General features: G+C 47.5%; 217 protein-coding genes, 2 tRNA genes and 2 pseudogenes (2 of these 221 running past the window's edge). 143 read left to right on the plus strand and 78 right to left on the minus strand.

Annotated elements, in window-relative coordinates:
* The 5 genes from CWE09_RS01925 to CWE09_RS01945 form a co-directional block, all read left to right on the plus strand.
* Window positions 1-530 carry the 3' end of an AAA family ATPase gene (locus CWE09_RS01925; RefSeq protein WP_126802219.1) on the plus strand. The gene continues 616 nt to the left of window position 1, outside the view, so only the last 530 of its 1146 coding nucleotides appear in the window; its start codon lies off the left edge, out of view; it ends in the stop codon at window positions 528-530.
* Complete coding sequence (locus CWE09_RS01930) at window positions 527-997, plus strand: lysozyme inhibitor LprI family protein (protein ID WP_126802220.1); 471 nt, start codon at window positions 527-529, stop codon at window positions 995-997. Before CWE09_RS01925 ends, CWE09_RS01930 begins: the two co-directional genes overlap by 4 nt.
* A gap of 192 nt (window positions 998-1189) precedes the next feature.
* The gene (locus CWE09_RS01935) at window positions 1190-1633 is read left to right on the plus strand and encodes a hypothetical protein (protein ID WP_126802221.1); all 444 of its coding nucleotides are present in this window, start codon (window positions 1190-1192) and stop codon (window positions 1631-1633) included.
* A gap of 423 nt (window positions 1634-2056) precedes the next feature.
* On the plus strand, window positions 2057-3313 hold the full coding sequence (locus CWE09_RS01940; protein ID WP_126802222.1) for a S41 family peptidase: 1257 nt from the start codon (window positions 2057-2059) through the stop codon (window positions 3311-3313).
* Window positions 3314-3347: 34 nt separating this feature from the next.
* The gene (locus tag CWE09_RS01945) at window positions 3348-3785 is read left to right on the plus strand and encodes a hypothetical protein (protein ID WP_126802223.1); all 438 of its coding nucleotides are present in this window, start codon (window positions 3348-3350) and stop codon (window positions 3783-3785) included.
* A gap of 159 nt (window positions 3786-3944) precedes the next feature.
* Here CWE09_RS01945 and vapC read toward each other — a convergent pair whose 3' ends face one another.
* Window positions 3945-4343, minus strand: coding sequence for a type II toxin-antitoxin system VapC family toxin (vapC, locus tag CWE09_RS01950; protein ID WP_126802224.1), 399 nt, complete (start codon window positions 4341-4343; stop codon window positions 3945-3947).
* Window positions 4340-4534: a type II toxin-antitoxin system VapB family antitoxin gene (locus CWE09_RS01955; protein ID WP_126802225.1), complete on the minus strand. Its 195-nt coding sequence runs from the start codon at window positions 4532-4534 to the stop codon at window positions 4340-4342. The genes vapC and CWE09_RS01955 overlap by 4 nt, the downstream gene beginning before the upstream one ends.
* A gap of 485 nt (window positions 4535-5019) precedes the next feature.
* On the opposite strand from CWE09_RS01955, the gene CWE09_RS01960 reads away from it, so the two are divergent.
* The gene (locus tag CWE09_RS01960; RefSeq protein ID WP_241974282.1) at window positions 5020-5451 is read left to right on the plus strand and encodes a hypothetical protein; all 432 of its coding nucleotides are present in this window, start codon (window positions 5020-5022) and stop codon (window positions 5449-5451) included.
* Entirely contained in the window at window positions 5448-5651 is a 204-nt protein-coding gene (locus CWE09_RS01965) for a helix-turn-helix transcriptional regulator (RefSeq protein WP_126802226.1), read from the plus strand. The genes CWE09_RS01960 and CWE09_RS01965 overlap by 4 nt, the downstream gene beginning before the upstream one ends.
* Before the next feature lie 35 nt (window positions 5652-5686).
* Here CWE09_RS01965 and CWE09_RS14325 read toward each other — a convergent pair whose 3' ends face one another.
* Window positions 5687-5815: a DUF3667 domain-containing protein gene (locus CWE09_RS14325; protein ID WP_198679578.1), complete on the minus strand. Its 129-nt coding sequence runs from the start codon at window positions 5813-5815 to the stop codon at window positions 5687-5689.
* Window positions 5816-5993: 178 nt separating this feature from the next.
* Here CWE09_RS14325 and CWE09_RS01975 point away from each other — a divergent pair, with 178 nt between their 5' ends.
* Window positions 5994-6881, plus strand: a complete 888-nt coding sequence (locus CWE09_RS01975; protein ID WP_126802227.1) for a DMT family transporter — start codon at window positions 5994-5996, stop codon at window positions 6879-6881.
* 1 nt (window position 6882) lies between these two features.
* A complete protein-coding gene (locus tag CWE09_RS01980; protein ID WP_126802228.1) occupies window positions 6883-8091 on the plus strand; it encodes a M24 family metallopeptidase in 1209 nt (402 codons plus the stop codon).
* Window positions 8092-8136: 45 nt separating this feature from the next.
* Here the strand turns inward: CWE09_RS01980 and CWE09_RS01985 are convergent, their stop codons facing one another.
* Window positions 8137-8628 (minus strand): DUF2938 domain-containing protein, encoded by a 492-nt coding sequence (locus CWE09_RS01985; protein ID WP_126802229.1) that lies wholly within the window; start codon window positions 8626-8628, stop codon window positions 8137-8139.
* A gap of 80 nt (window positions 8629-8708) precedes the next feature.
* Between CWE09_RS01985 and CWE09_RS01990 the strand changes: the two genes are divergently transcribed.
* The 6 genes from CWE09_RS01990 (at window position 8709) to CWE09_RS02020 (ending at window position 12228) form a co-directional block, all read left to right on the plus strand.
* Window positions 8709-9128, plus strand: a complete 420-nt coding sequence (locus CWE09_RS01990; protein WP_126802230.1) for a helix-turn-helix domain-containing protein — start codon at window positions 8709-8711, stop codon at window positions 9126-9128.
* A 543-nt stretch (window positions 9129-9671) separates the two neighbouring features.
* The gene (locus CWE09_RS02000; protein WP_126802231.1) at window positions 9672-10514 is read left to right on the plus strand and encodes a bifunctional transcriptional activator/DNA repair enzyme AdaA; all 843 of its coding nucleotides are present in this window, start codon (window positions 9672-9674) and stop codon (window positions 10512-10514) included.
* A gap of 201 nt (window positions 10515-10715) precedes the next feature.
* Entirely contained in the window at window positions 10716-11312 is a 597-nt protein-coding gene (locus CWE09_RS02005) for a LysR substrate-binding domain-containing protein (RefSeq protein WP_126802232.1), read from the plus strand.
* A 49-nt stretch (window positions 11313-11361) separates the two neighbouring features.
* A complete protein-coding gene (locus CWE09_RS02010; protein WP_126802233.1) occupies window positions 11362-11616 on the plus strand; it encodes a type II toxin-antitoxin system ParD family antitoxin in 255 nt (84 codons plus the stop codon).
* Window positions 11616-11900, plus strand: a complete 285-nt coding sequence (locus CWE09_RS14330; RefSeq protein WP_126802234.1) for a type II toxin-antitoxin system RelE/ParE family toxin — start codon at window positions 11616-11618, stop codon at window positions 11898-11900. Before CWE09_RS02010 ends, CWE09_RS14330 begins: the two co-directional genes overlap by 1 nt.
* A gap of 55 nt (window positions 11901-11955) precedes the next feature.
* On the plus strand, window positions 11956-12228 hold the full coding sequence (locus CWE09_RS02020; RefSeq protein ID WP_126802235.1) for a GNAT family N-acetyltransferase family protein: 273 nt from the start codon (window positions 11956-11958) through the stop codon (window positions 12226-12228).
* Window positions 12229-12246: 18 nt separating this feature from the next.
* Here the strand turns inward: CWE09_RS02020 and CWE09_RS02025 are convergent, their stop codons facing one another.
* On the minus strand, window positions 12247-12825 hold the full coding sequence (locus tag CWE09_RS02025) for a TetR/AcrR family transcriptional regulator (protein ID WP_126802236.1): 579 nt from the start codon (window positions 12823-12825) through the stop codon (window positions 12247-12249).
* Here CWE09_RS02025 and CWE09_RS02030 point away from each other — a divergent pair.
* The 4 genes and pseudogenes from CWE09_RS02030 to CWE09_RS14190 all read left to right on the plus strand — a co-directional run bounded on the left by CWE09_RS02030 (window position 12818) and on the right by CWE09_RS14190 (window position 13711).
* A complete protein-coding gene (locus CWE09_RS02030) occupies window positions 12818-12979 on the plus strand; it encodes a Rid family hydrolase (protein ID WP_241974283.1) in 162 nt (53 codons plus the stop codon). The two genes, CWE09_RS02025 and CWE09_RS02030, sit on opposite strands and share 8 nt — an antisense overlap.
* Before the next feature lie 83 nt (window positions 12980-13062).
* Complete coding sequence (locus tag CWE09_RS02035; RefSeq protein WP_126802237.1) at window positions 13063-13314, plus strand: type II toxin-antitoxin system Phd/YefM family antitoxin; 252 nt, start codon at window positions 13063-13065, stop codon at window positions 13312-13314.
* Window positions 13304-13534: pseudogene (locus tag CWE09_RS02040) on the plus strand (type II toxin-antitoxin system RelE family toxin); the annotation flags it as partial. The gene CWE09_RS02035 and the pseudogene CWE09_RS02040, both read left to right, overlap by 11 nt.
* Window positions 13520-13711 (plus strand): hypothetical protein, encoded by a 192-nt coding sequence (locus tag CWE09_RS14190; protein WP_198679753.1) that lies wholly within the window; start codon window positions 13520-13522, stop codon window positions 13709-13711. The pseudogene CWE09_RS02040 and the gene CWE09_RS14190, both read left to right, overlap by 15 nt.
* 46 nt (window positions 13712-13757) lie before the next feature.
* On the opposite strand, the gene CWE09_RS02045 is transcribed toward CWE09_RS14190, so the two are convergent.
* Together CWE09_RS02045 and CWE09_RS02050 are read right to left on the minus strand one after the other, a co-directional pair.
* On the minus strand, window positions 13758-14063 hold the full coding sequence (locus tag CWE09_RS02045; RefSeq protein ID WP_126802238.1) for a chaperone modulator CbpM: 306 nt from the start codon (window positions 14061-14063) through the stop codon (window positions 13758-13760).
* A 1-nt stretch (window position 14064) separates the two neighbouring features.
* Window positions 14065-14967 carry a DnaJ C-terminal domain-containing protein gene (locus CWE09_RS02050; RefSeq protein WP_126802239.1) on the minus strand — a complete coding sequence of 301 codons (903 nt, stop codon included), beginning with the start codon at window positions 14965-14967 and terminating at the stop codon, window positions 14065-14067.
* Window positions 14968-15112: 145 nt separating this feature from the next.
* On the opposite strand from CWE09_RS02050, the gene CWE09_RS02055 reads away from it, so the two are divergent.
* The 3 genes from CWE09_RS02055 (at window position 15113) to CWE09_RS02065 (ending at window position 18351) form a co-directional block, all read left to right on the plus strand.
* Window positions 15113-16393, plus strand: coding sequence for an APC family permease (locus tag CWE09_RS02055; RefSeq protein WP_126802240.1), 1281 nt, complete (start codon window positions 15113-15115; stop codon window positions 16391-16393).
* Window positions 16394-16478: 85 nt separating this feature from the next.
* Window positions 16479-17669, plus strand: coding sequence for an aromatic amino acid transport family protein (locus tag CWE09_RS02060; RefSeq protein WP_126802241.1), 1191 nt, complete (start codon window positions 16479-16481; stop codon window positions 17667-17669).
* Between the two features lie 151 nt (window positions 17670-17820).
* Complete coding sequence (locus tag CWE09_RS02065) at window positions 17821-18351, plus strand: hypothetical protein (protein WP_126802242.1); 531 nt, start codon at window positions 17821-17823, stop codon at window positions 18349-18351.
* A gap of 7 nt (window positions 18352-18358) precedes the next feature.
* Here the strand turns inward: CWE09_RS02065 and CWE09_RS02070 are convergent, their stop codons facing one another.
* The 3 genes from CWE09_RS02070 to dsbD form a co-directional block, all read right to left on the minus strand.
* Window positions 18359-26818: a glycoside hydrolase family 94 protein gene (locus CWE09_RS02070; RefSeq protein WP_241974284.1), complete on the minus strand. Its 8460-nt coding sequence runs from the start codon at window positions 26816-26818 to the stop codon at window positions 18359-18361.
* A gap of 272 nt (window positions 26819-27090) precedes the next feature.
* Window positions 27091-27864, minus strand: coding sequence for a thiol:disulfide interchange protein DsbG (gene dsbG, locus CWE09_RS02075; RefSeq protein WP_126802243.1), 774 nt, complete (start codon window positions 27862-27864; stop codon window positions 27091-27093).
* 36 nt (window positions 27865-27900) lie between these two features.
* The gene (dsbD, locus tag CWE09_RS02080) at window positions 27901-29619 is read right to left on the minus strand and encodes a protein-disulfide reductase DsbD (RefSeq protein WP_126802244.1); all 1719 of its coding nucleotides are present in this window, start codon (window positions 29617-29619) and stop codon (window positions 27901-27903) included.
* Window positions 29620-29751: 132 nt separating this feature from the next.
* On the opposite strand from dsbD, the gene CWE09_RS02085 reads away from it, so the two are divergent.
* Window positions 29752-30429, plus strand: coding sequence for a response regulator (locus CWE09_RS02085; RefSeq protein ID WP_126802245.1), 678 nt, complete (start codon window positions 29752-29754; stop codon window positions 30427-30429).
* The gene (locus CWE09_RS02090) at window positions 30426-31757 is read left to right on the plus strand and encodes a histidine kinase dimerization/phospho-acceptor domain-containing protein (RefSeq protein WP_126802246.1); all 1332 of its coding nucleotides are present in this window, start codon (window positions 30426-30428) and stop codon (window positions 31755-31757) included. Before CWE09_RS02085 ends, CWE09_RS02090 begins: the two co-directional genes overlap by 4 nt.
* A gap of 9 nt (window positions 31758-31766) precedes the next feature.
* Here CWE09_RS02090 and CWE09_RS02095 read toward each other — a convergent pair whose 3' ends face one another.
* Window positions 31767-33953, minus strand: a complete 2187-nt coding sequence (locus tag CWE09_RS02095; protein ID WP_126802247.1) for an OsmC domain/YcaO domain-containing protein — start codon at window positions 33951-33953, stop codon at window positions 31767-31769.
* Between the two features lie 274 nt (window positions 33954-34227).
* Here CWE09_RS02095 and katG point away from each other — a divergent pair, with 274 nt between their 5' ends.
* From katG to CWE09_RS02125, 6 genes and pseudogenes are all read left to right on the plus strand, one after another.
* Window positions 34228-36414 carry a catalase/peroxidase HPI gene (gene katG / locus CWE09_RS02100; protein WP_126802248.1) on the plus strand — a complete coding sequence of 729 codons (2187 nt, stop codon included), beginning with the start codon at window positions 34228-34230 and terminating at the stop codon, window positions 36412-36414.
* A gap of 180 nt (window positions 36415-36594) precedes the next feature.
* Window positions 36595-38841 (plus strand): CehA/McbA family metallohydrolase, encoded by a 2247-nt coding sequence (locus CWE09_RS02105; protein WP_126802249.1) that lies wholly within the window; start codon window positions 36595-36597, stop codon window positions 38839-38841.
* A 558-nt stretch (window positions 38842-39399) separates the two neighbouring features.
* Window positions 39400-40422, plus strand: coding sequence for an IS110 family RNA-guided transposase (locus CWE09_RS02110; RefSeq protein ID WP_126802250.1), 1023 nt, complete (start codon window positions 39400-39402; stop codon window positions 40420-40422).
* A 263-nt stretch (window positions 40423-40685) separates the two neighbouring features.
* Window positions 40686-41219 carry a hypothetical protein gene (locus CWE09_RS02115; RefSeq protein ID WP_126802251.1) on the plus strand — a complete coding sequence of 178 codons (534 nt, stop codon included), beginning with the start codon at window positions 40686-40688 and terminating at the stop codon, window positions 41217-41219.
* A gap of 116 nt (window positions 41220-41335) precedes the next feature.
* Window positions 41336-41586, plus strand: a pseudogene (locus CWE09_RS02120) (type II toxin-antitoxin system RelE/ParE family toxin).
* Window positions 41586-41882, plus strand: coding sequence for a HigA family addiction module antitoxin (locus tag CWE09_RS02125; protein ID WP_126802252.1), 297 nt, complete (start codon window positions 41586-41588; stop codon window positions 41880-41882). The pseudogene CWE09_RS02120 and the gene CWE09_RS02125 overlap by 1 nt, the downstream one beginning before the upstream one ends.
* Before the next feature lie 101 nt (window positions 41883-41983).
* Here CWE09_RS02125 and CWE09_RS02130 read toward each other — a convergent pair whose 3' ends face one another.
* Window positions 41984-42850 carry an MBL fold metallo-hydrolase gene (locus CWE09_RS02130; RefSeq protein ID WP_241974285.1) on the minus strand — a complete coding sequence of 289 codons (867 nt, stop codon included), beginning with the start codon at window positions 42848-42850 and terminating at the stop codon, window positions 41984-41986.
* Between the two features lie 12 nt (window positions 42851-42862).
* Here CWE09_RS02130 and CWE09_RS02135 point away from each other — a divergent pair, with 12 nt between their 5' ends.
* The 3 genes from CWE09_RS02135 to CWE09_RS02145 all read left to right on the plus strand — a co-directional run bounded on the left by CWE09_RS02135 (window position 42863) and on the right by CWE09_RS02145 (window position 44784).
* Window positions 42863-43807, plus strand: a complete 945-nt coding sequence (locus CWE09_RS02135) for a GlxA family transcriptional regulator (RefSeq protein WP_126802253.1) — start codon at window positions 42863-42865, stop codon at window positions 43805-43807.
* A gap of 93 nt (window positions 43808-43900) precedes the next feature.
* Complete coding sequence (locus tag CWE09_RS14335) at window positions 43901-44074, plus strand: poly-gamma-glutamate hydrolase family protein (protein ID WP_126802254.1); 174 nt, start codon at window positions 43901-43903, stop codon at window positions 44072-44074.
* A 29-nt stretch (window positions 44075-44103) separates the two neighbouring features.
* Complete coding sequence (locus CWE09_RS02145) at window positions 44104-44784, plus strand: hypothetical protein (protein ID WP_126802255.1); 681 nt, start codon at window positions 44104-44106, stop codon at window positions 44782-44784.
* Window positions 44785-44790: 6 nt separating this feature from the next.
* On the opposite strand, the gene CWE09_RS02150 is transcribed toward CWE09_RS02145, so the two are convergent.
* The gene (locus tag CWE09_RS02150) at window positions 44791-45222 is read right to left on the minus strand and encodes a hypothetical protein (protein ID WP_126802256.1); all 432 of its coding nucleotides are present in this window, start codon (window positions 45220-45222) and stop codon (window positions 44791-44793) included.
* A 697-nt stretch (window positions 45223-45919) separates the two neighbouring features.
* Between CWE09_RS02150 and CWE09_RS02155 the strand changes: the two genes are divergently transcribed.
* The 8 genes from CWE09_RS02155 to CWE09_RS02190 all read left to right on the plus strand — a co-directional run bounded on the left by CWE09_RS02155 (window position 45920) and on the right by CWE09_RS02190 (window position 49003).
* A complete protein-coding gene (locus CWE09_RS02155) occupies window positions 45920-46366 on the plus strand; it encodes a hypothetical protein (protein ID WP_126802257.1) in 447 nt (148 codons plus the stop codon).
* A gap of 86 nt (window positions 46367-46452) precedes the next feature.
* Window positions 46453-46878, plus strand: a complete 426-nt coding sequence (locus CWE09_RS02160) for a YcxB family protein (protein WP_126802258.1) — start codon at window positions 46453-46455, stop codon at window positions 46876-46878.
* A gap of 115 nt (window positions 46879-46993) precedes the next feature.
* Window positions 46994-47152 carry a DUF4160 domain-containing protein gene (locus tag CWE09_RS02165; RefSeq protein ID WP_241974286.1) on the plus strand — a complete coding sequence of 53 codons (159 nt, stop codon included), beginning with the start codon at window positions 46994-46996 and terminating at the stop codon, window positions 47150-47152.
* A 58-nt stretch (window positions 47153-47210) separates the two neighbouring features.
* Complete coding sequence (locus CWE09_RS02170) at window positions 47211-47465, plus strand: DUF2442 domain-containing protein (RefSeq protein WP_126802259.1); 255 nt, start codon at window positions 47211-47213, stop codon at window positions 47463-47465.
* Window positions 47466-47588: 123 nt separating this feature from the next.
* Complete coding sequence (locus CWE09_RS02175) at window positions 47589-47852, plus strand: BrnT family toxin (RefSeq protein WP_126802261.1); 264 nt, start codon at window positions 47589-47591, stop codon at window positions 47850-47852.
* Entirely contained in the window at window positions 47842-48111 is a 270-nt protein-coding gene (brnA, locus tag CWE09_RS02180) for a type II toxin-antitoxin system BrnA family antitoxin (RefSeq protein ID WP_126802263.1), read from the plus strand. The genes CWE09_RS02175 and brnA overlap by 11 nt, the downstream gene beginning before the upstream one ends.
* Window positions 48112-48156: 45 nt before the next feature.
* The gene (locus CWE09_RS02185; RefSeq protein ID WP_126802265.1) at window positions 48157-48468 is read left to right on the plus strand and encodes a cupin domain-containing protein; all 312 of its coding nucleotides are present in this window, start codon (window positions 48157-48159) and stop codon (window positions 48466-48468) included.
* A gap of 124 nt (window positions 48469-48592) precedes the next feature.
* Window positions 48593-49003: a VOC family protein gene (locus CWE09_RS02190; RefSeq protein ID WP_126802267.1), complete on the plus strand. Its 411-nt coding sequence runs from the start codon at window positions 48593-48595 to the stop codon at window positions 49001-49003.
* Window positions 49004-49227: 224 nt separating this feature from the next.
* On the opposite strand, the gene CWE09_RS02195 is transcribed toward CWE09_RS02190, so the two are convergent.
* Window positions 49228-51579, minus strand: a complete 2352-nt coding sequence (locus CWE09_RS02195; protein ID WP_126802268.1) for a DUF748 domain-containing protein — start codon at window positions 51577-51579, stop codon at window positions 49228-49230.
* A gap of 196 nt (window positions 51580-51775) precedes the next feature.
* Here CWE09_RS02195 and CWE09_RS02200 point away from each other — a divergent pair, with 196 nt between their 5' ends.
* The 9 genes from CWE09_RS02200 (at window position 51776) to CWE09_RS02240 (ending at window position 60877) form a co-directional block, all read left to right on the plus strand.
* Window positions 51776-52303, plus strand: a complete 528-nt coding sequence (locus tag CWE09_RS02200; RefSeq protein WP_126802270.1) for a hypothetical protein — start codon at window positions 51776-51778, stop codon at window positions 52301-52303.
* 103 nt (window positions 52304-52406) lie between these two features.
* Window positions 52407-53420 (plus strand): DUF6174 domain-containing protein, encoded by a 1014-nt coding sequence (locus tag CWE09_RS02205; protein WP_126802272.1) that lies wholly within the window; start codon window positions 52407-52409, stop codon window positions 53418-53420.
* Window positions 53421-53432: 12 nt separating this feature from the next.
* Window positions 53433-54695, plus strand: coding sequence for a PDDEXK-like family protein (locus CWE09_RS02210; RefSeq protein ID WP_126802273.1), 1263 nt, complete (start codon window positions 53433-53435; stop codon window positions 54693-54695).
* A 131-nt stretch (window positions 54696-54826) separates the two neighbouring features.
* A complete protein-coding gene (locus CWE09_RS02215) occupies window positions 54827-55396 on the plus strand; it encodes a hypothetical protein (RefSeq protein ID WP_126802275.1) in 570 nt (189 codons plus the stop codon).
* A gap of 12 nt (window positions 55397-55408) precedes the next feature.
* Window positions 55409-55708, plus strand: a complete 300-nt coding sequence (locus CWE09_RS02220; RefSeq protein WP_126802277.1) for a hypothetical protein — start codon at window positions 55409-55411, stop codon at window positions 55706-55708.
* 93 nt (window positions 55709-55801) lie between these two features.
* A complete protein-coding gene (locus tag CWE09_RS02225) occupies window positions 55802-56812 on the plus strand; it encodes a hypothetical protein (RefSeq protein WP_126802279.1) in 1011 nt (336 codons plus the stop codon).
* Window positions 56813-56814: 2 nt separating this feature from the next.
* On the plus strand, window positions 56815-57456 hold the full coding sequence (locus CWE09_RS02230) for an FMN-binding negative transcriptional regulator (RefSeq protein ID WP_126802280.1): 642 nt from the start codon (window positions 56815-56817) through the stop codon (window positions 57454-57456).
* 249 nt (window positions 57457-57705) lie between these two features.
* Window positions 57706-59166, plus strand: coding sequence for a hypothetical protein (locus CWE09_RS02235; protein WP_126802281.1), 1461 nt, complete (start codon window positions 57706-57708; stop codon window positions 59164-59166).
* Between the two features lie 187 nt (window positions 59167-59353).
* Complete coding sequence (locus CWE09_RS02240; protein WP_126802282.1) at window positions 59354-60877, plus strand: cryptochrome/photolyase family protein; 1524 nt, start codon at window positions 59354-59356, stop codon at window positions 60875-60877.
* A 105-nt stretch (window positions 60878-60982) separates the two neighbouring features.
* Here the strand turns inward: CWE09_RS02240 and CWE09_RS02245 are convergent, their stop codons facing one another.
* Window positions 60983-61816: a class II glutamine amidotransferase gene (locus CWE09_RS02245; protein WP_126802284.1), complete on the minus strand. Its 834-nt coding sequence runs from the start codon at window positions 61814-61816 to the stop codon at window positions 60983-60985.
* Between the two features lie 2 nt (window positions 61817-61818).
* Window positions 61819-62754, minus strand: coding sequence for an ATP-grasp domain-containing protein (locus tag CWE09_RS02250; protein WP_126802286.1), 936 nt, complete (start codon window positions 62752-62754; stop codon window positions 61819-61821).
* A gap of 256 nt (window positions 62755-63010) precedes the next feature.
* On the opposite strand from CWE09_RS02250, the gene CWE09_RS02255 reads away from it, so the two are divergent.
* From CWE09_RS02255 to CWE09_RS02280, 6 genes are all read left to right on the plus strand, one after another.
* A complete protein-coding gene (locus CWE09_RS02255) occupies window positions 63011-64789 on the plus strand; it encodes an N-acetylglutaminylglutamine amidotransferase (protein WP_126802288.1) in 1779 nt (592 codons plus the stop codon).
* 34 nt (window positions 64790-64823) lie between these two features.
* On the plus strand, window positions 64824-65876 hold the full coding sequence (locus CWE09_RS02260) for an SDR family oxidoreductase (protein ID WP_126802290.1): 1053 nt from the start codon (window positions 64824-64826) through the stop codon (window positions 65874-65876).
* 74 nt (window positions 65877-65950) lie between these two features.
* A complete protein-coding gene (locus CWE09_RS02265) occupies window positions 65951-66373 on the plus strand; it encodes a CBS domain-containing protein (protein WP_126802292.1) in 423 nt (140 codons plus the stop codon).
* Between the two features lie 62 nt (window positions 66374-66435).
* Window positions 66436-66858: a hypothetical protein gene (locus CWE09_RS02270; protein WP_126802293.1), complete on the plus strand. Its 423-nt coding sequence runs from the start codon at window positions 66436-66438 to the stop codon at window positions 66856-66858.
* A 54-nt stretch (window positions 66859-66912) separates the two neighbouring features.
* The gene (locus CWE09_RS02275) at window positions 66913-68169 is read left to right on the plus strand and encodes a cytochrome P450 (RefSeq protein WP_126802294.1); all 1257 of its coding nucleotides are present in this window, start codon (window positions 66913-66915) and stop codon (window positions 68167-68169) included.
* 26 nt (window positions 68170-68195) lie between these two features.
* A complete protein-coding gene (locus CWE09_RS02280) occupies window positions 68196-69053 on the plus strand; it encodes an SDR family oxidoreductase (protein ID WP_126802296.1) in 858 nt (285 codons plus the stop codon).
* A gap of 22 nt (window positions 69054-69075) precedes the next feature.
* Here CWE09_RS02280 and CWE09_RS02285 read toward each other — a convergent pair.
* A tRNA-Val gene (locus CWE09_RS02285) sits at window positions 69076-69152 on the minus strand.
* Window positions 69153-69330: 178 nt separating this feature from the next.
* Between CWE09_RS02285 and glsA the strand changes: the two genes are divergently transcribed.
* Window positions 69331-70266, plus strand: coding sequence for a glutaminase A (gene glsA, locus CWE09_RS02290; protein WP_157982788.1), 936 nt, complete (start codon window positions 69331-69333; stop codon window positions 70264-70266).
* On the opposite strand, the gene CWE09_RS02295 is transcribed toward glsA, so the two are convergent.
* Window positions 70263-72113: a putative bifunctional diguanylate cyclase/phosphodiesterase gene (locus tag CWE09_RS02295; protein WP_126802300.1), complete on the minus strand. Its 1851-nt coding sequence runs from the start codon at window positions 72111-72113 to the stop codon at window positions 70263-70265. The genes glsA and CWE09_RS02295 overlap by 4 nt on opposite strands.
* A 78-nt stretch (window positions 72114-72191) precedes the next feature.
* Window positions 72192-73268 (minus strand): DUF3080 family protein, encoded by a 1077-nt coding sequence (locus tag CWE09_RS02300; RefSeq protein WP_157982789.1) that lies wholly within the window; start codon window positions 73266-73268, stop codon window positions 72192-72194.
* A 34-nt stretch (window positions 73269-73302) separates the two neighbouring features.
* Here CWE09_RS02300 and CWE09_RS02305 point away from each other — a divergent pair, with 34 nt between their 5' ends.
* On the plus strand, window positions 73303-73920 hold the full coding sequence (locus CWE09_RS02305; protein WP_126802303.1) for a riboflavin synthase subunit alpha: 618 nt from the start codon (window positions 73303-73305) through the stop codon (window positions 73918-73920).
* On the opposite strand, the gene CWE09_RS02310 is transcribed toward CWE09_RS02305, so the two are convergent.
* Both CWE09_RS02310 and CWE09_RS02315 read right to left on the minus strand, forming a co-directional pair.
* Complete coding sequence (locus CWE09_RS02310) at window positions 73914-74126, minus strand: CPXCG motif-containing cysteine-rich protein (protein ID WP_126802305.1); 213 nt, start codon at window positions 74124-74126, stop codon at window positions 73914-73916. The genes CWE09_RS02305 and CWE09_RS02310 overlap by 7 nt on opposite strands.
* Before the next feature lie 68 nt (window positions 74127-74194).
* Entirely contained in the window at window positions 74195-75094 is a 900-nt protein-coding gene (locus CWE09_RS02315) for a DMT family transporter (RefSeq protein WP_241974287.1), read from the minus strand.
* Between the two features lie 182 nt (window positions 75095-75276).
* Between CWE09_RS02315 and thrS the strand changes: the two genes are divergently transcribed.
* The 7 genes from thrS to ihfA all read left to right on the plus strand — a co-directional run bounded on the left by thrS (window position 75277) and on the right by ihfA (window position 82282).
* A complete protein-coding gene (gene thrS / locus CWE09_RS02320) occupies window positions 75277-77193 on the plus strand; it encodes a threonine--tRNA ligase (protein WP_126802309.1) in 1917 nt (638 codons plus the stop codon).
* A 7-nt stretch (window positions 77194-77200) separates the two neighbouring features.
* Window positions 77201-77755 (plus strand): translation initiation factor IF-3, encoded by a 555-nt coding sequence (infC, locus tag CWE09_RS02325; RefSeq protein WP_198679580.1) that lies wholly within the window; start codon window positions 77201-77203, stop codon window positions 77753-77755.
* Between the two features lie 101 nt (window positions 77756-77856).
* Window positions 77857-78054, plus strand: a complete 198-nt coding sequence (gene rpmI, locus CWE09_RS02330) for a 50S ribosomal protein L35 (protein WP_126802311.1) — start codon at window positions 77857-77859, stop codon at window positions 78052-78054.
* 26 nt (window positions 78055-78080) lie between these two features.
* The gene (gene rplT / locus CWE09_RS02335; RefSeq protein ID WP_126802313.1) at window positions 78081-78437 is read left to right on the plus strand and encodes a 50S ribosomal protein L20; all 357 of its coding nucleotides are present in this window, start codon (window positions 78081-78083) and stop codon (window positions 78435-78437) included.
* Between the two features lie 166 nt (window positions 78438-78603).
* Window positions 78604-79584, plus strand: coding sequence for a phenylalanine--tRNA ligase subunit alpha (pheS, locus tag CWE09_RS02340; protein WP_126802315.1), 981 nt, complete (start codon window positions 78604-78606; stop codon window positions 79582-79584).
* 12 nt (window positions 79585-79596) lie between these two features.
* Window positions 79597-81987: a phenylalanine--tRNA ligase subunit beta gene (gene pheT, locus CWE09_RS02345; protein ID WP_126802317.1), complete on the plus strand. Its 2391-nt coding sequence runs from the start codon at window positions 79597-79599 to the stop codon at window positions 81985-81987.
* Between the two features lies 1 nt (window position 81988).
* Complete coding sequence (gene ihfA / locus CWE09_RS02350) at window positions 81989-82282, plus strand: integration host factor subunit alpha (protein ID WP_126802319.1); 294 nt, start codon at window positions 81989-81991, stop codon at window positions 82280-82282.
* Window positions 82283-82340: 58 nt separating this feature from the next.
* Here ihfA and CWE09_RS02355 read toward each other — a convergent pair whose 3' ends face one another.
* The 3 genes from CWE09_RS02355 to CWE09_RS02365 all read right to left on the minus strand — a co-directional run bounded on the left by CWE09_RS02355 (window position 82341) and on the right by CWE09_RS02365 (window position 84291).
* Window positions 82341-83015: a ChrR family anti-sigma-E factor gene (locus CWE09_RS02355; protein WP_126802321.1), complete on the minus strand. Its 675-nt coding sequence runs from the start codon at window positions 83013-83015 to the stop codon at window positions 82341-82343.
* Entirely contained in the window at window positions 83012-83626 is a 615-nt protein-coding gene (locus tag CWE09_RS02360; RefSeq protein ID WP_126802323.1) for a sigma-70 family RNA polymerase sigma factor, read from the minus strand. Before CWE09_RS02360 ends, CWE09_RS02355 begins: the two co-directional genes overlap by 4 nt.
* A gap of 80 nt (window positions 83627-83706) precedes the next feature.
* Window positions 83707-84291: an LON peptidase substrate-binding domain-containing protein gene (locus CWE09_RS02365; protein WP_126802325.1), complete on the minus strand. Its 585-nt coding sequence runs from the start codon at window positions 84289-84291 to the stop codon at window positions 83707-83709.
* Between the two features lie 135 nt (window positions 84292-84426).
* Here CWE09_RS02365 and CWE09_RS02370 point away from each other — a divergent pair, with 135 nt between their 5' ends.
* The 11 genes from CWE09_RS02370 (at window position 84427) to CWE09_RS14140 (ending at window position 93130) form a co-directional block, all read left to right on the plus strand.
* Window positions 84427-85365 (plus strand): YbgA family protein, encoded by a 939-nt coding sequence (locus CWE09_RS02370; protein WP_126802327.1) that lies wholly within the window; start codon window positions 84427-84429, stop codon window positions 85363-85365.
* A gap of 1 nt (window position 85366) precedes the next feature.
* Window positions 85367-86779: a deoxyribodipyrimidine photo-lyase gene (gene phrB, locus CWE09_RS02375; RefSeq protein ID WP_126802329.1), complete on the plus strand. Its 1413-nt coding sequence runs from the start codon at window positions 85367-85369 to the stop codon at window positions 86777-86779.
* Window positions 86769-87209, plus strand: a complete 441-nt coding sequence (locus CWE09_RS02380) for a nuclear transport factor 2 family protein (RefSeq protein WP_126802331.1) — start codon at window positions 86769-86771, stop codon at window positions 87207-87209. Before phrB ends, CWE09_RS02380 begins: the two co-directional genes overlap by 11 nt.
* The gene (locus CWE09_RS02385) at window positions 87206-87940 is read left to right on the plus strand and encodes an SDR family NAD(P)-dependent oxidoreductase (protein ID WP_126802333.1); all 735 of its coding nucleotides are present in this window, start codon (window positions 87206-87208) and stop codon (window positions 87938-87940) included. Before CWE09_RS02380 ends, CWE09_RS02385 begins: the two co-directional genes overlap by 4 nt.
* Window positions 87937-89226: an NAD(P)/FAD-dependent oxidoreductase gene (locus CWE09_RS02390; protein WP_126802335.1), complete on the plus strand. Its 1290-nt coding sequence runs from the start codon at window positions 87937-87939 to the stop codon at window positions 89224-89226. Before CWE09_RS02385 ends, CWE09_RS02390 begins: the two co-directional genes overlap by 4 nt.
* Complete coding sequence (locus CWE09_RS02395; RefSeq protein ID WP_126802337.1) at window positions 89226-89966, plus strand: DUF1365 domain-containing protein; 741 nt, start codon at window positions 89226-89228, stop codon at window positions 89964-89966. The genes CWE09_RS02390 and CWE09_RS02395 overlap by 1 nt, the downstream gene beginning before the upstream one ends.
* Before the next feature lie 50 nt (window positions 89967-90016).
* Window positions 90017-91285, plus strand: coding sequence for an SAM-dependent methyltransferase (locus tag CWE09_RS02400; protein WP_126802339.1), 1269 nt, complete (start codon window positions 90017-90019; stop codon window positions 91283-91285).
* Between the two features lie 29 nt (window positions 91286-91314).
* Window positions 91315-91770 (plus strand): DUF2878 domain-containing protein, encoded by a 456-nt coding sequence (locus tag CWE09_RS02405; RefSeq protein WP_157982790.1) that lies wholly within the window; start codon window positions 91315-91317, stop codon window positions 91768-91770.
* The gene (locus CWE09_RS02410) at window positions 91767-92294 is read left to right on the plus strand and encodes a chalcone isomerase family protein (RefSeq protein ID WP_126802341.1); all 528 of its coding nucleotides are present in this window, start codon (window positions 91767-91769) and stop codon (window positions 92292-92294) included. Before CWE09_RS02405 ends, CWE09_RS02410 begins: the two co-directional genes overlap by 4 nt.
* Window positions 92294-92830 carry a DUF3833 domain-containing protein gene (locus tag CWE09_RS02415; protein ID WP_126802343.1) on the plus strand — a complete coding sequence of 179 codons (537 nt, stop codon included), beginning with the start codon at window positions 92294-92296 and terminating at the stop codon, window positions 92828-92830. The genes CWE09_RS02410 and CWE09_RS02415 overlap by 1 nt, the downstream gene beginning before the upstream one ends.
* A 72-nt stretch (window positions 92831-92902) precedes the next feature.
* A complete protein-coding gene (locus CWE09_RS14140) occupies window positions 92903-93130 on the plus strand; it encodes a DUF3912 family protein (protein WP_275541085.1) in 228 nt (75 codons plus the stop codon).
* Window positions 93131-93197: 67 nt separating this feature from the next.
* On the opposite strand, the gene CWE09_RS02420 is transcribed toward CWE09_RS14140, so the two are convergent.
* Window positions 93198-93545 carry a hypothetical protein gene (locus CWE09_RS02420; protein ID WP_126802344.1) on the minus strand — a complete coding sequence of 116 codons (348 nt, stop codon included), beginning with the start codon at window positions 93543-93545 and terminating at the stop codon, window positions 93198-93200.
* A gap of 123 nt (window positions 93546-93668) precedes the next feature.
* Between CWE09_RS02420 and CWE09_RS02425 the strand changes: the two genes are divergently transcribed.
* The 3 genes from CWE09_RS02425 to CWE09_RS02435 are packed head-to-tail and all read left to right on the plus strand — an operon-like array spanning window position 93669 to window position 96081.
* Entirely contained in the window at window positions 93669-94424 is a 756-nt protein-coding gene (locus tag CWE09_RS02425) for a Nif3-like dinuclear metal center hexameric protein (protein ID WP_126802346.1), read from the plus strand.
* A 2-nt stretch (window positions 94425-94426) separates the two neighbouring features.
* Window positions 94427-95188, plus strand: a complete 762-nt coding sequence (locus tag CWE09_RS02430; RefSeq protein WP_126802348.1) for a methyltransferase domain-containing protein — start codon at window positions 94427-94429, stop codon at window positions 95186-95188.
* 17 nt (window positions 95189-95205) lie between these two features.
* A complete protein-coding gene (locus CWE09_RS02435) occupies window positions 95206-96081 on the plus strand; it encodes an NAD(P)-dependent oxidoreductase (RefSeq protein ID WP_126802350.1) in 876 nt (291 codons plus the stop codon).
* A 79-nt stretch (window positions 96082-96160) separates the two neighbouring features.
* On the opposite strand, the gene CWE09_RS02440 is transcribed toward CWE09_RS02435, so the two are convergent.
* Window positions 96161-97513 carry a DUF1329 domain-containing protein gene (locus CWE09_RS02440; protein ID WP_126802352.1) on the minus strand — a complete coding sequence of 451 codons (1353 nt, stop codon included), beginning with the start codon at window positions 97511-97513 and terminating at the stop codon, window positions 96161-96163.
* A 282-nt stretch (window positions 97514-97795) separates the two neighbouring features.
* Between CWE09_RS02440 and CWE09_RS02445 the strand changes: the two genes are divergently transcribed.
* The 3 genes from CWE09_RS02445 (at window position 97796) to CWE09_RS02455 (ending at window position 104413) form a co-directional block, all read left to right on the plus strand.
* On the plus strand, window positions 97796-98941 hold the full coding sequence (locus CWE09_RS02445; RefSeq protein WP_126802353.1) for a WD40/YVTN/BNR-like repeat-containing protein: 1146 nt from the start codon (window positions 97796-97798) through the stop codon (window positions 98939-98941).
* Between the two features lie 16 nt (window positions 98942-98957).
* Complete coding sequence (locus CWE09_RS02450; protein ID WP_126802355.1) at window positions 98958-101303, plus strand: efflux RND transporter permease subunit; 2346 nt, start codon at window positions 98958-98960, stop codon at window positions 101301-101303.
* Window positions 101304-101518: 215 nt separating this feature from the next.
* Window positions 101519-104413 (plus strand): TonB-dependent receptor domain-containing protein, encoded by a 2895-nt coding sequence (locus tag CWE09_RS02455; protein WP_126802357.1) that lies wholly within the window; start codon window positions 101519-101521, stop codon window positions 104411-104413.
* Window positions 104414-104477: 64 nt separating this feature from the next.
* Here the strand turns inward: CWE09_RS02455 and CWE09_RS02460 are convergent, their stop codons facing one another.
* From CWE09_RS02460 to sbcB, 3 genes are all read right to left on the minus strand, one after another.
* Window positions 104478-105176: a fasciclin domain-containing protein gene (locus CWE09_RS02460; RefSeq protein WP_126802359.1), complete on the minus strand. Its 699-nt coding sequence runs from the start codon at window positions 105174-105176 to the stop codon at window positions 104478-104480.
* 140 nt (window positions 105177-105316) lie between these two features.
* Window positions 105317-106921 carry a GMC family oxidoreductase gene (locus CWE09_RS02465; protein WP_126802361.1) on the minus strand — a complete coding sequence of 535 codons (1605 nt, stop codon included), beginning with the start codon at window positions 106919-106921 and terminating at the stop codon, window positions 105317-105319.
* 2 nt (window positions 106922-106923) lie between these two features.
* Window positions 106924-108360, minus strand: a complete 1437-nt coding sequence (gene sbcB, locus CWE09_RS02470; RefSeq protein WP_126802363.1) for an exodeoxyribonuclease I — start codon at window positions 108358-108360, stop codon at window positions 106924-106926.
* A gap of 119 nt (window positions 108361-108479) precedes the next feature.
* Between sbcB and CWE09_RS02475 the strand changes: the two genes are divergently transcribed.
* From CWE09_RS02475 to hrpA, 3 genes are all read left to right on the plus strand, one after another.
* Window positions 108480-109544, plus strand: coding sequence for an isoaspartyl peptidase/L-asparaginase family protein (locus tag CWE09_RS02475; protein WP_126802365.1), 1065 nt, complete (start codon window positions 108480-108482; stop codon window positions 109542-109544).
* Window positions 109545-109548: 4 nt separating this feature from the next.
* Window positions 109549-109971 carry a CBS domain-containing protein gene (locus tag CWE09_RS02480; protein WP_241974288.1) on the plus strand — a complete coding sequence of 141 codons (423 nt, stop codon included), beginning with the start codon at window positions 109549-109551 and terminating at the stop codon, window positions 109969-109971.
* Window positions 109972-110041: 70 nt separating this feature from the next.
* Complete coding sequence (gene hrpA, locus CWE09_RS02485; protein WP_126802367.1) at window positions 110042-113902, plus strand: ATP-dependent RNA helicase HrpA; 3861 nt, start codon at window positions 110042-110044, stop codon at window positions 113900-113902.
* 58 nt (window positions 113903-113960) lie between these two features.
* On the opposite strand, the gene CWE09_RS02490 is transcribed toward hrpA, so the two are convergent.
* From CWE09_RS02490 to ubiG, 6 genes are all read right to left on the minus strand, one after another.
* The gene (locus CWE09_RS02490; protein ID WP_126802369.1) at window positions 113961-114230 is read right to left on the minus strand and encodes a GrxA family glutaredoxin; all 270 of its coding nucleotides are present in this window, start codon (window positions 114228-114230) and stop codon (window positions 113961-113963) included.
* A gap of 109 nt (window positions 114231-114339) precedes the next feature.
* On the minus strand, window positions 114340-114570 hold the full coding sequence (gene yfaE / locus CWE09_RS02495; protein ID WP_241974289.1) for a class I ribonucleotide reductase maintenance protein YfaE: 231 nt from the start codon (window positions 114568-114570) through the stop codon (window positions 114340-114342).
* A gap of 35 nt (window positions 114571-114605) precedes the next feature.
* A complete protein-coding gene (nrdB, locus tag CWE09_RS02500) occupies window positions 114606-115736 on the minus strand; it encodes a class Ia ribonucleoside-diphosphate reductase subunit beta (RefSeq protein ID WP_126802371.1) in 1131 nt (376 codons plus the stop codon).
* Window positions 115737-115766: 30 nt separating this feature from the next.
* Window positions 115767-118109 (minus strand): class 1a ribonucleoside-diphosphate reductase subunit alpha, encoded by a 2343-nt coding sequence (nrdA, locus tag CWE09_RS02505; RefSeq protein WP_126802373.1) that lies wholly within the window; start codon window positions 118107-118109, stop codon window positions 115767-115769.
* Window positions 118110-118504: 395 nt separating this feature from the next.
* Window positions 118505-119170, minus strand: coding sequence for an HAD family hydrolase (locus CWE09_RS02510; protein ID WP_126802375.1), 666 nt, complete (start codon window positions 119168-119170; stop codon window positions 118505-118507).
* A gap of 7 nt (window positions 119171-119177) precedes the next feature.
* Window positions 119178-119885, minus strand: a complete 708-nt coding sequence (gene ubiG, locus CWE09_RS02515) for a bifunctional 2-polyprenyl-6-hydroxyphenol methylase/3-demethylubiquinol 3-O-methyltransferase UbiG (protein ID WP_126802376.1) — start codon at window positions 119883-119885, stop codon at window positions 119178-119180.
* A 228-nt stretch (window positions 119886-120113) separates the two neighbouring features.
* Between ubiG and gyrA the strand changes: the two genes are divergently transcribed.
* The 11 genes from gyrA (at window position 120114) to CWE09_RS02570 (ending at window position 131776) form a co-directional block, all read left to right on the plus strand.
* The gene (gene gyrA, locus CWE09_RS02520; protein WP_126802378.1) at window positions 120114-122750 is read left to right on the plus strand and encodes a DNA gyrase subunit A; all 2637 of its coding nucleotides are present in this window, start codon (window positions 120114-120116) and stop codon (window positions 122748-122750) included.
* Window positions 122740-123819, plus strand: a complete 1080-nt coding sequence (serC, locus tag CWE09_RS02525) for a 3-phosphoserine/phosphohydroxythreonine transaminase (RefSeq protein ID WP_126802380.1) — start codon at window positions 122740-122742, stop codon at window positions 123817-123819. Before gyrA ends, serC begins: the two co-directional genes overlap by 11 nt.
* Before the next feature lie 14 nt (window positions 123820-123833).
* Window positions 123834-124940 (plus strand): histidinol-phosphate transaminase, encoded by a 1107-nt coding sequence (hisC, locus tag CWE09_RS02530; RefSeq protein ID WP_126802381.1) that lies wholly within the window; start codon window positions 123834-123836, stop codon window positions 124938-124940.
* On the plus strand, window positions 124937-126229 hold the full coding sequence (aroA, locus tag CWE09_RS02535) for a 3-phosphoshikimate 1-carboxyvinyltransferase (RefSeq protein WP_241974290.1): 1293 nt from the start codon (window positions 124937-124939) through the stop codon (window positions 126227-126229). The genes hisC and aroA overlap by 4 nt, the downstream gene beginning before the upstream one ends.
* A 115-nt stretch (window positions 126230-126344) precedes the next feature.
* Window positions 126345-127031: a (d)CMP kinase gene (gene cmk, locus CWE09_RS02540; protein ID WP_126802382.1), complete on the plus strand. Its 687-nt coding sequence runs from the start codon at window positions 126345-126347 to the stop codon at window positions 127029-127031.
* 141 nt (window positions 127032-127172) lie between these two features.
* Entirely contained in the window at window positions 127173-128846 is a 1674-nt protein-coding gene (rpsA, locus tag CWE09_RS02545) for a 30S ribosomal protein S1 (protein ID WP_126802383.1), read from the plus strand.
* Between the two features lie 75 nt (window positions 128847-128921).
* Entirely contained in the window at window positions 128922-129212 is a 291-nt protein-coding gene (gene ihfB, locus CWE09_RS02550) for an integration host factor subunit beta (RefSeq protein ID WP_126802385.1), read from the plus strand.
* Between the two features lie 70 nt (window positions 129213-129282).
* Window positions 129283-129537: a lipopolysaccharide assembly protein LapA domain-containing protein gene (locus tag CWE09_RS02555; protein WP_126802386.1), complete on the plus strand. Its 255-nt coding sequence runs from the start codon at window positions 129283-129285 to the stop codon at window positions 129535-129537.
* 12 nt (window positions 129538-129549) lie between these two features.
* Window positions 129550-130707: a lipopolysaccharide assembly protein LapB gene (gene lapB, locus CWE09_RS02560; RefSeq protein WP_126802388.1), complete on the plus strand. Its 1158-nt coding sequence runs from the start codon at window positions 129550-129552 to the stop codon at window positions 130705-130707.
* Between the two features lie 3 nt (window positions 130708-130710).
* Window positions 130711-131403, plus strand: a complete 693-nt coding sequence (pyrF, locus tag CWE09_RS02565; protein WP_126802390.1) for an orotidine-5'-phosphate decarboxylase — start codon at window positions 130711-130713, stop codon at window positions 131401-131403.
* Between the two features lie 73 nt (window positions 131404-131476).
* Window positions 131477-131776: a ComEA family DNA-binding protein gene (locus CWE09_RS02570; RefSeq protein ID WP_241974291.1), complete on the plus strand. Its 300-nt coding sequence runs from the start codon at window positions 131477-131479 to the stop codon at window positions 131774-131776.
* A 65-nt stretch (window positions 131777-131841) separates the two neighbouring features.
* On the opposite strand, the gene rne is transcribed toward CWE09_RS02570, so the two are convergent.
* Entirely contained in the window at window positions 131842-134703 is a 2862-nt protein-coding gene (gene rne, locus CWE09_RS02575; RefSeq protein WP_126802392.1) for a ribonuclease E, read from the minus strand.
* A 470-nt stretch (window positions 134704-135173) separates the two neighbouring features.
* On the opposite strand from rne, the gene rluC reads away from it, so the two are divergent.
* Both rluC and CWE09_RS02585 read left to right on the plus strand, forming a co-directional pair.
* On the plus strand, window positions 135174-136118 hold the full coding sequence (rluC, locus tag CWE09_RS02580) for a 23S rRNA pseudouridine(955/2504/2580) synthase RluC (RefSeq protein ID WP_126803894.1): 945 nt from the start codon (window positions 135174-135176) through the stop codon (window positions 136116-136118).
* A 17-nt stretch (window positions 136119-136135) separates the two neighbouring features.
* Complete coding sequence (locus CWE09_RS02585) at window positions 136136-136804, plus strand: HAD family hydrolase (protein ID WP_126802394.1); 669 nt, start codon at window positions 136136-136138, stop codon at window positions 136802-136804.
* On the opposite strand, the gene CWE09_RS02590 is transcribed toward CWE09_RS02585, so the two are convergent.
* A complete protein-coding gene (locus CWE09_RS02590; protein WP_126802395.1) occupies window positions 136772-137368 on the minus strand; it encodes a Maf family protein in 597 nt (198 codons plus the stop codon). The two genes, CWE09_RS02585 and CWE09_RS02590, sit on opposite strands and share 33 nt — an antisense overlap.
* A 121-nt stretch (window positions 137369-137489) precedes the next feature.
* On the opposite strand from CWE09_RS02590, the gene yceD reads away from it, so the two are divergent.
* The 15 genes from yceD (at window position 137490) to CWE09_RS02665 (ending at window position 151619) form a co-directional block, all read left to right on the plus strand.
* Complete coding sequence (gene yceD, locus CWE09_RS02595; protein ID WP_126802396.1) at window positions 137490-138011, plus strand: 23S rRNA accumulation protein YceD; 522 nt, start codon at window positions 137490-137492, stop codon at window positions 138009-138011.
* A gap of 20 nt (window positions 138012-138031) precedes the next feature.
* The gene (rpmF, locus tag CWE09_RS02600) at window positions 138032-138202 is read left to right on the plus strand and encodes a 50S ribosomal protein L32 (RefSeq protein ID WP_126802397.1); all 171 of its coding nucleotides are present in this window, start codon (window positions 138032-138034) and stop codon (window positions 138200-138202) included.
* A gap of 7 nt (window positions 138203-138209) precedes the next feature.
* A complete protein-coding gene (gene plsX, locus CWE09_RS02605; RefSeq protein WP_126802399.1) occupies window positions 138210-139238 on the plus strand; it encodes a phosphate acyltransferase PlsX in 1029 nt (342 codons plus the stop codon).
* Window positions 139239-139269: 31 nt separating this feature from the next.
* Window positions 139270-140217 (plus strand): beta-ketoacyl-ACP synthase III, encoded by a 948-nt coding sequence (locus tag CWE09_RS02610; RefSeq protein ID WP_126802401.1) that lies wholly within the window; start codon window positions 139270-139272, stop codon window positions 140215-140217.
* A 21-nt stretch (window positions 140218-140238) separates the two neighbouring features.
* Window positions 140239-141168 (plus strand): ACP S-malonyltransferase, encoded by a 930-nt coding sequence (fabD, locus tag CWE09_RS02615; RefSeq protein ID WP_126802402.1) that lies wholly within the window; start codon window positions 140239-140241, stop codon window positions 141166-141168.
* A complete protein-coding gene (gene fabG / locus CWE09_RS02620; protein WP_126802404.1) occupies window positions 141169-141909 on the plus strand; it encodes a 3-oxoacyl-ACP reductase FabG in 741 nt (246 codons plus the stop codon).
* 136 nt (window positions 141910-142045) lie between these two features.
* The gene (gene acpP, locus CWE09_RS02625) at window positions 142046-142285 is read left to right on the plus strand and encodes an acyl carrier protein (RefSeq protein ID WP_126802406.1); all 240 of its coding nucleotides are present in this window, start codon (window positions 142046-142048) and stop codon (window positions 142283-142285) included.
* Window positions 142286-142360: 75 nt separating this feature from the next.
* Window positions 142361-143599: a beta-ketoacyl-ACP synthase II gene (gene fabF, locus CWE09_RS02630; RefSeq protein ID WP_126802408.1), complete on the plus strand. Its 1239-nt coding sequence runs from the start codon at window positions 142361-142363 to the stop codon at window positions 143597-143599.
* 26 nt (window positions 143600-143625) lie between these two features.
* Window positions 143626-144426: an aminodeoxychorismate lyase gene (pabC, locus tag CWE09_RS02635; RefSeq protein WP_126802409.1), complete on the plus strand. Its 801-nt coding sequence runs from the start codon at window positions 143626-143628 to the stop codon at window positions 144424-144426.
* A gap of 7 nt (window positions 144427-144433) precedes the next feature.
* Window positions 144434-145456: an endolytic transglycosylase MltG gene (gene mltG / locus CWE09_RS02640; RefSeq protein WP_126802411.1), complete on the plus strand. Its 1023-nt coding sequence runs from the start codon at window positions 144434-144436 to the stop codon at window positions 145454-145456.
* Window positions 145456-146097: a dTMP kinase gene (gene tmk, locus CWE09_RS02645; protein WP_126802413.1), complete on the plus strand. Its 642-nt coding sequence runs from the start codon at window positions 145456-145458 to the stop codon at window positions 146095-146097. Before mltG ends, tmk begins: the two co-directional genes overlap by 1 nt.
* Window positions 146094-147089: a DNA polymerase III subunit delta' gene (locus tag CWE09_RS02650; RefSeq protein WP_126802414.1), complete on the plus strand. Its 996-nt coding sequence runs from the start codon at window positions 146094-146096 to the stop codon at window positions 147087-147089. Before tmk ends, CWE09_RS02650 begins: the two co-directional genes overlap by 4 nt.
* A complete protein-coding gene (locus tag CWE09_RS02655; protein ID WP_126802416.1) occupies window positions 147079-147855 on the plus strand; it encodes a TatD family hydrolase in 777 nt (258 codons plus the stop codon). The genes CWE09_RS02650 and CWE09_RS02655 overlap by 11 nt, the downstream gene beginning before the upstream one ends.
* Window positions 147856-148087: 232 nt before the next feature.
* Window positions 148088-149569: a bifunctional 2-methylcitrate dehydratase/aconitate hydratase gene (locus tag CWE09_RS02660; protein ID WP_126802421.1), complete on the plus strand. Its 1482-nt coding sequence runs from the start codon at window positions 148088-148090 to the stop codon at window positions 149567-149569.
* A 103-nt stretch (window positions 149570-149672) separates the two neighbouring features.
* Window positions 149673-151619: a sensor domain-containing diguanylate cyclase gene (locus tag CWE09_RS02665; protein ID WP_126802423.1), complete on the plus strand. Its 1947-nt coding sequence runs from the start codon at window positions 149673-149675 to the stop codon at window positions 151617-151619.
* Here CWE09_RS02665 and ansA read toward each other — a convergent pair.
* A complete protein-coding gene (ansA, locus tag CWE09_RS02670) occupies window positions 151603-152655 on the minus strand; it encodes an asparaginase (protein ID WP_126803895.1) in 1053 nt (350 codons plus the stop codon). The two genes, CWE09_RS02665 and ansA, sit on opposite strands and share 17 nt — an antisense overlap.
* Before the next feature lie 5 nt (window positions 152656-152660).
* The gene (sppA, locus tag CWE09_RS02675) at window positions 152661-154526 is read right to left on the minus strand and encodes a signal peptide peptidase SppA (protein WP_126802425.1); all 1866 of its coding nucleotides are present in this window, start codon (window positions 154524-154526) and stop codon (window positions 152661-152663) included.
* Window positions 154527-154704: 178 nt separating this feature from the next.
* Here sppA and CWE09_RS02680 point away from each other — a divergent pair, with 178 nt between their 5' ends.
* The 6 genes from CWE09_RS02680 to argH all read left to right on the plus strand — a co-directional run bounded on the left by CWE09_RS02680 (window position 154705) and on the right by argH (window position 161154).
* Complete coding sequence (locus tag CWE09_RS02680; protein WP_126802426.1) at window positions 154705-155265, plus strand: nitroreductase family protein; 561 nt, start codon at window positions 154705-154707, stop codon at window positions 155263-155265.
* 90 nt (window positions 155266-155355) lie between these two features.
* Entirely contained in the window at window positions 155356-156375 is a 1020-nt protein-coding gene (gene argC, locus CWE09_RS02685) for an N-acetyl-gamma-glutamyl-phosphate reductase (RefSeq protein ID WP_126802428.1), read from the plus strand.
* The gene (argB, locus tag CWE09_RS02690) at window positions 156372-157151 is read left to right on the plus strand and encodes an acetylglutamate kinase (protein WP_126802430.1); all 780 of its coding nucleotides are present in this window, start codon (window positions 156372-156374) and stop codon (window positions 157149-157151) included. The genes argC and argB overlap by 4 nt, the downstream gene beginning before the upstream one ends.
* A 29-nt stretch (window positions 157152-157180) precedes the next feature.
* The gene (gene argF, locus CWE09_RS02695; protein ID WP_126802431.1) at window positions 157181-158095 is read left to right on the plus strand and encodes an ornithine carbamoyltransferase; all 915 of its coding nucleotides are present in this window, start codon (window positions 157181-157183) and stop codon (window positions 158093-158095) included.
* Window positions 158096-158107: 12 nt separating this feature from the next.
* A complete protein-coding gene (locus tag CWE09_RS02700) occupies window positions 158108-159313 on the plus strand; it encodes an argininosuccinate synthase (RefSeq protein ID WP_126802432.1) in 1206 nt (401 codons plus the stop codon).
* On the plus strand, window positions 159313-161154 hold the full coding sequence (argH, locus tag CWE09_RS02705; RefSeq protein ID WP_126802434.1) for an argininosuccinate lyase: 1842 nt from the start codon (window positions 159313-159315) through the stop codon (window positions 161152-161154). Before CWE09_RS02700 ends, argH begins: the two co-directional genes overlap by 1 nt.
* Window positions 161155-161209: 55 nt before the next feature.
* Here the strand turns inward: argH and asnS are convergent, their stop codons facing one another.
* A complete protein-coding gene (asnS, locus tag CWE09_RS02710) occupies window positions 161210-162610 on the minus strand; it encodes an asparagine--tRNA ligase (RefSeq protein WP_126802436.1) in 1401 nt (466 codons plus the stop codon).
* Between the two features lie 119 nt (window positions 162611-162729).
* Here asnS and CWE09_RS02715 point away from each other — a divergent pair, with 119 nt between their 5' ends.
* Window positions 162730-163083 (plus strand): hypothetical protein, encoded by a 354-nt coding sequence (locus CWE09_RS02715; RefSeq protein ID WP_126802438.1) that lies wholly within the window; start codon window positions 162730-162732, stop codon window positions 163081-163083.
* 14 nt (window positions 163084-163097) lie between these two features.
* Here CWE09_RS02715 and bioA read toward each other — a convergent pair whose 3' ends face one another.
* Entirely contained in the window at window positions 163098-164402 is a 1305-nt protein-coding gene (bioA, locus tag CWE09_RS02720; RefSeq protein WP_126802440.1) for an adenosylmethionine--8-amino-7-oxononanoate transaminase, read from the minus strand.
* Window positions 164403-164492: 90 nt separating this feature from the next.
* Between bioA and bioB the strand changes: the two genes are divergently transcribed.
* Genes bioB through bioD form a run of 4 tightly spaced genes read left to right on the plus strand, consistent with a single transcriptional unit; the run spans window position 164493 to window position 168202 of the window.
* The gene (gene bioB, locus CWE09_RS02725) at window positions 164493-165554 is read left to right on the plus strand and encodes a biotin synthase BioB (protein WP_126802442.1); all 1062 of its coding nucleotides are present in this window, start codon (window positions 164493-164495) and stop codon (window positions 165552-165554) included.
* 5 nt (window positions 165555-165559) lie between these two features.
* Window positions 165560-166741, plus strand: coding sequence for an aminotransferase class I/II-fold pyridoxal phosphate-dependent enzyme (locus CWE09_RS02730; RefSeq protein ID WP_126802444.1), 1182 nt, complete (start codon window positions 165560-165562; stop codon window positions 166739-166741).
* A complete protein-coding gene (locus CWE09_RS02735) occupies window positions 166731-167510 on the plus strand; it encodes a methyltransferase domain-containing protein (RefSeq protein WP_157982792.1) in 780 nt (259 codons plus the stop codon). The genes CWE09_RS02730 and CWE09_RS02735 overlap by 11 nt, the downstream gene beginning before the upstream one ends.
* A complete protein-coding gene (gene bioD / locus CWE09_RS02740; RefSeq protein WP_126802448.1) occupies window positions 167507-168202 on the plus strand; it encodes a dethiobiotin synthase in 696 nt (231 codons plus the stop codon). Before CWE09_RS02735 ends, bioD begins: the two co-directional genes overlap by 4 nt.
* On the opposite strand, the gene pepE is transcribed toward bioD, so the two are convergent.
* Window positions 168168-168869 (minus strand): dipeptidase PepE, encoded by a 702-nt coding sequence (gene pepE / locus CWE09_RS02745; RefSeq protein ID WP_126802450.1) that lies wholly within the window; start codon window positions 168867-168869, stop codon window positions 168168-168170. The two genes, bioD and pepE, sit on opposite strands and share 35 nt — an antisense overlap.
* A gap of 132 nt (window positions 168870-169001) precedes the next feature.
* Here pepE and htpX point away from each other — a divergent pair, with 132 nt between their 5' ends.
* The 4 genes from htpX (at window position 169002) to CWE09_RS02765 (ending at window position 172847) form a co-directional block, all read left to right on the plus strand.
* Complete coding sequence (gene htpX / locus CWE09_RS02750; protein WP_126802452.1) at window positions 169002-169883, plus strand: protease HtpX; 882 nt, start codon at window positions 169002-169004, stop codon at window positions 169881-169883.
* Complete coding sequence (locus tag CWE09_RS02755; RefSeq protein ID WP_126802453.1) at window positions 169880-170518, plus strand: flavin reductase family protein; 639 nt, start codon at window positions 169880-169882, stop codon at window positions 170516-170518. The genes htpX and CWE09_RS02755 overlap by 4 nt, the downstream gene beginning before the upstream one ends.
* Window positions 170519-170649: 131 nt before the next feature.
* Window positions 170650-172008, plus strand: a complete 1359-nt coding sequence (locus CWE09_RS02760; RefSeq protein ID WP_126802454.1) for a class II 3-deoxy-7-phosphoheptulonate synthase — start codon at window positions 170650-170652, stop codon at window positions 172006-172008.
* 20 nt (window positions 172009-172028) lie between these two features.
* Window positions 172029-172847 (plus strand): DUF1338 domain-containing protein, encoded by an 819-nt coding sequence (locus CWE09_RS02765; protein WP_126802455.1) that lies wholly within the window; start codon window positions 172029-172031, stop codon window positions 172845-172847.
* Between the two features lie 57 nt (window positions 172848-172904).
* Here CWE09_RS02765 and ppsR read toward each other — a convergent pair whose 3' ends face one another.
* Window positions 172905-173711 carry a posphoenolpyruvate synthetase regulatory kinase/phosphorylase PpsR gene (ppsR, locus tag CWE09_RS02770; RefSeq protein WP_126802456.1) on the minus strand — a complete coding sequence of 269 codons (807 nt, stop codon included), beginning with the start codon at window positions 173709-173711 and terminating at the stop codon, window positions 172905-172907.
* 111 nt (window positions 173712-173822) lie between these two features.
* Here ppsR and ppsA point away from each other — a divergent pair, with 111 nt between their 5' ends.
* Window positions 173823-176201, plus strand: a complete 2379-nt coding sequence (gene ppsA, locus CWE09_RS02775) for a phosphoenolpyruvate synthase (RefSeq protein WP_126802457.1) — start codon at window positions 173823-173825, stop codon at window positions 176199-176201.
* A gap of 16 nt (window positions 176202-176217) precedes the next feature.
* Window positions 176218-179253 (plus strand): D-2-hydroxyglutarate dehydrogenase YdiJ, encoded by a 3036-nt coding sequence (gene ydiJ, locus CWE09_RS02780; RefSeq protein ID WP_126802458.1) that lies wholly within the window; start codon window positions 176218-176220, stop codon window positions 179251-179253.
* Window positions 179254-179295: 42 nt separating this feature from the next.
* Here the strand turns inward: ydiJ and CWE09_RS02785 are convergent, their stop codons facing one another.
* The gene (locus tag CWE09_RS02785; RefSeq protein ID WP_126802459.1) at window positions 179296-180339 is read right to left on the minus strand and encodes a Leu/Phe/Val dehydrogenase; all 1044 of its coding nucleotides are present in this window, start codon (window positions 180337-180339) and stop codon (window positions 179296-179298) included.
* A 227-nt stretch (window positions 180340-180566) separates the two neighbouring features.
* Between CWE09_RS02785 and CWE09_RS02790 the strand changes: the two genes are divergently transcribed.
* Window positions 180567-180986: a DUF4826 family protein gene (locus CWE09_RS02790; RefSeq protein ID WP_126802460.1), complete on the plus strand. Its 420-nt coding sequence runs from the start codon at window positions 180567-180569 to the stop codon at window positions 180984-180986.
* Between the two features lie 54 nt (window positions 180987-181040).
* On the opposite strand, the gene CWE09_RS02795 is transcribed toward CWE09_RS02790, so the two are convergent.
* The 5 genes from CWE09_RS02795 to CWE09_RS02815 are packed head-to-tail and all read right to left on the minus strand — an operon-like array spanning window position 181041 to window position 186032.
* Complete coding sequence (locus tag CWE09_RS02795) at window positions 181041-182192, minus strand: cupin domain-containing protein (RefSeq protein WP_126802461.1); 1152 nt, start codon at window positions 182190-182192, stop codon at window positions 181041-181043.
* A 5-nt stretch (window positions 182193-182197) separates the two neighbouring features.
* Window positions 182198-183583, minus strand: coding sequence for an adenylosuccinate lyase (purB, locus tag CWE09_RS02800; RefSeq protein ID WP_126802462.1), 1386 nt, complete (start codon window positions 183581-183583; stop codon window positions 182198-182200).
* A 20-nt stretch (window positions 183584-183603) separates the two neighbouring features.
* Window positions 183604-184242, minus strand: a complete 639-nt coding sequence (gene hflD, locus CWE09_RS02805) for a high frequency lysogenization protein HflD (protein ID WP_126802463.1) — start codon at window positions 184240-184242, stop codon at window positions 183604-183606.
* Window positions 184239-185372 carry a tRNA 2-thiouridine(34) synthase MnmA gene (gene mnmA / locus CWE09_RS02810; protein ID WP_126802464.1) on the minus strand — a complete coding sequence of 378 codons (1134 nt, stop codon included), beginning with the start codon at window positions 185370-185372 and terminating at the stop codon, window positions 184239-184241. The genes hflD and mnmA overlap by 4 nt, the downstream gene beginning before the upstream one ends.
* A 57-nt stretch (window positions 185373-185429) precedes the next feature.
* Window positions 185430-186032: a pseudouridine synthase gene (locus tag CWE09_RS02815; protein ID WP_241974292.1), complete on the minus strand. Its 603-nt coding sequence runs from the start codon at window positions 186030-186032 to the stop codon at window positions 185430-185432.
* Window positions 186033-186162: 130 nt separating this feature from the next.
* On the opposite strand from CWE09_RS02815, the gene CWE09_RS02820 reads away from it, so the two are divergent.
* Both CWE09_RS02820 and CWE09_RS02825 read left to right on the plus strand, forming a co-directional pair.
* Window positions 186163-186942: a DUF2189 domain-containing protein gene (locus tag CWE09_RS02820; RefSeq protein ID WP_126802467.1), complete on the plus strand. Its 780-nt coding sequence runs from the start codon at window positions 186163-186165 to the stop codon at window positions 186940-186942.
* 53 nt (window positions 186943-186995) lie between these two features.
* On the plus strand, window positions 186996-187832 hold the full coding sequence (locus tag CWE09_RS02825; RefSeq protein WP_126802468.1) for a glucosaminidase domain-containing protein: 837 nt from the start codon (window positions 186996-186998) through the stop codon (window positions 187830-187832).
* On the opposite strand, the gene ttcA is transcribed toward CWE09_RS02825, so the two are convergent.
* From ttcA to ccoN, 11 genes are all read right to left on the minus strand, one after another.
* Window positions 187829-188743 (minus strand): tRNA 2-thiocytidine(32) synthetase TtcA, encoded by a 915-nt coding sequence (gene ttcA / locus CWE09_RS02830; RefSeq protein ID WP_126802470.1) that lies wholly within the window; start codon window positions 188741-188743, stop codon window positions 187829-187831. The two genes, CWE09_RS02825 and ttcA, sit on opposite strands and share 4 nt — an antisense overlap.
* Window positions 188744-188825: 82 nt before the next feature.
* On the minus strand, window positions 188826-189749 hold the full coding sequence (gene uspE / locus CWE09_RS02835; RefSeq protein WP_126802471.1) for a universal stress protein UspE: 924 nt from the start codon (window positions 189747-189749) through the stop codon (window positions 188826-188828).
* 53 nt (window positions 189750-189802) lie between these two features.
* On the minus strand, window positions 189803-190543 hold the full coding sequence (fnr, locus tag CWE09_RS02840; RefSeq protein ID WP_126802473.1) for a fumarate/nitrate reduction transcriptional regulator Fnr: 741 nt from the start codon (window positions 190541-190543) through the stop codon (window positions 189803-189805).
* 18 nt (window positions 190544-190561) lie between these two features.
* A complete protein-coding gene (locus CWE09_RS02845) occupies window positions 190562-191215 on the minus strand; it encodes a sulfite exporter TauE/SafE family protein (RefSeq protein ID WP_126802475.1) in 654 nt (217 codons plus the stop codon).
* Window positions 191202-191399, minus strand: coding sequence for a cbb3-type cytochrome oxidase assembly protein CcoS (ccoS, locus tag CWE09_RS02850; protein ID WP_126802477.1), 198 nt, complete (start codon window positions 191397-191399; stop codon window positions 191202-191204). Before ccoS ends, CWE09_RS02845 begins: the two co-directional genes overlap by 14 nt.
* A gap of 2 nt (window positions 191400-191401) precedes the next feature.
* Complete coding sequence (locus CWE09_RS02855; RefSeq protein ID WP_126802478.1) at window positions 191402-193810, minus strand: heavy metal translocating P-type ATPase; 2409 nt, start codon at window positions 193808-193810, stop codon at window positions 191402-191404.
* Between the two features lie 6 nt (window positions 193811-193816).
* Window positions 193817-194329, minus strand: a complete 513-nt coding sequence (locus CWE09_RS02860) for a FixH family protein (RefSeq protein ID WP_126802480.1) — start codon at window positions 194327-194329, stop codon at window positions 193817-193819.
* A 100-nt stretch (window positions 194330-194429) separates the two neighbouring features.
* Entirely contained in the window at window positions 194430-195377 is a 948-nt protein-coding gene (gene ccoP, locus CWE09_RS02865) for a cytochrome-c oxidase, cbb3-type subunit III (RefSeq protein WP_126802482.1), read from the minus strand.
* The gene (locus tag CWE09_RS02870) at window positions 195370-195561 is read right to left on the minus strand and encodes a cbb3-type cytochrome oxidase subunit 3 (RefSeq protein WP_126802484.1); all 192 of its coding nucleotides are present in this window, start codon (window positions 195559-195561) and stop codon (window positions 195370-195372) included. Before CWE09_RS02870 ends, ccoP begins: the two co-directional genes overlap by 8 nt.
* A gap of 5 nt (window positions 195562-195566) precedes the next feature.
* Window positions 195567-196175, minus strand: a complete 609-nt coding sequence (ccoO, locus tag CWE09_RS02875) for a cytochrome-c oxidase, cbb3-type subunit II (RefSeq protein ID WP_126802486.1) — start codon at window positions 196173-196175, stop codon at window positions 195567-195569.
* 14 nt (window positions 196176-196189) lie between these two features.
* Window positions 196190-197626 (minus strand): cytochrome-c oxidase, cbb3-type subunit I, encoded by a 1437-nt coding sequence (gene ccoN, locus CWE09_RS02880; RefSeq protein WP_126802488.1) that lies wholly within the window; start codon window positions 197624-197626, stop codon window positions 196190-196192.
* A 149-nt stretch (window positions 197627-197775) separates the two neighbouring features.
* On the opposite strand from ccoN, the gene CWE09_RS02885 reads away from it, so the two are divergent.
* On the plus strand, window positions 197776-198216 hold the full coding sequence (locus CWE09_RS02885; protein ID WP_126802489.1) for a hypothetical protein: 441 nt from the start codon (window positions 197776-197778) through the stop codon (window positions 198214-198216).
* A gap of 7 nt (window positions 198217-198223) precedes the next feature.
* On the opposite strand, the gene CWE09_RS02890 is transcribed toward CWE09_RS02885, so the two are convergent.
* A complete protein-coding gene (locus CWE09_RS02890) occupies window positions 198224-199858 on the minus strand; it encodes a methyl-accepting chemotaxis protein (protein ID WP_126802491.1) in 1635 nt (544 codons plus the stop codon).
* A gap of 145 nt (window positions 199859-200003) precedes the next feature.
* Here CWE09_RS02890 and CWE09_RS02895 point away from each other — a divergent pair, with 145 nt between their 5' ends.
* From CWE09_RS02895 to CWE09_RS02905, 3 genes are all read left to right on the plus strand, one after another.
* Window positions 200004-200894 (plus strand): substrate-binding periplasmic protein, encoded by an 891-nt coding sequence (locus CWE09_RS02895; RefSeq protein WP_126802493.1) that lies wholly within the window; start codon window positions 200004-200006, stop codon window positions 200892-200894.
* Window positions 200895-200905: 11 nt separating this feature from the next.
* On the plus strand, window positions 200906-201397 hold the full coding sequence (locus tag CWE09_RS02900; protein WP_126802495.1) for a hypothetical protein: 492 nt from the start codon (window positions 200906-200908) through the stop codon (window positions 201395-201397).
* Between the two features lie 97 nt (window positions 201398-201494).
* Window positions 201495-202016: a fasciclin domain-containing protein gene (locus CWE09_RS02905; protein ID WP_157982793.1), complete on the plus strand. Its 522-nt coding sequence runs from the start codon at window positions 201495-201497 to the stop codon at window positions 202014-202016.
* A 53-nt stretch (window positions 202017-202069) separates the two neighbouring features.
* On the opposite strand, the gene CWE09_RS02910 is transcribed toward CWE09_RS02905, so the two are convergent.
* Entirely contained in the window at window positions 202070-202660 is a 591-nt protein-coding gene (locus CWE09_RS02910; protein ID WP_198679582.1) for a hypothetical protein, read from the minus strand.
* A 171-nt stretch (window positions 202661-202831) separates the two neighbouring features.
* Between CWE09_RS02910 and CWE09_RS02915 the strand changes: the two genes are divergently transcribed.
* The gene (locus CWE09_RS02915) at window positions 202832-203722 is read left to right on the plus strand and encodes a MaoC/PaaZ C-terminal domain-containing protein (RefSeq protein ID WP_126802499.1); all 891 of its coding nucleotides are present in this window, start codon (window positions 202832-202834) and stop codon (window positions 203720-203722) included.
* On the opposite strand, the gene CWE09_RS02920 is transcribed toward CWE09_RS02915, so the two are convergent.
* Complete coding sequence (locus CWE09_RS02920) at window positions 203687-204661, minus strand: serine hydrolase domain-containing protein (RefSeq protein ID WP_157982794.1); 975 nt, start codon at window positions 204659-204661, stop codon at window positions 203687-203689. The two genes, CWE09_RS02915 and CWE09_RS02920, sit on opposite strands and share 36 nt — an antisense overlap.
* A gap of 74 nt (window positions 204662-204735) precedes the next feature.
* Window positions 204736-205482, minus strand: coding sequence for a MipA/OmpV family protein (locus tag CWE09_RS02925; protein WP_157982795.1), 747 nt, complete (start codon window positions 205480-205482; stop codon window positions 204736-204738).
* A gap of 160 nt (window positions 205483-205642) precedes the next feature.
* On the opposite strand from CWE09_RS02925, the gene CWE09_RS02930 reads away from it, so the two are divergent.
* Together CWE09_RS02930 and fabA are read left to right on the plus strand one after the other, a co-directional pair.
* A complete protein-coding gene (locus tag CWE09_RS02930) occupies window positions 205643-207604 on the plus strand; it encodes an AAA family ATPase (RefSeq protein ID WP_126802504.1) in 1962 nt (653 codons plus the stop codon).
* Window positions 207605-207674: 70 nt separating this feature from the next.
* The gene (gene fabA, locus CWE09_RS02935) at window positions 207675-208187 is read left to right on the plus strand and encodes a 3-hydroxyacyl-[acyl-carrier-protein] dehydratase FabA (RefSeq protein ID WP_126802506.1); all 513 of its coding nucleotides are present in this window, start codon (window positions 207675-207677) and stop codon (window positions 208185-208187) included.
* Window positions 208188-208251: 64 nt separating this feature from the next.
* Here the strand turns inward: fabA and rmf are convergent, their stop codons facing one another.
* From rmf to CWE09_RS02965, 6 genes are all read right to left on the minus strand, one after another.
* A complete protein-coding gene (gene rmf / locus CWE09_RS02940) occupies window positions 208252-208428 on the minus strand; it encodes a ribosome modulation factor (RefSeq protein WP_126803897.1) in 177 nt (58 codons plus the stop codon).
* Window positions 208429-208605: 177 nt separating this feature from the next.
* The gene (locus CWE09_RS02945; protein ID WP_126802508.1) at window positions 208606-210342 is read right to left on the minus strand and encodes a DUF3466 family protein; all 1737 of its coding nucleotides are present in this window, start codon (window positions 210340-210342) and stop codon (window positions 208606-208608) included.
* Window positions 210339-212270 carry an ATP-binding cassette ATPase Uup gene (gene uup, locus CWE09_RS02950; RefSeq protein ID WP_126802510.1) on the minus strand — a complete coding sequence of 644 codons (1932 nt, stop codon included), beginning with the start codon at window positions 212268-212270 and terminating at the stop codon, window positions 210339-210341. Before uup ends, CWE09_RS02945 begins: the two co-directional genes overlap by 4 nt.
* The gene (locus tag CWE09_RS02955) at window positions 212267-212506 is read right to left on the minus strand and encodes a glutaredoxin family protein (protein WP_126802512.1); all 240 of its coding nucleotides are present in this window, start codon (window positions 212504-212506) and stop codon (window positions 212267-212269) included. Before CWE09_RS02955 ends, uup begins: the two co-directional genes overlap by 4 nt.
* Window positions 212499-214628 (minus strand): bifunctional 23S rRNA (guanine(2069)-N(7))-methyltransferase RlmK/23S rRNA (guanine(2445)-N(2))-methyltransferase RlmL, encoded by a 2130-nt coding sequence (gene rlmKL / locus CWE09_RS02960; RefSeq protein ID WP_126802514.1) that lies wholly within the window; start codon window positions 214626-214628, stop codon window positions 212499-212501. The genes CWE09_RS02955 and rlmKL overlap by 8 nt, the downstream gene beginning before the upstream one ends.
* A gap of 71 nt (window positions 214629-214699) precedes the next feature.
* Window positions 214700-214776 (minus strand) — tRNA-Met (locus CWE09_RS02965).
* 206 nt (window positions 214777-214982) lie between these two features.
* Here CWE09_RS02965 and cls point away from each other — a divergent pair.
* The 3 genes from cls to CWE09_RS02980 are packed head-to-tail and all read left to right on the plus strand — an operon-like array spanning window position 214983 to window position 217890.
* The gene (cls, locus tag CWE09_RS02970; protein ID WP_126802516.1) at window positions 214983-216422 is read left to right on the plus strand and encodes a cardiolipin synthase; all 1440 of its coding nucleotides are present in this window, start codon (window positions 214983-214985) and stop codon (window positions 216420-216422) included.
* A 35-nt stretch (window positions 216423-216457) separates the two neighbouring features.
* Complete coding sequence (locus CWE09_RS02975) at window positions 216458-217447, plus strand: response regulator (protein WP_126802518.1); 990 nt, start codon at window positions 216458-216460, stop codon at window positions 217445-217447.
* On the plus strand, window positions 217444-217890 hold the full coding sequence (locus CWE09_RS02980) for a PAS domain S-box protein (protein ID WP_126802519.1): 447 nt from the start codon (window positions 217444-217446) through the stop codon (window positions 217888-217890). Before CWE09_RS02975 ends, CWE09_RS02980 begins: the two co-directional genes overlap by 4 nt.
* On the opposite strand, the gene CWE09_RS02985 is transcribed toward CWE09_RS02980, so the two are convergent.
* The 8 genes from CWE09_RS02985 to prc form a co-directional block, all read right to left on the minus strand.
* Window positions 217875-218417 (minus strand): cell division protein ZapC domain-containing protein, encoded by a 543-nt coding sequence (locus CWE09_RS02985; protein ID WP_157982796.1) that lies wholly within the window; start codon window positions 218415-218417, stop codon window positions 217875-217877. The genes CWE09_RS02980 and CWE09_RS02985 overlap by 16 nt on opposite strands.
* A 68-nt stretch (window positions 218418-218485) precedes the next feature.
* Window positions 218486-219499 carry a quinone-dependent dihydroorotate dehydrogenase gene (locus CWE09_RS02990; protein ID WP_126802523.1) on the minus strand — a complete coding sequence of 338 codons (1014 nt, stop codon included), beginning with the start codon at window positions 219497-219499 and terminating at the stop codon, window positions 218486-218488.
* Window positions 219499-224343 carry an NAD-glutamate dehydrogenase gene (locus CWE09_RS02995; protein ID WP_126802525.1) on the minus strand — a complete coding sequence of 1615 codons (4845 nt, stop codon included), beginning with the start codon at window positions 224341-224343 and terminating at the stop codon, window positions 219499-219501. The genes CWE09_RS02990 and CWE09_RS02995 overlap by 1 nt, the downstream gene beginning before the upstream one ends.
* Window positions 224344-224506: 163 nt before the next feature.
* Complete coding sequence (locus tag CWE09_RS03000) at window positions 224507-224737, minus strand: DUF2835 family protein (RefSeq protein ID WP_126802527.1); 231 nt, start codon at window positions 224735-224737, stop codon at window positions 224507-224509.
* A gap of 3 nt (window positions 224738-224740) precedes the next feature.
* Complete coding sequence (gene pepN, locus CWE09_RS03005) at window positions 224741-227353, minus strand: aminopeptidase N (RefSeq protein WP_126802529.1); 2613 nt, start codon at window positions 227351-227353, stop codon at window positions 224741-224743.
* Window position 227354: 1 nt separating this feature from the next.
* Entirely contained in the window at window positions 227355-228824 is a 1470-nt protein-coding gene (nhaC, locus tag CWE09_RS03010; protein ID WP_126802531.1) for a Na+/H+ antiporter NhaC, read from the minus strand.
* A gap of 20 nt (window positions 228825-228844) precedes the next feature.
* Entirely contained in the window at window positions 228845-230227 is a 1383-nt protein-coding gene (locus CWE09_RS03015) for a sodium-dependent transporter (RefSeq protein WP_126802533.1), read from the minus strand.
* A gap of 121 nt (window positions 230228-230348) precedes the next feature.
* Window positions 230349-230686: the 3' end of a carboxy terminal-processing peptidase gene (prc, locus tag CWE09_RS03020; RefSeq protein WP_126802534.1), read on the minus strand. Its footprint extends 1699 nt past the window's final position; 338 of the gene's 2037 nt are visible here — the last part of the coding sequence; the start codon falls outside the window, past its right edge — the gene reads right to left on this strand; it ends in the stop codon at window positions 230349-230351.

The following is a 230686-nucleotide window of genomic DNA, read 5'->3' on the forward strand; positions in this document are numbered from 1 at the left end:
ATCTAGGGCAAACAGCCACCAAAACCAAGAAAATAATAAAGCAGGCCATGGGTGGTGTTTTGTTTATTGACGAGGCTTATACTCTGACTAAAGGAGATGACGCATTTGGACAGGAAGCGATTGATGTATTGTTAAAGGAAATGGAAGATAACCGCGGTGATTTTGCTGTCATCGTCGCCGGCTACCAATCTGAAATGGACCAGTTTTTAAAGTCCAATCCTGGACTGAGTTCGCGTTTCAATAGATTTCTTGAGTTTGAAGATTACTCTGTAGAGGAACTATTACAAATTTTCTTATTAATGTGTAAGCAATCAGGTTACGAAATGGATACTGCGTTACTGAGCTCATTGAAGCAAGTTATAGAACAGAATAAGGATTATGGGAAAGTCGGATTCGGAAACGCTCGCTACATAAGGAATGTGTACGAAAAAGTAATAGTCAATCACGCACAGCGGATGTCAGAAATAGAAAGTAATGAAGACACGGATTTATCGAGATTATCATCAGATGACGCTAGGGGTATAGCATGAGATTTATATTTTTCTATGCACTCTTTCTGCTGCCAACAGTTACCTATGCAACTGCATTATCAGAAAAGAAATTGCAGGAATTTGAATCGATAGCATTATTTGATACGTATCTGGAAAACTTATTAAGTGATTGTTTGGATAATTCCTATGGTGGTTCGAAAGTGGTAGATTGCTTTAGTAGGCATCATAGTAACTGGGATAGAGAATTAGATTACTATTACAACCAGCTAGCTACTCTGCTTGAGTCGGAGGATTTAGCTATGTTAGAAAAATCCCAAGTCGATTGGGTAGATGCTCGTGAGTCGGCAATCGATTTTAATTCATTTTTGCTTGATAAAAGATATGCGGAACGACAAGGTACGATGTTCATGGCGATGAGAGCATCAGATGTTTTCGACACTATTTTGCCAATGACTCGCAGTCGCGCTCTGCTGCTGAAACATTGGCATGAGCAGCTTGTTAATTAGCACTGATAAGAGTAGCCGTCTTTTCTGCGCGACAATTACGGGGGGATTCAGTGACGGCGATTTTTCATATACGTAAAGATTATCCTGGGTCGTTTATATATAACCAAGCCATTAAGCTCGCTCTCTGCGGTCGTCGGACGCGCGTTTTTCGAGCCCTTAATGACGGGCGTTAGGCTTACTAAGGAGGAATAGATGGACGCATACGTAATTATTGGTAAACCTAACGCTCGAAAGTCATCGGTAATTCGCTCATTGACTGGTTGTTATAACCGTAATCAGCGAAACATCCTTCTAAATAATAGCTCGCAAATTCAGATATATGCCCGTGTTTCTTCTTTACAAGAGTCAAAAACAGAGGCTAAAGACTTCTTAATTGAGGCCACCAATACGGGTTGTAATTTCGTGATTTTTTGTCTGTGGCCTAATGCAAATTCAAAAAACACCCTACTTTATCCTGATGCAAAAAGTTACTTATCTTATTTTTCTGCTCAAGGTTGGAATATTGTTAAGGTGGCAGTTTTAGGGCAAGTTGGTACAAATCATATATACGCAAATGAAGCACGCTTTCCAAACTCAACGTCATTGCCCATAAATCAAACAGCGAAAGCGGTCAGACTACATTTTGGCTGGCAATAAAAAATAAAAGCTTAATAAGTCGTTACGGCATCGCTCTGGCACTTCGTGTCTGTGTTGGACAATAACTTCGTTGTTTAGAGAATGCTTGGGCGTTACTTATCGGAGGTTATTTGTGAATGCGGTAGTAATTGTTATTTGCCTTTGCATGGGCTTTTTTATCTGTTTTCCTTTCTACCGAAAAATGTTGAAGGTAGCGAGCGATATGAACCGTGAGTTTTCAAGCGATATAGAGGGACGAAAAGGGTTTAACAACGGTGTCCATGGCAATTTATTTATGGGAAAGGTCTATGTTCTGATGCTACCCATATTCTGTAATTTAATGATTGCATTTGCACTATACCTTTTGGCGCAAACATTAACCTAACAAACTGCTGAAGGTTGACGCCGCAAGCGAAACATTATCAAGCAAGGAGCGCTCTACCGATGTACAAAAAATATATAGTGATCAGTTGGTTGGTGGTCATGCTGTTACCGGCATGTGCTCGCGCACAAATGGATGTTACGGATTGGCGGGCAGATATAGATTTTTATGCTGAACAACTGGTGAAACATCATATCGACCCGTTTCACACGCTTTCACAAGAGTCCTTCTACAACGAAATCGATAGAATCAAACAGAGCATCCCCGATCAAACGAAGAATCAGATACTGGTGCAGCTCATGAAACTCACTAGCCGCATCAATGACGGGCATACATCCTTTCCGTTGTGGGGGATAGAGAGTGCTCGTTTCCCGCTGGGAGTGAAGCTTTTTGGCGAGGATGTTTATGTAGTGAGCACAACCGCGCAATATCAGGATTTGCTCGGTTCTCGACTTATTTCTATTAACGAGACGCCTGTTTCTGACATTGCACCGTTTGTATCAGAAGTGACGCCATTTACTGAAAATGCATTTTCAGAAGCCGTGAGGGTTGGCCAGTATCTGCCTCACGCCAGGGTTTTAAATGGCCTTGGTTTTATTGAGGATAATGGCACCGCTCAGTTTGCCTTCTTCGATGTGGAAGGGAAGCTTATTGTACATACTCTTTCAGCTCAACCTTCACCATTGCTTGATTTTGAGATTACACATTTCAATGATCCAGTATTCACAGCCAAAGAAGAAGTGAGTGAAGATCTCTGGTTTGGCGCTTCAGGCAACAATAAAACGGTTTACATAAAGTTTCGGCGATATACCTCCGTTGCCAATATGGAGTCCTTTTCGAGACAAATTCTTTCTTTTATTAATCGAGAGCAGTCTGAGAATTTGATCATTGATCTGCGCGACAATTACGGTGGCGATTTTTTTGTGGGGTTGAAACTGGCTCAGGCTCTGGTGCTTGCAGATAGTCTTAATTGGAAGTCTGGCGTATACGTGTTGATTGATAATGTGACGTATTCTGCAGCCATGAGCAATGCAGCTCAGTTTTCTCAAATTTTGAATGCAAAATTGGTTGGTTCGCCAACCGGAGCGAGGCCATCAGGCTATCAGGACATGGGGCAACTTGTCCTACCAAATTCAGGATTGGAAGTGACTTATTCGAAGCGCTTGTATCGTTTTAAAGATAACAATAGCGATGCCTTATCTCCGGATGCCAGTGTCGATGTATCTATTGAAGATTATAGAGATGGAATAGATGCCCAGTTACGCTGGGTGTTAAATCAGATCAATGATAACAATACATCGCAGCGACCGAACCGCTGAAAGGGGCTTGATACATTGCCAAGGATGAAGTTCATTGAGTACTAAACACGCCGTTTTTTTATTATTAATAGTAGCAATAATCGCAATAGCCACTGCCATTGCTCATCTGTCTTGCATTTACTTTGGGCCGCAGTGTTATGCGGCACAAATGGCACCTTATGCGATCATCGAATCTGCAAAATCCGGAACCTTGCTAGCTCCACTTGGGACTATTGTTGTGTCTTTTTTGTTTGCTGTTCTAGCTGCCTACGCTTTATCAGCTGCACGGTTAATTCGTAAACTGCCGCTGCTGAGTGTCGGTATTTATTCTATTGCTGGTTTATGTACTATTCGAGGCATATTGCCGTTACAACTTTGGTTAAGACAGCCTGACAGAGTTAGCGATACGGTACTTTATGTTGGCTTCGTTTGGCTTGCCGTTGGCTTATTCTGTTTTTTTGGTTTTCGTGCTATGAATAAGAAAAATGGATGAAGAGTGCGCGGCAGGTGAATAAAGAGATAAAACACATGAAGGCTCGGAGGTATGTTTTAACCGCTTTAGCTTTTTTGGCTGCATTTGCACTGACGGCACCACTAGCTTACGTCTTCATAGCTTATGGATTGGCTGCGGGCTTCATGCAGGCGTACCCCGTTATGTGTGTGCTGCGTTTCGTAGGCCCAGGTGCTCTACGAAGGGTTGGAAATCCTTATCCGAGAATAGCAACGGAAGGTTATGTTCAATACAGTAGGATGCAATGATAACGTCGGCGGTCTTCCGTATGGTAATACCTTTCTTACGCAGCTTTCGGAAATTGTCTGCACTCTGTATAGCCATTTCTTTCCCGAGAAGCTCAAACACCGTAAGCTCCTCCAAAAGGCTCTTGGCAACTTTGTAGTCCTTGTCGCGCCGAAACCCCTGAAGTACCTCTGTGAATATCAGGTCGCCAATAGCAACTGCGCGGTGGCCTAAGGTGCGGTCGAGAAAATCGGCTTCTGCGGAGTCGTTGCCGCTGAAGTAGTCAATCCAGACGCTGGAATCCACAAGGATCACGAAGCACTTCTCATGTCGTCTAGGTCACCCGACCATTCTAATTTACCTCTGAATCGCTTGATTCCCTCCTGTTTTTTCATTTTAATCAAAGCCTTAAGACCTTGCTCTACTACCTCTTTCTTAGTCTTCAGACCCGTAGCTTTAAGCGCATCATTCATCAGCTTGTCGTCAATTTCAATATTGGTTCGCATAGCCTCTACCTCAGTGATGTGTATTAATTTAAATATATATACACATAGTAATCGCGTCAAATACGACGCTCGTAACTCGCACACGTTATGAGGACAGTCTCAACGAATCTGAGCGCCTGTTTCAGAAAATTTTTGCCAAGGATTCGTGAATTTGTATGCCGACCTTTTAACCAGTCGATGAACCGGACATAAAAAACCTAGCTGGCTAAATCATTGGCCCACGGCTAGTTCGATCGCTATTTTTTGGGCAAGGCTTACGCCTATGTTTTTTCCTGAATCAAAGCTTGATAACCCCAAAGAATTCTATAGGCAGATCCTGTAGCTGTATTCAAAGGCAATCCGTCGGGCCGGCCGCCCGCTCCCCTTCGTCTTACTCGATAAATGTCAGGTATACCATTCTATTAGTAAAATAGACTTGACACGAAAGGAGCCGCCCTCTACCTTATGTAAAGTAAGCTTAACTTTAAGTAAAATAAGGTCTACAAATGAATCACGCAAAAGCGAACAAAGCAGATAAGGGTGACTGGAAGGCTCGTTCAAATAGCAATATTATTCGACTTGCAATCTGGACAGTATCTTGGGTAGCCGCTATAGCACTGGCAAGATTTGGGCCTGACTATATATGGGGTTCAAACCAGCTCCTCACCGTAGGCGCTATTCTTCTCAACCTTGGGATCGGCCTCGGATTGATTGTAGCCAATATCCAACACCTGAAAACGTTGGATGAGATGATGCAGAAAATACAACTTGAAGCTATGGGCATATCACTGGGAATTGGGGTTATAGGAGGCATTGGCTATGCACTGCTGAATGCAAGCAATATCATTTCGATTGATGCAGAAATAGCACATCTGGTCATTCTGATTGCAGTATCATATCTTGTTGCAATTTTTGTGGGTTACCGGAGGTACCAATGAAAAATCGATTAAAAGTACTTCGTGCTGAAAGGGACTTAACCCAGGCTGATCTCGCTACTAAACTAGAAGTTTCTCGTCAGACTATAAATGCTATTGAAACCGGTAAATTCGATCCAAGTTTACCGCTTGCGTTTAAAATAGCTCGTTTATTTGAAAAGTCGATAGAGGACATTTTCCAGGGCGAAGCCACTATTCAATAAATATAAATTTGCTGATAATTTCAAACAAATGAATTTCAACCCTGAGTTGTTATTGCGACAGATAAAGTCGCAGGCGCGGGATATAGGGGGCGGCGTCGGCCGGCAACATATTCCCGTGACAGGAAGGCAGGACGCAATAATAAAGGCATCATTGTACGGATCACTCGCGAGTCCCAGTTGCCAATTTCGCCGAAAAACTCATGTACGAGAGAAATGTTCTAAATTGAGTCCGATTAAAATAATGTAAAATTATAACCTGGGCACGTCTTTTTCAGGGGTTCTGTCTAAATTCTGAGTACTATACAATCCCGCCTAATTTAACGAGTCTAGGGTGAGTCTTCGATGGCTTTGAAACAGAATGCGTACTTTTGGGCGTTGCTGGCAGTATTGCTCTGGTCGACGGTGGCGACGGCGTTTAAAATGGCGCTGGATTACCTCAGTCCCGTTGAGTTGGTGCTCTATGCAACCACGGCGTCCGCGCTGGCGTTGCTCTGTACCTGTGCCGTCCAGAACAAGCTGCATGTCTGTCATCGTGAACTTATTAAACGGCCGCTGTTTTATCTGCTGGCCGGCTTAATAAATCCCATTGCTTATTATCTGGTGCTTTTTGGTGCTTACAGCCTGCTGCCAGGCTCTCAGGCGCAGCCGATTAACTATACCTGGGCCATTTCGCTGACCATTTTGTCGGCCATTTTCCTCAAACGAGCGATACGTCCTGTGGATGCGGTTGCTTGTCTGTTAGGCTATTTCGGTGTCTTGATTATTGCCACGCAGGGCAACTTAACCAGCTTTCAGTTCGACAGTGGGTTAGGGGTGCTACTGGCCTTGCTATCGACCTTCTTGTGGGCCGCGTACTGGATTATCAATGCGAAATCGGAAGTAGACTCGACGGTGTCGCTAACACTGAGCTTTTGCATTGCAACGCTTTTGCTCTGGGTCTTTGCCGGGCATAGCGTTGATTTTTCGAAGCTGAATGGCATTGCGATAGGTGCTGTGGTGTACATCGGATTGTTTGAAATGGGCATTACCTTTTTATTCTGGTCCAAAGCCATGAAACTGGCGACGAATACCTCGGTGATTGCCAACCTGATTTTCCTGTCGCCTTTTATCTCGCTGTGGTTGCTGCATTTTATTCGCGGTGAAACCATTTATGCCTCTACCATTGTGGGACTGGCCATTATCGTCGGGGCGCTGTTATTGCAACGATTTTCATTTAAGAAAGGAGCCTAGCATGACCTTAGGTGTAGGAATTACCCGTGCAGAAGATGCATTGGATCAGTTAACGGAGATGACGGCGGACGTTGCCCCCATCAGCCTGGAGGAATACCAGGCAAGGGTAGCTAAAGCGCAGCAGCTGATGCAAACCCATGGGATTGACGCCATGTACCTGAATGCGGGCACCAACCTGGAATATTTTACCGGCTTAAAGTGGTATGCCAGCGAACGCCTGGTGGGGGCTTTGATTTTGCAGGAAGGGCCGGTGTACTTAATTGCCCCGGCATTTGAGGAAGGCTCGCTAACGCAGGCGATGAAGCTGCCGCTGCAAAGCCTGTTATGGGAAGAGCACGAAGCGCCTACCGACACGCTGCTGGACTTTCTTGATACCGAGCTAGGCAATGATTATCAACTAGCTATCGATGAGTCTACAGCCTACTCAATAGTGGCTAAACTGGAAAAGCGTAAACCTGCGCATTCCATTTGCGATGCGGTGGTAGTGACCGCGGAATGCCGCATGCATAAATCGGCAGCGGAGCTGAAGCTTATTCAAACAGCTATGGATATGACGCTGAAGGTTCATCAAGCGGTGGGTTCTATGTTGCATGAAGGCATTGCCGCCTCTGAGGTGAAAGCTTTCATTCATGAGGCCCATAAGCGGGTAGGGGCGCCGGGTTCTTTTTTCTGTATCGTGCTGTTCGGGCAAGCCACGGCTTATCCTCATGGCGTCAATTATGATCAGAACCTGCAGAAAAACGATTGGGTATTGATTGATACCGGCTGCAAACTGCATGGCTATCACTCGGATATTACCCGCACCTATGCCTTTGGCACGCCAACTGATGCACAACGTGAGTTCTGGGACCATGAGCGAGCATTGCAGCAGGCGGCTTTTGATGCGGCGAAGCCAGGCGTCACTTGTGAGGCGGTTGATCAGGCGGTGCGTGATGAGCTTAAACGACTCAATCTGGCTGCTGACTACAAACTACCGGGCGTACCACACCGCACGGGACATGGTATTGGCATGGATTTGCACGAATGGCCTTACCTGGTCGGTGGCGATACTACCCAGCTTGCCCCCGGTATGTGCTTTAGTAACGAGCCCATGGTGATTAACCCAGAGCAGTTCGGCGTGCGCCTGGAAGATCATTTCTACATCACCGCAGAAGGCGCTAAGTGGTTTACCCAACCTTCGGAGTCGGTTGATAATCCTTTTAATCTGTAATTAGAATACGGGTTACTTTCTTATTGTTGCCAGAAAGTAGCCTTTTCACACCGCATTAAAAAATTGCACAAGCATAGCGGACGCATATAAGCCGAGACCAAACACAGCATGTGTTATGAGGCTCTGTAACCGGGCCGCATTGGGGCTTGGTGTTCGCGACGCCGCGATACCTGCGCCCATAGCCGGTTGCATGATAAGAAAAGGGGCGGCAATCGACCCTATGCCAATAATCATCGCAGGACCAATCCTTGGTGCCTGCAGCCAGGACTCTCCCCAGATAGCAATCAATAAGGCGGCAAAGGCAATGCCGGTCAGGTAGTGAATTAACCATCCTAAGCCCTGTTCTCCCTTCACTGGAGCTGCTGAGCCAATAGAATTGTGACGAAACTTGCCTTGTGCCATATGACCTGTCCAGCGTCCTAACATGCCATAACTAGCCTTAGGGATGCCGAACAATGGCTGACGCAGAATGCCCCATAAGTCCATTAAGGTCGTTGCGCCTATGCCTATGAATACAATGATTAGTAAGTTATTCATAATATTTCCTTAAGTTGTCATAGTTTCAAACCAGTGGTAGCTTACAACTTGAAGTTAACTTCAAGTCAAGTGGGGTAGATATGGATATTTCTAAAGTAGCTAAACAGTCAGCGGTGCCGGCTTCGACGTTGCGTTTTTATGAGAAGAAGGGGCTGATTCAGTCAAGCGGCAGACAGGGCATACGAAGACAGTTTGCTCCCAGCGTATTTGAGCGCCTGGCTCTTATTGCTCTGGGGCGTTCGGCGGGTTTTTCTTTAGATGAAATTGTGCAGATGTTAGGTACGGATAAGCATCCGCAGATTGATCGACAAGCCTTGTCAGATAAAGCGGAAGAACTGGATAGTAGTATTCGAAAATTAACCGCCATGCGAGATGGACTTCGACATGCGGCGGTCTGCTCAGCGCCAAGCCATCTGGAATGTCCAAAATTCCGCCGCCTGATGAGCTTAGCCGCCTCGGGCGCTATTGGTATTAACAGGGAGGAGCGAATAAACCGCTAGGTCGTATTGGTCTCCGAGGGAGAATATATAGACATAATTATCGTCAAACTTTTAAATAATGCGGGCTTTTACGACAGCAGGCAATTGCGCCGGGATAAGGAAGCTATACTAGTTAGCCGGTTCGAGGAGACAAGCTCGAATACGACTCAATTGCCTGAGATAGAAGGTACTGACTGGAAAGCTGTGGCGCGATTCTATATGACTGTTCAGCAAGGTATGTCGATTCAGGCAAGCGATGGAGTCGAATATAACGATCTGTTGAGCATTGCTGACAGCGCAATGGCAGCTTGGGACGATTTGGTCAAACGAAGCTAGTTAGGCAAACATAGCAAGATTCGGGTCGGCAGCCTGAGGGTGGCTTATTACTATTGACTCTCTATTTAAGTATCTATTCATTAAGAACAGAGTCAGAGAGGTCAATTATATGAACACACTCAAAAACAAGGTTGCTATCGTGACTGGCGCTAGTGCAGGTATCGGCCGTGAAACAGCGTGGCTGTTAAATGGCGGCGTATCTATAAATCGCGTCTGAGAGGCTTTGTTATGTCTGACTATGATCGAATCGAAAGCGCGATGGCTTACCTGGTGGATAGGGCGGCTGAACAGCCTGGTTTGGAGCAAGTCGCCGCTCATGTGCACCTGAGCCCCTACCATTTCCAACGGCTTTTTTGTCGGTGGGCAGGTACAACGCCGAAGCGTTTTTTGCAGGCCCTGACATTAGAGCGGGGGAAAGGATTGCTGGATAAATCGCTGTCCTTGCTTGAAGTTTCACATGAACTTGGATTAAGTGGCAGCTCAAGATTGCATGATCATTTTGTGCAGCTGGAAGCAGTCACCCCGGGCGAGTATAAGAATCAAGGAAAGCAGTTACAAATAGAGTACGGTGTACATTCGACGCCACTGGGGCCTATGTTTGTGGCAGTCACTCAACGAGGTGTTTGCCGGGCTGAGTTCATGGACTTTAACAGCAAGGAAGAACTTCTGGATGAGTTGCATAAGGCCTGGCCTTTCAGCTCAATTACGGAAAACGTTTCATCTACGTGCCATGTTATTGATGCATTTTTTAACCGTAAGGTAGCTTTTAAGCAGGGCCCAATGTCGGTCCATGTTGCGGGGACTAATTTCCAGATAGCAGTGTGGCGGGCCTTGTTAAAAATACCTCCGGGCGCCGTTGCGAGCTATACCCAAGTAGCTGAGTCGCTGGGCGCTCCTAAGGCTGCAAGAGCCGTTGGTAACGCCATTGGCTCAAACCCGGTTGCTTTATTGATTCCCTGTCACCGGGTTATACAACAAAGTGGGGCGCTTGGCGGTTACCGCTGGGGCCCTACCAAGAAATTCATGGTACAAACCTGGGAAAGAATGCGCGATGATCCGATCATGCTATAACAACGGCATGCAACCGATGTTTATATCCCGGGTGGCTTTCCGACTTCAGTGTGTCAATCAGCAACAGGGCTAGGTTTATGTCTTTTAGTTGAAATCTCAGCTGTCCCGGTCGGCTGAAAGCGTCAGGCTTTTCTGCTCCTCCAATACACGAAGCCGCTCGTTCAATACCTGATTAATAGAGACATAAGCACTGCTGCCCGCATGTTGTTGCGCCATGTTATTCCGGTTTTGCAGCAAGAATTTCCGGATATTGAAGTTGACCTTGTCACTGAAGGTAGTCTGGTAGATATAGTGGCGGAGGGCTTTGATGCGGGCATCCGTTTGGGCGAAGATGTGCCGCAGGATATGATTGCTGTGCGCTTTGGTCCACAGATCCGATTCCTGGCCGTTGCGTCACCCGCTTACCTGGCGGCAAATCCGCCACCGCAAAGCCCTGATGGCTTACAAAAGCACCGCTGTATCCGTCATCGTCTACCCAGTGGCAAACTTTATCGCTGGGAATTTGCAAAGGACAGTGAAGAGGTTGCGGTCGAGGTACATGGCAGCATCACCCTGGACCATCTGAACCTGATGGCGGAGGCCGCAGCGGCTGACATGGGTATTGCCTATCTGCCTGACCTGGTGGCTGGGCCTTATCTACAACAAGGCAAGTTAGTGCCTGTATTATCGGATTGGTGCCCCCAGGGGCCGGGGCTTTGCATTTATTACCCAGGCCACCGGCATGTGCCAGCGCCATTGCGCGCTTTTCTGGATGTGCTCAAAGAGGTGGAAATTCCTGCTCCGCAACTGACTCAGTAGCGATGTTACAGAGCGTATTTTCATACTATGTGTATCAGGAGCACCTATTATGAGCATGCACCGAAAAACTATTACCTTGACTGAGCAACAGGACAGCTGGGTAAAGGGCCAGATTGAAAGCGGTCATTTCGGCAATGATAGCGAGTATATTCGCCATCTCATCAGGCGAGACCAGCAGGCTCAGGAACGTCTTGTCACTTTGAGAGAAGCTCTGACTGCAGGTGAATTAAACGGGAAAGCTCAGCCGCTCGATATATCGGCTATTAAAGAGACCGCCCGTAAGCAGATGAAGGCGGTTGAATAGTGTTTCAGCTGAGTGTCACGCCGAGGGCGAATTCAGACCTTACTGGAATTTGGCTATACCCCTGTGAAGAATGGGGTGCAGAGCAAGCAGATAAATACCTGGATCAGTTGGCGGCCGGAATGAAACAGCTGATGAGTCATCCTTCATTAGGTACGAACTACGCCCATGTTCTGCCTGGATATCGCACTCGCCAGGCAGTGCATATTTTACGGGCAAATGTGCGCCGCAGTAGTCAGGAACAGAGTGCTGGATATATGCTGCGGCAGGTAACACATAATAGGTAGACCCGCTGATGGTAAGCTTTAGCATGCAGGCTTTGTGCATTATTAAGGACAGAAAATGATACGTGAATTTATGGCTTCAGATATGGAAAGTGTTTTGAATATCTGGCTGGAGTCTTCGGTTAAGGCACATGACTTTGTTGATCGTGAATTCTGGGAATCTAAACTGGATGATATGAGAAATATCTATATCCCGGCCTCAGAAACTTATGTCTATAAAGAGAATAAGAAAAGCGTGGAGTTTTATAAACGCTGCGGTTTTCAGTTAGTTTCCGAGAAAGAAGACCCGCATACAGGACATCTTGAGCTAGTAATGGAGTATCACTCATAACAAAGCCTGTTTAGCCAACTATGCAGGCTCTTTTAAAAAGCCGGATGCCAGGAGCTGAAAGGCTTCGACAGCTTTAGGGGTAACTTCCTTTGGATTGTCGCTGGCGGCAATCCAAAGTGCTGCATTGAGCGCGGCGCCACTGAGTAGCCTGGCAGCTGCTTCTGTATCCATGGGTTTCATAACGCCTTGTGCAACCAGCTGCCGGACCCTTTGCTGGGTGACTTCCAGACAACTGCTCTGGCTGGGCCATTGTGACGGGTCGCCCAGTACGGCGGGGCCTTCCAGCAATACGATGCGTTGCACTTCAGGATCCAGAGCCATACGTATATAGGCGACGCCTTCGGCAAGCAAGCCTTGCCATAAATCCTTAGTGTCTGCGCCCATATCTTGTGCGCGCAGGGCCATTTCAGTGTCAATTTGCTCTACAACAGCGGCGAAAAGGCCTCGTTTATTGCCGAAGTTGTGATACAAAGCGCCTCTGGTTAATCCTACTTCTGCAGTAAGATCGTCCATGGAAGCGGCGGCATAGCCTTTTTCAGCAAAGGCTTTTCTGGCCGCTGGTGGTTGTACATTCGACGATATTGTCGACGTGACCACCTTTCATACCGATCCAGAAAACCAGCTGGATACTATTATGGAAATAAAACAAAAAGTGTTCAGCGCACCGCCTTACCCAAACTGGACGGCTATAGGTGTGAACTGGTTAGCGGGTTTCGATTTTGAAATTAAGGTGATCGCCCGTATTCCTTAACCTGGTATTGAACTTTGAAAAGTAGCTTATGTATAAAAAAGAGCTAATATAAGTGCTGAATATAGCGCTTTTTAGAGTTCATTATGCGCCAGGTACTAGCCGAATTTTCTGTAAGTATTTCAGAGTTAAAGAAAAACCCGTCAGCTTTACTTTCTCAGGCAAGTGGCTCGCCTATTGCAGTTTTAAACCATAATAAGCCGGCGGCTTACCTTGTCCCCGCAGAAACCTATGAGGCTCTGATGGAGATGATTGAAGACTATGAGTTGACGCAGTTAGTGGAAGAGCGTCGCGGTGAGAAAGATAAAGCGATAGCGGTATCTCTGGATGAGTTATAAGCTGAAATTTATTCCTGTTGCTCTTAAAGAATGGGGGAAACTAGGAGCGCCTATCTAGAGCCAGTTTAAAAAGAAGCTGGCAGAGCGATTGAAAAATCCGCGGGTTCCAGCTGATAAGCTTAGTGTCTATGATTCGGTCTATAAAATTAAGCTTCGCTCTGCAGGCTTTCGATTAATATATGAAGTCGTGGGTGAGGACGAACAGATGTCATCAGTGCTACTTGAGGATGGTCGCAGTATTGCACTGCAGGGACTGTATGTGGCTCCCATAATCAGCATCCAGTCTCCATTGGTTGATGGCCTGGGTCTGGCATTACAGGAAACGCCTATGGGCACCTTAGCCATAACCTCCGGCACCATGGCAGGCATAGCGGCTCATCGTGCATTGATGTTTTGAAAAGCTTCCTGTGATGCTATGCGAACAGCTCATTGTTATTTCGCCGTCAGAGACAGAAACGCTGCAAGCGTTGCTGCAGGCGTTCGTTTTCTTTGCGTAGTTCTTCGAGTTCATCCAGCAGGCTTAATACCAGAGGCATATCGGCCCAGTCGGTGACTAGTTCGCCGTGCATGCGGGCGGCTTTGTTGGCGATGCTGATGGAGGTGACGGTGAATTGCCATTCCTGCTTATGTTCACCCTGTGCCGGAGTAATGATTTCCTGCTCAATGAGCTCCAGCATTTGTTGCTCGTCAATGCTGGCGCATTGACAGAGTTCTTCAAATCCAACATAGAGAACACGTGAGCTTGTCATGTTATTTACTCCACTCGGTACGAGGGTTAAAGTCAGATTCTTTTGCCAGTCGCGACCAGAGTTTATTCATGGCGGCTGTATGCGTGTCTGGCATCACTATCTTAAGTATGGCAAATAAATCGCCCTGGTCATTTTTGCTTTTCAGTCCTTTGCCTTTTATGCGCAGGCGTTTTCCTGACTGACTGCCCGCTGGAATGGTCATTTCAATTTTGCCACTTAAGGTAGGCAGAGTGATTTTTGTTCCTAATGCTGCTTCCCAGGGAGCTAACGGCACGGTAATGATCAGATTGGAGCCTTCGACATCAAATAAAGGATGGGGCACCAGTCGTACCTGCAGATACAAATCACCCGAGGCGGCTCCGCCTTTACCCGGGGCACCCTGATCTTTTAAACGAATGCGTTCGCCGTCGGTTACCCCAGCCGGCACTTTAACGTTTAATGATTTAATATCTTCTTTTAATAATCCCTGCTGCTCATATTGCACACGGTATTTAACAGGTTTGGTTGTGGTCTCGAGTGTATCTTCAAGAAACACCGGTAACTCGATTTCAATATCACGCCCTTTGCGGGAGAAAGGATCGGCGCGCTGATATTGAGCACCTCGTGTACTGGCACGGGCGAAAATATCATTAAAAAAATCACCAAAATCCTGATTCGACGAACTGCCACCATATTGTTCTTGCTGTTCATGAGCACGACGTAGCTGGTCGTATTCTTTGCGGCGTTCAGGATGACGTAAAACTTCGTATGCTTCAGAGACCTCTTTAAATTTACTTTCGGCCTGGGGGTCTTTACTGACATCCGGGTGATATTTACGGGCCAGTTTACGATAGGCGGTTTTTATTTCGTCTTGCTCCGCTTCAGGAGCAACACCCATCACCTTATAAAAGTCTTTAAATTGCATTCTTGTGGCCTGTGTTAAATAGCATTCTGTTCGTTAGGTAATGACTATAGCAAAGCTTCAGCTTCATATAGACTTCACTGAAATTAAATAATTTTTTTGTTAGCTTAGCTAAAAATAAATACATTATTCACAGAGGATATGCCAGATGGCAGAGAGTCGACTGGTTCGCCATACGTCATTAATGGGCGCTATTTTATTGGGGTTGGGTGCCATTGTAGGGACCGGTGCTTATGTGTCCATTGCATTGGCAACGGAAATAGCAGGTTCCTGGGTATTGTTGGCTATTTTCCTGGCGGCTTTAGTGGCAGCTTTTAATGGCTTATCCAGTGCTCAGTTAGCGGCAGTGCATCCGGTCAGTGGTGGTACTTATGAATATGGTTACCACTTCCTCAATCATTGGGCTGGGTTTACCGCGGGCTGGCTCTTTGTGGCGGCTAAAAGCGCGTCGGCGGCCACTGCGGCACTTGCCTTAGGGTTGTACGTACTGCCAGCTCTGGGATTGCCTTTGTGGCTGCAGATCCCGTTGGCGCTGGCTGTATTGCTGTTATTAATGGCGTTGGTCAACGGCGGTATGCGCCGTTCCAATAAAGCCAATTTAGTCATAGTGCTTGTCAGCATAAGTGCGTTGATTGTTTTTTCTCTGCACGCCATTGTTATGGCAGACAGTGGTCAAAGTGAGCAGGCGCTTAATTTCAACCTATCGATAACCGAAGGCTTGGGCTGGGGTGAATTTCTTGGCGCGGTAGCGTTGCTTTTTGTCGCTTACACCGGGTATGGACGCATTGCTACTATGGGCGAGGAAGTCAGCAATCCGAAACGTACCATTCCTCTGGCCATTGCAGCTACTGTGATTGTGACCACTTTGCTTTATATTCTTATTGGGTATGCTTTGCTGCATACTTCATTGTTTACTCAGGGGCTTAGTGAGGGCAATCGGGAGCTTGCTCTGGTGGCTTTAACTGAGCAAGGCTGGTTGCGTATTCTGGTACTGATTGGGGCAGGGGTTGCCTTGTTAGGGGTTATCCTGAATCTTATTCTTGGCGTCTCCCGGGTCATTCTTGCGATGGGCAGACGAAAAGACCTGCCTGTTTCTATGGCTAAACTCAACACCGATAATACCTCAGCGCCGAATTCTGTGTATGCCGCAACGGGCGTAATGATGGTGCTGGTGCTTTTAGGTGACGTGCAGCTTGCCTGGTCATTCAGTGCTTTTACTGTGTTGGTGTATTACGGTATTACCAACCTGGCGGCCCTGAAAATCCCCCGGCATCAGCGTTTTGTTCCTAAGTTTGTATCTATACTGGGTCTTATCAGTTGTTTTGGACTGGTGTTTTTTATTGATGGTTATGTGTTCATCGCCGGTTGCCTGTTGATCATAGCCGGCCTCATCTGGCACTGGTGGCGATTTAAACCTGTAAATAATTAAAATCTGTTGCGTTTTGCCTCTTCCACTTTAGGTAAAAGCCCGTTAGTGTCTTTGCCATAAAAATAAGCATAAGGGTGAGTGGGTTTTGACATCTAATAGCAGGGTAGTTGGTAGTATTTTCATTCTGGCTGGCACCACCATTGGTGCCGGCATGCTTGCACTTCCTTTAACCTCCGCAGGTTTAGGTTTTGGTACCTCGGTGGCGGTTATGCTGGGGATTTGGGTGTTAATGGCCTATACCGGCTTGCTGATGCTGGAATTACATCAGCATATGCCTTTGACGACCACCTTGCATGGCCTGGCCGGGCAGTTTCTGGGCTGGAAAGGGCGAAGCACAGCTACCCTGGCGATGCTGTTTCTACTCTATGCCTTGTGTGCCGCTTATATAGCAGGCGGGGGTGCATTGATGCAGGAACATTTAAAGAACCTGGTGCCCGGATTACCTCCATTTAGCGGCGTGCTGGTATTTACCCTGGTAATAGGTTTGGTGGTGTCTCTGGGAACCAGCAAAGTGGATATGATTAACCGCATCCTTTTTGTTCTTAAGCTGATTACGCTGGCTACGGCTTTAGTTATGCTAACCCCTCAGGTAAGCAGTGGTTATCTACTGGACTTGCCACTAGAGCAGGGGCTGTTAGTTGCTGCCTTACCTGTTATTTTCACGTCTTTTGGTTTTCACAGCTGCATCCCTTCGCTGGTGCGTTATGTCAACAATGACATTGCGTCTCTGCGTAAAATTGTACTGATAGGATCGAGTTTGCCGCTGGTGATTTATATCATCTGGCAAGCCTTAAGTTTTGGCACCGTCGGCCAGGACGGGCTGATGCGTAACAACGACCTGCCGGATTTTGTCAATTCAATTGCGGCAGTAGTGCATTCAGACTGGGTCGTTGCTGCTATTTCTTTGTTTGCTGATTTAGCTTTAGCGACGTCCTTCCTGGGTGTGAGCCTGGGTTTATTTGATTTTCTGGCGGAAAAGTTTCAGCGTCCAGATAATAAACGAGGCCGCATGCAAACCGGCCTGATAACTTTTCTACCACCATTGGTATTTGCGCTTTTTTACCCTCAGGGATTTATTATCGCACTCGGTTACGCGGCCATAGCCCTGGTGATTATTGCTATTGTCTTACCTGTACTTATGGTGCGTAAAGCCCGCATTGATTACGCTGATGCCAGCTATCAGGTTGCCGGTGGCAGCCTGGGTCTGTACCTGGCTCTATTGGTTGGCGCTCTGGTTATTATCGCTCAACTGATGGTGGCTTTTAATCTGGTGTAAGCCTTAAATATGAGTTCGTTTTTTGGATGACCAACAGGACAGTACTGGCATGGGATGGAAGGCGTCACGAACGTAATGTAATAATGAACACTCTCTGAAACCTTCTGATTAGGTTGATAAACAGGTGATAAATCAATAGGGAGCTCCATCAGTGAAAAGTTCTGTAAGCCTGTTTTGGCTGGCTATTCTGGTTGTTTTAGTTTCTCAGTTTAACTTTTTATTAAACGCTCAGGTTTTGTACGGTGCTTATCTTACGCTGTCTGGCGTTTTGCTTGGGCTGGTTTTGGGATTCGGGCTCTACCTTTTTAAGAAGCATAAAAATCAGCAGTCTATGTATGTACTGGAAGAAGATGGCCGGCGTGATCCCTGGTATAAACAGGTGTTTCAGACCGAATGGGTGTTTACCCTGAGCATTGTGCTGGGCATGATTGCCACTTCCATGCTTAATAATAAGCTGGTGGTTTTTGATGTTTATGAACAGAACTTCCAGGTTATCGGGCAAGGCGAGCATTTCTATCGTGCCAGTCAGTATCAGTACATTGTACTCGAACAGGGCAGTGCCCAGGTGAAATACCTGAGCGATCAAAACATTGCCGTTGGTGAGTCGGTAACGGCGACGCTGCGCCGTGGCCCTTTAGGCTTCCCTGTGCTGCTTTCGGTGCAGCCTGAAGCGGCTAATTGAGAACAAGTTACATGACAATACACAGCTTGTGTGACTGACCATCCAGAGTGATTTTCACACTTTCCTCAGCATGCTCAATAGGGGTGCCATCCAATTCAGCTTTAGAGATACCGGTACAGCGTTTTTGCGGGTTGCTGATTTGGATCTGGTATTCACTGTCTTCAATATTGATCGTGATTTCATAATCTGGCCATTGGCGGGCTACGCAGGGCTTGATAATCAGTGTTTTGCCCCGGCGCTGAAGCCCTAATATGCCCTCCATGGCAGCACGGTACATGCAGCCTGCAGCCCCGGTATACCAGGTCCAGCCGCCGCGGCCCACGTGCGGCGCAACGGAATAGATATCCGCTGCGACTACATAGGGTTCAACCTTGTACTGTTGCATGTCTTCGTTGGTTAAAGCGTGATTAATCGGGTTTAGCAGGTTAAAAATCCGGTTGGCCTGATTACCATCGCCGAGCTGAGCATAAGCTTCTATGACCCAGGTTGCGGCATGGGTGTATTGGCCACCGTTCTCTCTTAAGCCGGGTGGGTAGCCTTGAATATATCCCGGATTTTTACCACCGTAATTGAAAGGTGGTGCAAATAATAAAACCAGGCCAGTGTCATCGGAGACAAGCTGTTTATTTAAAGACGACATAGCATGCAGAGCACGGGCTGGGTCCGCTGCGCCGGACAACACAGCCCAGGACTGGGCAATGCTGTCTATACGGCATTCTTCGCTTTGCCAGGAACCTAACCAGCTACCGTCGTCGTAAGTGGCGCGTCGATACCATTCGCCATCCCAGCTTACTTTTTCAATGATATTGTGTAGTGTTCTGGCGCACTTGCTCCATGATTGCGCACGTTCCTTGTCGTATTTTTTCGCCTGGGGGGCAAATAATTTCAGCGTTTTGATTAATAACCAACCCAGCCAGACACTTTCGCCTTTGCCTTCAGCTCCGACCTGGTTCATGCCGTCGTTCCAGTCACCGGTTCCTATCAGGGGCAATCCAAGCTCGCCTCGCAGTTCGATGCTTTGTTCCAGAGCCCGGGCACAGTGCTCAAATAATGTTGCTGTGTTTTTAGAAACTTGCGGCTGAAATACGCTTTCATGTTCCTCTTCTTTTAACTCAGGGCCTTCCAGAAAAGGCACCTGTTCATCCAGAATGCTGCTATCACCCGAGCTTTGAATGTAACTGGCGGTAGCGTATACCAGCCAGACTCGGTCATCTGATATGCGTGTACGTACCCCGACATCCGAGTGGGGCAGCCACCAGTGCTGTACATCGCCCTGAGCAAACTGACGGGAAGCGGCGCGTAGAATATGTTCTCGTGTATGCTCGGGTTTGGCGAAACTCAGCGCCATGCCGTCTTGCAGCTGATCACGAAAACCGTAAGCGCCACTGGCCTGATAGAAGCCCGAGCGTGCCCAAAGCCGGCAAACCAATGTCTGATAGATAAGCCAGCCATTGAGCATAATATCCATCGCGCGGTCCGGGGTTTTGACCTGAACAGCCCCTAATACCGAACGCCAATGCTCATTGACCAGGTTCAGCTCTTTATCAATGTCGCACTGACGGTATTTAGCTAAGAGCTCTGTCACTGCTTCCGGGGAGGCTTCCTGACCTAGTAAAAAGACCACATCTATTGAGTCACCGGGCTCCAGGACTAATTCCTGACGTAAAGCCGCACAAGGGTCCAGGCCTACGCCGGTAGCGCCAGACAAAGGACGCTCGCTGGTTAAGGCCTGGGGAATGCCTGTCGTATTATTGTGCCCTAAAAACTCGTTGCGATCAGCAGTACAGCTGCTTTGCTGGCCGGCTAAATCAGCAAATGCTATGCGTTTAGAAAAGCCGATACTCCAGGAATTACGAGCCAGTATGGCGCCTTTGTTATCCAGCTCTGTTTGCATAAAAGGTGCATTGGCACTGCGCGAATTGCCCAGCACCCAGCTCACGTAGGCGGTGACTGAAAGTCTGCGTATCTGATCAGAGTCATTGTGCAGGGTTAAGCGAGATATTTTGATGGAGTCGTTAAGCGGTACGAACTGCAATAAGTCGAGCGCTATGCCCTGCGCCTGATGTTGAAAACGGCTGTAACCAAAACCATGGCGGGCGATATAAGTTCCATCATCGCGGACGCAATTGGCGGTGACACTAAAGACCTCCATGCTGTCTTCATCGCGCACGTAGAAAGCTTCTCCGCTGGGATCACTGACGGGATCATTCGACCAGGGGGTAAGCTGGTTTTCGCGGCTGTTTTCGGCCCAGGTATAAGAACTACCTTCTGCGGATACCTGAAAACCGAACTTTGGATTAGCGATGACATTGAGCCAGGGCGCGGGTGTGTTCTGGTCTTTGTTGAGCACTGTTACATACTCGGTTCCCTGTTGATCAAAACCGCCCAGTCCGTTAAAAAATTCAAGTTCAGGCGGCTCCAACAGATGCGTAGTAAAGGTCTGGGTAACCTTGCCACGGCGAATCGCTGAGGGAGTGGCAGTCGCTGGTGCTGAACTTTCTTTTTTATGCTGCAAAAGATCAAGTTGAGTTCGCAATGAACCCGCAGCTGCATATAGCTTGACGCGACAAATAGAGGCCAGTAAGGCACGGGCGGCCATACTCAATTGATCAGACCGCAACGCATAAACGGCTCCGCGGGTCGGTTCGCCAATATTTACCCGCGAGTGGCTGGCTCGAATCGCGGCTTCAATAGCGTCCTGTAATTCCTGAATATAGGAGGAGGGTTGTTCGTTGATGATCACCAAATCAATGCAGAGCTGTTTGATCTGCCAGTATTCATGAGCACGCAACAGCTGCTTTACCTGATTAATGTGTTTTATATTGTCGATATATAAAACCAGGATGGGCAGATCACCTGAGATACCGCTCTCCCAAAGTGAAGATTGTGGAGCTGCACCTTTACGAATAATATCTTCAGAGGAACGGAAGGCAACATCGGGGTAAAGTAAGGGAGTTATCAACTGCTGAAAATCGACCGCTTCATTTTTGGCAATATCCAGGTGGCGCAGTTGCACCTGTGCCTGAGTCCAGGCCAGGGTTTTAGCGCGGGCAAAAGCATTGCGATCATGATGTTTATCGAGCTGCGCCAGCAATTCTTCACGGGAGTTAGCGACCAACGTCCAGAAATCCAGACGGGCTACAGCCCCTGCGTTAATTTTAACCCTACGACGTAAAGCAAAAATCGGGTCCAGTACTGTACCTTCAGTATTTGACAATGACTGCTGGCCAGCAATGCAAACCGCGTTATCCAGTGTTCGGCCTCGCCCCAGAAAATGCGCTCTGCAGGATTCGAATTGCGGCTCAGCGCTAAGTTCACCTTCGACAACCACACAATGCGCTGCCCATATTTCCTGATCGTTGCGTGATCGCGTGCGACGGGTAGCAATGATGGCGTCGAACTCTGGCAAGTATTCCGTCTGCACAAACATCTTCGAAAAGGCCGGGTGTGCCTGATCCGCAGCGGCGGTATTAAGCACGATTTCGGCATAGGAGGTGATTTCTATGTCTTTCGCCTGAGTATCAAAGTTACTCAGCGATAGTCGTCTGACTTCACCGTCGTCTTCCATAGACACCACGACTTCCATGCTGGTGGTCAACTGAGGTTCGTGATGAATAAACTCGGCGCAGTCCTCAGTGAATTCGACGATATCTTCGCTAGCATTTTTAGTTTGCAGCTTTGCACCAGCAGACCAGCGTTGGTCGGTTTGCGTATCACGCAGAAAAATAAAGGTGCCATGGTGTTCCTGACTTGAATCCTGTTGCCAGCGGGTTATCGCAATATCACGCCAGGTACTGTAACCACCGCCGGCGGCGTTCAGCATCACTGAGTAGCGACCATTGCCCAGAACGTGAGTTATTCTTGGGGTTGAGCTGGTCACTCTGAAGCGACGCATGGTAGACGTTTTGCCTGGACCATTCTGGACTGGCGTCTTGACGGCAAGGGCCAGTTTATGGGGCTCTACAATTTCACGAGGCATGCGTTCCTGCAACAGGAGTTCACAGGCCTGAATCATAGCTTCACGGTGGAAACGCCTACGCATCTGCCCTTGTTGAAGGGTATTCGCGATGGCAATGATAGTCATGCCCTGATGATGGGCCATAAAGCTTTCGACGATGGCATAGGGCTGATTGTCCTGGGTTCGGCCGCGGGTGAAATCCACCGCCTCGTAGAAGCCGTAACGGCCCAGCGCGCCTAATCTGGTGAGGTGTGCGTAGTTTGCACACGCCGCTGTGGGGTCAATCATAGTCGCAAGACCGGTCGCATAGGGCGCTATGACTTTATTGGAACCCAGGCCACGTTTAAGGCCGAGTTCAGGCACGCCGAAATTGGAATACTGGTAGGTGAACTCATGGTCCCGGGCGTTAAAGGCCGACTCTGACATGCCCCAGGGAATGTTCAGTGAGCGGGCATAACTTTGTTGTAGTTTGACCACCAGTTCGTTGGTCTGGGCCAGTAAACTACCTGCGGGGGCCCGCATCACCAGCGATGGCATCAGATACTCAAACATGGAGCCGGACCAGGAGATCAAAGCTGAACCTTTTAATACCGGTGTGGCCGAGCGACCCAGGCGGAACCAGTGTTTGCTGTCAGCATCGCCTTTTGCGATGGCAAATAAACTTGCCAGCCGGGCTTCAGAGGCCAGTAAGTCATAACAGCTCTCGTCACGGTTATTGGTTTCCAGGGAATAACCAATGGACAGTAGTTTACGTTGTGGGTCCATTAGAAAAGCAAAATCCATGTCCATGGCAAATTGACGAGCGCTGGTCGCCAGCGCTTTAAGGCGCGCTTTGGTGTCAAGGTCGGCAAGGCCATTTTCACAATCCCGTTGATGCTCGAAGAGGCTCTGTTGCATGGCCTGAACCCAGAAGTGGACTTCAAAATTTGCTGAATCTTCCAGGTCAAGCTCGTTGACCAGATCAACCGCTTGGTTAAGCAAAGCCTGAAGTTGTCCTGGTTCATGAATCTGCATTTCTATAGCTTTCAGTATGCCAGCGATCTGCTGATGCTGCGGCTGAACAGCACTTAGCGCTAAGCGAGCGAGACGGCAGTTATCCAGAAGTCCGCTATTACATACCACAGGCTCGTTCTCTGCCATCCATTCTTCACAGGCATTCGCTACCACAATCAGGTGGCCGGCCAGGTTGCCGCTGTCTACAGAAGAAACATAAGCCGGGGTTAGCGGTTCGAGAGTTTTGGTGGAATACCAGTTAAGAAAATGGCCTTTAAAACGCTGCATTTTGTGCAGGGTCTGGAAAGTAGCTTCGAGACGCTCAATGGTTTGTAAAGTACCGGCCCAGCCAAAATCACGGGCGCTCAATGCCGATAACAGGTACACACCTATATTGGTCGGGGAGGTGCGTCGGGCGACCACAGCTTCTGGGTTTTCCTGAAAATTATCAGGTGGTAACTGGTTATCTTCTTTGCTCACGAAAACTTCAAAGAAGCGCCAGGTACGCCGTGCTATCAATCGCAACTCAAGAACATCCTGAGATTTCACCTGTTGCTCTTCTATGGGCGAGGTTTTACTGGTCCAGAAAGCCAGCGCAGGGGCGGATAGCCAAAGCAGAGCAAAGACTGCAAGTAAGGGCCAGGAGTTTGGAACAAACACTAAAGTGGCAAGCACTAAGACAAGTGAAAGCAGCGTACTGCCTGCCATTTCCCGGTAAAACTCAATGAGTGAGCGGCAAGGTCGGGCAGCGGTCTGCGCTGCTGTGGTCCATTCCAGCAGGTGATGGTGGGTGATAAATAAACGTACTAAGGTTCTGCCAATTGCATCGCCCATACGCCAGGCTTGATCGGGAAGCAAAGCGATGGCGAGAACAGCCTGTACACAGGCCAGCTTAAAGTCGGCAAACAAAGTATTGAAATGGCTACGCGGATTAACATGACGTCGTGGCCATAGATTGCCTAATACCGGCATGAAGGCAGGCAATACAATGCTAATTAACACCAGGCTGGTCGCGGCAATCGCCAGTGGCCAGGGCAATAACCAGCACAGCAGAAGAGCGGCCAAAGTAAAGGGTGCAATCAGGGATCGGCGCAGGTTGTCGAGCATTTTAAAGCGACCGAGCAAAGGTACTGTCTGGGAACCGGTTTTCGGTGCTGTCGAGGACAGGTTAAGAATCCAGGATAATAACTGCCAGTCACCCCGTGTCCAGCGGTGTTGTCGTTTAACGGCTACATCGTAACTGGCTGGAAACTCCTCAATAACTTCGATATCGGAGGCCAGTCCCGCCCGGGCATAAATACCTTCAAATAAATCGTGGCTAAGCAGCATGTTTTCCGGAATACGATTTTGTAATGCGGCTTCAAAAGCATCTACATCGTAGATGCCTTTTCCGGTATATGAACCTTCCTGAAAGAGATCCTGATACATATCGGAGGCGGCCGTGGCGTAGGGGTCAATGCCGCCAGGACCAGAGAATATACGTTGGAACACAGAGCCCCGGTGTTCGTCCGGGAATGAGGGCGTTACCCGCGGTTGCAAAATACCGTAACCACGGGTGATACGGCCTTTTTCGGTATCCAGATAGGGCTGATTGAGCGGGTGTGCCATTTTACCAATCAGGCTGATTACGGTATCGCTGGTCAGGCGGGTATCCGAATCAAGGGTAATAACGTAACGAATATTCTCTGGCAGCTGGCCACAGTCTTCTCTTGTGTTTATAAAGGTGGTATCGGTTGCGCCCCTCAGTAGTCGATTCAGTTCATGCAGTTTGCCGCGCTTACGCTCCCAGCCCATCCATTTATTTTCACAGGCATTAAAAATGCGCCGACGGTGCAGCATCAGAAACTTGTTGCCCGGATACGTTGTATTCAGCAAGGCTATGGCGTCGCATGCCTCCTGCAGTAGCTGAGTATCGGCTTTATTTCTTTCTTCATCCGAGTCGAGCCAGTCAGTAAGCAGGGCAAAAAAAAGATTCTCAGAGCCGGTGCCGGCACTGGATAAATAATGCACTTCCAGTCGCTCCGTCAGTTTTTTGATATCTGCGCTATTGGTTAGCAGCGTGGGCACCGCAATCAGGGTGCGCCTGGAGTCGGGAATGCCTTCTTTAAGCTCCATGCCTGGCAATATAGTGGGATTGAAGCTCCACACCACAAGACGACTGATCAGGCTAGTGGCTACATCCGTAGCGGGGAGAAAGGCAATGAGCGCAAAGGCAATCATCCAGCCAATACTCAGGGTCTGGGTATTAAGTGCATGCAGCGCGAAGGCCAGCAACAGAAGACTGGTAACCACTACAGTGCCGACAAAACCACTAATGCCTATATGACCGATAAAACGACCCATGCGCAGGCGAAAAGGTGCTTTAAAGCCTAATTCTTTTTCAAACTCAGGACGTTGTTGACCGATGAGGTAGAATCCGGGGTCGTCTTTTCCGGCTATTTGCTGAAGTTTTTTGACCACTTCCATTTCTGAATAGTCCGAGTGGCGGCCCAGTTCTTCAATCGCATTGCGGTACAGATTGCGCGTGGCGAAATTCATCGCAGCAAAATCGCTGTTGGCACGCAACTGGGCGTCTACCAGGCTTACTTTTTCAAATAAGTTCGCCCAGTCAATATCGGAAATTAAGCGCATGCTGGTAATCACATTACGGATGGTCACGTTAGCTGCGCCCTGGCGGCGCTCAATATGCTCAACAATGACTTCTACTGATAGGTGTTGGTTTTTTAGTTGTTCATCCAGCCAACGCAGAGCCGGAGTTGTGTCCGGGTCCTGGGCTCGCAGGCGGGTTACCAATTGTGCGGCAAAGGTTTCTGAGAGGCGTTGATCTTTATGTTTACGAAGATAATCGGCAAGGGCTTCTTCACCGTCACCTTCACTTAACATGGTGTCTGCCAACATATTGGCTCTGTCACGTCTTGCCTGTTCACGGGTGATTTGAGCGCCTAAACGGCACAGGTTTTCAACCAGTACGATGCGCAAAGTAATAGCGATTGCCCAAAGCTCGCCAATGGTCAGGGGCTGAACTCGCTGATAGGCATCAATGAAGAGGCGCAGCACTTCGGGATCGAGATGACTGTCGGTATGTGCAATAAAGGCCCAGGCCATACCAAATACGCGTGGATAACCTGCGAACGGACCGCTGGCAAGTTTAGGCAGTTGGTTGTAGAAACCGGCTGGCAGATCTTCACGGATTTCACGGATCTGGGCTTCCACCAGGTGGTAGTTATCAAGCAACCATTCAGCGGCCGGCACCATATCTTTACCAGCTTCCATATCGGTAACACAGTCGCGATAGATCACAAGCAGCGCGTCAGCATTCTCTTCTAAGCGATCACGCAGTGATAATACCCGGGCTGGTTTATCAGTAATTTGCTGTGCTTTTGCCAGACTGGTTGCATGTTGCTCGAGACGCTCAATGCCGAAAAGTTCTTCACGTATAGGTTCAGGGTCCTGCCATAAAGAAGAGGTCTTTCGTTTTTTAAAATAATAACTGCGGATAAAGTGCATAGACATCATCAGTTTCCGTGATTGTTGTCTCAGAGCATGTCAAAACCGGCATTATGCGTTGAGTTAAAGCGATCAATAGGGGAAGTCCCAAGGCTTTGAGTGTAGACGATATTTGCTGTAACCGGATAAAAATTAAACAGTTAGTTGTGCAGGATCAATGTGGAACTTACTGGAACTTGAATAGCTTATAATTTAAAGGAGTTTCTTAGAGGAGGTACAATAATATTAAAGCAAGGGACAGCCATACGAACCCGGGAAATGTCCGCATGGCATTATAGTTGTTAATCACTTATTATCATTTCACGAATTTGCCCCTCTCGTGGTGCACCTTGTATCAATCTTACAGTCCCTTCCTGATCACGATAAAAAGTAGCTGGAGTTGCACGTAAATTTAATTTAGTCATCACTGCATAGTTATCATCTATTGCGCTTTCGCCGAAACTCATTGCTGCTTGCTGTATCGATACTCCACCTGCGTTAAGGGTGTCCATTTGTTTAATAAGTAACGCTGTCGGATCGTCAGACCCGAGAATCGTGGCAGCGACAGCAGGACTGTTTTCACGAATAATGCCAACCATAATGTGACGTACCTGTACCTGGCCGGACTCTACGTAGGGGCGCATTGAGTCGTGCATTCGCTTGCAGAACGGGCAGAACGGGTCGGTAAACGTATAAACAACATTAGGAGCGTCTTCATCGCCGTCGACAATCCAGTGAGTATCTGCCTGTAGAGTTTCCCAGGCATCAGAATAACGGGGTTCGTCAATCAAGCGGCGCATATGACTAGCACCTATATTATTACCGTTACTGTCAATCATGTTGCCGATAATTGCATACTGACCATCTGCTGTGGTGTACAACGTAAGACCCTGTCCCTGATATTCCCCGACATAGCCGGTTAAAGACCCCGGTGCTGCAAAGCTGCCGATAATATTAACTCCCTGACTAGTGATATTCTGCAGCGGGGCGGGTAAGTCTTCGCTTGCACCAGCGCCCTGAATGCTCAATAAAAGCACGAGGGAAAGAGAAGACCATAAGTGTGGTTTTAAAATCATAAAATTTCCTTAGTTTGTATTATTAACAGATAGTGTTTAATGATTAAGCTGGACGCGGCTCAGATGTTGCAAGAATTGTTTGGCATTGATCTCACCGACAATTCGTTCAGCGCGAATCTCTTGACCGTTCGGGTCGATGAATAACATGGTAGGAGGGCCTAAAACGTTCAACTCACGCATGAGTTCCTGCTGTTCATTATTGTTCTTGGTTACGTCTGGGCGCAGGCGTAACATGCCGGATAGCTGCTGCTGAACATCGTCACGAGACAGTATGTTGCGCTCTATCACTTTGCAGGACACACACCAATCCGCGTAGAAGTCCACGAATACATACTGACCGGCAGTGTTTGCTTGTTCTATATAACTGTTGAATTGTTCAAGGCTTTCGACACTTTGGTAGCTTTGTTTACTTTCGTGCTGTTCGCTGCTTCCACGAGACAGGACCTCAGTAAAGTGTTGCGCGCCCTGAATAGCATTAAACATAATCAAAGTTGCCCAGACTGCGAGTACCACTCCCGGGATCCGCATCCATGCTGCCTGATTGTATAGAGCTAATGTTGTGCCCAGGCCAAGTATCAGACCAGCCCATAATGTTAAAGCTATATGTCCAGGGACAATACGTTCGATAAACCAGACTGCGGTACCTAGCAGAATAAAGCCAAACACGGCTTTGATGCGATTCATCCACGAGCCCGGTTTGGGTAGGAACTGCCCGCCGAGTGTGCCGACAATAAGCAGTGGAACGCCCATGCCCATGCCGAGCGCAAATAACGCACTAAATCCGGTTGTGATATCACCGCTTTGACTTATATAAAGGAGTGCTCCGGCGAGAGGCGCTGTCATACAAGGGCCTACCAATATGGCGGATAATACACCCAGGGCAATAGCGCCTTTAAAGTGACCACCACGCTGCTGACTGCTAAGCCGGGTTAAATGATCCCGTAATGGGGCCGGTAACTGTAGTTCAAATACACCAAACATGGCTAATGCAAAGATGATAAACACGCCAGCAAATAATGACAGGGTAACTGGTGATTGCAATGTGGCCTGAAAGCCAGCCCCAGCTAAAGCAGCAATAACCCCGAGGAATGCGTAAGTTAAAGCCATAGGTAACACGTAGGCAAGCGACAGGTAGAAAGCTTCACGTCCTTTTAACTGACTACCTACTACAATGCTACTGATTATAGGAATCATGGGTAACACGCAGGGTGTAAAAGTTAATAAAAGACCCATAACGAAAAAGCCCAGAACAACCCACACGACGGACTGGCTGCTAAGCCTCTCGGTAATGCTCTGATCCGCAGCTAATACGCTGTCATTCGTATCGGTAATGCTCTCACCTGGAATGTCGTCATGCATGGGGGGATAGCACAAACCGGCTTCAGCGCAACCTTGCCAAACTAACGTAAAAGCAGTGCCCTGGTTCTGAATTCGCATGGTGAAGTCGTCGTTGTAGACTTCAGAGCGACCAAAAAACTCGTCTTCGATTATATTTCCTGCAGGAAGTTCGAGCGGATGATCGGAGGCACTGAGGCGTTCTCGGTAAAGGTAGTAGCCAGGTTCAACTTGCCAGTGAATGAGAGTATTACCGCTGTCATCCTGCTCTAATTCGTAGGTGAAGGCTACTTTGGGGTCAAGAAAGTCAGTACTCTGATTACCAAAGTCGGTCTGTTGAGCATTAGAAAACTGAGTCGCTAATACGCTAAATGGAAGTAATAAAATGAAAAATAGAAGAGTCCGTAGACGTTGTTGCATGTGCAGGGTACTCTGAATCGACAAAATAATGGTGCTAGGCTGCCTGTTGTCGATTAAGTTAAAGTTAACTGCTGTATATTTGCTCTAAACGCCTTAACTCTCAATTAACCTGATACATGTACTCTTACCATCATGCATATTTTATTAGTAGAAGACGATGATCAGATCGCAGGTGCTATAGAGCGCGGTCTGCAGTTGCACGACTTTGCCGTTAACCGCGTGGCGACTGGGGTTGCCGCTAAACAAGCGTTAACACATTTCTCAAGCGACCTGGTTATACTGGATTTAGGCTTGCCTGACGGCGATGGCATGCAGGTGCTACGGCATTGGCGCGAGCAAAGTATGCAGCTACCTGTATTGGTGTTGACCGCTCGTGATGGTTTACAGGACAAGGTGTTGGGCCTGCAAGCGGGTGCTGATGATTATGTTCTCAAACCTTTCGAACTGGATGAACTTATAGCCCGTGTGCATGCGTTAATCAGACGTAGTAGTGGGCTCTCAGCTCCATTAATTCGCCATGGAGCTGTCGATTTCAATCCCAGTACAAGAGAAGTTCGGTTGCATGGACAGACTGTATTTTTACCACGAAGAGAGCTGGCGCTTATCGAGAAGCTGTTGTATTCCGGGCGACGGATTATTAGCACTGAACAACTGTATGACAGTCTGTATGGATATGGTGAGGAGCCTGATTCTAACTCCTTAAGTGTGCATATTTACCATGTTCGGCAGAAGTTGGGTAAAGACATTATTGAAACGGTGCGCGGGCTTGGCTATAGGCTGGGAAAAGCGACTGCTGGATCAGTTAAATGAAGAGTATTCAGTCTCGTTTACTGGTCACCTTGCTAGTTTCTTTTGTATTGTTATGGTCGGCAGTTTCAACCTGGTTATTAGTGGACTTACAAGGACAGTTACGGAATACGCTGGATCAGCGTTTAGCGTCTAGTGCCCGTATGGTTGCCGGGTTACTTGAACAAATACCGGAAACACAATTGCAACCCGCGAGCCTGCACAACCGATTTATAATGCCACAACAACCTTCTTTAGAGGGAGTGGCCTGTCAGGTGCGTTTACAAAGTGGAGAACTATTGATTCGGACCCGGGACGATATGGACGTTCTATTGGATTCCCCCGAACCTGGCTTTGAAGTGCGTAACTTTGAAGGTGAAAACTGGCGTTTGTTTACTTATCAGCATGGCGAATTGATCATTACCACTGCCGACCGGGTAGCTGGACGAGAGGCTTTATATCGAAGTGTACTCACAGCTGTCGCCGGACCGGTTTTGATAGCCCTGATAGGCATGCTGTTGGCAACCTGGTGGGGGATTCGCAGGGGATTACGCCCATTGTATCAGCTGGGCCACGTGCTACAACAAAGACGAGCTGACCAGCTGGAACCTTTTGAATTGCCAATGCCTCTCGAGATAGCTCCGTTGCAACAAAGCCTGAACTCGCTATTAGAACGGGTACGTACCTTGCTAGCGAAAGAACAACGATTTACCAGCGATGCGGCGCACGAGTTACGTACTCCATTAACGGCGATAAAAACCAATGTGCAACTGGCTCAACGTCTGGAGCCCATAAATGCCCGTGAAGTGCTGCGCGACGCTGAGGCAAGCGTAAGCCGTATGCAGCAAGTGATTGAGCAATTATTAACTCTGGCCCGGTTAGATGCTGATAACGCTCAGAATGGGTACGAGCCAGGTTTATGCAAAGCCGAAACTGTGATTGCAACGGCATTGGCTGATGTAGATAGCCTCGAACGAGTGCTTGTAAAAGGCGATATGGCTTTATATTTAAAGGGTAATGCTGATTTATTGGCTATAGCCGTGCGTAACTTACTGGACAATTCACTTGCGTATTCTAACGATACTGTCGAGTTGAGTGTTTATAAAAAAGATACTGAGACATTTCTATGTGTGCGTGATTATGGTCGGGGTTTAAGTGATGCGGATAAGACATGTGCGCTGGAGCGGTTTTGGCGCGGAGATACCACAGGCGATAAGAAACCTCCTACTGGCAGTGGCCTGGGGCTGGCGATTACGCAGCAAGTATGCCGACAAGCCGGCATACAACTGGAGTTCACTGATGCCAGCCCGGGGCTTAGTGTTTGCTTGATTTCAGATAACCCTGTTGCCTAGTGCGCTTAGTTAACTTTTAATTTTGGCACCACGGGCGGCGTGCAGTTTCTTATAGCTCTCAATCAGGCGCAGGTGGCGGTCTAAGCCTTCCAGTTGCATATTGGTTGGAGTCAGGCCGTGGAAACGCACTTCACCGTTGACTGAGCCTACTACTGCCTGCATGGTGTCGTCACCAAACATGCGGTTGAAGTTGGTCAGATAATCCTCCAGTTGCAGCTCGTCGTCCAGAGCGATTTCCAGTACTGCGCTTACTGCCCGGTAGAATAAACCGCGTTCTACCGTGTTGTTATTATATTGCAGGAACATTTCAACCATTTCCTGAGCTTCTTCGTGTTGTTGCAGAGCAAGGTGAATAAGCAGTTTAAGTTCCAGTATGGTGAGCTGGCCCCACTCAGTGTTGTCATCAAACTCAACGCCTATCAGGGTGGTGATGTCCAGGTAGTTGTCCAGTTGGCTGTCTTCCAGGCGCTCAACCAGCGCGCTTAACTGATCATCCGTTAAGCGGTGTAGATTCAGAATATCCTCGCGGTAGTCCAACGCCATATTGGTGTTGTCCCAAACCAGATCTTCAACCGGATAAACTTCAGAATAACCCGGTACCAGAATGCGACAGACCGGTGCGCCTAAGTCTTCATACACCGCCATATAGACTTCTTTACCCATGTCTTTGAGAATGCCAAACAAAGTCGTGGCTTCTTCTTCGTTAGTGCCGGAGAAATTCCATTCATTAAATTCATAATCGCTTTTCGCACTGAAAAAACGCCAGGATACTAAGCCTGTGGAGTCAATAAAGTGCTCGACAAAGTTATTCGGCTCAGTCACTGCCATGGAATTAAAGGTAGGCTGGGGAATATCATTCAGACCTTCAAAACTGCGGCCCTGTAGTAGTTCTGTCAGGCTGCGCTCCAGTGCTACTTCTAAGTTCGGATGGGCACCAAAGGAGGCAAAAACACCCCCGGTTCTGGGGTTCATTAAAGTAACGCAAGCCACCGGGAAACGGCCGCCTAAGGAAGCGTCTTTCACCAGCACCGGAAAACCCTGGGCTTCCAGCGCTTTGACGCCTTCGACCAGGCTTGGGTATTTGCTGAGTACTTCGTCAGGCACGTCCGGCAAAGCAATTTCGCCTTCAATGATTTCTTTTTTCACCGCCCGCTCAAAAATTTCCGACAGGCACTGGACCTGAGCTTCAGGTAAGGTATTGCCCGCACTCATGCCGTTACTTAAAAACAGGTTTTCAATCAGGTTGGAAGGAAAATAAACCTCTTGGTTATCTGATTGGCGGACGTAGGGCAGGGCGACAATGCCGCGCTCTGTATTGCCTGAATTAGTGTCTATTAAATGCGAAGCGCAAAGCTCGTTGTCCGGGTTATAGATAGCCAGGCAGTGGTCATCCAGAATGTCGGCAGGCAAGGCGTCGTCTGCGCTGGGTTTAAACCATTTCTCGTTGGGGTAATGCACAAAATCACTGTTAGCAATGTCTTCGCCAAAAAACTGGTCGTTATAAAAGAAGTTGCAGTTCAGCCGTTCAATGAACTCACCCAAAGCGGAGCACAAGGCGCTCTCTTTGGTGGCACCTTTGCCGTTGGTAAAACACATGGGAGAAGCCGCATCACGGATATGTAGTGACCAGACGTGGGGCACTATGTTGCGCCAGGACGCTATTTCAATCTTCATGCCCAGGTCCGCGAGAATCGCGGTCATATTGGCAATGGTTTGTTCTAAAGGCAGATCTTTGCCTTCAATATAAGTGCCAGACCCTTCCTGGACGTCGCCCATCAGCAGCGCCTGAGCATCCTGTTCCAGGTTTTCTACCGTCTCAATCTGAAAGTCAGGACCGGTTTGCACTACTTTTTTCACCGTGCAGCGCTCGATAGCGCGTAGAATGCCTTCGCGATCTTTAGCGGAAATATTTTCTGGTAGTTCCACCTGTATTTTGAAAATCTGATTGTAACGGTTCTCAGGGTCGACAATGTTGTTTTGCGACACACGTATATTGTCGGTAGGAATGTCCCGAGCAATGCAGTACACCCGGACAAAGTAAGCCGCACACAGCGCCGATGAAGCCAGGAAATAGTCAAAAGGGCTGGGCGCTGAGCCGTCGCCTTTATAACGAATAGGCTGGTCTGTGACGACGGTGAAATCATCAAACTTAGCTTCCAGTCTGAGGTTTTCGAGAAAATTAACTTTGATTTCCATGAATAAGGCTACCGGGTTGGTGAAATGGGACGGGTCATAAGACAACAGGCCGCCATTATCTACGCCAAAGCTTCCCTTAGCAACAGGCGGTAGGTACTACCTGCCATTGCAGACATTTTAGTTATTGATTGGATCTGGCTATTAATACAATCGAAAACATACGCTTGTGGAAATCTCACCACATCGGTACAACTGATGGTGTGAAATTTAATGGTCTTCAAAAAAGGCGATATAAATATGAACTGAAATTATTCAGTTTATATGAGGAGGGTTAATGAGCGAACAAAAAAGCATGGGCAAGTGTCCGGTTATGCACGGTGGTAATACATCAGAGAAAACAAACGACAATATGAAGTGGTGGCCGAATGCGCTGAATCTGGACATTCTGCATCAGCACGACAACAAAACAAACCCTCTGGGTGAAGATTTTGATTATACCGAAGCGTTCAAGAGTTTAGATTTGGCTGCGGTAAAAAAAGACCTGCACGCCTTTATGAAAGACAGCCAGGACTGGTGGCCAGCCGATTGGGGTCACTACGGTGGTTTAATGATTCGTATGGCCTGGCACGCAGCGGGCAGCTATCGTATCGCCGACGGTCGCGGTGGCGGAGGGACGGGCAATCAGCGCTTTGCACCTCTTAACAGCTGGCCTGACAACGCAAACTTAGACAAAGCCCGTCGTTTATTGTGGCCGATTAAGAAGAAATACGGCAACAAACTTTCCTGGGCTGATTTGATTATTCTAGCCGGCACCATGGCCTATGAGTCCATGGGACTTAAAGTCTTTGGTTTTGCTGGTGGTCGTGCCGATATCTGGCACCCGGAAAAAGACACTTACTGGGGCTCAGAAACAAAATGGCTGGACGCAACCAAAAATCGCTATGACGATGACGGCAAACGTGACTCGCTGCAGAACCCATTAGCGGCAGTACAGATGGGGCTTATTTACGTTAACCCAGAGGGGGTGGATGGTAATCCAGATCCACTGAAAACAGCTCAGGATGTTCGTTTGACGTTTTCTCGTATGGCAATGGATGACGAAGAAACCGTCGCGCTTACTGCCGGCGGCCATACTGTGGGCAAATGCCACGGCAATGGCGATGCTGAAAAATTAGGGGTTGAGCCTGAAGCGGCTGACCTTGAAGAGCAGGGCTTAGGCTGGAAGAACACGCAAGGTAAGGGCAATGGTCCTGATACAGTAACCAGTGGCCTTGAAGGTGCATGGACCACCAATCCAACCACCTGGGATGATGGTTATTTTTATCTGCTGTTCAAGTACGACTGGGAACTGAAGAAGAGCCCGGCTGGCGCCTGGCAGTGGGAGCCTATCGACATTGAAGAAGCCGATAAGCCTGTTGATGTAGAAAACTCAGGCAAGCGTTACAATCCAATCATGACCGATGCCGATATGGCGATGATTAAAGATCCTGAATATCGCAAAATTTCGGAGCGTTTCCACAAAGACCCAGCGTATTTTTCTGAAGTTTTTGCACGGGCCTGGTTCAAATTAACGCATCGTGATTTAGGGCCTAAAGATCGTTATCTGGGACCGGATGTACCGGCGGAAGATTTAATCTGGCAGGATCCAGTGCCTAAAGTCGACTATACCCTGAGTGAGTCAGAAATCAGCGACCTTAAAAAGCAATTGCTGAACACGGGGTTAAGTATTTCAGAGCTGGTGTCTACGGCCTGGGACAGCGCACGTACTTTCCGTGGTTCAGATTTCCGTGGTGGTGCTAACGGCGCCCGTATTCGTTTGGCGCCAATGAAAGACTGGGCAGGGAACGAACCGGAGCGCTTAGAAAAAGTGTTAACTGCTTTAGCTGAAGTGCAGGCCGGACTGAGCAAGCCTGTCAGTATGGCGGATCTGATAGTACTGGGTGGTACGGCAGCAGTAGAAAAAGCCGCGAAGGATGCGGGTTTTGCGATTACAGCTCCGTTTGCGCCGGGTCGCGGCGATGCCACAGATGAGATGACGGATGTCGATTCATTCGAGCCGCTCGAGCCCGTGAGTGATGGTTATCGTAACTGGCTGAAAAAAGACTATGTAGTTTCAGCTGAAGAAATGATGCTGGATCGCACTCAGTTGCTGGGCTTAACGGCTCATGAAATGACGGTGTTAGTCGGTGGTATGCGCGTATTGGGCACCAACCATGGTGGCACTCAAGAAGGTGTCTTCACGGACCGTGTTGGCGTATTGAGCAATGACTTTTTTGTTCACTTAACCGATATGAATAACACCTGGAAACCGGTGAGTGAGAACCTGTATGAAATTCGCGATCGCAAGTCTGGTGAGGTGAAGTTTACTGCCAGCCGTGTGGATTTGGTATTCGGTTCTAACTCGATACTGCGTTCTTACGCAGAAGTGTATGCGCAGGATGATGCGAAAGAGAAATTCGCCAAAGACTTTATTGCCGCATGGACTAAAGTAATGAACGCAGATCGTTTCGATTTGAACTAAGTTACAGAGTAAGCTTAAAAAGCCCGGCCACTTCAATGGAGCCGGGTTTTTTTATTGCAGTCGCAGACAATGATAATTTGCAACATAGCTGTAACCTAATATTAATTGAACGATTAATTAACTTAGCGCACAATGGTACGAGAACTCACACGAAGAACTACGCAAAAAGGAAATGCCTTCATGCATAGAATCTCAAAAAGCGCAGTGGCGACTCTGGTATTTGGTTTAGTACTGGGCTCAGCGGCTCATGCGAATGTCACTATTACTCAAGGTGCAACGGCGATCCCGGATGGAGAAGCCACTCACGAGCAAGATATTACCGTTCGTAACGAACACCTTGCATTTGCTTTGGCGGTCGAGTCACGGGCACCCTGGGGAGTGCCACGGGGCGCTTTGGTTGATTTGGCGGCGGTTAAAAACGGTGACATCGATGAAGACCGCATTGCCTTTGCCGACTTTATTCCTAATGGCTGGTCAGCCTGGCCGAACGATCGCCGATCCGTTGAGATCCTGGAAGACACCAGCGATAAAGCTGTCATTAAGGTAAGCCGAAATTTTGGCCATGTCGACATTACTACCTGGTATACCCTGGCTGCTGGTTCTGATGCCATTGAGCTAAAAACCGTGATGACTAACCAGGGCGAAGAGGATCTCGAACTGCAGTCCGGTTTTACCATATGGCCTGATGTTGGCAATATGTTCGCAGTGCCAGGACTGGAGAACGGTCATGGTGCACGGGGTGAAAATACCTTAAGCGATCGCACTGTGGCTTATGCCCGCGATTGGTTGTTTGCATTGCATGCGCCTTATTTCGATCGTAACACTTACGCGGGTCGTGATATGTACCTGGGACATACGCTCAACGTGGGTGCTAGCCGTACCTTTGAAGCTCAACTTCAGGTCGTTCCTGATGGCGATCTTGCTCCTGTGGTTAAAGCGGAAGCGACACGCCGGGGCGAGCCTACCGGCACCATCTCCGGTCAACTGCTGGCCGACGAGGGCAAGGTGCCTGACAATGGCATTGTAATTATTGAAAAAAACAGTCACCTCTACGCCTGGACCCTGGCCAATGATGGCGAATACAGCATGGAACTGCCGGAAGGTGAATATCAGTTATATGGCACCGCCTCGGGGCATGCTAACAGCGAGGTAGAGACCATCCAGGTGGAGTCGGGCAGCGAACAGAGCCTTAACTTTATCGACCTGGCAGGGCCAGGAACCCTGGCTATGAGCATTGCAGAAGCCAGCTCAGGTGAGGCTAAAGACGCGAGGATAAGCATTATTGAAGGGCAGGAGCCACCCGTTGAGTTTCTGGGAAAACGCAGTTTCTTCACTGAACTGCTGCCCGTTGGTCAGGCCGAGATAGAACTGCCACCCGGCGAATATACTGTAAGCATCGATGCCGGCGCTGGTTTTATCAGTCAGCTGCAAACTCTGGATGTGACACTTGAGTCAGGTAAAACCAATCAGCAGGACGTGACCATTGCGCAAATTACTTATCCTGGCCAGCAGCACTGGTACGGTGCTGATCTGCATCATCATGGGGATGTTTTAGAGGCGATTACGCCACCGGAAACGGTAGTGCGTTCTCAACTAGCCGCAGCCCTGGATCTGGTTTTTCTCAGTGAACATGACTCGACTATTAATTACGAAGCCTATACTGAGCTGACAGCCAAACGCGGAGTGCCCTTTATTCCGTCGATTGAGATCTCGCCGTCCTGGGCTCATATGAATCCATTTCCTATTGCTCTCGACGCAACTCTGACCGTTGATCCGGGAACCGACGATATACATACTTTGATAGACGCCATGCATGACATGGGGGCCGAGGTCATCCCCATGAATCATCCTTTTAACGATTACGGTTATTATACCAACCTCGCAAATGATGCAGTGCCCGGTGGAGAAACTGACGGATTCGATTTGCTGGAGCTGAACTCCAGTGCCGATGACGAACGAACACTGAACAAAGCTTATGAGCTATGGGATAGCGGTGAAACCATGTATCTGACAGCGGGTACCGATACCCATGATGCCTGGAATCAGTTATCAGGCAGCATTCGCATGATGGGTTATGTGGACGATGAGCTGACCCCGTTAAACTTTGCCAAAGCACTGAAAGCCGGTCGCGGCTATGCTACACAAGGTCCTGTTCTGTATCCGCAGGATATTATGTTTGGTGGGCAGGCCTACGCCGGTGGCAACTGGACGGTGCAATTCGTTGCGGCCAATGGCTTAAAAGAAGTACGTATGCTGGGCAAGGGTGGCGAAGTCCTGCAAACTTTCAGCCTTGAACCGGAAAACATGACTCAGCAACTTGAGTTAACACTACCCATTCCGGCCAATGCGGAAGGCTGGATTAGCCTGGAAGTGGAAGATAAAGAAGGGCGGGGCGCTTGGACAAACCCTGTATGGATTCAGCCCTGAACATTTTGTAAGCCCTGAGTGCCAGTCCGTTAAATTAACTGGCACTCGGTCTAATGGGCTTATAGCACCTGCATAATGTTGGCCGTCTTTGTTACCTTTTCCGTCTCTTACAGTCAGTGCCTGACTATCAAAAGAAAATATCTTGCACACGCAGGCGCAGTTCTTCAATAAATCGGCTTGCCATGACGTTTCCATGAGTTGTAGTGATGATTACAAAAATCATAGTCAAATCATGTAGCACGGTTACGTCAGACATTACGCATATTTGTACTTGTCCGATTAAATTAACTCTTGTAAGGTCAATAACATAAAAAAAACATAGCCAGGGATATCAGGCATAGCTAAAAAGCAAAACGAGCATGCTCAGTTTGTTTTCCAAGGGAAAGAGCCTTTTTTGTTTATTCTCTTTGTTATTTCAATAACGTGATTCACGTTTGCCTCAAAACCCAGGCGGCGGAAGCGTGCTGGCACACTATACAAATAATGGTATGGACGCTCCCTCTCTAATAGTCCACTAAACTTGGATTGTTAATATGAAGCTTATTGAGGAGAGGAGTGATGGATAAGGTGATATCGGTAATCGGAATTGATTTAGCCAAGCATGTCTTTCAGGTATGTGCTGCGAATAAACGGGGTCAGCGGTTGTTTAATCGAGCTGTGAGTAGAGCTAAGCTGTTGTCGATGCTAGCCAATGTTCCAAAATGTATTGTTGGAATGGAGGCGTGCAGTAGTTCGCATTACTGGGCTAGAGAGATTGAACTGCTCGGGCATGAAGTTAAATTGATGCCGCCCCAGTATGTGAAGCCCTATGTGAAAACGAACAAAAATGACGCAACAGATGCCGATGCAATATGTGAAGCGGTGTGTCGGCCGAGCATGCGCTTTGTAGTGGTCAAGTCTGTTGAGCAACAAGCGTTAATGCTATTGCATCGTGACCGTCGGGGACTAGTCAGAGACCGTACAGCGTTAGTAAACCGGTTACGAGCAACCATGGGCGAATTTGGTGTGATAGCGCCGGCAGGGCTTCATAAATTCAGAGCCTGGATTAAAGACGAATACGGGGCTGTTGAATGTCGATTACCGGAGCTTATGCGGCGGCATGTTCATGTGATGGTATCCAGATTACGAGAAACCGACGAGCATATAGCACTTCTGGAATCGGAGATTCACGGGAATGCGAGCAGCACAGATGACTGCAAACGCTTGCGCGAGGTGCCTGGTATCGGACCACTAACGGCATCTGCACTGGTGGCAAGCCTTGGTGATATTAAAAGTTTTAATAATGGAAGGGCATTCGCAGCATGGTTAGGACTTGTGCCAAAACAGCATTCGAGCGGTGGAAAGAATAAATTGCAGGGCATCAGCAAGCGCGGGGATGGTTACTTACGTAGTATGTTGATACATGGTGCTAGAGCTGTCATCCGCCACTTGAATCCTAATCGGGCGGTCAGTAGGTGGCTACGTGACTTACTCTGCCGACGACATAAAAATGTAGTGATAGTCGCGTTAGCGAACAAATTAGCACGAACTGTGTGGGCTCTGCTAAGTAAAGGAACAAGATACCAGGAGTCTTACTCCTGATAACCGGCTCGCAACCGTGTTGCGCAGGTAAGAAGTAGAAGGCAAAGAGATGACATCGTCACTGGGCAAACCTGAACCTAACATAGCTCTTTAAGAGCGTTCAAATGATAAGGACCCAGTTAGCGAATACCGTCAGGGGCCGCCGGAAATCCGGCAACGAGAGCCCGGATAGATGGCTGCAACACACTCTTTAGGCTTCGACATTTTACTTGCACAAATGGGAGCGTCCATAGATGTTAGCCTTCAAAACAAGGACGGTTTCAATGACTAGATTTGCTGTTATTTTAATTTCCGCTTTATTGAGTAGTTGCGCTAGTGTTCCACTAGGAACGATGCTCGAATTTCGTTCATTTGGTAAAGAGGACTTTGTTAGCATTCAGCCTCAAGATCTTAGAGCAAAAATTCACGTTGATGAACCTGTGCGAGCAGATGTAGAAAGTGCGGAATTGGCTCTTGCACTAACCACTGAAAAAGGAATGAGAGAATTTAAGTTTCCATTGCTTTTACTTAGCGAAGAAAAGATTGCACCGGTGGCCGGTTTTTTCTCAAAGTCAGCGGGAAAGACTGAGTACACGCTAAAACTGTCAGATGAGGCGGTAAAAAACTTTATCGCAACCCAACAAAATATTCAGGATGAAAAATCCGGGAAATTGAATTTTTCAGTTAAAACCGGTTTTGAGAAGTTCCCAAGTGAGATTACTGAAATAGGGTTGTCAGTATTTTTAAAGCTATCAGAGGAAAAAGGCTTTGTTACCTTATTTAATAATGCAAAGTTAGAGGTTAAGTATGAAGGCTAACAAGGCCAGACAAAGCGACTGTTTCTCCGCTGCGGCTTCGCCTTCACTAAAAAACAGCGCGTGCTGGCTGCGTTATGCAGCTTGACTCCGTTGCGCAACGCGCTACACTGTAATCCATGATTAAAACTTTCAAGCACAAAGGACTGAGGCTTTACTTCGAAACAGGAAGTACTGATTACGTATGCAGCTGGTGGCTCTGAATACGGCAATGGAAGTTTCAGATCTCGACATTCCTGGATACAAACTTCATCCGTTGAAAGGTGACCGGAAGGGTATTTGGTCTATAGCGGTCAGTGGAAACTGGCGTTTAACCTTCGAGTTCCGTGATGGCCATACGTATCTGCTTGATTATGAGGATTATCACTGATGTCTGTAATGTTTAACCCAGCCCATCCGGGCGAATTTATTTTGGCAACGTATATGGAGCCTTTTGGCTTGAGTTGCCGTTATCTAGCTGGAAAGTTAGATGTTTCTCCTTCTACTCTAAATAGGGTTTTAAAGTGCCAAAGTGGCATTAGCCCAGAAATGGCACTTCGTTTATCGAAAGCACTAGGCAGAAGCCCTGAGAGTTGGCTTGCGATGCAAGATACTTACGACTTATGGCATGCCGGAAAGAACTTGAGTTTAGATAAGGTTCAGAAGCTTGAGCTCACAGCTGCATAACAAGTCGCATCAGTTCGCGCCTTCGGCGCCGGACACTCACTTCGTTCGTGCCGTTGTGCTCGGGCTGTAAACAGCCCCCCATTTTTAGAGCCAACCGCCCGTTAACACTCAAACACCAAAGTCTCACCGTCATCGGGAATATACAAACGCTGCTCTAGGCCTTTCCGCTCTCGTAAATTTTTAAGCTGAAGCCGTGTAACCGGGCAGTGATCAAGCGCTTCGAGGTGGTTTGCAATAATTTTTCCGGTGCTGATGCCTGCCAGTTCCTCAACGTCCGTTAGCCCCATGATGATCTCCCCGCCGATATCGAATTGAGCACCTCCAGCGGGAACTAAACAGATATCCGGTTGTTTTCTCAAGATAAAATCAGCAATCTCTCCGGTCAATATCGTATCTCCCGCTAAATACAAGCTGGGTTCGCCGGGAAATTCAATGAAGTAACCATGGCCATGCGCCATCATTCTACCAACAATGCCCTCGCCATGAACGCAGGGAATAGGTGTGAGTTTTCCATCCAGAAAGGGCTGAGTACCATCGATAAGCACGCGTGTCGCTAACCCTTTAGTTGCGAGAAACTGACGATCGTCCGGCATACAAAAGACAGGTACGTTGTGGTCCCGCAAAAACTTAGCACCTGCACGATCAAGGTGATCGAAATGGCCTTTTTGGCAGTGGGTGATGAGCGAATGGCTCACCGTGCTTAGCAATGAATCAGCTGCTTCCGGCAACTCGACAAGCGGATTGCGGCGGCGCGCACGAGTAACATATTTAAGTGCTGGAATTGTACTTTTGCGTGCCAACATGGGGTCAACTAAAATTCTGTAATCTCCAATATTTATCATGATGGTCGCGTTTCTGATTTGAGTTATTTGCATGGCTGGAGTCCTCAGTTTATACATACTGGTAATGAGCGTGTATTGTGAATCCGTTGCCTTGGCGTTACTATGGCTTAAATTGACATATTTCATACAATTCATGCCATGAGTGCATTAACCATAGGGTTGTTAGTTTATCCAGACTGCTTACCAGCGGGGCTATTTGCCTTCGCTGATATTTTACGTGCGTCGAATCTTCATGAGGGCAGCAAGCGTTTTAAGGTGTGTTGGCTGAGTGTGAGAGGTGGTGAGGTATCGGCCGCACCTGGTTTAAGTGTAACAACCGAGCCATTGCAAGCGTCTTCAATTGATGTGCTCTTAGTCCCGGGCGCGTGGCGTGACGCCGAAAATGTTATTAGTCAAAAGGACAGTGAACTGGTTCAGAGCCTCAAGCAGCTACCGTCACAGGTGCGACTATTCGGTTATTGCACCGGCGTCATTATATTGGCCCGAGCAGGTCGCCTGGATGGTATGTCGGCGACGACCACGTGGTGGTTACACGAGCTTGCAGGGCAAACATTTCCGAGCGTAAGCTGGAAGCCTCACGAGACTCTGGTTTATACCAGCACGCATGCAACTGCGTCGGGTGTACACGGGTATTTGCCGTTGGCGCTTGCATTTATAGAGGAGCGATGCGGAACCAGCATGGTGAATGGAATTCGCCGTCACATGGTTTTGCCCCGCCCTGAAGGGCGTGAGACGCCACTTCAAGAGGTACCGATGTTGCTGCAGCGCAGCAGCTGGGTACGCTCACTTATACAGTTAATTGAAGTTACGAGTCCAGAGAATTTAGCTATCGTGCATTTAGCTGAGGCCTTAAACATTGCACCCCGTACGCTTCAGCGCCGGACATTGAAGGAAACGGGGATTTCATGCGGTAAACTGATGCGCCTGGTGAAAATGAATCAAGTTGGGGAGCAATTGATTACAACGGATCGCTCGGTTGCGATGATAGCCAGCGCGATTGGTTTTAGGGACGAGGCCAGCCTGCGACGTTCATTTCGGCAGGTTGTCGGTATGACGCCGGGAGCCTATCGGAAGCGCATGTAATTGAAGCGGCCACAGAGCCTGACTTTGCTTTAGCTGGTCCAGCAAACCGAGGGGCGTGACTTTCGTGTTCGGGTGGCCTCGCGCGAACTAGCCATGGTAGCGTTGATTGCTCCGCATGGAGCCGGAGTCCAGTTAGAGTTGTCCCGCGGACTAAGGTCTACTTTTTTCGAGTCTCTGAATTCAGCCGGAAGGAGACGCCAGACTCACGTGTTCCACCAATTCGTTGATGCCGTGCGTCAGGGATTAGTTCGAGCAGGTCTGCTCTAGTAATTGTCCTTAAACAGGGAACGTGAAATATGAAAACTGCTGCATCTTTTTTCTTACCTTTCTTTATCCTGATGACGGCGGCCGGCTGCGCATCACAAAAAGTCTTTTTGAATGACTATAAGCTGAATGAATCCAGTGTTGAGCAGGTCCAGGAATTGCTCGAAAGCGAAGGTTTTGATGTACAAGTGATATCGGTGCAGCCACCTAGCTCTATTGATTCCTCGACGCTTTTAAGTGGCTCAAGGGCCGCTTTTGGACCGTCGGTTGATAGTCTGGTAAAGGCATTGGATGAGCTTGGCTACCACAACATCAGCACGACCATTGTTCAGCGGGGCAATCATTGGTATCGGGGAGATAACATTGGTCTTTACCTGTTTGATGCTGATTTTACTGAAAAGCCTGGGCGCGATGTGCAAGGGGAGTATACAGCCGAAGATTGTGAGTCGATGGAAACACTCACCTTAACGAGAGAGCAAGAGTTCATCATCACCTTTGCAGACAGTGAGCCGCTAGCAGGTAATTGGGCGGTTGAAAGCATGCCATACATACACCTGTTCAGTAGCACTCCGCGCCTGAACTTTTATTATCAGGTCGAGTTTGAGCGGATAAAAGACTTTTCCTGGGAGGTAGATATTGTTCGCCTGCATCCGCTTGGGAATCACGTGCAAATTCAAGATTGTGTTCTCGTCAAAGGGCTACGAGTAAACTAAGCGGCGTTATTGCTTTGGACGTACCGCAGGAAGCAGTCGCATCAACCACAGGACTACCCAGGCATGGACCAGGCCGCATAGTGGTGCCAAGGCATAACCCGGCATTGGTGCTTGCTCCGCCAGGAGCACGAACAGCACCAGATTAAACACGGCCACCAGCGCCGGAAAAGTGAGGTAAAGAGGCGCACTCATGCGGCGCAGTAAATAATAAGCGGGCGCAATAAACACCAGATAGAGCACAAAGCCGATAATGGCAAATAAGCCAGCGATATATATCAGGTCCGATACTAAGAAGGGCGTGCCCTCTGCGACGGACTCATAGGCACCAGCCAATAACAGCACGACGAAAGGCACCGACACGGTAGCCACTGCAATCGGCAGTATCAGTTGCCAGCTGTAGAACCAGATCATTACTACAAGCAGCAGTAAAACAATCATGGGCGCGAAAAACTCATAGTCATCCCTTTTCGGTTAAGTAAGGCATGGGGTGGGGCATTAAACTGGAAAAATTCACCCAACTAACGCATGTTAGCAATACCGCCTCATAGCTTGAAGAGCCAACTATGAAAGCAGCACTTTCCGCTGATAGCTTGTCGAGTTCGGAAAGTCTCACGCGACTAGAGAATGACGTTCACGCTTCTATCGGCAGGAGGTAGTTACATGGCACACGTGATTCACTCGATAAATACCATGGCAAGTGGCTTATGCCACCATCTAGATAGCGTGACTGGTGACGAGCACCTGCAGTACGCAATCGACCTGACATTATCCGCCGAGGTATTAATCTTCGGCCGAAACACCTTTGACCTATTTACGCAGTTCTGGCCCGATGCTTTAAATAGAAACGGGGTAGAACCCAAAGGTATGCTCATTTAGCTTGAGGGGAGCGCACGCTTTGCAGTTGCGAGTAGGGATTTATTTTAGTATGGTCAACAACATAATAACAACGTGTGCCAAGGATATCAGGCGTAGCGATACAGTAAAACGAGCATGCTCAGTTTGTTTTCCAAGGAAAGAGCCTCCTCATAACGAAATTCTCGCTATATCAATTACCTGACTTCGATACCGCCTGAAAACCTGCGGTGATAAAACGTGTTTGCTCACTATACAAAGGTTAGGCATTCAGGGAGGAAAGATGCATTCTGCGAGTAATAAGTATCTTCTGGCTGCGGCAATCTGCTGTTTTGCGGCCGCGCTTGCTCATCTCGGCTGCATTGTATTTGGCGGCGATTGGTATCGGTTCTTTGGTGCTGGTGAACAGATGGCCCAGATGGCAGAGCAGGGGCTTTGGTATCCCACAATTGTAACCTCTGTCATTGTTTTAGTGCTTTTAGTTTGGGCGCTCTATGGTCTGTCGGGCGCGGGTGCGATTAAACGATTACCTCTGACGAAATTGGCGCTAATCCTCATTACCAGTATATTTTTACTTCGTGGCATTTCCTTCGTGGGATTAATGCCAATGTTCCCAGAAAACAACCTGACGTTTTGGTTAATTAGTTCTGGTATTTGTTTGTTTATTGGCGGCTTATTCGCTGTAGGTTCATGGCAGCAGTGGCCAGCTTTAGGTGGGAATAGTGCCTAACAATACGCATCACTCGCGGCCTATGGCCGCTGGGACGGCAACCCGCCGCGCGGCTTGCCGCCCGTGTGCTTGGCGTTAGGCTTACTATGAAACATTCCGGCGACACGATTAGCGTTACTGTCGAGTACCAGCTAGCTGAGTACAAACGTATGGTGTGTGATTTTATGCCTTTGCATTTGGCTTCTATGCAGAAGCCTCCGAATCGATACTTGCCGTGGAATTGGCCTATTATTGAGAGGGCTTTCTCAGCAGTATTCATTCCCATAATGTTCAAGATAAAAGTTGCAACGGTAGGTACCTGCAAGTTCACCTTTAGCGAAGTCGGGCTTACCCGCGAATCTAAAGTAGGTGTCAAGTTCTGTGGGTGGGATGAAGTATTATCTGTAAACAGCCTCTCAGGTATCTATCTCATTCATCTTCGTTCTGGTGGTGCGATGCCCGTCCCATATCGTGTTTTCAGCACTGAGGATCGACGGGCGTTTGAAGGAATCTTAACCCGTGTCGGAGCCTAACAAACGCCTGAAGCATCGCGACTTTCAGCCGCTGGACTCGCAACAAGTTGCTCGCCGCTTAGGCGAGCGTTATCTTCAAGTTGGCGTTGGGGCATTTCTAGGGTAATCTTTAAACATGCCGACAGTCTTACGATTAGGGCCGTACCGTTTCTTCTTTTATAGTAATGAGAATGCAGAGCCCGCCCATATTCATATTCAGCGCGAGAAGATGCTTGCGAAATTCTGGTTGAAACCAGTGGCTCTCGCTAGCTCTACTCGGTTTGCGCCAAAATAATTGAGAAAACTCGAGCAACTGGTGGTCGAAAATAGAGATACGTTTTTGGAGGCTTGGAATGGCTACTTTAGCAGTTGAACATCATCCCCTCGCACAATCCGTCAGTTTCGATACGGACTCACTTATTGTAGAGCTTGTTGACGGGCGCACCATTTCGGTGCCGCTCACTTGGTTTCCCTCATTGTCCAAAGCAACAGAGTCTGAGCTTACTGACTGGGAAATACTGAGTGACGGAGAAGGTATTCACTGGCCCCAGCTGGATGAGGACTTAAGCGTGAACGGCATTCTTGTTGGAAATCATGGAAGAAGATAACAAGTCAATTAACTGCGCGCCTGCGGCGCCGGACGCGCTAACGCACGCCGGTGAATGCGGCGTTAGCAATCGCACTTTTCTACCCTTCTTGCTAAATGAGTAAAAAAGGAATAATTTATACTCATGCACATTTTTGAGTTTGATAATGATAAGAGCCAAGCGAATCTAGAGAAACATGGAATCGACTTCCGTGACGCTCAGGCTTTATGGGATGACCAGGATTTACTTGAGATTCAAGCAAAGACTGCCGATGAACCTCGCTACCTCGTTATTGGTCTTATTGGTAGCAAACACTGGTCCGCTGTTATCACTTACCGAGGGGAGAGGATTCGTCTCATCTCGGTAAGACGCTCGCGTAAGAGAGAGGTAGAGTTGTATGAAAGCTAAAGATTTTGACAAGAAGTTTGATGAAGATGCAGATGACATCATCGATGATCTGGACGTTAAGAGTGCACGACGAGTGAACCAAGAAGCGAAGCGCATTAACGTTGATTTTCCGGCTTGGGTCGTGGAGTCGCTTGACCGTGAAGCTGCTCGAATCGGTGTTACTCGGCAATCAATTATTAAAGTCTGGCTGGTGGAGCGTTTGCGAGCCGAAGCTGCTAGTAAGCCGCTTAAAAGTGACACCGCAAGCGGCGCACATTAGCGGGGCGTTATACGAGTAGCGTAACGTCCATTTTCGGAGAGGATTATGAAAGTAGTTAGAAGTAAAGATTTTAAGGCTGAGCGCGCTTGGGGAGCAACGGATATTGCCAATATGAGTGGAATAACGACTCGCCTGCATTGGACAGATCAACCGTACAAATGGCATGTTAATGACGGTGAAGAAGTATTCGTCGTATTGGATGGACAGGTTGATATGCTCTATCGATTGAACGGCGAGGAAGAGTCGGTTTTATTGAATGCTGGTGATATTTTCTTTGCTTCAGTTGGTACAGAACACGTTGCGCACCCTAGAGGGGAAGTAAGAGTGTTGGTGGTTGAAAGAGAAGGTAGCGTATAACCAAGCGCTGCTACGGAAAGTTTACTCGCTTTCGCTCCTAAATTTCCGCAGAGCGCGGCGTTGGCTTTCGGTAAACGTATAAAAGTAGTATAGAATCCGGTATTTAAGCTATTGGAAAGCAATTATGCCTAAAGTCGTCCAACAGCAAATTGGCAATATCGCCCTTGTCGTTGAAAACTACGACGATGCCATTGATTTCTATACCCAAAAGCTTCAGTTTACGTTAGTTGAAGATGCCGATTTAGGTGGTGGTAAGCGATGGGTTCAAGTTTCACCGCCAAATTCGAATGGAACAAATTTACTGTTGGCTCAAGCGAGTACAGAGGAACAAGCTCAGTTTATCGGCAATCAGACTGGGGGCAGAGTTTTCCTGTTTTTACAAACGAACGACTTTTGGCGAGATTATGAGTTGATGAAAGCTAACGGTATTATTTTCAACGAAGAACCACGAATTGAAGAGTATGGAACGGTTGTAGTATTTCAGGATCTTTACGGAAATAAGTGGGATTTGTTGCAATTAAGCAGCGATCACTAATAGTACGCGCCGCATTTTGGTTTACGGTTTGCGCGAACCTCGGTATTCTTGCCTGGCTTCACAGCCCCCACGGCAATGAGTTGCTTCGGAAAGGCGCCTACCACGTAGAGAATATTACCGTATCCAGTGTTTCGCACCAGGGGTCGGTTTCAGCAGTACTATTCCTCACTAGGTTTCGTTCTGCGGGGAAACACTGAATGGAACATGCAGCGAAGGCGGGAGCCTTAATCTGTGGTGACACCAATCTCCATGACAATGCGCTCGTCGTCCACTGAATCGATCTCTTCGGGCTCCATAATACGCACGCGGTCATCAGCGATACCGGTATCTTCGTTTGCATTGACCAGAGCGTCCCGTATTGCTGCTGCTCGGGCGTTGGCAAGGGCTATGAGTTCATTATCCGAAACGGATTGAGCGGCGACCACCTGCTCGGCCAGGTAAGTACGATAGGCGAGGGCGTCAAACTCTGGTTCATCAGATGACTCATTTTGTTCCTCGGTGAAGCGTTCCCGGACCGCCTCGAGGTCACTGTCCGGGTAATGCGAGGTGAACATTGCTTCGACCCTATCCTGGTTTGACTCGCTCGTCAGGCTTGGGTCTTCAGCGTCACGACCGACCTCCTCCAGGTGTTGACGTAAGCCTTCGATGGCCTTCTCTTGTTTCAGGGCCTGGCCATCAAATTCCCGGCTGAAAGGCCCCGCGAGTTCCAGGATCAGCGCCGAGCGCTGATTGAGAGCTTCGCGAAGCTCTGCGACGCGCTCTTGCTGAGGAGGGCCCAGATCGCTACGACCCTCCGAGAATTCTACCTGGCCAAGATCTTCAGACTCCGAACCGATGAGATCTGCCAGAAACCTGAAAGGCGCTTCGATAACTGAGGTAATAGCCTGCCCCAGTGCCTCGCGGATGATCGCGTTGAAGTCAAATTCCGGGTCGTCAACATCCCCTGTTACGGGTAGCGTAATATCAATAACGCCATCGCTGTCCTCGAGCAGGGCAATGGCTAAGTTTAGCGGCAGATCCATAGTGTCGTCGGAGTCAATTTCTTCGCCGAGTTCAAGATCGCGGAGTACTAGTTGGTTTTCTCCCTCGAGTTGTTCGTCGTCGATGGTGTATTCAAGATCAAGGTCCATAGTGCCCCCCGCGATAGCACGGCCAGCAAAGTCGACGGTGTAAGGCGAGTACTCGGGAATTTCAAGGTTGCGAAATGTCAGTGTTATATTGGTCTCGCGTGTAGGTTCCCAGACGTGGAAAGAGCCTTCAGCAAGCGCAAGGCCGTAATCTTCGACCTGGCCTTCCAGGTTCAACCGTGCAGGTTCGTCTGAGGTAGAGCTCAACGTCGATACCTCCCCGCTTAACATCTGGATGTGCGTCGAGAAAGGCAGCGGCAGAGAATCATCGCTAAACTGCAGGGCGCCATCGGTCAGTTCAATGCCTTCAATAGTGATACTAAAGGGGTCTGGCTTTTCACTTTCTTCATTCTCTGTGTCTTCTTCGGCTGGGGGAGTATCTCCGAGATCGCCGAAATTGGTGGTCTGATCCTCGTTGATGACGACCTGCCCAGACAGCCCGTCGACGACGATAGTACCGCTCTCAAGCTCTCTCTCTGTGAGGCTCAGCTCAATCTGCTCGGTGGACAAGCTGTGCCACCCGATCAGTGTCTCGTCATCAGGCCCCTGGCTGATGCTTAGCTCATTAATGCCAGCGGAACCCTGAAATGCAAAGGGTTGTTGTGCACCGGTATGCATTTGGCCACTCAAGGACAGAATCCCGCTATCTAGTTGTAAGCCGACGAAGTACTGCAAATAAGGAGCGGCCTGTACCATAGCCAGTTCATCGATATTGGCCGTGCCCTCTAAGGCGGGAGTCGGTAGTATCTGAAGTGTACCGTCGAAGGCAAGCATACCGCCTTCGGCGAGTTGTCCTTCTAAGCGGACCTGAGCGCTCGTATCTTCGTGCAGCGTGAAATCCTCTACAGTCAGCCCTATGTTTTGCAGTGCCAGTGATATCTGTTCCGGTGTATCAGTATCATCATCGGTCTCGTTGTTCAGGTTATCTGTGAAGCGCAACACACCACTTTCGACACGTAGATTGTTGATGCGCAAGGCAGGAGGCGACGGTTCGTCTTCGGGTTCGGGCTCAGCTCTATCAGGTCTTGCGTCTGCCAGTCGGGTAAACCGGGTTTGGCCCGACGCGAAGCGTTCTTCTTCAATGATCGGGGTATCAATGCGGATTGCGTTAAATGTCCAGGCTCTGTTGATAATACTCGACCAGGCAAGATCGACGGAAAGTCGCTCCCAGCTAATTAGCTCCTGGTCGTCGATATCCTTAAGTACAAGCCCATCAACGCGAAGCGTTAACGTATAGGGGTTGGCGCGTACCTTCTCAATTTGAAGTTTGCGCTCGAAATCCTCTTCAACTGTGTTCACCGCCATGTACTCAACAGCCCAGGGCACCGCAAAAAATCCTAGCAAGGTATACAGGATGAGTAGTATGAGCAGCCAGAATCGAATTCGACGTGGGGAGGCCCATTTTGTGCGCAGGTAGGCGCCGAACTGGCCAGGTGAAACGCTATGCATAGGATCGCCTCAATGGAAATGAGTCATATTGAACAGTGTAGACGTGTCCGTGGCCAGTGCCACTTTGCTAGATCAGGAGCGTATTTGGTGACTTGTTTGTCGGTTGTGGGTACGAGTTAAGTTTAGTAAGCTCAGTAACATAATAATAACCTGGGCAATTAAATTGAGCTTATAACTATAAAACGAGGATGGTTAGATGAAGACACTGAGCTTTGTGGTTTTTGCTGTACTTATTTTTGCCCCGGTTAATGTTTTTGCGCAGGACAATGTTGAGCTCCAGCGTATGTTTGATGAAGATCAGGAAGCGCGGCGCAATCCGGATCTTGACTGGGACATATTGGATAAAGAAGACGCTGAACGCAGAGAGGCTGTGCTTGCCCTTTTGGCTGCCGGTGACATAAAAACAGGTCTGGATTATTTTAATGCCGCGGTGATTTTTCAGCATGGGGAAGCGGTGGAAGATATTCGTATAGCCCATTCATTGGCAACGGTCTCTGCCACTTTGGGTTATTCACGTGCGAACTGGTTAAAGGCCGCATCCTGGGATCGGCTCATGATGTATTTCGAACAGCCTCAGTGGTACGGCACCCAGTTTAGCGTTGATGATGCCGGTAATTGGGTTTTATATGACGTTGAGGCGGATATCATCACCGACGAACAGCGGGCTGAGTGGTCTGTACCTTCATTGGAAGAAGCCAAAGCACGGGCAGAGGCCCGAAATTAAAAAGGCCCTTCATGCTATGGAGTATATTCAGGTTGATTCTGGACTTATTCTTAAATCCGGGTATAAATAGAAAGTTGATATAATGTAAACTAAAGATGGCCCCATGAAAACTTCAATGCTCGGAATAGCATGTATCTTATTGCTTCTTGGTTGTAATTCCTCTGATGAAGAAACTATATCAGAGAACTTTAACGACACGCGCACACTTGTTGAACAGAGCATTGCCGATCTTAAGCTGGTTATTGCGACAGAGCTTGTTGAGCAGGCACAACACGACTGGCAATCCACCGACTTACAAAGTTATGCCGTTACCAGACTTTTCACGTTTCTGAACTGTGATGATAATACTGCGTCTGATCCATATTCTCCTGTGCTAGACGTAGTGCCAGACTCAGGCGACCCTTACACCATTTACCCGTCCTCCCAGGGCCGACCTATTGGTCTTCCATCTGAAGAATTTGGCTACGAGCAGTTGCATGAAAGGCTGCTCGATGTTCTTGCCAGTAAACCCGTGCTATTAGGTCGCCAGTCTGGAAATATGGAGGAGTTGCCAACATTTGACGAGAGGGGAGTGGTCACTGAATGGTTCCACAAAGAGCTCAACCAGTTCTTTTATAGCAGCAATAGTGTTGGGGACGGTTTTTATTATTCCTGTTATAACGTATCTAACCATCAGTTGATTAGCCTCGATGAAATGGGGTACCCATTGGAAGATTATGTTGCGGAGTTTAATGTTGGCATAGAAAGCTGGAAACAGGCGGATTTGCAGGATTATACCTATAGGGCTAGTTTCATTAGTGGTAGTTGCGCCGAACCGCAGATGTCGTCGAGGGCTACTGTTAGAGTTACCGAGGGTACAGTTGACGAGTCAGATATTGAGTGGGACGGTGATGACCGCAGAGATTTAGGCGGGGCGACGATGGAGGAGCTGGTATTTTATGAGTTGTCCTATGCTATAGCTAATCTTCCAGACAGATTAACTGCCACTATGAGTGCTGATGACCATGTTGTCTTTGATTCTAATTTTGGCTTCCCGCTAAGTTTTTATGTTGAATATGACTCTGAATCGTCCGATTCATGTAATGCCTCCGGAATTATTATTGAGTCGTTCGAGTAAACGGGTATTGCAATGGACCAGGAAGACAAGACTCTGGCCTCTAACAATTTAGAGGCTCTGCTAATTAATTTATTAGATGATAATGACTTTCAGGCGCTAAGTGATATGGAAGAGCGCTTTAATATTTTCGATGCACTGGGCACGCGACGGCAAGAGCTTCGCCATTCCGACTTTCTTTCTTATATTCTTGACCCTGGCAGGCCTCATGGCTTGGGGGATAAATTGTTAAGAGATTTCTTACTAGAAGTCACTGAGGATGCCGAAACTGTGATTCCTGATGTATTTCATGGAGTTCCTTTGCGGCTGGACCCATTAAACGATACTCAGGTTTATCGTGAGTATATGCATATTGATATTTTACTTCGAATGCCGGGTAAGTGGTTGGTTTTAATAGAAAATAAGATTGGCGCTAGTGAGCACGGCGGGCAACTGACGAAATACGAAACTCAGATTGAAACTCACTTAGATAACTTACCAGCGTTGTTGATATATCTTACACCGAGCGGTAGCCCGGCTAGTCAGCCCGATTGGATTCCAGTGTCCTATACCTTGGTCCATAGGTTAGTAAAGAAATGGGCGATAGCGTCATCAACACCGAATGATGTAAAAAATGCTTTGTCGAACTATGCGGATTATTTGGAGGGACATGTATTGGAAGACTCAAAGGTAGCTGAGCTTTGCCGGAGTATCTATAAACGGCATAAGCAGGCCATAGACATTCTTAATGAGCACATTCCAACCCCAAAAGACTTTTATCTTGATTTGGCGCAGAAAGTTATGAATTTGCTGGAGAAAGAAAACCGGATCGTATTGGATAGCAAATATCGCAAAGTTAATCGCTTTTATGATCCTCGGCTCAAAAAGTTATTACCTGAAATTGATGAAAGTGCATCATGGACTCGCTCAGGAAAGGGAATTTTGTTCGAGTGGGAAATTGGCGCAGGGCATTTACGGCTTGATCTGGTAATTGGACCTGTAAGTGAGACGGATAGAAAACGAATCTTTCAATACCTGGAGTCAAGTGAGTATCAAGCTCAGCTGACTGGCCAGGTTGAAGGGCTTAAAATTGTTTCGAGGATCGGTAAACGTTGGGCACACTACACGCAAACTCCTATTATCGCGTTTGAACAAATCTATGAAGATATCGAATTGGAAGACACCCGTGAGCTGGTTAACACACTTAAAGCAAAAGTAGAGACTATTTTAGAAGCCCATTACAGTGTGTTGAGTGAGGTGTTGTCAGATGATCCTGCTCTCCATAGCGAATCTCCATAAATTAATTAATGAAGTAATTATCTGATACAAGCGGGAAAGTAAATTTTTATAGCTTTAAAGCATTAGCTGTCATTTTAAACTTGCTTAGGCGAGTATTCTGATAAACAACGATTTTCTGTAAGGAGCCTTAAATGAAGCTATATAGATTGATCGCGATAGTCTTCATTTTGTTGATATCAGGCTGTGCTACCCCGCCACAAGTGAAACAGCTTTCAGTTAAGCAGATGGATTATTTTGATTCTGCAGTACTGGCGGTATCTATTCAGTCGGAAGCGTTGCTTATGACAACTGAACGATTGGTAAGTGATGCCAAAGCTCGAATTGATGCAGAAGAAAAGCAAAACAGAGCCAGATTAACCTCATTAGTACAGCAAGGTGGGCTGGATCAGGAACAGGCTGCAGAGGTCACGAGACGAGTTGCGGAACGAGCTGCGCAGGCAATATCTGCGAAGAATAAACTTGATCAGGATTTTGCGGCAATCAAAGAGAAAACACAGGAGTTAAATGCATACCTGGTAAAAATGAAAGAGGTGCATATTGCAATTGACGCTTATGTGCAATCAGAGAAAGCGGGCGAAACCGTAATGAATGACGTGCTTAACCAGCGCTCGATACAGACGTTGTTGGCCACTGTGAATGACTTAACATCCAGAATTGAAAGCGGTAGCTCTGAACTCAGAAGCCTGGTTGAGGCTTTATAAAGGAGTTATTTCATGAATAATAAAGAGCTTTTAATGAAAAAAACGGCAGAACTTGAGCAGGCTGCAGAGCAGATGGACGAGCCAGCGAGAACCTTTGCGTTGGATGATATTAGTGAATTAAAAATATCCATTAAGAGTCAGTCGCTTGAAGATATTGTTCAGAAGATGCAGGGCTTCCAGCTTCCAGAGTTTGATGAAATGGACAAAAATATTGAGCTGGCAAAACAAGCTACCCAAGATCAAGCTAAGCGCGTAGATGCACTGAATAAAGCCGCAGGAATAGTTAAGAAAGCTGTAAACATGGCACTTTAATTAGAAGTTAGAGTGCACTTCACGAAGGTTGACTACGTTGCAACCGAACCTGTTTTGGCAACGCTATTGATAATGGATATTTGGAGAGGGATCATGGGGTGGAAAGGTACGGTTAGATCGATAAGAGCGACAATTCGTGAAGCAGAACGAGATGCAAAGAGAAGACAGCGTGAGCTCGAGCGAGATCATAAAGAGTATCAAAAAATGCAGTTACTAGAGCAGGCGGCTTACGAAGTTGAAGTTTATGAAAACAAGATAGAGAGAATTCAGTCTTTGCATAAGGATTGTTCAGAAACGGTTGATTGGCATTCTATTGCTAATTCAAGTCCACCTGTAGAACCTATCAAAACAGCAACAAGAGCGACTAAAGCGAGCTTTAAAGCCAATAACTATACCCCCGGATTTTTCGATAAAATATTCAAAAAAGGTGAGCGGAAACAAAAAACGCTAAACAAAGCTGTATTAAAAGCTCAGAGCGAAGATCAACAAGAGTATGAAGACAAGTTAAGAGAATGGAAATCTGAGACCGCCGACTGGAAAGAAAGCGCGGATCTTGCAAAGTTACTTTTTGCAGGCGATCAAGAGTCTAAGATAAACGTAATAAAAGAACTAAACCCTTTCTCTGAAACTTCAAGAATGGGCTCTGACATTTCTTTCAAAGTTCATGCTAACTCTATTGTGGAAGCCGAAATTCACGTGCATGGAGAAGATATTGTCCCTAGTGAAACAAAATCTTTACTAAAAAGTGGAAAATTGTCAGTTAAAAATATGCCAAAAGGTATGTTCTACGGCATTTATCAAGATTATGTGTGTAGTTGCACGTTAAGAGTGGCAAACGAGCTATTTTCTATCTTGCCTGAGAACATGGTAATAGTTACCGCGGTTGATGAGTTGCTTAACACTGAATCTGGACACAAGGAAAAGCTTCCCATTTTATCCGTAGCGATTGCGAGAAAAACTTTACTGTCATTGAAGATAAGATACATCGACCCATCTGATTCAATGAGTAACTTCATTCATAATATGTCGTTTAAGAAAACAAAAGGATTTGAGTCTGTCGAAAGAGTTGATCCTATGGGTCTTAGCAACGAAAGGCTGCGTTAAAAATGTATATACCTAAACATTTTAAGGAAGAGGATACCCAGAAGCTGCATGAGTATATCCGTGACTATAGTTTTGGGCTGCTTATTGTTGCGGACGAGGCTGGCATTGAGGCAAATCATCTTCCTTTTCATCTGAGTGAGAACCAAGACTTTGGTGTTTTACGCTGCCATGTGGCGCGCAATAATCCGGTATGGCTGCGTTTAACGGATGGTGCACGGGTTCTTGTTGTTTTTCAGGGGCCCGATGCCTATGTTTCACCTTCATGGTACGCAACCAAAGCCGAGACAGGGCGAGTTGTGCCAACCTGGAACTATCTGGCGGTGCACGCAGAAGGACGGGCCCGAGTTATTGAAGAGGGGGCCTGGTTGAAACAGCATCTCCATGAGTTGACGGATAAACACGAATCTGAAATGAACGCCCCTTGGTCTGTTGACGATGCACCGGCGGATTATACGGAGCGCCTGATGAAAGCCATTGTGGGTATAGAGATTGAGATTCATACGCTGACCGGAAAGCTAAAGGCCAGCCAGAATCAACCGGAACGAAACAGAGCAGGGGTTAAAGCAGGACTTGAAGAAACTGAGCAAAGATCCAGTCGTTTTGGGCAACTTAAAAAACTTAGCAGCGATCCTAAGCTTAGCTAATTTAACTTTTGTTACTTATTTGCTCGCAACAGGTGACTTATGATCCCGAAGGTTACTTTATAGCGCGCCGGACAGGGATTAAAGTTAAAGTACTTTAAAATCATACGCTTGCAGTTTGATTGGTGGTTTGGTAACCACTTGGACTCCGTTTAGTATCTATTCTCTAGATAAATAAGAGATAATAACTCTTAACTATGCTGAATCGCATAGAACAACACATATCAAATCACTATGGATACGGAGATCGAAATGTTGCGTAATGCTTCTATTTTGACAGCAAAGGGAGTGTTGCTAGCACTGTCTTTCGTTGTTACTACCCCTTTTATTATTGCGTCTAACGCACAAGCCCAGGAAGTCGAATTAGCTTCTGTTAATCAATCATCTGAAATACAGCCAAATGCGAGCGTTAGTTTGTTTGCTGACCCTGAATTCAGAGCCCAGCGTCCTGCTCTTGAACGTATGGTTCGTACCAGCATTAATACACTTGAGGGAGTGCAAAGTGCAACGGGCGCTATTGCTTCAGGTGAAGGTGAAGATGCTTTACAGGACGTTCTTAACGAAGCTGCTGGTCGCGGACTGGATTATGTGGCAGTAGTTCAGATTGCTAACGCGCGCGAGCGCTGGTTCAGCACGGATTATCGTGCCGATTTTAACCTTTACAATACAGAAAGCGGTCAGTCGACGCTGTCCTGGGGGAAAACTTACGAGCGTCAGAATGACTTTCGCACTTTTATCGCTTTGCTAAGCTATGACCTACCGATTGAACTGCAACGTGAGTATCAGCAAATAGCCCAGGTGATTCATGTCAGTGGCCGTGAAGTGCAATTAGACTTTACCTCGGAAAGTGGTTTAGAACGGGGTGATGTTTTACGTGTTTTTCGTGAAGGGCGGGAAATTAAAGACGAAAATGACGTAACTTTTGGTAAGTTGCAGGAAACCACAGGGGTTCTGCGTGTCTTATCAGTGCACCCGTTTTACACGACAGCGGAAGTGCTGATTGGCGGTATTGCTATTGAATATGGCCAGTATGCAGAGCGTCTTGATGCTGAACAGGCTGAAACCTATCAGGGTGAAGTGCTCACTGTCTATGATGATCAGGTCGCTATCAGCATAGGCAGTAGTGTGGGTGTTCAGCCTGGCTCCTATTACGCGGTATACCAGAATGTGGTGGAATTCGGTGATAATGCATCGTTCCGCGAGCAAGTGGGTTCAATTATCGTGAGTGATGTCTATGAAGGGCATGCAACTGGCCGTTTCACGCTTTCAAATCATCGTAATCTGTCACGTCTGATGGTAAATGAAGGTGCCATTGTTGAAGAAATCGATGCTCCATGGAGCAACGCCTTTATGGCCGGTGTAGGCAGCTACAACCTGCTCGACAGTGATGGCCAAACGAATGGTCGTTTGTCTTATGTAATGCCAACTCATACAGGCATTGCCTATCGAGCTCACCTTGGTTATGGCGACGACGGTATGGCGGGTATTGGTATTCAAAGCAGCATTGGTTACAGCCCCAACTTCCATGCCGGCCTTGATGTGCTTTATTTCGAGGGCGATGGCGCTGGTGCTAATATGCTGTTGTCAGTTGAACCACCATTAAGCATGGGACCGATTCAACCAGTACTGGAAGTAGGATACATCGTGGGTACTGACCACTACGATGGTCTTAATATTAATCTGGGTCTGCGCTTCAGTTTCGATTTATTCTAAACTAACTGGTGAATTAGTAAGAAAGCCCGTAACTGGATAGTTACGGGCTTTTTTTATTATTACGACAGAAGCTCAACAGTCATGTTAATGAGAAGAAATTTTTGCATTATCTTTCTGAATTAAAAAACTGATACAAATACAGGTTATTTTCGTATTCAGCTATTCGACAGAGTTTACCAGGGCAGGTATGAAAGAGGTTCGATTAATCCTGGGCGATCAGTTAAATGCCCGTCATAGTTGGCTTAAAGAGCCTGATGAACAGGTTCTTTTTGTGATGGCAGAAATGCGCCAGGAAACGGACTATGTGGTTCATCATGTGCAAAAGCTGCTGGCTTTTTTTGCTGCTATGCGCAAATTTGCCGAAGCACTGCAATCCGCTGGCCATCGAGTGCGTTATTTCACCCTGGACGAATCCGCAGACTACGCGGATTTACCTGAATTGTTACGCGCCACTCTGAATGATGAACAGGCTACTTCCTTTGCTTATCAGGCGCCGGATGAATATCGGCTGGACCAACAGTTAGCCAGTTTTTGCGAAAGTCTGAAGATATCTACCCACATGGACGATACCGAACATTTCCTGACAGCCCGCAGCGGCTGGCAGGATTATCCCAATTCCCGGATGGAGTTTTTTTATCGGGCTTTGCGTAAAACTTATAAAGTATTGCTGGATGATGACGGCAAGCCGTTAGGTGAGCGCTGGAACTTTGATCAGGAAAATCGTGAATCCTTGCCAAAGGATAAGTCCTGGCCAGAGCCGCTGACGTTTAGCGAAGATGTCAGCGAGCTGCTGGCTATGATAAAACATCACGACATTAAGTTTATGGGCGAGGTCGATGCGAAGGCTTTCTTATGGCCGACGACACGCAAACAGGCCAGGGAGCTGCTTAGCTTCTTCTTAGAGCATTGCCTGGTCGATTTTGGCCGTTATCAGGATGCGATGACAGATTCAGGCTGGAGTTTGTTTCACAGTCGCTTATCTTTTTGCCTGAACAGCAAAATGCTGCACCCCCTGGAAGTTATTCGCGCGGTTGAGAAGCATTGGCAAGAGCATCAAGACACTATCAATCTGGCTCAGGTCGAAGGTTTTATTCGGCAGGTGCTCGGGTGGCGCGAGTATGTAAGGGCGATTTACTGGCAACATATGCCTGAATATGCGACGCATAACGCATTAAAAGCCGAGCGACCTCTGCCGGATTATTACTGGACCGGGGACACTCAAATGGCTTGTATGAGTCACAGCATCAAACAGTCTTTAACCTATGCCTATGCGCATCACATTCAGCGGTTAATGGTAACCGGTAATTTTGCACTTCTGGCTGGGGTGCATCCGGATGCGGTAGACGCCTGGTATCTGGGTATCTATATAGATGCCATTGAATGGGTGGAAATGCCGAATACGCGAGGCATGAGCCAGTTCGCTGACGGAGGCATTATTGCCAGCAAACCCTATGTCTCATCCGGGCAATACCTGCGCAAAATGAGCAACTACTGTAAAGGCTGTGGCTATGATGTGAAACAAAAAACTGGCGAGGGCAGTTGCCCCTTTAACAGCCTCTATTGGCATTTTCTGCATCGTCATCGCGCACAGTTTGCCAATAACCACCGCATGAAAATGATGTACGCCAATTGGGATCGTCAGGATGCTAGTCAGCGCGAAGCGATACTGGCCACTGCTGATCAATATCTGAAGAGTTTGAATGAGTTATAAAAGCGGTGCTCTTGCCCGGGGGAATAGTGAAAGCGTGCCGCATCCGGTGGATGCATATATCGCTGGTTGAGTCATTATGCGCAGCGTCATCATAGCTCAGCCCTGTTAATTCAGAAAAGTTTCGCACACGACTTTATTGTTCTTGATAGTGGTAAAGGTGTTGTTTTCAATCGATTGCCATTTAGCATTGATGTCATCCAACGGTTCTGAGACAACTATGGTACAACCGTTAGGAATGTCGGGCACTTTTCCTTTGTTGAAGTCTTTCATGCAGGCTGCATCCGTTGAATAGAACTGTGTCATGGGGGCTTCGTTATGAGAGAATCTGAGTGCATACAGAGTGTCACCATCTGAAATAGCAAAAGATAGATTTACTGCACCATCCTCGTCAAAGGGTACCAAAGTGTCGAGTACTTTTTCTACAGTCCGCTGCAAGGCTAGTTTGGGCTTGTCCATAAGGCCGTAGGTGATGGCAAGTAAGAAAAGTGTCTCACTGTCGGTATTACCATGGAGGCAGGGAAAGAGTTCAGGGGCGATAGCCATTTGTAACTCCCGGCGTACTTTGGCAAAGTGACTAACCTGCCCGTTGTGCTGGAACAACCAGTTTTTGTAACTAAAGGGGTGGCAGTTAGTGCGCTGAATATCACCGGTTGTGGAGGCTCGGACATGAGCCATGAAAGTGCGCGCCTGAATATGATGGCACAGATTCGCAAGGTTTTTATCATGCCAGGCTGGAATTTCGTCTTTGAAAACGCCAGGGACTTTACGTTGATCATACCACCCAATGCCGAAACCATCTCCGTTTGTGGAAAGTAGTTGCCCCGCATTATTGAAGTTCAATCTACTATTCAGGCTTTGTTGAACCAGCGAGTGGTCTGGTTGAGTTATCAAGGTATCCAGGTAAATTGGATCTCCGGTATATGCAAGCCAGCGACACATAGTTATTCCTCTGTTGTTGATGAACAGAGTTGCAGCAGTCGGTGGTTGGCGTAAAAAGGCTGGGTTTGTTGAACTGTAAAGTCAATAATAGCGCCAGCAACATCGATGCCAGTGACACACTCTATTCCCTGCTCACCAGTAAAGTCTGGAGAAACATTAATTTCCAGTAGCATAGGTCCTTCCTTGCTGCGGATCAAATCGACCCCCGCGACGTTAATCCCAATTGCTTGAGTAGCTGCGATTACTATTTCCTCTTCATCGGTGGTCAACGCACAGGGTGATGCCACAGCGCCAAGTGAAACATTGGCACGGAAATCACCATCAGGCGAGTGACGCTCCATGGCTGCGATTACTCTACCGTTCACGACAAAGGCACGTACGTCAGTGCCCTTGGATTCACTGATAAAACTCTGAATAACATAATCGGCGTGGAAGCGGTCAAATGTGTGTACCAGATTGTCCAGTTCTTTAAAGGTATTGGCCACAAAAATGCCCACACCTTCAGTGCTATCAATAAGCTTCACTACTACGGGCATGCCTGTATGTTCCGTAAGTTGGCGGAATTCTTCAGGTTTGCAGGAAATACAAGTGGTCGGAAAAGGTAGCCCCTGGGCGAGTAGGTACTGTAGACACTTTAATTTATCGCGGCCCAGACGCAGCGCGTCCGGCGTTTCACTTACATAAGTATGGCAGCAAATAAACTGTTGTATAAGGTTTATTCCGTAGTCTGAGTAGCCAACATTCAGCCGCGGAATCACCACGTCAAAGGTAGCGGAAATGTCTTTATCTGCCGCATAAATTCTGGGCTGATCTTGCCTGAGCGCGAGGCTAACATTACGCATGTTGTGGATGCAGGCCTTATGGCCTCGAGCTATCGCTGCTTCAACCAGCCTTTGATCATCGTTAACTTGATCGGTCGATAAAATGCAGATATTCATGGCTAAATGCCTTCCTTTCAGGTGCATTGTCTTAACATTCGAGTTCCTTCTCCATACAAACTACCAGGACCTCAGAGACTTTAACCATAAGCCCTAGCCTGCAACTAACGCCAAACTAATTAACGTAAAAAATAAGCAAATACCCATTCAACCTCTTTACATTGTAAAAATATCGAAAGTCTGTGGATTTATGCCTGATTTACTCAACACTTCAGAAGTGTCGGCATGAAATTTAAACAGGGAAATCAGGAGTAATATGTGTGGCATCGTGGGAGAAATTCGTTTTAGAGGTGAGACTAAGGCCCATAGGGTAGAAGATATGCTTAAGGCTCTGTCACCCCGCGGGCCTGATGGTAAAGGCATATTCAGTACAAAAAAAGTTACCTTTGGTCATCGCCGTCTAAGTGTGATTGACCTGAGTTCTCAGGGCAGTCAGCCTATGCACGATGCTAAGCTTGGTTTAACCTTGATTTTTAACGGATGTATTTATAATTACCGCAAACTGCGGGGAGAGCTGCAAGGGTTAGGTTACGAATTTTTCTCTACCAGTGATAGTGAGGTTATCTTAAAGGCTTTTCATAAATGGGGAGAAGACTGCCTTAAAAAACTTACCGGAATGTTTGCCTTCGCTGTGCTGGAACGGGACAGCGGTGACATATTTTTAGCCCGGGATCGATTGGGCATTAAGCCGCTCTATTTCCACCATAATGACCATGGCTTCTGGTTTGCCTCAACATTACCTGCGTTACTTAAATGTGACTTTGTTCCGACCCTGGTCAACCCGGTTGCCCTCCATCAATACATGTCTTTTCGCACGATTGTCGAAGACCAGACCTTGTTCCGCTACGTCTATAAACTTAAGGCCGGGCATTGGATGAAGATTAGCGCAGAGGGTGAAACGCAAATACATGCGTACTGGAATCTTCCGGTAAATTCTGGTCCGTCTGACGACAGCGAAGTTGTCTGGAAAGAACGTTTAAAGGAGGCCCTGTATACCAGTATTGAGCGGCGTCTCGAGGCCGATGTACCGGTCGGGGTCTTATTATCAGGAGGTTTAGACTCTTCGCTGGTGGTAGGCATGCTGGATCAACTTGGGCAAAAGGACATTCATACCTTTTCAATTGGGTTTGAGAATATAGGTGAGGAGGAGGGAGATGAGTTCAGATACTCCGATATTATCGCCAGGCAGTACGCGACTGACCATCATAAAATACTTACTCAGCATAATACGTTACTAACCCATCTGGAACCATGCATTGCGGCTATGGCGGAACCCATGGTTAGTCATGATGTCATCGGCTTTTATCTACTTTCTAAGGAAGTCAGCAAGTATGTGAAAGTAGTTCAAAGTGGGCAGGGTGCAGATGAGGTATTTGGTGGCTACCACTGGTATCCGCCAATGACCGAAGCGGATGAAAACAGCGCTGCGAAAGTGTATGCACAGCATTACTTTTCATGGGCAGAAGAGGATTTAAAGCAAGTCCTTGCTCCAGCGTATCGTGATGCTGCCTATGGTATGGACTATGTTCGTGAGTATTTCTCGGCCTGTAAGGCTGAGTTACCTATCGATAAAGCATTGCACCTGGATGTCGCCTCGATGGTGGTCGATGACCCGGTCAAGCGATTAGACAATATGTCCATGGCATTTGGGTTAGAAGCCAGAGTGCCCTTTCTTGACCACGATTTAGTAGAGCTTGCGTCCCAAATCCCCTACGAACTGAAGATTAAAGACGGGGGGAAGTACCTTCTGAAGGAGGTAGCACGCGATATTATCCCGCATGAAGTTATTGATCGTCCGAAAGGTTACTTTCCGGTTCCCGCCCTGCGTAATATGCGCGGCCCCTATTTAACGCTTGCTCGCCACGTCTTTAGTAAGCCGCATGCTCGTCAGCGTGGTTTATTTGATATGCAATATATCGACCAAATGCTGGATAGTCCTGAGGACTTCCGGGGGCCGTTTGGTTCAAAGTTGTGGCAGGTAACTTTGCTCGAAATGTGGCTGACTCAGCACAACATCGCGTTGAGCCATGGCTGATTCCTGGCTCAACCTGGAAACTGAAGGAGGTATTATGAATAAGCATCGTTATAAAAAACTCTCTGAGCAGGTAGTTGTTATTACCGGTGCGTCATCAGGGATAGGATTGTGTACGGCAAAAAAAGCGGTGGAACAAGGTGCGAAAGTAGTGCTGGCAGCGCGTAATGAGGACGCGCTCAAAGAAATTTGTGACGAGCTCAATGAGGAGGGCACAAACGCCGTATATGTAGCCGCTGACGTTGGTGACGAAGAAGATGTCCAGGCTATCGCTGACAAAGCTATCGAGACCTTTGGCGGCTTTGATACCTGGATAAACAATGCCGGTGTGGTCGTCTATTCTGAGCTTGAAGATCTGCCAATGAAAGACCACCAACGCATTTTTCAGACGAATTACTGGGGCGTGGTTTACGGATCACAAGCCGCTCAAAACCATTTTAAGCAGCGTGATGGTGGCGGTGTGATTATTAATGTAGGTTCCATTAATTCGCAAATGCCGGTGCCTATTCTAGGTGCATACTCAGCTAGTAAAGCTGCAGTCAAGGCATACTCAGATGTTATGCGAATGGAGCTGTCTCACGAAAAAGCTCCTGTAGCAGTTACCGTAGTGATGCCCTCGGGGATTTCCACCCCAATTTCTGCGCACGGGAAGACCCATACCGGTGATGAGGGAAAAGTGATGCCACCTCTGTACGATCCCAACCTGGTGGCGGACGCCATTCTCACCGCCGCGCAGAAAAAGGTTCGCGATGTAACTATAGGTGAAGCCGGGAAAGCAAACGTTATGGCTTGGGCTGCCTTTCCTTCCGCTATGGGTAAGTTTCTCGGTTTTGCTTTACCCAAAGCCCAATCTACGGGCGATCCGCCGACGGAAGGGGACAATCTTCATACCCCAGATAAAGACGGTGATATTTATTTAGGCGGTGAGCGTCATGGTATTCCCGTGAGCCCATATACAAAGGCACGGCTGCATCCAGGTATAACTTTCGGCTTAGGTGTTGCTGTTGCAACTGGGATTGTTGTATGTGCTGCGAAAAAACGCAATCTCTTTAAAAGAGAGAAGCGACATTGGACAAAACGTTTTAAGTAATTTTAAAGGCAATGCAGGGAGCACTCATAAGTTGTAGCTAACTGCTAAATGAAACACTAAATGGAGGAAACATTATGCAAGTTAAAGAAGTTATGACTTCACGCCCGCATTATCTAGGTGAGGATGCCACGATCCGCGAAGTAGCGGAAGCTATGCGTACCAATTCATCTGGTTTTGAGCCCCTGACGAACAGCGAAAAGGTAGTTGCTGTAATCACTGATCGGGATCTTGTTATCGAAGGATTGGCATCTGGAGCTGACCTGGACTCGCCAGCTAAATCAGTGGCCAGCACGAAGGTGTTGTATACGTATGAAGACAACCCGGTGGAAGATGCTTTAGCGGATATGTCGAAACAGCAGGTGCAGCGCCTGCTTGTCCTGGATAACGCGGATAACAAGCAACTGGTGGGTATTGTTACTATCGGTGACATTGCTGAAAAATGTACAGATGAGAGTCTGTTTAACCATTTTGTTTCAGCTATTCAATTCTATCATTGAGTTAAGGCTAGATATCTGGCGATGCCCACTTTATCAAAGTGGGCATTTACAAGGAGTTTGTTATGGAACTCAGCAATCCAATTAATAATCAGCATATGATTGACGGTTTGAATGAGGTTCTTGTCGCTAGCTTTAACGCACAGCATCACTGTGGAGCTGTATTAAAAAAGAGCTCAGATAAGAAGGTAAGGCGTGTTATCAAAGAGCTGATTAACGCGCATGATAACCATATCGAGCTACTGAGTGATGCGATTAGATACCTGGGTGGAGCGCCTCGAACTGTGTCGGATTTACTGCCATTCGGTAAATTAAAAACGATTTTTTTCCCATACAGGAACTTACGACAACAGGAAGAAAACCTGATTGAACTATGTAATCAAAAAATTAAATATCTGGCGGGTAGTTCTGAGGCAACTATAAAACTGAATTTAGTTAAAGATGACATTGCTGCGTGCCTGTATATGACTGAAGCTGTCAAAGATTAGTAGGTGTTTTCATTCTGTCATTTGCTTTTGCATCATTATTTAGGAGAGAACACTATGTATCAGAATAACGAAATCCCGAAAGAAAAGGCTTTTGATCAAAGCATTCAGCTAATTAAAGAAGGATATAGCTTCATTGCAAATCGTCGCCAGGAGCTAAACTCTAACATCTTTGAGTCCCGTCTTTTAGGGCAAAAAGCCTATTGTTTGGCTGGTAGCGAAGCTGCCAGACTTTTTTATGATGAGAGCAAATTTAAGCGCGCTGGCGTGGCTCCTTTACCCATTGAGAAAACGCTTTTTGGTGAAGGTGGTGTTCAGGGACTTGATGACGAAGCACATAAGCATCGCAAAGCACTTTTTATGTCGCTATGGACAGAGGACGCTCTCTCCGAACTGCGACAGTTAACACAACACCACTATGCGAAAGCGAGTGAAAAATGGCAAGAGAGCAAATCAATCATTTTATATGATGAAGTAAAGATAGTTTTGACCCGGGTTATTTGTGAATGGACAGGGGTGCCTTTGGAGGAAGATGAAGTTGAGGACAGGGCGGAGCAGTTAAGCGAAATGTATGAGAAAGCGGGTTATGTGGGGCTTGGTCACTTCAAGGGATGGGTAGCCAGATCCAGAGCCGAAGACTGGATAAGCGAATTGGTTGAAGCTATTCGAAACTCCGAGCTACAAGTCGACGAGCAACGTCCTATATATAAATTTTGTTGGCACCGGGATGAAAATGGCGAACTTCTTGATGTTGAAACTGTTGCTGTGGAAATTCTGAACCTGCTGCGTCCCACTGTTGCCAATGCGGTGTGGATAACTTTTGCTGGTCTGGCAGTTCACGACTACCCGCAGGAGGTCGAGGAGGTGCGCAACGGAGGTAGTCAGAAACTACTTTATTTTTGTCAGGAAATCCGTCGGTTTTACCCGTTTTTTCCTTTCACCGTTGCGCAAGTGCGACATCACTTCGAATGGAATGGCTGTATTTTTGAGGAAGGTACTTTAACTCTACTTGATCTGTACGGGACCAATCATCATCCGGATGAGTGGGAGGACCCTGAGGTTTTTAATCCTGCGCGCTTTGAAAAAACAGAGATAACGCCTTTTAATTTTATTCCTCAAGGCGGTGGTGGGTATGAGTCCGGCCATCGTTGTGCCGGCGAATGGATGACGCTGACGATTGTTGAGGAAAGCGTAGATTTACTCATTAACCAGCTGGATTACAAAATACCGGACCAGGATCTAAGTTATGACCTGAGTGATATACCTGCGTTACCTCGCAGTAAAGTAAAAATGACTGACATTCGCTTACGTTAGAGTCTTTAAAATAAAGGAGCGTTTCTATGGTGGAAAAAAACACACCTCCGGCGCAGCATCAGGAACAACGACCGGGCCGCGAAGGAAAGATGGATCCGGAGCCAGTTTATATTACTGATGATTACCGCGCCGCAGATAAACTGCGCGGTAAAGTCGCTATTATTACCGGCGGCGACAGCGGTATAGGTCGCGCAGTCGCCGTGCACTACGCCAAAGAAGGCGCCAGAATTATGCTGGTGTATCTGGAAGAGCACAAAGATGCGAAGCTAAGTTGTGAAGAAATCAGGCGTCACGGTGGTGAGGTCATTGCCAGAGCAGGTGATCTGGGTGAAAAGTCAGTGTGTGAAGATATCGTGCGGGAAACCCTCGACGCATGGGGACAAATTGATATTCTGGTCAACAACGCTGGTGAGCAGCATCCGAAGAAAAGCATAGTGGACATCAGCGAGGAGCAGCTTCTGCAAACTTTTCAAAGCAATATCTTTGCGATGTTTTATCTTATTCAAACAGCCCTTGAACATATGCCATCAGGCAGTGTGATCATCAACACTTCATCGGTCACGGCATACAAGGGGAATCCAATATTACTGGATTATTCTGCTTCTAAAGGTGCAATTACGGCTTTTACCCGTTCACTTGCTATTAATCTGGCAGAACAGGGGATTCGAGTGAACGCGGTGGCTCCAGGACCTGTCTGGACGCCTCTGATCCCTTCAACTTTTAGCGAGGAACAAGTGGATGATTTTGGTGGTAATACACCAATGAAACGCCCAGGTCAGCCTGCAGAACTGGCACCGGCTTATGTGTATCTGGCTTGTCAGGATTCGTCATACGTGAGTGGTCAGGTTATTCACGTAAATGGGGGGACACCGGTAAACGGCTGAGCTTTTTAGCAGAATATATGAATGGTGCGTCCGAGTGAACTCGAATCACCGACCTCTGCCATGTCAAGGCAGCGCTCTAACCAGCTGAGCTACGGACGCACATTTAGGTGTGGTGTCGTGAAGACGGCGTAATGATAGTGAGTTGGGCCTTGCGGTGCAAGTACTTTTTGCGCAGGTCAGGCTGATTGCATAAAAGCTAACCGTTTTGTCATGGGTTTGACAGACAGGCATGCAGCCACTAGATATGAGACTCGGGTTTGGCCTAACGGAGTTGACTATGGATAGCATTGAAGACGATATTTCTGAATATTTTGAGCAGGTAGTGAAAGAAGAAAAAGAACTGGATCATGATGGTGAAGTCAGTTCCTGGATGCGCGAAGTGGGCAAAGATGACAAAAGCATGTTCGGCATCTGTGCAGTCAGCACTCGGGGTAAGGTGAAAGAGGGAGCGAATACCACGGAGAAGTTTCCGTTAGAGAGTGTTTCTAAAGCCCTTTCATTTGCCCTTGCTCTGGAAGATGTGGGCGCTGATAAAGTATTTGAACATGTGGGCAAAGAGCCCCGGGGCGATTCATTTAATTCTGTTGCTGCGGTAGAAAATGAACAGCCGGGCATTCCTTCCAATCCTATGATTAACGCGGGCGCCATTGTTTGCACGTCTTTGATTAAAGGACGCAACGGTGAAGAGCGGTACACCCGTTTGCGGGATTTTATCCGTAAACTGGCCGGTAATGATCAGCTGGATTATAACCACGAGATGTTTGCAGCTGAAGAAAAAGACTTAAATCGTGCCTTGTTCTATTTTATGCGTAGTCACGACATTGTGTCTGGTAGCGAAGAAGACAGCCTGCTGCCTTATATGAAACAAACCTCCATCGAGATGAACTGTGTTGATCTGGCTCGTATTGCGGCAGTTTTGGCGAACGCTGGCAAAGCGCCGGGTTCGGACGAACAACTGATTAGCCCTGAAAACCTGCGCATTGTGCTCACCTTAATGTTTACCACTGGTATATACGAGGCCTCAGGTGCCTATGCGGTGGATGTGGGCATACCTTCCAAAAGCGGTATTTCAGGCGCCATTCTGGCCGTGGTACCCGGGCGTATGGGGTTAAGCACTATAGGGCCTGCACTCGATGAAAGCGGTAATAGCATTGCCGGTGTGCGGATGCTGGGAAAACTGGCGCAGCGTTGGCACCTGGGCAGTTTTGCTTAAGCTGGATACAGCTGAATAAAATTATGAACGGGCAGGGCCGGAGACCATAGATATCCCTGGCCCTGGTCGCAGCCTAAGCTAATTAATAGCTCTCTGGTTGCTTCATCTTCTATGCCTTCGGCGATGGTTTCCAGGCCCAGAGCCCGGCTCATATTGACGATCGCGGCAACCAGAGACTGGTCCCGTTCTGATGTGGACAGATTGCAAATGAATGCACGGTCAATTTTAAGCACGGAGGCGTGAAAATTTTGTAAGTGGCGTAGGTTCGAATAGCCGGTACCGAAGTCATCAATGCTGAATGAAAACCCCTTTTCATTCAAAGTGTCGAGCTGTTTTTGGACACTAAAGGTGTCGCTTAGCAGCAGTGACTCTGTCAGTTCGAGTTCGATTTTATCAGCATCCAGATGGTACTTTTCAGCTTGCTCCGTTAACTGAGACACCAGGTTGTCATCGCGAAATTGAATAGCCGAAATATTAATAGCTACCGGAATCTGTTGACCAATAACCTGTTTCCATTCGGCGATTTGGGCAAAGGTTCTTTCAATTACCCAATTACCTAACTCAATAATTAAACCACTGCGCTCGGCCAGCGGAATAAACTGATCCGGTGGGATGATCGAGCCGTCTGCCTGCGGCCAGCGTAAAAGTACTTCTGCACCAATAATCTGGCCTGATTTGAGCTGGTATTTGGGCTGGAAATAGAGTTCGAATTCCTGGTTCTCAATAGCATCTCTGAGCTGCTGCAGTAATGAAAAATTAGTGTTCTGTAATTTTATTAAATCACTACGATAGTGGCGCACTGCATTTCGACCTGCCGCTTTAGCCAGTAGCATAGCAGTGTCAGCCTGACGCACTAGCTGGTGAAGTTCGAGTCCATGCTCAGGAGCTATAGAGAAACCAATAGAGGCAGAGATATCAATACGTTGCTGATTGATTGAAAAAGGTGATTTTATTTCCGTCAAGGCCTTCTGACACCAGTCTTCGATTTCCTCATAAGGGTCTGATACGGGCATCAGCAACATAAATTCATCGGCGTTAAAACGGCTGAGTATAGTTCCTTCTGCGGTCAGTGTTTTAAGACGCTGGCCCACGTGATGCAGCAGAATATCGCCCACCTGATGTCCTAAGGCATCGTTTATGGTTTTAAAGTTATCCAGATTAATAATAACCACCGCCAACTGGTGTTTTTCTGCCTGGCACTGGTCGAGCAAGTGTGGATAAGCATTTTCACTGTAAATACGATTATGGAGCCCGGTTACGCTGTCTTCCATGGCCAGACGTTGCAAGGCTTGTTGGTTGTCGTGGACTCTTTTGTTTTCTTTGCGTAAGGACTTGAGCATACGCTGAGTGTCATGGGTCACCAGAAAAATACCCAGGCCCGTGAGGACCATTATGACCACAATGTGAACGGCGTGATTCCAGGTAGTATCAAAAGAAGTGGTTTGAATAATGCCTTCTATGGCGAGGTACACCAGAATCAGACTGTAACTGGCGATAAAAATCGTCAGACTAATAAGTAGCGTGCGATTACCATAAAGAGCAGCAAAGACCAGAATGCCTGGGTAGGCCAGAATTGAAATATCATGAATGCCAGTGCTTCGGGTGGCCAGTATCGACATAATAATAGCCAATGGCCAGAGGAAAAAGCCGGCAGCGAGCGTTGGTTTATTTATATAGGCCAGATAAAAGGCAATGACAGAAGTGAAAACGGGTAAGCTGATCCAGAAAGCAACGATAGCCTGCTCGGCAACCAGAGCGGCTACCAGCATGCCAATTAAACTAATACCAATAATTTGCAGTAAACGAAAGCGGCTGAATTGTTGACGGGTATCTAAATAACTTATCATTAACTGCGTAAGCCCTGAATAAAAAACCGTTTTAGTATACTGAGTCCTGACAAAAAGAACATATGACAGAGATCACTTTTATAACAAAAAGTCAGCGCGGACAGCTGTTTGCTGATTGTTTGTACAGTTTGTGGTAAATAATTCATTCCACTTTTCATTATGTACCTGTGTCTTATTATGCACTTTTTCCGCATGACTAAGTTCGCCGGCTAACTCATTCAGGTAGGTTTGCCAGCGTGGCTCTGAACTTAAATCACGCATACGCATAAGCTGAGTTTTGAGCTCGGCATGGGTGGTTCGCCATTCTGCAATTTGAGGCTGAATATGAGTCTGATAATGCAGGTGCACCCTCTGTAGCTGTTCTTTATCAACACAGGTCGATTTATTAATCGCTTCTTCAAGCTGTTGGTTTAAAGAAGATATCCAGGCTAGTGCTTGTTGTTGAGTGCGCCAGAAGCGAGGCAGGTAATCAGATTGATTAAGAACACGAAAATGTTTTCTATAATCTTCTAGCGGGACCTTTACCTCGGGGTTTGCATGGACTTTCTCAAAGGTATCCGCCAGATAAGTCAGGGCATCCAGTGAGCTTTGAGCGTCCGGGTGAGGCGCTGGAGGCAGGGGGGAAGAATGGGCCCGTAATGCGCTACGAAGTTCCTCACTGTTGGTTAACACTCGTTCAATCCATTGTGGCAGGACTTCAACCTTATGGGTTATGGCTTCCGTTAGCGCCTCATTTAGTCTGGGATTGTCGCCGACGGAGCCTTGACGACATTCCTTTAGTGCCTGCATAAGATCAATTTCATAATAAAGGCGGGCGCTAGGGCTGCGCAGCCGGCCTAAAGCGCTGTTACGCTCAGCTATGAGGGCGCCGGCACGGCAGCGATCCAGACGCATGCTGTCCAGTAGCGATATTGAAGCTTCGTCAATAGGTGAGCGTAGTGTGTTAGCACGTGGCATCACTGGCATAGGTTGCGGGTCTACGGGCAGTGGTTGCTGTTCCAGCGCCTGACTTAACTGTGCCTGGTATTCTGCAAAAAGCTGTTCGGTTTGATTAGCAGGAGAACAGCCGCTTACTATGAACAGACCCGCTAAGAGCGGACCTATAACAGAGAATAGAGGCTTTCCCGTGTGGCTAAAACTAGCTACACTAGACACCCTTTTAAAACTTGGTTTCAATTGAGGTTGCATCATGTTCACAGGCATTGTCCAGACTAAAGCCAAGGTTAACGCTATTCAGGATAAGGAGCAATTTCGTCACCTTATACTTGAGACTGAACCCAAACATCTTAAAGACCTTGAAATTGGTGCCAGTATCGCGATTAATGGTTGTTGCCTGACCGTGGTTGATTTTGAAAGCCAGGGGTTGGTTCACTTTGATGTCATTGATGAAACTTTGCGTTTAACCAACTTAGGTCAGCTAAACCCTGGCGATCGGGTGAACTTTGAACGCTCTCTGACCGTGGGCCGTGAATTGGGCGGGCATATAGTATCGGGCCATGTGCATTGCACCGCGGAAGTAACGCAGCGCGTGGACAGCGCCAACAACTGTCGTATGTTCCTTAAAGTCCCGCCTGAGTGGATGGAGTTCATTCTGGTGAAAGGTTTTGTTGCTGTCGATGGGGCGAGTCTCACGGTTGGTGAAACTACAGATGAAGGGTTCTGGTTGCACCTGATCCCCGAAACGCTGGGTGTTACCACACTGGGTGAAGCTGCCCCTGGCAGTTTGCTTAATATTGAGGCGGACCAGCAAACCATGGCCATTGTCGCCACTGTAAAAAGAGTATTGGCACAGCAACAGGCTCAATAATACTGTTCATCGTCCGCATCCACTTTCAGGTGCAGTTTTCCATCGCCGACATCGCGGTGCATGCGGACATGAATGTCGCCTCCACAAGCAGGACATTCATCCTGATAATCCTGTTCTTCTTCTGAAATATCAACATCAAGATGAATACTGTGTCCGCAATGGGGGCAGTGCACTATTGTATCTCGTACCTTAGAGGTGTCAGACATAGGGACTCCTATAAACTTGGTAAAGTTAAAGTCTGGATTCCTCCAAAGTGTAGCAAGGCAGAAGCGTTTTAGCGTAGGAAGAGCAACGCAATTCCGAGAAGTGCCAGCAGGGTACCCGTTAAGGCCCGGGCAGAGACTCCTCTCCCGTAAAGCATATTAATGGCGATCATAAATAAAGGCGCAGTTGCCAGCAATGTCTGTGCTATTCCCGGAGTTACATAAGCGATAGCTATTTGTTGCAGCCATATCGCCAGAAAAGTACCCATAAAAATAGCGCTCATTAAAGGCAGAACACGGGTTTTACGTACCTGTCCCCAAGTGCTTTTAAAAAGCCGTGGTGCAAAAATAAGAAGGCCGGCGGTTAACGCCAGGGTGCCGCCGCCCAGTCGAATCAGTGCTGCCTGCATGGCATTCACTTCAAAGGACTGCAACGCATGGAACGCCATGACCAGCCCGCTGGCCTGGCACCAGGCTGCGGTGACAGCAAAGGCTAAGCCGCTACGACTGAGCTGTCCTGGCACTTCAACGGACGTCATGCGTTTTTCGGTAAGTACAAAAATGACGCCGGCAATAACAGTGAAGGCGGCTATGATTTCTAGCAGCGTTAAGATTTCCCCCAAAAACACCCAGGCAATAACGGCGGCCAGCGGCGGTGCCAGATATTCCAGTAAAATAGTATGCCAGGGCCCGAGGCGACGCAGAGCAGCAAAATAACAGGTATCGCCAATAGTAATGCCAATGACGCCGCTGAGTAGTAACAACCAGAGTGCAGGCGACGAAGGGTCCAGCGGCAACTGATGACCAAATAGAAGCAGACTGATAAGTAATAAAGGGCACGCGACCATGCCTTTGACCAGGTTTAATTGGGCGGCACTCAGGTGCAGGCTGCTGCGATTGTAGAGCAGCGTAGCTAAGGCCCAGAAAAGGGCGGCGCTTAATGCGGCCAGCTGGCCGATTAAAAGGGTCATTTTCATCCGCTTCAGGTAACAAAGGTGGCCTAGCTTACCTAAGGCGCAATCGGCATGCCAGCAGCGTTGCGTGAAAAGGCTATTTTCGTTATAGTTTGCCCAGCTTCATGGTACGAAGCCCTCATTTTATATACCCATGCACGTGGCACTTGGTAGGTGTCACCACTGTGAAAGGAACTAACATGCCTGTAATTACACTTCCCGACGGTAGTAAACGCGAATTTGATCGTCCTGTTTCTGTTCTTGATATCGCTATGGACATTGGTCCTGGCCTGGCTAAAGCCACAGTTGCCGGCCGTGTGGATGGTCATTTGGTCGACGCCACCGACCCGATTGAACATGACGCCCGCGTTGAAATCATCACCCCGAAGAATCATGAAGGGGTGGAGATTATCCGTCACTCCTGTGCGCATTTGTTAGGCCATGCCATTAAGCAGCTATGGCCAGATACCAAAATGGCAATAGGTCCTACCATAGACAATGGCTTTTATTACGATGTGGACATTGATCAGCCGTTAAGCCAGGAAGACTTAGACGCTATTGAAGCCCGTATGAAGCAGCTGGCTAAAACTGAATACGATGTGGTTAAGAAAACAGTTAGCTGGGAAGAAGCCCGGGAAACCTTTGTTGAGCGCAGCGAACCTTATAAAGTAGAGATTCTGGACGAAAACATTCAACGCGATGATCGTCCGGGGTTATATCACCACGAAGAATATGTCGATATGTGCCGCGGTCCGCACGTACCTAACATGCGTTTTTGTAAACACTTCAAGGTGATGAAAGTAGCCGGCGCTTATTGGCGCGGCGATTCTGACAACAAGATGCTACAGCGTATTTATGGTACGGCCTGGAGCGACAAGAAAGAGCTTAAGGCGTACCTGACACGTTTAGAAGAAGCCGAAAAGCGTGATCACCGTAAAATTGGTAAAGCACAGGATTTATTCCACTGGCAGGAAGAAGCCCCTGGCATGGTATTCTGGCATCACAACGGCTGGACCATTTTCCAGGAGCTGGAAAAATTCATTCGTGAAAAGCTGTGGGAATATGACTACGACGAAGTCAAAGGTCCTTTAATGATGGACCGGGTGTTGTGGGAAAAATCAGGCCACTGGGAAAAGTTTGGTGATTTGATGTTTACCACTCATTCTGAAGCCCGCGACTATGCGATTAAACCTATGAACTGCCCAGGGCATGTGCAGATATTCAATCAGGGTTTGAAGTCCTACCGTGATTTGCCGTTGCGTATGGCTGAGTTTGGTTGCTGTCACCGTAATGAACCTTCGGGCGCTCTGCATGGCCTGATGCGGGTTCGTGGTTTCACCCAGGACGACGCCCACGTATTCTGTACTGAAGCTCAGATCCAGGACGAAGTAGCCGCCTGTATTCGTATGGTGTACGAGACTTATGAAGCCTTTGGTTTCGACAATGTAGATGTCAAACTCTCGACCCGCCCGGAGAAGCGTCTGGGCGATGATGCCATGTGGGACCGCGCCGAAACGGCGCTGGCCCAGGCACTGAAGAGTCATGATATTGAATTTGACTATCTGCCAGGCGAGGGCGCTTTTTATGGGCCTAAGATCGAATTTACACTCTTTGATTGTTTAGGTCGCCACTGGCAATGCGGTACTATCCAGCTAGACTTTGCGTTACCTAATCGTCTGGGCGCAACCTATGTAGGCGAAGATAACGAACGGCATACGCCGGTTATGATTCACCGGGCTATTTTAGGTTCGCTGGAACGTTTTATGGGTATTCTGATAGAAGAATATGCGGGTCTGTTCCCAACCTGGCTGTCACCGACCCAGGTTGTAGTGATGAATATCACCGATAAACAGTCCGAATATGCAAAGAAAGTGGTCACAGAGCTTAAAAAGAAAGGATTTCGCGTGACGGCTGACTTGCGAAATGAGAAGATAGGCTTTAAAATTCGCGAACATACATTACAGCGTGTACCTTATTTGGTCGTTGTCGGTGATAAAGAAGTCGAAAACGGCGAATTAGCGGTGCGTACCCGTAAAGGCGATGATCTGGGCACATTCAGCATCGAAGACTTTACCGCGCATTTAGCAGAAGATGTAAATACACGTAAGTTATCTTAAATCCTGTTTGGAGGAATACACAATTAAAGGCGGAAAAAGAGGCCAGAAGGTCGATAAAACCCGAATTAATGATGACATCACAGCCCCTGAAATTCGTTTAATCGATTTAGAGGGTGAGCAAGCTGGCATCGTAAGTTTGAACGAAGCACTAGACGCTGCAGCAGAAGCGGGGGTAGACCTCGTCGAGATCAGTCCTAATGCAGAACCGCCAGTGTGTCGCGTAATGGATTACGGTAAGTTCCTGTACGAAAAAAGCAAGGAACAGAAAGAGGCGAAGAAGAAGCAAAAACAGATTCAGGTTAAGGAAGTTAAATTCCGGCCTGGAACTGATGAAGGCGATTACCAGGTAAAACTGCGCAACCTGCGTCGCTTTCTTGAGGGTGGTGACAAAACAAAAGTCACTATACGTTTCCGTGGCCGGGAAATGGCACATCAGGAACTGGGTACTGAGCTGTTGGAACGGGTCAAAACTGACCTTGAAGACATTGCTTTGTGCGAGTTCTTCCCTCGCCGGGCTGAAGGTCGCCAGATGATTATGGTGCTGGCACCTAATAAGAAGTGATTGTGGTCTTCAAGTAAGGGTGGCTGTTTACAGCTGCCTTTCACCCTGTCACACATTTAAATATGTTACCCCAGTAGGGGATACAATGCGGAGTTTTAGCAATGCCTAAAATGAAATCTGTAAAAAGCGCTAGCAAGCGTTTCAAGAAAACTGCTTCAGGTGGTTTTAAGTGCAAGCAGTCTCACCTGCGTCACATACTGACCAAAAAGAGCTCTAAGCGTAAGCGTCACCTGCGTGCCAAGTCCATGGTACACCAGAATGATAAAGCCCTAGTTGTTCGTATGTTGCCGTACGCATAAGTCGTACGAAAGAGGAGAGATAAAGCATGGCACGAGTAAAACGTGGTGTCGTCGCGCGAGCGCGTCACAAGAAAATACTGAAGCAAGCGAAAGGTTATTATGGTGCACGTAGTCGTGTTTTCCGTGTAGCAAAACAGGCTGTCACGAAAGCAGGTCAATACGCATACCGTGACCGTCGTGTGAAGAAACGCACATTCCGCCAACTGTGGATTGTTCGTATCAACGCTGCGGCGCGTCAAAGTGGTTTATCTTACAGCCGTTTCATTAATGGTCTGAAGAAAGCTTCTGTAGAAATCGATCGTAAAATTCTGGCTGATATCGCGGTTCATGACCAGGCAGGTTTTGCTGCTCTGGTTGCGAAAGCTAAAGAAGGTCTGGCGTAAGCTAGTCACTCTCGCGAGTATCGCATTCAGAATGATTAAGGGAGCCTCACGGCTCCCTTTTTTGTGCACTTTCAGGTATCATTGCCGCTTTCATTTTATGAACTGAATTTACGCTGGCCGAGGCGTGCCAGTTGCCGGTTGAAACACCAGATGGTTGAGGGAAATCATGCAGTTAAACGAGATATTGGCGCAAGCCAAAACAGCGGTTGCTGAGGCGCAGTCGCCCGCCGCGCTCGACGAAGTACGGGTCAATTATATGGGCAAGAAAGGCCTGTTGACCGAACAGTTGAAGCAATTAGGCAAGTTATCTGCAGAAGAGCGTCCTAAAGCGGGGCAGCTGATTAACCAGGCCAAGCAGGAATTGCAGCAAATTCTGAATGCACGCAATGAAGAACTGAAAAAAGCCGAGCTGGATCAAAAGCTTGCTGCGGAGCGCATTGATGTGACCCTGACCGGGCGTCGATCTGAAACTGGTGCTTTGCATCCGGTAACCCGGACCATTCAGCGTATTGAAGATTACTTTGGTCAGTTAGGCTTTTCTGTTAAAGAAGGGCCTGAAGTGGAAGATGATTTCCACAATTTTGATGCTTTGAATATCCCTGCCCAGCATCCGGCGCGGGCGGATCATGATACTTTTTATTTTACCCCAACCACCATGTTACGCACCCAGACTTCCGGCGTGCAGATACGGACCATGGAAACGGAGCAACCGCCGTTACGTATTATTTCGCCTGGCCGTGTTTATCGTAATGATTACGATCAAACGCACACCCCGATGTTCCATCAGGTCGAGGGTTTGATGGTCGATACCGATGTCAGCTTTACTGAGCTGAAGGGCATACTGCATGATTTCCTGCATCACTTCTTTGAAGAAGATCTGGAAATTCGCTTCCGTCCTTCTTATTTCCCATTCACTGAACCTTCAGCTGAAGTCGACGTGCGTCGCGCGGGTGGCAGTTGGTTGGAAGTATTGGGATGCGGCATGGTGCACCCGAATGTACTGAAATCTGTTGGTATAGACAGCGAAAAATACACAGGTTTTGCCTTTGGCATGGGCGTCGAGCGTTTAACTATGCTGCGCTACGGTGTAAGTGACCTGCGTGCATTTTTTGAAAATGATCTTCGTTTCCTCAAGCAGTTTAAATAAGGACCAGCAAACATGAAATTCAGTGAACAATGGCTACGTGAGTGGGTCAGCCCTGAGTTAACCAGTGACGAGCTGGCAGAACAATTGAGCATGGCTGGTCTGGAAGTGGACGAAGTGGCGCCGGTAGCAGCCAATTTTGAAGGCGTAGTAGTCGGTGAAGTGGTTGAATGTGGTCAACACCCAGATGCCGATAAATTGCAGGTAACCAAAGTAGATGCCGGCACTGGTGAGTTATTGGATATTGTCTGTGGCGCGTCGAATTGCCGCCTGGGCATTAAAGTAGCAGTGGCGAAAGTAGGCGCGGTGTTGCCTGGCGACTTCAAAATCAAAAAAGCCAAACTACGTGGCATGCCGTCGCACGGTATGTTGTGTTCCGGCTCAGAGCTGGGCATGGAAGATGATACCGATGGCATTCTTGTATTACCTTTGGACGCGCCTGTAGGTAAAGATTATCGCGAATGGCTGGGCCTGGATGATAAAAGCCTGGATGTCGATTTAACACCTAACCGCGCTGATTGCCTGGGAATCAAAGGCATAGCCCGTGAAGTCGGGGTGTTAAATAACCTTGATGTAACTGCACCGCAAATAACCGCTGTGAACCCAGGTATTCAGGATGCGCTGGAAGTTACTTTAGAGGCACCAGCTGCCTGTCCACGTTACCTGGGCCGTGTGGTCCGTGGTATCGATGTCAGCAAACCAACGCCCTTGTGGATGAAAGAACGCCTGCGTCGCAGTGGCGTGCGTTCTATTGACGCTGTTGTAGATATTACCAACTACGTACTGCTGGAACTGGGTCATCCGATGCATGCCTTTGACTTACAGTCGTTGCAGGGCAATATTGTGGTGCGCATGGCCAAACCTGGCGAATCCCTTACGTTGCTGGATGGCCAGGAAGTCAGCTTAAGCGAAGACATCCTGGTGATTGCCGACGAACAAAAAGCACTGGCGATGGCGGGCATTTTTGGTGGTGAAAACAGCGGTGTGAATAAAGACAGCAAGGACATCTTCCTTGAGAGCGCTTTCTTTGCACCTGATGCCATAATGGGCCGAGCACGACGTTTTGGCTTGCATACTGATGCGTCTCATCGTTATGAGCGGGGCGTGGATCCTGAGCTGCAAGCGCAGGCTATGGAACGCGCCACAGCCTTATTGATTGAGATCTGTGGTGGCGAAGCCGGCCCGGTAACCGAAGCCGTCTCAGCACAACACTTACCTAAGCCGGCTCAGGTAACACTGCGCCGTGAACGTTTAGCCAAAGTGCTGGGCGTAGTGGTAAAAGATGCTCAGGTCACTGAAATTCTGCAGCGTTCAGGTTTTGCTGTGACTGAACAAAATGACGGTTGGCAGGTTGAAGTACCTACCTATCGTTTTGATATCACTATTGAAGAAGATTTAATTGAAGAAGTGGCACGGGTGTATGGTTACAACAATATACCTACGGTCGCTCCGGTAGCTGAACTGCGTATGCAACGCACACCTGAAGCGAACCTCAGCATTCGTGATATTGAGCGCACTTTGATGGCCCAGGGCTACCAGGAAGCTATTACTTATAGTTTCGTCGATCCTAAACACCAGGCGGCGTTGTTTCCGGATCAGGCCACCTTAACGCTGCCGCATCCGATTTCTATTGAAATGTCCTCCATGCGTCTGAGTCTGTGGCCAGGCCTTTTGAATGCAGTTGGGTATAACCAGAAGCGTCAACAAGCCAGTGTGCGTTTGTTTGAAACCGGACTGCGCTTTACGCCCGATGAACAGGCTGAAAATGGCGTTCGCCAGGAAGCGGTCGTAGCTGGGATTATAGCGGGTAGCGTACAAGGCGAACACTGGGCGGATGGTGAGCAGGCGGTGGACTTTTATGACGCTAAAGGTCATGTCGAAAGTCTATTGTCTCTGACGGCGCGTAAACAGGATTTCCGTTTTGTCAGCAGCGAGCACTCTGCTTTGCACCCAGGACAAAGCGCAGCCATATTTCTCGGTGAACAGCTAGTTGGTTACGTGGGCTCGCTGCATCCGCAGTTTAGTAAAACCTTTGGTGTGAAAGGCCGGGTGTTTGTATTTGAACTCACGCTTGAGGCTTTGCAGCAGCGTATAATTCCGAAAGCTGGCAAGATATCTCGGTATCCTTCCATACGCAGAGACCTGGCGATTCTGGTTGATGAGCAAGTTTCTGCGGGGGAAATCCTTGTTGTTATTGATAAATTTGGCGAAAACCGCTTGGTTGACCTAAACTTGTTTGACGTATACCAAGGTGAAAATACGCCGGCAGGTAAGAAGAGTCTGGCACTTTCTATGACACTGCAGGATACCGAACGGACACTGGAAGAGCAGGAAGTGAATCAGTTCGTAAGCGACGTTGTAGAATTGATGCAACAGGAATTTGATGCAGTATTACGGGATGGCTAATATGGCACTGACAAAGGCAGAAATTGCAGAACACTTGTTTGATAAAGTGGGTATAAGTAAGAAAGAAGCCAAAGAACTGGTCGAGCTTTTTTTTGAAGAAATACGAGATGCTTTAGAGAGCGGCGAACAGGTTAAGTTGTCGGGATTTGGAAACTTTGAGCTTAGGGACAAAGCTGAACGCCCTGGGCGCAATCCGAAAACTGGCGAAGATATTCCAATTTCTGCCCGTCGGGTAGTCACCTTCCGGCCGGGACAAAAATTAAAGGTTAGGGTGGAAGACGCCAAAGCGAAGTAATTATAAGCAATAAAAAACCGACCTTGGGTCGGTTTTTTATTCTGATTTGGCGCTTTTTTCAGCGGAAAAAGATACTGCTGAATGGGTTTAACAGTCGACTTAGACCTGATGTGAAATGCAAGGGTTGGTCCATAACAGCCAGCGTCAGGCAGTCTTCATCTGAAGTTTGCGGTGTATGCTGACGTGAACCGTCGAGTAAAATAAAGTCACCGTCTGTATAGCTGTCAAACTCATCATTAAAGCGACCATTGATAACCAGCGTTGCTTCCATACCTTTGTGGGTATGTTCAGGAACACCACTGTGCTCTGCCATATAAATTAAATTGGTGGTTTCTTCCGTGCTCAGATTAAGCGGCGCACGCCATAATTTACCCACCATTTTATTCCAGGGGCCAATGCGATCCCGTTGGCGGGCGAGGGCGCGGGGTAAATGAAACTGCTTGCCTTCCAGGGTAATCAAGCCGGCGGACTCATTATCAGCCTCGCTGCTTTGCTCGATAACAGGTTCCTGCGAGTTAAAAATGGCTTCCAGCATCATTTGGCTGTCTGCAGAACCCAGATTGGCCGGCGTTGCTAACATTTGCTCGGCCAGTTCCTGTTCAAGTTCAGATACTATGTGCTGACAACGCGGGCACATGTCTATGTGGGTAGCCACAATAAGGCTCAGTGCCGGGCTTAAGGTACCGCTGACAAAGCTGTTCAGCATGGCTTCTGATGGGTGCGATTTAATCATTCTACAATCAACTCTTTCAGCTTACGCAGGGCCAGTCGGGTCCGGGATTTAACGGTTCCCAGTGGTATACCTAATGAGTCAGAAACTTCCTGTTGTGACTTGCCTTCTATATAAATCTTTTCAATAACCGTGCGCTGAGCATCTGGTAACTGGTTGTAATAACCACCAATCTGTTGCATCAATACACTGCGATCAAGTGAATATTCGTCTTCTGAATTATCAGCAGGATCAGATAGCACTGGCCATAGTTCATCAGCACTTATTTCATCGCGACGGTGTTTGTTTTTGCGCAGCAAGTCAAAACGAATATTACGCGCAATAGTGAAAATCCAGGTCGTAGGAGAACCCTTGTCAGCTTTAAACAAATGCGCTTTGTGCCATACGTTAGTCATCGTCTCCTGAACCAAATCAGAGGCGTTTTGTTCATTACCAAATTGACGGGAGCCATAAGCCAGTAACTTAGGTGCGTAATGGCGAAACAGCTCGCTAAATGCTTGACGACTACGTTCATTTGCAACGGTAGCTAACAAGCCAGCAAGGTACTCCACGTCAGTAGACTGAGTCGTTTTCATAACGGGTCTTGGCGCTTCTTTTTTGGTTTCTAACTGCATATCAGTATAAGCCTGTTGACTACGTACTCAAAGTATTTAGCGTGTTTATATTTATAGAACGCGATAGCAACGTAAAAGGATCATTCCACCAGCTGACGAATAAAATCTTTGACCGGCTGTGTCTGCTGGTTCGCCAGCAGCTCCTGTTTCTTTTCCGGTTCCAAAGGTAAAATTTCCAGCCAACGCTGACATATCCAGGGCTCGTCATCAAAGCGCGTTTCCGGATACATCTGAGAAATCTCCGGGTAGGCTTCAAACACCTCCTGCAGGCGTTGCTGCAGCAGTACGTCTTGATCACTAACGGGTGACGAAGACCACTCCTCTTTTAAAATAACCTGACCACGATGCAAGCCGTCTTTTTCGCTATTCACCGATTTAATTTCAAAAAGCTGTTCACCAGCGACGGTAATGCCAAGCATGCCATCGGGTAATGACTCGAAGTCCACTACATTAACCAAGGTACCTATGGGGAGTATATGAGAGTTGTTTTCAGTTTGTCCTTTAGGATCTAACATGCAAATGCCAAAACTTTTTTGCTCGGCAAGCGATTCTTTCACCATTCTAATGTAACGTTGTTCGAAAATGCGCAATTTCATTCTGCCTCCGGGCAATACATGGGAGGTCAGTGGAAATAAAGCTATTGCTGTCTCTTTAAATGGTGTCATAGTTTTACTTCTTACGTTTATGAACCTGTTGCATAGACTACGCGTACTAGAGTTGTCTGGATCTATGATTAAGTGAGATCTGGGTTGAAAATTAAACCTATTTTTCGAAATATTTAATGCTGAGCGGAGTTCTGAGTGATAAAAGTTGGAATAAGTTCTTGTTTATTAGGACAAAAAGTTAGATTCGACGGTGGCCATAAGCGTTCGTCATTCTGCGATGATGAATTGGGCCGACATGTACACTTTGTACCTTACTGCCCGGAAGTGGGCATTGGTCTGTCGGTTCCGCGACCTACTATAAGGCTTGAAGGAGAGGGGGACACAGACTCACCGCGGGCGGTTATCCCTAAAACGGGGCAGGATATCACTGTAGAGTTAGCCGACTTTGCGGATCAACGACAAACTCAACTTGCTGAGTTAAGCGGTTATGTACTCTGCGCTAAATCACCAAGTTGCGGTATGGAACGCGTTCGCGTGTATCAGCCCGATAGCAACATGAATAGTAAAGAGGGCATGGGTATTTTTGCTGCCCGATTGCGTCAGCTGATGCCAGCATTACCGCTGGAAGAAGATGGCCGCCTGAACGACCCTTTACTGCGCGAAAACTTTATCTTGCGGCTTTATGTATATAACGCCTGGCAGCGTTTGCCTCAGCCGCTACAATCCGCCGATTTGCACCAATTCCATGCGTCGCAGAAATTCACGCTGCTTGCTCATAACCAACCAGTGTATCGTCGGCTGGGCCGTGAACTTGCGCAACAGAAACGAATAACGGCTGAATTTAAGACTTATTATATTGAAACTCTGATGGACGCGCTGTCGCAGCCTGCTAGCAAGAAAAACCATACGAACGTGCTGCAACACATTCAGGGCTTTTTTAAAGATCAGCTCGACAGTGATGAAAAAGAAGAGCTAGCCAGCCTTATTCTTGAGTACAGAGAGGGACAGCAACCTTTAATGGTGCCACTTACGCTGATTAAACATTATCTGAAAAAGCATCCGGATGATTATTTGCTGCAGCAATCCTATCTTTCGCCCTATCCGAATGACCTTAAATTAAGATACGGGCTTTAATATGACAGCGGTAGTATGGTTTCGCCAGGATTTAAGAATTGCTGACAATGATGCCTTGCATCAGGCCTGTGCCAATCACGAGCAGGTAGTTGCGGTATTTACAATCACCGAAAAACAGTGGCAAGAGCATGATTGGGCCCCTATAAAGCGTGATTTACTGCAGCGGCAACTGAATTATCTGCAACAGGATTTGGCTGAAAAGGGCGTTCCTTTAGTCATACTGAGCTGCGATTACTTCCGCCAGTTGCCAGCCGAACTGCTGCAATTGTGTCAGAAGAGGGGAGCTGCAGCGCTTTATGCAAACAGAGACTATCCTTTACATGAAGTGCGTCGTGACCGGGCCGTGAATGCCTGGTTACAGCGCCATGGCATGGAATGCCACTGGTTTGACAGTAATCTGTTGGTTAAACCGGGTCAGGTAAAAACACTCAACGGTACCTATTATAAAAAGTTCACGCCTTTTTTTAAGGCCTGGTTAAAGGTGTTAGATGCGGATGGCATCGATGCCCCGCAATCGTTGGCAGGGCAGAGACCTAAGATTAATAATGTGCACAGCATTGAACTCGCTGGTGAGAAGAAAAACAGTGCAGCCTGGGCAGGCAGCGAGCATGTGGTAAGAGATAGATTGAGCCGTTTTCTGCGTGAAGAGGTTAATCAGTATAAGACCAGTCGTGACGTGCCAGCGCTGGATGCAACTTCCCGTCTGTCACCTTTCTGGGAGTTAGGAGTGATTGCTCCGCGAGCCGCAGCGCGGTTGTTGCAGTCACAATCTCCGGATTTTCCTTACGGACTTAATGAAGGACCTCATACCTGGCTTAGCGAACTGGCCTGGCGCGAGTTTTATCAGCATTTAATGTGGCATGTGCCAAAGCTTTCTTATGGCCAGGCGTTTCAGGAGTATACCGAAGCGTATCCGTGGCGCCATGATCAGAGTGATTTTAAACGCTGGACTGAAGGTCGAACGGGTTTTCCTATTGTGGATGCAGGTATGCGGCAACTATTACAGGAAGGCTGGATGCACAATAGAGTGCGTATGATAGTTGCTAACTTTTTGTGTAAGGATTTGCATATTGACTGGCGCTGGGGCGAACGCTACTTCATGCAGCAGTTAATTGACGGTAGCTTTGCCGCTAATAACGGTGGCTGGCAGTGGAGTGCTTCGACTGGTACTGATGCGGTGCCGTATTTCCGCGTTTTTAACCCGACCCGTCAAAGCCAGCAGGTTGATCCTGATGGTCAGTACATCCGTAAATGGGTTAAAGAGTTGGAACAGGTCCCGGTTAAACATATTCACGCCCCATCTGAATACTTAAGGGCGCGTGGAGAGACCGATTATCCTTTACCCATGGTCGAGCATAAAGACGCTCGAGAGCGTTTTATCTCTACATTCAAAGGGTTGAAAAATGAAAAATAAAGAACTATTGAGCGCACTGAAAGAGTTTTATGAAGAGATGGATAAAGGCAAGTTAAACGAGCTGGATAAATTCTACCATAAAGATGTTATTTTTCGCGATCCCGTGCAGCAGGTCGACGGCCTCAAAGACCTTGAAAGCTATCTCGCGCACAGCATGGAGAATATCGATTATTGTCGTTTTGCCTTTGAAGACGAAGTTATCGGTGATGACAGCGCTTTTTTAAGCTGGCAGATGCGCTTTGCGCATCCCAAAATAATGGACGGCGCTGAAATTGTAGTGCCTGGCGTTACCCATATTATTTTTGACGACGAAGAGAACAGTATTCGCCAGCATATCGATTATTACGATATGGGCGCTCTGGTTTATGAGCATGTGCCTGTACTGGGCTGGCTCACAGGCAAGGTCAAAAACCGGATGAAGCCCGAATGAAAATACTGATCACGGGCGCGACCTCAGGCATAGGGGCGCAGCTGGTTAAAGACTACAGTGCTGAAGGTCATGAGGTGATCGCCTGTGGCCGCTCTCAGGACAAGTTAGATACCTTAACTCAATCGGTGACCGGTGAGTTGTCGACTTTGCGTTTTGATGTGACGCAGGATTCAGAATGTGAATCTGCACTGCGAGGGCTAACTGGTTTAGACGTTGTCATTCTGAATGCGGGTGTCTGTGAATACATAGATGATGCTCAGCACTTTGAAGCCGCGCTGGTTAAACGGGTTTTTGACGCTAATTTTTTTGGTGTGGTCTATTGCGCCCAGGCTTTGCTTCCTCAACTAGAATCGGGTAGCAAACTGGTGGTTGTGGATAGCATGGCCCGGTTGCTTCCTTTCACCCGGGCTCAGGCTTATGGTGCCAGCAAAGCTGCAGTGCATTATTTTGCTAAAAGCATGCGTGTTGATTTAGCGCCTAAGGGCATTCAGGTACTGAGTGTAACTCCGGGTTTTGTAAAAACACCAATGACCGACGCCAATGATTTTTCCATGCCGATGCGGGTTAGCGTAGAAGAAGCTTCGGCTGCGCTTCGCCGGGGCGTTGCTAAAGGTAAATCCAGTATTTATTTCCCGCGGTTGTTTGGTTGGATCATGCGCTTTTTAAACAAGTTACCTGCCGCTTTACAGGACAGGATATCGAAAAAAATGAAAGAGAAGGACGCTCAATGAAAATTGCCGTTGTCGGAAGTGGTATTTCCGGGCTAACCACTGCTTACCTGTTACACAAAGAGCACGAGGTTGAGGTTTTTGAAGCCAATGATTACATAGGTGGCCATACAGCCACTGTTGATATAGAAGAATCAGATGGCTCTTCTCTGGCCATTGATACTGGTTTTATTGTATTCAATGACCGCACTTACCCCAGGTTTCGTCATTTGATGCGTGAACTGGGGGTTGCCTGGCAGGACGCTGAAATGAGTTTTAGCGTACATAATCCGGATACCGGGCTGGAATACAATGGCCATACCCTGGGCAGCATGTTTGCTCAGAAGCGTAACTATTTCAGACCTTCTTTTTACCGTATGTTGGCAGACATTCTGCGTTTTAATAAAGCGGCTAAAAAAGCCTTGCAGGAAGAGGGCGCCGCCCTGGATGAACGCACGCTGGATGATTTTGTTAATGAATTAAACGTGGGGTCATTGTTTCGGGGCAATTATCTGTACCCTATGTGCGCCGCCATCTGGTCGGCGAGTTTGCAGGAAGCCGCACGTTTTCCTCTTGGTTTCTTCCTGCGCTTCTTTATGAATCATGGCTTACTGAACGTTCAGGACAGGCCCCAATGGGCGGTTATAAAAGGCGGTTCCCGCTCTTATATACCAGCGCTGACGGCGGGTTTTAAAGATAATATTTATCTGAATTGCAGAATACAAAGTATTACGCGTTCTGAGCAGGGCGTGCAACTTCATCTTGGTGATGGAAGCATCCGTGAGTTTGATGAAGTGGTGCTGGCCTGTCACAGTGATCAGGCACTGCAGTTGCTGGCCGACCCCAGTGAAGCTGAGTCCGGTATTTTAGGCGCTATTCCTTATCAGCCTAATGAAGTGGTATTGCACACAGATACTAACTTGCTGCCGAAGCGTCGCGCCGCCTGGGCCAGCTGGAATTATCTGCTACCGAAGGGTGAACATAAAACAGCCCAGTTAAGCTCGGTCACTTACGACATGAATATTCTGCAGAGCCTGGATACGAAGCAGACTTATTGTGTCACTTTGAATAACACCGCTATGATCGACGACAGTAAAATTCTGCGTCGATTTGTTTATCAGCACCCTGTGTATAGTCTGCAATCACTCGCGGCCCGAGCCCGTCGTACTGAAATATGCGGTCAGAACAGGACTCACTTTTGCGGTGCCTATTGGTATAACGGTTTTCATGAAGATGGCGTACACAGCGCTTTTGATGTGGCCCATCGTTTTAACCTGATGCCGAGAGTGGCAGAGTTGGAGCAGGATTGATGAACAGCGCTATTTATCTTGGCAAAGTACGGCATCGCCGCTTTGTGCCGCGGCGCCATGATTTCAATTATGAGCTGGTGCAGTGGTGGTTTGCACTGGATGAACTGGAGCAGGTGAATCGCCAAAGCCGCTGGCTCAGCACTGGCGACAGGTTCGCACCGTTGAGTTTTCGGCCACAAGATTATTTGCGCGGACTGTGGAAGCCGGAGTCGGCGACGCTTACTGAGGCGGTTATTGCAAAGATGTCTGCTTTAGCGGAGACTCCTCTGGCGGGTAAAGTTTATTTTCTCGGCAATATTCGTTGCTGGGGCATGTTTTTTAGCCCCTTAAACTGTTACTTCCTGCAACAGGAAGACGGTTCTTATAGCCATATGATGGCTGAAGTCAGTAATACTCCCTGGCTGGAAAGGCATTATTATCTGGTGGATTTAGCCAACCAGAAACCGACCGACAAAGCTTTTCATGTATCCCCATTTAATCCCATGGACATGCGTTATCAGTGGAAGATAAAACAACCAGGTAAAGCTCAGTTTGTACATATTGAAGCCCACCGTGAGGAGCGTGAATTTGACGCTACTTTGCTGTTATCTCGTGTCGAGCTGAACCAAGAACACATAAAAAGCGTATTAAGAAAACATCCGGTCATGACGTTAAGCATTGTGACCGGAATTTATTGGCAGGCATTAAAGCTGTTTATTAAAAAAGTACCTTTTTATGGTCATCCGCCGGCAAAAAAATAAGTTAATAAACGCGGTGATACAGAGGGAAGTACAGACTGAGGATTTGAAGTATGGCTGAAAGTGAACGAGCGCTAGCGGCTCCAGAGTCAGCAAACTGGTTAGATAAGTTAAGTCGCGAATTGGGGCTTAAAGTACTTGGTTATGCGCAGCATGGCCACCTGACGCTGGTCGAACAGGGTGAAGTCATTGGTGAGTATGGTCATGCCGAAGCAGAACCTCGCGCTCGCATTGAGGTTCATCACCCACGCATGTTTCGCCGTTTCTTATTTGACGGTGACATAGGCGCTGGCGAGTCCTTTACCGACGGTGACTGGAGTAGCCCTGATTTGTTGGCTGTGATTCGTTTCTTTGCGGCGAACCTGCAGGCAATGGATAAAATCAGTGCACGTTTTGGCTGGATTACCTGGCCTTTTCAGAAACTGAGCTATCTGACTCGTGGCAATAATAAAAAGCAGGCACGCAAAAATATCATTTCCCATTATGATCTGGGCAATGATCTCTATACCCGTTTTCTGGACCAGCGCATGCAATATTCCAGCGCTATCTATCCACACCCTCAGGCAAACCTCGAAGAAGCTCAGCAGGAAAAATTGCATCGACTTTGTCAGATGCTGGATTTGCAGCCCGATGACCATCTACTAGAAATAGGCACTGGCTGGGGCGGACTGGCTATTTTTGCCGCGCAGGAATATGGCTGTAAAGTTACTACGACGACGATTTCCGATGCCCAGTTTGATTATGCCAAAGAGCGTGTTGACGCTTTGGGACTGAGCCAGCAAATAACCTTGTTAAAACAGGATTACCGGGATTTGGAAGGGCGTTTTGATAAGCTGGTTTCGGTCGAGATGATTGAAGCCGTGGGTGAGAAGTATTTGCCCGGTTTTTTCCGCAAATGTAGTGATTTATTGAAAGAAAACGGCCGTCTGGTAATTCAGGCTATTACCATTGCTGATCAACGGGCACAGGCTTACAACCGTGATGTTGATTTTATTCAGCGACATATATTTCCTGGTGGCTACCTGCCTTCTATTGAACTAATGAGTCGTTTATTGAAGAGTAAAACCGACCTGGTGCTTCGTGAGTTGGATGATATTGGCCTGGATTATGCGAAAACGCTAAGCGACTGGCGGCAGCGTTTTAACAGTCGTCGCAGTGAATTAAATGGCCTGGGGTATGATGATCGCTTTTTCAGACTGTGGAATTACTACCTTTGTTACTGCGAAGGAGGTTTCAGCGAGCGTCGGGTTAGTGCAGTGCAGTTCACAGCAACTAAACCTGCTGATAAGGGGGCCTTACGAAAACTCACCTCCAACGCCTGATTCACTTCTTTTTATTTGATGTCGTCTGGTTGTCCGCAGTCTGGGGCAGGGAAGACTGGTTATGGGCTACCTCATTAATGGTCGTTGTTTTGTATGCCAGCGCTTATAAATACTTGTGGCAGCAGCGTAAAGCGCTCTTAGTAATCATTACTGTGGGATTGATAGCTGAATATCTTGTGGTCGCCCTGGGCTTGATTACCTTCACGGGCACTGACTATTTACCAGTCTGGCTGGTATTACTGTGGGTGGGCTTTAGCGCGATGGCTCTGGTGGTATTTGGCTGGCTCGGCCAGCGTTATTGGTTAGCCGCTGTGGCCGGCATTATCTTTGGCCCCATTACTTATTTTGCCGGTGTTCGTCTGGGTGCCGCTGAAATGTTAACTAACCCCTGGCTGGTCGGAACTGCTTATTCATTTATCTGGGCATTGTTAATGATGCTCATCCTGTACTTTATTAACAGCGCGAACAAGGAGAGCTTCAAATGACTGGATTAAAGATGGTAGCTGCTGCTCTGGTGTTTGCTGGTGGCCTGGGCGCATTTCCCGCATATGCAAGTCAGTGTACCCCAGAGGTAACTCAGGAACTGACAAAGATAGGTTCCACTCGCTTACGGGTTATGTTGTTTCGCGTTTATGACGCTGAGTTAATGACAGATAGCGGACGTTACCCTGAAGCTGAACAGGTGGCATTACGACTCGATTATCTGCGCAGCATCAAAGCTGACACTCTGGTAGATACCACCGAAGACGAGTGGGAAAAGCTTGGATATAGCATTGGCGACAACGAACGTCAGTGGTTAAGTGAATTGCGTGATATGTGGCCGGATGTAAAAAGCGGTGATTGTTTGGTGGCTTATCATGAAAACGGCGCTGGGATACGTTTTTACAGTGCCGATGGCGAATTAGGAAAAATAGCAAGCAATGCATTCGCCACGCAGTTTTTTGCTATCTGGTTAGATGAAAACTCGAGTTACCGTCGTAACCGGGATGAGTTACTGGGAGAACGATAATGATTAATTATATACGCAACGGCCTGTTGGTATTAAGCCTGTTTTTAGTGGTGGCCTGTTCCGCCAGTATCAGTGACTACGAAGGAGAGACACCGGAGCTCAAATTAGAGGAGTTTTTTAACGGCTCTCTGGTCGCTCATGGCATGGTGCAGAACCGACAGGGCAAAGTAACTCAGCGTTTTACCGCTACTATGGAAGGTACCTGGGATGGTAATGAGGGCGTGCTGGACGAAATGTTTTACTGGGATGATGGACGTGAAGAACAACGCGTATGGTATCTCACTAAAACTGGCGAGAAGACCTATGAAGGCCGTGCCAGCGATGTTGTGGGGGTCGCTGAAGGCCAGGTTGAAGGTAATGCATTACACTGGGTTTATCAGCTGGAAGTAGATATAGATGGTCGGGGAATGACCCTGACCCTGGATGACTGGATGTATCTGCTGGACGAGGACAGAATCATTAACCGTACAGAAATGCGTTATTTCGGTGTCCGGGTAGGTGATATTACTTTGTATATTGAACGATTAGATGGATAATGGCACTTCAGTTTTTACATTAAAGTCCGATAGCATATATATTCGAGCTGTCTTTCCATCGAGGCCTGTTTTATGAGTGGAGTGTGTTTTTTCTACAATAGCCCACAATTTCTTGGACAATCCGTGTACATTAAACGTGGCAAAAATCAGGGCAAAATGGGGCGAGTGGTGCGTGAGCTGTCAGATGAGTATTACGAAGTCTCTCATGGTGACTTTGATGCTGAGGTCCTGAAAGTGCACCGTAGTGACTTTCTGGTGCATCGTTATCGGCGGGTGAAAATGCCAGTTGATAGAAGCTGAGACAAATAATTGAGAACATTAAAAAAAGCGCCGAAAGGCGCTTTTTTAATGTTCAGGAGCAGATGTTTTATTCAGCTGGAAAGCCACGGGGCAGGCGACAATCACGAGCATCCTGAGCTAATTTTTCACGCCATAGCTGTTTAGCGGTCACGCCGGAAGCGGAGCTTTTGCCTTTACTCTTGGTTTTACTGGCGGGTGCCTTAGCTTTAGTCGCTTTACTGCTCGTCGCCGGTTTCTTACTGCTGCTTCCTTCCAGCTCCTGACGCCATTCGTCCAGTTGCGCCAGACGTATGTTTTTACCGTCATCAACACTGAACCACCCATTCGAGTCTTCAACTTTAGGGGCTTTGCCGTTGGCTTTTTTATAAGCGGCGCTGAACTCCTCAATGACTTTCTCTTTATCCAGTTTGCTCATTGGAATATTCCTGTGTGTTACTATGTTTTGAATTGGTTTAACTTTTTATACCTTGTTTTAACCTGACTGTCTATTGCGGTTAAAAAAAATACATTATAGCTGGCAAATTGGAGGTTTCCCTGTATGCAGCGTTCAGTCTTGTTGCGCAGTCTGGAGCAATGGCTGCAGGCCCGAATGATCAAAGATTACTGCCCGAATGGGTTACAGGTTGAAGGGCGTGAAGAGATTAACAAGATAGTCACCGGAGTCACGGCCAGTCAGGCGCTTATTGATGCTGCTATTGAAGTAAACGCAGATACGCTGCTGGTGCACCATGGTTATTTCTGGAAAGGTGAAGATGAGCGGGTTACCGGTATGAAAAAACGCCGCTTGAAGCAATTGCTGCAGCAGGATATGAACCTGATTGCCTACCACCTGCCTTTAGACATACAAGCTGAATTTGGCAATAACGCAGAGCTGGCCAGGTTACTTCAATTAGAGGAACTGCAGGCTTTGTCTGGTCTTAGTCCTGAAGGAATCGTGCAGCAGGGTGTGTTACCACAAGCCCTAACTGGCGAAACTTTTGCTGAGCAGCTTGAGGGCTTATTGCAGCGTCCTCTTACCGCCTCTCAGTTACATTCCTCGCTAATTAAAAAAGTCGCGCTTTGCACTGGTGGGGGACAAGGTTTTATCGAGGCTGCGGTTGAGTCCGGAGCTGATGCCTTTGTGACCGGTGAAGTTTCTGAGCAAACTATTCATATTGCGAGAGAGTGTGGTATTCATTTCTTCGCGGCTGGACACCATGCCACAGAGCGCTACGGCGTAAAGGCCCTGGGTGACAAAATTGCGGCTGAGTATGACGTTCAGGTGCAGTTTATAGACATTGATAATCCGGCCTGACAATGACTGACAGAAGCTTTGCGACCGATGTGTCGCGTTTTCAGAAAAATATTTATGACACTTCAAAAGGAATAATTCGCCAGACAGTATTGGCTGCGGATTTAAAAAGCCTGATTGAGGGGCAAAAGCCGTTGCGAGTGCTTGATGTAGGCGCTGGTATGGGGCAGGTAAACCAGTTATTTGCGCAGGCAGGGCATCAGGTAACACATACTGACATTGCCGCTGAAATGGTGCAGTTCGCCCAGCAGGCTCATACAGCGTCAGGGCTGCAGGCTCAATATCAATATTATCACTGCTCGTTGCAAGAGCTACCTGAAGTGTTGGCGGAACAGCCTCCTTTCGATATTATTCTATGCCACGCGGTGCTTGAATGGCTGGAGAACCCATTCGCTGCGCTGCGTCTGCTAAATAGCCTGCTGGCAGATAAGGGTTGGCTATCACTGATGTTTTACAACCGGGAAGCAAAAACTATGGCTAACCTGGTTTATGGTAATTTTGATTATGTGAATGCAGGTCTTAAGGTAAAGAAAAAAGTACGCTTTAGCCCGCAGCAGCCACTTAACATCAGTCAGGTAAAGAACTGGCTGATACAGCTACCGTTAACCTTGTGTGTTCACAGCGGTGTGCGCTGCATTCATGATTACCTGCGTGACCTGGAGCATCAGACACGAGATGATTTAATTACCATGGAACTGGCTTATCGTCGTCAGGAACCTTATCGACGCTTAGGCCGTTATCAGCATTTTCTACTTCGTAAAATTTAACCACAGGAGCAGCCTGAATGAGTATTAAGGTAGCCTTTATCGGATTGGGCGTCATGGGATACCCCATGGCCGGACATTTGCAGAATGCCGGTTTTGACGTTTGTGTATATAACCGAACCGCCAGCAAAGCAGAAGCCTGGTGCGATGAGTTTGCGGGTCGTGCAGCGAGCACTCCCGCTATTGCAGCCGAAGATGCGCATGCCGTTTTCGTATGTGTTGGTAACGACGACGATGTGCGCAGCGTAGTGTACGGAGATGATGGTGTATTGGCCGGTATTCCCGAAGGGGGAGTTTTAGTCGACCATACGACAGCATCTGCCGACCTGGCGCGTGAATTAGGTGAAGCTGCGGCTAAACAGGGGGTCAAATTCATGGACGCCCCGGTATCTGGCGGTCAGGCTGGAGCTGATAATGCCAAACTTACAGTGATGTTAGGTGGTGATGAAGAAACCCTGAGTATCATTGAACGTATGCTGCAGAGCTATTCTCATCACTACGGCTTGCAAGGGCCAGTAGGTAGTGGCCAGTTGGCTAAGATGGTAAATCAGATGTGTATAGCAGGGGTCTTACTGGGGCTGTCAGAAGGTCTGGCTTTTGGTAAACAGGCAGGTTTAGATCCTGAAGCCTTAATTGCAGCCATTAGTAAGGGCTCAGCAAACAGCTGGCAGATGGAGAACCGCTCGCATACTATGTGGAAAGGGGAATACGACTTTGGTTTTGCCGTTGACTGGATGCGCAAAGATTTGAATATTGCCATGCAGGAAGGTCGTAAGCAGGGCGCCACTATGCCTGGTAGTGCTTTGATTGATCAACTGTATGCAGAAGTTCAGAATATGGGTGGTAACCGCTGGGACACTTCGAGTCTGATGGCTCGCCTGGTACGCGATAAATAGCTACTATCACTGCTGACAGTAAATAAAAAAGGCCAGCTCGCAGAAACGGGCTGGCCTTTTTTCGTCACGTATTCAGAACTTAACGAATACCCATACGACGTAAAGCCTGGGTTGAGAAGTCACTACGGCGAGGTTCGATGTCGAAGTTCATATACTCGCGTTCTTCGTTAGCCAGTCCCAGAGAAATATAACGACCGTTGTTCAGGTCATATACTGACTCTGAGGCCATCCACGGCACGTCATTACCATAAAATTGCACATGGTAGGCCTGAGATACACGCCATAACTCGTCACGACCGTCATATTGATCAATAACAGAGGCTGTCCAGGTGTCTTCGTCGATATAGAAAGTACGGCGTGAATAAATCATACGCTCACCTTCTTTCAGACGTGCTTCAACCTTCCATACCCGATGCAGTTCATAACGAACATGTTCAGGGTTCATATGGCCAGCATGAATGATGTCGTCATAAGACAGGTCGGTATCCAATAACTTATAATTATTGTACGGGATATACAGTTCCTGTTTACCGACGAGTTCCCAATCGTACTTATCAGGCGCGCCGTTATACATATCCAGCTGATCAGAGGTACGTAGACCATCAGCCGCTGTGCCTGGACCATCATAAGCTACGTTTGGAGCACGACGAACACGACGTTGACCTGCGTTATAAATCCACGCCCGACGACCTTCGCGAACCTGATCAATCGTATCGTGAACCAACAGTACGGTACCTGTCAGGCGACCCGGTGCCAGTACCTGTTGCAGGAAGTAAAACAGAATATTGTCATCTGCATCTTCATCGCGACCACCCTGAAGATATTCTGGCCATACTAACTGTTCACGCAGGCGAACGGCTTCAAAACGACCGTTTGACTGCACTGGGAACTGGTTGACTACCCGTTCCACTTTGCCGCCCCGATAGCGAGTCAGATGGTTCCATATAACTTCAATGCCAGACTCAGGAATAGGGAAAGGAATAGCGGTACTAAAATCATTCAGTCCACTACCGCCTTCAACCAACGAGGCATTTCTGGCATTATTTCCGACAATTTCAAAAATATCATCGGGGTAGGTTGAAGTACGACGAGTCTCATAGACAGGCATATAAAAAGTGTCATAGCGGTCAAACATTGCTATTTGACCCGGTGACAGCTTATCGCGATACTCGTCCAGGTTGTCATGAGTAATAGTAAAAAGAGGTTCATCATCCGGAAATGGATTTTGTGGCCGCTCAGTGTCTTCGCCCGGGCGGGACAGGCCGCCAGTCCATTCTGGAATAGTGCCGTCAGCGTTACCGGCGCGCTCAGCACCTATAGGTGTTAAGTCATCGCCAAGTCGAGCTGCTTCTTCCTCGGATACAGCAGCTGATACACTGGCAGAAACCAGAGACAGTGCCATAAATCCGGCGGTTAGCATCGTTTTTCTCATTTTCGTTATCCTTGTTACTGTGCTTACCTGAAGTAAGCTACACCAAAAGTTGTAAAAATTAAATAAGGCGTTTTTATCAGTCATGCTAAGCATGAAACCAATGCAATGAATTTGCAACACTTCTATAAGACCAAATGTATGGAACATGGTTTCATTACGGCTGAAAATTCAGCAGCTGGTCGCAAGTCTGCCGTTATTTTTTGCTTTAGGGGTTTTCAAACGCTTGTTAGACTATACAATCGGGAACAGAATAGCGACTGAAAACCCCCTTGGGAGAATAGAATGAGAATGATCGCTTTATTGGTTGCCTTAGTAGCAGGCGTTAGCTTGCAGACAGTAGCAGCCACAAACGAATCAGAGAATAACCAGTACGATGTTATATATGAACCTTCACCTCAGGTACCTAACGCGCAACAGGCGGTATTTACTAATATTGCCAGTTACCTTGACCACAGCATCGCTGTTGGCGCCTTTGGTACCATTTTAATACGAGAGGGCGGCGGTGACTGGCAACAGGTAGAAGTACCCACCAGCGTATTACTCACATCAATATCCTATGCTGATGCGAACCATATTTGGGTTTCTGGCCATGATGGCGTTATTTTACGCAGCCAGGATGCGGGTGCCAGCTGGCAACGGATTATGGATGGTTATGAGTTACTGGAGATGGAGTACCCCTGGTTGCAGGAGAGAGAGCAAGAGTTACAGCAGGCCATCGAAAATGCAGAAGATGAAGACGAAGCTTATGAATATGAATATCTGCTGGATGAACTCAGCTTTATGATTCAGGCTGCTGAAATTCAGTTTGACGTAGGGCCAACCAAACCCTTTCTGGATGTGCACTTTATCGATGTTGAAACTGGTTTTGCACTCGGGGCTTATGGCACTTTGTTACGTACCACTGATGCTGGAAACAGCTGGGAAATTTTAAATGACCGATTGGAGAATCCACGCGGTTTTCACCTGAATAAGATGATACATAATGATCAGGGCGACCTTTTTATTATTGGTGAAGCAGGGCTTTTATTCCGCAGTCAGGATCAGGGAAGCAACTGGGACTTATTAGACTCACCGTATCATGGTTCACTATTTGGTGGACTTTTTGATCAGCAGGGACGTTTATGGGTTTATGGTTTACGGGGAAACGTTTTTATCTCTGAAGATGATGGTGAAAGCTTCACGTCTGTAGAAGCTTCGACTCGTTACAATATTAATAGCGGCACGGTGATGGCAGACGGCACTATAGTACTGGCAGGGCACTCTGGAACTTTATTGTTTATAGACCCGCAGGATTTGTCTGTTCAACGTTTCGAACACATCAGTAATACAGTGTTGGCCGGAATTATGCAGGACAGGGGCAATGAATTAGCTCTGGTAGGTCGCGCTGGCCTGCTGCAATTTTTATATCCCGCTGTGCCTAACCGCTAATAAGGAATAGTTACCCATGCAACAAACTTCAGACTCTATGGTGCAGGGCCGCGCGTCTCTGGCCGAAAATCTACTCTTTCGTTTCCGTATTTTATGGATTGCGTTATTCGCTATCATTACTGCGTTTTTACTATATAACGCAGCTCAGGTAAGGCCTGATGCCAGTTTTCGCAAAATGATTCCCGAAAATCATCAATTCGTACAAAATTTCTTTAAATATGAAGAGGATTTAGCAAGCTTAGGCAATGCTATACGGGTTTCGGTAGAAACCACGGAAGGGACTATTTTTGATGCCGAATATCAGGAAACTCTGCGCCAGGTGACAGATGAACTGTCCTATATCAGCGGTGTTGACCGTTCCGGCATGCGCTCTATCTGGACGCCAAATGTACGCTGGTCTGAAGTAACCGAAGATGGTTTTGTCGGCGGTCCCGTTATCCCTGATACTTATGACGGTTCACAAGAGTCTCTGGATCAACTACGACAAAACGTATTACGTTCAGGTGAAGTAGGTAACCTGGTTGCAAACAACTTCCAGTCGGCACTCATTTATGTGCCGCTGAATGAAATTAATCCTGAAACCGGAGAGCAACTGGATTACCACCAGTTTTCTGAACGCTTGGAAGAACTGGTTCGCGATCAGTATCAGTCAGATACTATTAATATTCAGATTGTGGGTTTCGCCAAAGTGGTTGGCGATTTGATCGATGGCGCTCAGCAGGTTGCGGTATTTTTCGTAATTGCCATGCTAATCACCTTTGTCATGCTGTTTCTATACAGCCGATGTGTGCGCAGCTCGCTCATGGTGCTCCTGTGCTCAGTAGTTGCTGTTATCTGGCAGCTGGGCATTATCAAGCTTATTGGTAGCGGCATTAACCCTTATTCGATGCTGGTTCCTTTCCTGGTCTTCGCTATTGGGGTCAGCCATGGTGTGCAGATTATCAATGCCGTGATAGCTAATCGGGTGGACGGAGCTGATAAAGAAATGGCTTCACGCTACGCCTTCCGCGGGCTTTTTGTGGCTGGCTTGACGGCTCTGGCAAGTGATGCGATTGGTTTTACTACGTTGATGGTTATCGATATTGCGGTTATTAAAGAACTGGCTATCGCCGCCAGTATTGGTGTTGCTGTTATAGTCCTGACTAACTTAGGTTTACTACCGATCCTGACGTCTTATATTGATGTCAGTAAACGAGGACTTAAGTACCAGGAGAAAAAGCAGCATGGTCGCCATCCGGTGGTTAAAATATTTTCCCGTTTTGCTGAACCTAAATGGGGCCGTATAGCAATTGCTATTTCTCTGGTGATGCTCGCCTTTGGTATCTATAAAGCGCAACAACTCGCTATTGGTGATCTCGACAGCGGTGCGCCTGAATTGCGTGCTGACTCCCGCTATAACCTCGACAATGAGTTTATGGTGGAGAACTACAGTGCCAGCACTGATATTTTTGTAGTGATGGCAGAAACGGCACCAGGGCAGTGTATCGCTTATGAAAATATGGCACTTATGGATCGTTTCCAGTGGCATATGGAGAATGTGGAAGGCGTGCAGGCGGTTCGCTCTATTGTCTATGTCTCTAAAATGGGCATGGCTGGTATTAACGAAGGTAATCTGAAATGGTACAGCGTTAACCGTGATGACTTTATTATTAATGCTTCCATCTCTCAGGCGCCGAGCGGCTTAATGAATCGCGACTGCTCCATGGCTCCGGTAGTTATGTATCTTAACGATCACAGAGCCGAGACCCTACAACGAGTAGTGGACAATGTTCGCGACTTTGCAGCTGAATACCCAAGCGATGAACTCAACCTGATGTTAGCAGCCGGTAACGCGGGCATAGAAACAGCGACCAATAAAGTCATCGATCAGGCGCAACTGGAAATGCTGATTTGGGTCTATGGTGTGGTTATTGTGCTTTGTCTGATCACCTTCCGCAGTATACGTACAGTGCTTTGTATTGTATTGCCGCTGATGTTTACTACAGTGATGAGTCAGGCGCTGATGTCGATGCTGGGAATCGGTATTAAAGTGGCCACCTTACCGGTAATAGCTTTAGGTGTTGGTATCGGTGTTGATTACGGTATTTATATCTACAGTAAGTTACGCGAAGGTTTAAAGCAGGGTATGGACTTAACACAAAGTTATGAATATGCCTTGTCTAAAACAGGTAAAGCTGTTGGCTTTACGGGTCTTACGCTAGCGATTGGTGTTGCCACCTGGATTTGGTCGCCGATCAAGTTCCAGGCCGATATGGGTATCCTGCTTACCTTTATGTTCCTTTGGAACATGCTGGGCGCACTGATATTAATTCCGGCGTTGGCTCGACTATTTAAAGTAGGACCGAAAACTAAAACCGATTAATTGATTGTTAATTAATCAGAAAACCCGCAGCCCATAAAGGGCGCGGGTTTTTTTATGATTAAAATACAAACAAGCTTATTTTGATGCTGCGAATATGTCTTAAGTAATATGACTATAATTATATGATTACTTGCATAGGCAATATGAGGGATGCTATAAACCCTGCGCCTCTTTATTCAGAGGACATTATAAATCCAAAAATTAAGGGAAATAGTATGAGTAGTATATCTTCTCTCACATGTTCAATGCGTGCGGCCTTTACCATTTCAGTAGCCAGTGGTGTACTGATGGCACCAGGGGCAATCGCAGGCCAAAGTGATGATAACGAAGCAACGCAGCCAGAACGCATTCAGGTAACAGGCTCACGTATTTTGCGCGCTGGAGCAGAAGCTCCTGCGCCAGTAACTGTTATTACCGGCGACGAAATTCTGAATTCAGGGGCGATGAATTTAGGGGAAGTATTATCACGTCTGCCTGCCTTGGGTAACACCATGACATTGGCGAATTCAGGAAACAGCATTGGTAACGCGGGTATCAGTTTGCTCGATTTACGTGGCATGGGAACCAACCGTACGCTAGTACTAGTTGATGGGCGTCGCCATGTGGCAGGTTCTCCGAATAGCGCTGCGGTTGATACTAATACTATTCCCAGTGCCTGGATTGACCGGGTTGAAATTATCACCGGCGGTGCCTCAGCGGTATACGGCGCTGATGCGGTCACTGGTGTAGTGAACTTCATCCTTAAGAAGAACATTGAAGGCCTGGATATTTCAGCCACCAAAGGTTGGGCAGAGAACAATCCGTATGGAAATGAAAGATTTACTCTGTCGTACGGGCAAAACTACATGGATAATCGCGGTAACCTGGCATTCTCCGTAGAATACAATTCGCAAGATAGCTTAAATGCTCTGGATCACCAGTACGCAGGCCGCTCCTGGGCAAGCATGAACTATGATTCGTTATACGGACCGCGTTCAGACGAGGATGCACTGTCACCGGATCACCCTGATCAAGTGCGTGTTCCAGACGCCGGTTATTATGATTTATCAGAGGCGGGGAACTTTCAGCTGAATGATACCTGGTATACCTTCAACAACGATGGTACACCACGCGAAGTCATGTTTAATGGCCCAGTAGATCCACGCACGGGTTACTGTACCTTCTGCGATTACATCAATATGAATCAATACGTGGAAATGCAGCCAAAATATGAGCGCACGAATTTTAACGTACGTAATGGTTTCGAGCTGACTCCTAACCTGTACACTACGCTGGAAGCTAAATACGTGCGTACAGATGGCCAGAGCATTGGCCAGCCATTTTTCTCGTATGGCGGCGTGCGAACTACTGGCGACTATGCTATTCAACGCGACAATGCCTTTGTTGGCAGTGAACTCGGCGCTTTGATGGATGAAGCCGGTGCTTCTGAGCTGAATATTGGCCGTATGTATAATGACGGTGGTCGTCGTCTGGAAGATAATAAACGTGAAACCATGCGACTTGTAGCCGGCGTAGATGGTTATTTGTCTGATGACTGGAGTTTTGATGCTTCTTTAGTCTGGGGCCGCACTGAGATTGAGCGGGTCAATAACAATAACCTGATTACTCAGAACTACCTGTATGCTATTGATGCGATTGATTTGGGCGAGGGTCCGGTATGTCGCGATGAAGAAGCGCGGGCAAATGGCTGTGTGGCGACCAGTATTTTTGGCGCGGACGCCATAGGTGCTGATGCTCGTGATTATATTTACACCAGTTCTTTAGCAACGGCTGAAGTAGAGCAGAGCGTGGCTACTTTTAACGTGCAAAACCCGTTCTTATTTAGCCTGCCAGCAGGTTATGCTGGTTTTGCCGGCGGTGTAGAATACCGCGATGAGAGCGCTACAACTGTTGAAGACCCGCGCGCAAAAGCCGATGAAACTTTCTTCAATGCGCTGGGTGAAACCAATGGTAGTTTCGATGTCACCGAAGCCTATGCTGAGCTGTCTCTGCCATTAATAACAGATGCGCCTTTTATGCGGGACTTAACGTTGGAAACAGCGATACGTTTTGCGGATTACTCTACTATCGGCAACGCGACAAGCTGGAAGGCCGGGCTGGAGTGGGTGATTAATACTGAATTGCGGACTCGCTTTACCGTATCTGAAGCATTACGTGCGCCTAATATCACTGAACTGTATCGTAGCTCAGGACAGAGCTTTGCTAATGTGAGCGACCCTTGTCGGGTCAGTAACCTGAATAACCTGACTGACGAGCGCCGTGAAACCCGCGCTGCTAACTGTGCGGCTCTGGGTGTAGCCGGTGACTTCGACGACAACTACGACAGCGGTTCTTTAGAACTGGAAGTTGGGGGCAATCCGAATCTGCAGCCGGAAGAGTCTCGTTCTTATACGGCGGGTGTTGTTTATCAGCCAGCCTGGTTAAATGGCTTCTCTGCTACTGTTGATTACTGGCAAATTGATATTACCGATACCATTGCAAGCAATGCAGCCCAGCAGATTCTGGATGCCTGTGTGGATGCTAATAGTATCAATAATGCCTATTGCGGTCGTATCAGCCGTAACAATGACAGTGGTCAGGTAGAATTGATTGAAAGCTACTCGCTGAACATTGCCCGCAGTGAAAACAGCGGTATCGATTTTGAGTTGGGTTATGATTTTAATGCTTTTGACGGCAATATCCGCACAACTCTGCTTGGTACTAAGCTTCTCGAAGCTAAACGTTATCCTTTCACTGACCAGCCGGATGACTATATTGATTATGCGGGTGTAATGGGCAATGCCGATCTGCAAATGCGCTTTACCCTGGATTACTCACGTAACAACTGGACTATCGGAACGCGCACACGTTATTCCAATAGCGTAAATCTGTATAACCCGGATGAGCTGGCCGGCAATCCTAACCCGAGTAGCGAGATGAGTTATGGTTCTTACGCGGTAACTGATCTTACTCTGGGTTATCGTTATGAGAATGGTGTTCGTGCTCGAGTCGGGATCGATAATCTGTTCGACCGGGACATGCCTGGGACGACCAATGGAACTGGCGCAGGAAGTGCTTATTATGACAATATAGGCCGTTTTGTTTATATCAGCCTGGGTTATTCGTTCTAATTATTTCCCTCCTAAAAAAAGAGCCAGCAATTGCTGGCTCTTTGTATATTAGTCACTTTCAACTTTATTCAGCAGCATAACCGTTGTCTGAAAGTAGTGTATCCACACGGTGTACAATAATATTAGAGGTTTCAATGTCGGCCTCGACGACCCGTGCATTGTTGACACGCATGGACCCGGCTGTGGCTGTGATACGAACATCGTTACCATTAAGTGTTTCTTCGGTAATGCCTTGTTCGGCAATGTTATCACTTCTCACTTCACCTTCAACAATATGGTGACTTAATAACTCACGGAGTCCGTCGGTGTCATCATCATCAATCATTTGTTGTATATCAGCGTGGCGGCCAGCCTGCTGCCCTCGCTGACGTTCCTGTGCCTGCGTGCGTTCCTGCCCTTGCTCCATACCTTGTTGCTGGGCCTGAGCCTGCTGTTGTCTTTGAGCAGCCGGGCCTCCACCAAAGGCTTCATTGGTAGGAACAAATACGGTATAGGTGGTATCGCTATCCAACTCATCTTCGATACCTGAAGCTTCCCAGGCTTCGGCAAAGCGTGAATAACTGTCGTCTTCTTTTATAACCTCCGCGAATTCCTTATCGCTTTTATCTCGCTTATCACGATCACCGCGATGATCGCGCTCAGCTTCCTGCTGTTGCTGCTGCCACTCTTGCTCTTGTTGCTGTTCATCCTGAGCAATTGCACTTACAGAAAAAGAGGCGGCAATAAAAGCAGCCAGTGTGGTTTTAGTCATAGTGCGTAACATAACAGTATCCTCCTATTTGAAGTTCACTTTAAAATTAGCAAAAGATAACGGGAGTACTGTAAATTTAGCGTCATTTACTACTTATTTACCGAACTTTAGCGACAAGTTCCAGGCTAGAGGTTCATTAAATTGACGGCGAATCAGGCTGTTATAGAGCTAAGTATCAGATCCGCTGCTTTTTCAGCAAGGGCAATGGTGGGCGCGTTCGTATTGCCACTGATAAGAGTTGGTATTATAGAAGCGTCAATAACCCTCAGATTATGGAGGCCATGAACTCTTAACTGGTCATCTACGACTGCCATATTATCTGCACCCATTTTGCAGGTACCAACCGGGTGATAAATAAGACCCAGGCGGCTTTTCAGCGCGTTAAGAAGATCCTCATCGCTTTGTAGTCCATTCCCGGGGTGAATTTCTTTGACGCGAAACGCTGAAAACGCTGGCTGTTGCATAATCGAACGGGCAAGGCGAAAGCCGCTTAGCAAGGCCTTAATATCATCCTTGTGATCTAAGAAGTTATAATCAATTAATGGTGGTTGAGTAATCTGTTTACCTGATAGTCGGACTGTGCCCCGGCTTTTGGGTCGCAACAAGCAAAAGTGGCAGGAAAACCCTTGTTGCATGGCTAGCTTAAGGTTGCGTCCGCTGTTGTCGTACAACGCTGGCATGAAGTGTAATTGTATATCGGGAACCTTTAACTGTTCATTACTGAAACAAAAAGCTCCGGTTTCTGAAATGGCGCTGCTGAGCAAACCTTTTCTCTTGCGCCAGTATTGCCATAAAGCAGGTAGGCGCATAGCCAGGGAAAAAGGGTTCAAACTGATGCCGGCAAAACTTTTGCAGCTGACCATAACTGAAGCATCTGCATGCTCCTGAAGGTTTTCGCCAACTCCCGGTAAATCATGTATTAATTCAATTCCATGCTTCAGCAACTGTTTCGCCGGGCCTATACCAGAAAGCATTAACAATTGCGGCGAGTTAAAGGTTCCACCTGATAAAATCACTTCGCGTCTTGTACTAAATACCTGGCCATTTTTGCAAATAATTCCAGTTGCCCGATTATTTTCCAGCAAAACACGACTGACCAGAGTGTCGCTCATTACACTTAGGTTTGGGCGCGACCGCACGGGGTCCAGATAAGCCTGTCGGGCGCCGAAACGGCGGCCATTGTGCCAGGTAAACTGATAAGGTCCGTAACCGGCCAGTTCAGGACCGTTAAAGTCGGGGTTAAAAGGCAGCCCTTGCTGTTGGCAGGCTTGCATAAAGGAAAAGGATGGAGCGAAGGCGATATCAACGTCACTTACTTTTAACGGACCCTGGTTACTATGCCAGTGATCGCTCCCGCGCTGATTGCATTCAGCTTTTTTGAAGTACGGCAGCATGTCCTCGAAACCCCAGCCCTTGTTGCCGGCTTCTGCCCAGGCATCATAATCACTTGCGTGACCACGAATATAGATCATGGCGTTTACAGCACCACTGCCACCGACCATTTTGCCTCGAGGAGTGAAAATTGGCTCACCATGCCTGATATCAGCAACGGGTTTACTGAAGTAATGCCAGTTATATTTGCGACCAAACATAAAGCGGGCAAAGCCTGCCGGGGTGGTACTGAACCAGGAGGCGGGTTCTGGACCAGCTTCGACTAAAAGCACGTTAAAGCGGCCGCAGGCTGTTAGTCGGTTGGCTAATACACAGCCGGCAGAACCCGCGCCGACAATAATATAGTCATATATTGTCGGCTGCATAGTTACAGCTCCTGAATGTAATTAGCCAGCGCTTTGACAATCGCCATATTACGGCTGTTCTGTTCGTGCTCCTGTGCTAATTGCTCCAGCCGTAGCACAAACTCATCTATGTTCAGATGATGTTTACTGCCTTCTGTTAAACGTGTTTTACAATGTTGCCGCCAACGTTCAACTTCAGGCTGACTTAAGGTATGAGGATAATTGCGGGCACGATAACGAAACAGTAATTCAGGTAATCGACTGTCATCCCATTCCAGTGTCAGAGTTGCCAGTTGCTCAGGGCTACTGCTACGTATAATTTCCATTTGGCTCTTGGCCTGCTCGGAAAAAAATGGGCCACTGTACAGTTGTTGCTCGACGTCATCAGGAGCGGATGCGTTGTCGGCGGGCTCCAGCAGGGCGCTGACAATATGCTGACGGAGATGCGGATCCTGCTGTAAAAGCGCTAAATAGGCTTCCGCTTGTTTCCAGTCGAGATTAAAATTGCGCGCGCGTTCTGCACTTAGGGTGTTAAGTGGCGCTAAAAACGGACATTTATTGATGCTGATACTGACCAGTCCTGGTCGTTCCTGACCTTCTGTAAGCTGGCTTCTGGGGGTAAACAGCAATTGCCTGATCTGGTCGGCTTTTAAGTCCCGGCAATTCTCCGGATTCTTGTCCAGACGCCAGGCAATCAGTGTATTGGCTTGTTCAGGATGGTAAGCCAGAGGGAAGATCCAGCTTAGATTACCTTGTTCAGTACCATAGTGAGAGCTGACGTGGACCAGTGCTTTGCTTTGCACCATAGCTTCATCCAGTACCTTCTGTACCTGAGCTTTGCGGCGTAACTGCCAGTACCAGGCATATAATCTCGGTTGTTGCTCTTTAATAATACGTGCCATGCCAATAGTGGCGTAAACATCAGACATAGCGTCATGAGCCTGCGCATGCTCAATATTATTGGCCATACTCAAGTGTTCAAGTTTGAAGCTGGTCAGTCCTTTTTCATTTGTTGGCCATTCGATACCCTCTGGACGCAGCGCATAACAGGCCCTGACCAGATCAACCAGGTCCCAGCGACTGTTATTATTCTGCCAGCTGTAAGCATAGGGATCGTAAAAATTCCGGTACAACATAAACCGAGTCATTTCATCGTCATAGCGAATGTTGTTGTAGCCAGCTATAGTGGTCTCTGGTTGACTGAACTGCTGGTGAATTAAATCGCAGAAATGAGCTTCGGGAATACCCTTCTGTAAGGTTTTCTGCGGTGTGATGCCGGTAATCAGGCAGGCTTCCGGATGCGGCAGATAGTCAGGGGTTTGCTGGCAGTAGTGAACAAGGGGTTCACCGATAATATTCAGGTCTTCATCGGTTCTTATGCCTGCAAACTGCGTAGGCCGGTCAACACGGGGATTAGCACCACCAGCTTCAAAGTCATACCAGTAAAGGGTTTTGCTCATATCAAATGGGTCTGGAGTTGTTAGAATAAGAGCTAGCATAGCATTGACAGGGTATTGTATGCGAGCATCGTAAAAGTCCATAATAAACTAATTATAAGAACGCATGGAGATCAGGAAATATGCAAAAAACATCCGTATTGTTAACCAGTTTGGTGCTAGGTACTTTAGTGAGTGGCTGTGGCGAAAGCGGTGGTGCAGGCAATCAACAGCCTGATAGCTCAGAATCGCCTATTGCGATAGCTATTCATGGGGGTGCCGGCACCATAACCCGGGAGAATATGAGTGCTGAGCGGGAAGCTCAGTTTACTGCCGCTCTGGAGCAGGCAACAGAGGCCGGTTATGAAATTCTGGAAGCGGGTGGCGATAGTATGGATGCCGTTATTGCAGCTATTCAGGTGATGGAAGATAACTCTTTATTTAATGCCGGAATCGGAGCCGTCTATACTTATGATGGAACACATGAGCTTGATTCATCGGTGATGGAAGGGGCGACTATGAATGCTGGGGCGGCCTCAGGTGTCAAAACCGTAAAAAGCCCAATTCATCTGGCCCGGGAAATTATGGATAACTCGCGCCATGTGATGCTGAGTGCCGATGGCGCGGCTCAGTTTGCAGAAGAGCAGGGTCTGGAACTGGTAGATAATAGCTATTTTAACAGTGAGCATCGATATGAGCAGCTGCAGCGTGCTTTGGAACAATTACGCGAAAGCGAGCAAACAGGGGACCAGATTGCCAATAATAAAAACTGGGATCCGGCTTTTAATATGGGCACTGTTGGTGCAGTAGCGCTGGATCGTGATGGAAACCTGGCGGCGGGCACTTCAACCGGTGGTATGACCGCTAAACAATATGGACGTATTGGCGACTCACCGATTATTGGTGCCGGAACCTGGGCGGATAACCAGAGTTGCGCGGTTTCTGCAACGGGCCATGGTGAGTACTTTATTCGTCACCATGTGGCGGCTGATATCTGCTCACGGGTGAAATATAAAGGCGACGATATTTTCGCCGCTGGCGATGCAGTCATTCATGAGGTTCTGGTTGACGCCGGCGGTACTGGTGGGGTGATAATTCTGGATGCTGAAGGACAGATTCATATGCCTTTTAATACTGAAGGTATGTACCGGGCCAGCCAGAGCAGTCATCAGCCTTTACGCATTGGAATATATAACGACGAGGAATAAGTCTATGACCATACGCTCATTGAAAGTAGGCGATTATATGAGCCGCCATCCTGCAGTATTAACGGCGACTATGCCGATAGAAGAAGCAGTTGATAAGTTATTAAAAGCTGACCTTACAGGTGGTCCGGTGGTAGACCTCAACAAAAAAGTGGTTGGCTTTTTATCTGAGCAGGATTGTCTGGCAATGATGCTGGAAGGAACCTACCACAAGGAACAGTCTGCGACGGTTGCGGACTGCATGAGCGCGGAGGTGGTCACTGTGAATGCAGATACTGCCATTCTCGATTTGGCTCAGCAGTTTGGTTCCAATCGGCCTAAAGTTTATCCGGTGGTAGATTACCAGGGCAAACTGGTCGGCGTTATCTCACGTACCCATGTTTTAAAAGCTATTAATTTGCACTTACAGGATTCATACGCGAATCATTAGTAGTTAACTGTTTTGCTCACTGGCGTTAGCTTGTTAGAATGGCGGCCCAGTGAGCAGTTGCAGGTTATCCATGAACTCCCTTTTTCATTCTATCAATTCCTGTATGGTCCGCGATCGCCATGAGTTCAGGCAGCGCTTGCGAAAGCTGCAGAGAACCGATTCCAATGACAGCGGCGCGCTGAATAAGCTGCAACAGCAAATTGAAAGTTCGCAGTATAAAGTTCAGCAACGATTGACCGCGTTTCCGGCCCTTAAGTATCCTGAAGATCTGCCGGTTGTGGCGGCCAAAGATGAAATATCCGATGCTATCCGTGATAATCAGGTGGTTATTGTTGCAGGTGAAACCGGTTCAGGTAAAACGACACAATTACCCAAGATTTTAATGCAGTTGGGTTATGGGGCTGCAGGCTTTATCGGTCACACTCAACCAAGACGACTGGCGGCGCGTTCTGTTGCCAGCCGAATAGCTGAAGAACTAGGTCAATCTATTGGAGAGCATGTAGGTTATAAGGTTCGCTTCCAGGACAAGTCCAGTGACCAAGGGTCAGTAAAATTAATGACCGATGGTATTTTATTGGCGGAGCTGCAAAATGACCCTTTTCTTGCTGCTTATGAAGCTATCATTATTGATGAGGCTCATGAGCGTTCACTGAATATAGATTTTCTGCTTGGAGTGCTTCATCAGCTACTGCCTAAGCGGCCAGACCTTAAAGTTATCATCACTTCTGCCACTATAGAAACAGAACGCTTTTCTGAGCATTTTAATAAAGCTCCTGTTATTACCGTTTCCGGGCGCACTTACCCAGTTGAAACGCGCTACCAGCCGTTGCTCGATAAGCAACAGAATGACGTGGATATGTATCAGGGTATTGTTGATGCATCTATCGAGCTGATGCGCGAAGGGCCGGGCGATATTCTGGTTTTTTTAAGTGGTGAAAGAGAAATCAGAGATAGCGCGGAAGCACTTCGTGAAGCACTTGCTGATCAACGCCGCAAGGTAGACATAGTGCCTTTGTATGCCCGTTTATCTGCGTCAGAGCAGAACCGCGTATTTCAGTCCCACAGCGGTATGCGCATAGTCCTGGCTACCAACGTAGCAGAAACTTCATTAACGGTACCAGGTATTCGCTATGTGATTGATCCGGGCACAGCACGTATCAGCCGTTACAGTTATCGCACCAAAGTTCAGCGTTTACCTATTGAACCTATATCCCAGGCTAGTGCGAATCAGCGCCAGGGCCGATGCGGCCGCACAGGCCCTGGTATTTGTATCCGTTTATACAGCGAAGAAGACTTTAATAATCGGCCTGAGTTTACCGACCCGGAAATACTAAGAACTAATCTGGCTTCGGTTATTCTGCAAATGACCGCATTGCGGCTTGGTGATATTCGTCAGTTTCCATTCCTGCAAAAGCCGGATGACCGCTTTATAAATGATGGTCTGAGTTTACTTGACGAACTGGGTGCTATTCATAGAAAAAAAGAACAGCAACTTATACTGACTGACATCGGTCGGCAACTGGCCCGTTTACCTATAGATCCACGTCTGGCACGTATGGTGCTGGCAGCTCGTGATTTCGCTTCAGTACGCGAACTGATGGTGATCACGGCAGCGTTAAGTATTCAGGATCCCCGTGAACGACCAGCCGATGCCAAACAAAAATCAGATCAGCAACATGCCCGTTTTCATGATAAACACTCAGATTTTATCGCCTATCTGAACTTGTGGAATTACCTGCAGGAACAGCAGCGGGAGCTTTCTAATAATCAGTTTCGTAAACAGTGTAAAAAGGAATTTATTCATTACCTTCGAGTTCGCGAATGGCAGGACTTATATACGCAGATGCGCCAATCGGTGCGTGAAATGGGGCTGCCAATTAATGACGAGCCTGCTCAGGAAGAACAAATACACAAAGCGCTGTTAGCCGGTTTATTGTCTCAGATAGGCATGAAGGATGAAGGACATCAATTTAGTGGCGCTCGTGGTCGTAAGTTCTTTATTTTTCCGGGATCCGGTTTATTTAAGAAGCCACCTAAGTGGGTGATGGCTGCCGAGCTGGTGGAAACTTCGCGGTTATTTGCCCGAGGTGTCGGTGGTATTAAGCCCGAGTGGATTGAACCTGCAGCAGGCCACCTGGTAAAACGAAGCTACTCAGAGCCCCGTTTTGAGAAAAAGCGTGGCAGCGTAGTGGCTGATGAGCAGGTGAGTTTGTATGGTCTTATTATTGTACCCAAACGAAAAGTTCAGTTTGGCCCGCTAGACCCGGTAATAGCGCGGGAGATCTTTATTCGTGAGGCTTTGGTCACTGGTGAAGTACGCCAGCCATTACCTTTTATTCAAGCGAACTTAAAAACTATTGAAGATATTCGTGAGCTGGAAGATAAATCCCGTCGTCGCGATATTCTGATTGATGAAGAAGCTCTGTATCAGTGTTACGCCCATGAGCTACCTGAGCATATTTACGATGAACGCAAGCTGGCAAACTGGTGGAAGCAACAAAGTAAGAATAATCCGCAATTGCTGCACTTTTCACGTCAGAAACTAATGCTGCAGGAAGCCGAGTATGTAACTGAAAACCAGTATCCTGATGAATGGCAGCAAGGGTCGTTCCAACTGCCGTTAAGTTATGCTTTTGATCCCCAGGCAGAAGACGACGGTGTCAGCGTTGAGATACCGTTGGCCATTCTCAATCAGGTTCAGGAGAGCGGTTTTGACTGGCAAATTCCAGCTTTGCGTGAAGAATTGGTGATTGCTTTAATCAAGAGTTTACCCAAAAGTCTGCGCCGTAATTTTGTGCCTGCTCCAAATTATGCCCAGGCTGCATTGCAGTCAATGAAAGTTTTTGAGGGCACTCTGTTGCAGTCCTTGTCTAAACAGCTATTGCGCATGACGGGCGTTAAGGTTGAAAAGGAAGACTGGGATTTGCAGGCGTTGCCTGCGCATTTAAAGATTAACTTTAAAGTGGTGGATGCAGAAGGCAGTTTACTGGCGCAGGGACGTGACCTGAAAGACCTGCAACACAAACTTCAGGGCAAGGTTAAGCAAACACTAGTGCAGACGGCTGGCGACGATATAGAGAAAGAAGGGTTAACTGACTGGACCTTTGGTTCTTTACCGAAAAATCTGCAAAAAAAGCAGGGCCGCTTTGCTATCAAAGCTTATCCGGCTTTGGTGGATAACCACAAAGACGTGGCCATCCGCTTATTTGATAATGCGCAACAGGCGCAGGAAGCCCACCAACAGGGACTGCGCCGCCTGGTATTGCTTAAAGTGCCTTCACCAGCGTCCTATTTGCGAGAAAAATTGCCCAATAAAGCAAAACTGGCCATGTACTTTAATCCCTGGGGTAAAGTAGATGCTTTAGTCGATGATTGCATTCATGCTGCTATTGATAGCCTGCTTATCGGTCGTGAAGTCACTGATGAGCAAGCTTTTGCAGCGGTTGTGGACGATGTTCGGGGGCAGTTAAATGAGGCGACCTTGCGTGTCGCAGGGCAGGTTGAACGCTGCCTGTTATTAAGCCACCAGATTCAAAAACAATTAAAAGGCAAAGTACCACTTAACCAGGTGCAATCTTACAATGATATCAAAGCACATCTTGAAAGCCTTATTTTTAAAGGTTTTGTCAGTCAGTTCGGGGAAAAACGTTTAGCAGATATAGAACGTTACCTGAAAGCGCTGAAAATACGCCAGGAAAAACTGCCGGTTGATCCGAACCGGGATCGTTTACACATGCTGAGCGTAGCTAAACTGGAAGAGCGTTGGCAGGGTATGCTGAATCAGGTTGCAAATGGAGACAGAGCCAGTTCTGAACTGCTGCAGTTTCGTTGGATGCTCGAAGAATTCAGGGTGTCTTTGTTTGCACAGCAGCTTGGTACAGCTTTTCCGGTGTCTGAACAACGCTTGAATCAGGCATTGCAAAGCTATTAGGATGTTTATCCATGAAAAAAGGGGCTTAAGCCCCTTTTTTACAGGTATGAGTTCTCAATCAGCCGTTTTGATACAGTCCCAGATTTTCACGGGCGTAGGCTTCAAACTCAGTGCAGCCACCGACATGATCTTCATCAACAAAAATTTGCGGCACCGTTAATACGGGTTTACCGATAGTTTTTTCTAAATCGGCTTTGCTGATGCCTTCGGCATGAATGTCGACGTAACGAAACTCAAAGTCGTCACGCTCTTCGCTAAGTTGCTCGGCAATCTGCTTGGCGCGAACACAAAAAGGACATGCCGGGCGACCAAAAATAACTGTTAACATAACTCTCCCCAAAATTTTATATAGCGTATTAGCTGTTTAACTGGAGCTATTATGCCAATAACTCATTAAAAGTAAAAACTGATTAAAACGATTTTTATAATCAGTTTTTTCAATGCTCGATTTCAATATCGCTACTGGCAATGCAGACGCAGGGTAAAATATCGCCCTCACGCACGTACGCCAAAGGTTCATTAATATAGCTTACCTGACCTGAAATCAGCTGCGTACGACAGGCACCGCAGAAACCATCCCGACAATGGAAGTGGGTTTCTATGCCTTGTTCTTCCATACTTTGTAAGAGTGTTTTATCACTTTTTTCAGGTACATTAAAAGCTGCCATTCCTTTGGCCTTAACGCAATAACCTTTGCTCATTCTTATAAATCAAAATCGCCAAAGTCAGTTGCGCTGACTTCACTGTCGATCTGGCCGACCAGGTAAGAGCTTATTTCAGACTCCTGCGGCGCCACCTGCACATTATCGGACGACAGATATTTGTTCATCCAGGGCAGGGGATTGCTCTTTTGATCATACTGAGGCTCAAGGCCTATGGCGGCCATACGCAGGTTAGCTATGTATTCCACGTATTGACACAGCATGTCTTCGTTTAAACCTATCATAGAGCCATTCTGAAACAGGTAATGGGCCCATTTCTTCTCCTGTTCAACCGCAGAGGTGAAAATTTCCATAGCTTCGTCTTTCAGCTCTTCGGCAATTTCCTGCATTTCAGGATCATCTTCGCCATGCTGCCAAAGGTTTAATACATGCTGAGTAGAAGTAAGATGCAGGTTTTCATCACGAGCAATCAGGCGAATGATCTTTGAATTGCCTTCCATCATTTCACGCTCAGCGAAAGCAAAGGTACAGGCAAAGCTGACATAGAAACGTATCGCTTCCAGTGCATTAACCGAGTTCATGCAGAGGAAAAGTTTTTTCTTTAATTCCCGTTTAGTGACGGTGTAAGTCTCGCCATCTATTGTCCATTTACCTTCGCCCTGAGTCTGCCACAGCTGAGTGTGAAAAATCAGGTCGTCATAATATTTGGATATATCAGTAGCCCGTTCTCTGATCTCGTCGTTGGCAACTATGTCATCAAAAACCTCACTAGGGTCACTGAACAGGTTACGCAGAATGTGCGTGTATGAACGTGAGTGAATAGTTTCTGAAAACGACCAGGTTTCAATCCAGGTCTCTAATTCCGGTAATGAGACTATTGGCAGGAAAGCAATATTAGGGCTGCGGCCCTGTACTGAATCAAGCAAGGTCTGATACTTCAGGTTAGAAATGAAAATATGCTTTTCACTGGTACTCATAGCCTGAAAATCAACGCGGTCGCGGCTGACGTCGACTTCTTCAGGTCGCCAGAAGAAGCTCAGTTGCTTCTCGATGAGTTTCTCAAAAATACTGTGGCGCTGCTGGTCGTAGCGCGCCACATTCACTGAGTTACCGAAAAACATCGGCTCGCCCAAGGCATTGGTATGAGTTTGATTAAACGTCGAGTATTTCATTGTATTATAGGTACCCACATTAGAAATCTATTAAATTTTACAAGCGCCGCCAGCGCAATCATCGTCATCATCAAATTCAGTGGCGACTACTGCAGCCGTTGCTGCTGCCTTTTCCTGCGGAACTGCTTTGCGACCAGCCACGTCATTCTGGCTATCGGAAGCGCCATCACGGGTATTGTGGTAATACATAGTTTTCACGCCCAGTTTGTACGCGTAAAGCAGGTCTTGCAGTAATTGCTTCATGGGCACTTTATTGTTTTCAAATTTGCCCGGATCATAGTTGGTATTGGCTGAAATAGTCTGGTCGACAAACTTTTGCATAATACCGACCAGTTCCAGATAACCTTTGTTATTAGGGATTGACCACAGCAGTTCATAAGCGTCTTTCAGATTTTCATAATCCGGAACCACCTGTTTCATAACGCCATCTTTAGAGGACTTCACACTAATATGGCCGCGTGGTGGCTCTATGCCGTTGGTGGCATTAGAAATTTGTGAGGAGGTCTCTGAAGGCATCAGTGCCGACAGCGTTGAGTTACGCAAACCATGCTCTTTAACAGATTCACGTAAAGCATCCCAGTCGTAATGCAAAGGTTCGCTACAGACCGTATCGAGATCCTTTTTATAGGTGTCGATCGGCATAATCCCCTGCGAATAGGTGGTCTCGTTAAATTTAGGGCAGGCGCCTTTTTCTTTAGCCAGATCATTAGAGGCTTTTAGCAGGTAATATTGCATGGCTTCGAAGGTACGATGTACCAAACCATTGGCACTGCCATCAGAGTAACGGACACCATTTTTGGCCAGGTAATAGGCCATATTAATAACACCAATACCTAAAGTACGACGGCCCTGAGTAGCATTCCAGGCAGCTGGTACCGGGTAATCCTGATAATCCAGCAGACTGTCCAGCGCACGCACACCAAGATCAGCCAGTTCGGCAAAGTCATCCAGTGACTCAATAGAACCCAGGTTGAAAGCGGAAAGTGTACAGAGTGCAATTTCACCTTCTTCATCATTAACATGGCTTAATGGTTTAGTCGGCAGGGCAATTTCAAGGCACAGGTTGCTCTGGCGAATAGGCGCTACTTTAGCGTCAAAAGGACTGTGGTTATTGGTGTGATCTACGTTTTGCAGGTAGATACGGCCGGTACTGGCGCGCTCCTGCATAAAGAGACCGAAAAGCTCAATGGCTTTAATGCGTTTCTTACGAATGCTGTCATCCGCTTCGTACTGCACATACAAACGCTCAAATTCGTCCTGATCACAGAAGAACGCATCGTACAGACCTGGAACGTCAGAAGGGCTGAACAGGGTGATGTGCTGATCTTTAATCAGTCGCTGGTACATAAGTTTATTAAACTGCACACCGTAGTCTAAGTGGCGTACGCGGTTCTCTTCGACGCCGCGGTTATTCTTCAGTACCAGCAGCGATTCTACTTCTAAATGCCAGAGCGGATAGAAGAGGGTGGCAGCGCCGCCACGAACACCGCCCTGAGAGCAGCTTTTCACCGCAGTCTGGAAATACTTAAAGAAAGGAATGCAGCCAGTGTGGAAAGCTTCACCATTGCGAATTGGGCTGCCCAGGGCACGAATGCGTCCTGCGTTGATACCTATACCAGCCCGTTGTGATACGTATTTCACAATAGCACTGGCGGTTGCATTGATAGAATCAAGACTATCGCCACACTCTATCAGAACACAGGAGCTGAATTGACGGGTAGGGGTGCGTACACCAGACATAATAGGTGTTGGTAGTGAAATCTTAAACTGCGAGGTTGCATCATAGAAACGGCGAATGTAATCCATGCGCTTTTCTGGCGGATACTTTGCAAACAAGCAGGCGGCCACCAACATATAAAGAAACTGTGCGCTTTCGTAAACTTCGCCAGTCACCCGGTTTTGCACCAGGTATTTGCCTTCCAGTTGTTTAACCGCTGCATAAGAAAAGTTCAGGTCACGCCAGTGATCGATAAACTCGTTCATCTGATTAAATTCTTCTTCGCTGTAATCCTCCAGTAAATGGCGGTCATAGCGGTTTTTTTCTACCATGCTGGTGACTTGCTTATATAAGTGCGGCGGCTCAAATTGACCATAGGCACGCTTACGCAGGTGGAAAACCGCAAGGCGGGCTGCCATATACTGATAATCAGGAGATTCTTCCGAGATAAGATCAGCGGCGGCTTTTATGATAGTTTCATGGATATCTTCAGTCTTAATGCCATCATAAAACTGAATATGTGACTTAATTTCTACCTGCGAGACTGATACATTATTCAGACCCTCAGCAGCCCAGCTGATAACACGATGGATTTTATCCAGATCCAGAGGTTCGCGAATGCCGTTGCGTTTTGTCACTTCAATAGATTGACTCATGATGCTTTACCTGTTGCGCTGCCATTATTTGGCATGGGTGTACCACAAGATGTAGTGTTTTATGGCTTTAGTGTTTGAATTTTGCACTATATCTTGTGTTTTGGAATTGACCGATATACTAGACCTGAAACAGGCTATTCTCAAGGGCATAACCTGTGCATAACTGCCCTGTTTTTATGATTTATTTCGAAGATAAGGCTATAAGTCAGTGAAAGCGGTAGCTACAGCCTGAGTAAAGATTACAAAAATTTTAATAATATTTAGCTATTACAAATGGGGGTTTTAGTAGAGGCATTTTGGATATGTGAGCATACACGAGGGTTTACAAAGGGTTACAAGATATAGTGTTAAATCGCCAGGCTTAACACTATATCTGCATATCTGATTAGATTGACTTATTTGCCTAGTAAGGCGAACAGGTCATTAGCATGCTCAATATGGTAGTGGGCTTGCCAGGCCTGAATATCATCTTCATCACTAAGGTAGCCATAGGTCGCAAGTACTGTTTGCATACCAGCTCCTTTACCTGCCTGAATATCACGTTCAGCGTCGCCGACGTACCAGCAGTCCTGTGCAGTAATGCCCAGCTGCTCCGCTGCATAAAGTAATGGGGCCGGATCTGGCTTAGCGACATGCAGGGTATCGCCGCAGACTACCGCTCCGGCCTGTTGCAAGGCCGCAAAGTCGGGCAATAGTGCATGGGTAAACTGAGTGGGTTTATTGGTCACAATAGCGTAGGGAATATCTGCCTGTTGTAAGCTACTCAGCATAGCAACGACGCCGTCAAAGTAGTTGGTCTCGCTGCTGACGTCTTCTGCATAGGCATCCAGAAATTGTTTGCGTAGCTCGTCACGGGTAGTAGGGTTAAAATTCTCACCAAAACCAAGCCGCAATAAGCCAGTCGCGCCATGCGAGGCAAGTGGACGAGTTAAATGCAACTCGAGCTCGGGTCGCTGATGAAGGCGCAGCACTTTATTCAGTGCGGTATGTAGGCTCGGCGCGGTATCCAGTAAAGTACCGTCAAGGTCAAATAAAACAGCGCTCTTTTTGCTTATTGGCATAAAAAACTCATTCCGGTTTACGGCAATGCACAATGTAGTTCACATCGACATTACGATCACTTAAAAAGAATTCCTGGCTCAAGGGGTTATAGTGCAGCCCTGTCATGTTTTGCGCTCGTAGTGGCTGTTTTTCAGCCATTTGAACCAGTTCTGAAGGTTTGATGAATTTCGCATAATCGTGCGTGCCTTTGGGCACCCAGCCCAACACATATTCGGCCGCTACGATACCTAGCAGGCGGGATTTCAGATTGCGGTTCAACGTCGAGAAAAAGACATGACCGCCGGGTTTTACCATACTGGCGCAAGCCGCAACTACCGCTTCAGGATTGGGCACGTGCTCCAGCATCTCCAGGCAGGTTACCACGTCAAACTGTTGTTCATGAGAGGCCGCAAACTGCTCTGCTGTCGTTTCCTGATAGTCAATGCTGAGATCTGACTGAGCAGCATGGAGCCGGGCTACTTTAAGGGCTTCATCGCTCATATCAAGGCCACTGACTTGAGCGCCCATTTTCGCCATGGCTTCGCTCAGTAAACCTCCACCGCAACCAACATCCGCAACTTGCTTGCCAAACAGCCCGTCGGCGTGACGTTCAATGTAATTAAGGCGCAAAGGGTTGATTAAATGCAGCGGCTTAAACTCGCCATCCGGATCCCACCAACGCGACGCTACAGCACTGAATTTACTAATTTCACCTGGGTCCACATTCTGATTCATGGCATTAATTCCTGTGTGACTATAAAACAAGCAGTAAGCCCCGCGTCATGCGCTTTATAAGGGCGCCGCTAGTGTACTCAACCTGAGTAGCAGTTGCCAGTTTTGTGACTCGTCAATGAACCTGGCTTATGATATGCTCAAACGCTGCTGAGCAGGGCGCTTTTGACGCCACTCACTGACTAATTATAACGACATAAACAACGCTAATTTATTGTAGGGAAGTTCTGTATGAGTGATCATGCCCAGGAAGTGGTTCCGGTTAATATAGAAGACGAACTGAAAAACTCTTACCTTGATTATGCCATGAGCGTAATCATCGGGCGGGCCTTGCCAGATGTTCGTGATGGTTTGAAACCAGTGCATCGCCGCGTGCTGTTCGCAATGAGTGTATTGGGTAACGATTACAACAAACCTTATAAAAAGTCGGCTCGTGTGGTCGGTGATGTAATTGGTAAATATCACCCGCATGGCGACTCAGCGGCTTACGACACTATTGTTCGTATGGCGCAGCCTTTTTCATTACGTTATATGCTGGCTGACGGGCAGGGTAACTTCGGTTCGGTCGATGGCGATTCGGCCGCTGCGATGCGTTATACCGAAGTACGTATGTCCAAAATATCTCACCAGTTGCTGGCTGACCTGGACAAAGAGACCGTCGACTTTGTACCTAACTACGACAGTACCGAGCAGATTCCTGATGTATTGCCAACCCGGGTTCCTAACCTGCTCGCTAACGGCTCATCCGGTATTGCTGTGGGTATGGCGACTAATATTCCGCCGCATAATCTGACTGAAGTGATCAATGGCTGTCTGGCCATGATCAAAAACCCGGACATCACTTTCGAAGAATTGATGGAGTACATTCCGGGACCCGACTTCCCAACAGCCGCTATTATTTCTGGTAATCAGGGCATTATTGAAGCTTACCGCACAGGTCGCGGCCGGATTCATATCCGCTCACGCGCTGAGGTTATTACCGAAGACAATGGTCGTGAAACCATTATCGTGCACGAACTGCCGTATCAGGTAAATAAAGCCCGACTAATTGAAAAAATTGCTGATCTGGTTAAAGAGAAAAAGCTGGAAGGCATTAGTGGGCTGCGTGATGAGTCAGACAAAGACGGCATGCGCGTTGTCATAGAAATGAAGCGAGGCGAGTCCGGTGAAGTGATGCTTAATCACTTGTATCGCAACACGCAAATGCAGGTCGTTTTTGGTATCAACATGGTGGCGCTGGACAAAGGCCAGCCGAAACTATTCACGCTGCGTGAAATGATTGAATGCTTCATTCTGCATCGTCGTGAAGTGGTTACCCGCCGCACGGTATATGAGCTTCGCAAAGCACGTGAACGGGCTCATATTCTTGAAGGCCTGGCCATATCGCTGGCCAACATCGAAGAAATCATTGAACTTATTAAAGCCTCTCCATCCCCTGCAGAAGCCAAAGCCTCGCTAATAGCCCGTGGCTGGCAGCTGGGTGATGTCGCATCGATGCTGGAACGTGCCGGTGTTGATGCAGCCCGTCCTGACTGGGTCGAGGAAGGTTTTGGTGTGCGTGATGGTATTTATCATCTGACTGAAAACCAGGCTCAGGCAATTCTTGAGTTACGCTTACACAGACTGACAGGCCTTGAGCACGAAAAGATTCTGAATGAATACCAGTCCTTGCTGGAACAGATTGAAGAATTATTGCATATCCTTTCCAGCTCAGAACGCCTGATGGAAGTGATTGAAGAAGAACTGGTAGCGGTCAAAGCTGAATTTGGTGACGAGCGTCGTACTGAATTGAGCTCAATAGCGCATGATATCAGCCTGGAAGACTTGATCGAACAGGAAGATGTCGTAGTAACGCTGTCGCACCAGGGATACGTGAAGTACCAGCCATTGAATGAATACGAAGCACAGAAGCGCGGGGGTAAAGGCAAAGCAGCGACTAAGATGAAAGACGAAGACTTCATTGAACGCCTGCTGGTAGCCAACACTCACGATACCATACTGTGTTTCTCAACCCGTGGCCGGGTGTACTGGATGAAGACCTACCAGTTGCCATTAGCTAGCCGCGCTGCCCGCGGCAAACCTATTGTAAACCTGCTGCCACTGGAAGATGACGAGCGCATTACTGCCATTCTGCCGATCGCTGATTTTGAAGATGATAAATTTGTCTTCATGGCGACTCGCAACGGTACCGTTAAGAAAACACCTTTGGTTGACTACTCGCGCCCTCGTGCAAGCGGCATCATTGCCCTTAATCTGGCAGATAATGACGAGCTTATCGGCGTTAATATCACCGATGGTAAACAGGACATACTGCTGTTTTCTGATGCAGGTAAAGTAGTTCGCTTCACCGAAGATAAAGTACGTTCTATGGGTCGTACCGCGACTGGTGTTCGTGGTATCCGCCTGAACGAAGACCAGAAAGTTGTGTCCTTGATAGTGCCTCGTACTACTGAAGGCAGCGAAAACGAAGGCGCTATATTAACCGTGACTGAAAACGGCTTTGGTAAACGTACCATGCTCAGCGAGTACCCAGCGAAAAGCCGGGCTACTATGGGTGTAGTATCTATTAAAGTTTCTGAGCGTAATGGTTCAGTAGTCGGTGCTCTGGAAGTGGTGCCTGGTGAACAAATGATGATCATCAGTAACCGCAGTACCCTGGTGCGCACCAGGGTAGATGAAGTCTCTATGGTGGGTCGTAATACACAGGGCGTCACCCTTATTCGCACAGCCACTGATGAATTTGTGGTCGGTTTGCAGCGCATCGCTGAAATAGACGATGAAGCGGTCGTTATTGAAGGTGAAGAAGGCGAAGAGGGCGCCCCTGAGGCAACCTCCTCTGAAGAGGATTCCCCGAACGATGACGCATAACTTTTCTGCAGGGCCGGCTATGTTGCCGGCCCCCGTATTAAAGAAAGCACAAAAAGAGTTATTAGACTGGCAGGGGCGTGGTGTTTCTGTGATGGAAATCAGCCACCGCTCTCCAGCCTATATCGCCATGGCCGAACAGGCCGAGCAGGATTTACGGGATCTGATGTCGATTCCGGATAACTATGCGGTGCTATTTATGCATGGCGGGGGACGCAGTCAGTTTTCCGCGGTACCACAGAATATCGCAGGGGCTGACGCCACTGTCGATTATCTGGACACGGGTAACTGGTCGCAAATCGCTGAGAAAGAAGCGGCTAAATATGTCGCCCGGGTGAATCGGGTGGCTTCAGTCACTGACAGCGAACAGGGCAAAATGATACCGCCACAGGCGTCATGGAACTTAACTCCCGGAGCGGCTTATCTGCATTACTGCCCGAATGAGACTGTTGATGGTATAGCCTTGCACGAGATCCCAGAAGTGTCAGCACCACTGGTTGCCGATATGTCTTCAGTTATTCTGGCAGAATCGCTGGATGTTTCTAAGTTTGGAGTTATTTATGCCGGTGCTCAGAAGAACATTGGCCCCTCTGGTTTTGCCGTCGTTATTGTACGCAGAGATTTGCTCGCTACGCAGCAGAACTCAGTTTGCACCGTGATGAACTATCAGGTGCAGGACACTGAAAAATCCATGTATAACACTCCGAATACTTTTGCCTGGTACCTTGCCGGCGAAGTATTTAAGTGGATAAAAGCAGAAGGTGGTGTGCAGGTGATGCAGGCGCGTAATCACGCTAAAGCAAAACTACTGTATGAATGCATAGATAATAACCCTTTCTATAAAAATCAGATACACCCACAAAACCGTTCTATCATGAACGTACCTTTTCAGTTACTAAAACCGGAACTGGATAACGAATTTCTTAAACAGGCTGAGCAACGCGGTCTGATGGCGCTTAAAGGGCACCGTTTTGTTGGCGGCATGCGCGCCAGCATGTATAACGCTATGCCACTGGAAGGCACTCGAGCGCTTGTAGACTTTATGACCGAGTTCGCCCGTACTCATAAATAAATCAGGATCTGAATATGACAACAACTTTTAATGCCGCTGAACTGGCCTTGCCAGGTATTCGTGAACTACAACCTTATCAGGCTGGCAAGCCTATTGAAGAGCTGGAACGGGAGCTTGGTTTGAGTGGCATCGTGAAGCTGGCTTCCAATGAAAACCCCCTCGGTGTGAGCCCCCTGGTGCAGGCCGCATTGAACGTTGCGGTGAAAGGACTGGCCCGTTACCCGGATGCCAATGGTTTCTACCTGAAACAGTCATTAGCTGAGAAATTTGCCGTCAATGCGGATCAAATTACTTTGGGTAATGGTTCTAATGATGTGCTTGAATTACTGGCCCGTACTTATGTGCAGCCACAGCATGAAGTTATCTTCTCGCAGCATGCTTTTGTGGTGTATCCGCTGGTAACTAAAGCTATTGGAGCCACCCCGGTTGCTGTACCTGCACGTGACTACGGTCATGATCTGGATGCCATGGCGGCTGCGGTAACCGATAAAACCCGCATGATTTTCATCGCCAACCCAAATAATCCAACCGGAACTTTTCTTAGCAGCGCTGAGCTCGAAGCTTTTCTACAGAAAATTCCCAACCAGGTACTGGTGGTTCTGGATGAAGCCTATTATGAGTACGTACCCGCCGCCGAGCGTGCTCCTTCTATGCAATGGATAACACGATTCCCTAACCTGGTGGTCAGCCGTACCTTTTCCAAAGCTTATGGTTTAGCCGGTTTACGTGCAGGTTTTGCTGTTTCTCATCCGCAGGTTGCAGACCTGATGAACCGTATCCGGCAGCCTTTTAATATGAATCATCTGGCACTGACAGCCGCGTTGACTGCTCTGGAAGATGAAAAATTTCTGGCGGAGTCGATAGAAGTTAATAGTGCAGGCATGCGTCAGCTTATCGATTTTTGCGATCGTCACGGATTAACTTATATACCTTCACATGGCAACTTTCTGACCATTGAAGTTGGACCTGAAGCCGGCGCTATTTATCAAAAACTGCTCGAGATGGGCGTTATTGTGCGTCCGGTAGCTGGTTATGAATTACCCAATCATTTGCGCGTTAGTATTGGTCTGGCTGATGAAAACGATGCCTTCTGTCATGCGATGGAGAAAATTCTGGCGTGAGCGCAATACTGGCTTTGGAATATCAGTCCCGGGCAGAGGGCTCTGTCAATCTGCCCGGCTCCAAAAGCATTGCCAATCGTGCGTTGCTGCTGGCTGCCATGGCGCAGGGAGAAACTATTCTGCAATCGGTGCTGGACAGTGACGATACCCGGCATATGCGCAATGCTTTGCGTAAGCTGGGTGTCAATTACACTGAGCAACATAATGCGCAGGGTCTTGAAGTTCGCATACAGGGCCGGGCAGGGGGCTTCTCCATCGCTGACAGCGCTGAGTTATTCCTGGGCAATGCAGGAACCGCTATGCGGCCACTGACAGCTGCGCTTGCTGCCAGTCAGGGAATATTCCGGTTGACTGGTGAAGAGCGCATGTACGAGCGCCCGATAGGGCCTCTGGTCGATGCTTTACGGTTGTTAGGTGCTGATATAAATTACCTGCAGGAAGCTGGCTATCCGCCTTTACTCATTCATGGAGCCAGTCTGCAGGGCGGACGCGTAAGTATTGATGGCAGCCTTTCCAGCCAGTTTGTCAGCGCTTTGCTGATGGCTCTGCCACTTGCGAATGAGGATACCGTGGTAGAACTAACCGGTGACTTGGTTTCTTTACCTTATATTCAATTGACTCTGGATTTAATGTCCCGGTTCGGTATTCAGGTTCAGCAAGTCGACACTCGCCATTTTATCGTACCGGGGAAAAGCAGTTATCAAAGTCCGGGTGAATTTGTGGTGGAAGGGGATGCATCTTCGGCATCCTATTTTTTAGCCGCAGGCGCCATTGCTGGCGGCACTGTTACCGTAAAAGGCACAGGTTTAGCGAGTCTGCAGGGCGATAAAGCCTTTGCTGAAATACTTGAGCAAATGGGCGCTCAGGTAGCGTGGGGGCAAAACCATATCAGTGTCAGCCGCGGCGAACTACAAGGTGGCCACTTCGACCTTAATGCGATCCCCGATGCTGCTATGACTATTGCTACTACGGCTTTGTTCGCTAAGGGGCCAACAGAAATCCGCAATGTCTACAACTGGCGACTAAAAGAAACTGACCGCTTACACGCTATGGCCACTGAACTGCGCAAGACCGGAGCAGAAGTTACTGAGTATGACGACGGCCTGCGTATTGTACCTCCAGCGGTTATTCAACGTGCCCGGGTAGCCACCTATAACGATCACCGCATGGCGATGTGCTTTTCTTTGCTCACTTTCGCTCCAGCTGGTGTGGAAATAGAAGACGCTCAGTGCTGTGATAAAACTTACCCTGAATTCTTTCAGGACTTCTCAGCTATTTGCCATAACTAAGCAGTAAAATGGCATTTTCTAACAAAGGCCGTATAATTACGGCGCTTTCAATCGAATTTTAAGAAAAGGGCTTTTCTAAAGCCCTTTTCTGTATTCCGAAATAAATGAGGATTTTATGTCTGCTAACGTACCCGTAATTACTATCGACGGTCCGAGCGGTTCAGGGAAAGGTACAATCAGCCGTTTACTGGCGGAAAAGTTAAGTTGGCACCTGTTGGATAGTGGCGCTATCTATCGCGTACTTGCAGTCGCTTCATTGCATCACGAATTCAGTCCCGAAGATGAAGAAAGCCTGGTGGCGTTGGCTACTGATCTGGATGTGAAATTTGTCGCTAACGAGGACACGGGGCTGACCCATGTAATACTTGAAGGTGAGGATGTGACCATGGCTATTCGCACTGAACAGGTGGGTAATCAAGCCTCTAAAATTGCAGCACTGCCTCGTGTTCGCGAAGCCTTACTGCGTCGCCAGCGAGCTTTTCGGGATCTTCCCGGGCTGGTTGCAGATGGTCGTGACATGGGTACAGTGGTCTTTCCTAATGCTGAAGCCAAGATATTCCTGACGGCAAGTGCTGAAGAACGTGCCCGGCGCCGTTTTCAGCAATTGCAAGAGAAAGGCATGGATGCTAATATGGAGCAACTCGTCACAGAAATTCGTGAGCGTGACGAGCGGGATATGAATCGCTCTGCGGCCCCTTTAAAGGCAGCGGAGGATTCGCTTATGCTGGATTCCAGTTCAATGTCTGTTGAACAGGTGCTTGATAAGGTGCTGCAATACGCCCATGACAGGCTTTCATCGTAACGCGGGTTAACCCGGTATGTATTCTGAAATTGCTGTTACGGCAGTTTTCACGGTCGGTGCGACGGAGTGTGCTGATAATCATTCACAACCCCATTCGACAGGTATGTCAATGGATGTAACTTAACTTAAGTAATCAAATCTATGACTGAAAATTTTGCCCAACTCTTTGAAGAGAGTTTACAGGAAGTCGAAACCCGTCCAGGTTCAATCGTTAAAGGAACCATCGTTGGCATCCAGAAAGATCTGGTTTTAGTTGACGCAGGACTTAAATCTGAAAGTGCTATTCCCGCCGATCAGTTTATGGACGCGAATGGTAACCTTGAAGTTGAAGTCGGTGACATTGTCGATGTAGCACTGGACGCAGTTGAAGATGGTTTCGGCGAAACTATCCTTTCTCGTGAAAAAGCTAAGCGTTATGAAGCCTGGCTGCAGCTTGAAGAAGCTTACGAGAAAGAAGAAACCGTTATTGGTGTTATTAACGGTAAAGTGAAAGGCGGTTTCACTGTTGAATTAAACGGTGTTCGTGCTTTCTTACCAGGCTCTCTGGTAGATGTTCGTCCAGTTCGCGATACTGCGCACCTGGAAGGCAAAGATTTAGAATTTAAAGTTATCAAGCTGGACCAGAAACGTAATAACGTTGTGGTTTCTCGCCGTGCTGTTATCGAAAAAGAGAACAGTGCAGAGCGTGAAGAGCTGCTTGAAAACCTGCAGGAAGGCCAGGAAGTTGCTGGTATCGTTAAAAACCTGACTGACTACGGTGCATTCGTAGATTTAGGTGGTGTTGACGGTCTTCTGCACATTACTGACATGGCCTGGAAGCGTGTTAAGCATCCAAGTGAAATTGTAAATGTTGGTGATGAGATAAACTGTAAAGTATTGAAGTTCGATCGTGAGCGTACACGCGTATCCTTAGGTCTGAAGCAGCTGGGTGAAGATCCGTGGAGCGACATCGCTACACGTTACCCAGAAGGCGCTCGCCTGACCGGTCGTGTAACTAATCTGACTGACTATGGTTGCTTCGTTGAAATCGAAGAAGGCGTTGAAGGTCTGGTACACGTTTCAGAAATGGACTGGACTAACAAAAACGTACACCCGTCTAAGGTTGTAAACCTGGATGATAGCGTTGAAGTTATGGTTCTGGAAATTGATGAAGAACGTCGTCGTATCTCGCTTGGTCTGAAACAATGTAAACCTAACCCTTGGGAAGAGTTTGCTAAGTCATTCCAGAAAGGTGACAAAGTTAGCGGTAAGATCAAGTCAATTACTGACTTTGGTATCTTTATCGGTCTGGACGGCGGCATTGACGGTTTGGTTCATCTGTCTGACATTTCCTGGAATAACGCTGGCGAAGAAGCTGTGCGTGAATACAAGAAAGGTGAAGAAGTTGAAGCAGTGGTTCTTCAGGTTGACGCAGAACGTGAGCGTATCTCACTGGGCGTTAAGCAAATTTCTGAAGATCCGGTTAACAACTATCTGACAGCTACCAAGAAGGGTGCTATTGTTAACGGAACCATCACTGAAGTTGACGCTAAGGGTGCAACCGTAGAGTTAGCTGAAGGTGTTGAAGGTTACATCCGTGTAGCAGACATCTCACGTGACCGTATCGAAGACGCAAGTGAAGTTCTGAAAGCTGGTGAACCTGTTGAAGCTCGCTTCATGGGTATTGACCGCAAAAACCGTGTTCTGAGCCTTTCAATCAAGGCGAAAGACGAAGCTGACGAAAAAGCAGCGGTAGAAAGCGTCAATCAACAGCAGGATGACAACGCATTCTCGAGTGCGATGGCAGAAGCGTTCAAGGCGGCTAAAGAAGATTAAAATCTTCTTAGCACTAAGGGTGGCTGCAGGCATGGTTGAACATGACAATTCCATGTTTGGCATTAAGGATCTGTTATGACCAAATCAGAGCTGATCGAACAACTTGCTGATAAGCAGCCACACTTAAGCCCGAAACAGGTGGAAAGCGGAGTTAAAGAAATACTTGAATCGTTGATTCATTCTTTAGCCTCTGGGGACCGCGTTGAAGTAAGGGGCTTTGGAAGTTTTTCCCTGCATTACCGGGAAGCCCGTTTGGGACGTAACCCGAAGACTGGCGATAAAGTTCAGTTGGAAGGCAAATACGTTCCTCACTTTAAACCTGGTAAAGCACTAAGAGACCGTGTAAACGTCGGCAAGAACGCGTGAATATAGGTTTATAAACAAGGCATGCTATAATGGCATGCCTTTTTTTTAACATGCATAGCGAAGGAAGCCTATGTGGCGAGTCTTATTTATCCTGTTGCCGCTTGTATTTCTGTTCATTCTGGCAATGGCCTTTGGTGCCTATAACAAGAGTTCAGTTCCTGTTCACTTTATTGTGGCACAGAAAGAAATGACAGTGGCCAGCCTGCTGGCTCTGTTTCTGGGAATAGGATTTTTCTTTGGTACCCTTAGTCTGTCGCTCAGTTACTGGCGTTTGCGGGTACGCAATCGTCGTCTACGTAAAGAGCTGAATAAGCTGAAACGCTAAAGGTCAGTCCTGATGATAGAATTGCTCTTCCTGCTCTTACCTGTTGCTGCTGCATATGGCTGGTTTATGGGCCGCAATAGTGTGCGTGCTGAACAGCGTCGTGAACAGGAACAATTCTCCCAAAAGTACGTAACTGGCATTAATCTTTTACTTTCCGATCAAAGCGATAAAGCAGTTGATCTCTTTGTAGACATCCTTGATGTCGATAGCGAAACTCTGGATACCCACTGGGCCCTGGGCAAATTATTTCGCCGCCGTGGTGAAGTAGAACGCGCTATACGCATTCATCAGAATCTTATTTCACGCCCATCTTTATCTGAACATGACCGTCACCTGGCCTTATTTGAACTGGGTGAAGACTATTTGTCAGCGGGTCTATATGACCGGGCGGAAAAAATGTTTCTTGATTTGCAGCAGCAAAATAAATTCAAGAACGACAGTCTCTATAACTTACTGACTATTTACGAGTCCACTCATGAGTGGCATAAAGCTATTAAAATGGCGCTTAAAATAGCTCGTTCGGATCGCCGGGTGGAAGCAACCATCGCGCAATTCTATTGTGAGCTGGCTGATGTGCAGGAAGATCCGGAAGCAGCCCTTAAATATTATCAGAAAGCGCTAAAACATGACCGTAACTGTGTACGCGCCAGTCTCGCTCTCAGTCGTTGGTGGATGGGGCAGGGAAGTTATCGTCAGGCACTGGATTTTTTATTGAAGATTAAAGATCAGGATGCCGACTTTCTGCCGGAAGCGTTGCCGCTTATCCGTGACAGCTACCTTGCTCTGAAGGAGCGCACCAGCCTGGTCAGCTTCCTGCATGAGTGTATGCAGTCATATCCAAGCGCCAGTGTCATGGTCATGCTAGCGGAACTGGTCGCTGAGCAAAATGACGTCGAAGAAGCGGAGCGATTTATGACTCGTGCGCTGGCTGAGAACCCGACGACTAAAGGTTTCCATAAATTAATTGACTTACATATCAGAACAGCGGATGAAGGGAAAGCAAGGGACAGCTTAATTATGCTACGTAATATGGTAGCAGAACGGCTAAAGCGCAATGCCCACTACCATTGCAGGCACTGCGGATTTTCAGGGCAAACTTTATACTGGCACTGTCCGTCCTGTAAAGCATGGGCAACGATCAAGCCAACCAAAGGCTTAGACGGGGAATAAAAAATGAAAAAAATTATTGTTGCTTTAGATTTCGCCAGTGCTGATGAAGCACTGGCATTTGTCGATAAGCTGGATGCTGACGAGTGTAGAGTTAAGGTTGGCAAAGAACTCTTTACTCAAGCAGGACCTGAGCTAATCAGGGCCTTACATAAGCGCGGCTTTGAAGTGTTTTTGGATCTTAAGTTTCATGATATTCCTGCGACAGTGGCAAAAGCAGTAAAAGCGGCTGCTGATTTGGGCGTGTGGATGGTTAATGTGCATGCCAGTGGCGGCGAAGAAATGTTAAAAGCAGCGGTTGAAGCACTACAGTCTTATGGTGATAAAGCGCCACTATTAATAGCGGTTACCGTATTGACCAGTATGTCAGAGCAGGAACTGCAGAAACTGGGCATCGATAAACCTTTACCTGCCCAGGTTTTAACACTGGCTCGTATGGCCAGAGAGAGTGGCCTGGACGGCGTTGTCTGCTCAGCTAAGGAAGCCGCTCTGCTACGCGAGGCACTGGGTAAAGAATTTTTATTGGTAACCCCAGGTATTCGCCCTCCAGGTAGCGCTATCAACGACCAGAAGCGAGTTATGACACCAATAGAAGCTATGCACGCCGGTGCCGACTATCTGGTTATGGGCCGCCCTATACGTGAGGCACAGGATTCAGTTTCTTTACTCCGTGAGATCAATCAGCAATTGCGTAATTAAGATGCCGGTATAGCAAGCGAAGCTATACTAAAAAAGCTGTCAGGACGGCAGCTTACTTAATTAAGGATAATTTATGTTACGTAAAACACTGATGTTCGCATCATTATTATCGCCCCTTGTTTTTGCGACTCCGTTAATGGCTGAAAGCGTTCAGACAGGCAACCAGGCCGAGCAGGCAGCCACTGTCAACATTAATCAGGCTAGTGCGGAGCAATTAGCGAAAGGATTGCAGGGGGTGGGTATGGCAAGAGCGAAAGCCATTATCGAGTTACGCGAAAAACTTGGCCGCTTTACTGACATGGAGCAATTGCTGGAAGTGCGGGGCCTGGGTATTCGTGTATTAGAAAATAATCAGGATCGCATTGTATTGTGACTAAGTCATAAAAGGACACAAAAAAGCCAGGCATTGCCTGGCTTTTTTTATGCTAGCGGTTTGGCTCAGGAGGCATCGTTGTCAACACTGCAACGGTGAGCCTGGGCTGTACTGCGGTTCTTAGCCTGAGCCATAGTCGCAGCCTGCTTTGACGATTCGACTTTAGCACGGCTACTTTGATCCGCCGGCTTTAAGGCTGAGCCCAAATCCTGAGCTGGACTGGCACTTGCCTTAGCCATTGTAGCTTTTGCGCGGCCACTGCCATTATTCTTTTTAGCGGGTCCTGCTGTTTTAGCTTTTTCGCTATCCATAACTGTTGGCGCTTCGCTAGTCTTTACTTCTGCCTGGCTTATGCTTTCAGCTTTAGGTTCTTCAGCTTTAGGTGCTTCAGACTTAGGCTCTTCAGCTTTAGGCTCTTCAGCTTTAGGTGCTTCAGACTTAGGCTCTTCAGCCTTAGGCTCTTCAGCTTTAGGTGCTTCAGCCTTAGGTTCTTCAGCTTTAGGTTCTTCAGCTTTAGGTGCTTCAGCTTTAGGTGCTTCAGCCTTAGGCTCTTCAGCTTTAGGCTCTTCAGCTTTAGGTTCTTCAGCCTTAGGTGCTTCAGGCTTAGGTGCTTCAGGCTTAGGCGCTTCAGGTTTAGGCGCTTCAGCCGGAGCTGCTGCACTTTCTTCAGAAGCGTTCTCTGATTGTGCCTGTTCCTGTTTACGGCGCTGTCCGGCTGCTCGCTGGTGGCGAGGGGAGCGACGATCACGCTGTTGCGGCGCTTTATTATCTTCTGCGACCGCTTCCGTTGCCTGAGTTTGCTGTTCAGCTTTTTCTGCTTCTTCAGGTTTGATTTCTGGCTGCTTTATCTTACTGCCAGCACGCACTGATTTATCAAGATTGCGACGCTTGCGGCGTTCTTTCAGCTGCTCAGTCTGCTCCTTCTGAGCCTCCTGAGGTGGTGCCGCTGTTTTGTTATCCTGAGCTGAGTCTGCTGGTTTACGGCGACGATTACGACGGTTACGGTTTTCGTTGCTGCGTTCTTCACTACGTTCTGTGGTATCAGCCTTAGGTTTTTGCTCTTCTTGAGGCTCTTCGGCTGCAGATTGACGTGGTTTATTAGCGTTACGATTCCGGTTTTGACCGCCTCGACGCTGATTACTACGGCGTTGATTATTGCGGTTTGCCGTCTGTTCCTCTCGAGCTTGTTTTTCAGATGCTGCTGACTTTTGTTGCTTCTCTTTGTCTTCAGCATCTTCTGCAAAAAGAGACTTCAGCCACAGCGCAAACTTACTCCACACTGAGACACTATCTGATTTAGTTGCTACCGCCGCTTTTGCCTTTGGAGCAGGGGCTTCAGGCGCCACTAAAGTCTTCAGTGCCGGCTCGTCAATCACTCGATCTTTTTGTGGATTAATTACAATGCCACGGGCTTCTGTCTGCTGAATAAGAGTAACGCTTTGATTCTCTTCCATTTCATCGTCGCGCAAACGCTCAACGTCAAAATGAGGAGTTTCCAGGTTTGGATTTGGAATTACCAAAACACGTACTTTATGACGAACTTCAACTTCGCGTACCGCACTGCGTTTTTCGTTCAACAGATAAGTGGCAACTTCAATTGGCACCTGTGCATTGATTTGAGCGGTATTATCTTTCAGCGCTTCTTCTTCTATCAGACGGAGAATAGATAACGCCAGGGACTCATTGCTGCGAATAGTACCCTGACCGTTACAACGTGGGCACACATGATTGGATGACTCGCCTAAAGAAGGGCGCAGACGCTGGCGTGACATTTCCATCAGGCCGAAGCGAGAAATACGTGCGGTTTGAATACGCGCCCGATCCTGTTTTAAAGCTTCTTTTATACGATTTTCAACTTCACGCTGATGACGTGGTGGAGTCATATCAATAAAATCAATAACAATAAGGCCACCAACATCACGCAAGCGCAACTGGCGCGCAATCTCATCAGCGGCTTCTAAGTTAGTATTGAGTGCAGTTTCCTCAATATCACCACCCTTAGTCGCTTTCGCTGAGTTAATATCGATTGAAGTTAAAGCTTCAGTAGGGTCAATTGACACTGAACCGCCAGAAGGTAAACGAACTTCGCGTTGGAAAGCGGACTCAATTTGCGATTCTATCTGATAATGGTTAAACAGTGGGATATCGCCCTGGTATAGCTTAACCCGCTGTAAAAAATCAGGGCGAACCAGATTGATATGCTCTTTTGCACGCTCAAATATAGCCTCGTCATCAATCAGGATCTCACCGATATCACGACGCAGGTAGTCTCGTATAGCACGAAAAATAACATTACTTTCCTGATGAATCAGGAAAGGAGCAGGGCGCGCCTGGGCAGCTTCTTCAATAGCCTGCCAATGGTGTAGCAATACTTTCAAATCCCAGCCAAGTTCTTCCGCAGATTTACCGACACCAGCCGTACGTACAATCAGACCCATACCATCTGGCAGTTCCAGAGTTGATAAAGCGTCTTTTAACTGGGAGCGCTCTTCGCCTTCAATACGACGTGAAATACCACCTGCACGAGGGTTGTTCGGCATCAGTACCAGGTAACTTCCCGCTAATGAAATAAAGGTAGTAAGGGCTGCGCCTTTTTGTCCACGTTCTTCTTTATCTACCTGGACAATAACTTGCTGGCCTTCTTTAACCACATCTTTGATGTTAGGTCGACCATCAAACTTATAGTTAGAAGGGAAGTAGGTGCGGGCAATCTCTTTTAAAGGTAAGAAACCGTGACGGTCAGCACCGTAGTCAACAAAAGCCGCTTCAAGACTAGGTTCAACACGGGTGATTTTGCCTTTGTAGATATTTGATTTTTTTTGTTCGTGACCGGGACTTTCGATGTCCAGGTCATATAATTTCTGGCCGTCTACTAACGCAACACGGAGTTCTTCCTGCTGCGTTGCATTTATTAACATTCTTTTCATAAATTGTGACTCTTTATAAAGTAAAGAAAATAGCCACAACATCAAACGACACCGAACTGACTGTTAAAACACAGCGGTTCGGGATGTATTATTTCATAACGAGCTTGCTTGCTTTTTGCTTAATCAACTACCCGTATAAGGCTCTAAATCGATTTTATTCGCTGCTTTATACGTAACTACCCGTTTTAAACGTGTAGTGAAAATTTTTTACCAAGCCGACACACGCGTTACGCCGTGTTGATGCTGTTGCTCATGGTCTAATCTAAAAATAAAAATGGAGTGACACCTGGTGGCTTTACAGCGATGAACAAGTACGCTCTTCATTGCTGTGTGCTGGACCTGACGCATCAACATCTCGGCTTTTGTAAAGGCCGTATGCTGACGAGGTTCTCACCGGCGCCTCATTCCAATGTCGTATTGTCGCATTCTTTAGCTGGCTTTGACAAGCAGGATTTACTAGAATGCGCGCCATGAAAGATACTCAGCACGGCGTACGTTGGCTAGATATCAGTGATGATGCAGCCGGCCAGCGAATTGACAACTTCTTGCGCACCCAGTTAAAGGGTGTACCTAAGAGCATGATTTATCGCATTTTGCGTAAGGGAGAGGTGCGCGTAAATAAAAAACGCATCAAACCCGATTACAAACTGCAGGGCGGGGACCTGGTCAGAGTGCCACCAGTTCGCGTAGCACCACCAAGCGATCTACCCAACCCGAATCTGGGCCAGGTCAATCAGTTAAGCGCCATGATTCTGTATGAAGATGACGATTTACTGGTAGTCAATAAACCAGCTGGGATGGCCGTTCATGGCGGTTCTGGAATTAGTTTCGGTGTAATTGAAGCGTTACGCAGTCTGCGCGAAAAGGAAACTCTGGAGCTGGTACACAGACTGGACCGCGAAACGTCGGGCTGTTTGCTGGTGGCTAAAAAGCGCTCTGTGTTACGCCACTTGAATACGCAGTTGCGCGAAAAACAAATGAAAAAGGTCTACCTGGCACTGGTAAAAGGTGAGTGGTCAAAGCTTAATCGTTCGGTAACAGCGCCGCTGAAAAAGCAGGTTTTGCAAAGTGGTGAACGTATAGTGCGGGTAGACAGTGAGGGCAAAGCTTCAGAAACGCGCTTTAAAATACGTCAGCGTTTTGCTGAAGGCACCTTAGTGCAAGCCAGCCCGGTTACCGGGCGTACTCACCAAATCCGAGTGCATACTTTAGCGGCAGGCCACCCAATTGCCCAAGACGAAAAATACGGTGATATGGAGTTTTCCAATGCTATGCGAAAGCAAGGGTTGCAGCGCCTGTTTTTACATGCTGAGACCTTGAGCTTTTATCATCCTAAAAATGATCAGTGGATGACTGTAGAAGCACCACTAGAAGAATCGTTGCAGTTGGTTCTGCAGAAGTTAACCAAGGTATAAGTCAGCCAGGGTATAATATGCGTTATGATCTGATTATTTTCGACTGGGATGGAACTGTTATGGATTCTATTCCCCGTATTGTTTCCTCATTACAATCTACAGCAGCGGCTTGTCGGCTAAAGATCCCCAGCATGGCTGAGATTCACGATATTGTAGGTTTGAGCCTGCCGGTGGCTGTACAAATGCTTTTTGATTGTCACGAAGAGCAGGAGCAACAACAAATAATAGCGGTGTATCGTGATTTTTATGTGGAAAAAGACACCACACCCAGCCCTTTATTTGCAGGTGCTGAGACGGTATTGCAAAGCCTCAAAGCGCAAGGTTATCAACTTGCAGTAGCCACAGGGAAAGCCAGGCCCGGTTTAGAACGAGCCTGGTTAGCAACGAATACCGGGCATTATTTTAGTGCTTCCAGATGTGCTCAGGAGGTGCCCTCTAAGCCTGATCCAGCGATGCTCCGGGAGATATTGGAGTTAACCCAGGTAAAAGCAGAACGCGCACTTATGATTGGCGATTCTATTCATGACTTGAATATGGCAGCCAATGCTGGCGTTGACAGTCTTGGCGTAACCTATGGGGTGCATGATGCACAGCGCTTGCAGGCAGCGGCGCCGCGCCACCTGATTAATGCGATTACGGAACTCCCCCTGTGGTTACAGGGGACTGATGCCCTGGTGACGGAGTAGTTCGAGTAGTCTGATCAAAGGAAGTCCGATAAGGCTATTAGGATCGTCACCGTGCATAAATGCAAATAAACTAATGCCCAAACCTTCGCTCTTGAAGCTACCCGCACAATTTAAAGGTTGCTCCTTTTCTACGTAACTTTTAATTTCCGCCGCAGTGAGCTGTCGAAAGCCAACTTCGAAGGGCTCAACCAGCGTCTCTATTTTACCGTTTTCACTGTTAAGTACACTAAGTCCGGTAAAAAAGGTAACGACCTGGCCATTGCAGGCGGTCAGCTGCTCAATCGCTTTCTCAACACTACCGGGCTTACCCAGTATTTGTTCATTTTCTAATACAGCGATCTGATCAGAGCCAATTATAATATGCTGTTTGTGTTCCTTAGCCACTTTTCTGGCTTTAGCCGCGGCGAGTCGTGCCACCAGTTGCTTTGGAGTTTCCCCCGGGGAGTGGGTTTCATCAATATCTGGTGATACCGCAGTAAAAGAAAGTCCAAGTTTTTCCAGCAGTTGCTTACGATAAGGGGAGCTGGAGCCGAGTACCAGCGGCAAAGGGTAGCTGTCAGACATCTTAAGAATCCTTACTTATGCATTGATTTTTAGTCAGGAAGGCAAATTCTGCCATAAAAGCATGGCTTAAACAGCAATTTCCTTTGACTAACGGGCGTTCAGGCTATATTATCCGGGCGCTATGCAAAAGGTGAGAATACCGGTATCGGTAGACCCCGTTAAGAGCGCCAATAAGCAGTTGAGTTACGAGGGAGTTGTTCCTGGTGCTGGGCTGCATCGCTTAGGGGACGTTATAGTCAACGAGCTGCAGGATATTCAGGTATCCCTGCGCTTCGATGTTGACGAGCAACATACGAGTTTCTTTGCGGGTCATGCGGAAGCTGCGATAGAGGTTATCTGTCAGCGTTGCAACAAACCTATGCAGCTTGAGCTGAAATGCGAATTCCATTATGCGCCGTTAACGCGTCGTCAAAAGGAAGAAAACATTCCAGAGGCTTACGAGCCGGTCGAGCTGACTGAATTAGGCGAGGTAATGTTGCACGAGGTGGTCGAAGATGAACTTCTTCTGGCTATGCCTATCGTAGCTAAGCATGCTGCTGAAGATTGTGAGGTTGATCGTGACGCCATGGTTTTTGGTGAACTTTCGGAAGCGGAAGAAAAACCGAATCCATTCGCGGCGTTGCAGGATTTAAAACGTAAGTAAATAGTTAGGAGATAGGGTAAATGGCTGTACAAAAAAGCAAAAAAGCACGTTCAAGACGTGGTATGCGTCGTTCGCATGACGCGCTGAACGGGCCTACACTGTCGGTGGATTCAACCTCTGGTGAAACGCATCGTCGTCACCATGTGACTGCTGATGGCTATTATAAAGGCAAACAGGTTATCGCTAAGTAAGTGGCGAATGACTGAACTAACCATTGCGTTAGATGCGATGGGGGGCGATCAAGGCCCTGACATCGTGGTGACAGCGCTCGCAAGGGCGCTGTCTTCATTTCCTCGTGTCCATTTCATTTTGGTTGGTGATGAAGCAAAGTTAAATACGCTTCTACAACAACATCCTCAGATTCAGAAATCAGCAAGGGTAAGTCTGCAAAAATCGACTCAGGTTGTCGCTATGACTGACAAACCTAGTGCCGTTGTGCGCGCTAAACCTGATTCCTCAATGCGTGTTGCATTGGATTTGGTGCATAATGGCAGCGCTCAGGCCTGTGTCAGTGCGGGTAACACCGGTGCGTTAATGGCGATGGCATACCTGACACTAAAAACCTTACCAGGCGTTATGCGGCCAGCACTAGTTGCTTCGTTACCACAACAAAATGGTAGCCAGGGCCTGTTACTGGATCTCGGGGCAAACCCCAGTTGCGACGCAGAAACTCTGTGCCAGTTTGGTATTATGGGATCAGTCATGGCACAGCATATTAATGCCGTGAAAAAACCTCGTGTTGCCTTATTAAACATGGGCACAGAAGAAATGAAAGGCAACGATATCGTGCGCCATGCCGCATTGTTGCTAAAAGCCTCACCTCACGTTGAATATATAGGTTTTGTTGAGGGTAGTGATTTATTTTCCGGTAAAGCCGATGTGATTGTATGCGATGGTTTCACTGGTAATATCGCACTGAAAAGCTGCGAAGGCCTTGCCGAACTCTTATATGCCAATTTAAAACAGAGCTTCAGCGGCCACACTATGAGCAAATGGCTGGTCAAGCTACTTTTCAAACGCTACCGAAAGTCCTGGGATTGGCTGAACCCCGACCAGTATAATGGGGCAAGTCTGTTAGGATTGCGGGGAGTGGTCATGAAAAGCCATGGTAACGCCTCTGCAAACGCCTATTTCAGTGCTATCCAGCATGCTATTCGTGAGGCAGAGGTCAGCTTGCCCGAGCAAATTCATGATCGGATTGAAGCGGCTTTACTGGAACTCCGGTAAATCCATCTTAGTAAACCCGATTTGAGGTGCTATGTACGCACGAATTTCTGGCACAGGTCATTACCTGCCCCAAGCACGTCTAACCAATCTGGAACTGGAACAGCGAGTTGATACCTCTGATGCATGGATTCGCGAACGCACCGGTATCAGAGAGCGGCGTATTGCTGGTCCGGATGAAAATGTGGTCAGCATGGCAACACATGCGTCGCGTCAGGCCCTGGAGGCCGCTGGTTTAACCAGCACTGACCTGGATATGATAGTGGTAGCCACCACATCCGCTGAACATGCGTTTCCCAGTGCCGCTTGCGAATTGCAGCATCAACTCGGTGTCACTGACATCCCTGCTTTTGACGTTGGCGCTGCCTGCGCCGGCTTTATGTTTGCGATGAGCATTGCAGACCAATATATTCGTAATAATCAGGCGCAACATATTCTGGTGGTTGGCTCTGATGTCCTGGCCCGGTTATGTAATCCTGATGACCGTAACACTATAGTGCTGTTCGGGGACGGGGCAGGGGCTATAGTGTTAAGTGCGGATAAAGAGCCTGGAATCCAGTCTACTCACCTGCATAGTGCTGGTGAGTTTGCCAGTCTATTGGGCAGCGGACATGTTCCTTCTGTAAGTCAGGAGGCCTGGCTTTATATGAAAGGCAGTGAAGTTTTCAAGGTCGCTGTCAAAAAACTGAGTCAATTGGTTACTGAAACCTTACAGCATAATGACTTGCAACAGGACCAGCTCGACTGGTTGGTGCCGCATCAGGCTAATCAGCGCATTATAGAAGCGACGGCCAGAAAACTGAACATGTCGATGGATCGGGTCGTCATGACCCTTGAGTATACCGGCAATACCTCGGCAGCTTCAGTGCCTGTTGCTTTAGATATTGCCGTTCGCGATGGTCGCATTCAACGTGGTCAACGGTTATTATTAGAAGCCTTTGGCGGCGGGTTTGCCTGGGGCTCCGCGCTGGTCATTTATTAACTAAGAATAAAAGAGGTTTGCATGGCAGAAAAGTTTGCCTTCATTTTTCCCGGACAAGGTTCACAGAGCACTGGAATGCTTGCTGATATGGCAAGTCAATTCAGCCAGGTTGAAGCGACCTTTGCAGAAGCGTCTGAAGCATTGGGTTACGATCTCTGGGATCTGGTACAGAACAACCCTGATAATAAATTAAATCAAACAGAATATACTCAGCCTGCATTATTGGCGGCAAGTGTCGCTGTGTATCGCTGCCTGCAGGATAGCGTCACTAAACCTGTCATCATGGCAGGTCATAGTCTGGGCGAATATTCCGCTCTGGTATGTGCCGGTGCTTTACCTTTTACGCAGGCGTTACAACTTGTACAAAAGCGTGGGCAGGCGATGCAAAATGCAGTGCCTGAAGGAAGTGGCGCTATGGCTGCTGTCATTGGCCTGGCGGATGAAGCTATTGAAAAAGCCTGTGCTGAAGCGGCAGGTGACGAGATAGTAGCGCCGGTCAATTATAATTCTCCAGGCCAGGTTGTTATAGCGGGACAGAAAGCTGCCGTAGAACGCGCTTCAGAGGCCTGTAAAGCTGCCGGTGCAAAACGCGTATTACCTTTGCCTGTGAGCGTACCTTCTCACTGTGCTTTAATGAAGCCTGCTGCAATTGAACTGGAGAAAGAGCTTACTCAGGTAAGCATTAAGCAACCGCTGCTACCAGTATTACATAATGTAGATGTTACTCAGGCAACCGGTGACAGTATTGCTAAAGCGTTGGTACAACAACTTTATTCGCCGGTATTATGGACTCAGACGATCGAGTACATAGCGAAGCAGGGCGTTACTCATTTATATGAACTGGGTCCAGGTAAAGTATTAACCGGTCTGACCAAACGCATTGATAAATCCATTCAGGCAGAGGCTATTGGTGACGCCGCTGCCGTTCAGAAATTTTTGCAGGAGCACTAAATGACATTCTCATTAACAGATCAGGTAGCATTAGTCACAGGTGCCAGTCGTGGTATTGGCCGTGCCGTTGCTGAGCAACTCGTTGCCCAGGGCGCTTTCGTAGTCGGAACAGCGACCAGCGAGAAAGGCGCACAGGCGATTGCCAGCTATCTGGGTGATAAAGGCCGTGGGATGGTATTAAATGTCACTGACGCTGACTCAGTGGCAGAAGTCATAGCCGATATTCAAAAAGAGCAGGGTGGCATTGATATTCTGGTGAATAATGCCGGTATCACTAAAGATAACCTGTTGATGCGAATGAAAGATGACGAATGGAACGATGTACTGGATACTAATCTGACTTCAGTTTTCCGTACCAGTAAAGCTGTAATGCGTGGCATGATGAAGAAACGTAACGGTCGCATTATTAATATAGGTTCTGTAGTTGGCACTACGGGTAATCCTGGACAGGCAAATTATTGTGCAGCAAAAGCAGGTCTGATTGGGTTTACCAAATCATTGGCTAAAGAAATTGCTGCGCGGAACATTACTGTAAACGCTGTTGCACCAGGTTTTATTGATACAGATATGACCCAGTCCTTGACGGATGAGCAAAAAGAGAGCATTTTTAGCGGTATACCTGCAGCACGTTTAGGAAAACCGGAAGAGATTGCGGCAGCCGTTGTGTTTTTAGCTTCGCCAGCTGCGGCTTATATTACTGGTGAAACCATTCATGTAAACGGTGGCATGAGCATGGTATAACACTAAAAAGTGGCCAAATACTAAACGGACGAGGTAAGACCTCGTCCTGAAAGATAAATTTTTGCTTTTATATAGAGCTGCGATTTACTACACTACTCGCAAATCAAGTCTAGCTATACCTAATTGAGGGATTACAATGAGCAATTTTGAAGAACGCGTAAAAAAAATCATCATCGAACAACTTGGCGTTAAAGAAGAAGAAGTGAAACCAGAAGCTTCTTTTGAAAATGACCTGGGTGCTGACTCACTTGACACTGTTGAGCTTGTAATGGCACTGGAAGAAGAGTTCGAAACCGAAATCCCTGATGAAGAAGCGGAAAAAATTCGCACGGTTCAGGCAGCTATCGATTATGTAACAGCTCATTCGGAAGACTAAGCTGTCGCGATCTGGAAGGCGGAATTCTATTTCCGCCTTTTTTTGTGTCTATAATTCAATGCTGAGGAAAGAATCATGGCAAAGCGTCGCGTAGTGGTAACTGGTATGGGTATGGTTACGCCTTTAGGTCTGGATGCGGCCACCACCTGGTCTGGCTTATTAGATGGCCGCTCAGGAGCTGCACCTATTACCCACTTTGATACTTCCGCGTATAACACTCAGTTTGCCGCTATGCTGCCTGATTTTGATGTCACGGCCTATATGCCAGTGAAAGAAACAAAAAAAATGGATGTTTTTATCCAGTACGGTTTTGCAGCGGGTCAACAGGCCATGCAGGATTCTGGCCTAGAAATCACTGATCAGAACAGGCACAGGTTTGGGGTTATGGTCAGCTCTGGTATCGGTGGCATACAAGGCATCGAAGAGAGCCATGCTAAACTGCTATCCAGCGGACCACGTCGGATATCTCCTTTTTTCATCCCTGCTTCTATTACCAATATGCTCTCCGGCCAGCTTTCCATGCATTTTGGGCTCACAGGCCCCAGTCTGGCTATAGTGACTGCCTGCACTACAGGTGTTCACAATATAGGCCAGGCGGCCCGTATGATAGCTTACGGTGACGCTGATGCGATGCTGGCTGGTGGCGCTGAGAAAGCATCCACGCCACTGGGAATGGCCGGCTTTAACGCCGCACGGGCACTTTCTACCCGCAACGATGACCCGCAGGCGGCCAGTCGTCCCTGGGACAAAGATCGCGATGGTTTTGTATTGGGTGACGGTGCCGGGGTTATGGTGCTTGAGGAATATGAACATGCTAAACAACGTGGCGCCACTATTTATGCCGAGCTGGCCGGTTTTGGAATGAGCTCCGATGCCTACCATATGACACTACCGCCGGCTGACGGCCGGGGGGCAGCTGCCTCAATGCAAAATGCATTAGATGATGCTGGTTTAAACCCTGAGCAGGTCGGTTATATTAACGCTCATGGTACTTCTACAGGTGCCGGCGATCTCGCCGAAACCGCGGCAATAAAAAGCGTCTTTGCTGACTATGCTTACCAGATTCCGGTGAGTTCTACTAAATCCATGACTGGTCATTTATTGGGCGCAGCCGGCGCTGTAGAAGCTATTATCTCAGTGCAATCGCTTCTCTATCAGAAGGTACCACCAACTATTAATCTTGATAATCCGGATGTTGACTGTGATTTAGATTATGTACCGCATACAGCAAGGGATCTGGCATTTGATGTCAGCTTATGTAATTCTTTCGGGTTCGGCGGGACAAACGGTTCGTTACTATTTACCCGGGCTTAGTACATTGACACTAAAGGTACTCAGGATTGACGGAACTGCTGCTTAATGGTCAACCCGGTACAGACATTAGTTGTCTGGATCGTGGGTTACAATACGGGGATGGCTTTTTCACTACCATCCGTGTCAGCCAGGGTAAGCCTGAATTATGGTCCCAACATCTGGCTCGTATAACAGAATGCAGTCAACGCCTGGGCCTGGAAACCGCTGAACCTGAAGTGTTGTTGAATGAAATTAGTCAGGTCGCTCAGCGGCATGCTGAGTGCGCAGTACGCATCACATTTACCCGCGGGGTTGGCGGTTTCGGTTATACACCCCCCGAGCTTCCTGCCGGTAACCGGATTGTGCGGGCAACGAAAATCCCCGCACATTATGCAGACTGGAGAAAGCAGGGAATTCGTCTGCAAATTGCAGAGCAACAATTGGGTCAGCAACCTATGCTGGCTGGTTTAAAAACACTTAACCGTTTGGAACAGGTGTTGCTGAAAAAAGAACAGCAACAACGCGCTGCGGATGACCTTTTGGTATTGGATAGCAAGCAAAAGGTGTGCGAAACTACGGTAGCAAATATCTTTTGGCAACAAGGTGGGCAATGGTTTACGCCGTCACTGCGCCTGTCCGGCGTTGCTGGAGTGGTGAGAGCCGAGTTATTGCAGAACAATGAAGTTACAATCGGGGATTATCCGTTACAAAGTTTATATCAGGCTGAGCGGGCTTTTATCTGCAATGCTTTGCTAGGTCTGGTACCTGTTACTCATCTGGCTGATTATGAGTTACCCCTGCAACAGCCATATCCTTTGCAATGGCGCACCCTATTAGAAGAGGTTTAAAACCAGAATGATGAAAGTACTGAAGTTTCTGGTATTGCTGGCAATGACAGGCATGTTATTGCTGGCGATTGCCGTTGGCAGTTTATACTGGTGGTTCACCCAACCTAAGGTAGTTATGGCTGAAGCGGATGCCTTAGCGCCTGCTTTGTTTGAGGTTCCCCGTGGCACTCATGGACGTAAGTTTGCCGAGTTACTGGAAGAGCAGGGTTATATAGAGAACAGCCAGTTGAATTATCTTGCTGCTCGCTTATTTCTTGATGCCGGAAGTCTGCGCGCAGGAGTTTATGCTATTCAGCCTGCCGACAGCGCACAGAGAGTTTGGCAACGTGTTCTGCAAGGTCAACAACATTACTTCCGAATTACTTTTGTCGAAGGCAGTCAATTTAGTGACTGGCGTCGACAGCTTTCTGAACATCCTTATATCAGCACCCAAACGGAAGACAAGTCGGATGCTGAAATCACTCAGATCCTGGCACCAGATGCCCCTTATGATCGCCCTGAAGGTCTTTTATTTCCGGACACCTATAAGTTTACTGCTGGCACCTCCGATTTGCAGCTAATACGTCAGGCTTATCAACGTATGCAGCTTAATCTCAACGAACTATGGGAAAACCGTAAGAGTAACCTGCCTGTCAGTTCGCCTTATCAGGCGCTCATTCTGGCCTCTATCATTGAAAAAGAAACCGGAGCTGCGCATGAAAGAGGCCTGGTGGCATCGGTATTTGTAAATCGTCTGATAACCGGTATGCGGTTGCAGTCTGATCCTACTATCATTTACGGTCTGGGCGATGACTATCGGGGCGTGATTTATCGTTCTGACATTCACCAGTACACCCCTTACAATACTTACCGTATTAATGGTTTACCGCCCACGCCTATAGCTATGCCTGGTTATGAATCAATAAAAGCAACTCTTAATCCGATACCATCGGAATACTTCTATTTTGTCAGTAGCAACGATGGTCAGCATGTTTTCTCACGAACACTGGAAGAACATAACCGTGCCGTTTATAAATATCAGAGGAACTGATGAAAGGTCACTTTATAGTCATTGAAGGCCTTGAAGGCGCTGGGAAAAGCACCGCGGTTGCCACAGTAAAGGCCTTTCTGACAAACCAGAACCTGTCTTTTAAAGAAGTACGCGAGCCTGGTGGAACCCCGCTGGCTGAAGCGCTACGTGAGCTGATTAAAGAATCCTGGGCAGAGCGGGTAACGCCGCAGGCAGAGCTAATGGTGATGTATGCAGCGCGGGTTCAATTGGTTGAAAACCTGATTAAACCAGCCCTGGAACAGGGCCTCTGGGTAATAGGGGATCGTCATGACTTGTCGTCGCAGGCTTATCAGGGCGGGGGGCGAGAATTGGGGTCGCAATTACTGGCGCAAATACGCCAAATTACACTAGGTGATTTTCGTCCCGACCTGACGCTTTACCTGGATGTTGACCCGGCACTGGGGTTAGAGCGAGCCCAAGGCAGGGGAGAACTGGACCGTATCGAAAAAGAAACGCTGGATTTCTTTCAGCGTACTCGCCAACGTTACCTGGAATTAGCCGCCTCTGAACCTGGCGTTGTGACTATTGATGCAGGTCAGCCTTTAGACCAGGTGCAGGCACAAATAGAGAAAGCCTTACAATATTATTTACAGAACCAGGATAAAGGCAGGCTGGCATGAAGTTCCCCTGGCTACGTGGTACCTGGATGCAATTGCTGCAAAGTCGGCAGCACAACAGGTTACCTCACGCTATAGGTATTCCCTGGCTGCCGGAGCTGGCCACTGATAAGTTACTGGATCAAATTGCGCAATGGCTTTTGTGTACAGAAGCCGGGCGCAACCCGGAATTGAAGAAAGCCTGTGGTACCTGTAAAAGTTGCTTGTTGTGGCAATCAGGTAGTCATCCCGACTTTTATCGTCTTGGTGAAGAAGAGGACAAGAGCCTGGGAGTCGACGTAGTGCGTAAACTTCAGACTCAACTAGCCAGTTCTGCAAACCAGGGCGGCAATAAAGTAGCTTTAATAACCTTTGCCGAAAAATTAACCACACAAGCGGCAAACGCCTTGTTAAAAACCTTAGAAGAACCTCCTTCCAACACTTACATTATTGTTGCCAGCGCACGTTTTTCACAGTTATTGCCGACACTGCGCAGCCGGCTGCAATTTTATCCTGTGCAACGACCGGGGCTGGAGGAGTTGGCAGACTGGTTGCAGACCTATACTGAGCAACCAGTAGCCGCCGAAACCTGGTTACAAAGCTGGCTAAGCAGACCACTGTCTGCATTGCAGAAGTTAACGTCAGATACAGAACAGGGTGATACCTTATGGCGTGTGGTATTAGAAGGGAAAACGCCTGCAAAAACAAAAACTGAAAGCCAGGCACTTAGCCAGCTAAATGAACTGGAGCACCTGGTAAGGGACCTACAATGGTTGGTTAGTGGTGGTGCTCAGCAATATATGCTGAATCCTCAATTAGGCTCCCATAACCGATTGCTGGAGTTGCTGAACTTGCAAGAAGCTGGTTTACTCAACGAGCATTGTCAGCAATGGTCCACACTTATCCGCACAACCAGACAAAGATTGACAGCCCAGGCTGGCCTTAATCAGCAGCTGTTATTGCAACAAATTATCACTGACATGCAAACCAAATTAGGAGTTTTCAATGTACGTTGATTCCCATTGTCACCTTGATAAAATTAAACGGGCATCTACTGACGGCATGCAGTCCGTAATCGACAAAGCACGGCAGGAAGGCGTTGAGCACATGTTATGCGTGGGCGTCACTCTGGAGGACTTTGCCGCTATGGAAGAGCAGATAGCACCTTTTTCAGAAGTTAGTATGTCCTGCGGATTGCACCCTCTTTATATTGCTAAGAACCTTCCTGATTATGACGCTCTGGCAGAAATTTGTGCACGTCCAGACGTGGTGGCAGTAGGGGAAACCGGTCTCGACTATTTTTATGATAAAGAACATCATCAGCGTCAGCAGGAAAGTTTCGGCAAACATATCGAGCTGGCGAATAAGGTTAATAAACCCCTTATTATTCACACCAGGGATGCACGGGAAGATACGATAAGCATGTTACGAGAAGGGCATGCAGAGCGTTGTGGCGGTGTTTTGCACTGCTTTACTGAAAGTCAGGAAATGGCGGACCAAGCTCTTGAGCTAGGTTTTTATATTTCCATTTCCGGTATCGTCACCTTTGCGAATGCAAAAGCATTGCGTGAAGTCGTTAAAAATATTCCTCTTGAGCATTTGCTGATAGAAACAGATTCCCCCTGGCTTGCCCCGGTACCGCATCGCGGTAAAGAGAATGAACCAGCCTACGTAAGCCACGTGGCGGAATGTGTTGCTGAATTGAAAGGCATTAGTAAAGCAGAGGTCGCTGCAGAAACCCGGGCTAACTTTTATCGCCTGTTCGACCAGGTTAAAAGATAAAAAAAAGCTCGGACTCAAAAAGGAATCCGAGCGGGGGAAATGGCTCATAGGGTATGAGCCGTGCGCTAACTATTCCTGCTAGGGTTAAACTGACATGATTAACCCTACAGAGAGAAACTATACCTTAACTGCAGTTTAGAACAGCAACTCTAAATTGCGAATTTTTTTCTTCCTTACTGGCTAAGACGCTTTCTTTTGACCAGACTTCCTACACTTAAGGAGGTATCTTGTTATGACAACTTTTGATTTAAATCAACGGCCTGATTACGACAGTGTTATTCAGGATATTGTCGATTACGTGCGCGATTTCCAGATAGATAATGAAGAAGCATGGACCACCGCTCGCCATTGTCTGATGGACACTTTGGGTTGCGGCTTGCTTGCATTGCGGTTCCCAGAATGCACCAAACATCTAGGACCCTTAGTAGAAGGCACTATAGTACCAAACGGGTCCAGGGTTCCGGGAACGCAGTTCCGCCTGGATCCCGAGAAAGCAGCCTGGGACATCGGCAGCATTATTCGCTGGCTGGACTTTAATGACACCTGGCTGGCCGCAGAATGGGGACATCCATCTGATAATCTGGGTGGTATTCTCGCCATCACTGATTTTATTTCACAACGCAGAGTGAGCCGAGGGGAACAGCCCATACCCTTAAAAACGGTGCTTGAGGCAATGATTAAAGCCCACGAAATTCAGGGAGTTTTAGCGCTGGATAATAGCTTTAATCGGGTTGGTTTAGATCATGTGGTTCTGGTAAAAGTGGCGTCGACTGCGGTGGTATCCTGGTTGATGGGAGCGGATCGTGAGCAGATGCTTTCTGCTGTTTCCCACGCCTGGGTGGATGGGCAATCGCTACGCACCTACCGACATGCACCCAATGCAGGCTCTCGTAAATCATGGGCCGCCGGCGATGCAACGGCTCGTGCTGTGCGTCTTGCTGATATTGCTATGCGTGGTGAGATGGGCATTCCCGGAGCTCTTACAGCACCCCAATGGGGCTTCTATGATGTATTGTTCAGTAAAACCTGCAAAGACCAGAAACTAAAAGACGAATCTCAGCGTCAATTCAGTTTACAGCGCGATTATGGTCATTATGTAATGCGTAATATTTTATTTAAACTTTCTTTCCCCGCCGAATTTCACGCCCAGACAGCCTGCGAAGCCGCTGTCACTTTACACCCAGAGGTGAAAGAACGGATACATGAAATTGATAAAATAGTCTTAACCACTCACGAGTCAGCCATTCGTATTATTTCCAAACATGGGGAATTGGCTAACCCTGCAGATCGCGATCATTGCTTGCAATATATGACGGCTGTACCTTTGTTACTCGGTGATTTGCAGGCTGAACATTATGAAGATGACTTTCATCAGGCGAACCCCGCCATTGATCAGTTAAGGGAAAAGATGGAAGTCGTAGAAGATCACAGTTATAGCGCTGACTATCATGACCCGGCTAAGCGCTCTATTGCGAATGCTATTCAGATATTCTTTAAAGATGGCAGTTCCACAGAAAAAGTAGTGGTTGAATATCCAATAGGTCATCGTAAACGCCGGGACGAGGGTATTCCTGTGCTTGAAGCAAAATTCAGGAAAGCACTGCAAACTCGCTTCACCCTTCGTCGCAGTAATCATTTGTTTGATCTCTGCAGGGATAGCAGGGCACTGGAGCAAATGCCAGTCCATAAATTTATGGATTTACTGGTGGTTTGATAATTATTTGTTTATAAAGTGAAAAGCGCAGTTAAGCTGCGCTTTTTTGTTGCTTAGAATTTAGTTAAAGTAGCACTCTGTTAATTAGCTACCGGTACCATGAGTGAACGCATTTTTTAAACGTTTATCAACCCGCCTATACCTGACTTTCGCGTTAAGCATGTGCCTGGTCCTGTTTGCTTTGCTTTCAGTATCTATAAAAGTACAGGAAGAAGCCCTGTATAAACATGCCGAGGATCGTTTGCTACAGGTTACTGATGTATTCAGAACCTCTCTTGAACTGGTTTTGCAAACCCGCCAGGAGAGCCTGACTAACCTGGCTAAGAACCTGCAGCGCTGGGAAACCAATGACCACCCGAGTCTGGCTGACGACTCTGCGTTACGTCAGCTCTTTGATCATGTCTGGGTGGTCAATCGCAACGGCGATGTAGTCGATGAATGGCCTCGTTTAGGTGCCGTGCAGGAACGTTTAAATATTGCCAGTCGTGAACTGTTTCGACGTGCTTCCGAGACTGGAGGCTATTTTATTGGCCAGCCAGAAAGCTCTTATTACACACAGGAACCTATTGTTAACGCTGTAGTTCCTATGTTTGATTCAGAGGGTGACTTTATGGGTGCTGTTATTGGCATGTTCTCACTATATGACAACACGGTACTCAACAGGATTGCTTCCACTCGGGTAGGGGATCATGGCTACGTCGCTATCTCTACTAATGATGGAACCATTATAGCGCACCCGGATCGTCGTTTGATTCTTGAGCGTCTTCCTCCCGGCGAAAATTCGCTGCTGGATAGTGCCATACATGAGGGCTGGCAAGGTGTTGGAGAGACTACGGATAGTACCGGCAAAACAACGCTGCAAACTATGCGCCAGCTCGGTAACAGCGGCTGGATCCTGGGAGCGGTGTTGAGCCTGGAAGAAGCCATGCAGCCTGCCTATGAGTTGCGCCGTGTGCAAGTCATTGTAGGTCTTATTTCCTTGCTGATTAGTCTGTCTCTGCTGAGCTGGATTTTGCGTGCCTACTTGCGGCCCTTAAATGTATTGCAGGGCGAGGTTATTGATATTCAGCAAGGGCGAGCTCACCAGCTAACAGAACCCGGTATTGAGGAGTTGCGGCAGGTAGTTTCCCGCTTTAACGACTTACTGGCCCAGAATGAAGCCAACCAACAAACCCTGCAGCAACGTCAGGCTTACCTCGACATTATTCTGGCGACTTCGGCGGCTGGTTTATTTATGGCGGATACAGCCGGTAAAATTGAATACACCAATGAACGTACAGTTGAAATTACGGGCTTTCCACCTGAAGAGCTAAAAAGCTCAAGCATTTTAAATAATATTGCTGAAGAGCACCGGGAACGTCTGATTGAACGTTGGAAAGAAGCACTAAAATACAATGTGCCCATGTCCGTGGACCTGCAGCTGCGCCGTTTAGACGGGGAAGTCATTTGGTTGCAGGTGCATACTGAACCGGTATTTGCGGATCATATCTGCATTGGTCATGTCGGTACTATTAATGACGTTACCAAACATCAGCAGAAGGTAGCAGAACTGCGTAGTGCCGCGAATGAAGATAAACTGACAGGTTTACTCAATCGCCGCGGCATTGAACAAGCTATGGTTAAGGCATTTCAGGATGCTCGTCAGGAACGTTCCGATCTGATTTTGCTGGTTTTAGATTTGGATAACTTTAAAGCAGTTAATGATTACGAAGGGCATGAAGCAGGTGACTGGGTGTTACAAAAAGTCGCTTTGGTGATGCGCCAGTTTACCCGTGATAGTGACTGGGTTGGTCGCCTGGGGGGTGATGAGTTTATTCTTGTTTTACCCGGCTGCCCGGTGGAACAGGGCGAGCGAATTGCTAACGAGTTAGTCAATCATATTGCCGGTATTTCAGCAGAAAGACATCTTCCTCAGGTAACGGCAAGTGTGGGTATGGTTAATTTACGTGGCGATGATCAATCAGCTATGGACATGCTTCGACGTGCTGATAAAGCGGCCTACGCAGCAAAACACGCAGGCCGTAATCAGGTTTTTACTGAGACGGACTAACCAGGCTGCGGTTGCTAACGCGACCAGATCTGGATAACTCACCCCGCAGATTTTCGGTCAACTGGAGTCGGATAGCACTACTATCCGACTCTTTACTTAGCAGGTAGTGGAGTTTAGTCAGGGCGGCTTCGATGGTCATATCATGACCACTTATAACACCAATATCAGCCAACGCATTGCCGGTTGCATAACCTTCCATATTAACTGTGCCTTTGAAGCACTGAGTACAGTTAATAACTACCACTCCCTGTTTTATTGCCTTTTTCAGGCTATCAATTAAAGCACTGTTCTGCGGTGCGTTACCGACACCATAACTAAGTAATATCAATGCTTTGATTGGTTGCTGAACCAGACTGTCAATAAGCGCTGAGTTCATTCCAGGATAAAGGGTGACAACCCCGATATCCTGCGGAGTCACAGACTGTACGTTCAGCTTGTGACTAGTGTTCTTACTCAGGCTACCGGCTATTAACTCAATCTGAATGCCAGCTTTCAGTAGCGCTGGGAAGTTAGGCGAAGCAAAAGCATCAAAGCCATCTGCATCGGCTTTTGTAGCTCTGGAGCCGCGAAAGAGACGATTATTAAAGTATAAGGTAACTTCATGAATGGGGTAATAAGCAGCGATATATAATGCATTCAGCAGATTCACCTGACCATCTGAGCGTAGCGTCGCCAGGGGAATTTGTGAACCCGTAATAATTACGGGCTTATCTAAATCCTCAAACATAAAAGACAGAGCAGAGGCTGTATACGCCATGGTGTCTGTTCCATGCAAAACGACAAAAGCATCGTAATCTGCATAGTTGCTCTGAATATCTTCGGCGATAAGTTGCCAGTCTGCCGGCTCCATATCTGAAGAATCCATAAGAGGATCGTATTCATGAATTACAAACTCGGGCATTTCCTGACGGTGAAACTCGGGTAACCCGCGCACTGTCTCAGTCAGAAAACCGGGCGCAGGAATATATCCCTGCGCCGATTTCTTCATGCCAATGGTGCCGCCAGTATAAGCGATATATATACGTTTACGAGGCATTCCCATTAATCTACCCGACATTCCAGACAACGAATATAAGTGCCGTCAGGGTCGTTGAACTGGTTGAGTATCTGCACATCCTGCCATAACTGTAATAATGCCTGCTCAGCCAGACCAGAAGGTGTATGCACTTCCCGTGACGGTAACCAGGCTGAAGCTGTACCAAACAGCTCTTTCATAAATTGTTCGCCCGGAGACAACGACTGTTTTGGCCAGTGCACGCTAAACGAACCTTCTTCTAATTCCGCCATAGTGGCCGCGGCCTGAATTGCTAAATTCACTTCACCTAAAGCATCAACCAGACCATTATCTAGTGCTGCCTGACCCGTCCAGACGCGCCCCTGAGCAATTTCATGGACGTCTTCAACGCTCATATTGCGGGCATCACCGACCAGTTGCAGAAACTTTTGATAAATGTCTTCAACTGAACTTTGCAGTAAATATTCTGCTGCCGGGTCCAGTTGCTGGGTTAAGTCCAGACTGGGAAGCTCGGTAGTGGAAACACCGTCAGAATAAATGCCCAGTTCAGCCAGGCTGTCTTCAAGCGTTACAAACAGTCCAAACACGCCTATAGAGCCCGTAATAGTGCTTGGTGATGCAATAATTTCATCAGCACCCGCCGCTATCCAGTAACCACCAGAGGCAGCTGTGGAACTCATGGACGCTATAACTGGTTTGCCAGCCTCCCGCAAATGGAGTATTTCCTGGCGAATGATTTCTGAGGCAAAGGCGCTACCACCAGGGCTGTCAATACGCACGACAACCGCTTTCACATCATCATTCAGGCGCGCTTTACGCAGCTCTTCAGCCATACTATCCCCGCCAATTTCTCCGGCCCGGCGATGACCGTCGAGAATAGGTCCACGGCCTACTATGATAGCGATCTGGTTATCATGCGACTTAGTTTTCGGTGACATCTGTTTTTCAGAATCCAGAGTCCGTAAATAGTCCTGGTAAGTAATGTGCCGATAGGTTTCTTTATCGTTGTCATAACCCGCAAGATTAATCAGTTCATTGCGCATCTCGTTACGTACTTTTAATTCATCGACCAGGCCTGCCTGTTTCGCCATTTCCGCCTGGTTATTGCCGGCACGTTGGTAAAGTGCCAGATAGTCCTCAATCAAGCCTGAGGTAACTTCGGGAGCCAGGTCGCGATTGTTCTGAACACCATTTAAATACTGCGTCCAGAGTTCATTCAACCAGGCTTCGTTAGCTTCGCGGGCTTCTTCCGACATAGAGTCGAGCATGAAAGGTTCAACCGCTGATTTATAACTACCCACCCGAAATATATGCTGATTCACTTTGAGCTTTTCGAGCATAGATTTGAAGTACATCTGGTTGTAATGAAAGCCGTCTAAGCTTACCGCTCCCAAAGGGTTCATATAGATGGTGTCTGCATGACTGGCCAGGTAATATTGATTCTGACTGTAATAATCACCAACCGCGATGACGGGTTTACCGCTTTGACGAAAAGCATCCAGATGTTCACCTACCAGCTTTAGTTTACTTAACCCGCCCCCGCGCAGATTACGCAGATCTAATACCAGACCACCAATACGTTCGTCTTCAGCGGCACTGTCTATGCTGCCTATCAGTTCGTATATATTGACTTCAGGTATTTCAGGTTGCGAGTTAAATGCCTGCTGGAAAAAAAGATCCGCAGGAGAAATGTAGGTTTCCTGTTCAACCAGAATCCCTGAGGGATTTAATACCAACAGACCATCCTGAGGCACTTCAACAATATCCTCACTGCTCATGAGAACAGCCAGAACCATGAAAAGAATAAGGAAGAAGACAATATTTAAAACGACTTTACGAAAAGCATTTATAACGCGCCAAATGGCGCTCAGAATTTTTCTTAAAAACTTCATGATGGTTATCCCGTTTTTACAACCACAGCTGTAATTTTAATGACAGACACATAGTGTATCTGAGTTAAACAGTGCAAACACGTGAAACTTTGTAACAATTAGCAACATTTGAATTTGCTGTGCTGGTACTACTTTTGCTATGGTTAGCGGCAACTTTGTTCACCTCAGGCCATAGTATATGGATGCTCTGGAGCTACTTACACAACGCTCGTCGATGCCTCGACTGATTGCGCCGGGTCCCGATCCTGAAGCGCTGGCTATTATTAAGAAAGCTGCATTGCGGGTGCCCGATCATATGAACCTGACTCCGTATCGATGCCAGTTGTTTAGTGGTGATGACCGCGCAGATTTAGGGCGTGCTTTTGCCACTGCGGCAGCGAGGGAGGAAGCATTTACCGACCGCGATAAAGAACGCGCTGCGCAGTTGCCGTTGCGGGCTCCGCTTATTGTTGTGGTCAGCACCTGTTTTCAGGAGCATCAGATGGTGCCATTTATTGAACAGGCCGCAAGCGCTGCCTGCGCTGCTTTTGCCATGCAACAAGCATGTTTTGCGCTGGGTTATGGTGCCATATGGCGCAGCGGCCATTATGCACAGTCCGCGTTGGTAAAAAAAGCACTCGGAGTGCGGGATGAAGATGAGATCATGGCTTTCCTATATGTTGGAACGCCAGCGGTGCCGACACCGATAAAACCAGAGAAAACAAAATCAATATTCAGTCGTGGGAAGGTGGATATTTAGTGTGAATAAAAATCTAATAAAATAGCATAAAAATTCTTTACGTTCTTTTTCCTATTGGTTATGCTGTCACTCCTGATTTAAGGAGTAGGTATGGCCATGACAGTAAACCAGAAGACCAGTGCCTGGGTGATAGGCGCCAGTGGCTTTAGCGGCGCTGAGCTCTGCCGCTTAATTAACCGTCATCCTTACCTTCAGTTATCCCGGGCGTTTGCTTCCTCAGTTGCTAATGCAAAACCATTAGCTGAGCTATACCCTGAACTAGCTACAGTGGTAAATATTGATCTCGAAGTATGGCGGGACCAGAATATTGATCAGGACCCATTGCCTGAGCTGGTGTTTCTCGCTTTACCTCATGAAGCCAGTGCTAAACTCGCTCCTTACTTTCTGCAGGCTGGAGTCGTAGTGGTTGACTTATCCGGGGCTTTTCGGCTGAAGGAACTGAATAAATACCCAGAATTTTACAACTTTAAGCATCCCAGTCCGGAATATTTGCAAGATGCCAGTTACAGTTTAATGGAATTGATTGGAGACGCTGAATTGAATAACTTAATCAGCGTCCCCGGTTGTTATCCAACAGTTTCCACGCTAGCGCTGGCTCCTTTAATTAGAGAGAATTTACTGTGCGAGCAGCAGGTTCCGGTGATCACAGCAACGAGCGGCGTATCCGGGGCAGGTCGTCAGGCAACCCTCAACAATAGCTTCTGCTCAGTTAGTCTGGGCGCGTATGCTGTGCTCAGTCACCGTCACCAACCTGAAATTGCTCAGAACCTCGGTCGTGAAGTTATCTTCACCCCACAGTTGGGCGCTTTTAAAAGAGGCATACTCGCCACCTGTTCTGCACGTCTTGGCAAAGGGGTAACCCCGGCTCAGGTAGAACAGGCTTTTCAGCAGTATTATCAGAATCAGACTTTTATTCGCCTAGTCGCAACGCCGCCAAAAATCGCTCAGGTAGAAAACACTCCTTTTTGCGACATCTACTGGGCTGTACAAGGTTCCAATATCGTGATCAGTGCGGCGATAGACAATCTGCTCAAAGGGGCAGCCAGCCAGGCGCTGCAGGCGGCTAATCATAAATTCGGCTGGCCTCAGCCCAGTGGAGTTATGCTATGAGTATTGCGCCGGTAGTGATCAAAATAGGCGGCGCAGGTTTAAATGACAGCGCGTTATTGGAGCGCCTGTTACTGGCTGTGAAAGCCATTAAGAAAGAACGGTCTTGTGTGCTGGTGCATGGCGGAGGCAGTCTGATAGACAATTGGCTGACCACCTGGTCCAGACCCGTGCTGAAAGAACATGGTATGCGCATTACGCTGGATGAGGATATGCCGTTAATTGCCGGTGCGCTGTCCGGAGCTATTAACAGTCAGCTGGCGGCGGCAGCAAATCAGGCCGGTCTGCGTGCTGTGGGGAGCTCCTTACTGGACGCTAACTGGTGCGCGTTAACACAGGACCACACTCGTGGTGCTGTGGGTATTCCTGTGCCTGAAAATTCAAACCCTGACTATCTGCAACTGCTGCTAAACAATGGCCTGACGCCGGTTATTTCTTCCATAGGGCAGGGGGATCAAGGACAACTATTGAATGTAAACGCTGATTTAGCGGCGGCGACTGTCGCTGCGGTGCTCAAAGCGGATTTGTTATTGCTTACCGATGTGCCCGCCATTATGACCGCTGACGGCGAATCTTTGCATACTATCAATAGTGAACTGGCTGCCCAGCTGATTGCTGATAATACCGTTCACGGTGGTATGCGAGTCAAATTAGAAGCTGCGCTGCAAGCTGCGCGTCTTTCCCGACGAACCACCGCGGTAGCTGGTTGGGATCAACCCGAGCAGTTAGCCGCCGTACTTCAGGGTCTGAGTTACGGGACCCGAATTCTAGTCTCATAGCAATCAATTTTTTATACAGGATATTTATTATGACCAAGCCTAAGCACTGCTTATCTTTGCTTGATCTTGATGCCAGTACTATTCAGCAATGCCTGCAACTGGCGCAGCAGATAAAAGCGAACCCTGAAGCGTATGTGCATTCGCTTGAAGGCAAAAGCATTGCCTTGCTTTTTGAAAAGCCCAGTTTACGTACCCGGGTTAGTTTTGAAGTGGGGATTCATCAGTTAGGTGGTCATGCTGTTTACCTGGACGCCAATATGGTGGGTCCAGGCCAACGTGAAAGCGTACAGGATATTGCTGCCAACCTGGCGTGCTGGACTCACGCCATAGTAGCGCGGGTTTTTCAGCATGACACCCTGCAACAACTGAGCACAGCCGGGATCAGTGTGGTGAATGCTTTATGCGATATTCATCACCCGTGCCAGACGCTTGCCGATTTGCTGACCTTACAGGAAGTTTTTGGTGAGGATCTCAGTGTGCTGAAAGTGGCTTACCTGGGGGATGGCAATAACGTTTGTCAGTCACTGATGCTCGGAGCCGCTGCTTTGAACATGCCTCTACAGGTGGTGACACCAAAAACCTATGGCCCGAGCAAGCAGATCATGCAAACACTGGATGAGACATTTAAAAACCACCAGGTGACTCTGCTGAATGATCCTGCTCAGCTAGGTCCGGTTGATGCGCTTTACACGGACACCTGGATTTCTATGGGAGAGCAGGATAGTGCTGAGAAGAAACAATACTTACAGCCATTTCAGCTCAATCAGCAATTGCTTGAAGCAAGCGGAGCAACCGCCGTCATGCATTGCTTGCCCGCTCATCGCGGAGATGAAATCACCGATGAGTTGATGGACGGTGAACACTCGGTGATTTTGCGACAGGCCGAAAACCGCATGCATGCGCAAAAAGCGCTATTACATTATTTATTCAATGGTTTTGTTTAACGGGAATTTGTTATGAGCATAAAAAAAGTAGTTTTAGCCTATTCGGGTGGTTTGGATACTTCGGCTATAGTGCCCTGGTTAAAAGAAACCTACGATTGTGAAGTCATCGCTTTTGTTGCCGATGTAGGCCAGGGTGCCAGTGAACTGGAAAATATTGAAGAGAAAGCTAAGAGCTCCGGCGCCAGCGCCTGTTATGTCGTCGACTTACAGGAAGAAATGCTGCAACAGGTGATAGTGCCCAGTATGCAGGCAGGCGCCATCTATGAAGGTGACTATCTGCTGGGAACTGCGCTGGCACGACCGGTTATTGCCCGCGCTCAGGTTGAAATTGCACTTAAAACCGGCGCTGATGCCGTGGCACACGGGTGCACGGGTAAAGGCAACGATCAGGTGCGTTTTGAAGGTACCTATGCGGCTTTAGCGCCGCAGCTTAAAGTCATAGCCCCATGGCGTGAATGGCCGTATCGCTCACGTCAGGATTTGCTGGATTTCCTTGAGGAACGCAAGATCCCTTGTGCTGCCTCTAAAGAAAAAATGTACAGCCGGGATGCCAACCTTTGGCACATTTCCCATGAAGGTGGTGAGCTTGAAGATCCCTGGCAGCAGCCTACCGATAAGGTCTGGACCTGGACGGCTAGTGCCGAACAGGCTCCGGAACAGCCTGAACAGGTCAGCCTGAGTTTCGAGCAGGGCGTATTGACCGCCGTTAATGGAGAATCAGGCAGTCTGACCCAGTTATTGACACAACTTAATGACCTGGGAGCCAAACATGGCGTGGGCCGCATTGATATTGTGGAAAACCGCCTGGTAGGCATGAAGTCCAGAGGTTGTTACGAAACTCCGGGTGGAACCTTATGGTGGCGTGCTCTGCAAGGCCTGGAACAACTGGTATTTGATCGTCCCAGCACTCAGCTACGCCATTATCTGGGCCAACAGCTGGCACTGGTATTGTACGATGGTAACTGGTTCACTCCGGTGCGTTCTGCGCTTACAGCCGCGGCTAAAGAGTTGGCCGCAGTGCTTAGTGGCGAAGTGGTACTCAAGCTCTACAAAGGCCAGGCCAGTGTCATTCAACGCAGCTCTGTTCATAGCCTTTATTCGGAAGCCTTCGCTACCTTCGAAGACGATGAGGTCTACAATCAAAAAGACGCCGCTGGCTTTATCCGGCTGCACAGCTTGCCCAGTCGTATCCGGGCATTGCATAAAGGAGGTCATTGATGAGCATGTGGGGCGGGCGCTTTGAAGCGCCCACAGCGGAGCTATTCCGTCACTTTAATGATTCACTGCCATTTGATTATGTGCTGGCACCCTATGAAATAGTGGCCTCTAAAGCCTGGGTAACGGCATTGACCCATGCTGGCATTATTACCTCTGATGAAGCGGGCGCTCTTAATCGCGGCCTGGATGAACTAGCGGTTGAGCTTGAGGAGCAACCGGATCGGCCGGTTCGCGATGGCGCTGAAGATATTCATAGCTGGGTAGAGCAACAACTGCAGGAGAAGTTAGGGGCGGTGGGACGTAAGTTACATACTGGACGTAGCCGTAATGACCTGGTCGCGACCGACTTGCGCTTATGGTTAAAAGCACAAAGCAAAAGCATTCAGCAGTCATTGCTGGGAACTATCAGCGCTTTATTAAACTTTGCCAACTGCTGGGAAGACGCCTGTATGCCGGGCTACACCCATTTACAACGCGCCCAGCCCGTACTGGTTGCGCACTGGGCATTGGCCTATGTAGAAATGTTGCAGCGCGACCATAAACGTTTACAGAGTGCTCTGCACCACATGAACGAATCTCCCTTAGGTTGCGGCGCGCTGGCGGGCACAGGACTTAATATTGATCGTGAATTACTGGCCCGGGAAATGGAATTTGAATCAGCCTGTGCTAATAGCCTGGACGCCGTGTCTGATCGTGACTTTGTGGTGGAGTTTTTAAGCGTAGCCAGCCTCAGTATGGTGCATTTGTCGCGCTTGGCAGAAGATGTGGTTTTTTTCAGCTCCGGCGAAGCCGGTTTTTTCAAGTTAGGCGACGCTATCAGTAGCGGCTCGTCGTTGATGCCGCAAAAGAAAAACCCGGATGTGTTTGAATTGGTGCGGGGTAAAACCGGACGCGTTAGCGGGCATCTGAATGCTATGTTAATGACGCTGAAAGGTTTGCCGCTGGCTTACAATAAGGATCTGCAGGAAGACAAAGAAGGTCTTTTTGATGCCTGTGTGCAATGGCAGCAGTCATTAGATATTATAAGTTATAGTCTGCCACATATAGAAGTGGACGAAAAAGCCTGCTTGCAAGCGGCGGAGTTAGGTTATAGCAATGCCACGGATCTTGCTGATTATCTGGTGAGTCTGGGCGTACCTTTTCGCGACGCACACCAACAAAGCGGTCGTTTAGTGCTGCTGGCCATTGATAAAGAAGTGGCTTTGCAGGAACTTTCGTTAAAGGATTTTCATAAGATCAATCCAGATATCACAGATTCGGTCTATGAACTGCTGTCAACGGAATCCGGGCTGGCTGCCAGAAATGCTTTAGGGGGTACTTCCCGAACCCAGGTTAAACAAGCGCTGACCCGCGCTTCAGTGCAGTTCAACGCAGAAAAGGCGGAGCTTAAGCAAGTACGGCAGGCGCGTTTATCTGACGTTGATGACATTTATGAGCTGATTACCTATTGGACGGGAAAGGGCGAACATCTGCCTCGACCGAAAGCCGATATTATGCAGGCAATTCATACCTTTGCTGTAGTCGAGCAGGATCATAAAGTAGTCGGTTGCGCTGCTCTGTATGTTTACGGTACCGGACTGGCCGAGATTCGCTCGTTGGGTTTAAAACCAGGTACTGAAGGCAAAGGTCTGGGTGCTGCGGTGGTGCATTTCTTAATGGGTAAAGCCCGGGAGCTGCACTTTAAACGGGTTATAGTATTGACCCGTGCTGCTGATTTCTTCCGTCGTTTAGGGTTTAAAGAAACCGATAAAAACAAATGGCCGGAAAAAGTTATGAAAGATTGTGAACTCTGTCCGCGCCGCTATAACTGCGACGAAACCGGCCTCGAGTTCTGGTTGTAAAATAAAGACAAAAAAATGGCCTGCACAGCAGGCCATTTTTTATTACCAATTGGTATCAGAAATCGGCATTTTTAGGAGAACGCGGATAGGGGATAACGTCACGGATATTCTGCATACCGGTCACATAAGCCACCAGACGCTCAAAACCCAGACCAAAACCAGCATGAGGTACAGTGCCGTAACGTCTTAAGTCGCGATACCAGGTGTATTCTTCTGCAGGTAGGTTCATTTCCGCTAAACGATCGTCCAGTACATCAAGGCGCTCTTCACGGGCGCTACCACCAATGATCTCGCCAATACCAGGGGCCAGAACGTCCATCGCCGCTACTGTCTTGCCATCTTCGTTCTGGCGCATGTAGAAGGCTTTAATGTCTCGTGGATAGTTTTTCAGAATAACAGGAGCACCTACATGTTCTTCTGCCAGATAACGTTCATGCTCTGACTGCAAATCAACGCCCCAGGACACTGGGTAGTTAAACGTTTTACCGCAATTTTGCAGGATTTCTACCGCATCGGTGTAATCCATATGCACAAAATCGTTATCCACAACGTGCTGCAGACGGGTGATGGCTTCTTTGTCAATGCGCTGAGCGAAGAAAGCCATGTCGTCCGGACGCTCTTCCAGTACCGCTTTAAAGACGTACTTGAGCATATCTTCAGCCAGGCTGGCAATGTCTTCCAGATCAGCAAAAGCCAGTTCAGGCTCAATCATCCAGAATTCAGCCAGGTGACGACTGGTGTTGGAGTTTTCAGCCCGGAAGGTAGGTCCAAAGGTATATACTTTCGACAGCGATGAAGCAAAAGCCTCGACGTTAAGCTGACCGGAAACTGTGAGGAAAGCTTCTTTGCCAAAGAAATCCTGAGTGTAATCAATATCACCCTTATCGGTACGGGGCAGGTTCATCATATCCAGAGTGGAAACACGGAATAGTTCACCAGCACCTTCGGCATCACTGGTAGTAATGATAGGTGTACTAATCCAGAAATAACCTTTTTCGTGGAAAAAGCGGTGCACGGCCTGTGCCAGAGAATGACGCACACGGGTTACCGCACCGGCTACGTTGGTACGCGGACGCAGGTGCGCATACTCGCGTAAATATTCCATGCTGTGGCGTTTCGGCGCCATAGGGTAGGTATCAGGGTCTTCAACCCAGCCCAACACCTCTATTGCTGTCGCCTGCAATTCAAAGTCCTGACCCTGACCTGCAGATTCAGCAACCTGACCGGTTACCGCAACTGAACAGCCGGTAGTCAGTTTTTGAATTTCACTACTGTAATTCGCCAGGTCATTGGCAGCAACTGCCTGTACAGCGTCAAAGCAGGAACCGTCGTGCACGTTAACAAATGAAATTCCCGCTTTTGAGTCGCGACGTGTTCTGACCCAGCCGCGTACCGTCACGGTATCGCCAATAGCATAGCGTCCCGCCAGTACTTCCTTTACAGCAGCGTATTGCATGAATGTTCTACTCCGGTGTAGGTTTTTAAATGTTTTAATAATGGGGCTGCTATGTTACCGCGCTTTGCGCTAGACTCAAGTAGCAGGCGGCATAAAAGCTGCGAAAACAAGGAAAAAACATGACTACTACAAAGTCAGCGTCCTTGCGGACCCTTAATAAGGTTCTGGGAACGCTTAGTATTATTGGTTGGGTGTTTTATATTGCGGCACTTTCTGTATTTCATTTCGCGCGGCCCGACCCTGATAATATTTACGACAGCATTTTTGGGCTCTCTGTGCAAACCGAATGGAACCCAACACTGGGCGGTCTGTTTTTTGCGCTGCTCAGTATCGGGTTACTGTTATCGTTGATTGCTCTGGCGCTTAATATTTATCTGTATAGTGAGCGCCGGACTCACGTTTGGATTAATTTAATGATCCTGATTCTGGCGTCTCTCGGAACGGGTCTGTATTTTCTGTTAAGCATTCGCTAATGACCTTTCACCTGTCAGCTTAAGTTCTCAGCATGACAGCATACGTCAAACATAGCCGCTGTCAGCTGACTTAACTCAGCACTACTGATGATATAAGGTGGCATTACATACAGTAGCCGACCAAAGGGCCGTATCCAGACGCCGGCTTTCACCAGCAATTTCTGGGTCTTAGCAACATCCAGCGCCTCTTTCATTTCAACCACGCCAATGGCACCAAAACAACGTACCTGATGTACACTATCAAGCGCTTCGCAGGGCGCAAGCTCACGTGCTAATTGCTCAGCTATAGCACTGACCTGCAGCTTCCATTGACCAGTCGCGATAATATCCAGGCTTGCAGAGGCTACAGCACAAGCCAGCGGATTGCCCATAAAAGTAGGCCCATGCATTAACGCGCCGCCTCCGGGTCCACGACCAATGACTTCTGCGATGTCACGACTGGCGATAGTTGCTGCCAGCGTCATATAACCGCCACTCAGGGCTTTACCCACGCACATAATGTCAGGAGTCACTTCTGCGTGTTCACAGGCAAAGAGTTTTCCGGTACGGCCAAACCCTGTGGCAATCTCATCAGCTATCAACAGCACATCAAATTCAGTACAAAGCTCACGCACCCGCTTAAGATACATAGGATGATAAAAACGCATGCCACCCGCGCCCTGAACTACAGGTTCCAGAATAACCGCGGCAATGCTCGCATGCTGCTCTTCCAGGTGTTGCTTAAAGCTTTGTATATCGCTCTCGTCCCATTCATCACTGGGGCTCAGCAGGGGAGCGTCGGCAAAAATGTGTTCGGGCAATACGCCCTTAAACAGACCATGCATACCGTTAACTGGATCGCATACCGACATAGCGGCGAAGGTATCGCCATGATAACCACTGCGAATAGTCAGCAATTTATTTTTGTGACTGGTACCGCGGCTGACCTGATATTGCAGCGCCATTTTTATTGCCACTTCGACACTGACCGAACCTGAATCGGCAAGAAAGACCGCATCCAGAGGCTCTGGTGTCATAGCCACAAGGCGTTTGCAAAGCTCTATGGCCGGTTTATGAGTTAAACCGCCAAACATCACATGGCTCATCCGCTCGCTTTGTTCACGTAGCGCGTTATTAAGCTGCGGATGGTTGTAGCCATGTACAGCAGCCCACCAGGACGACATGCCATCGATCAGCTGTTCGCCACTTTCCAGAGTCAGATGAACACCAGCCGCTTCTTTAACGCTGTAGCAGGGCAATGGGTTAAGCAGCGAAGTATAAGGGTGCCAGATATGGTGTTGATCAAATTCAAGGTCGCTTTCTGTGCAGTTTTTATACATAGGTTAACTTTATTGCTTCTAATTGGTTGACAGTTTAACTGCTGCGTTTAAGCTAGTCGAGAAAACCACACTAAAAGTACAGGATCCAGCATGACTCAGCAGACCGCGACCGCGCCCCGATGGACACGCCAGGCGATCGATGACTTATTCGCTTTGCCTTTTAATGACCTGATGTTTAAAGCACAGCAGGTGCATCGTGAGCATTTCAATCCAAATGAAGTACAGGTAAGCACTTTGCTTTCCATTAAAACCGGTGCCTGTCCAGAGGACTGTAAATACTGTCCGCAAAGCGCACGTTATGACACAGGCCTAGAAAAAGAACGCCTGATGGAAGTGGAAAAGGTGCTGGAGGCAGCACAACGAGCCAAAGACATAGGCTCCAGTCGTTTTTGCATGGGGGCAGCCTGGCGAAACCCGAAAGATCGGGATATGCCCTATATCATTAGAATGATTCAGGGCGTCAGAGAGCTTGGTTTAGAAACCTGTATGACGCTGGGTATGTTAAGCCCAACCCAGGCTGCCGCTTTGCAGGAAGCGGGTCTGGATTATTACAATCATAATCTGGACACTTCAGCGGAGTATTACGATCAGATCATAACCACCCGCACCCACGGTGATCGCCTGGATACTCTGCATAATGTGCGTGAAGCTGGCATGAAAGTCTGCTCAGGCGGGATTGTTGGTATGGGTGAAGAAGCCTCAGATCGCACCGGATTGTTAATGCAATTGGCGAATTTACCAACACCACCAGAAAGCGTACCTATAAATATGCTGGTGAAAGTAGCAGGTACGCCTATGGAAAACGTTGAAGATCTGGATCCTTTTGAATTTGTGCGTTGCATTGCGGTCGCTCGCATTCTGATGCCTAAGTCTCATGTCCGTTTATCGGCAGGCCGTGAAGATATGAACGAGCAAATGCAGGCGATGTGTTTTATGGCTGGAGCCAACTCGATTTTCTATGGTGAAAAGCTGCTAACCACCAGTAACCCGGATGCAGATAAAGATCAGCAGCTCTTTAAACGTTTAGGTATTACCCCTGAACAAAGAGAAGATTATTCTGATGAAGTGCACAGTCAGGTTGCCCACGAAGCGATAGAAAAAGCCCGTGAGCCTGAGAGAACGCCTTTGTTTTATGATGCTATGGAACGCTAAGCAGCATGTCGCTCAGTGGTTTTTCCCAGTATACCGCCAGTCGGCGCGAACAGGGCCTGCTCCGCGAGCTCCGCACCGAATATGGCTACGGTGACCGGTCAGGGCTGCATTTTTGCAGTAATGATTATCTGGGATTAAGCCAGCACCCTGATGTGATAGCCGCTTTTCAGCGTGGTTTATCTGAGTACGGCTGTGGCTCAGGTGGCAGCCCGTTGATTTGTGGGCATACCTCAGTACACGAGGAACTGAGCGAACGTCTGGCAGACTGGATGCAACGTGACCGGGTGTTGTTATTTAACAGTGGTTACGCCGCCAATAGCGGGGTTTTACAGGCATTGAGCTCAACATCCAGCACTTTGCTTTTTGATAAGCTCAACCATGCCTCGTTGTACGACGGCGCTCAAAGCTCTGCGAGCACTTTATTAAGGTTTCGTCATAACGATATGAATATGCTGGCAAAGCAGCTTACTCAACTGACACCTGAACAGGATGCCTTAGTGGTGAGCGAAGGGGTGTTCAGCATGGATGGGGATCAGATAGCTTTGCCTGAATGCCTGCACACTCTGAAAGAACACCGTCGTCAGAGTGACCGCGAGAGCTGGTTATGGATCGATGACGCCCATGGAGTAGGTGTTACCGGTGCACGCCGGGCGGGCATCGCTGGCATGGCCTCACAGCAGGACATCGCTATTGTCAGTGGTACCTTTGGTAAAGCCTTTGGGCTTTCAGGCGCCTACGTGGCTTGCTCCTCAGAGCTGGAGGATTATTTCATACAGTGTTCACGGCATTATATTTACAGCACAGCCTTCAGTGCCGCCCAGGCCTGCGCTATTTTGCAGGCGTTATCCATTATTCAGCAAGACGACGAATTGCAACAGAAACTCGAGTTCAATATTAAGCTATTCAGGGAGTTGGCCAGCCAGCGTGAATTGAGCTTGTTGCCTTCACACACTGCGATTCAACCACTGTTGATAGGTAGCAGCCAAAAAGCGGTCGCTTACAGTGAAGCCCTTAAGAAACAAGGTGTTTACTGCAGTGCAATACGGCCACCTACAGTGCCCCCTAAGCAATCCCGCTTACGCTTTACTCTTAGCGCGGCTCATTCGGAGTCCGATATAGAATATTTATTTACCCAGCTTGATCGCATTCATGAGCAGCACCCGGAGTTTCTGCAAAATGACGCTTGAATATGATAAACGACGGGTAGCCCGCCACTTTAGCCGTGCAGCGGCTCATTATCAACGCTTTAACAGCCTGCAAAGCCAGGTGGCTGAAAGCTTGCTGCGCCAGTTAACAACAGCTCCTTGTATTCTCGATCTGGGCTGCGGCCCTGGTAGTAACAGTCAGCGCATTGCACAGCAATGTGAGCACTATGTTGGCCTGGACATCAGTACGCAAATGCTTGCGCAGGCTAAGTTAAATGAGGTACCTGGACTTTATCTGCAAGGCGATGCTGAACAGCTCCCCTTAGCAAACAACAGTATTGATACCGTTTTTTCCAGCCTGGCTGTGCAATGGTGCAATTCACTACCGACCTTACTGAGTGAGCTGCAGCGGGTGGTTAAACCAGGCGGTCAGATTCTAATCAGTACTATCCTGGCTGACAGCATGCAACCCTTAATGGATTGCCTGCAACAGATTGATGGCGTGCCCAGACAAAATCCACAACTGACTCTGGAGGAGTGGCGTCTATTGCTTAATCAGCAATCGCACTTTCAGACGTTGAGTTTACGCCAGCAGAAGTTCTCTGTATTCAGCCCGGATATTGCTCAAGTACTGCAGGGCATAAAAGGAGTAGGGGCCAGTTATCGGGCGAACACTAACAGCAAGCCTTTTCGTCGTGAAACCTTGCGAAAACTTGCTCACCTTTATCAAAAGCACAGCACTGAGGATGGCCTGCCTTTGCATTACCAGATAGGACTTATTGAATTGCGCATGGATGATAAAAAATCATGACAAAGTGTGTTTTTGTCACAGGAACTGATACCGACAGTGGTAAAAGCATGGCTGCAGCCCTTATTCTAAGGGAGTTTTCGTTGACTGGGCAAAAAACAATCGCTTTTAAACCTGTCGCTTCTGGCTGTGCTCCTTACAATGCCGATGCGCTTCAACTGATGGCGGAATGCTCCGTTAAACAGCCGTATGCAGAGGTCAATCCTTTTGCTTTTGAACCTGCTATAGCGCCTCACATAGCTGCCGCTGAAGCGGGTGTGGAAGTTACCAAAGATGGACTATGGCAACAGTGGAGAAAGTTGCAGGGTTACCACGCTGATTTTATTCTGACCGAGGGTGCAGGAGGCTGGCAGTTACCTTTAAGTGAAAGTTTCCAGATGCCTGAGTTTGTGCAACAGGCGCAGATGCCTGTCATTCTCGTAGTGGGTATGAAACTTGGCTGTCTGAATCATGCGTTACTTAGTCTTCAGGCTATGCGGGCACAAGGAATTCCGGTTATTGGTTGGATTGCGAATCAGTTAACCGAACAGCCTATGCCGTATTGGCAACAGAATCTTGAATATTTGCGACAAAATTCAGGCTGCCCTTATCTCGGCAGCCTGGGGTATATCAGGGACTATCCAGCCGCACGACTGGAAGCTTCTTTGCGCGAAAGGCTTTTTACAGCCATTGCGAACAGTTCTGACCTGCTTTAAGAGTGAACTTTTGACCACTGCGAAAAACAAAACCGTCTTTTTTGCCCAGCAACTGCATGCGTTTACCGCTCACTTTAAGCGCAGTGCCTTCACGAATCGCTAATACAGCGCTATGTGAATCCTGCACCATAAACTCAGCCAGACGCTGGTCGCGGGTTTCGCCATGATGCCCTGGCGGGTTCACATCGATGTAGTGGGGGTTGAGCTGGCAAGGCAACAGGTTAAGCGCTGTAAATGAAGGAGGCTGCACTATGGGCATATCATTAGTGGTACGAATGCTCATGCCGGCAATATTAGAGCCCGCACTCCAGCCCGCGTAAGGCATGCCTTCTGCCACTCTGCGGCGAATGGGATCTAAAAGACCATATTTATACAGTAAATTAAGCAGCACGAAGGTATTGCCGCCGCCGATCGCGATAGCTTCGGCCTGTTCGACAGCCGCTTTCGGGTCTGCATACTCTTCTATACCGCGCAGTTTAACCCCGGCTGGCGCCAGGGCTTCAGCAACCCGTTTGCTGTAAGCCGCATGGCTTTGGGTAACCCCAGCATAAGGGATGAAAAGTACTTCGCGCTGCTTAAAGTGCTCGGTTAACCAATGGCTAGCGTGTTCCAGATAATCGCTGTGCCCGGCCTTTGAGCTACTGATTAATAATAACTGTTGCTGCATGCTGCTATGTTCCCTTAAATTCCGAATTGCCTATAGCTTAACGGGCCTCTCATTGAAACTCAAAGCTTGAGAAGGATCTGAGGTGCCCCTATATCAAGGCTATAGCAACAGCATTAACCGAGGACACAAAAGATGAAACGCATTCTTTTATTTTTAGGTACCAACCTGGCCGTCATTCTGGTTTTGAGTGTGGTCATGAATATCGTCATGTCTGTGCTGGGCGTGAGTTTTGATACCTACAGTGGCTTGCTTGTATTTGCTGCTATCTTCGGTTTCGGTGGTTCTTTTATCTCGCTGCTGATTTCAAAATGGATGGCCAAACGTACAACGGGCGCCCAGGTTATCGAAAAGCCGCGTAATGAAACTGAGCGCTGGTTAGTAGAAACGGTCAAAAATCAGGCTCGTAAGGCCGGTGTTAAAATGCCTGAAGTGGCTATTTATCAGTCTCCGGAACCCAATGCTTTTGCTACCGGACCGAGCAAAAACAATTCTTTAGTCGCGGTGTCTACCGGGCTTTTACAAAGCATGAATAAAGATGAGGTTGAAGCCGTGCTGGCTCATGAGGTCAGCCACGTAGCCAATGGTGACATGGTCACCCTGACTTTGATTCAGGGGGTGGTGAATACCTTTGTAATTTTCCTGGCCCGGGTCGTTGCCGGTTTTATCAACAATGCACTGCGCGGTAATCAAGGCGGCGGACGAGCGGGCGGCGGTGGTTTTGCCTATTATGGCATTGTTATTGTGCTGGAAATCGTTTTTGGCATACTGGCCAGTATCATCGTGATGTATTTTTCCCGCTACCGCGAATATCGAGCCGACGCTGGCGCTGCTAAGCTGGTAGGGGCCGATAAGATGATTTCCGCTTTGCGTCGTTTAGGGCAGGGCCGGGAGTCTCAACTGGATAGCAACATGGCGGCTTTTGGGATTAAAGGGAAGAAAGCAAGAAGCGAACTGTTCCTCAGTCATCCACCCATAGAAAAGCGTATTCAGGCGTTGCAACGAGGTATTAAATGATTCTACAGACCAGCGACATGAACGCCCAGCAAATATACCATGCAACGGTACAGACTCTATTGCCCAGGCCGATTGCCTGGGTTCTGTCAGAGCATGCTAAAGGGCATTACAATCTGGCTCCATTCTCTTATTTTACCGCGGTTTCCAGTGAACCGCCTTTGTTGATGTTCTCCGTGGGGGACAAAAACACGGGTGAGGGCAAGGACACTAAGGTCAATATCGCACAGAGCCCTTATTTTGTGGTCCATATTCCATCTTTCCGTCATGCTCATGCCGTCACTGAATCTTCACGAACCATACCGGCAGAAGACTCTGAACTTGAACATATAAAAATGGCTACCACCGACTTTGACGGTTTCGCGTTGCCCCGATTAAGGGATTGTGCCGTAGCTTTTGGCTGTCGCCTGCATGATATTCAAGCGGTCAAAGGCGCTCCGCAAAGCCTGGTATTTGGGCATGTAGAAAAGATTTTCATTGCTGACGACTGCGCCAGCATAAAACGGATTGAGAAAAGCAAAGGCGAATCTAGCGAGCGTTTACAGGTTGATCCTAAAGCTGTAGATCCACTGGCACGTTTAGGCGGTATTCAATACGGCCGCCTGGGTGAGGTTATAAACGTACCCAGACCGCGTTAATACAGCTTTTCGAGATTGCTTTTAGTCACATAACTTTATACATTGGTGGTCTTAATAATGTGTTAGTTATAACTTTTCTTTCATTGTTCGACCTATTTTGAAAAACGGGTCCTGACCACAGGTGCAGTAGTATGACTTCATGGAGCTCAAGAAGCTGGCGCGACAAACCCATTCAGCAACAGCCTGAATACCCTTCGGTGGATGTATTGAAGCAGACAGAGCAACAGTTAAAGAGTTATCCACCTTTGGTTTTTGCCGAGGAAAGCCGTCGCTTACAACAGCATCTTGCAGCAGTTTGCCAAGGTAAAGGGTTTCTTCTGCAAGGCGGTGACTGTGCAGAGTCTTTCCAGGACTTCAATGCGCCTAAAATCAGAGATACCTTTAAAGTTATGCTGCAAATGGCTGTGGTACTTACTTTCGCGGGCAATTGCCCGGTTACCAAAGTCGCCCGTATGGCAGGCCAGTACGCGAAACCCCGTTCCAGTAATGAAGAAGTGGTTAACGGCGTAAGCTTGCCCACGTATCGTGGTGATATTATCAATGGACTGGATTTTAATGCTGAGGCCCGGGTTCCGGATCCGGCGCGGATGCTGACCGCTTATCATCATTCTGCAGCGACGTTAAACCTGCTACGAGCCTTCGCCCAGGGCGGCCTGGCCGACCTTCATAAGGTTCACAAGTGGAATATGAATTTTGTTTCTACCAATCCGTTAAAAGACAAATACATGAAGGTAGCTGAGCAGATTCAGGAATCGCTGCGCTTTATGGAGGTGTTGGGTATTAATGCGCAGAGTCACCCAACCATTCACGAAACTGAATTATTCACCTCCCACGAAGCCTTGCTATTGCCATATGAAGAAGCTTTGACACGTGTGGATACGCTAACTGGACTGCCTTATGACTGTTCGGCTCATATGCTTTGGATCGGTGAGCGAACACGACAGCTGGATCATGCCCATATTGAATTTTTCCGCGGCATTCATAATCCGATTGGGGTTAAAATTGGGCCGGGTATGACCCCGGATGAACTGATGAAGTTACTGGATGTGTTAAATCCAGGCAATGTCGCGGGCCGTCTAACGCTGATAACTCGTATGGGTTCCGACGCTCTGGCCGAGAAACTGCCTGCTTTAATTCGTCGTGTGCAGCGAGAGGGCCGGCAGGTGGTTTGGTCGAGCGATCCTATGCATGGCAACACAGTAAAAGCGGAGAGCGGGCTTAAAACACGTAATTTTGATGCTATTATTCGGGAGTTAAAACAATTCTTTGCGGTGCATCAAGCTGAAAACAGTTATGCCGGTGGTATACATCTGGAAATGACTGGTCAGGATGTGACTGAATGTACCGGTGGTGCTTACCGGATTAGCGAAGCAGATCTGGCTAAACGTTACCATACTCAGTGTGACCCGCGCTTAAACGCTGATCAGGTACTGGAACTGGCATTTCTGGTGTCTGAAACTTTAAGCGAAGCGCGTAATGGCCGCGGCTAAACGAACAGGAACTTATTTTTATGTCTCAAGAACATCTTTCAGAACAGGTCGAACATTTTTTTACTAACCTGTGGCAGGATTACATCAGTAAAACGCCATCAGCCCCCAAAGTGCATCAGGTACTGGGGCAGGGTGCGGAGATCATCAATGATCACGTTGCTTTCAGAACCTTTAATATTGCGCCTGTGCGCCTGGAGAAACTGGCCGAAATTTTTGAAAATATGGGCTATTTCGCCAACGGCGATTATCACTTTGAAGCAAAGAAGCTGCGAGCTAAGCATTACGAGCATTTAAATCCGGATTACCCAAAGATTTTTATTAGTGAATTGCTGGTAGAAGAGTTCTCCGAACAGGCGCAGCGTGCTATAGCAGACATGGTGGCTTCTATTGATCCCAGAGAAGTGGAAAAAACTGAGTTTCTGTATTCAGGTACTCACTGGCAGGTCAGCCATGAAGTCTATGAAATGCTGCTCGAAGAAAGCGAATATGCGGCCTGGATGAGTGCTTTTGGTTTTTGCGCCAATCACTTCACCGTCAGCGTGAACCGCTTACCGGGTTATGAGCAGCTACAGGATGTCAATGACAAGCTGAAACAGGAAGGCTTTAAGCTGAATACCTCTGGGGGCGAAATCAAAGGTTCCCCAGAGGTTTATCTGGAGCAGTCTTCAACCATGGCGGATCGTATTGAGGTGGCTTTTTCGGATGAAACAGCGCTGATCCCAAGCTGTTTTTATGAATTTGCTAAGCGTTATGAACTGCCAGATGGAAAGATGTACACAGGTTTTGTAGCAGCCTCTGCTGATAAAATATTTGAAAGTACCAACGCCAAAGGTGAATAAGTAAAGAGCTAAGGGATGCGGCCGGGCTGCATCCCTTAGGTTCATACCTTAGCTTCCTCAATAACGATGCCGCTCTAAGCAGGCTTCATCCATAATTTTTGCTGCCAGCTCTTCTACCGACGCATGGGTTGAATTCAAAAAAGGTATGGCTTCCTGGCGATACAGGTTTTCAATTTTGCTAATCTCTTTCTGACACTGTTCCAGTGACGCATAGGTACTGTTGGCGCGCCGCTCCTGACGTATCGACTGCAAACGCTCAACATCTATGGTTAAACCAAAGAGTTTATGGCGATGCATTTTTAAATCGTAAGTAAGGTCCAGATTTGCCATATCATCTTCAGTAATAGGGTAGTTAGCGGCCTTAATACCGTATTGTAGCGCCAGATACAGACAGGTAGGCGTTTTGCCCGTCCTGGAAGCGCCTATCAGGATAATGTCGGCTTCGTGATAATCCTTGGTACTGATACCGTCGTCGTTGGCTAAGGTATAATTCACCGCATCAATACGGAAATTATAATCCTGGTGAATGCCGTGGGTACGGTTGGTTTTAGGCTGCGCTGCTGTGCCCAGCTCGGCTTCCATGGGCTCCACAAAATGATCCAGAAAGTCGTAACTGATACCCTCACTGCTGGTTACTATGTTTTTAATCTCTGTATTCACAAAGGTATGAAAGATAAGAGGTTTAATACCATCTTCCTGATAAGCCTGATTGATAATATGACGGCAGCGCTGTGCTTTGTCCTGATTATCGATAAAGGGCAAGGTACGGTGCTTAAATTTAAGCGGAAACAGCGACAGCATGGCGTGACCAAAGGCTTCTGATGTTAAAGCCGTGCCGTCTGAAACATAAAAGGCAGTGCGCATAAGTATTTAATCCTGAATGAAACCGACACAGATATTAACTTGTTGTTGAACTCCGTGTAAAATAAGCACCACTCTTCACTGCATTACATTAAACTCAACAAGGATCTTACTGTGCAAGATTACGTGCTTTGGTATCAAGAACTGGGTATGAACGACGTCAACCGGGTAGGCGGCAAGAACGCTTCACTGGGTGAAATGATCAGTAACCTGGCAGGAGCTGGTGTTACCGTACCTGGTGGCTTCGCGACCACATCACTTGCTTTCAACGAGTTTCTCGAGCAAAGCGGCATTAACAATAAAATATATGCAGAGCTGGATGCATTGGATGTTGATGATGTGAAAGCACTGGCCGTAGCCGGTAAGAAAATTCGCCAGTGGATTATTGATACGCCTTTTCTGCCTAAGTTAGATACAGCCATTGAAGAATCCTATGCAAAACTTAGCGGTGATAATGCCGATGCCAGCTTTGCCGTGCGTAGCTCAGCGACCGCAGAAGATATGCCCGATGCCTCTTTTGCCGGGCAACAGGAAACCTTTTTAAACGTCAAAGGTATAGATGCCGTCAAAGAAGCGATCAAACATGTATTCGCCTCTTTGTTTAACGACCGCGCTATTTCATATCGGGTGCATCAGGGTTACGACCATCGCGGTGTCGCTCTATCAGCGGGCATTCAGCGCATGGTGCGCAGTGACCTGGCTTCTTCTGGTGTCATGTTCTCCATAGATACCGAGTCTGGTTTTGATCAAGTGGTTTTCATCACCTCTTCCTACGGTCTGGGCGAGATGGTTGTGCAGGGCGCAGTTAATCCTGACGAGTTTTTTGTCCATAAACCAACTTTGGCGGGCGGTCGTCCTGCGGTTATCCGCCGTACCATGGGCAGTAAACTGATAGAGATGGTCTATTCAGAAGATACCAGCCATGGCAAACAGGTAAAAATTCAGGATGTTGAAACCCAGCGTAGCCAGCAGTTTTCACTAACTGACGATGAAATTGCAGAACTTGCCAAACAAGCCGTCATTATTGAAAAACATTATGGTCGCGCCATGGATATTGAGTGGGCTAAAGATGGGCACGATGGCAAGCTTTATATTGTTCAGGCACGTCCTGAAACCGTGCGTTCCAACGAAAACGGACAGTCGGTTGAACGCTTTACCCTGAACCAAAAATCAGGTGTGCTAGCTTCAGGGCGGGCCATCGGCCAAAAGATTGGTGCTGGTAAAGCCCGTCTGCTGACCTCTATCGATCAAATGGATCAGGTCGAGCCAGGTGATGTGCTTGTCACTGATATGACCGACCCCGATTGGGAACCTATCATGAAGAGGGCGTCTGCGATTGTTACCAATCGCGGCGGGCGCACCTGTCACGCGGCGATTATCGCCCGTGAGCTGGGCATTCCTGCCGTGGTCGGCTGTGGTGATGCTACGCAACTCATTCAGGATGGAACCCAGGTAACCGTTTCCTGTGCTGAAGGTGATACCGGTCTTATTTATGAAGGTGAGCTTGATTTTAGTGTGGTGCAATCGGAAGTGGGCGCTATGCCGTCGCTGCCGTTGAAAATCATGATGAATGTGGGCAACCCGGATCGCGCTTTCGATTTTGCCTGCTTGCCGCATGCAGGTGTAGGTCTGGCTCGCCTTGAATTTATTATTAATCGCATGATCGGCGTGCATCCTAAGGCTTTGCTTAATTTTGATGTGCAAACTCCGGAGCTGCAGGCTGAAATCACTAAAATGATGGCGGGCTACAGTGACCCGGTTGAGTTTTATATCCAGCGTCTGGTCGAAGGCGTTTCTACTATTGCAGCTTCTTTTTCTCCAGAGCGGGTTATAGTGCGCATGTCGGACTTTAAGTCCAACGAATATGCCAACCTGGTCGGTGGGCGTCAGTACGAACCTGAAGAAGAAAACCCAATGTTAGGCTTCCGTGGTGCGTCACGTTATATTTCAAGCAGTTTCCGAGACTGTTTTGCCTTGGAGTGCGAGGCGCTTAAGCGGGTTCGTAACCGCATGGGACTGACTAATGTAGAAATCATGATACCTTTCGTGCGTACAGTGGACGAAGGCCGCCAGGTTATTGAAATTCTGGCTGAACATGGCCTGGTGCAGGGAGAAAATGGCTTACGTGTTATTATGATGTGTGAACTGCCCTCCAATGCATTGCTGGCCGATAAGTTCCTCGATATCTTCGATGGTTTCTCTATTGGTTCTAATGATTTAACTCAGTTAACCCTTGGACTGGATCGGGATTCAGGCTTGATTGCTCACCTGTTCGAAGAGCGGGATGAAGCGGTCAAAGCCTTGTTATCTATGGCCATTCAAACAGCGAAAAAACGCGGTAAATATGTCGGCATTTGTGGTCAGGGACCATCCGATCATCCAGACTTCGCAAAATGGCTGGTAGAACAGGGCATAGACTCCGTTTCTCTTAACCCGGATACCGTTATTGATACTTGGTTATATCTGGGTAAAGAGTTGCAGGCTAACCAGTAACAGGAGGCGTATATCAATGTCACTACCCGCTCTGTCCAGTACAGACGCTCTGCAGGCCGACTATCAGAATTATCTGAAAGCGCTTGCAGCCAGTGGTTTTCAAGGGGACATTGATGCTTCATATGGTGGCCGCTTAATCGCGGCCACCGATAACAGTATCTATCAGCAACTTCCGCAGGCGGTGTTATACCCTCGTACGCAGGAAGATGTAGGTCGCATTATGCAACTGGCGGCCAGCAACGAACATCAAAGCATAAAGTTCTCACCTCGGGGCGGGGGCACCGGAACCAATGGCCAGTCGCTGACCGAATGGCTGGTACTGGACTTAAGCCGTTACCTGAATCGCATTCTGGAAATAAATATCGATGAAGGCTGGGTGCGCGTAGAAAGTGGCCTGGTTAAAGACGCTTTGAATAAAGCGCTGGCGCCTCACGGTTATTTCTTCGCTCCGGATACTTCAACCAGTAACCGCGCCACTATAGGCGGCATGATTAATACTGATGCCTCAGGGCAAGGGTCACTGGTCTATGGTAAAACCAGCGACCATATACTGGAGCTCGGCAGCTACCTGCTCAATGGTTACCGTCTCAACAGTGCACCTGTTGCACTTAGCGAAGCGCGGCAAAAAGCCCAACAGGATTTAGCTGAAAGCGAAATCTATCAGCAACTTATCGCAAGTTGCGTGGATAAGCGCGACGCCATCGAAGCCGGTTTCCCCAAACTCAACCGTTTTTTAACCGGATACGATTTACTGCACGCCTATGATGCTGAACAACAGCAGGTGGATATAAGCCGCTTGATCGCTGGTTCAGAAGGTACCCTGGCGGTGGTGACCGAAGCTAAGCTTAGAATCACACCGATACCACGCCATAAAGTTCTGGTGAATGTAAAATACAGTGACTTTCAGGCTGCCTTGCAACACGCGCCCGAGTTGGTCAAAGCCAATGCCACTTCTGTTGAAACCATCGACAGCAAAGTGCTCAATCTGGCCCGCGAAGATATTGTCTGGCACGGTGTCAAAGACCTGCTCACCGACGAACCAGGACAGGTCATGGACGGCATTAACATGGTCGAAATCACTGCGGTCGATCAGACACGTATTGAGCGCAAGCTGACGCGCCTTGTTAATCTGCTTGACCGAGCAGTGAGCGAAACCGGAAATGGTGTGATCGGGTATCAGATATGCCATGACCTACCTAGCATCGGCCGTATTTATGCCATGCGTAAAAAGGCGGTGGGTTTGCTCGGAGCAACCAAAGGCACAGCAAAACCTGTTGCCTTTGTTGAGGATACCGCCGTACCACCGGAACATCTGGCTGATTATATTAATGAGTTCAGGGCTTTGCTGGATAGTCATCAGCTAGCTTACGGTATGTTTGGCCATGTCGATGCGGGTGTACTGCATGTACGTCCAGCCTTGAATATGCAGGACGAAAAAGATGAGACGCTGGTACGTACCTTAAGTGATCAGGTCATGGCGCTGACCGCCAAATACGGTGGCCTTATGTGGGGTGAACATGGCAAAGGCTATCGCTCTGAATACGGACCGCAGTTCTTTGGCGCTGAATTATTTGCCGAGCTGCGTAAAATTAAAGGGGTATTTGATCCGGATAACCGTCTTAACCCCGGCAAAATTTGCACACCGCGGACCTCCACAGAGTCTTTAGTTAGCGTAGATGGTGCCAAACGCGGCTGGTTTGACAAACAAATACCATTAGCCGCTCAACAAAGCTACCAGAGTGCCATGGACTGCAATGGCAATGGACTCTGCTTTAACTTTGACGTCAATACTCCTATGTGTCCCTCGTTTCGGGCTACTCAGGATCGTCGCTATTCACCTAAAGGCCGGGCCAGCATGATTCGTGAATGGCTGCGACAAACAGCCAGCGCTGGCTACGATGTCAATGCGCAGATTAAAAAGGATAACCTGTTTAAACGTTGGAAACAGTCACGTCGCAACGCCGATGACTTTAGTCATGAGGTCAAAAAAAGCATGGATCATTGCCTGGCATGCAAAGCCTGCTCCTCACAGTGTCCGGTAAAAGTTGACATACCCAGTCATCGGGCTCGTTTCCTGGCCCATTATCACAGCCGTTATATACGTCCGCTGCGTGACCATGCCGTCAAGAATGTTGAAAATGCCTTACCTTATTTAGCCCGCATGCCAAGGCTGGCCAATGTATTGATGCACAATCCATTAAGCAGATACCTGACAGCTAAGCTGCTGCGTTTTCAGGATATGCCACGCCTCTCTGTACCAGCATTGTGCAAGCGAACTGCATACCAGAAGGCTTTAACCTGGGATGATTTTATTAAACAGCAACAGGGAATGGCCCTGGATGATAACGAAGCAAGTCAATATGTAGCCCTGGTAGAAGATTCTTTCACCAGCTTTTACGAAGCCGACCTGGTCGAAGACTTTCTGCTGCTCTGTGAAAAACTTCAGGTGAAAGTTATTATTTTACCTTTTCAGCCCAATGGCAAAGCTGCCCATGTAAAAGGTTTCTTATCCGAGTTTCATGAACTGGCAAAGAAGCAGGCAGCGTTACTCAACCAGGTGGCCAGCTATAAGGTCCCCCTGGTTGGCCTGGATGCTTCAACAGCGTTGTGTTATCGCGATGAATACCTGCAAGCTCTGGGCAATAGTCGAGGGGCTTTTCAGGTACTGATGTTACACGAGTGGCTCGCTCCCCTGCTAAAAGATAAAACGCTGCTGGTCTCTTCTGCGGACACCGCATTTTCATTGTTGCCTCATTGCACGGAGCAGACAGCAGATGCGCAGACTAGCCAGACATGGAGCGATATTTTCGCGCTTATGGGTATAAAAATAAGAACCCCAACCGTGGGCTGTTGTGGTATGGCTGGCACCTATGGGCACGAGACAGAGCAGGCTGAAAACAGTCTTAACTTATTTAATATGAGCTGGAAGCCTGAGCTTAATAAAGCAGGGCAGGCACTGGCAACCGGATTTTCCTGTCGTTGCCAGAGTCAGCGCTTTGCCAAACAGAGTCTAAAACATCCACTTCAGGTAGTACTACAACGCCTGAACTAAAAAAGCTCCCGAAGGAGCCTTTTTTATAGCAACAACCTGCTATTAATTGCCTCTGGCTTTTGCAGCCAGAATTTCCCGTGCCAGTTCATCGGCGATTTCACCAGTAGGGCGATCTTCTTCTGTAGCCCGGCTGAAAATAAGGTCCAGCGTGTTGTAAATGCCGCGGACCCGGCCTGCGGTTTCCTCACTACTGAAATTAGCTGCTTCAGAGCTAATATGGATAACCCCACCGGCGTTAATAACATAATCCGGAGCATACAGAATGCCCATTTCTTTAACTATTTTATCGTGCGCATTAGTCGCCAGTTGATTATTAGCGCTACCTGCAATTACGAGTGCTTTAATTCGTTTAAGTGTGTCGTTATTAATAGTGGCACCTAACGCACAAGGCGCATAGACATCCATTTCCACGTCGTAGATTTCATCAATGCCTACCGCAGTAGCGCCTAGCTGTTTAACCGCTTTATCTACGACTTCCTGGTTGACATCACAAACCGTCAGAATTGCGCCATCATTAGCTAATAAACGCGCAAACTCGTAACCTACAGCACCGAGCCCCTGGATAGCTATACGCAACCCTTTAACGTCATCTGAACCAAATTTGTGCTTAGCAGCAGCCTTTACACCCAGATAACTACCCAACGCGGTGTGCGGGGATGGATCACCAGCTTTGCTTTCAGTTCCCGCTACGTAACGGGTTTGTGTACCTACGATTTCGATATCACCAGTACGAATATTAACATCTTCAGCAGTTATATATTTACCACCTAAAGAGTCGACGAAGCGACCGTAAGCTTTAAATAACTCAGGGGATTTATCGGTTTTTGCATTACCAATAATAACTGCTTTACCTCCACCTAAAGGCAGGCCGGCGAGAGCGCTTTTATAAGTCATGCCCCGTGACAGACGTAATACGTCAGTTAACGCCTCGGCAGAAGACGCATAATCCCACATTCTGGTGCCACCCAGAGAAGGACCCATAGTAGTGTCATGCACTGCAATGATGGCTTTCAGACCGCTTGCCTGGTCATAACAAAACACTACTTCTTCATGGTTATCGAATTCTTTATGATCAAATACTGACATAAATTCTGTTGGCCTCATTTGTTGCTATCTGGTGACAATGTTCTGTCGTTTAAAAATGCGCGTAAACTACCACTTAACAGGCGCTAAGACCAGTCTGTCCAGTTTAAAATTAAGCTGATTTAAACGCTTGTTTAGCAACTAGAGTTTACACAGATACAGCTTCCCCCCGGGAGTCTAACTTGGTAGGATTTAGGGCTGCTATATATCAATAATGTAAGAAGTGAATTATGAGCCAAGAAGAAACACCATTATCAGAAGAACAAGCAACATGGGTACGCGAGCACTTTCAAAGTGCTAACAAATATCTTGCTGAAAAAGGCATGTTGAGCGATACCATTGTAACCAAAGAATCACGCTACCTGATTCCTACGCTCGCTGTTTGGAAGTTCAAACTACAATCAGGGCAGGGGGTGTGGGTTATTAACGGTAAAGTACCTACCGACCATGTTTCTACTAAGGTCGCAAAAACGGCGCGCGAAGCAACACGTCATTTTAATATGCAGTGGCAGTTGAAGGCTGAAAACATCCTTGCGAATGAAAGCAGCGCACGGGATAAAACTCAGGCGGATATGGCCAAATATTTAATTCAAAGTGCTGAATCAGTTTACGCAGTGACTCAGGAAGACAGGTTGTGGGGCGAAAGTTAAGTACTAAGGGTACAAAGGTGTAGCCAGCAGGTCGAAGGCTACACCTTTACTTTTCTAGTCTTCATTGACCGCAAACCAGAAGCCTTCATTGATCAGCTGGACCAATAACTGACGACTCAACGGCGTAGTCAGAAAAGGCAGTAGTGCCTGAGTTTCTATTTCATAGTTTACGTTTAACAGACATTCAAACAGTTGTTCAGCACTACTATCCAGCTCATACGCCTGAGCCTGCACCAGGCCATGCAGCTGACCATCCAAGTGGGTTGTTATCATACGTAAACCAACGGCACGCTGTAAGTAAGCATATTGCTGTAAGTAACGTAATAAACCGCTTTCGGTAATTGGATCCTGCGGCCACTGCATTAACGGGGGCCTTGGATTTTGCGACAAAAGGTTAGCGCAGACCCGGCGCAAAAGGGCTTCATCGTTTAACGCGTTTTGCATTAACTGACGCATCTGCGTATAAGCCGCGTCATTAATATGCCAGGACTTATCCGGCCATTCCCCCTGATCCTGATAACGAGCCGTCAGAGCATCGTGTTCCAGTGCATAATCAGCCAAGGCAGATAGTAGCTCTGCCTGAGTGGGTGCACGAAAGCCCACTGAGTAATTCATGCTAGGTTTCAGGCTATCGCCAGAGTGAGGGAAACCCGCCGGAATATAAATCATGTCGCCGGGTTCAAGAATGACATCTATATCTGCTTTAAAACCGTTAATCTGTTTTAGATCCGGGTGCGGCACCACACTGGTATATTCACCGCGCTCGCCTATTTGCCAACGCCGCTGACCTTCGCCCTGAATAATAAAGACATCATATTGATCAAGATGCGGACCAACACCACCGCCAATCGTTGAGTAACTGACCATAAGATCATCAATACGCCAGTCCGGCAAAAAGCGAAATGCTTCAAGTAGCTTCTGAGCCGGCGGGAAGTGCTCGTTAACAGCCTGAACCAACAACGACCAGTGGCTGTCTGCAAGGTCACTATAATCCTCAATAGGGCCGTGCTTAAGGTCCCACTTGCCGTCTTGCTGGCTAATGAGACGAGAATCAACACCAGGCTCCAGAGCCACGCCAGCTAATTCATCAGCGGTCATAGGGTCTTTAAACTGTGGAAACGCCTGACGGAATACTTTAGGTCGCTGTTGCCAGTCCTGCTGTAAAAAAAGCGCGGCGTCAAATACCGCGCTGTCTAATTTAAACATAGGAATTAACCCTTCAGGTAGGCAGGTAATTCGTCTACAAAAGCTTCTGCACGACCAATGTAAGTAGCGGGTGTCCAGCTCTTCAGTTCAGTTTTGACCTCATCCGGTAAAACCAGACTATCAATAAATTCAGCCATTGCAGATTGGTTAACACGTTTGCCACGGGTCAGTTCTTTCAGTTTTTCGTACGGTTTTTCTATACCGTAACGACGCATAACTGTTTGAATAGGTTCTGCCAGTAACTCCCAGTTTTGATCCAGTTCGTTAAGCAGGTTTTGTTCGTTAACCTCAAGCTTGTTCAGACCTTTTAAACTAGCCTGATAGGCAATTACTGCGTGTGCAACACCAACACCGAGATTACGTAGCACCGTGGAGTCCGTTAAGTCACGCTGCCAGCGTGAAATTGGAAGCTTTTGTGCAAGGTGGGCCATAATAGCATTCGCAATGCCCAGATTACCTTCCGAATTCTCAAAGTCTATTGGGTTTACTTTATGTGGCATGGTCGAAGAGCCTATTTCACCGGCAACTGTCTTCTGTTTGAAGTGATTAAGCGCGATATAGCTCCAGAGATCACGATTCAAATCAATCAAGATAGTGTTAAAACGCGCCAACGCATCAAACCACTCTGCAATATAATCATGTGGTTCGATCTGGGTGGTGTAGGCACTCCAGTTCAGTCCCAGGGATTCCACAAACTGCTGTGAGTGGTTATGCCAGTCGACATTAGGGTAGGCCGCCAGGTGAGCGTTATAATTGCCCACAGCACCGTTAAACTTGCCCAGTAGCGGAACTGCTTTAATTTGCTCAATCTGACGATGAAGGCGTACAGCTACGTTAGCAAATTCTTTGCCCATAGTGGTGGGAGTCGCTGGCTGACCGTGAGTCCGCGCCATCATAGCGACACTTTTATGTTCTTGGGCCAGTTCAACTACTTTATCCAGTAATTGGTTGAGTAGCGGCAATACCACTTCATCCCGCGCCGTTTTCAGCATTAAAGCGTGCGACAGGTTATTGATATCTTCTGAAGTACAGGCAAAGTGAATGAACTCGGTTACCGCTAATAATTCCGGACTACTGGCTACTTTTTCTTTCAGTAAGTACTCAACCGCCTTTACATCATGATTGGTGGTGCTTTCGATCGTTTTAACCCGGGCCGCGTCAGCCTCACTGAAGTCTTCCAGTATGGAGTCTAATAACTGATTGGCATCAGCAGAAAGAGCCGGGACTTCCTCTACTTGTTGAATACTGGCAAGCTTCTGCAGCCAGCGCACTTCAACAGTAACCCGGAATTTTATCAGGCCATATTCACTAAATATGGGGCGTAAGGCATCGACTTTATTGCCATAACGGCCGTCTACGGGGGAAATTGCACTGAGTGGGGAAAGCTGCATGCTTATTTAGCTCCAAAAAGTTAACTGATTTTAGCCAGCAGGTCTCGTGTTGCATTGACCATCTGCTTGCGATTAAAAATAACCTGACGACGTTTGCCGCCAAGCTGACGCCATAATACTGCGCTGCGAATCCCTGCCAGCAACAAAGCTCTGATGCGTTGCTGAACCTGGGTTTGTTTAAGGTGTTGAGGGTCACCATTAATTTGAATACGAGGGCCCAGAGGGCTTATAACATCACTGTACAGACTACCGAGATTATTGATCACGGTTGCCTCATCAAAGTTAAATTCTTCACGTTGACGAACTACCTGATTAATACTTTCACCCATTTTTTGCAACGCAGCGTCGCTTTTTACCAGGCGTCGCTCTAACTGCAGCATACCTACTACATAACGGGTTTGTTCTACGTCCTTGTCTCCCTGGGAATCGAGCTGCCGTAGCAATACCTGTAACCCAGGGCGCAACTGGTAAAGATCACCATAAACAGCCTCTGTATTTTCTGGATCAACGACTAACAGGCTGTTTATTAACGTGTCCGGTGCTTCTGCAGGAACGACTTCACCGCGTTTAGCCAGTTGTTGCACGCACACAGAAGCCAGGCAGACACCGGCAAATGCGAGCATACGTTGTTGCCAGATATCCGTTGCCAACTGACTCATAATGCGACCTCGTGTTGCGTGATACGGGATTCAATAATGCCGCCGCCAAGGCAGACATCTCCCTTATAAAATACGGCGGACTGTCCCGGAGTAACCGATGATATCGGCTCGTCAAAATAAACATGCAGAGTCTCATCATTCTGAGGTTCAATACGGCAACCAATATCCTGTTGACGATAACGTGTCTTCACTGTGCACTCTATGCTGTGCTTTATATTTTCTCTGTTTACCCAGTGTAACTGTTTGGCAATCAGCCCATCCGAGAAAAGAAGCGGGTGGTTGCGCCCCTGAGCCACAATCAGGTGATTTTTAGCAACATCTTTATCGACAACATACCAGGGGTCTTCGCCAGCGTTAGCCATACCGCCAATCAGCAAACCTTTACGCTGACCAAGGGTATGATACATCAGGCCCTGGTGTTCACCGATGACATCGCCATCTACGGTAACCATAGGACCGGGTTTAGCGGGTAAATACTGTTGTAAGAAGTCTTTAAATTTGCGCTCGCCAATAAAGCAGATACCCGTGGAATCTTTTTTATCATGAGTTACCAGTCCCTGTTCCTCGGCAATACGCCGCACCTCAGGTTTTTCTATGCTGCCTACAGGAAACAACGTTTGCGCAATGTGTTCTGAAGAAAGAGTATATAAAAAGTAGCTCTGATCTTTATTCTCATCGAGACCACGCAACAGCTCCCAGCTAGTGCCATTAAAGCGGCGCTGGCAGTAATGTCCGGTCGCAATATAATCGGCTTCCAGGGCGTCGGCGGCAAACTCGAGAAATGCTTTAAACTTAATTTCTTTATTGCACATGATATCTGGATTAGGAGTGCGGCCAGCTTTATATTCCTGGAGGAAATATTCAAATACGTTGTCCCAGTACTCGGCGGCAAAATTGATCGTATGCAACTCAATGCCTAATTTCTGGCATACAGCTTCCGCATCTGCCAAATCTTCAGAAGCAGCACAGTATTCATCGGTATCATCTTCTTCCCAGTTTTTCATAAACAGGCCTTCAACCTGATAGCCCTGCTGCTGTAACAAGTAGGCGGAAACGGAAGAATCAACACCGCCGGACATACCGACGATAACTTTGCATTCTGCTGGGGGCTTTTCAGAAGAGTGGATCATGCCTGTGCCTGGACCTCATTTTGAACCTGGATGGCTTGCAATAGGTGACGGATTTTATCACTTTCTCTGTCGCTGCGCTACGTTTGCCAGCCCTTCAGGAGCCGCTTCATACCATTCTCCGACCGCAATATCCTGAATAGTCCAGTTACCCACCTGTGAACGGATCAAACGCAGAGTAGGGTGCCCAATATGTGCTGTCATGCGTCGCACCTGGCGATTTTTACCTTCGCGGATAGTCAGTTTTAACCAGGTGTCCTTAATGCTTTTGCGAATCCGAACCGGTGGATTCCGTGGCCATAACCAGTCTGGTTCATCTACTTGCACCACTTGAGCTGGGCGGGTAAGGCCATCTTTTAGTTCGACACCTTGCTGCAATGCATTCAGAGCAGATATGGAAGGTTCACCTTCAACTAATACATAATAGGTTTTTTCCAGTTTAAAGTCCGGATCGCTGATTCGAGCTTGTAAGCGGCCATCATTAGTCAGCAGGAGCAGGCCTTCACTGTCTTTGTCCAGCCTTCCGGCTGGATACACATCAGGTACCTTAATATAGTCAGCCAGCGTGCTGTCACCCTGTTGGCCACTAAACTGAGTTAATACAGCAAATGGCTTGTTAAACAAAAGTAATTTACTGACTCGGGGACGGGGTCTGCGCGCCATATTCTGAATCCTTATTGAAGACGGGCTTAAGATCATGAAGGCTAATCAAAGGAAAATCCAGTTTCGGGCTGGTCTTTATTCCCTTCAGTAAGCGATAATGGCGCCCTCGGTAATTTTAACTGGAGTAATAATGAGTAACAAAAAGCGAGTAGGGGGTAGCCTGGATAAGGCGCTGCGGCAGGAATCTGAGTTCAGGCCTGTCGCTGTTTTGAGTGAAGGCTGGGAGCTTACAAAAACGACCTTTTCTCCTCTGTTAGGTGCTCTGGTAGTCGCTTTAGCAATTCTTGTTATCGCCATCATGCTGGTTATTCAATTTATGTTTGGTGGTGAATTAAATCTGGAAGAAGGCAACAGCACTCAAATTCTGGGCCTTTTACAATTACTTATTATGCCTCCACTAATGGCCGCTGTTCATATGATGGGGATCCAACATAGTATTGGTAAAAAAAGCCGGGTAAATGATGTCTTTATGTTTCTGAAAAGACCTTTTCCTTTAATTATTACCGCCATTATTACTTCCCTTATCGTACAACTGCCAGGAATGTTTGCTGCAGGCAGTATTTTAGTTTTACTTATTATCGCCTTTTTTTCCATTACGCTCTCTATGGCGCTGCCTTTAGTCGCCGAGTACCAGCTTTCTCCATTGCAGGCAGTAAAAACATCTTTTCTGGTAGTCATTAAACGTTTTTTCGCTTTTGCGACAGTGTATGCCGCGATGCTGGGATTATTTATTGTTGCAGCCATTCCTTTTGGACTGGGCCTCATCTGGGTGGCTCCTATGTATTACAACGTCAAGGGTATTTTATACCGCGAGATTTTTGGTGTTGCGACAGATGAAAATGAGGCTAAAACATCTCATAAAGCAGAAGATAATGACGACAGTGACAACTCAAATACCTGGTCCGCGTGATTTGTAAAGAAACAATAGGTATAGTTGGGTTTCGTTCTCAAGAGGTGTACTGAATGAATTGGCTTTTTAGAATTATAGCAACACTGGTTATTGTAATCGCCGTTATCTATCCGTTTTATGAACAGATTGAAAAGATGGAAGCAGATACTAGCAGAGAGGCAACTGTCACCACCGGATTACCTGCTGTTTATGTAAGTCCGGCAACGACTACTACTGACTTGCCTGACTTTGCGTCTATACGCGATATCACTGAGCGCAAAAAAACATTTTTTGCTTATTTATTACCCGCTATTCATGAAGAGAATCAGCGTATTGAAGAGCAGCGAGTGCATTTGCGTCGTATTCAGGAAAAGCAAAGACTTGGAAAAACATTAACTAATCGAGAGAAAGAATGGCTGAATGAAATGGCCAACTTTTATCGGGTCGAAGAAACTCAGCGAAAAGGTCAAATCGCCGATTTATTGAATCGGGCCGATATTATACCTGATACTTTAATTTTAATTCAGGCCGCTAATGAGTCTGGTTGGGGGACTTCGCGGTTTGCTACGGATGCACTTAATTTCTTCGGCCAATGGTGCTGGACTCAGGGCTGTGGTTTAGTTCCAGCAGCGCGTCCAGACGGACAGGTTTATGAGGTTCGTACTTTTGAAAGTATGGAAGCTTCTGTACGTAGTTATATTCGCAACCTGAATACGCACTTTGCTTATTCTGATTTACGTGGGATACGTTCAGAGCTGCGCGCCAACAATGACGATATCTCCTCGACATATTTAACTCAGGGATTGTTAAGTTATTCTGAGCGTGGCGAGGAGTATATTGAAGAATTAAATCAAATGATACGCATCAATCGTCCTATCATTCTTGAAGTTCAGGAAGAGATTGACTCTTAAGACTTGCCAATATTAACGACATTGATACTCATATCAATGTCGTTATCTTCCTTCTGAAAGACATTACCAGTTATAACCTGCTGATCAAAAGCGGTGTCTCCGTCAATCATGGGAGTTCCCGTTTGTTTAACCCCGGCGAAATCAAATAGTTTATTATCTGTCAGGTGCGATGGCACTACATTCTGCATAGCAGTAAACATGCTCTCAATACGCCCTGGAAACTGTTGGTCCCACTGACGCAACATGTCTTTTATCGACTGCCGCTGCAGGTTTTTTTGCGAACCACAAAGGTTACAGGGAATAATGGGGTACTTCTGAGCATCTGCGTAGACTTGAATATCTTTTTCTTTAACGTAAGCAAGTGGACGAATCACCACATGCTCGCCATTATCACTCACCAACTTAGGCGGCATGGACTTCAGGCTTCCACCATGAAACATATTCAAAAACAGCGTTTCCAACATGTCATCACGGTGATGACCCAGTGCTATTTTGGTAGCTCCCAGCTCTTTTGCGGTACGGTACAGAATACCGCGACGTAAACGCGAGCATAAGGAGCAAGTGGTTTTTCCTTCGGGAATTTTCTCTTTAACAATAGCGTAAGTATCTTCTTCGATAATACGGTAATCTACGCCAGCTTCTTGCAAGTATTGTGGAAGGATATGCTCTGGGAAACCGGGTTGTTTCTGGTCCAGATTAACGGCAATAATTTTAAAAGAAACCGGAGCAACCTGCTGCAGATAACGCAAGACTGAAAGCATAGTGTAACTGTCTTTGCCGCCTGACAGACAAACCATTATTCGGTCGCCTTCCTCGATCATAGCAAAGTCATTAATAGCCTGGCCAACCTGGCGACGAATGCGCTTTTCCAGTTTATTTAAACTATATTGCTGTTTCTGTTGTTGAGACATTATAAACCCTGTAAAGCGTGGGCAGGCGGCGCTGCATCGTTAAAAAGCGCTAGTATACCTGCCCACAGCAAGGGTTTAAATGCTATTCCGCCAGTGGTGATTTAAAGCCTTCGGGTTTTATCGCCAGGACATCACAATTAAGCTGCTCAATCACGTGTTCGGCGGTATTCCCCAACAAGGCGGCAGTAATACCGGTACGACCTATAGTACCTAATACCACCAGTTCGGCATCAAGCTCGTCTGCCAGGGCAGGTATCTGGTCCTCAGGCAAACCTTCGCGTACATGCAGGTTTTCTTCCAGCAGCCTGTGCTCTTCAGCTAATTTGCCTAATGATTCCTGATGATAATTACGCACATTAGCCTGATAATCGCTGGTATCGAATTCTGGAATTTCAATAGCCATGTTCAGCGGTGCAGTGGGGTAACAGTTAACCAGATGTAAGTGGGCCTCCAGCAGTTCACTCATGCCTTTAGCGGATTTAATAATACGTTCATTTAATGACTGATGAGGTTTATCATCGGCGCCGGCATTAACCGCAGCTATAACCTGGCCATGCGGAGGCCATTCATGCTCTTTAACCAGAAGTACGGGGCAGGGGGCTTTACGCAATAAATGCCAGTCTGTAGGCGTAAAAATAACACTCTGCAGTTTATCGTGGCGGTGAGTGCCCTTGATGATAAGATCATGTTTTTGCTCAAGAGAGGTTTTAATAATGGACTCAAACGGCCGATGATGCCAAACCACTTTAATATCCAGCTCCAATCCTCGGGTATCATAATCTTTCAATAAGTCTTCTACCCACTGCTCATGGCCTTCTACCAGTCCCGAACGCATTGATTCTCGTTCTTCACCGGACAACATGGTGGTCATTTCATAGGAAAAGTCATAGATTGAGAGAAAGAGAGTAAGTGAAGCTGACTGCAACCGAGCTAGCTTTAACCCTCTGTTCAGAGCTTTTTGTGAATCCGCAGACGGATCGAGTACAACTAAAATATTCTTATACATAGGGTGTCTCCTGATTGCTTCCCACCTGAGTGTAGCTGATCAAAGGCACTTCGCTATGATGTAGCGCAAGCTCTTAACTGTAAACCCGCTATATCCTGCAACCGCGGGCTGTCTTTAAGGAAAATAAACTTGCCGTCTACCGTAATACAGGATTCTCTGTGCAACTTACTAAGTAGCCGGCTCACCGTTTCTACCGTTAAGCCAAGGAAGTTTCCAATCTCAGCACGAGTCATGCTTAAACGAAATTCACGGGAAGAAAGGCCGCGGCTACGAAAACGTTCTGAGAAGTCGAGTAAAAAAGTAGCCAGGCGTTGTTCAGCACTTTTATTATTAAGTAATGACATCAGTTGTTTATCCGCACTTATTTCACTACTCATTAAACGCATAACCTGGCGCCGCAACAAGGGCAACTGGTCACTCAGGGTCTCCAGGTTTGCATAAGGAATTTCACAGACCATGGATGTTTCCAGTGCTTCAGAGAAACTACAATAAGTGGAGCTGTGAACTGAATCAAAACCAATCAAATCACCGGGCAGATGAAATGCCGTGATTTGAGCATCGCCGTCATTAGAAACGCTGTAGCTTTTGAAGCTGCCGGAGCGCACCGCATACAAGGATCGTAAAGGTTCGCCAGCCTGAAAGATCAGTTCGCCTTTGTGATAAGGGCGTTTGCGCTCAATAATATTATCCAGCTGATTGAGCGATGAGTCATCCAACGTGTAAGGTAGGCATAACTGACTGATACTACAGTTCTGACAATTGATATTGCTTACTACCCGAAAACGTTCTGACATGTTATTTCTTCCTTTAAATCAGTTCCATTGTTGCACAGCAACAGCACAGGTCATGATGCCGTATACCAACAATAAGATACCGGCGACCCAGCGAAAACCAGCAGAAGTCACCAAGGTACTCAGTTTGCGACTAAACACTCCGAAAATCAACATGGAAGGTAAAGTTCCGAGACCAAATGCCAGCATAGTCAGAGCACCGCCCTGGGGACTACCTGACAAAGCGGCCCAGGTTAGTGCGCTGTAGACTAAACCGCAGGGCAGCCAGCCCCACAACATACCGGCAATATACAAACGACCGGCACCGGCATTCGCCGGGAAATACCTTAGCAGGGGTTTAATCAAACGCCATAAATAAGCGCCAACGCGCTCCAGAAAGGCCAATGCCATCCAGACTCTGGTGATATACAAAGCAAGTAATATCATCATCAGTCCAGCTGCGAAACGCACTATAATTAAGGATTGATTGCTCACTTGAGTGATGGCAAAAATAGCGCTACCCAGAATAGCCCCGGCTAGCATATAAGAGGAAATACGCCCCAGATTATAAATCAACAGTCGCCATGGCGATTGATTCAGCCCCATAGCGCCCGCAAGACCACCACACATAGCAATACAGTGTCCACTACCGGCCAGCCCCATCAGAACGGCGGAAACGAGATCAATTTGCTGCATCGTCGTCCTGTTTGTTTGCCTTTTTGTTGTTTTTTTTCTGCGGCTCTTCTTCGTCCAGCAGGATATTCATGCCCTGACGTTCAAGATCATCAAACTGATCGTTACGGACCGCCCACCAGAACAGTGCTATCACCAGAATAACCAGAAGAATAGCGGCAGGCACTGCGATATGAATGATTTCCATGGTTAGCCTCCGCGCGGTTTTTTTAATAAACGTAATGAATTGGAAACTACTATGAGTGAGCTGATTGACATACCCAGCATAGCCCATAATGGACCCACATGACCGGTTACTGCAAGCGGCAGAATAACGGCATTGTAGCCCAGAGCCCAGGCAAAGTTCTGGCGGATAATAGCGCGCGTTAAAGTCCCCGTGTGTAATAACCCCTGCAAGGCATGCAAGCGGCCATTTAAAATGACCACGTCGCTACCAGCTTGAGCCAGCTCAGTGCCGGAAGCAAAGGTCACCGAGGCATCGGCCTGTGCTAACACCGGCGCATCATTAATACCATCCCCGACCATCATTACCGCGCCGTGCTGTTGCAGTTCACGTAAACTTTCCATTTTGTCTTTCGGCTGTAACCCGGCCCGAACATCTTCTATGCCCAGAATTTTGGCCATACTCATAGCCCGGTCCTGATGATCACCGGTCAGCATAATCAGCTTAAAACCTCGTTTCTTAAACCAGTTCACCATATCCAGTGCATCCGGCCTTAACTCGTCATCTACCTGCCAGGCCGCCAGAATTCCTGAACGATCACATAAATACACATTGGCCTGAGGCAGTGGTGACTGAGCATCTGGATGCCATTGCTGAATATAGTTCAAACTGCCTATTCGATAATCCTGCTCTTTATGCAAACCACTCAGTCCCTGACCGGGTTGGTTATCCACGTTGTCCAGCGAGACTTCCTGCACCGCGATCTGCTGGAAAGGGCGGGCCAGCGGGTGTTCCGAATACTGTTCGAGGGAGCGTGCGATAGCACTGTACTGCGATTCATTACCCACTTCCCGGAACCAGCTTTGCACCAGGCTGAAACGCCCTTGTGTCAGAGTGCCGGTTTTGTCCAGGCAGAGCGTATTGACCTTGGGTAATATTTCCAGGATTGCAGCATTTTTGACCAGTACGCCACTTCGGTTCAGGCGATTAATAGCGCCGCTCATCGCGGTCGGAGCTGCCAGAGCCAGGGCACAAGGGCAGGTGGCCACGAGCACCGCAAGGGTGACCCAGAAGGCGTCCGCTGGGGATAACAGCATCCAGCTTAAAAAGGTTAAACTGGAAACAGTCAGGGTGCCTATTACAAAATAACGACCGACAATATCAGCGAGACGGGCAAACCTAGGTTTCTGCTGCATAGCCGTGTCCTGAAGTGAGACAATGCCAGCCAACAAGGTATCCTGATGCGTACTTTTTACTTTCATGATCAGTGGTGACTGCTGATTTACGCTGCCAGCATAAAGACTGTCGCACTGTTGCTTGGCTATTGGCCGGCTTTCACCGGTAAGCAGAGATTCATCACACCAGGCTTGTTCGGAAATCAGTTCACCGTCAACAGGAATCGGTTCACCGGGCTTAACCCGGATTTCATCGTCCATCTGCAGGTATTTGACCATCACACGCTGCCATTCGTCATCATGCCGGCGCTCGGCAAAAGCAGGGATCAGCTTCATCAGGTTGGCAGCATTAGCGACCGCTCGATGTTTGGCCAGCAGTTCCAGGTAGCGGCCAGCCAGAAGCAGGAAGGCGAACATAGAAACACATTCATAATAAACTTCGCCGGTATCAAAAACAGTGGCATAAAAGCTGGCGACAAATGCCAGCATCATAGCCAGAGATACGGGGACATCCATGTTCACAGTACGTGCCCGCAATGCACGGATAGCGTTAGCGAAAAAAGGCTGGCAACTGTAGACAATAACCGGGGCGGTGAACAGCAAAGACACCCACCAAAAATAGAGACGATGCATATCATCAATATCATCGTAATAAAGACCAAAAGCCACCATCATGGTCTGCATAGAAGCCAGCCCGGCGACGCCCAGGCGCATGATATAGCTGCGTCTGGTTTTTTCAAAACTCTGTTCTAAATCGGCTTGCTGAAAAGGCAATGCACGATAGCCAACCTTGTGGATACTGGCCAGAATATCGCTTAGTTTAAGGGTTTCAGGCAACCATTTGACGTTGACCCTGTCCGTTGTCGCATTCACAACCACGTGCTGGATGCCGGACAGGCCTCTTAACTGCCGTTCAATAAGCCAGGCGCAGGCAGCGCAGGTCATGCCTTCTACAGCCAGGGTCACTTCATTGACGTCACCGCTGCGCACAAACTCGCGCTGAATATCCGGATCGTCATAGGCTTTGACCTGCTCATGCAGCGAGTCCAGCTCTTCAGGAACCAGTGCCTGAGGTACGCCTTCATCATCGATTTCACGAAACTTATAAAAATGAATCAGGCCCTGACTGACAATAGTATCGGCCACCGACTGGCAGCCATAACAGCACATAGGTTTGTCTTCACCGTCTATTTCAACGCTTAAGTTCAGTCCGGCGGGAACCGGCTGATGACAATGAAAACAACGCACTGCACTGCTCATAACCAATTAAATACCGTAATTATCAGGAACCAGTGAAAACGCACTGTCCTGTGGTAGTTGCACATTCTGACTGACACGCCATTCGTTGTTAAAGGGTTCTACAATAATGCGCCAGTGACCGGATATTGAACGTGGCAGTTCCTGGCGGTACATACCATCGCCGGAGTGGGGAACCCTTAATTCGAAGTCTTTATCATCCAGTGTCGGGTGATAAAAATTGACCTGCAGGGCGCTCCGGTTTTCAGGTTCAACACCATCAAAACGAAGCTGAATATAATCGTCATCAATCTCCACCAGAAAGGCAATGCCTAAATCTTCAGCGCGGGCTACTTTTTCCAGTTGCAGGTTAATGGTTCTGCCTTCGCGGTAATAATCATCGACCACCATGGATGCCGGGTTTTTATAGATTAACCAGGCAGTTACCCCGCAAGCGGTAATAACGGCTACTTTCATAGCAATAATGTACCAGGGCCAGAAGTGCTTATACCAGGGTTTAGTATCACGGTCTTGGGTTTGCATTTTTTTGTTTTACCTCTGTATGTAACTGCCAATATATTTATAAAAAAGCCCCGCGAACGGGGCTTCCTGCACACTCTGTCCTTGTTGAATCAAGATATTATTAGTCAGAAAGACTTAACACATAACCTGACAGTATCTGTACTTTGTCTTCGCCCAGAATGGTGTCCCAACGCGGCATCACACCATTTCGGCCATAACGCAGTGTTTCTTCAACCGCACGTTGTGAACCGCCATATAACCAGACATTATTGGTCAGGTCAGGTGCGCCCATTGCAGGATTCCCCGTTCCATCCTGGCCATGACATACTGCACAGGCAGCAAACCCTTGCTCACCAGCTCGTGCCAGCTGTCGGTCGACGTTACGGCCACTCAGACTTAACACATAGGCAGTCATTTCACGGATACCCTGTTCACCAAGCTGATCACCAAAAGCTGGCATTTCAGCGACGCGACCTTCCATTAAGGTTTTCTTAATGTCGGCAGGGGAACCGCCCCAGCTAAATATACCATCAGTCAGGTTAGGGAAGCCTATTGAGCCCCTGGCATCTGAACCATGACACTGCGCACAGTTTTGCAGAAACAGGCGCTGGCCGAGACGCAGGGCGTCAGTGTCCTGAGAAATATCCTCAATCGACATTTGCGCATACTGCTGAAAAATAGGACCGTACTGTTCTTCTGCTCGCGCTCGTTCGCGGTCATACTGCACGATCCGTCCTTCTTCTCTTGCCTGCTCAGTTGCCTGACGAGATTCTTCCAAAGAACGAATATCCTGGTTGGAGCTGGACCAGCCTAACAAGCCCTGGAAGTTACCCAGGCCAGGGTAGAGGGCGAGGTATAAAAACGCCCAACCAATGCAAATCCAGAACAAATAAGTCCACCACTTGGGCAACGGGTTATTCAGCTCGCTGATCCCGTCGAATTCGTGGCCCATGTTCTCGCCTTCTTCGACATCCGTATAGTTTGTCATGTTCCAGCGCAGCAAAATGATTAGCGCAATCAAATGGCCTAATGTCAGAACAATAATCCATCCACTCCAGAAGCTACTCATCGCTATTTGACTCCCGTTTTTTATTCTGATCTGACTTCACTCTGGCTTTATCTTCCTCAAAGATAGAGTTCGCATCATGATCAAATTTATCTTTATTTCTGCGACTGTAGGCCCACCAAATGACGATGATAATTACGCCAAAGACCAGCAGTGTATAAAACGCGTGAAAAGTTGGTCCACCCATAATAGCTACCTTAGTGAAGTGCCTAGTGACTGAAGATAAGCAATCAAAGCTTCCATCTCGGTTCTGCCTTGCACATCTTCTTTCGCGGACGCAATGTCTTCATCCGTATAAGGCACACCGAAACGACGGAAAGTCTCCAGCTTGCGAGCGGTCAGACGACCATCCAGCTTACGTTCATCTAACCAGGGATAACCAGGCATATTGGACTCAGGAACCACCGCTCGTGGATCCATCAGGTGAACGTAGTGCCATTCGTCACTATAACGACCACCAACGCGGGCCAAATCAGGACCGGTACGCTTGGAGCCCCACAGGAAAGGGTGCTCCCATACCGATTCGCCCGCTACCGAGTAATGTCCATACCGCTCAGTCTCGGCACGGAAAGGACGAATCATCTGACTGTGACAGCCAACACAACCTTCACGGATATAGATGTCACGACCTTCCAGCTCCAGCGCCGTATAAGGGCGCAGATCTTTGACCGGTTCATTGACCTGATCCTGAAAGAGCAGGGGAGTGATTTCTACCAGGCCACCAATAGAGATAGCGACAATAGATAACACGGCAAACCAGCCAACATGTTTTTCTACTAATTCATGTCTGTTCTTTTTCATGACTCAGCGACTCCTTAAACCGATTGTGCAGCTGGTAATGGCTCGCTCTTACGAACCTGGTCACTGCGCATTGTTCTATAAACGTTGTACGCCATGATAAGCATACCAGCGACGACGAAGACACCACCGACAAAGCGCACGAAATAGAACGGATAAGATGCTTCCAGGCTCTCCACGAAACTGTAGGTCAAAGTACCGTCAGAATTCACTGCACGCCACATCAGCCCCTGAGTTACACCTGATATCCACATAGCTACGATATAAAGTACTACACCAATAGTATGTAACCAGAAGTGGGTATTGATCAGCTTGATGCTGTACATGCGTTCGCGCTCAAATAATACAGGTATCAGATGATAAATAGCGCCGATACTGATCATAGCGACCCAGCCCAAGGCACCTGAATGCACATGGCCGATAGTCCAGTCTGTGTAGTGAGAAAGCGCGTTGACGGACTTAATCGCCATCATCGGACCTTCAAAGGTGGACATACCGTAAAACGACAGTGAAACAATCAGGAAACGTAGAATAGGGTCGGTACGCAGCTTATGCCAAGCTCCGGACAAGGTCATAATACCGTTGATCATGCCCCCCCAGGAAGGTACAAAAAGTACCACGGACATCACCATGCCCACAGATTGTGCCCAGTCAGGCAGCGCTGTGTAGTGCAGATGGTGAGGACCCGCCCAGATATAAATCGAGATTAGTGCCCAGAAGTGAACCACCGACAAACGATAGGAATAAACCGGACGCTCAGCCTGTTTAGGCACAAAATAATACATCATGCCCAGGAAACCAGCGGTTAGCAGGAAACCTACGGCGTTATGCCCGTACCACCACTGCATCATAGCGTCCACTGCACCTGAGTAGATGGAATATGACTTAGTGAAGGAAACCGGAACGGCCAGATTGTTACCAATATGCAGTAAAGCTACGGCAATGATAAAAGCACCGTAGAACCAGTTAGCCACATAAATGTGAGAAGTACGGCGAATAGCCAGGGTACCAAAGAACACAATAATAAAGGCAATCCAGACGACTGCAATTAAGATCGATATTGGCCACTCCAGTTCAGCGTATTCTTTACTGGTAGTTATGCCTAATGGCAAGGTAATCACTGCTAAAACAATGACCGCTTGCCAGCCCCAAAAGGTAAATGCTGCTAATTTGTCGGAAAATAGCCGCACCTGACAGGTTTTTTGTACTACATAATAAGCAGTCGCAAAAAGCGCACTGGTACCAAAGGCAAATATAACTGCATTGGTATGCAATGGGCGTAACCGGGAATAGGTTAACCAAGGTGTGTCAAAATTGAGGGCAGGCCATACGAGTTGTGCTGCAATGAGCACCCCTACGGCCATACCAACAATCCCCCAGATAATAGTCATGACAGTAAACTGCTTGACCACTTTTAAATTATAGTTAGTTTCTTGTGGAATAGTTTGGCTCATCGTGTACGTCCGATACTATTAAAAATCCAGTGCATTTTACGAGTTTTGGTAGTGAAAATATAGCGAATGCGATGGATTTAATGATTTCCATCAATGTACTGAGTACTATATACACAATACGCGACTGTCAGAGGAAAAGATTCAACTCAATGTTAACATTCTCAAGTACTTTACGCATCACCGGTGTTGTTTTATTAGCCAGTGTTGCCTTTGCCTGCGGTGACTCAACAACGCATGAGATTAGCGAGTCTCCCTTTTGCTCTGGTATGAGCCCCCTGAATGAAAGCTGTCAATATGAAATCGGAGGTAGTCGATTCTGGCTCATCAGCGATCATCCTCAAATGCCTGTTGAAAAACCGGTTCAGCTTAAGTTGATCAGCGAGCAGGAGCTTAGTCTACAGCAAAGTGAGATTCGGGGGCTCAGTATGTACATGGGCCGCATACCTGTCATCTGGCAACGGACAGATATGAATACCTGGCAAACAGATGTCATGCTCGGTGCCTGTACGGATCCCGATATGGTCTGGGAGTTAATTATAAAAAAAGGAAGTCACAGCAAGCGACTTCCTTTTCAATCGGTTCAGTATTAATTAAGTATTAATCGGTTTTAAAGCGACGAACCAGGTTACTCAACTCCTCACTATTGCTATTAAGAGACTCACTTAGTGCAGTTAACGATTTATTATTATCCTCATTACTTCCTGAAAGGTCACTGATGTCGGTGACATTTTCACTCACTTCCATAGTTACCCGACTTTGCTCATCAGTGGCGTTAGCAATCTGAATGTTCATTGCTGAAATATTCTCAACCGCTTGGCGAATCTGGGCGATAGCAGTTTCTGCTTCTCCGGCTTCGGTGGTAGTTGCTCTTGATGCAATCTGAACTTCTTCAATAACGGTAGAAACATCGCTGATAGATGTTTGGATAGTATTGACAAGGTTATTAATTTCATCGGTTGACGACTGGGTTCTGGTAGCCAGGGTTCTGACTTCATCGGCTACCACGGCAAAGCCTCGACCGGCTTCACCTGCACGCGCAGCTTCTATGGCAGCATTCAGAGCCAGCAGGTTGGTCTGCTCGGCAATGTTAACAATAACGCTCAGGATATTACCAATCTTATCAGAACCTTGCTGCAGGGTTTTAGCCTGCTCAGTAGCTGTCTCCAGTTGTAGCGCCAGTCTTTCAACATTAGCCACTGAGGCATGCACAATTTCAGCTGAGCGCTGGGCTTCCTGATCCGCCTGATTAGCCGATTCAGCGGCATCCCTTGCGTGATTAGCAACTTCACTGGAAGACGATGATAATTCATTAATAGCAGTAGCCACTGAGCTGGTCTGGTTTGCCAGCTTGCTACTTAATTCTGAACTTGAGCCCGTCAACGCAGACAGCCGCTGCGCCGCTTCCTGCTCATGTTCAGCACTTTCCTGCACAGCTTTTACCAGATTTTGAATTTTACTGACAAAATTATTAAAGCTGGCCCCAAGACGGGATATTTCATCGTTACCATTCTCAGCCAGGCGATGAGTCAAATCACCTTCGCCTTCTGCGATATCATCCATTGCCGCAATAGAAGCTTTCAATGGTTTGACAATGCTACGAATAATAAGCAGGAATATTGCCAGCAAAGGTACTGACAACAGCACAGCAAAGCCAGCCAAACGCCAGAACTGAACCCACAACTGGCCCGCCACATCATCAATATAGACTCCACTGCCTATAACCCATTGCCATTCATCAAAAGTCCGTACTCGGGTTATCTTAGGGGCCAGCTCAGAGCTATTGGGTAACTCCCATATATAATGCACAGTGGCACGTTCGTTATCACGGGTACGTTCAAGCATATGGCGGAATAAGGGAGTACCTTCAGGGTCTTCAAAGTTACGCACGTTGCGGCCGCGTTGCCCGGAAAAGGGATGCTGCACCAGCACGCCATCACGCTGTAAAGTGAATACATATTCATTACCTTCATAACGAATCAGATCCAGCTGTTGAATTGCTCTTCGTTGAGCTTCCTCCTGAGTTAAGTCGCCATCTCTGTATTGTTGATAGAAGTCGCGTACCAGCGTCATAGCCGCGTCATTAAGTGCATCCAGTTTTTGTTGTTCACCGTCAATAATCACAGTGCGCAGGTTAAACAGCATGAAAGCCACCATAAGCACGGTGCCTCCGGCTGCAATGGCCAGTAATACCAATAAGCGGACACTAATTGTAAGGCGTTGAATTAAATTCATTTTTATACTTCCTTTTGTAGACCCTGACTTTATATCGTATTGTTTGAGGGGAAACTTTAGCTAACACTACCACTAGTAAACATACAGGAAACTATCTTTTAGTCTTACTTGGTTAACAATTTCAATTATTGATAAGGAACAACCGATGCGAAAATACGTGCAATTCCCTCTGATTATTATGATGAGCTTTATAATAAGTGCCTGTAGTCAGGGCCGAGAGGAGGGAGCATTGAATGCCGATGAGGGCACCTCATTTGTAGAAGCAAAAGAGCAGGGGAAAGCTGAGCTTACCGTACTTTATGTACCAGCTCCTGGTTTTGCCTATCGGGATTCTTCTGGAGAATTAACCGGGGTCAGCGTTGACATCATGCATGATTTCATTGGTTGGTTTCAGCAATACCATGGCATACGGGTCAGCCTTAATTTTGTCCCTGAAGAAGACTGGAGGGTTTTTTACCAGCGCGTAGTAGATGCCGAAGGCGGTGTGTTTGGCCTCGGAAATGTAACTATTACCGAGGAAAGACGTGAGGAACTGAGTTTTTCTCCGCCTTATCTGGATAACCTGGCGGTGCTTATTAGCCCAGAGCAGGGATCACAACTGGAAAACCTCGATCGATTACCTGACGTCTTTGCCGACCTGGAGCCTTTAGCTTTCGCCGGGACATTGCACGAAGTCCGTATTCGTCAGCTCAGGGATCAGTATCAGCCGCAACGGGATATCGCCAGAGCCGAAAGCAATCAGGAAATTATAGACCGCGTGGCGGCCGGTGATCACTACAGTTACATAGATGCTTATAATTACTGGCGGGCAAAGGAAGCGGGTAGTGCGATACAACGGCATGAAATCGCCGATGAGGTTGGTGAAACTTTTGGCATTATCATGCCCCACAGCAACGACTGGGAAACCATGTTAACAGCTTTTTTTGCTGCCGAAGGAGGATATCGTGACACCGACCGTTATCGTGAAGTCCTTGAACAGCACTTAGGTAAAGCATTAACCGACACGCTTGAAAATGCTCGTCAGCGAGCAAATTGAGGAGAATAAGCATGAAACGAGTAGTCTTTTTACTACTGAGCACTTTACTGATCTCAGTCAGCGCCTTAGCGATTCATAAAACAGAGAACCGCAACTGGTTAACAGAAGCCAGTGAAGAAGAGCGCTATGAGCGCCTGGAATATTATCTGGGTGGATTTTCCTCGGCGATGCAAGAAACCGGCGAGCGTTATGCTCATGTTGAGCAGGCTATTATTGATGAGAATTATCAGCTAGCGGCTTATCACTGGCAAAAAATCAAAGATGCTATCGAGCGCGGTACGATGAAGCGCCCGGATCGCAGGCCTAATGCTGAGCGAATCTTTCTGGGTGATCCCTGGCAGGAGCTACTGGCTGCATTAGAGACGGAAGAACCAGAAGACAACAAAGTGAGAAATCGCTTTAAAGTAGCCCGTGAAGCTTGTCTGGCGTGTCATATTGCAGAAGAAGTGCCGTTTATGAATGATCAGCCTTTGTTCACTAAATCGCCAATTAAGGACTTATAGCCTGGAGGTAAATAAAAGGTAAACCAGACTTGAGCAACAATCGCTTTGCTGAATCGTAACGTAATCTTAAATGAATCAACCACACGAGGAATACATTATGTTACGTACATTAACTACAACCAGCATCGCGGCACTCGTTGCTTCATCTTTTTTCTTTGTAGCTCAGGCCCATGATCATGAAGATCGTGATAAAGATAAAAGTGACTATGATATCGCTAAAATAGCCAAAGAAGATGATCGTTTCTCTACTTTTGCTGAAGCGCTGAAAGCGGCAGACATGGAAGATGCATTAGACAGTGACGGTTCTTATACTTTATTTGCACCGACCAATGATGCCTTTGATGCTTTACCAGAAGGGACCCTTGAGTCATTGCTGGAAAGCGACAATCAGGATCGTCTGCGCGATATCCTGAGTTATCATATTGTCGAAGAAAAGCTCATGAGCGATGATATTAACGGTGATGAAGTACGCAAAGAAACGCTGCAGGGCAGTGAGGTTCGTATTACTGCCAGCTACGGCAACGTGCAAGTCAATAATGCAACTGTAACTTACCCTGATATTGAAGCCAGTAATGGCGTAATTCATGGTATTGATACGGTCATAATGCCTACTGAATAAGTTAGCCTAGTCAAAAAGAGCCAGCTTTCTGCTGGCTCTTTTTTCACCTGTTTTTAATCTTCATATCCCCATGGAACCGGAGGCAAATCAACCGGGTTCGTTAAATCAAAGTCGACACGCATTTCACGGCCGGGACGAGTTAGTCTATAAGCAAAAAACTGTTCTGGATAAATGTACATATGCCAGGTATTACCGACAGACTGTGGAGTCTGACGGCGAATAAAATCTTCCTTAGAAAACTGATCAGCCGGGAAAGACTGTGCGTTCGCCCAGCCAGCGTCCTGAGTGTGTCCACCATACATAGTGGCATCGTCATGACTACCATCAGGCATACGATGATCATGTTTAAGAGAAATACCCGCACCGGTTTTTTTCAGTATCCAGGTACGCGAATGGTTATCGCCAACATGAAAAGGGATTTCCAGCCGATCCTCAGTACAATTACGCACATGCATGACAAGGCGGTTCTGCGAAAATGTTTCAATGCCGGTAAAATTATCCTCAACTACTTTCCCCTCAAATGCCTGTCCACAATACTGGGCTATTTTGTCGAAGAATTGATCTTGTGGCGGAACAGAAGTTGGTGAAGCGCTGACGGATGATGCAACACATAAAGCAGCCAGTGAGAAAAAAAGTTTACGCATGTTTAAATTGTCCTTTATGGGTTTACAATTAGATAAACAGCTTATCCGCCGGCATGCAAGATAGCAAACCAAGTCAAGGCAACGTAAAACTCATATCCTTAAAGCCATTAATTTTGCTATTCTATAGGGGTCTGGCAGCAATTACTGCTCATACTGAACGGAGTCAGCAAGATGCAACAACCCGAGGATTCTATGTCCAACAATCCAGCCCTTCTTCCTCAACTTCCTGGCATGTTGGTGCGCGCCATACCTACCGTAGTGCGCAGTGGTAAAGCTGGGGGTGATTTAAGCGAAATTAGAGCGTTGTACTACATTCCTGCGTTATCCAAAACCGAATTGAAAGCCTATCATACTCAGTTCCCGGGGCTGGTTAGTGAACTTCCTCTGACCTATTTCTACCTTATCGCTCAACGGGCACATTTAGCGGTTATGTTAAGCAAAGAATTTCCTTGGCCAATTTTAGGTATGGTGCATGTTGCCAATAAAATGGAGCAGCTTGCACCAATAAGTATCTCATCGCCTTTTACCCTGGAAGTCCGTATAGAATTTCCGCCTCGTGCTGCGACCCGCAAACGGGTTCGTCCTGTCTATACTGTTGATTTTGTACAGGATAATATTTGCGTTGTACGCTGCGAGAGTACCTACCAGGCAGGCACTTCAGGTAAAGTTAAGGAAACCCGCAAACGCAGCAACGAGGGACTCGATCTGAAGAACTGGCAGCAACTCAATATATGGGATTTAGATAGTGGGTTAGGGCGCAGTTATGCCCGTTTATCTGGTGATTATAATCCGATTCATTTGCATCCATGGCTTTCTCGCTGGTTTGGCTTTAATCAGCCAATTATTCATGGCATGTATTCAGTGGCTCAGGCACAGGCAGATTTGGAAAAATATCATGTTAAACCCGTGCGTATGATGAATATAGCTTTTAAAAGGCCGCTTTCACTACCTAATCAGGTGGTTTCACATATAGACGTGGAACAAAGTAAGCTTATGGTCACTAATGCTGATGGCAGCAAAGCCTTTCTAGATGGCAGCTACCGCATCCAGCACATAGTCTGAAACAAACTTATGCAGCTGTTGTAAGTAAATTCCCCGGGATGGTGGCGTAGGATCGGACGTAATTGCAATACTCAATTCCAGCTCGGGAATAACATAAAGAACCTGGCCGCCATAACCTCGTCCGTAATATGCCTGAACACCATCAAAGCTATATAAAAACCAGCCATAACCATAGGGGTCATCGGTATACACCGAGCGGGTACGGGGGGTAAAGGACTGCTCGACCCAGGATGAGCTGACGAGACGCTGATCATTTACCACGCCCTGATTACGATAGACTTCACCTATATAAACCAGGGCTCTTGTCGACAGATACATTTCGTTACCGCCAAAATATACGCCTTCTGGCGAACGTAGCCAGGGATGAATACGAATATTCAGCGGCTGACCTACCCATTCACGAGTAATCTGCAACAGGGACTTGCCAGTTTGCTCGGTCAAAATTGCGGCTAGAATATGACTGTTGCCAGTGGAGTAGAGCATGCGAGTACCTGGTTCTGCAATCATTGGACGAGTCAACGCGTACTGAGTCCAGTTCGCACTGTTTACCCAGATTCCATAATTAGCTCCGGATGTGCGTTCCAGTCCGGATTGCATAGAAAGCAAATTCCCAATGCTGACTTCAGCAAAGGCGGGGTCGTAGTCGTCAGGAAGATAAGAACCTAATAGTTCTACCGCTTTTTGATCAACGCTCTCGATATAACCTTTATCTATCGCGATACCCACCAGTAGCGCCTGCACTGATTTTGATAACGACTTAATATTTGAAGCTTCATAAACGTTGGGGCCCCGTACCGATTCCTCAATAATAATGTCACCAGACTTCATGACGACCAGGTTATGCAGACGGTCCAGATTTTCGGCAGCGGCTCTTAGCTCACTATTAGCAAAGGCTGAAGTGGATATGAGGAGAAAAAAAACTGTAGTCAAAGACTTCATGACGTATACCATTACCAATATGCAATTTAACATAATATACATTATGCGAAGTTATGTTATTACCGATACAGCTTCTAAAAGCTGTATGATAAGGCTACAAACAAAGTCGTCGTACGGCTACCTTCTGCCATTGGGCTGTTCGAAATTTTGCTGGAAATTTTCGTTATACGGTAATTTCCAAGTACTGATAACCGATCACCGAATCTGTAATATCCCCCCAGACCATAAAATGGGTTCACCGCATCCTGACTCGAGTATTCGTTTAATCCGGTTCGCTCCGCTTCAGCAGCGCTGACTCCATAATAATAATCTGTGTACTCAGAGCTTATATAAGTGGCGCCAACACGAGGTCCAAATTGCCATTTGCGTGGATCCCGGCTCAGTGGAAAGCTATAACTTGCAGAAAACCGGTGTCCATTGCCCCGCATGTCCAGTCCTCCGCGTAACTCAACTTCACCGTAACGAGTGAGCATTTGGTAACTCATACCCGCCTCTGCGCTAAAGTTTCTGCTGTCTAGCTGAGATAACTGAGGATCCTTATTTTCGCGTGGCCGAAAACGGAATGGCGATGCTGTAACATGGGCACTCAATCGATTGCGCCGTGAATCGTTCAGGCGGTAACCGGCTTCAATGCCACGGAAATAGAAACGTTCACCTTCGTAACCAACCAGGGGGACCACTAAAGTATCTGAGTCTAATCCCTTATAGCTGGCATCAGTGCTGATTACAGCGCCCCCCAGGCTCCATTGGGCCTGAGCACTACTGCCCACCATCAAGGCCGTTGCCACAAAACTGGCCGAAATAATCTTTCCTGTTCTCAAACTGTGCTCCTTAATCCTATAATAATTACAGCTGACTATACGTAGATGGCCTAGCATAGGTTCATATGGTCAGAGTATGTAAGGCAATAAACTATGCAGTTATGCTAGCTTCCCGTATCATAGCAGCATCATACTAATCTCAGGTTTTATTAATTTAAGCATGGAAAATTCAGGCCAGCCATTACAGCTTCAGGTAGCTCAACTACGCGCCCCTAGTCAGCAATGGGTTACGCAGGCTCCATCAGTTACAACCCCGGATCCTTTAATCGGCCAGCAACGTGCTCTGGCAGCTATTAAGCGTGCTCAAAGCATTGTCGGCAACTACTCGCATGTCTACGCAATCATGCCAGACGGCCTGGAGCCACAGCTTATATTTGAGCAAGTAGCCAGTAGTCAGAATTGGCCATTGCACGATTTACATGACTGGGTGTATTTGGTAAATCCTGAGGACTCGACTAAGCCCCTCTGCTTACATCTTCCCACGGGCACCGCCAAAGCCGCCATTGAGCGAATCTGGGCATTACTGGATACAGAGCTGGTTGAGCGGGAAGATATTTTACTTAGCATCCGAAAGCAGTTTAACTGGCCTCCTCTGAATCGTTACCTGCAGCAAATTAAAGACAAAACCTTTGAAGATCTTCCTGGTAACGAACTGGCCACCATTATTATCAGCCAGGACCGGACGAAAGCCTGGCATTATTGTGCCCGGGCCAGTGAAACTGAGCTATTTGGCCAAATACGGTTACAAACTATTGCGGGTACTGTCAGCAGCGAATTGCACCTGATCCAGTCTGGCGCCCTGCTTAAGGCTAATGGCGGTACTCTGGTTATTGATGCAGAGCATTTGTTACGCGAAACCGCACTCTGGCATCGACTAAAACATATTTTAAAAAGCGGTGAATTTAGCTGGAATCAGCCGGGTAACGAACAAACCGCCGTTTTTTACGAACCTCAACCGGTACCGGTAAAATTAAAAGTTATTCTTGCAGGAAGTCGTGGTTTACTTAGCCAGTTACGCGAACTGGACGCTGATTTTGCTAACCTTTTTCCGTATTTAGCTGACTTTACCGACCACTACCCGTGCCAACAGCAAAGTGTGGCACCCTACTTTAATTACCTGACCTACCTGCAACAAAGAACCCAACACCGACCACTCTCTCAGGACGGTTATCAGGAATTGTTAACCGTCGCTTCAAGCTTTACTGAACACCAGCAAGAACTTAGCCTGGACAGCCTGCGTTTAATTCAATTGCTGGAGGAAGCTGATGCCATCGCCCATGACGATAAAAGCAGCGAATTAAAAGCTATACATATAGATAGCGCTATCAAAGCACTTGATGAACGCGAACTTTATCTCGCTGAGCTCAGCCAGCAAAGCATTCTCGAACATCAGGTTAAAATTGACACCGAAGGTGAACTCATCGGGCAAATAAATGGCCTCACTGTGGTCACTATGGGCGGCAGCGAATTTGGCGAGCCCTCACGTATTACTGCCACTGTGCATTACGGCGACGGTGACATTATCGATATCGAACGCAAGTCCGAGTTAAGCGGTAATATTCACACCAAAGGCGTTATGATTCTGATGGCCTACCTGGCCAATTTATTTGCCGGGCGCGAACCTATGCCCCTGTCAGCTACTTTAGTCTTTGAACAGTCTTACCATGAAGTCGACGGTGACAGCGCCTCGCTGGCTGAACTCTGCTGCCTGGTTTCAGCTTTAAGCAACACTCCCATTCAACAAAGCATTGCGATTACCGGTGCCATAGACCAATTTGGTAACGTACAGGCCATTGGTGGCATTAATGAAAAGATTGAAGGTTTCTTTAAGCTATGTAAACAAAGAGGCTTAAACGGCGAGCACGGCGTTATTGTTCCCCAGGCCAACCTGATGAACCTTCACCTCAGTAAAGACGTGTGCAACGCTGTTGAGTCCGGCTTATTCAGCGTGGTAGCGGTCAATCATGTCAGCCAGGCTTTTGAGTTATTAATGCGGACTCCATGTGGGAAGGTCAGCGATCATGACCCGGATACCCTGTTTGGCCGCATCTACAAACGTATACGTGCAGCTCATCAACAGGAAGAACCCAGTCGCTGGTGGCGGAAATTATGGGTAAAATAACTGTTCAGAGTTGTTTAGCGTACAAGTGTTCGCTAAGCTAGCCCCCGAATTAATTAACTACTGGTGTTGAATGAAGCAATCTAGTTATACAAAAGAAGAGTTGTTAGCCTGCAGCCGTGGCGAAATGTTTGGTCCAGGTAATAGCCAATTACCGGCTCCAAATATGCTGATGATGGATCGCGTCACTGAAATGAATGAAGACGGCGGTGATTACGGTAAAGGTTACGTAGAAGCTGAGCTGGATATCTCTCCGGATCTCTGGTTCTTTGACTGTCACTTTCCCGGCGACCCTGTTATGCCTGGATGTCTCGGGCTGGACGCCATGTGGCAACTGCTAGGCTTTTTTCTGGCTTGCTCTGGCGGACCGGGTCGAGGACGTGCTTTAGGCGTAGGCGAAGTGAAATTCTCTGGTCAGATATTGCCAACGGCGAAAAAGGTTTCATACCATATTCATATGAAACGCGTCATCAAACGTTCTTTGTACATGGGCATTGGTGACGGTGAAGTTCGGGTCGATGGCCGTACTATCTATACCGCGAAAAACTTACGTGTCGGACTATTCACCGACACGTCAACGTTTTAACAGGGTTGAATTTTCAGCATAAAAAAGCCCCTTTCGGGGCTTTTTTGTTTTCTATTTTTGCCTTTTAACGTTGGAAAAGACCGTCGTTGCGTGCTTCCATGGCGTCACGCCAACCACCTAGCCACTCGGACTTAATATCATTGTTCTGATAAGGGCAGAACTCTTTAGAGCGCCCTCCTATTCCTGCTTTAAAGCCTTGTGAATGAGCTCTTTCCAGGCGGTCACGTTTTTGTCTTTTCATCATAACTTCCTCATTTCTAGCAATTGCTTAAATTTAAAGAAGGATGAGCGCTTCGCAGCAGGTCATAGTTAATTTGTAATGACAATCCGGTTAAAGTTCAATGATAAAAAAGCCCGAATCACAAACCTTCTTTTAAGGTGTTGATTCGGGCCGCTTTTTCTATTAGAACTATTTGGGTTATTTACGACGTAACAGTCTTCTTCTTGTTATAAGCAGTACAGCAATCAGCGCCATGACTCCAGCCAGTAAAGGATGTAATGCAGCTCCCTGCCGTTCTACTCGTTCATCAACCCCACAAGGCTCGGCGGAGGAAGGTTGCAGACGTAGTGCGCGCAATGCGTTTTGCTCAACAGCTTCGCCATCAATATCTATTTCGGTAACGGTAGTCCCCATCGCGAGTATCTCGCCATCATCATTGATATCCAGCGCATCAACTATGCGATATTCACTGCCGCAAGGTAATAACGTATTTAAATCAGTTATCTCATCAGTATTGATATCGTACAGGAAGCCAACAGTGGGTCTTAAACCACTTGATTGAGCTGTTGTATCTGTGCGTCCAACGACCATATTGTGGTTATTGATAGCCCGTGGTCTCCAGCTGGAGTTCGCATAAAAACCCAAAGGAAAAACGGCTTCAGCCTGAGGGTCATTTAAGTCATAAAAGAAAAGCCGTTCACGGGTAGAAAAGCCTATTCTACGGTTAGAATAGCCCACCACCATATTAGAGTTGCTAATCGCTGTCGCTGCATTACTACCGGTACCGTAGACACTCAGATCATCAGGATTGTCAGCTACTTTCAGAATATCAATTATCTGATCATCGCGAAAAACTACAGCTGTATTGATAGCCACAGTTGCCCCGTTTGGCGCTTCGTAATTAAAGCCACTACGTCCAACAGCAATACCGGCATCATTAATATCCAGAGCACTGCTACGCAACTCGTGGCTATCGCCATCTTCTACTTCCTCCAGGCTCCCCAGCGTGCGCGCGTTTACCATGGCCCCGCTGTTATCAAACTCCCAGATATAGGCTTGTTCTATAAATATAGGTTGTCGATTTGAGCCAGCAAGAGTGGTTGCCACCTCTCGTTGTAGCCAGCTTCTCCAGACACAAACGGTTAGCTCTTCTTTACTGGCATGAGCGTCACCTTCTTCATAATCATCAGGTAAAGTAGTGCAGGTTGTTATACGATTTTCAAGTCCAGAGGAATGTGCAACGCTCGCGTAACCAACTACCTGAGTGAGTTCTAGCTCAGGGTTATAATTTACGCTGGTTGCAGAAGATACTCCGCCATTAAAGACATCCGCGTCAGATTGCAGATAAGTTATCTCCTCATTTATTTTTATAAATCCTTGAGGGAAACTATCGCGGATAAAATACTCTACTTGCTCGCCCTCACGATCCGTCGTCATACGACGCTCATAAGGTTTAGTTGCCTGCCCTACAATGGAGCCATGAATATTGATATCCAGAGCCCGGACGTTAACACTATCAGTGTACTCACCAGTTTCAGGATCAATCTGATCAAATCCAGTCAGCTCACGATAATCAGTATCGTAGACATGACTGACGACAGTTCCTAATTTTTGCAGCGCCGGAGAAGCACCGCTGCCATTATAATTATTCAGGTAGGAACGTACTATACGATAATCAGAGTCGGTGGGGTTTTCGGGGTCAATAAAATGAAAAAGCTCAGGGTCAAGCAAGTCAAAACGTATATTTTGATTCCAAAGATTACTGTTCTGAACTACTGCCAGGCCATCTTCATTCATTCGTTGTGGATTACTGGATACCGCATCGGGTAAAGTCCCCAGATCGACAACGTCATAACCCTCATTGGCATGCACACTGAGGCTGGCACTTGCGATTACGGAAGCAGCAACCAGACTAATAGAATACTTCTTTATCATGCGTTTTCATTACCTTGTTGTTGTTCCAGTTCATCCCAGCGCTCAAGCGCTTGCATCAGTTCCTGTTCCAGTACTTTGACACGACTCAGAACCGGTTCGGTGTATTCCTGGGCACGCTGAAAAAACTCAGTTTCGTTCATTTGTGCCTGAAGATCATTCAGTTCACGCTCCATACTCTCAATACTCGCAGGTAGCTCTTCCAGCTCCTTCTGTAATTTGTATGATAGCTTTTTCGGGCGGCTAGCTAAACCCTTGGCGTCTGACTCTTTATTTTTGTTTTTGGTTCCGTCCGCCTGACGATTTTTTGTCGCTTTAATAGCCTCTTGCTGATGCCGTAGATAATACTGCACATCTTCATAACCACCGGCGATTTCAGTGATAACTCCCTGCCCTTCAAATAGCAGAATGCTGCTCGCGGTATTATCCACAAATTCACGGTCATGGCTGACCAGCAGCACAGTGCCTTTGTAGTCGTTTACAATCTGCTCCAGCAGTTCCAGTGTATCCACGTCAAGATCATTGGTCGGTTCATCCAGAACCAGGACGTTGCTTTCCGGCAAAAATAACTTAGCCAGCAGTGCGCGGTTTCTTTCACCACCGGATAAAGCTTTAACTGGTGTTTGCGCCTGTTGTGGTGAAAACAAAAAATCCTGTAAGTAGCTCAGAATATGCCGTGGTCGGCCCTGATGTAAAACATCCTGCTTACCATCGCCAACATTTTCAGCCACTGATTTCTCCGGATCAAGAACTGCCCGATGCTGATCAAAATAAGCTACCTGAATTTTAGTGCCATACTTAACCGTACCCGCGTCAGGTTGGAGCTGCTGTAGAATAACCTTAATCAGCGTACTTTTACCGCAACCATTAGGCCCCACCAGGGCAATCTTATCGCCCCGCTGAATAGTCAGATCCAGGTCTTTCATAATGGTTTTATCGGCAAAGGACAGTTGCAAACCTTCGCCCGCAAATACAATTTTTCCGGAACGACTGGCTTCACTTACATTCAGGCGCGCGCTGCCAAGCAGCTCTCTGCGTTCGGCACGTTGCTTACGCAAAGCTTCCAGTGAACGCACACGGCCTTCGTTGCGAGTCCGGCGGGCTTTTACCCCTTGTCGAATCCAGACTTCTTCCTGAGCTAGTTTTTTATCAAATTCAGCACGTTGCGTTGCTTCAACTTCAAGTAAGCGCTGCTTTTCTGCAAGATAAGCGTCATAATCACCAGGAAAGCTTTGTAACTGTCCCCGGTCAAGATCAACAATGCGGGTGGCCAGGCGGCGAATGAAAGCCCGGTCATGGCTGATAAATAAAATAGCGCCGTTAAAATCCAGTAATTGGTTTTCCAGCCACTCCACCATTTCAATATCAAGGTGGTTAGTGGGTTCGTCCAGCAGTAAAATATCAGGTTGGACAACAAGAGCCCGAGCCAGCGCCACACGGCGTAACCAGCCCCCTGACAGGGCCGCCAGAGAGACTTCAGGGTCCAGTTGCAAACGGGTTAATACCTGTTCAATAACCGTATTGGCCTGCCAGCCATTGCATGCTTCAATTTTTTGTTGCACCTGAGAAAACTCATTCATCAGTTTTTCATCTTCATAATGCTCGCCAACCAACAGACTGATTTCATGAAAACGACGCAGCAAAGCACCGGTTGAGGCCAGGCCTCCAGCGACGTGTTCATATACAGTTTCAGGCGATTGCGCCGGCGGGTCCTGAGGCAAGCGTGCAATACGCACTCCAGAGGCCGATACGGCACCAGAATCCAGAAGTACGTCGCCACTGATGATCTTCATCAGGCTGGATTTACCGGCTCCGTTGCGACCTACAATACAAACACGTTCGCCCTGCTCTACTACAAGATTGGCGTGGTCCAGAATAGGATCGGAACCAAAACTAAGCATTGCATCTTTCAGCTGCAATAAAGTACTCATACTTGTAAAAACTCCACAAGTTGTTGTTCGTTAAAAGGCCACTTGAGTTCAGCATCATCCACTTCACGAATAAGCACCGGAATCAACAGCCCATATTCTTGCTGTAAATCAGCTTGCTTCTCGATATCAACCAAATGCAGACGTATCGGCTCCTCTACAGGCGCCTTATGAATCATTAACATAGCCTGAGTACAGAGGTGACATTCGTCGCGGGTCAATAAGTAAAAATCAGACATGAGTGATAAACCAGCACTGATGAATATTGGGATTACGCGCAAAATCCTGCGGCACTGACCATTTAGACTTATCTTCAGCTTTTAAGCCAAGTTCGGTCAAGGCTTCGTGATCCAGTTTGAATTTACGTTTATTGGTCGAGAATATCAGCAAACCCTGCTCAGCGAGCAAGGCCTTTGCATCGGCAATCAGGTTCATGTGATCGCGTTGCACATCAAAGCTGTCCTGCATGCGTTTAGAATTGGAGAAGGTTGGCGGATCGAGAAAAATTAAATCCCAGGTCTCTGCCTGCGCTTCTTTTTGCTCCGCCATCCAGGTCAGGCAATCGGCCTGAATAAAGTCGTGTTTGCTGATGGTTTCATGATTCAGACGGAAGTTATCTTTGGCCCAGTTAAGATAGGTATTAGACATATCCACTGTAGTGACATGAGTCGCACCGCCGACCGCCGCATGCACTGAAGCAGTTCCCGTGTAAGCAAAGAGGTTAAGAACTTTTTTATCCCGGGCCAGACGTTGAATTTCTTTACGCACAATACGATGGTCCAGAAACAACCCTGTATCCAGATAATCACTCAGATTGACTTTAAAGCGCGTATTGTATTCCTGCACTTCACGTTCAACCGTCTCCGTCTCTTCCTCTTTCTGGTACTGCTGTTTACCTTGTTGTTTGCGTCTTTGCTTCACCGTCATCTGTTGTTCGGTAAAAGGCAATACACCAGGTATAGTTTCCAGCAAATGCCAGAATCTGTCATCGGCAACACCTTCAGGTATTTCAGACGGCGCCGCATATTCCTGAATCACCAGATGATCATCATAAACATCAATGGCGGCATTGTATTCGGGCAGGTCAGCATCATAAAGCCGATAACAATTGACGCCTTCTTTGCGCGCCCATTTGGTCAGCTTCTGGGCATTTTTACGCAGTCGGTTAGCAAGGTCGTCATTATGACTTTTTGTAAACTCAACTTGAGATTCATTAACATCAAAAAGCGCTAACGTCACTGGAATAGCGCCATTGAAAAGTTTGTATTTTTTATGACTGGTCAATTTAAGGCGTTTCAGCAAGACCGCTTCCGGTGCTAAAACAGCCGCTTTCCAGCCAACGAAATGCTCGCGCAGGCGCTGCCCTAACTGGCGATATAAAAGCAAAACGGCCAGGTCGTCGCCCATACGTTCGCCATAAGGCGGATTGGTTATCATCAGGCCTTTGCCCAAATCATTAATATCTGTTTCCAGTGCGTCGCCCTGGCGCCATTCGCAGAAACTTTCCAATTCCAGATCGCGGGCATTTTCAGACGCCGCCTGTAATACTTTAGCGTCGGTATCCACACCAACAAATACCAGCTTGCATTTAGCCTTGCCCTGGGCGAAACGTTCTTCGGCTTCAGCCAATAATCCATTCCACAATGCAGGACGGTGGCCACGCCAGGCAGTGAAGCCCCATTCGGTTCTGTTTAAACCCGGTGCTCTGTCGGTCGCAACCTGAGCCGCTTCCAGTAGCAGGGTTCCGGAGCCACAGAAAATATCCGCAATAGCGCTTTCAGAATCAAATTCAATCTCATGTAGTCCTGCGCGAGAAACAACAGCGGCGGCAAGAGTTTCACGTAAAGGTGCGGCACCAGCGCGACTGCGATAGCCTCGTTTGTGTAAGCCGGAACCGGAGAGATCGAGGTAGAAAGTAGCTTGTTCTCGTTGCAGACGCACATTAATGCGTATATCTGGATTCTGAGCATCCACATTAGGGCGAGCGTGCTGGTCTTCACGGAAACGGTCGACAATGCCATCTTTCACCACACGAGCAGAAAACTGGCTGTGATTCAGAGCGTCAGTAGTACCGCGAAAATCAATGGCAATGGTCGCCTGCTCGGAAAAAAGCAAGGGCCAGTCGATATCCGTAGATGCCTGCAGCAGTTCATCTCGATTGGTGACCGGCAATTTGTCCAGATGCATTAATATACGACTGGCTAAGCGCGACCATAAACACATACGGTAGCCCGTAAGTTGATCGCCTTTGAAGTAACAGCCAGCATTGGTTTGTTTAACGTCTTCAGCGCCCAGACTCAGCAGTTCTTCGAACAGCAGAGGTTCCAGGCCTTTGGCACAGGTAGCAAAAAAGTTAAGCATGTGATTTCTTGATTAGAATATCGTGTGCGGAGTATACCGAACACGAAAGGAGATGTCTTTGAAAGAGAAGTTGGTTGCGGGGGCAGGATTCGAACCTACGACCTTCGGGTTATGAGCCCGACGAGCTACCAGACTGCTCCACCCCGCGTCCGATGTGCAGCACTATAGTCATTTGCCTGATGTGAAGCAAGCCTTTATTTGCTAAAACCTGCTAATCTTGGTCCAAGTGCTGGTTTTATAAACATTGCGTGTAAAATAAACTCATTTTTAGCCGTCTGTTCTTAGTATAAGGTACACTCAGGGATATGCCTGACAACTATAACTTAATGCGTAAAATCATAAACTGGATATAAAATGGCGCCATTCGACTTCTTACTATTCGTTTTTTACTGGCTATTCATTGCATTGGTCAGCTTACGTATTATTTTTCGTGGCCGTAACCTGAGTACCTCACTAGCCTGGTTACTTATCATTTATATAATTCCACTTTTAGGTGCCCTGCTCTATTTCTTCTTTGGCGAGCTTCAGTTAGGAAAACGACGCGCTGAAAAAGCAGCCTCAATGCGTTTTCCTTACATGGAGAACCTGCGACTTCTGGCAACCCAACAGTCTGACGATAATTCACAACTGCCCAACTCACCGCTGGCGATATCAATTCAACAACTTCTTGCTAATCGGCTGGGAATTGGGGCGCTTCACTACAATAATTTTAAGGTCTTGAATAGTCCGGAGAAAATATTTGATGCTCTACTTACCGATATTCGTAATGCCAAAGAGAGTATCCGGATGGAATTCTATATCTGGAATTCAGCTGGCCGCGTAAAAGAAATTGAAAAAGCTCTACTGCAAGCCCACCAACGCGGCGTCAAAATTCAGATTCTGATTGATGATGCCGGATCCTGGTTCTACTTTTTTACCGCGGCCTATAAAGAACTTAAAAACGCAGGCATTGAAATTATTCCCGCGCTTTCGGTCTCCCCCTGGCGCCTTCCTTTTCGCCGCGCCGATATCCGTATGCATCGGAAAATGGTTATCATTGATCACCAGATGGCTTATACCGGGTCAATGAATATGGCAGATCCAAAATACTTTAATAAACATGCCAATGTTGGTGAATGGGTCGATGCTATGGTTCGTTTTGAAGGCTCAGCGGCACAGGGCTTATCCGCTGTTTTTTCCTGGGACTGGGAAGTCGAGACTGAAGAACGTGATTTGCCTGAAAGCATAGACTCGACCAATGAGAGCGATAAATGGCTGGCCGCTATTCCCTCCGGTCCCGGGCTTGGTTTTGATTTAATTACCCAGGTTATGCTTTGTGCTATCTATCGAGCTGACCAGAGTATTACGATTTGTAGTCCCTATTTTGTACCGCCGGAACCTATCTTTGAAGCACTTGTTCAAGCCGCCAAACGTGGCATTAAAATTTGTATCCTGGTGCCCAGACGCAACGACTCCCGGCTTGTCAGTTGGGCCAGCAAAGCATTTTATGATCAACTGTTACAAGCGGGTGCCGAAATAATGTTATTTAAAGGTGGCTTACTCCATACAAAGGCTATGCTGATCGATGAAGAGCTTGCTATTTTTGGTAGTGTTAATCTGGATGTGCGCAGCCTGCAACTAAACTTCGAAATATCGCTCGCTCTTTTTGACCCACAAAGTTGTCGTGAAATATGTGATTTAGTCACCGAGTATAAAGCGGATAGTGAATCTATTGATGCCGAACGCTGGCACCAGCGGTCGTTACTGGCCCGACTTCGGGAGCGTCTGGTGTTCTTCCTCAGCCCGTTACTGTAATCTGAACTTAGATATTAAGAAGTAGGAATATTATCTTGCCAACATCTGTACTGATTTGTGATGACTCGGCACTGGCCCGAAAAATGCTCGCTCGTGCCCTACCTGATACCTGGTCAATAAACCTGAGCTTCGCAAGCAGTGGCGAAGAAGCTTTGACACTTGTAAAGCAAGGTCAGATAGACTTGCTACTGCTTGACCTTAATATGCCAGGTTTAAATGGTTATCAGGTACTGGAGCAGATTCAGAACCAGGATTTGCCTGTTCTCAGTATTGTAATTTCCGGTGATGTTCAACCCGACGCCCGTACCCGGGCGAAACAAAAAGGCGCTTTGGATTTTATCCGTAAACCAATAGAAGCTCAGCAACTAGAGCAGGTATTACGTGAATTTGGTTTGCTTCAGGAGCTGCAAAGCACAGCACAGTCACCAACGCAAAACATCGACGCTATACAGGTGAACGCTGAGGAGACTCTGCAGGAAGTTTTTAACATTGCCATGGGTCAGGCAGGTGCCTCACTTAGTAGTTTGTTAAAAACTTTTATTGAGCTCCCCGTACCACGGGTTAAACAATGCCTGTTATCAGATCTGCCTAATCAACTAAAGACTGAATCGGTAAAGTCCTTATCCGCTATTACTCAGGGCTTTTCCGGCTATGGCATTAGCGGGGAAGTCATTTTACTGCTCGGTGACGATAGTGTTCCCTTATTGCAAAAACTGAATTTTGTGCCGTCCGACAGCCTGGACCCGTCACTGGATCTGGTCGTTGATTTAGCGGGAATATTGACAGGCGCTTGCCTGCAAGGAGTCAGTGAACAGCTGGACGCCGAATTCAGTTGTGCGAGCCCGGTTTTATTAGGTCGCCATTGTTCACTGCAACACTTATTAAAAAGTAATCAGGAACAACAGGTTTTGATGGTAGAACTGGATTATCGCCTCCTTAATGGTCAGGTTGAGTGCGACCTTATTGTGCTCTTCACTGAGGAGTCGATACCCGCCCTGTATAAACGTCTGGAGTACTTGCAATGAGTCAACAGCACACCGAAGATGCAATGCACATTCACCGTCTGAGCCAACTGGTTCAGGCTTTAGATTTGGGTATAATTATCCTTGATCAGAATTTGCATATTCAGTTGTGGAATAGCTTTATGGAGACTCACAGCGGCTTGCGAGCCAGTCAGGTTAAAGGACAGCTGTTGACTGAGATCTGTCCTGAGGTACCCCGCGAATGGCTGCAACGAAAAGTAGATAGCGCTATCCAGTTAAAAGCACGTGCTTATTCAAACTGGCAGCAGCGCCCTTATGTTTTTCATTTTACCAGCAGCCGACCCATAACCGGTCAGGCGCCGGCAATGCTGCAAAACATCACTTTTATTCCGTTAAGTGAACTCGATAAACAAGTACGGCAGGTATGTATTTTGGTGCAGGATGTCACTGAGTTGGCCAATCAGCTACATCAGGCTAATGAGTGAATATCAGAGGCTTTTGGAAAAGGATGATTATTACTTTCCAACAGGCGATCATTAAGCACTTTAATAATATCAAAGCGGCGTAGCTCTTTTGCTGGAGAGAGCTCCATTTTTTCATCCAGTAATAAACAAAGGCTGCTGCGATCATCCTGCTCAATAATCAGAAACTCTCCCAGCTGAAGGCCTGAGTCTAAACAACAGGCGCGGTATTCTGGAGGCCAGCTTTCAATATCCCCGAACTTAAAGTACCAACTTTGCGGCATCGCTGGTTTGGCAAAAGCGCTGACCGCAGCGACATGAATAGCAGCTAGTAACTGTTCATTCACATTTAACGTACTATATTCTTCAAGGTAATCAGCGGTTTCCTGGTATACCCGAGCATCAGAAATCGAGAAAGCTCGTTTGCTGGGCAGGTTCTGCTGTAACAATCGCCGTTTATAAGCAATCGCAAAGTGAACCTCACCCATGTGGAGCTCAAGTTGTCCGTGTTCTTTATCAAACTGCCAAAACCAAGGTGTTATCGCTCTCATACCCATCCCTGAATACAACTACTAAAGTTGGTTATATTCGCGCAAATTTTATCCATATATTGCGCGAATTACAAGTTATTAACAATCTCACTAAGGAGCTCAGGTCCCCGATAAATAAAACCGGTATACAGTTGCACCAGAGTCGCTCCCGCTTCCAGTTTAGCCTTCGCTGCCTCGGCATCATGAATCCCTCCTACACCAATGATAGGTATTTCTCCTTTAAATTCATTGTGTAGCCACTGGATAACCTGAATACTCGCGGCGGCGACAGGTTTACCACTGAGTCCGCCCATCTCATCAGCGGCAGGATGCCCCTTTACGGACTCTCTGGATATAGTAGTGTTTGTTGCTATTACACCATCAATAGCATGTTTCTTAAAAGCCTGTGCTAGTTGCACCACCTCTTGCTGATTGAGATCAGGCGCTATTTTAATCAGCACAGGAACATATTTATGATGCACACTCTGTAGTTCTTGTTGTGTGGACTTAAGAGCACCGAGTAACTCTTCCAGGTGTTCTCCATGCTGCATAGCACGGAGTCCTGGAGTATTAGGCGATGAAATATTCACAGTAATATAACTGGCATACGCATAAACTTTACGCATGCAGTAAACATAGTCTTCTGTCGCTTCGCTTTCGGCGGTATCTTTATTTTTACCGATATTAATTCCAAGGATCCCCTCATAGGAGGAAGCCTTTACCTGTTCAACCAGGTAATCTACACCACGATTATTAAAACCCATGCGGTTAATAATAGCTTCATGTTCAGTTAACCGGAACATGCGTGGTTTAGGATTACCTTCCTGAGCTCTGGGAGTCACCGTCCCTACTTCTATAAATCCGAAGCCCATTGCCCCAAAGGCATCAATACAGGTGGCATTTTTATCCAGCCCAGCCGCCAAACCAACTGCGTTAGGAAAAGTTAACCCCATGCATTGCACAGGTTTATCCGCTAAATGTTGCGACAGGCATCGCCGCATCGGCGAGCGGCCGATGCGTGATAACCAGTTTAATGTCAGATCATGAGAACGCTCGGCGTCCAGCTTAAAAAGCTGACGCCGTAGCAGGTTGTACCAACTCATTATTTCATCGAACCGCAGTTATGACTGAGCAGCATGAGCTCCCGTAACGCGACAGAGAACTTAGCAAATTCATGGCTCTTCGTGGTGCGGAAATCAGCAAGCATTTGTTTCCAACGCTCAATAAACTGACTATGCGCATCCACCCATTTCTCCAGCATCGCCGACGCATCCTTCTCATCTCCAGAGAAGTTAAATACCGCGTTGGTTAATGAGCGTTGCTGCCAATCAAGTTCTTCACGGAAGGCTGCCCGGGCCAATGCCTGCCAGTGGTTTGCTACAGGCTGACTATTAACCTGTTCTAAGAACCAGTGTAAATCAATTTCAGCGCCCATACGGAAATAGACTTCGGCCACCAGAGGAACTTTAGTTTTATGTTCCGCTGCGACTTCTGCGATGTCCATGGCTGAGAATACTGTGCTTAAAGTCCCCACTTCAATAGCAAGTGCTTTAGGTACACCCTGCTCAACCATTTTGTCGATATTCTTCTGCAGATTTTCCGCTTCATTATTGCTCATATACTTAAGGGAATTCTGGCGTAAGTCTTTAAAAGCTGGCTGATAAAAATCGATGTGTTCCTGAATCGTTTTAAACGCTGGGTTGCGATGACGCAGGAACCAGCGAGTAGTCCGACGAACCATGCGACGCACCTGGAATAATACGTCATTCTGCACCTTCGCTGGAATAATATTATTCAAAGCTTCAATTTCACGCCATAAACGAGGACAGTCAAAAACTTCACGAGATACTACATAAGCATTTGCTATCTCAGCAATACTGGCTCCGGTGGCCTCATTTTTACGGCTAACGAAGTTCGGGCCCATATCATTAACAATATTATTCGCTAATTTAGTCGCTATAATCTGCCCGCGTAATGGATGATCCTTCATTTGTTCACTAAATTCTTCCCGCAATACTTCAGGAAAAGCAGTGAAAAGCTCTTTGCTGTGGAAAGGATCCTCAGTTATAGCTTCAGTTTGCAACTCGTCTTTCAATACCATCTTGCCATAAGCTGTCAGCACCGATAGCTCAGGGCGAGTCAGTCCTTTACCCGAAGCAGTGCGTTCAGCCAACTCATCATCGTCGGGCAAAAACTCTATCGTACGGTCAAGCAAACCGTCACGCTCTAACTGATGGATAAAACGCTGCATTTCTTTAATCTGATCAGCGCCTCGCAATAAGGTTATCGAAATAGACTGGGTCTGACGATTACAGTCATTCAATACCAGCTCCGCCACGTCATCTGTCATCTGATAAAGTAATTTGTCGCGCTGTTCGCGAGTCAAAGCGCCCTGATTCACAGCACCATTCAGCAGGATCTTAATGTTCACTTCGTTATCAGAACAATCGACACCACCTACGTTGTCGACGAAATCGGTGTTCACCCGGCCACCATTGGCGGCAAATTCAATGCGCCCAAGCTGCGTAAAGCCTAAATTACCACCTTCACCGACGACTTTAGCTCGCAAGTCCTTGCCATCAATTCGTAAAGCATCATTCGCGCGATCTCCAACATCGACATCGCTTTCCTTACTACCTTTAACGTAAGTTCCGATGCCACCATTCCAGATAAGATCCACTTCGGCACTCAGTAAGGCTTTAATCAGTTCATTCGGCGCCATTGATTTTTTCTGGCTACCTATTAACTTTTTAATTTCCGGCGTCAACTCAATCGACTTAGCACTTCGGGAGAAAATACCACCACCTTTACTGATCAGCTTTTTATCAAAGTCTTCCCAGCTCGAACGTGGCATTTTGAACAGTCTTTCCCGCTCAGTCCAGGTTTTGGCTGCATCCGGATCCGGGTCAATAAAGATATGTAAGTGATTAAAAGCAGCCACCAGCTTGGTGTGTTTAGAAAGCAGCATTCCATTACCAAATACATCCCCGCCCATGTCGCCGATAGCAACACAGGTAAAGTCGGTGGTTTGGCAGTCAACGCCCATTTCACGAAAATGACGCTTAACCGACTCCCAGGCACCGCGTGCTGTGATACCCATTTTCTTGTGGTCGTAACCTACAGATCCACCAGAAGCAAATGCATCACCTAACCAGAAGTTATATTCAGCAGCAATGCCGTTAGCAATGTCTGAGAAAGTTGCGGTGCCTTTATCAGCTGCGACCACCAGGTACTGGTCTTCATCATCGTGTCTGACTACGGCTTCAGGATGAACTATTTCACCTTCGATAATGTTATCGGTAATATCCAGTAGTGCGCGGATAAAGGTGCGATAACAGGCTTTGCCTTCTTCAAAGAACGCTTCCCGTTCGGCAGGCAGTTTTTTGCAAACGAAACCGCCTTTTGCCCCGACCGGCACTATAACTGCGTTCTTAACCTGTTGAGCCTTGACCAGCCCTAACACCTCAGTACGGAAATCTTCACGCCGGTCTGACCAACGCAGACCACCACGGGCAACTTTACCGCCTCGTAAATGCACCCCTTCTATACGAGGTGAATAAACGAATATCTCGTATTTAGGCAGCGGTAACGGCATTTCAGGAATATCTTCCGGCAGGAATTTAATAGAGGTATATGACTTTTCTTCGCCATTCTCATCTGCCTGGAAAAAATTGGTACGGAGCGCCGCATGGATTAAGTCCATGTAGCGACAAATAATACGATCATCATCCAGACTACTGACATCCTCTAGTGAAGACTGAATGCGGGTAACCACGTTTTCGAGTTTTTTCTCGGTGAATTTAACCTTAGGGTCAAACTTGGTGTAGAACATTTTGACCAATAGTTTGGCAATAGCCGGATAACGCGAGAAAGTGTTCTCAATATAGCTTTGGCTGAACGTAACACCAATTTGACGCATATATTTGGCAAACATACGCAAAATAACAACGTGCCGACCGGTCATACCAGCGCCCAGAATCAGACGGTTAAAACCGTCGTCTTCGTAATGCCCTGCCCACACCTTAGCGAACGCATCCTGGAAGTTATCTCTACTTTTATCCAGGTCCAGTTTGCCAGCAGTGTGTAACATGAAGAAATCCAATACCCAGAAAACATGACCGTCGTTGGTTTTGATCTGGTAGGGACTTTCGTTAATAATACGCAGGCCGAAATTTTCCAGCATTGGCAAGACGTCAGACAGATGAATAGGCTCATCTTTATGGAAAAGCTTTAGTTTTACATGCTTGGAATCATCCTGAACTTCCTGAGCCCGATAGAACAGCATTCCCAGTTTATGGTCATCGTCTAGTCGTTCTAACTGCGCAATATCGGCCAGAGCCACGGCTGGCAATACTTCTTCTTTGTACGCTCGGGAAAAGCCCTGAGCGTAACGACGCACCAATTGGCGTGCTTTCGATTCACCATGAGCGCTCAACAGAATGCGTTCCAGATTGTCTTCCCAGGAACGTGCAGCTTCAACTAAATCATCTTCTAACTCTTTCACATTTATATCCTGATCACTGTCCTTAACCCGCACCGTATACTGAGTACGTGCTAATGCTGATTCTGAGAAGAACGTATTAAAATCAACTTCCTCTTCACTACCCATAGTGCGCGCTAAAATTGCCTGAGTTTTTTCTCGTAGCAAGGTGTTATAACGCTCTTTAGGCACGTACACCATCACCGTAATAAAGCGCCCGTAGATATCTCTGCGCATGAAAACACGGGTCATATCACGTTCCTGGATCTGTAATACACCCAGGGTGATATCGAGCAGGTTTTTATCATTGGTCTGCACTATTTCATCACGCGGATAGGTTTGCATGATATTAAGCAGTGCTTTGCTGGCATGAGATCCAGGAGCAAACTTCGAGTTTTTCATAACACGCTGGATTTTATCTTTCACCAATGGGATATCCATTGCACTATCATTATAAAAGCTCGCTGAATAAAGCCCGATAAAACGATCTTCACCTATCACTTTACCGCTTTTATCAAAGCGTTTTATGCCAATATAATCAGAGTGTGCCGGGCGATGCACTCGTGAACGAGCATTGGTTTTAGTCAACAATAAAAGTTCATCGTCGCCAAATGCTATATGACGAGCATCTTCCGGTAGATCGGAGATACGTAAGGGTTGTTTTCCCTGAGACTTTTTCATTAAGCCCAGGCTACTTTCTTCTTCCTGAATTAATTGGTAGTCGCCTTTCACCGGCTCAACCCGATAACTACGGTAGCCCATGAGTGTAAAATTATCTTTTGCTAACCAGCTCAAAAAGCGCTTAGCTTCAGCCAGCTTGTCTTTATCACCAGGAAAATTATTCGTTTCAATATTCTCGGCAATTTCTTCAAGTCGGGCACGCATAGGTTTCCAGTCAGACACCGCCAGTGTAACCTCGTCCATAACGGAGGCCAGTTCCTGCTTCAAAGCTTTCAGACTTTCGTTGTCGACCTGACGATCAACCTCAATCAGAAATACGGTATCAGTTTGTCCGCTTTTAGAAGTTTGCCCCGCTGGCAGCACTTCGGTTACGTTACCCTGCTTATCGCGTTTGTGTACTAATGGCGTGTGTAATAATAAATGAGCAGCGATGCCTGAACGGTTCAATGCCATACGCACTGAATCAACCATAAATGGCATATCGGTCTGAATAATTTCGATAATAGTATGGGGGGATTCCCAGCCATGTTTGCTCACTTCCGGGTTATATACTTTAATCGTCGCTTTACTGTTTGATTCATAGTTATTAAAACTATGCCACAAACCAATGACAGCACCGTACATATTGCTTTCATCACGACCTTTAAGATCGTCCCGTGAAACGGTGCGGTATAAGCGTTGCGCAAAGGTATTTACGATGTCTGCTGCCTCAGCAGGCATTTTTTTGCGGATGATATCAGAAACTTTCTCGAGGAGTACTGGTGGTTGACCTTCGACCAACGCCATTTGCTATTTTCCTTGTAGCTAGCAGAAAATGAAGCCGTGGCAAAGAACTTGCCTGAGTGCCTTGCCGCGGGAGGAGAATATATAGGTATTCTCGGACGTTATGTTCTGAATTGCAATGCTTTATTAGCTGGTGCGAGGAGTATAGATACTATTTGCTTAAATTTTAAATATCCTGCAATTTCTGTAGTGACATAAAGCGATACTGAGCATCTGTTATCAGTTTAAAACGGCCACGAATCCCCTGCCCCGAAATAAAAGGAACCAGTCTGCGCAATGGTATTTGCACGCGCAGACCGTTATCAGCCTTCACCACGATATGGCTAAGTCCTTCCTTATAATATTTACGTTCCAGTTCAGCGGACGTAAATATCAGAGCAAAATTAAATTCATACATAGTTTAATCTTGCTGCAGGCTCTGCTCCACTTTCTCATAAAGGTCACTAGCCAGATCCGGAAGCTCCTGCAAAGTTTTCAGCTCTTGTTTTAACAGAGTCTGTCGTTTTTCATCAAAACGACGCCATTGCAACAAAGCCGTAACCAAACGAGATGCTACCTGAGGATTACTGCTATTAAGGCGCACAATAACTTCCCTTAACCAGCGATAACCTTCTCCGTCTTCGCGATGTAATTGAGCCAGATTATGCGTAAAAGTAGCCACCAGTGAGTAAATCCGATTGGGGTTCTGCCAGCTAAAAGCCCCATGAGACGTCAGCTGTTTTACTGAATCCAGTGTTGAAGAGCGAGCAGCACTGGCCTGGGTAGCTAACCATTTATCCATCACCAGACTATTGCTCTGCCATTTAGCGGCAAATTCACGCAACATATTATCAGCACTGGTATGATTGGCGTGCACTGCGGCCTGCATAGCAGCTAACTCATCGGTCATATTGTCAGCTTTGCTAAACTGTCGCTCCAGCAAAGCCGTTATCTCCGGATTTTTAAGGTTTGCCAGGAATGCTAAGCAGGTATTTGCCAACATACGTTGGGCAATATCTGTGGGTGCAAATTGATAAGCGCCCTGCGGATGGCAGCTGGAATAGGTTTCTTTCAGTTCTTTTTCCAGCTCACTAGCCAATAATTGTTTAAGTTCCCCACAAACCCTGTGAATATCGGCTACTGGAATCACGTCGTACTCGCCACTTAAGGACTCTTCTGATGGTATTTGAAGCAATAAAGAAACTAATGCAGGATCGCTTTGTTGATTCTCCAGCTTGTGTTTAAGTGCATCCAGGCTGGCCTGGCTTAGCTGCACTGGACTGCCCGCAGCAATGGCTTTTTTCATCGCCTGCAAATAAACCTGCTGTGCCGCATCCCAACAAATAAATGGGTCCTGGCTATATGCCAGCAGAGTTAACAGCTGCTTTTCCTGATATTCATAATCAAGTTTAACAGGTGCAGAAAAACCGGCTAACAAGCCTGGCACTGGTTTTTCTTTAACTTTTTCAAAAACGAAGTCCTGTTGCTCTTCAGTCAACTGCAGAATATCGTTTTTCAATTCATCACTGGTTAGCTTTAATAACTCACCGCTGTCACTATAAAAATGTACTCGCAATGGAATATGAAATGCCTGCTTCTTTTTCTGCCCCGGTGTGGCTGCTGTATGCTGTCGACAATGCAGGGTATAGCGTTCAGCTGAAGCATCATAACTCTCAGTAATGCTAAGCACTGGTGTGCCAGCCTGCTCATACCAACGTCTGAACTGGCGCAGTTCAGTGCTGTTCGCGTCTTCCATAGCACAGACAAAGTCTTCACATGTAACGGCCTGACCATCATGGCGTTCAACATAAAGTTGCATGCCTTTCTGGAAACCCTGCTCGTCCAGTAAACTGTGCAGCATACGAATAACTTCAGCGCCTTTATTATAAACGGTCACCGTATAGAAGTTATTCATTTCAATAACTTTATCCGGGCGGATAGGATGCGCCATTGGGCTGGAGTCTTCGTGAAACTGGTGCGTCCGCATAATGCGTACATCCTGGATGCGATGTACCGGGCGCATCGACATATCACCGCTAAACTCCTGATCACGAAACACCGTTAACCCTTCTTTCAGGCTTAACTGAAACCAGTCGCGACAGGTAATGCGATTGCCCGTCCAGTTATGGAAATATTCGTGACCTATAACCGATTCAACATTTAGAAAATCCTGATCGGTGGCTGTCTTTGCATCCGCTAATACATATTTAGCATTAAAGACATTAAGACCTTTATTCTCCATAGCTCCCATATTGAAGAAGTCGACCGCGACTATCATGTAGATATCCAGATCATAGACCAGGTTAAAACGCACCTCGTCCCACTTCATCGCCGCTTTTAAGGAACGCATGGCAAATTCAGCACGACCCAGATTACCTTTATCGACAAATAGCTGCAGCGCAACATCGCGGCCATGCTTAGTGCGATAACTGTCTTCCAGTAAATCAAAGTCTCCGGCTACCACAGCGAACAAATAACAGGGTTTTGGATGCGGGTCATGCCAGCTGACCCAATGCTGTCCATTCTCAAGCTCACCGCTATCGGTTTTATTGCCATTCGCGAGCAGATAAGGGTATTTATCTTTATCCGCCTGCAGCCGGGTGGTAAACACAGCAAGCACGTCGGGACGATCCAGGTAATAGGTAATACGGCGAAAGCCTTCCGCTTCGCATTGGGTGCAAAAAGCACCGCCCGACTTATACAGCCCTTCTAAAGCGCTGTTATTGGCAGGATCCAGCTGTGTGATTATTAAAAGTTCAAAGGCTTCCGGTACATCATCAATCTGTAGTTGATTGTTGACCACCTGAAAACGATGCTCAGATAAAACCTCGCCATCCAGTTCAATATTTATCAGTTTCAGCGCTTCACCATCCAGGCGCAACGGTTCATTATGCTCACCCTGGCGGCGTACCGTCAGACGACTGCTTACCAGCGTCTGGTGATCCTGCAGGCGAATATCCAAATCCACTTCATCAATAGTGTAATCCGGTGTTTGATAATCTTTGCGATATTTAGCTTGAGGCATAGTTGTCATGTCAGGCTACAGCTCCCTGGTTTGGCTTATGATCGCTTAAGCGTAGAATTCTGAAGTTGGTATAAGCGTAGACAATAGCTATCAAAGGTGTCAGGTATAAAAAGAATGCAAATGGCGCATATTGCAGTGGGCTCACGGCCAGAACACTAAACATATAGGCACCACAGGTATTCCATGGAATCAGTGCTGACGTGAGGGTACCGCTGTCTTCCAGGGTACGTGATAAAACACGAGGGTCCAGATCCCGGTTTGCGTATTCTTCACGGAACATGCGACCTGGCAATACGATGGCCATATACTGATCAGCGGTCAGTACGTTAGCACCAAAACAGGTGAATAAAGTGGCAGTAATCAATGAGCCAGTGGAGTTAACTGCTTTGAGCATGCCTTTAATAAGCTTACGTAATAACCCAGTGCATTCCATAATAGCGCCAAAGGTCATCGCACTCAGGATCAGCCACACCGTATTCAGCATGCTCGACATACCGCCACCACTGAGCAACGAATCCAGGTCTGAATCTCCGCTAGTCACCGAAGTACCATCAGCCAGCGCTATCCAGACAACCTGAAGTGTACCTAACCAGCTATCCGCCAACGCCGGGCTTACCATGCCCTGCACCACTTCGTACTGGAAGAGCACTGCCCAGAGCCCGCCCAACAACGCACCTATAAATATGGTAGGTAATGCAGGCTGGCGCAGTACCGCCATGCCAAAAAGAATAGCCAGCGGGATCAGCATCAGCGGATTAATATTAAAAATATCCTGCAAGTCATTCTGCATACTCACCAAAGTGTCCAGGTTGGCGCTGGATGAACCGGTAAAGCCCAGAATGACAAAGAGAAGCAAAGCAATGACAAATGCGGGAACCGCGGTATAGGTCATGTAGCGGATATGGGCAAAGAGTTCTGTCCCACTAACCGCAGGAGCCAGGTTGGTAGTATCCGAAAGCGGCGACATCTTATCGCCAAAATAAGAACCTGAAACTACAGCACCGGCTGTAATAGCCAACGACAGTTCCATACCGGTAGCCACACCGATAAGCGCAACACCTATAGTTGCTGCAGTGGTCCATGAGCTGCCAATAGAAATTGCAACAATGGCACATATCAGACAGCTTGCGGCATAAAACCAGGTTGGGCTTAATAATTCCAGACCATAATAAATAAGGGTCGGTACAATTCCGGCCAGCAACCAGGTACCTATCAACGACCCCACCATTAATATGATCAAGATGGCGCCTAACGCAACCGAAATGCCTTTGGTAATGCCGTCCTCAATATCGCTCCAGCTATAACCGTTGCTAAAGGCGACCACTGAGGCGATAGCTGCAGCTACCAGTAAAGCTATCTGATTGGGACCGTAAGAAGAATCAGCCCCAAATAAATAAACCGAACTTGCCAGCATCACAATAAGTGCCAACAAGGGAAACAGCGCCTGTATATAGGACGGCTTTTTTATAGAATCCGACATTGATTAAAGTTTCCTGCTTATTAAAAACGAATCACGCCAATCAGCTGCATGAAAATAATGATAATAGCGAGCGGTGCCAGGTAACGCACACAGAAGCGCCAGAGGTTATAAATAGCTGGATGGCCACCCAGTTCATCTCGCGTAAACTGACCCTTAATCGCCCAGCCCGTAAACAAAGCAACTGCCAGGCCACCCAAAGGCAACATCACATTCGACGTAATATGATCAATCACATTAAAGATATTGACCATTTCAGTACCGAAGAAATGCCAGTTAAGCACTGTCCACTCTGCGCCGGCGAAAGAGTATATGGTTAATAAACTCAAAGTCCAGAGTACCAGGCCAGAGGTCAGAGCAGCCTGCCACCGGTTCAGGGCAAATTTTTCAACTAAAAAGGCAACCGAAGATTCAATCATTGAAATAGCGGACGTAAATGCTGCCAGTACCAACATCACGAAAAAAACGGTAGCAACAAGAATGCCCGCTGGCATAGTTGCAAAGGCCAGAGGCAAGGTCTGGAATATCAGACCAGGGCCCTCTCCTGGCGTTAACGCATAACCGAAAACAATAGGGAAAATTGCCAGGCCAGCCAACAAGGCCACAAAAGTATCGGCCACCGCAACCCACATTGAAGTGCTTACAATAGAGGTTTCTTTAGGCAGGTAAGCGCCGTACATGATCATAACGCCGGAAGCCAGACTCAGCGTGAAAAATGCATGGCCCAGAGCAATCAGCACACCATTAATCGTCAACTCACTGAAGTCGGGGCGGAACATGAAGTTAACCGCAGCGCCAAAATCTCCAATTTGCGCTGCATAAATAGCAATGATCGCCAACAAAATAAGCATAGCTGGCATTAACAGGCGCACGGCCCTTTCCAAACCATGTTTAAAGCCTTTGCCTACCACAAAAACAGTGGCTGCAATCAATAAGCTGGTAAACAGCAAAAGCTCAGAAACCGAACCGGTCATGTTCGTATAGATCTCTTCTATTTCAATAGTGCCTGCTCCAGCGAACTGGCCGGAAGCACTTTTAAAAATATAGGAGAAAGCCCAGGCTGCTATGACAGAGTAAAAAGTCAGGATGACAAAACCTGTACCCATGGTCATCCAGCCGGTAACTTGCCAACTCTTATGCGCTCCTGATTCTTTAGCCAGGTTTTGTGCCGCAAAACCCGGCGAGTTACGTCCTCGTCGACCAATCAGAAGCTCACCAATTAATACGGGAACACCAATCGCAAAGATGCAAACCAGGTAAACCAATACAAAAGCGCCACCACCATTTTCACCCATAATATAAGGAAATTTCCAGATATTACCTAAGCCTACGGCAGCAGCGGTGGCTGCAAGAATAAACGAAAAGCGGCTATGCCAGCGGGTACTGATAGCGGTTCTTGTTGTCATAATGAATACTTATTTTTAGTTATAGTTTTGTATAAAGGAGGGTATAACACCACAAAGTGGCCTAAAAATACAAGCAGAAGTCAGCTGGGCTATTGGCTAGCCCAGCTGAGGAGTGGTTCTATTAACTGTCCTGACCGCGCTGGTTTATGAAATCCAGAGTGATGCGGATAGTTTCCTGCAAGTAAGGGTCTGGGTCACGGTAAGCTTCATCAGCATCTTCCGCCGCTTCCACAGGCTCCTTGCCTTCACGAGCTAAACGTTCGTTAATGCGTGCAAGGCGACGCTCACGATCCGCTTCAGACTCGGCATCTCGTTCACTTTGTACCAGCGACACATAATTTCTGTCCCGACGCGCACGGAAGCGTTCAATGTCCTCGTGAATGTAAGCAAACTCAGGGTTGTTCTCAATACGAGCCTTATGCAGCTCGGTTAGTGCCTGCAGGTTTTCTTCCGGCAGCC

It is taken from the genome of Aliidiomarina minuta (genome assembly GCF_003987145.1).
Taxonomy (GTDB): Bacteria; Pseudomonadota; Gammaproteobacteria; order Enterobacterales; family Alteromonadaceae; genus Aliidiomarina; species Aliidiomarina minuta.

Excerpts from the sequence above, each read along its gene's own strand:
- CWE09_RS02400 (WP_126802339.1), top strand. The coding sequence starts at position 90,017 with ATGGCTGAAAGTGAACGAGCGCTAGCGGCTCCAGAGTCAGCAAACTGG.
- rne (WP_126802392.1), bottom strand. The coding sequence starts at position 134,703 with ATGAAAAGAATGTTAATAAATGCAACGCAGCAGGAAGAACTCCGTGTT.
- CWE09_RS02440 (WP_126802352.1), bottom strand. The coding sequence starts at position 97,513 with ATGAGAAAAACGATGCTAACCGCCGGATTTATGGCACTGTCTCTGGTT.
- CWE09_RS02650 (WP_126802414.1), top strand. The coding sequence starts at position 146,094 with ATGAAGTTCCCCTGGCTACGTGGTACCTGGATGCAATTGCTGCAAAGT.
- CWE09_RS02000 (WP_126802231.1), top strand. The coding sequence starts at position 9,672 with ATGTCTGACTATGATCGAATCGAAAGCGCGATGGCTTACCTGGTGGAT.
- CWE09_RS02715 (WP_126802438.1), top strand. The coding sequence starts at position 162,730 with ATGACTACTACAAAGTCAGCGTCCTTGCGGACCCTTAATAAGGTTCTG.
- argC (WP_126802428.1), top strand. The coding sequence starts at position 155,356 with ATGGCCATGACAGTAAACCAGAAGACCAGTGCCTGGGTGATAGGCGCC.
- CWE09_RS02050 (WP_126802239.1), bottom strand. The coding sequence starts at position 14,967 with ATGCAATTTAAAGACTTTTATAAGGTGATGGGTGTTGCTCCTGAAGCG.
- htpX (WP_126802452.1), top strand. The coding sequence starts at position 169,002 with ATGAAACGCATTCTTTTATTTTTAGGTACCAACCTGGCCGTCATTCTG.
- glsA (WP_157982788.1), top strand. The coding sequence starts at position 69,331 with ATGGATAGCATTGAAGACGATATTTCTGAATATTTTGAGCAGGTAGTG.
- CWE09_RS02435 (WP_126802350.1), top strand. The coding sequence starts at position 95,206 with ATGAGTATTAAGGTAGCCTTTATCGGATTGGGCGTCATGGGATACCCC.
- CWE09_RS02115 (WP_126802251.1), top strand. The coding sequence starts at position 40,686 with ATGACTAGATTTGCTGTTATTTTAATTTCCGCTTTATTGAGTAGTTGC.
- rluC (WP_126803894.1), top strand. The coding sequence starts at position 135,174 with ATGAAAGATACTCAGCACGGCGTACGTTGGCTAGATATCAGTGATGAT.
- CWE09_RS02295 (WP_126802300.1), bottom strand. The coding sequence starts at position 72,113 with ATGATAAGTTATTTAGATACCCGTCAACAATTCAGCCGCTTTCGTTTA.
- ttcA (WP_126802470.1), bottom strand. The coding sequence starts at position 188,743 with ATGTCTCAACAACAGAAACAGCAATATAGTTTAAATAAACTGGAAAAG.
- sbcB (WP_126802363.1), bottom strand. The coding sequence starts at position 108,360 with ATGAGCAAAACCCTTTACTGGTATGACTTTGAAGCTGGTGGTGCTAAT.
- CWE09_RS02610 (WP_126802401.1), top strand. The coding sequence starts at position 139,270 with ATGTACGCACGAATTTCTGGCACAGGTCATTACCTGCCCCAAGCACGT.
- CWE09_RS02305 (WP_126802303.1), top strand. The coding sequence starts at position 73,303 with ATGTTCACAGGCATTGTCCAGACTAAAGCCAAGGTTAACGCTATTCAG.
- CWE09_RS14190 (WP_198679753.1), top strand. The coding sequence starts at position 13,520 with ATGTCATCAGTGCTACTTGAGGATGGTCGCAGTATTGCACTGCAGGGA.
- CWE09_RS02105 (WP_126802249.1), top strand. The coding sequence starts at position 36,595 with ATGCATAGAATCTCAAAAAGCGCAGTGGCGACTCTGGTATTTGGTTTA.
- CWE09_RS02280 (WP_126802296.1), top strand. The coding sequence starts at position 68,196 with ATGGTGGAAAAAAACACACCTCCGGCGCAGCATCAGGAACAACGACCG.
- thrS (WP_126802309.1), top strand. The coding sequence starts at position 75,277 with ATGCCTGTAATTACACTTCCCGACGGTAGTAAACGCGAATTTGATCGT.
- bioB (WP_126802442.1), top strand. The coding sequence starts at position 164,493 with ATGACTCAGCAGACCGCGACCGCGCCCCGATGGACACGCCAGGCGATC.
- CWE09_RS02190 (WP_126802267.1), top strand. The coding sequence starts at position 48,593 with ATGCCTAAAGTCGTCCAACAGCAAATTGGCAATATCGCCCTTGTCGTT.
- CWE09_RS02220 (WP_126802277.1), top strand. The coding sequence starts at position 55,409 with ATGAATAATAAAGAGCTTTTAATGAAAAAAACGGCAGAACTTGAGCAG.
- CWE09_RS02930 (WP_126802504.1), top strand. The coding sequence starts at position 205,643 with ATGGAAAATTCAGGCCAGCCATTACAGCTTCAGGTAGCTCAACTACGC.
- ansA (WP_126803895.1), bottom strand. The coding sequence starts at position 152,655 with ATGCCTCGTAAACGTATATATATCGCTTATACTGGCGGCACCATTGGC.
- CWE09_RS02420 (WP_126802344.1), bottom strand. The coding sequence starts at position 93,545 with ATGAGCAAACTGGATAAAGAGAAAGTCATTGAGGAGTTCAGCGCCGCT.
- asnS (WP_126802436.1), bottom strand. The coding sequence starts at position 162,610 with ATGCAATACGCTGCTGTAAAGGAAGTACTGGCGGGACGCTATGCTATT.
- cls (WP_126802516.1), top strand. The coding sequence starts at position 214,983 with ATGGCGCCATTCGACTTCTTACTATTCGTTTTTTACTGGCTATTCATT.
- CWE09_RS02590 (WP_126802395.1), bottom strand. The coding sequence starts at position 137,368 with ATGTCTGACAGCTACCCTTTGCCGCTGGTACTCGGCTCCAGCTCCCCT.
- CWE09_RS01960 (WP_241974282.1), top strand. The coding sequence starts at position 5,020 with ATGAATCACGCAAAAGCGAACAAAGCAGATAAGGGTGACTGGAAGGCT.
- rmf (WP_126803897.1), bottom strand. The coding sequence starts at position 208,428 with ATGAAAAGACAAAAACGTGACCGCCTGGAAAGAGCTCATTCACAAGGC.
- CWE09_RS02235 (WP_126802281.1), top strand. The coding sequence starts at position 57,706 with ATGTTGCGTAATGCTTCTATTTTGACAGCAAAGGGAGTGTTGCTAGCA.
- CWE09_RS01955 (WP_126802225.1), bottom strand. The coding sequence starts at position 4,534 with ATGCGAACCAATATTGAAATTGACGACAAGCTGATGAATGATGCGCTT.
- pepN (WP_126802529.1), bottom strand. The coding sequence starts at position 227,353 with ATGACAACTATGCCTCAAGCTAAATATCGCAAAGATTATCAAACACCG.
- ihfA (WP_126802319.1), top strand. The coding sequence starts at position 81,989 with ATGGCACTGACAAAGGCAGAAATTGCAGAACACTTGTTTGATAAAGTG.
- CWE09_RS02990 (WP_126802523.1), bottom strand. The coding sequence starts at position 219,499 with ATGAGTTGGTACAACCTGCTACGGCGTCAGCTTTTTAAGCTGGACGCC.
- fabA (WP_126802506.1), top strand. The coding sequence starts at position 207,675 with ATGAAGCAATCTAGTTATACAAAAGAAGAGTTGTTAGCCTGCAGCCGT.
- CWE09_RS03015 (WP_126802533.1), bottom strand. The coding sequence starts at position 230,227 with ATGACAACAAGAACCGCTATCAGTACCCGCTGGCATAGCCGCTTTTCG.
- CWE09_RS02655 (WP_126802416.1), top strand. The coding sequence starts at position 147,079 with ATGTACGTTGATTCCCATTGTCACCTTGATAAAATTAAACGGGCATCT.
- CWE09_RS01990 (WP_126802230.1), top strand. The coding sequence starts at position 8,709 with ATGGATATTTCTAAAGTAGCTAAACAGTCAGCGGTGCCGGCTTCGACG.
- CWE09_RS01935 (WP_126802221.1), top strand. The coding sequence starts at position 1,190 with ATGGACGCATACGTAATTATTGGTAAACCTAACGCTCGAAAGTCATCG.
- CWE09_RS02130 (WP_241974285.1), bottom strand. The coding sequence starts at position 42,850 with ATGAAATATGTCAATTTAAGCCATAGTAACGCCAAGGCAACGGATTCA.
- fabF (WP_126802408.1), top strand. The coding sequence starts at position 142,361 with ATGGCAAAGCGTCGCGTAGTGGTAACTGGTATGGGTATGGTTACGCCT.
- CWE09_RS02790 (WP_126802460.1), top strand. The coding sequence starts at position 180,567 with ATGAGCCAAGAAGAAACACCATTATCAGAAGAACAAGCAACATGGGTA.
- CWE09_RS02265 (WP_126802292.1), top strand. The coding sequence starts at position 65,951 with ATGCAAGTTAAAGAAGTTATGACTTCACGCCCGCATTATCTAGGTGAG.
- ubiG (WP_126802376.1), bottom strand. The coding sequence starts at position 119,885 with ATGAATCAGAATGTGGACCCAGGTGAAATTAGTAAATTCAGTGCTGTA.
- fabG (WP_126802404.1), top strand. The coding sequence starts at position 141,169 with ATGACATTCTCATTAACAGATCAGGTAGCATTAGTCACAGGTGCCAGT.
- CWE09_RS02170 (WP_126802259.1), top strand. The coding sequence starts at position 47,211 with ATGGCTACTTTAGCAGTTGAACATCATCCCCTCGCACAATCCGTCAGT.
- CWE09_RS03000 (WP_126802527.1), bottom strand. The coding sequence starts at position 224,737 with ATGTATGAATTTAATTTTGCTCTGATATTTACGTCCGCTGAACTGGAA.
- nrdB (WP_126802371.1), bottom strand. The coding sequence starts at position 115,736 with ATGAAATACTCGACGTTTAATCAAACTCATACCAATGCCTTGGGCGAG.
- argH (WP_126802434.1), top strand. The coding sequence starts at position 159,313 with ATGAGCATGTGGGGCGGGCGCTTTGAAGCGCCCACAGCGGAGCTATTC.
- rplT (WP_126802313.1), top strand. The coding sequence starts at position 78,081 with ATGGCACGAGTAAAACGTGGTGTCGTCGCGCGAGCGCGTCACAAGAAA.
- CWE09_RS02995 (WP_126802525.1), bottom strand. The coding sequence starts at position 224,343 with ATGGCGTTGGTCGAAGGTCAACCACCAGTACTCCTCGAGAAAGTTTCT.
- CWE09_RS02660 (WP_126802421.1), top strand. The coding sequence starts at position 148,088 with ATGACAACTTTTGATTTAAATCAACGGCCTGATTACGACAGTGTTATT.
- purB (WP_126802462.1), bottom strand. The coding sequence starts at position 183,583 with ATGCAGCTTTCCCCACTCAGTGCAATTTCCCCCGTAGACGGCCGTTAT.
- nhaC (WP_126802531.1), bottom strand. The coding sequence starts at position 228,824 with ATGTCGGATTCTATAAAAAAGCCGTCCTATATACAGGCGCTGTTTCCC.
- CWE09_RS02510 (WP_126802375.1), bottom strand. The coding sequence starts at position 119,170 with ATGCCAATAAGCAAAAAGAGCGCTGTTTTATTTGACCTTGACGGTACT.
- CWE09_RS02760 (WP_126802454.1), top strand. The coding sequence starts at position 170,650 with ATGACTTCATGGAGCTCAAGAAGCTGGCGCGACAAACCCATTCAGCAA.
- CWE09_RS02385 (WP_126802333.1), top strand. The coding sequence starts at position 87,206 with ATGAAAATACTGATCACGGGCGCGACCTCAGGCATAGGGGCGCAGCTG.
- brnA (WP_126802263.1), top strand. The coding sequence starts at position 47,842 with ATGAAAGCTAAAGATTTTGACAAGAAGTTTGATGAAGATGCAGATGAC.
- CWE09_RS01940 (WP_126802222.1), top strand. The coding sequence starts at position 2,057 with ATGTACAAAAAATATATAGTGATCAGTTGGTTGGTGGTCATGCTGTTA.
- CWE09_RS01985 (WP_126802229.1), bottom strand. The coding sequence starts at position 8,628 with ATGAATAACTTACTAATCATTGTATTCATAGGCATAGGCGCAACGACC.
- CWE09_RS02450 (WP_126802355.1), top strand. The coding sequence starts at position 98,958 with ATGCAACAAACTTCAGACTCTATGGTGCAGGGCCGCGCGTCTCTGGCC.
- CWE09_RS02035 (WP_126802237.1), top strand. The coding sequence starts at position 13,063 with ATGCGCCAGGTACTAGCCGAATTTTCTGTAAGTATTTCAGAGTTAAAG.
- uup (WP_126802510.1), bottom strand. The coding sequence starts at position 212,270 with ATGAGTACTTTATTGCAGCTGAAAGATGCAATGCTTAGTTTTGGTTCC.
- CWE09_RS02150 (WP_126802256.1), bottom strand. The coding sequence starts at position 45,222 with ATGATTGTTTTACTGCTGCTTGTAGTAATGATCTGGTTCTACAGCTGG.
- hflD (WP_126802463.1), bottom strand. The coding sequence starts at position 184,242 with ATGAGTCAGTTGGCAACGGATATCTGGCAACAACGTATGCTCGCATTT.
- katG (WP_126802248.1), top strand. The coding sequence starts at position 34,228 with ATGAGCGAACAAAAAAGCATGGGCAAGTGTCCGGTTATGCACGGTGGT.
- CWE09_RS01975 (WP_126802227.1), top strand. The coding sequence starts at position 5,994 with ATGGCTTTGAAACAGAATGCGTACTTTTGGGCGTTGCTGGCAGTATTG.
- CWE09_RS02070 (WP_241974284.1), bottom strand. The coding sequence starts at position 26,818 with ATGATGTCTATGCACTTTATCCGCAGTTATTATTTTAAAAAACGAAAG.
- CWE09_RS02240 (WP_126802282.1), top strand. The coding sequence starts at position 59,354 with ATGAAAGAGGTTCGATTAATCCTGGGCGATCAGTTAAATGCCCGTCAT.
- rpmI (WP_126802311.1), top strand. The coding sequence starts at position 77,857 with ATGCCTAAAATGAAATCTGTAAAAAGCGCTAGCAAGCGTTTCAAGAAA.
- CWE09_RS02245 (WP_126802284.1), bottom strand. The coding sequence starts at position 61,816 with ATGTGTCGCTGGCTTGCATATACCGGAGATCCAATTTACCTGGATACC.
- ccoO (WP_126802486.1), bottom strand. The coding sequence starts at position 196,175 with ATGAAAAAGAACAGACATGAATTAGTAGAAAAACATGTTGGCTGGTTT.
- pepE (WP_126802450.1), bottom strand. The coding sequence starts at position 168,869 with ATGCAGCAACAGTTATTATTAATCAGTAGCTCAAAGGCCGGGCACAGC.
- CWE09_RS02585 (WP_126802394.1), top strand. The coding sequence starts at position 136,136 with ATGCGTTATGATCTGATTATTTTCGACTGGGATGGAACTGTTATGGAT.
- CWE09_RS02175 (WP_126802261.1), top strand. The coding sequence starts at position 47,589 with ATGCACATTTTTGAGTTTGATAATGATAAGAGCCAAGCGAATCTAGAG.
- serC (WP_126802380.1), top strand. The coding sequence starts at position 122,740 with ATGACGCATAACTTTTCTGCAGGGCCGGCTATGTTGCCGGCCCCCGTA.
- CWE09_RS02480 (WP_241974288.1), top strand. The coding sequence starts at position 109,549 with ATGACCATACGCTCATTGAAAGTAGGCGATTATATGAGCCGCCATCCT.
- dsbD (WP_126802244.1), bottom strand. The coding sequence starts at position 29,619 with ATGCAACAACGTCTACGGACTCTTCTATTTTTCATTTTATTACTTCCA.
- sppA (WP_126802425.1), bottom strand. The coding sequence starts at position 154,526 with ATGAAGTTTTTAAGAAAAATTCTGAGCGCCATTTGGCGCGTTATAAAT.
- CWE09_RS02250 (WP_126802286.1), bottom strand. The coding sequence starts at position 62,754 with ATGAATATCTGCATTTTATCGACCGATCAAGTTAACGATGATCAAAGG.
- hisC (WP_126802381.1), top strand. The coding sequence starts at position 123,834 with ATGACAACAACTTTTAATGCCGCTGAACTGGCCTTGCCAGGTATTCGT.
- cmk (WP_126802382.1), top strand. The coding sequence starts at position 126,345 with ATGTCTGCTAACGTACCCGTAATTACTATCGACGGTCCGAGCGGTTCA.
- CWE09_RS02215 (WP_126802275.1), top strand. The coding sequence starts at position 54,827 with ATGAAGCTATATAGATTGATCGCGATAGTCTTCATTTTGTTGATATCA.
- CWE09_RS02145 (WP_126802255.1), top strand. The coding sequence starts at position 44,104 with ATGAAAACTGCTGCATCTTTTTTCTTACCTTTCTTTATCCTGATGACG.
- bioA (WP_126802440.1), bottom strand. The coding sequence starts at position 164,402 with ATGTATAAAAACTGCACAGAAAGCGACCTTGAATTTGATCAACACCAT.
- fnr (WP_126802473.1), bottom strand. The coding sequence starts at position 190,543 with ATGTCAGAACGTTTTCGGGTAGTAAGCAATATCAATTGTCAGAACTGT.
- CWE09_RS02730 (WP_126802444.1), top strand. The coding sequence starts at position 165,560 with ATGTCGCTCAGTGGTTTTTCCCAGTATACCGCCAGTCGGCGCGAACAG.
- nrdA (WP_126802373.1), bottom strand. The coding sequence starts at position 118,109 with ATGAGTCAATCTATTGAAGTGACAAAACGCAACGGCATTCGCGAACCT.
- CWE09_RS02275 (WP_126802294.1), top strand. The coding sequence starts at position 66,913 with ATGTATCAGAATAACGAAATCCCGAAAGAAAAGGCTTTTGATCAAAGC.
- ihfB (WP_126802385.1), top strand. The coding sequence starts at position 128,922 with ATGACCAAATCAGAGCTGATCGAACAACTTGCTGATAAGCAGCCACAC.
- CWE09_RS02085 (WP_126802245.1), top strand. The coding sequence starts at position 29,752 with ATGCATATTTTATTAGTAGAAGACGATGATCAGATCGCAGGTGCTATA.
- CWE09_RS02860 (WP_126802480.1), bottom strand. The coding sequence starts at position 194,329 with ATGCAAACCCAAGACCGTGATACTAAACCCTGGTATAAGCACTTCTGG.
- CWE09_RS02110 (WP_126802250.1), top strand. The coding sequence starts at position 39,400 with ATGGATAAGGTGATATCGGTAATCGGAATTGATTTAGCCAAGCATGTC.
- CWE09_RS02445 (WP_126802353.1), top strand. The coding sequence starts at position 97,796 with ATGAGAATGATCGCTTTATTGGTTGCCTTAGTAGCAGGCGTTAGCTTG.
- CWE09_RS02700 (WP_126802432.1), top strand. The coding sequence starts at position 158,108 with ATGAGCATAAAAAAAGTAGTTTTAGCCTATTCGGGTGGTTTGGATACT.
- yceD (WP_126802396.1), top strand. The coding sequence starts at position 137,490 with ATGCAAAAGGTGAGAATACCGGTATCGGTAGACCCCGTTAAGAGCGCC.
- pheS (WP_126802315.1), top strand. The coding sequence starts at position 78,604 with ATGCAGTTAAACGAGATATTGGCGCAAGCCAAAACAGCGGTTGCTGAG.
- CWE09_RS02475 (WP_126802365.1), top strand. The coding sequence starts at position 108,480 with ATGCAAAAAACATCCGTATTGTTAACCAGTTTGGTGCTAGGTACTTTA.
- uspE (WP_126802471.1), bottom strand. The coding sequence starts at position 189,749 with ATGTATAAGAATATTTTAGTTGTACTCGATCCGTCTGCGGATTCACAA.
- CWE09_RS01965 (WP_126802226.1), top strand. The coding sequence starts at position 5,448 with ATGAAAAATCGATTAAAAGTACTTCGTGCTGAAAGGGACTTAACCCAG.
- CWE09_RS02820 (WP_126802467.1), top strand. The coding sequence starts at position 186,163 with ATGAGTAACAAAAAGCGAGTAGGGGGTAGCCTGGATAAGGCGCTGCGG.
- pheT (WP_126802317.1), top strand. The coding sequence starts at position 79,597 with ATGAAATTCAGTGAACAATGGCTACGTGAGTGGGTCAGCCCTGAGTTA.
- CWE09_RS02315 (WP_241974287.1), bottom strand. The coding sequence starts at position 75,094 with ATGACCCTTTTAATCGGCCAGCTGGCCGCATTAAGCGCCGCCCTTTTC.
- argF (WP_126802431.1), top strand. The coding sequence starts at position 157,181 with ATGACCAAGCCTAAGCACTGCTTATCTTTGCTTGATCTTGATGCCAGT.
- rpsA (WP_126802383.1), top strand. The coding sequence starts at position 127,173 with ATGACTGAAAATTTTGCCCAACTCTTTGAAGAGAGTTTACAGGAAGTC.
- CWE09_RS02230 (WP_126802280.1), top strand. The coding sequence starts at position 56,815 with ATGTATATACCTAAACATTTTAAGGAAGAGGATACCCAGAAGCTGCAT.
- ppsR (WP_126802456.1), bottom strand. The coding sequence starts at position 173,711 with ATGCGCACTGCCTTTTATGTTTCAGACGGCACGGCTTTAACATCAGAA.
- CWE09_RS02210 (WP_126802273.1), top strand. The coding sequence starts at position 53,433 with ATGGACCAGGAAGACAAGACTCTGGCCTCTAACAATTTAGAGGCTCTG.
- CWE09_RS02095 (WP_126802247.1), bottom strand. The coding sequence starts at position 33,953 with ATGGAAATCAAAGTTAATTTTCTCGAAAACCTCAGACTGGAAGCTAAG.
- CWE09_RS02825 (WP_126802468.1), top strand. The coding sequence starts at position 186,996 with ATGAATTGGCTTTTTAGAATTATAGCAACACTGGTTATTGTAATCGCC.
- CWE09_RS02365 (WP_126802325.1), bottom strand. The coding sequence starts at position 84,291 with ATGACACCATTTAAAGAGACAGCAATAGCTTTATTTCCACTGACCTCC.
- CWE09_RS02090 (WP_126802246.1), top strand. The coding sequence starts at position 30,426 with ATGAAGAGTATTCAGTCTCGTTTACTGGTCACCTTGCTAGTTTCTTTT.
- lapB (WP_126802388.1), top strand. The coding sequence starts at position 129,550 with ATGATAGAATTGCTCTTCCTGCTCTTACCTGTTGCTGCTGCATATGGC.
- CWE09_RS02155 (WP_126802257.1), top strand. The coding sequence starts at position 45,920 with ATGCATTCTGCGAGTAATAAGTATCTTCTGGCTGCGGCAATCTGCTGT.
- CWE09_RS14335 (WP_126802254.1), top strand. The coding sequence starts at position 43,901 with ATGGTAGCGTTGATTGCTCCGCATGGAGCCGGAGTCCAGTTAGAGTTG.
- CWE09_RS02900 (WP_126802495.1), top strand. The coding sequence starts at position 200,906 with ATGAAACGAGTAGTCTTTTTACTACTGAGCACTTTACTGATCTCAGTC.
- CWE09_RS02895 (WP_126802493.1), top strand. The coding sequence starts at position 200,004 with ATGCGAAAATACGTGCAATTCCCTCTGATTATTATGATGAGCTTTATA.
- CWE09_RS02455 (WP_126802357.1), top strand. The coding sequence starts at position 101,519 with ATGAGTAGTATATCTTCTCTCACATGTTCAATGCGTGCGGCCTTTACC.
- CWE09_RS02915 (WP_126802499.1), top strand. The coding sequence starts at position 202,832 with ATGCAACAACCCGAGGATTCTATGTCCAACAATCCAGCCCTTCTTCCT.
- CWE09_RS02430 (WP_126802348.1), top strand. The coding sequence starts at position 94,427 with ATGACTGACAGAAGCTTTGCGACCGATGTGTCGCGTTTTCAGAAAAAT.
- CWE09_RS02165 (WP_241974286.1), top strand. The coding sequence starts at position 46,994 with ATGCCGACAGTCTTACGATTAGGGCCGTACCGTTTCTTCTTTTATAGT.
- rpmF (WP_126802397.1), top strand. The coding sequence starts at position 138,032 with ATGGCTGTACAAAAAAGCAAAAAAGCACGTTCAAGACGTGGTATGCGT.
- CWE09_RS02735 (WP_157982792.1), top strand. The coding sequence starts at position 166,731 with ATGACGCTTGAATATGATAAACGACGGGTAGCCCGCCACTTTAGCCGT.
- CWE09_RS02410 (WP_126802341.1), top strand. The coding sequence starts at position 91,767 with ATGACTGGATTAAAGATGGTAGCTGCTGCTCTGGTGTTTGCTGGTGGC.
- CWE09_RS02785 (WP_126802459.1), bottom strand. The coding sequence starts at position 180,339 with ATGTCAGTATTTGATCATAAAGAATTCGATAACCATGAAGAAGTAGTG.
- acpP (WP_126802406.1), top strand. The coding sequence starts at position 142,046 with ATGAGCAATTTTGAAGAACGCGTAAAAAAAATCATCATCGAACAACTT.
- CWE09_RS02380 (WP_126802331.1), top strand. The coding sequence starts at position 86,769 with ATGAAAAATAAAGAACTATTGAGCGCACTGAAAGAGTTTTATGAAGAG.
- mltG (WP_126802411.1), top strand. The coding sequence starts at position 144,434 with ATGATGAAAGTACTGAAGTTTCTGGTATTGCTGGCAATGACAGGCATG.
- tmk (WP_126802413.1), top strand. The coding sequence starts at position 145,456 with ATGAAAGGTCACTTTATAGTCATTGAAGGCCTTGAAGGCGCTGGGAAA.
- CWE09_RS02680 (WP_126802426.1), top strand. The coding sequence starts at position 154,705 with ATGGATGCTCTGGAGCTACTTACACAACGCTCGTCGATGCCTCGACTG.
- CWE09_RS02125 (WP_126802252.1), top strand. The coding sequence starts at position 41,586 with ATGTCTGTAATGTTTAACCCAGCCCATCCGGGCGAATTTATTTTGGCA.
- CWE09_RS02985 (WP_157982796.1), bottom strand. The coding sequence starts at position 218,417 with ATGAGAGCGATAACACCTTGGTTTTGGCAGTTTGATAAAGAACACGGA.
- plsX (WP_126802399.1), top strand. The coding sequence starts at position 138,210 with ATGACTGAACTAACCATTGCGTTAGATGCGATGGGGGGCGATCAAGGC.
- phrB (WP_126802329.1), top strand. The coding sequence starts at position 85,367 with ATGACAGCGGTAGTATGGTTTCGCCAGGATTTAAGAATTGCTGACAAT.
- CWE09_RS14140 (WP_275541085.1), top strand. The coding sequence starts at position 92,903 with ATGAGTGGAGTGTGTTTTTTCTACAATAGCCCACAATTTCTTGGACAA.
- CWE09_RS02910 (WP_198679582.1), bottom strand. The coding sequence starts at position 202,660 with ATGCGTAAACTTTTTTTCTCACTGGCTGCTTTATGTGTTGCATCATCC.
- CWE09_RS02200 (WP_126802270.1), top strand. The coding sequence starts at position 51,776 with ATGAAGACACTGAGCTTTGTGGTTTTTGCTGTACTTATTTTTGCCCCG.
- dsbG (WP_126802243.1), bottom strand. The coding sequence starts at position 27,864 with ATGATTTTAAAACCACACTTATGGTCTTCTCTTTCCCTCGTGCTTTTA.
- ccoP (WP_126802482.1), bottom strand. The coding sequence starts at position 195,377 with ATGAGTAGCTTCTGGAGTGGATGGATTATTGTTCTGACATTAGGCCAT.
- CWE09_RS02270 (WP_126802293.1), top strand. The coding sequence starts at position 66,436 with ATGGAACTCAGCAATCCAATTAATAATCAGCATATGATTGACGGTTTG.
- CWE09_RS01980 (WP_126802228.1), top strand. The coding sequence starts at position 6,883 with ATGACCTTAGGTGTAGGAATTACCCGTGCAGAAGATGCATTGGATCAG.
- pyrF (WP_126802390.1), top strand. The coding sequence starts at position 130,711 with ATGAAAAAAATTATTGTTGCTTTAGATTTCGCCAGTGCTGATGAAGCA.
- CWE09_RS02855 (WP_126802478.1), bottom strand. The coding sequence starts at position 193,810 with ATGAGCAGTGCAGTGCGTTGTTTTCATTGTCATCAGCCGGTTCCCGCC.
- CWE09_RS02425 (WP_126802346.1), top strand. The coding sequence starts at position 93,669 with ATGCAGCGTTCAGTCTTGTTGCGCAGTCTGGAGCAATGGCTGCAGGCC.
- CWE09_RS02355 (WP_126802321.1), bottom strand. The coding sequence starts at position 83,015 with ATGATTAAATCGCACCCATCAGAAGCCATGCTGAACAGCTTTGTCAGC.
- CWE09_RS02255 (WP_126802288.1), top strand. The coding sequence starts at position 63,011 with ATGTGTGGCATCGTGGGAGAAATTCGTTTTAGAGGTGAGACTAAGGCC.
- bioD (WP_126802448.1), top strand. The coding sequence starts at position 167,507 with ATGACAAAGTGTGTTTTTGTCACAGGAACTGATACCGACAGTGGTAAA.
- ccoN (WP_126802488.1), bottom strand. The coding sequence starts at position 197,626 with ATGAGCCAAACTATTCCACAAGAAACTAACTATAATTTAAAAGTGGTC.
- CWE09_RS02225 (WP_126802279.1), top strand. The coding sequence starts at position 55,802 with ATGGGGTGGAAAGGTACGGTTAGATCGATAAGAGCGACAATTCGTGAA.
- CWE09_RS02555 (WP_126802386.1), top strand. The coding sequence starts at position 129,283 with ATGTGGCGAGTCTTATTTATCCTGTTGCCGCTTGTATTTCTGTTCATT.
- gyrA (WP_126802378.1), top strand. The coding sequence starts at position 120,114 with ATGAGTGATCATGCCCAGGAAGTGGTTCCGGTTAATATAGAAGACGAA.
- CWE09_RS02020 (WP_126802235.1), top strand. The coding sequence starts at position 11,956 with ATGATACGTGAATTTATGGCTTCAGATATGGAAAGTGTTTTGAATATC.
- CWE09_RS02185 (WP_126802265.1), top strand. The coding sequence starts at position 48,157 with ATGAAAGTAGTTAGAAGTAAAGATTTTAAGGCTGAGCGCGCTTGGGGA.
- CWE09_RS01930 (WP_126802220.1), top strand. The coding sequence starts at position 527 with ATGAGATTTATATTTTTCTATGCACTCTTTCTGCTGCCAACAGTTACC.
- yfaE (WP_241974289.1), bottom strand. The coding sequence starts at position 114,570 with ATGGCAGCTTTTAATGTACCTGAAAAAAGTGATAAAACACTCTTACAA.
- hrpA (WP_126802367.1), top strand. The coding sequence starts at position 110,042 with ATGAACTCCCTTTTTCATTCTATCAATTCCTGTATGGTCCGCGATCGC.
- ccoS (WP_126802477.1), bottom strand. The coding sequence starts at position 191,399 with ATGGAAATCATTCATATCGCAGTGCCTGCCGCTATTCTTCTGGTTATT.
- CWE09_RS02920 (WP_157982794.1), bottom strand. The coding sequence starts at position 204,661 with ATGAAGTCTTTGACTACAGTTTTTTTTCTCCTCATATCCACTTCAGCC.
- CWE09_RS02885 (WP_126802489.1), top strand. The coding sequence starts at position 197,776 with ATGTTAACATTCTCAAGTACTTTACGCATCACCGGTGTTGTTTTATTA.
- CWE09_RS02755 (WP_126802453.1), top strand. The coding sequence starts at position 169,880 with ATGATTCTACAGACCAGCGACATGAACGCCCAGCAAATATACCATGCA.
- CWE09_RS02135 (WP_126802253.1), top strand. The coding sequence starts at position 42,863 with ATGAGTGCATTAACCATAGGGTTGTTAGTTTATCCAGACTGCTTACCA.
- CWE09_RS02955 (WP_126802512.1), bottom strand. The coding sequence starts at position 212,506 with ATGTCTGATTTTTACTTATTGACCCGCGACGAATGTCACCTCTGTACT.
- CWE09_RS02390 (WP_126802335.1), top strand. The coding sequence starts at position 87,937 with ATGAAAATTGCCGTTGTCGGAAGTGGTATTTCCGGGCTAACCACTGCT.
- CWE09_RS02045 (WP_126802238.1), bottom strand. The coding sequence starts at position 14,063 with ATGACAAGCTCACGTGTTCTCTATGTTGGATTTGAAGAACTCTGTCAA.
- CWE09_RS02905 (WP_157982793.1), top strand. The coding sequence starts at position 201,495 with ATGTTACGTACATTAACTACAACCAGCATCGCGGCACTCGTTGCTTCA.
- CWE09_RS02890 (WP_126802491.1), bottom strand. The coding sequence starts at position 199,858 with ATGAATTTAATTCAACGCCTTACAATTAGTGTCCGCTTATTGGTATTA.
- CWE09_RS02815 (WP_241974292.1), bottom strand. The coding sequence starts at position 186,032 with ATGGCGCGCAGACCCCGTCCCCGAGTCAGTAAATTACTTTTGTTTAAC.
- CWE09_RS02005 (WP_126802232.1), top strand. The coding sequence starts at position 10,716 with ATGTTGTTGCGCCATGTTATTCCGGTTTTGCAGCAAGAATTTCCGGAT.
- CWE09_RS02570 (WP_241974291.1), top strand. The coding sequence starts at position 131,477 with ATGTTACGTAAAACACTGATGTTCGCATCATTATTATCGCCCCTTGTT.
- CWE09_RS02490 (WP_126802369.1), bottom strand. The coding sequence starts at position 114,230 with ATGTTAACAGTTATTTTTGGTCGCCCGGCATGTCCTTTTTGTGTTCGC.
- rlmKL (WP_126802514.1), bottom strand. The coding sequence starts at position 214,628 with ATGCTTAACTTTTTTGCTACCTGTGCCAAAGGCCTGGAACCTCTGCTG.
- CWE09_RS02870 (WP_126802484.1), bottom strand. The coding sequence starts at position 195,561 with ATGGGTGGACCAACTTTTCACGCGTTTTATACACTGCTGGTCTTTGGC.
- CWE09_RS02195 (WP_126802268.1), bottom strand. The coding sequence starts at position 51,579 with ATGCATAGCGTTTCACCTGGCCAGTTCGGCGCCTACCTGCGCACAAAA.
- ydiJ (WP_126802458.1), top strand. The coding sequence starts at position 176,218 with ATGTCACTACCCGCTCTGTCCAGTACAGACGCTCTGCAGGCCGACTAT.
- CWE09_RS02205 (WP_126802272.1), top strand. The coding sequence starts at position 52,407 with ATGAAAACTTCAATGCTCGGAATAGCATGTATCTTATTGCTTCTTGGT.
- CWE09_RS02845 (WP_126802475.1), bottom strand. The coding sequence starts at position 191,215 with ATGCAGCAAATTGATCTCGTTTCCGCCGTTCTGATGGGGCTGGCCGGT.
- CWE09_RS02160 (WP_126802258.1), top strand. The coding sequence starts at position 46,453 with ATGAAACATTCCGGCGACACGATTAGCGTTACTGTCGAGTACCAGCTA.
- CWE09_RS02945 (WP_126802508.1), bottom strand. The coding sequence starts at position 210,342 with ATGATAAAGAAGTATTCTATTAGTCTGGTTGCTGCTTCCGTAATCGCA.
- CWE09_RS02360 (WP_126802323.1), bottom strand. The coding sequence starts at position 83,626 with ATGCAGTTAGAAACCAAAAAAGAAGCGCCAAGACCCGTTATGAAAACG.
- CWE09_RS02010 (WP_126802233.1), top strand. The coding sequence starts at position 11,362 with ATGAGCATGCACCGAAAAACTATTACCTTGACTGAGCAACAGGACAGC.
- CWE09_RS02465 (WP_126802361.1), bottom strand. The coding sequence starts at position 106,921 with ATGCAGCCGACAATATATGACTATATTATTGTCGGCGCGGGTTCTGCC.
- CWE09_RS02765 (WP_126802455.1), top strand. The coding sequence starts at position 172,029 with ATGTCTCAAGAACATCTTTCAGAACAGGTCGAACATTTTTTTACTAAC.
- CWE09_RS02415 (WP_126802343.1), top strand. The coding sequence starts at position 92,294 with ATGATTAATTATATACGCAACGGCCTGTTGGTATTAAGCCTGTTTTTA.
- argB (WP_126802430.1), top strand. The coding sequence starts at position 156,372 with ATGAGTATTGCGCCGGTAGTGATCAAAATAGGCGGCGCAGGTTTAAAT.
- CWE09_RS02395 (WP_126802337.1), top strand. The coding sequence starts at position 89,226 with ATGAACAGCGCTATTTATCTTGGCAAAGTACGGCATCGCCGCTTTGTG.
- CWE09_RS02795 (WP_126802461.1), bottom strand. The coding sequence starts at position 182,192 with ATGTTTAAATTAGACAGCGCGGTATTTGACGCCGCGCTTTTTTTACAG.
- CWE09_RS02980 (WP_126802519.1), top strand. The coding sequence starts at position 217,444 with ATGAGTCAACAGCACACCGAAGATGCAATGCACATTCACCGTCTGAGC.
- CWE09_RS02260 (WP_126802290.1), top strand. The coding sequence starts at position 64,824 with ATGAATAAGCATCGTTATAAAAAACTCTCTGAGCAGGTAGTTGTTATT.
- CWE09_RS02055 (WP_126802240.1), top strand. The coding sequence starts at position 15,113 with ATGGCAGAGAGTCGACTGGTTCGCCATACGTCATTAATGGGCGCTATT.
- CWE09_RS02310 (WP_126802305.1), bottom strand. The coding sequence starts at position 74,126 with ATGTCTGACACCTCTAAGGTACGAGATACAATAGTGCACTGCCCCCAT.
- fabD (WP_126802402.1), top strand. The coding sequence starts at position 140,239 with ATGGCAGAAAAGTTTGCCTTCATTTTTCCCGGACAAGGTTCACAGAGC.
- CWE09_RS02460 (WP_126802359.1), bottom strand. The coding sequence starts at position 105,176 with ATGTTACGCACTATGACTAAAACCACACTGGCTGCTTTTATTGCCGCC.
- mnmA (WP_126802464.1), bottom strand. The coding sequence starts at position 185,372 with ATGATCCACTCTTCTGAAAAGCCCCCAGCAGAATGCAAAGTTATCGTC.